We start from the raw sequence: 230686 nt of genomic DNA, 5'->3' as shown, positions 1-230686 counted from the left end.
GCCACAGCAACTCGCCATGGCTATATTTATCCGTATCAATACACGGAATGTAACGGTTCTCCGCCTGCCAAAACTGCTTCCACATTGGCGATAGCGATTTTGCCCATTTCTGTACGGGTTTCCACGGTTGCGTTGCCGATGTGTGGTGTTAAAACGACATTATCTAGCTTGCCTAGCTCTGCGCCAATTTTTGGTTCGAACTCAAAGACATCAAGTGCGGCGCCAGCAATAACACCTGTTTTTAACGCATGAATTAGTGCCGCTTCCTCCACAACAGGACCACGGGCAGCATTAATCAAAAATGCACTTGACTTCATTGTTTTTAAGGTTGTTTCGTTCAATAAATGTTTCAAGCTTGGATTATATGCCGCGTGGATCGTCACGACATCGCTCCGCTGCAATAGTTCTTCTTGGCTCACAAACTCAGCGTTCCACTCTTTTGCAGCTTCTTTCGGATTGTGCCCTGAATAAATAATTTTCATTCCAAAAGCAGTGGCACGTTTCGCGACCGCCTGACCAATTCTTCCTAAACCAATGATTCCAAGCGTTTTTCCGCTTAACTCTGTTCCTAAAAAGAACGTTGGCGCCCAACCTTTAAATTGCTCGGGGGTTTCGCGGCATAATCGGTCGCCTTCTGAAATTCTCCGTGCTACGTCCAAAATCAATCCCAGCGTCAGTTCAGCCGTCGCTTCCGTTGATACATCTGGTGTATTCGTCACCGCAATGCCCAACTCCTGCGCTTTTTTCACATCGATATTATCAAAACCCGCGCCAATATTTGCCACGATTTTTAGATTTTTTGCTGATTCTAATACTTTTGCTGTGATTGGTGAAGAAAGTGGGCATATGATTGCGTCCACTTCGGCTGTATTTTTTAACAGCTCATCTTCTATAATATTTTCTTCACCCGTATAGGCGTTAACATCCCATTTCCCAAGAGTTTCCATCGTTTCTGGTAGTAATTTTCCTGCTACAAACACGCTCGCTGTCATCTCGCTCACTCCTCCAGTGCCATTTTCATTCTAAATTCATTGTAATCCGTTTTTTACGAAAGGTAAACGATTTTCCGCTCCATTTCCTGACAAAATACGGTATAATGAAAGCGGAAGTGAGGTCCAAATAATGAAAAAAATTACTGCGCCGCGGATTCCTGATGAGGATTTGACGGTTTATCCAAATGATACATATTTTATTGAAGATGTTGGTGAAGTTAGTGAGCAGATTTTTAGAAAAACGACGCTTACTGGGGAAATTTTCGAACATTTTCATTTAGAAACAATTATTTTTGATGGGTGTGTGTTCGATTCGGTTTCTCTTGTAAGCGCGAATTTGACTGATGTTGTTTTTAAAAATTGCGATTTATCGAATTTAGATTTGATGGGTGCGGTTATTCACCGGGTTCGTTTTGAAAATTGTAAATTAATTGGCGTGAATTTCAGCGATGCTACGCTTAGAAATTGTACTTTTGTTGATTGTTACGCGGATTATGTTGCCTTTCGTTATGCCAATTTGAAATGGGTCGCGTTTGAAGCCGGCGCATATACGAATAGTGATTTTAGTGGTGCGCAGCTAGTTGATACGTATTTGGAACGGCTTGATTTGAATAAGGCGCAGTTTTTGAATTGTGCTCTTAGTGGGGTTGATCTTAGTACTTGTATTTTTGAGTCTATCACTGCGATGCCGCAAGATTTAAAAGGTGTGAGCATTGATTTTTCTCAAGCGCCTGCCTTGATGCCGTTGTTTGGGATTCGGGTGAAATAATAGAAAAAAGATGGTTCCGCGTTACTTTGGAACCATCTTTTCATGTTTAATAAGCCATTCTTTGCGTGCCAAGCCGCCACCGTAGCCGCCTAATGCTCCGTTAGTATTGATCACACGGTGACATGGGACGATAAGCGATAATTGGTTGGTGCCGTTTGCTCTTGCTACAGCTCGACTTGCGGTTGGCCGCCCTAATTTTTCCGCCAGACCTTTGTAAGAAATCGTCTCGCCTATTGGAATTCGACGCAGCTCATCCCAGACACTTTGCTGAAAATCCGAGCCAATGCAGCGAATTGGTGTTTGAAAATCAACTAACTCGCCATTAAAATATAGCGCTAGTTCTTCTTCAATTTGTTTAATTACAGCCGTTTTTTCAGGTGTGATAGCTGCGTTTAAGCGCATTCGTAATTTTTTAATTTCTGTTTCAAGTCCTTTTCGATCAACAAATTCTAAAAGAAGTAAACTATCATCGTCGGAAATCGCGAGCATCGAGCCAAGTTTAGTTTCAAGCCAAGCAGAATGCAGAATAGTGATATCTTTTGATTTATGCGGTACATTCCCCATCGTTTTCGAAAAAGCATCCCGAAACCCGTTCCCAGACTCATAACCACTATCAATTTGCGCATTAATAATCGAATCACCATTCCGAATATGCTTAAAAGCAAGACCGAGCCGCCGCGACCGCGCATACTCAATAAAAGTCATCCCAAATTGCTTCTTAAACTGGCGCCGCGCCGTATTAGCACTTATTGATAATTCATCAAAATCTTTATCGGTCCACTTTTTCTCCGGATCTTTCTCAATTGCATCAACAAGCAACTTCACAGCAGGAGACATTTTCGTCGGATTGGAAAGAGGTTCACATCGCTTACAAGGCCGGTAAGATGCAAGTAGCGCCTCCTTAGCCGTACTAAAAAACTCACAATTTTCTTTCAAAGGCTTCTTCGCTGGACACGTTGGGCGACAAAGTATCCCCGTCGTTTTCACCCCAACAAAAAAGACCCCTTCATAATTCGAATTTTTCTCCACTAACATATCATAATATTTATCAATATCCCGCTGATTCGTTATCACAAGGCTTCCCCTCCCGCAAAAATCCGCTCTACTTCCTGCTGAATCGCTAAATTGGCCCGAAAAAAGCTAAACGGTCCATAGCTGATTCTTTTTACACCCATTTCTTGTAATTCTGCGCTTGAGAGCATCCCATCCATCATCATGACGTTAACGGGAAGTGGTGATTTTTCTACAAAAGCACGAATTAATTTTGGCGATAACAGCCCTGGAATGAAAATAGCATCCGCCCCAGCCTCTTTGTATGCCTCCGCCCTGTTAATCGCTTCTCCCGTCAAGTCTTCCGTTTCTTCGCGCCCTTGGAAAAAGACATCTGTCCGCGCATTGACAAAAATATCCGTACTCATTTTCGCCGCCGTTTCTTTGATTGTCTTGATTTTATCACATTGCTCCTCCACACTGCATAGCATAGGATTTGCAGAGCCAATCAGCTGATCTTCCAAGTTCACACCGCAAACCCCAATCGTCAGTAACCGCTCAATATTCTGAGCCAGTTCCTCCAAATCATTGGCATAACCACTTTCAATATCCACCGTCAGCGGTAGACTCACATTCAGAGCGATACGCGTGATAACGAGGAGCATCTCATCAAAAGTTAAATGCTCCCCGTCCACTACGCCAAGTGATTCTGCAATTGCATAACTGCTTGTCGCTATTACTGGTGCTCCGCCTTGTTGGATAGCTTTGGCAGATGCGACGTCCCAGCAGTTGTAGAGGATTAGTGGGGTGGGTAGTTCGTGTAGGGATTTTAATTTATTAAAGTTTTTTGTCATTGGTTTCAACTCCATTTGTTAGGATGGAGTTAGTATAGCAGGTGAGGGGATTGAGGGTACCAGGAAAATTAACATGGATGTTTTTAAAGCAAGACAGGTTTGAGGATATTCTTGTCGTTCGTGATTTCATTTAATTATGTTATCTACGTCCACATTTTCACCATCTGGCAAGCCTACTCGATTAAGAATAAGATTTTTATATACTGTAAGCATATAGTTTCCCTTAGGTAATCCGTTTTCTTGTTTAAGTCTCTCTGCCAAGTTATCTGCTATCTTTTGCTCAGGGAGTTTATCTTCTTTAGAATAAAATTCCATTGGGATTGATAAAATGTTTCCCTCCGGATCATCTTTTGCAAATAATAATTTTAATTCATCTGTGGCAATTCTTTGATTTTCTATATATGCTTGATAAACACTTGGAAAACTTAATGATGATGCTGCAATAAAGTAGTGATTACTTGTATATCCTGAAGATGATGTTTTTTCAATTGCTTCATCTCTCAATCCCAATAAGTTATTTTCTTTAGCTAATTTCTCAGTGAACGTATCTAAATTACGGAATTCTGTTTCATAAGCTTTGGCATATAAACCACTGACAATTGCTTGCTCTACCTCTCCATTACTACTCCTCGCAGACCATTCACCCTTTTTATTAATCGATTCCCCCACTATGACCGAAGTATGAAATTGAATAAGCTCCTCGCATTCCACCATAACAATCGCTGCATTTCGAGCCGGTACCACATTATTTACTTTTACATTTGTTTTATATTTAGTCTTCACATATTCTATGGCTTTTTGTTTAATCTCTTCTTCATTCTGTTTCACTCGTTCTGCCGATTTATTCCCGTCAACAAATGAAAACCCTTGCCCTACATAATCTTGCACAGGCGTGGTTCCTTTTTGGGCTTTTTCTTCCGCTGTTTGCTCATTCATATTGAAACATCCGGATAGTAAGAATAAGGTTGCTGATAAACTTAGGATGATTTTTTTCATTTTGTCTCCTGTCTATGTTCTATATTGTAGTATTGAATAAACCATAACTCTTGATGAACGCTAAGTAGCCTAAGATTCTCGCACTCATCTTAGACTACTTGTTCCCGCACATAATTAGTTTTTATTCTCTCTTTGGAATTTGTTGTACAATCTTGCCAGTCCCTTGTTCCCGCAATAACTTATGATGCTTAAAAACACAATTCTCGCGACAATACCGTCCATGTCGCTTGTGATTTTAGCGTTGATTTTTCTCCCAAGAATGCTTATCAATTTTTTATCTACTTCCGTTTTTACTTTTCGGATTCTCAGGTTCTCCAGCATTTCTTTCTATACAATAAAAAGCAATATTACCTCACATTTTAAATTGTACAATTTGTCACAAGATCCTCTTTAAAATAATGGCAAAACTACCTCTCCAAACATTTTTCACTCACCTTTTGAAATCCGCTTAAAGTATTCCGCCGAGTTTTGTTGAGTTTCTACTTCTGTTGGCGCTTTCCATCTAATTTCATCTCTTCTTTTTTCATTACTTAAACTAATCAAAAATAAAATTCCCGCTAAAATACTCATCATCGAAATAAAAAATGGAATTTGAATTATATACAACTGATTTGAAGCCGCACCTGGTAAAACTAACAATATCCCACCTACTATAAACCAGCACACTGCTATTATTTTTTTTCTACTCATCAGTCCTATTATTCCTGTAACAACTAATATAATTCCTAAAAACACAATCCACGTCACAACGCTATCCATATCTCTTGTTATCCCGTCATTCATAGACTTACCAAATACAATAGCCAGCAATATGCCTTCCACGATTGTTATTATTCCTCCTAAAACCCGCACGCTTACCCCTCCCCATCTTCCGCTAATAAATTAGTATAAGTTAGTTCTGACTTAACTTCATATTCCGTACTTTTCAAAGTCATTTCAGCTAATTTACTGTTATTAGGAAAACGACAAAATTCTACAATTCCTTCATTAGGCAAAATTTCTCCATATTTTTCTGTTTGTAATAAGAACTTTCCTTCTAAACTTTCACCGGTATGAAGCGTTAGTTCTATTTCTAATTGAACATCAGCTATACTAGTTGTACTGTTATTTAAAAGAATTATGGTTTGATCTATAAACTCATCTTTAATATAGACTGGTCCCTTAACTAACATAATCTTTTCTTGCAATTCCAACTGGATTGCGTTAACATTCTGCTCGTATTCTTGTAAAACAGCTTGATTTTCCTTTGTTAAAAATTGTGCTTTTATATCCGCATCTTCATACATGTATTTTGGCCAATTTAGTTTCATTATAGCTCCTTTCTTATTCTGTAAATGATTATTCTTTCATTTTTGAATTTGTTATTCCAGGTGTAATATTTCGTTATTTTAAATGGGATAGCTTGATTAGGATTGAGAACATCATCTTCTTCAATTTCCCTAAAACACTCTTATAAACTATATTTTTAACTTAATCTACTAATTATTTGATATCCGCATTAGTAACTTCCCATTCGAATGTATAATCTTTGGGAGTTATTCCTTTAGTTATCCCTTCTTCATCTGGAATTGCTACTTTAAATGGCACTGCCTCATTTGGTTTCACTACGCCATAGTCTTCTTTAGAAAGAAACACTCGTTCATTGTTATAAATTACATTTTGGGTCAATTTATTGGTAATTGTAAAATACATTTCAACATTTGATAGTTCATTATTTGATCGATTTTCTAGAACTTGAAAAAAAGCATATTTTGAAGGTTTTCCTCCGTCAATACTCACTATTTCAACTACATTCATTCCCAATTCGCCCTCTGCGGTAGTGCTCTTTTCTGTAACGAATTTTTGTGCATCTTCTATTGCTTTTTGGTCGCCTTCCTGTGTTACCCCATCCTTTATGAGCACTGGTGGCGTTATTACTTGGACAGTATTCTTTTTGGAACTTTCTTTTTGTTCAATTTCTACATTGCTACTTGTTTGCCCACAGCCTACTAGAACTATCATGGCAACCAGTAACATCGATAATACTACTTTATAATTCATAATACTCCTCCTCTATTTAAAATTTAAGCCTTTTATCAATTACATCATATGTGTTTGCAGAAATACCCGCTCCAATCAAACCTGTGCCGAGTTTAAATGATATACCATTAGCCATTGTTATTTTTGCTTCTGCTCCTGCTGTTAATACCGATAAATTAACTTTCACACTAAACCCAGTATCCCTCCCATGCCAATCAAGAATAGTTCCGGACGCTTCTACTCCAGAAACATGAGCTCCCACTGAAATACCTTGAGTTGATGTGTTAGCGTTTATTTCTATGTTTCCCGTCTCAACTTTATTAAGTTTAAGCTTTTGCACCGCTTTATCTTCATTAAAATTATTTGGAAATTCTATACCCAGCGCACTAAAATTAACAGCCGCTCCAAATCCTACCTCTTTCTTAGGTAATTTCCAGTCCTCTGGTGCGACTATATTTCCCTTTTTATCTACACCAAAATCAAATCCTGCTGTAACTACTTTAGATACATTTACTCCTGGAATTGTAAATTGAATTTCGCCTTTATCCTTTACTTCATCCTGAGGCATAAGCTTCAAATTCCCATCCTCACCTCGGACTAGACAAACCTTGGCGTCTTTTGCAAGTAAACTTTCATCACTTCTCCATGTTCCGTCGCTTCTTTGCTTTAATACAATCCATTGCGCATATGCAATGAGTATATCTAGCTGCTCTTTTGATACGGTATTTCCATACTTATCTTTAATTCTTTTTGCAATTTCTCCCTCTCCTAACATGGAATTACTGTAAACATCAAATATATCTCTTACTACCTGTTCCTGAACAGTACTAATTTTATACATTTCTGCTCGTAATGTTTTCATTTCGCTATTGTAACTAGCACTATTTATTTTATCCCCTTGTAAAAATGAACCATATTTACCTAATAATGAATTAAGTTTTATAAATTCATTTTTACGTTCCATAAATTTGCTATAAAGTGTTTTATCTGCGAAAAAATAAAATTCTTTAGCTACTTGTTTAGTTTCTCCTTTATTCTGCTTCACTCGTTTTACCGACTTACCCTGCCTATTAATGAATACCTTGATCTATATAATCTTGAACAGTGTGATTCCTTTTTAAGTTTTTTCTTTGGCTGTTTGTTCCTTTACATTAACTGCTTTATATTGAATATCCTTTATCTTAACCTTTATATCTTTAATGTTAATTTTTTGAGGCTCCGCATTTTCCTCATTTTTCGGATCGTCTTCTGAGAAAACTAAAATAATTGGTATACCCTCGTTTGGCTGGAATTTTCCTGTTTTTGCTTTTGTAAGTTCTGGAACTTTATCATCCGAAAAAACTTTTCCTGACATTGGCTTATTCATTATTTCAGCTTTGAAGCTAAGGTCTTCAATATTTGTGTCAGTTCCATTCACAAGAATTGCAGAACATGTAAGACTGCTCCATGCCGGCTCATAATAGCAAAAATCACCTAATAGAATTGTAACTGAGTTATTAGTAATTAGTTGCTCTGTCTGGTCATACTTCTTTTTATCTTGCTCATACACTTCTAACGTTTCATCATTTAAATAATCTGCTTCTGGCGGCAACTTCACTGTTATAAGCTGTTCATGCTGGGGCTTCCCTTCATTACTCTCTATCTTTACTTCTTTTCCTTCTTCTTCAACGTTTTTAGTCTGTTCCTCTGTATCTGTCTTTTCAGCGTCTCCATTTCCGCATCCCGTTAAAATTAAAGTGGTGGCAATCATTGTTACTCCTAACCCTTTTAACCAATTTCTAGTTTTCATATTGTAACCTCTTATCTTTTGTGTCTTATTCAGTTGATTTTGATACTGTTAATTCGTGTTTCCCTTCATTACTTTAGAAAATCTCACTACGCTTCTTGTTCACATTTGAACTTATAATTATATATGTATAATTTTTTAGTTTTCTTTGTTTTCAACCAAAAAACATTCTTTTCAAACCTCAAAATCCTTATGTACATTAAGTAGCCTAAGATAAATTTTTCATCTTAGACTACCCAATTTACTTTATATCTCTACACAGTCAGAGTTTAAAATCTGGTGAAGCGATTTTATTCCGTTTCGATTAATTTTCGGATTAAACTCCATCTCTTTTTCTATATTTTTTATGAAAAGCCATATATCTCCAATCGTCAACCGAGTTTTTATCTTTATACTTGTTCTTTTTACCAGTCCCATATTTCTATAATAATTTGTGTTGCTAAAAAACCATGGACGCTCGCTTACCGTTCATATCGTTCATGGTTCTAGCATATCATTTACCACTGTTTCTTAAACCTTGCAATTAATCATTCATATTTGTTTTTTAAATAACCTATTTGTTTGATTAATTCTGTGGCAGAACGTTCTATTTCTTTTGTATTTATATTATATTTGTGAATTCCGCCATTCTTCCGTACATATACAGTCAGATATACGGCGCCCCAGTCTCTACGCAAGGCTACTTTTTCAATTTCATTCCACTTAAAGCGTTTACTCCATCCCTCAATACCATCTTGATCCACTTTAAGCAGTGGCTTACCCGAAAAAAAATGCTTAGCTACAGTAAAATAAGTTGGTGCCACGATAACTAAAAGGATTATTCCACAAGCACCTAGTAATAACGATTCTTTTACTTTAAATAAAATAAAAATTCCAAATAATAATATAGGCAAGGTATAAAGCAATTTAATAATTGTTTTCCCTTTATTTTGCTGAATTATAATCTCTGAAATTTCATTTGAATTCATTTTATTGAGTCCCTTTCGAATTGGATTTATATACTATACCTCTGTTTTAATGACGCCTTTTTCTAATAATATTTCTCGATCTTTCTCTGTTTCCGGTTCCCACCCGTTATTCATCTTCCCGCGGATAAACCATGTATTATAATTGGATTCAAAGAGTAAAGTTACCATAGCCATGATAGCTGCTCCGATATCTCCAGCATAATTCAAAGCAATGAAGAGTCCCGCTCCATCTAATATTGCATATAGAACGAAGAATTTAATGTCTCCTCGGAGTAAAGGGCCAAAGAACGAAAGAAATACACAGGTCCAGCAAGAACCAACTTTTGTTGTAATCACATTTCCATCACTGGATTTTAAATTAATATACATTTTTTCCTCCTTTTGTTTGTACCGCACATGGTGAAGTTGATAGTAATCTCATATAGATACTGCTGTCATTTTTATTAGGTAAAAAATCTTATATTTTAACTGTTAACTTGCTTGATAATTACCTACAGTATATTCTAATTTTAAATCTTGAATTTTCATCCATCCTTTAGATATACCGTTTCTTTCCCATTCCTCTCTCTTTGCTTCTGTCTTTCTCTTCTTAACATATTCAACAGTCGGATCAATAATTTTATCTGCAGCAACGGAAATAACGGCGCCTGCGATAGCCCCTTTAACACCACTTACACCAAAACCAGCTAATGCCGTAGTAGCTAATTTCCCAACAGCAAAATCCGCACCTTTTTTTATTGCTATCCCGGTTAAATCTCCTGCAAGTCGAGAGGAATCTTTGCTATTTCCATAACTGTTAAAACTTTTTAGCGTGTCTGAGATGAGGTAAGCTGTTGAAATATATTTGGTTGGTGTGGTCATTGATTTAGTATTGCCAATTTTTATTTTATCCGCTTTACTTCCATATAATTCACTTATATTTTTATTTTCACCTTGATATTCAACAGTGTCATTAATTAATTTCATGTAGGTACTATCTATTAATGTGTCAACCAATGTATCTTTAATATCTTTTAAGGCGCCTGTTACATTGTCTGATACAAACATTTTACTCAGACCCGGCAAATTCGAAAGATTTTTATAAGCCACGGCTTTCACATTACCCATTAATTCTTTATAACCTGCAGAATTAGGATTTCTAAACTCGGAAACTTGCTGTGCATACAATACCTCTACACCCATAAACAATTCTTCTATAACTGAATTAGATTTAGCGAGATTTGTGTTTACAAATTTCTCATATTCTATAAGTCTTTGGTTATTCTTCTCTATTCGTCCCCTCTGTTCAACGACATCTTGATCTTTATCACATAAACTATTATTTTTCAGTGCTTTTAATAGCTCTTCTGTTTCTTGCGTATACCTACCTGCTGCAATTTTCAGCTCAAGACTAATATTTTGAGCTTCGGCGATATTGAATTTTATTTTTCCGCTCATTTAGTCCTCTCCATTCCATAGTTAAAGGTCTGCCCTAACTGACCATCAAGTTCTTTATAACTTTCCCCTAACGCCTTAACTTTTTCATGATTCTTTGTAATGAACACACCAAATTCCTTTTCTAAATCATTCATTAATTCTGTTATATAATTTTTTATTTCGTCGCAAGCAATACCTGAAAAATTACTTGCTAAGTTCTCTCTAACTGCCAGTAACGCTACAGAAACTTCTTTCTGGGCATCAATGTAATTTGTTACATTGTTTTCAACATTCTTCAAAAAAATGGGATTGATTTTAATTTCTCTACTCATTTTGTCACCCCTAATCTACAGTATTATATTGAATTTTTTTAATATGGACTTTTAGACTATTAGTATCGATTTTCTTACCCTCTTTATCAGCGCCTGTTGCGTTTTCCTCTGGAAACGATAGAACTATTGGAACACCAGTATTAGGTTGGAGATCTCCTATCTGGGTTTTTGCGAGTTCTTGGACTGTACTATCTAAAAACACCTTCCCAGATATTACATTATTATTAGCCTCTATACTAATTTGAAAACTGAGATCTTTTACCCTTGTTTTTGTTCCATTAACAATTATAAAAGAACAATCTAATGATCCCCATATTGGATCATAGTAACCATAATCTCCTACTAATAATGTAATCGAATCATTAGTAATTAGTTGATTTGTCTGGTCATACTTCTTTTTATCTTTCTCATACACTTCTAACGTTTCATCATTTAAATAATCTGCTTCTGGTGGTAATTTCACTGTAATAAGTTGTTCATGCTGCGGCTTCCCTTCATTACTCTCAATTTTAACTTTTTCCCCATCTTCTTCAACACTTTTAGTCTGTTCCACTGTATCTGTTTTTTCGGTATCCCCGTTTTCACATCCCGTTAAAAATAAAGTGGAGACAATCATTGTTATGCCTATTCCTTTTAACCAATTTCTACTTTTCATAGTTTAACCTCTTTCTTTTTAAACACCTTTACCTACCGCATTCGCTGCTGTCTTATCAATTTCTTCTATACTTTTACAATAGTCGGCTATCACTTCTTTTAAGTTTCTAATTACTAAACTGTATTGTTCCCCATAGCTTACTAGCACTAATAGGCTCTCTGATAAAGCATCTGCGGCTTCGCCACTAATCTCCTGAGTACCTACTATAGTGCCCATTTTCTTATTGATATTATCAAAATTGTCTAGACTTGAAATTAGTTTATCTAATTTAGGATTAATACTTCCTTTATCCATTTTCACTGTTTTATCTGGCATTGGACTTACCATATTTCATCCTCCTATTTTAGGAAATTATTTTGCCGAAACTCTTTTATTAAACGTGTTTTTACACTGCCATCACATGATAAGTAGCTTAACTGATTTAATCGTTCATTATACTTTTGTTTAAATTTAATTGGGTCGATTTCTGCGATACGCCATGTATAGCTCCTATTACTCTGATATTCTGCTTTATATGCTGCTTCAATTCGTTTGATGCGATCAGTAATTTTTTCATCAATTTCTCTTGCATATTCTGTTGTTTCTTTGATTTTCTTTCTAACTGCTTCATTTAATTTTCTATAAGCATCCTCTGTTTTTGCATTTGACCAGGCACTTGCAAAATCATGTTTTTGTCTACATAATAACTCTTCTTCATTTTCCATCATTTCTAATTTTCCGGACAAATCAACCTTCAACTCAATTAAAACTCGTACACGTTCATCATAATTCAAGCATCTCATCCTCCTCTTCTGGAGAAACACCAAATTCTTCTTTCTGCCATTCTCTCATTCTCTTCACCAAGACTACCTCATCATCATCTACAAAACCTCTAAACTTCACATCTGTTATATCTTCTGCATTAAATGCTAAAATATTGTCGTCCTTTGTCCCTTCTGGATAAACTACACCTCCATAATCAAAAAATTCTTTTTCTTCATCTCCCTGAATTGTAATTAATCTACTCGTAATCATAACTTTCTTCAGGCTTTCTTTTAAATAAACAACGCTTCCAATAGGTAATATTTCTTTTGTTAGCATTTTCCTTACACCTCTTCTTCATATTTTGCAATTTTTATTTTTTGCCACTCTTGACCTGCTATTACATAACCTTCCTCAGGCAATAATTCTTGCTCTCTATAAATATTAAATGAGAAGGAGAATGGGCTTGAATTTGATAGTCGATCAAAGAATATATAGTTTCTTTGAGCTTGAACAGCTTTATTCAAATCACCATATCCTTTAAATGCTTGAATCGAACCACTTAAAATTAGATAGCAACCATATGTTTTTCCATTGTTAATCATATCTATTAGAGTTTTTTGATCTTCTTCATCAAGAGCTTTTAGTAAGATATCATAATCTCCCACAAAAACAACTATATCTTTTAACCCTTGAATCATGGCAGTTACGCCTAAATTATCCCCTGCTTTTCGAAGTTCATCTGCTTTTTCAGTTCTGGATTGATAAATAGAGAGTACTTTTTTCATATTCTGTTTCAAATCCTCTGTGTTGTTACTGTACAAATTGGCTTTAGTAGACATTTCCACTAAATCAAAATTCGCTGTATCACTAATTAATAGGGAAATATTTGGATTTTGTACAAGAGAATTAGCTACATTTTTATTTATGCTTACTAAGTTTCGTCCAATTGCATCTGCAATAATTAGTACTCCGGTTTGCTTGTAATCAATGCCCACTGGTTTTACGTATTCAAAATCAACTCCGATAGGTATATTTCCATTTGCAACGACCTCTTTTGTTTCCATCCATTCACAAAAATCAGCTAGTTTAATTTTTTCTGGAATCATTGGTACGCTCTCCGGAAGTTCTCCTTGCCAACCGTCTCTCATTAATTTCGCTTCATTTCGAATACCTTCAATCTGTTGAATTGTTTCTTCTCCTTGCGATGGTAACATCGTTTGAAATGTTGTAACTGTTTCTAATTTCACAAGCGCCCTTCCTGGATACTCTTCAAGTGGTGTATCCGTTCGACCAACAGTTGATGATATATCATTTTTGTCAATTAGATATAAGGCAATCATTTGTTTAATATTAGTAGCCATATGTGTTCTCAAACTCATATGCCTTGATGCGCTTATAATCATAAGCATTCCAATGGATGCACCTTCACGAGTAATTTGAGTAATGATTTTTTCAAAATCATCTCCTAAGCCTGCGTCTTTTACAGCGTCATAATTATCTAAAACAATAATAATATTAGGTAGCTCTTTTCCACTTGCTCTTTCATACTGCTCTATGTTCGCAACACGATATTGGCTAAGAAGCTTCTTCCTTATTTTTATTTCATTTACGCAGATTCGTAAAAATTTCTGTATTTTTTCAACTTCATCCACCATCATTGTATCAGCAATATGTGGCAGATCTACTAGCGGCAGCAATCCATTCGTCCCAAAATCCAACAAATAAACATGCAATTGCTCTGGATTATGTTGACGCGCTAAATCCATCACTAAACTTTGCAAGAAGGTGGATTTCCCAAATCCTGGGCTTGAGAATACAGCCACGTGTCCATCTTTTGTTAAATCTAGTGTTAGTGGGACTTGTGCTTGTAATTCAGGTTGATCCAGTAAACCAATTGTTGCTTGAAGTGGTTTTTTCGGTTCTTTCCAGGCTTCTTCAAAATTGACTGGATGTAAGTCTTGGGCGAAGATCCGCTCAGGTAGAGGCGGCAACCAAGGTCTCGGCAGCGCCTCAATCCCAGAAGCTTCCGTATACTCATGAATATGATCAATAACCGCGTCCAGCTCACTCGGCAATTTCGTCAAATCATCCTTCTTATCTAATCCGCTCAAATCCTCTGTCAAAATATCGTATTGACCCAAGTCATTAATCGCATAAATGGTCGTATCAATATAATCCGTGCTTTCCTTATCGGGCACGTAATCTGCGCCACTCCAAGCACTTTGGAACAGTTCGTAAATCTCGTTATTACCAACTTGCAAGTACGAACGACCTGGTAGTGTGATTTCTGCTGCGTCTGGTGTTTTCAAAATTTCGTTTGAATCGCTGGCGTTTTGTACTTTTAGGGCTAGTTTGAATTTGGAGTTGGACCAGATTTGGTCATCCACGACGCCGCTTGGTTTTTGGGTTGCTAGGATTAAATGGATACCTAGGGAACGACCGATACGTGCTGTTGAAACGAGTTCTTTCATGAATTCTGGTTGTTCTGATTTCAACTCGGCGAACTCATCTGAAATAAGGAATAAATGCGGCATTGGTTCGGTCGCTTTTCCTTGTTTGTATAGTTTTTGGTATTGGTTGATGTGGTTGACATCGTGCTCGCCAAATAACCGTTGCCTTTTTTGCAATTCGGCTTTGATGGAAGCTAGTGCACGCATCGATTGCGCGCCGTCCAAGTTTGTAATTGTTCCAAGTAAATGTGGCATATTTTTAAATAAGTTCGCCATTCCCCCGCCTTTATAGTCAATCAGCAAGAATGCGACTTCATATGGGTGGAAATTGACACCAAGTGAGATAATGTACGACTGAATGATTTCTGATTTACCAGAACCAGTTGTTCCGGCTACCAAACCATGCGGCCCGTGAGCTTTTTCATGTAAATTCAGTTGAACGATATCGTCTTTTCCGCGCAAACCAAGTGGTACAGCAAGGCTCTTATAGGTTTCATTTTTCGCCCAGCGGCCGGCAATATTTAGCTCTTCAACGCGCTCCACACCATACATTTCAAGGAAAGTAACGGATTCAGGAATCGAGTTTTTTAAGTTTTGTAGATGATTCAACGGCGCAAGAGCCCGGCTGATTACTTCTTTGTCAAAATCTGCTGGCAAATGGTCTGGGACGAACGCTCGGTTTACAAGGTCGCCTTGCTCCAAAATAATGTTCCCGCTCTTCGCATCACGAATATCCACGACCGTTTTCACGTGTTCTGGCAAGCTCTCCATTACGTCCTGTACGAACACTAAAGAAACACCTAGTTCGCTTGGATCTTCATTGAAGAATTCCATAACTGTGTGATCGAGTACTAATTTTTCGTCGGTAATTAAAACCACATAATGTGGCGTGAAATATAATTTTTCTTGTTTGCTTGCTTGTTCAGTAAGCGCTTGTTTACGCTCTTTTAAAATTTGGTAAAGCGAGTTCAATACTTGGTCGCGCGAACGTTCATGGTAAACAAATCCACGTACATTCACATCACGCATATTCGCATGCGGCAACCAGCGCATCCAGTCCCAATCCGCTTTTTCTTCTTCTGGGAAAATGGTAATAAATTGCAAATCGTAATAACTATGGAAAAGGGAAGTTTGCATTACTAACATTTGAAGTTGCTCTAATACAAGACGGCGCGGCCCAATGTAACCAACTGGTCCATGCATTAAATCTGTCGCTACTGGAACTTCATTGATAGATAAATATTGCCCTTTAATCTTCACAGCTTCTTCGACAAGTTCATCTTTTTCTTGGCTGAACTCTTCTTGCTGGAATTCCACGGAAAAGCTACTTGCTTCATCGCCGCGGCCAACTCGGAAAGTCAGGAAATCGTGGTGGAACATTGTTTTTTCATAAATACGTGAATCTACTCGTAGCGCCATTTTTTCAAGTTCCACTGCATCTGGATAGTGATACGTTAAGGCGTGGCGTTGTTTTTCACTTGTTTCATGTAGTTCTTTTGTTTTGCGTTTTAAATACAAATCATAGCTTTCCACTCGTTGTTTCGAGTCGATTTTGTATTTTTTGCGTGATTTTACGTAGTTAATAATCGCCATTGTGATTGTCACAGCTGACATTGCGATGGTCATGATAATATAAAGTCCACGCGGTTGGAAAATGGAAATCATTACCGTAATCGCAACCATGATTAGTGGTGGTAAAATAATTTTAATTAAGCCATCTGTTGGTTTTGAGGGCTTGCTTGACGGTTTCGCCATGCTGATTTTTTCTTCTGGTGCACGGTAAATAATCCGCGGTGAACGGTGGTAATCTGGATAGTCTTCGCCAAAAGAATTATCCGCAGCAAATAAAGGCGCTAATTTGCTCGTCACGCGATTTTTCACAGCTTGTACGCTGATATCTTCTTTTCCGATTGTAATCGTCACACCGTCCGTATAAAGCTGGTCACCCGGCTCTAACGTGCAATCTTCCGTCACTAAAGAAAAGTTATGATAAATTTCGCCATTTAATACTTGTAGTTTAAACAAATCTTCCTTCGCACTACGTAAAAGTAAAAAGTCCGATTTTGTATCATCTATTGTGATATCATTTTCCGTTCCGGCACCAAATGCCACAGAAATATTCGTTACGACATCATATACTTGCGTGTGCAAATCTTGGCACAGGTAAAATGCTAAATTGTCTATGTTCACAGCTTGGTTTGTTTGAAGCGCAGTTGCTCCAGCATTCCAAGATCCTTCACTACACTTAACTTCAATCGTTTCAGCCAGTTCCGGATAAGTGATTTCGTGTTCGATTGTATTACCAATTGTCACGACTCTTTCAGGGGACAAGTGGTGTTTATGACATTGCTGCCCGTTACTAACAATTAATAAAGCCTCTCTATTCATGGTTCATTCTCCCTTATTTTGCTTCTGTATTTGTTGTTGCATCTTCAGTTGTTGTTTTTTCGTTCACTTTTTCATCATATTCTTTCAAGCTCTCTTCTAACGCTTTTAGTTTTTCTACTTTTTCATCGCCGCTTAATTTTGTATCACTTTGTACTTGTTCAATTTGTTTAGTTAAACTGTACATCGCAAGCGTTGGATCATCTAAAAGTTTGGCAATATCAAGTGATTCTTTAAATTCGCCACGGCCATTATAAATCCAGTAAAGTAGGTTTTTCGCATCAGATTTCAAGCTGATTGTGTTCATAATATTTTCTTTCTTTTTATCGCTCATTTTTTCGCCGTTAACATAAGCATATGCTAGTTCGTATTGTACGGATTGTGGCATTTTTTCTGGGTCAACGTTTTCTAGACCTGTGATTACTTTATCGTAGTCGGTTTTCAGGAAATTCTCGTTTGCTGTCAGTAAATCGTTTTGCAGTGGCACTTTAACGAAAGCAAAGTAAGTTACCGGAATTGCTAGTAAAATCGCAACGATAATAAAACCGACTGCCAACCCGCGGAAAGTTCCGTATTTTTTCTTCGGTACGCTTGCCATATTTTTTTGAACAGCCGCATGCTCTTTCACGTAAGCTTCTTCTAAAATATCGGCAATATCTTGAATCGTTTTCGCATCCAAAATACTCTTCTCAAATTGCGTTCCTCTTGCACCTGTTAGCGAGCCATTGTACAAGTTTTCAAAAGAAAATTTCTTAGAAAACATCGCAATAACGAAGCATTGGTATTGTTTGAAAAACGCTTCTTCGGTTAACTCGTATGGCGGTAAAATGTTTTTAATACCGCGATGAACGATATTCGGTACTAAGTTAATATCGAAAACCAAATTATCTGGGTGTAAAAAGAATGTATAACGCGTATTTAACAATTCGCTTAAATCGGCAATATTGCGTAGCGCACGTAGTTTATCTTCGCGTTCCATTTTCCGAATTTGTTCAAATCCGTAAGTGCGTTCGGCAATCTCATAAGAAATTGTATAAGAATCGCTGTCACTCGAAATTTTCGCAGGGGTAAAATGTGCTGCTGGTTTTTCTAATAATTCCAGTTGTGCCAGTTCTTTCGCGTGTGTTTTTGATTTCGGGAACGTAATGCTCCAAACTAAATCCTCATAAGTAAAATCGTAAGCTGTTCCGTCCATTTCTGTTGTCTTATTCATCGTTTTCATTCTCCTTTTTTTCTATAAAATTTCTAAAATGTCTCCATCGGCAATTTGAAAGTTAGTTAATTTATCATCATCGCTTAGTAAAATTGCTTTATTCGTTGTTTTTATCGTGCATTTGGACAAATCTTTATACTCGATTTTGAGTGTTTCTGCCAAATTGATAATTAGTGCTTTGATTGGTTGATGCACCGGGATTCGCAAATCATACTTACCTGCGCCCCAATTAGTGAAATCAACTGTCACATTCATATGTGTGTTTTTAGCCATTTAAAACTCCCCGCTTTCTATTCAAAAACATTGCGCGCAGCCACATAAATCCCGCCTGCTAAAGCCACAAGCGTCCCAGCAATTGCTCCGCCAACTGTTTTTTGTTTGGTCTTTTTAGTTTCGTCTTCTACTGTTGTATCTGTCGTATCGGTCGTAGCCGCTTCCGTGTTTACAGCAGTGGTTGCGTATTTTCCGGTGAACAATTTAGCTTTCGTTTTTTTCACCGTCTCACCAGAAGTTGGCTCCTCTTCAAAAAGCGAGTCTTTAATCCGGTCGTATTCTGCTTTTTCCGCCGCTTTTTGTTTGGCGATTTTTTCATCCATTTCGGCTGTAAAAAGTGGAATTCCGTTTTTATCGAGCTCCGTTTCTTCCATCTGTTCTAGTTCTTTTGTTTTTTCTTCTTCGGTTTTTTGAAGCCTGTCTGTTTTGATGTCCATTTTCCCGCTGTTTTCGAGATAACTATCTGAATCCGCAGCGAGCGCACTTGGAGCAAAAGCAAAACACATCAGCATCAGCCATGCCGCTATTTTAAATTTCATCTGAATAGTCCTCCTCTACGTCTTCATCTTTAGAGCGGTGCCAGACAAACAGATTAAGTGCCGTAAATAAGAGCGTCGTCCCAATCAAACTGTATACGACGATAATATAATCTTGTTGTGCACTTAAAATTCCATTTAGCAATTGCTCCATGTATTGCAGTGGCGAGAACTTTCTGAACGTCGCGAAAATAGATTCGTTATCGATATTAAGTCCAACTGCATCTGTTAAGAACAGGTATAAACTTAAAACTAGCAACACAAGCGACATCCCAATCATATTGAGCTGACGTAATAAGTATGAAAATGCAGTAACCAACGCCATCATAATTAACACGCAGACACCAATCCATAGGAACATTCCGATATCCCCAACTTCAAAAATAAAGCCTGAAACGGCACCGATTACTAGCCCTTCAATAATTCCCACACAAATCGTTAAGAATGTAATTGGGATATTTTTAAAGACAAGTGACATTTCATCCTCAAATGCATTCAATTGTTCTCGTTTTTTCTCTTGATGTGAAATTACGTAACTCGTGAAAATGGCAAGAATTGTACAAATTAAAACCATAAAATATGGCATTGATTTATCTCCCGCCACGATAGTTCCGGCGTTCATTTTATCGACCGGGTTACTCAAGAAACTATATAGATTTTCATTTTGACGATCGCCGACACGACTGTTTTTCATGACCTTCGCAAAGTTTTTCTGGAACGTTTCGTCGTCTTCCAGTTTTTGCCCTAAATCATCCGATAGTGTAGAAGCTTCTTTTACTAAAGTCTCTCCACTTTGTTGGATGTTTTTCGCTTCTTTATCGATGGCATCAAAAGTCTGATATACGACTTCAGCTGATTTCAAATTACCTTCTGAAGTACCAGCTAACGACTCACTTTTCGCCAAAATTCCTGCAAATTCAGAACTTAACTGTAACGCCATCGTCGCTTCTTCGCCAGATTTATCTAAAACCACACCATTTTCTACCATTAGACCTTTACTAGCTTCGCGCCATGCTTCCAGATTTTGCAGCGTTAATGCTAGATTTGTATTTAAACTAATGGCTTCTTGGGTCGTTTCGTTCAGTCTATTTGTGACATCTTCTGAACGTGAATTCGCCTCGGACATCGCATATTTATAGTCAGCAATTCGTTTTTCAAAAGCTTTAATTTTTTTCGTATAATCCGCCACAAATCGGTCTGTTGTGAGGTTTACAAAACTACCAATGATATCTTCTTTATTAAAAATATAATAATACGATGAAGTTTTCGCGGAATTGTCTAATGTGACTTGATAATCACTAAAGTCTGGCATTTGCTCCGAATTGCTCGCATCAATTCCATAATATAAATCAAATAATGCTTGTAATTTATAATAATCTTTCACGGTATTAGTAATTGCTTTGACAGAAGATCTCGTTTCATTAAGATATGTTGCTGAATTGACCTTCATCGGCTGTGCTTCTTTTCTAACTAGTAGCGAGGTTGCCATACCAGGATTTAGCTGCGTTGGATTAGATGGATCTGGAACAACCGGCATATATCCATATTCTTTACTCTCAAATTGTTGCACCGAAGCACTCCAATTCGCGGCACCAACTAAAGGAACATTAGCACCTTCTCGTAATATTGCTCTACCAGTAATTTTTATATCAATTGGATAAGTTAGCGATGGTATATAAAACTTAATACCGTTTTCGCCGTATGGTGTCTGTTGAACTAATCCCGTATAGGGACTTCCATTAACCAGGCAATCGACATTAGAAAAAGTGAAATTTCCATCCAAATTCACAACAACTTCCGTATTATAAGGGCTAACTTGCACAGTATAAGACTGGCTTTCTAGTACAACCCCTTCTGATTTTAGTCGGTTAATCGTGTCACTTTTTAGCACATCTGTTGGCAATGCTTTGGCATCATTCGTAAATCTAAAATCCTCACCAAACGCGTTACGATGACTGTTATAATACTCTTTCGATAGCGTTACAACATTTTTGTACATCTCTTCATCTAGCCCGAGATACGCCAATTGGTCCGTATTATACGTTGGTAATGCTTTAATTTCATTCACAATCATATTGTTAAAACCGGCGTTAATATCTTCGCCAGCTAAATCTTTAAAGCCAATTTCATTTATTCTATCCGAATAATCGTTTTCTTTTAAAATACGCAGCAAATCATTATAAACTGCTGTCCGGAAATCATTTTCGAGCGTTCCGATAATCTCCCCATCTAATGCTTCAATCCGCGCATTTGTCTCAGCGATGTAATTTTGCAAAGCTTGCGTCTGCGATAATAATGAATTAGCCCCTTCTAAAACTTGAAATTCTGAAGTCATTTGCGCATTGGCTTGTACTAAAGCGGCCGTTTGTGTTCTAATATCTTCTGCCGATAAAGAACCATCAAAGTTCTGCAAGTTCTCCGTGAATTTTATCCCAAAAGGCGCATTTGTTTCTTGTGTTTTTGTAAACCCGTCCATATTTTTCATATGTTCGGCGTTTTCCGTTTTAGAGACTTTTAAGCTTTCTTCAAATTCCTTCATAATATCTTGAAATCCTTGGAAACTCTCTTTAGAAGTCCCCGTATACGTTTGTACCGTTTTAAATTGTTCCGTATAATTCGATAGAGGATTATTTACGTCTTTGTTGTAAATAGCATCATATTTTTTCTCTTCCTTAACTAACGCGCCAATGTTATCTTGCGCTTCTTGTAAGGTCGTTAAAATGCTAGCAAAATAAACGTCAATTATCCGTGAATTGAAGTCTTCTAGTACAGACGCTGCTGTTTTTTCTGCTTCTGCTTTTAAATCGCTATTCCCGACGTCATTAACCTTGTAGCTAATGGTTACTTTTTCAGGCGCAGCCGATGTCATTGACAGTGCTTTTTGAGAAAAGTCACTTGGAATAACAATCATCATATTGTATACATCCCGTTTTAAGCCACTTTCTGCAACCCCGCGGCTAACAACGTACCATTCATGTCCTTCATCTTTTTCAATGCTTTTAACAAATTGGTTCCCGAATTCCACCCGTTTTCCTTGGAAAGTATCTCCTTGGTCCTCGTTAACGAGTGCGATAGTCATTTTGTGTACTTTTTCCGTATTATTTTTAGTTTCTTTATTTGAGCCTTGATTCAAAGCCAAATAAGTAATTCCTGCCGACAGAAAAATCGCCAAGACTAAAAAGAGTAAAATACTCCATTTTACCTTCTTCATCCATGTCCCACTCCCGCTGTGTCTTTTTTATATAAATACCTTTTTTAGGCATAAGCTTTCTATTTTAGAAAAAGCCATGCAAAAAACTGCATGGCTTTTCGTAAAGCATCCAACTATATTTGTATGTATGCCTCACTGTGTTGTTGATTTTTAGAATCCAAAGTTTTGAGAAAGTTGTTGATCGTGCTCTTCAACAGCGTTCGCAGTTTTCTCAAGCTGATCATTGATTTGATCCATCAAGTTAGCGAATTCAGTCACTTTTGGTTTTAATTGTTCAAATTGCTCATCAAAACGTACAAAAGCTTGACCTTCCCACTCGCTACGAAGTTGATCTTGTAATTGGCTCAAACGACTTAGAATATCCTCAATATCTCTACCACTTTGACCGTAAGTTTTAGCGCGATCACGTAGCTCATTAGGACTCATACGAATTTGACCTGACATTCACTTCATCTCCTCTTATTATCTATTGTGAATAAGATATCACTCTCAAATTATATCATGAATTCACAAGCTAAATTGTGACAGAAATGCGAATAAAACATCTCCAAAACATTGATATTAGGTCTTTTTAAGGAATCTATTTCCATATAAAAGATGCGTATTTCACAAACAAATATTATTTTTGTTAAGTTTTTCAACTTTCTCAGCCGTGGATTGTATACCATCTCGAAATCAAAACCCGCTCCTATGCAGAAAAAATTCCAAACAAAAAGCCTCCCCAAGGAAAACCTTAGAGAGGCTTGATAAATTTTTTATTAAGCTAAACGCCAAACGCTTTTAATCACGTGCGTTTGAGCGCGGTCTGGACCTACAGAGAACATAGAAACTTGCACGCCTGTAAGTTGCGCAATACGTTCCATGTAATGGCGGCAATTAACAGGTAGATCATCTAATGATGTAACTCCTGTAATATCTTCCGTCCAGCCTGGAAGTTCTTCATAAACTGGTTCGCAACGAGCTAAATCTTTCAAGCTTGCTGGGAATTCTGTAATTGTTTTTCCGTCTAATTTGTAAGCTACACAGATTTTAAGTGTTTCAATTCCTGTCAAAACATCTAGTAGAGTTAACGATAAATCCGTTAAACCACTAACACGACGAGCATGACGAACAACGACACTGTCAAACCAACCTACACGACGCGGACGACCAGTAGTCGTACCATATTCATGACCAACTTCACGAATATTGTCACCGATAGCATCAAACAATTCTGTTGGGAAAGGACCGTCACCAACACGCGTAGTATAAGCTTTCGCCACACCAACAACATGATTGATTTTCGATGGACCAACACCACTACCGATAGTTACACCACCAGCAATCGGATTACTTGAAGTTACAAACGGATATGTTCCTTGATCAATATCAAGCATAACCCCTTGCGCCCCTTCAAATAACACACGTTTACCATCATCTAAAGCGTCATTTAAAACAACAGATGTATCGCAAACATATTCTTTAAATTGTTGACCATATTCATAGTACTCGTCTAAAATATCTTCTAATTTAAAGCCTTCTAGTTCGTAAAAACGTTCTAATAAACGGTTTTTCTCGCCAAGATTATGCTCTAATTTTTCTTTAAATGTTTCTTTATCTAGTAAATCGATAATACGGATACCAACACGCGCCGCTTTATCCATGTATGCTGGGCCGATACCTTTTTTCGTTGTACCGATTTTATTCGCGCCTTTACGTTCTTCATCAGCTTCATCAATACGAATGTGATACGGTAAAATAATGTGCGCGCGGTTAGAAATACGCAAATTAGAAGTATCCACGCCTTTGTCATGAAGATATTTTAACTCCTCCACTAAAGCTTTTGGATCCACAACCATACCGTTACCAATAACGCTAATTTTTTCCTTGTAAAAGATACCTGATGGAATTAAATGCAATTTGTACGTTACACCATCAAACTTAATTGTATGACCTGCATTGTTCCCACCTTGATATCTAGCAATCGCTTCTGCATTTTCGGAAAGAAAATCTGTAATCTTCCCTTTTCCTTCATCGCCCCACTGTGTTCCTACTACAACAACTGAAGACATTTAAACACCTCATTTAATTGGTCTTTGATAGCTATGAGTTTTTCATAGCCTCTTCATTTTCCACTATATATTGTACCGTTTGCCACCAAAATAGTCAATGGATTTACGAACATTGATTTGTAAGGTAATTTTATCGTTCGCTTTTTTAATCATTTTAGTAGAAATCCAAAGTATATTTTTAGTAATATGATACCTTTTTGCATAAAATAAAAACCTTGCGAGCTCCAAATCTAATTTGAATTTCACAAGGTTTCCTCATTAAGCCATTGCGTCGTCGTACCGCACTTCTAAATTCACAAACTTATTATATTCTTTTACAAAGGCTAGTTTGACGTCACCAACAGGACCATTACGTTGTTTCGCAATAATAATCTCAATCGTGCCGTCATTTTCACCTTCCCGATCATAGTAATCTTCCCGGTATAAAAAGGCTACGATATCCGCATCTTGCTCAATCGAACCGGATTCACGAATATCTGACATCATTGGGCGCTTATCTTGACGTTGCTCTACGCTACGAGATAACTGCGAAAGTGCAATTACCGGCACTTCAAGTTCCCGCGCCAAAGCTTTCAACGACCGAGAAATTTCAGAAACCTCTTGTTGTCTATTTTCGCCACCACGACCGCTCCCCGCAATAAGTTGCAAGTAATCGATCACAATCATGCCAAGACCAGTTTCTTGTTTTAAACGACGACATTTGGAACGAATCTCATTCACACGAACACCTGGCGTATCATCAATATAAATCCCAGAATTAGAAAGTGTACCCATCGCGATTGTCAGCTTTTGCCAATCATCGCTCGTTAAAGCACCCGTCCGTAAATTCTGCGCATTAATATTACCTTCTGCACAAAGCATACGCATAACAAGCTGTTCCGCACCCATTTCCAAACTAAAAATGGCCACATTCTCGTCCGTTTTCGTCGCAACATTTTGCGCAATATTCAAGGCAAATGCTGTTTTACCAACGGAAGGACGCGCGGCAACAATAATTAAATCATTCCGCTGAAATCCAGCTGTCATTTTGTCCAGCTCATTAAATCCTGTTGGAATCCCAGTAATATCACCTTTACGATTGTGCAAAATTTCAATATCATCATATGTTTTAACAAGGACATCTTTAATATTCTTGAACGCGCCGACATTTTTACGTTGCGAAACTTCCAAGATACTCTTTTCCGCCTCGTCCATAAGCATGTCGAGCTCGTCCTCGCGCGAATAACCATCTGTCGCAATTTGGGTAGCCGTTCTAATTAAACGTCTCAGAAGCGCCTTATCCTCGATAATATGCGCATAGTATTCTAAGTTAGCAGCAGTTGGCACAGCCCCGGATAGTTCCGTCAAATAAGGCAAACCACCTGCGTCCTCCAAATTACCTTTGGCAGCAAGCGACTCATACACTGTTAATACATCGACAGCCTTCCCATGGTCATTCAAATCAAGCATCGTTTCAAAAATGATTTGGTGACCAGTGCGATAAAAATCATCCGGCATTAAAATTTCAGAAGCAGTAATCAGCGCATTTGGCTCAAGAAATATCGCGCCCAGTACAGCTTGTTCGGCTTCAATATTTTGTGGTGGTGTTCTGTCCTGGAAATTATTATCCACTGTCTTACGCTCCCTTAAGAAAAATTATTCGTCACTAACATGTACATCAAGTGTTGCCGTTACTTCATGGTGCAATTTCACCGGCACTTTCGTATGCCCTAAAGCTCGAATCGCATCCGGTAGATCCATTTTACGTTTATCTATTTTAATACCATGTGTTTTTTCAAGCGTTTGAGCAATTTGTTTAGATGTAATAGAACCAAACAATCTGCCGCCTTCACCAGACTTCGCTTTTAATTCCACTGTTAAATTTTCCATTTTTTCTTTCAAAGCTTTTGCCTCAGCTAATTCTTCAGCAGCAACTTTATCTTCTTTTTTCTTTTGAGCTGAAAGTGTGCTTAAAGCCGCATTGTTAGCCTCAACCGCGTAACCATTTTTAATTAAAAAATTATTTGCGTAACCATCAGCAACATTTTTAGTTTCACCTTTTTTACCTTTACCTTTTACGTCTTTCAAGAAAATAACTTTCATAATTATGTTTCTCCCTTCCAATACGCATCAATGGCGCTAATTAATTGTTTTTCTGCTTCTGCAATTGTAACATCTTTAAGCTGTGTAGCCGCATTCGATAAATGTCCGCCACCACCTAGTTTTTCCATAATGACTTGCACATTGATTTGACCAAGTGACCTCGCGCTAATCCCGATTAATTTGTCCGGACGTAGCGTAATGACAAAGGACGCCTGCACACCTTCCATCGAAAGCATCGTATCCGCCGCCTGCGCTGCAATGACCGTGCCAAATTCCTCGTCTTCATGTCCAGTCGCAATCGCCATGCCGTCATGATAAATTTCAAGCGACTCCACTAAACGACTTCGCTGTGTAAAAGTAGTAATATCTTCTTTCAAAAATTGCTGAACTAAAATCGTGTCCGCACCAAGCGACCGCAAATAACTTGCCGCATCAAACGTTCGCGACCCAGTCCTAAGCGTAAAGTTCTTCGTATCAACCACAATCCCCGAAAGAAGTGCCGTCGCTTCAATTTTCCCAACTTGTTCTAAATCAGGTTGGTACTCAAACAGCTCCGTAATCAATTCGGCAGTAGATGACGCATATGGCTCGATATAAACAAGCACCGGACTTCCAACAAATTCCTCTGAACGACGGTGATGATCGACAACAACCACATTCGTAGCTGAGTCAAGCAATTCCTTATTAATAACCATCGAAGGTTTGTGCGTATCAACAACAACAAGCAAACTCTTCTCGGTAATATTTTCTAGCGCAACTTGCGGCGTAACAATATTTTTAATTACATTCGGATATTCTTCAATTTCATTCATCAGTCGCTTCACATCTGGACTCATTTTGCCAGGTTCCACAACCACATAAGCATTGCGATCATTCATCTCCGCAATCCGCATCACACCAAGACTCGAACCAATTACGTCCATATCCGGATAGCGGTGCCCCATAACAAAAACTTGATCACTTTGCGTAATTAGCTCTTGCAAGGCTTGCGAGATAACACGTGCGCGAACCCGAGTCCGTTTTTCCATCGGGTTGGTTTTCCCGCCATAAAAACGTACTTTTCCTTCTGGTTGCTTAATTACGACCTGATCTCCGCCGCGCCCTAAAGCAAGGTCCAGACTAGACTGCGCCAAGTCCGCTAGCTGAATCAAATCATCTTCCTTATAACCAATCCCAATACTAAGCGTCAAAGGAATATTCTGCTTCGACGTCCGTTCGCGAATCCGGTCCAAAATTTGAAACTTCTCCTCTTCCAGTCGCTTCAACATTTCCTCTGTCAAAAAGGCCATAAAGCGATCCGTAGAAATCCGTTTCAAATAGATTCGGTGCTCTCTAGCCCAGTTAGTCAACATTGACGTCACCAAGTTGTTCAAAGCACTACGACGTCTATCATCCATACCTTGCGCCCATTCATCGTAATTATCTAAGAAAATAACCGCAAAAACAGATTTATTCGCTTGATATTTCTTATTTAAATCATAATATTCCGTCCGGTCATATAAATATAAAATCCGCTCTTTACGCTTTACTATCGTATCAAAACGGTGATCACGCCAAGCAATCGACATAATCCCCTTTTCATCATTCCCAGTAATCACGTCCAGAAATTCTGGTCCCACTTCTTCCAAGGACTCCCCAATTAACTCTTTCTTATCAAAGTATTTCGACATAAACGGGTTAACCCATTCAATTTTGTAATGTTCATCATACAGCAATATTCCCATCGGCATTTCCACAAGCGCTTCTTCCTCACTGCGCTTAATCCGATATGTTAAATTAGAAACATATAGTTGAACGTCTTCATTCAGGCGATATTCAAAGTAAAACATCGCAACTGTAAGAATAATCCCACCAACAACAACTAATACCGATAACCACCATGAAAAAAAGAACGTGATTACGCCCAGAATAATTGTCGCTGCAATCAGACCGTATAATGGATATTTAAGCATTCGTTTTTGAAAATAGCCTGACATTTCATCCAGCTCCCCATTTTTTTACATACCTTTTGTCTGAAATTGAGTACCTATATCATAACATAAACTGAACTAACAATTCACCACTATTATTTTACCTATATTTCACCATTTCATCAAATACAAACCCAGTATCGTACAAAAAAAGCGACCATTAAGGCCACTTTTATAAACTCAAACTTTTAATTAACTTCGATGATGCGTAACAATTCTCTCCATTAGACATCTTTACCACGCCTTTTGTCGCATCCAGCTCATGAATGTTTTTCTTATTCACAATATACGAACGATGGCACCGATAAAAGGATTCGTCCAACATTTTCTCAATATTTTTCAACTTACCATAAAACTCCACTTGACGATTTTTACCATGTAAAATTACTTTATGAATTGTCGGCGCTGTTTCGAAAAATAAGATATCATCTAAAAGTTCATGAATAATCTTCTTATCCGACACTTTAAACGTAAAATATTTCTGCATATCTTGATCGTTAGAAATCCGTTCTTCCGCTTGCTTCATACAAGACAGCACTCGGTCATGCAACATATCAATATCATCTTTAATGATGTAATCAAGCGCTTCCACCTTATACGTGAAAGTCATATAGCTCAATTCCGCATGTGTCGTAATGAAAATAATGAAGCCCCTCGGATCAAATTTCCGAATTTCTTGAGCTAATTCAAAACCATTCATGTCCGGTTGCCCTAAATCAATATCTAAAAAGTAAAGTCCCATACCTTGATGTGAAGGCATTCGTGATACTAACTCAAACGGATCTCCTGTCGAAAGTTCTAACTTCATATCAAAATGTTCAACCATTATATAGTCTTCAATATATTTCGTTAACCTTTCTCGCTGCATTCTGTTATCTTCACAAATAAAAACCGGTAGCATAAATTCATCCCCATTCTTCTACATAATTTCTAGTTCTTGAATAACTTCTCTATTGGTCACTTTCGTATCTAAGGCAACGTGCGAATATTTCTTCATAATCTCCCGCAAACTAGCAAGACCTAAACCGCGACCTTCCCCTTTTGTCGAGAAACCTTCTTCAAATATTTTATATACAGGCGGCATATTCACCGGTAAGCTATTTGCAAACACAATGATGATGCTATCGCCTTTTTTCACAAACGCAATCCGAATAACTGGATTTTCACAAGTTAGCGCCGCTTCAACCGCATTATCCAGCAAGATTCCAACAACTTTACATAAATCTATACTATCCATCGAAATCTTATCAATCGGTTCAACTACTTCCAAAATCGCATCAATTTTCAGTTCTTGAGCTCGTATTAACTTAACTGCCAGTAAACCTTTTAGTTCAATCACGTGAATATTTTGCAGCAATGAAATCTTATAGTTGTTCGATTCAATTGTTTTATTTATAGGTACAATATTATTTTCAAAGTAATATTTCAAACCCGGCATATCATTATTATCAATATATCCCACAAGTGTAGACAAGATATTCACATAATCATGACGAAAAACGCGCATTTCTCTATGCAGGGACTCTAATGTAGTAACATAATCCTGTAACTGTTCTAGCTGTTCCTTCTGATTCTGTACTTTAAGTTCGTTAGTCGCTGTATTAATAACAACCGTCACTATAACTATTAACAAAATGGTATAACCCGTAAAAATAAGCGTATTAATTTTCAAAACTGAACCATCGAAACCTGCAATCGAGCCCGCGTAAATATTCATATAAAACGCTAAAACCGTAAGTGCAACGATAGAGAAAATAATATACGCATACTTTCTATGTTCAACAAATCTAGATAAATCAACTTTTTCAATGAGCTTTCTAAGAAGAAAAGAAAGCACCAACAAGTTCGTCAGCATCCCTACGCAATAAATTAATGTTGGTAATAATTCATTAAATATTTCATCGTATTCAAAATGTAACCCCGGTACTAAAATAAAACCTACTATAGAATCACTAATAGTAAGCAAAATAATAACTACAAGTGTAATCGAGCCTGAAACGATTACATTTTTATTCTTCCAATATAAGGCACTTACAAAAACCAGTAACACTAAAATCATCGACCAGTACTGAACTAATGTAAATAAAGGGAAGGCTACCATAGCAATTGCTACAGTGACCACTCCCTCTTTAATTGAAAAAACTTTGTTTGTTAAAATCTGGATTGCTATAAAAATACCCGTTATCTGTATAAATGCCATCAAAATACTAAACATATTAGTCCTCCACTGTCTAAAATATCTATGTTTAAATATGTAAGTTTGCCTTCTTTTTATTTTAGCATGAATTTTGACGTTATACAGTTTTTAATTTATTTATTTTCGTTTTTTTCTTGCATTTTTACGAATGGACTTTTTGGTTCGTATACAAACATGAAGCAAGCCTTACTCATAGAAGAATCCGCAACTTTCATGGATTTTTCTTCTAGCTTTCTAGAGAGGAAATTACCAACCGATCTATTCATATTTCTCATAGTTCCGATACCTCCTTCTTAATAGTTTGTAAGTAAGTGGATTTATGCTTATCACCTGAAACAAAGAACCTAACATGATTAATGTTTTCATCTCAGCGAATGGTATTAGTAACGCAATTCCCGTTAAAATTAGCGTTCCTATCATCGCTTTTCTTTTTAGTGTTTTTCGGTGTTCTGCACCGATTAAAGGCAAATTCTCTGTATCTGCCGGAGCGAATAAAAACATGTTGAGTAGTATGAAACCAAATGCACCTAAAACAATCCAATTATTAGAGGGGATATTTTGAAAAACGAATGGCGCGAACACAAACATCATCAAGCTAATCAACGTACAATTTAATGTTTTGGTTGCGTGTAATCCAAAAGAATACCGTCTAAGCCATAAATACGACAGATGCACTGTCACCGTTTGCAGCAAAAGCCCTGTTACTAAGGCAATACCGTATACGAGAGCAAACTTCATAGCATTAATTAAAATTATTTCCAGTCCATATTTTACTTTTAAATAACCTTCTTCATCATCCTTCCAGCGGTCTTTCGAAATCAAAACATCCGCCATTCTTTCTGACAAAGGGACTTTTGCGGTAAAATTACTCAACTAATTCACCTCCACTAATATTTTACAACGAATTTACCTGTAATAACCAAAAATGTAATGAAATGTCCGATTCTTGTCATGAACGACTCAAAAAGGGGAAAATTGGCGATTTTTTGGATACAGTTCAGAATTTTCAAACGTGTACAAAGATCTGCCTCATAGGACTAAGAGCCTATATTAATATTATATTTCAGTATTTTTATTCATAAAAAAAGCAAGCTATGAAAGAATATTCACAGCTTGCTTTTCATATTTTATTAATCATCTTGTTCTGTTTGAAGTACGTCTAAAGTTTTTGCATTTAGCTTAATTTCGTATTTTTTATTATCTTGTTTTACGGTCACTTCATAATAAGTTGTATCTAATTCTCTTTCTATTTTCCAACTCGTTACGTCTCCAGCTTGTTCAGTTACAGCCTTATCCATCGCTTCTTTTGGTGTTTTAATGCCATCTAAGCTGATTTTTTCGTTTTCTTTTTCTACTCCGCCAGCATCTTCTCGGTCAAGTTTGTCTGTTTCGTCGCTTAACTGTTCTTTTGTTTCGGCATTGAATTTCATTTCGTACTCATTGTCATTTGAAATCCCATCAACTTTGTACACGTATTTTCCCAAGTTTTTCTCTAATTCCACACTAGATATTTCTGCATCCCCATGTTTCTCTTTGAATGCATTTATCGCGTCTTCGTAGCTCATATCGAAGCTTTTATTTTGTAGGCTTTCGTTATTGTCGCTCTTGCTAGTAGTAGTTTCTTGGCTGCTGCTGTTTGATGATGTATCCTTGTCATCATTCGAGCCGCATGCCGATAGCGCACCCACTAATAATACCGCTACTCCTACTGTTGCCAATTTTTTATACATGTTTGTTTCCCCCTGTGTATTTTTTTACTTCTTTCCAAGAATAACACGAATGTTTAACACAGGCTTCCTTCTTAAGTCTTGGTTTTTGAGTATTTAGATTTGTTTCCAATAAAAAAACAGCCTAGAAATAAATTCTAGACTGTTAAAATTATTTTTATTTTTCTTCAGCAACAAATGGTAGTAATGCCATTTGGCGAGAGCGTTTGATAGCAACAGTAAGTTTACGTTGATATTTAGCGCTTGTTCCAGTTACACGACGAGGTAAAATTTTACCACGTTCGGAAACGAATTTTTTAAGAAGTTCTACATCTTTATAGTCGATATGCGTAATACCATTGGAAGTAAAGTAACATACTTTTTTCCGACGGCGTCCGCCTCTGCGTCCTCCAGCCATTGAAAGTTCCTCCTATCTTAAAGTTCAAACCGCTAAAATGAAATTAGAATGGCAAATCGTCATCAGAAATGTCGATTGGCTTACCATCACTTGCAAAAGGATCATTGTTAGTGGATTGATAATTTTGATTTTGAGATTGTTGCTGGTCCTGTCCGAATCCACCGTTATTTGTAGGCGCTTGTCCGAAGTTATTACCACCGCTATTATAATTATTGTTGTTATTGCCACTTTGATAGTTATTTCCGCCACCGCCATTAGAATTACGCGGTTCAAGGAATTGAACGCTCTCCGCTACAATTTCTGTCACATAAACACGTTTACCGTCGTTCCCCTCGTAATTACGAGTTTGAACACGGCCATCAACGCCTGCCATGCTTCCCTTCTTCAGGAAATTAGCAACGTTTTCTGCCGGTTTACGCCAAACAACACAATTAATAAAGTCAGCTTCTCGTTCTCCTTGTTGGTTAGTGAACGTACGATTTACAGCTAATGTAAAAGTCGCAACAGCCACACCAGCTGGAGTGTAACGTAATTCAGGATCTTTTGTTAAGCGTCCTACAAGTACTACACGATTCATCATGCAAAACCAACCTCCTCTCGTTTAGTAAATCAAGGTCCTAGCCTTGAATAAATTCTTATGCTTCTTCTTTAATTACCATATGACGAATGATATCATCAGAAATTTTAGCTAAACGGTCAAATTCGTTGATAGAATCTGCTTTATCAGCGTTTAATTTCACGATGTGGTAAAAACCATCACGATAGTCATTGATTTCGTATGCTAAGCGACGTTTACCCCATTCTTTTGATTCGATGATCTCCGCACCATTTTCAGTTAAGATTCCGTCAAAGCGTTCTACAACAGCTTTTTTCTCATCTTCTTCAATGTTTGGGCGAATGATGTACATAATTTCGTACTTTCTAGCCATCTACTCTACACCTCCTTGTGGTCTTAAGCGGCTCTGATATAGCATGAAACCACACCATATCCCTGAAATTCAGACTGCCTTTAGCAAGCCTTAAAATCAAGAGCGAGCAAGGAATAATTTATAATTACTCACAATAAAATATTATATCATAGCGCAAACTAACCAGCAAGATATTTCTCGAAAGTTTCTGGTTTGAAAACACTATAGCACATCTCAAAATCGCCGACAATACTTTTTGTGAAAGTTGTATTTTGCAGGAAAATCCCAGTTTTTCAAGGCTTATTATAAATTTTCTCTAACAAGCGGCATCGTCATACATCTAGGCCCACCACGCCCCCTAGAAAGCTCCGAACTAATCACTTCATGAACCTTAATACCAGCACTTCTTAAAAGGTTATTAGAGACATGATTTCGATCATATGTAATTACTTCCCCCGGCGCAATCGCAAGTGTATTTGCCCCGTCATTCCACTGTTCTCGTGCTGAAACAATCACATCTTCCCCACCACAAGGAATAAAATCAACTTCCGGCTCGCCTAAAACTTCCGCAATCACTCGCTGAAAGTCTCTGCGCGGCGTAATTTCCAGTCCATTCTCACTTTTTTCTAAAATATAAACATTAAGCTCACCTTGTTGATTTTGAATAGCTGGGTGAATGGTGAACTGCGCAAAATTAACCATGGTGAAAACAGTGTCCAAATGCATAAATGACCTAGTTTCCGGAATTTCAACTGCTAAAACTCGTTTAATTTTTGGAGCACGACTAAATAAACTTTCCGCAAGACGCTCGACCGCTCGTGCATCCGTCCGCTCAGATACGCCAACAAGAACAGTTTCTTCATTTAAAACTAATTCGTCTCCACCCTCTAAAGAAAACGGTTCTTCGCGACCTGACCATACCGGGACCGCTTGCTCACTAAAACGAGGATGCTGTTTCAAAATCAGCTCAATAAAAATGGATTCTCGCCTTCTAGCCGGCTGGAACATTTTATTAATCGTCACGCCATTCCCAATAACTGCTGCCGGATCTCGGGTGAAATACAAATTAGGTAACGGGTCTAAGAAAAATGGATATTGTTCATCCATCATTTCATTTAAATGTTTCTTTTTCCGCTCTGGAATTTCTGATTTTTTTAACCCCGACATCAGTTTTCGAATCATTTCTTCCTCATCAAAGGACATCAAATAATCTCGCACATATAGCGCGCTTTCGTCCATTTGATTGGATTCTTTAATCATTTTTGTTAAAAAGGCTTCTTTATTATTAGCGGTTCGCAATGCCTCTGCTGCTAATTTTTCTAAGTAAAGTACCTCAATGTTTGCGTCTTGCATTGTTTTGACAAAAAAGTCATGTTCTTTTTGCATCATTTTTAAGTAAGGGATATCGTCGAATAATAAAGATTCTAGATACTCTGGTGTGATATTTTCGAGTTCAGAACCCGGCCTTTTTACAAGTACTGTTTGGAGTTTGCCAATTTCGGATGTAATGTTCAATGTTTTTTCCATTTCATCACCTCTTGATAACTAGTTACCCTAAATGGTTGTTAATTATTCGACCGATTCATGAAAAAACTTTTCTTTATCTTTTAAGGTTAACTTCACCATTGTTTGTTCATTGGTAATATTTGCTGCCACACCACCAAAATTTGTTTTATTATCAGCGGAAAAAAATATAGTATCCTGTATACATATTTTCCATTTATTATTTCCCCTTTATGAAACTTATTATTTTATGTTATTACTAAAAACATCTATATTTCTCTTTTCTCATTTGGGTTATATATAATTCGACGATAATCTGTATCTCTTGCATCCATGTCCCCAAGGTATATTCGTTGATGTTCTGGAACGGCTTCATATGCTTTCCGCAAGCTTTCACGCGTTATCTCAGAAGGATGTACCAAATAGTGGTAATAGGATTCTCGGCAGATTTCTAAGGATGTTTTAGATTTAGTTACTTTTGCGGCTAAGTCTTTTATTTCTTTGAACTTACTGTAGGATGATGTTTGGTAATCTCCAGAAACTGTCAATGTTGCAAAATTGGGAATTACCATTGTAAATTCTCCAGAAACTTTACTAACTAACACACCAGATGAAAGCATTTTTTCGATTTCTTCTAAAGAATGCGTGGTTTTTGTTTCTTCTAAAAAGAACGTCCCATCTTCATAAATAACCATTGACGTCAGAATCATTTTGCCTTCTGAATGGTAAAACACACTGGTGGAAGCTCCATCTATCAAATCGTAGCCAAACTCACCCTCCACTTTATACGGAGTAGCACCAGTTGACCACGCAACATTATGTGATTCCCATTTTCGTTGTTGTTCTTTCGTTTCATTAAACAAATTAATCATTTCATGGTTCATATTTTGCACATTTTTGTATACATATTCATAGTAAGTTTTTGGTGTATGTTGCCATTTTGCACTGTGAATAACATACGTTCCCAAGCCATGAATGTTAATGTTTTTGCCATCAGGAATAGCGGTTACTAGTTTATTTATTGCTAATTTATTTTGTAACTCTTTTAAATTGATTCGTTCCCAGCAATCCATTGATCCATCTTCAAAAACTGGCATAGATATATAATAATACTCCATATTATGAATAATAGCAGGAATCGCTGTCCCTTCTATCAATCGCTTGTAATACATTTCCATCGCTACCTCTCCTTACACCTAATATTATATATTTTACTAAACTTAGCTTAACTTAACCAACAGCAACTTGTCATAATTTCCCGGGAAATAAAAAAAGCACAGAAATTATTCTGCGCTTTTTTTGTCCATTTTACTTTTAATGAACGAAACTACCATTGGGATAACGGAAACTACGATAATTCCGATAACTACTAATGAGAAGTTGTCTTTTACGATTGGGAAATTCCCGAAGAAGTAACCTGCAAGCGTACAAAGTAATACCCAGACAGTTGCTCCTAAAATATTGTAATTTAAGAAATAGCGATAGTTCATGCGGCTTGCTCCAGCTACAAACGGGGCAAACGTACGAATGAATGGCATAAATCTAGCAATAAAAATGGTTTTTCCGCCATGTTTATTAAAGAATGCTTCTGCTTTTTCCATCTTTTCTTTGTTTATTAGTTTTCCAAACCAGCTATCTTCCGGTATCGATGTGCCGATTTTTTTACCGATATGGTAGTTGACGGTGTCGCCTAAAACCGCAGCTAGCCACAAAGTGATGATTAGCGGAACAATATGTAAAATTGAACCATCTAATACAGATAACGCTCCGGCCGCAAAAAGTAATGAATCTCCTGGTAAAAACGGAAATACTACCAATCCAGTTTCTATAAAAACAATCAAGAACAAAATGATGTAAGTCCAAATCCCAAAATTATTTATAATCTCCACTAAATGTTGGTCAATGTGTAAAATAAAATCAATGATGTAGGTAATAAAATCCACCAGGCACTCACTTCCTCTTCTTTTTTTAAAAGTCAAAGTTCATTTTACCACAAATTAACTTTCCTTGTATCAGACTTGTGACTTATTTATCAACATTTAACCATTAATTGGTACATATTGAAAGTTTAAGCAAAAAAAGGCTGGGAAAACCCCACTTATTTGGGATTTCCCAGCCTTTTAGTAACTTTTAAGCGTAGTCACCAGGTTTTGTTTTACTTTTCATTGCTACACCAAAGTCTGTGTAGATGCGTTCTGTTAATTTATTTCCTTTCAACTCCGCAATATGATGCGCTAAGATTTGGAAAGGAAGAATCATTAGGAATGGCGCTTGGTATTCGTCGAGATCCGCTGAAATTGCTAATGTGCGGTCGTTCTCTGCTGTACCAAATTTAACCGTATACGTAAATGGTGTGTACTTAGATTCATAATTGCGCAACAGTACTAAACGCTCTGTAACAGCGCTTTCTGTCTCCAAGAAGAAAATTCTATGCTGTGGGTTCACTTCTAAATAAGGACCGTGCATAAACGCCTCTAAATCAAGGCCTTGCGATGGTACGCGGACCGTTTCTGAGAATTTCGTTTCAAATTCTTTGCATGTTCCAACTGTCGGACCATAACCAATCGCGGTAAATTTCGGTGCCGTAGCGAATTCATCCTGCCATTTTTCATAAAATGCTTCGGTTTGGGCGATTGTTGCTGGAATTGCATCGGTTGCCCGGCTGAATGCGCTGATTTCGTTATTGAACCGTGTTTCCTCAATTTGCCCTGTTTTGAATGCAAAATGAAGTCCTGTCAGCATTAATGTTAAAACTGTTGCCGTGAAGCCTTTTGTTACGTAGCCAACGCGTTCTTTCCCGCAGCCGATATCCAGTGTAATATCCGCAAAATCGGCAATTTCACTGGTTACATCGCTCGTTAGCGCAACCACTGATACGGAAGCTTCTTTTTTCACTCGTTCTAGCGCAGAAATGGTTGAGGTACTTTGACCACTTTGTGAGATTCCGATAACTAGATCAAGATGACTTGATAATTTTTCATAGTATAAATGATTGAAAGGTTCTTCAACGGTAATTCGGACATCCGCGATATTTTCAATGTAATATTTGGCACTTAGGGCTGCATTTAAGCTCGATCCGGTTGCTAAAATCAACCATTCTTTTGCGCCATTTTTTACAAGTGATTCTAGTTTTTCTGCATTTGTTTGGAAATCAGCTAAAATTGAGCGACACATTTCCTCTTCTTCATTGATATAAGTCATCATTGTTGGTTTCATTTTAAACTTCTCCATTCGTTACTGCTTCTGCTTCAACTTCTCCAGCAGCTTTTTGTTCTAAAACATATGCGCGGTTAGCTACGAGTACAAATGGAAGGTAAATCAGCGTTCCAACGACAATAATAGCGATTTGCAAGATGGAAGCGCGAATGTCTCCGCCCGTTGCAAGATAACCTGAAAGCACTGGTGGTGTTACCCAAGGAATCAAGATGTATGTTTGGCTAATCCAGCCCCATGATGTTGCGAAGTATGCCATTGCAGTTGAAGCAAGTGGAGCAATAACTAATGGAATACCGTAAATCGGGTTGAATACAACTGGCAAACCAAACATAAGTGGCTCACTGACGTTGAAAATACTAGGGATTAAGCCGAATTTTGTGACCATGCGGTGATCTGGTCGTTTCGAAGCTATGAAAATCGCGATAACTAAACAGATAATTGTTCCGCCGCCGCCCATGTATACGAAAGCATCTAAAAATGGTTGTGTAACAATGTTTGGTAAAGCTGTTCCTGCATTTACTGCATCAATATTTTGTTGCAAGGAAGTTAAAAGTACTGGTCCGGAAATTGCGCCTAGTACGAACGCGCCGTGAATACCAAATACCCATAAGAATCCCGCTAAGAACACATAAAGTAGAATCCCTGGTAGCGTTTGGAATCCACCAACTAAAGGAATTTGCAATACTTTTACGATAATTTCTGGAATACTCATTGATACAAAACTAACTACAAGTACTTCAATAATGGCTAAAATACTTAAAACTAAGAAAGATGGAATTAAAATGTTAAATGATTTCGCAATTGCTGGTGGTACACTTTCAGGCATGGAAATCTTTAATTTTTTACTTCTTGAGAATTTCGCAAGCATAGTGATACTGACTAAAGAAGCAATAATCGCAAGGAACATTCCTGTCGAGCTTGTCATTTCTTGAGTTAAAACGCCGCCAGCCTCAAAAGCCTTGCCGTCAACCGACATTAAATGAGAAGATGCTGGGATTAAAACGACATAAGCTGCAACTGCAACTATCCCTTCCGTACGACCTTCCATTCCGTATGATTTAGCTAAAAAGTTCCCGATTAGGAATGCCGCTAAAATCGCCATAATACCTAGTGTCGCGTTGTAAACTTGCACACCAACACCTAAATAATTTTCCACATTTGGAATGAATTTAAGCAGACCGTTTTGTGGTTGAAGCAAAACATTATTTACAAGTAAGAAAAATGCTGCAATGATTGTAATCGGAATCATTGCTGCAAAGCCATCACGAATTGCCATGATATGCTTTTGCGATGAAATTTTTTGGGCAAAAATTGATAATCCTTCAATAAATCGGCTAGATAAAGTTCTCTCTGAATTCATTTTTTTGTCCTCCTATGACTTTCCTGTTATTTTGTTTAAATCTGCTACAATTGACATCCATTTGCCGGCATTCCCGACCCAAACTTCCTTATATGTTGCATTATTAAACTCCGGCCAGTATGGTTCATCTTCATTTCTAAACGTTTCCATTCCGACTGGGATTTCCCCTGTAATTTCGCCGTTCAGCACACTGTATTGCTGTGCGTAACGGTAACCTTCGCCGTGCATCATTGATTGACCAAACGGGTTCATTCCAATTACCCACTGCAATTGACCTTCCGCAATATCCAAAAGCGCCTTATCTTGCAAAATTTCCCCAGCAATCGATGCCGCTTTTCCAGCTGAAAGTAAAATGGCATTATTTCCTCTAAACGAGAACCAAATTGGGAATTTCCGCAATGCTACCTTGTCGTTTATTTTGATACCTTGCTCGAATTGCAGTTGGTATTCTTCTATTGCTCGTTCATCAATGAGTAGATGTTGTAAGTTGAAACTCGCTTCGTCTAAATACTCGTCTTTTTTGTAAAGTCCTGCTGGAATGAGCGGATACGGTTTAGTAAATCGTGTTACTTTTTTCAAATAATCTCCGTACATTTCGACCGCTTGCAGCCAAGCTTGTTTTTCAGCATGATTTGGTTGCGTTTCAAGAGCCGCCTCAAGTGCCATTAAATAAAGATGTTCGCGCGCTTGATGATTAAAATGCTGAATAACACTGTGCGTTTTATCGCGATAGAAAAATCCTTTATAAAGCTCGCTAGTTTCGCTGTCTTTAATTCCTGCTTTTTCCTGAGCTTCTAGCATCAAATCTAACCACTCGAGCGCTTTTTCAGCATAAATTTGTTTATTTGTCAGTTGATAAACCATCGAAGCCGCCCAAGAAGCTGTTGCATAATATAAACTTTCTGAGGTTTGATACGTATGCTCCCAGAAAATTGGTTTTTGACTCGTTCCGTGTTTTTCCAGTTCCGCTATTGCAAAAAGTAAATCCTCTTCTGCAATTCTTAGTAAATGATTCTGCATAGTTGAGTTATCAGTGATTTGGCTACCAATATATGCTTCAATCCCCGCGCAATAAAAATTCTCGTACGCTTGATTATGAACTCGCGCGACGGCGTCATCCATGCCACCAACAAGACCATCCGTCCATCTCGTCATACCAGCACTAGTCGCCCTAAATCCATCCCCAAAGCGCGTTTTCAAAATGAAATCCAGTCCCCATTCGCCTTCTTCTAAAAGGCGCATCCGTAACGTTTCATCTTTTTCAGATAAACTTGCTGCCATTTCGTATAAAGCCATCGTTACTTCCGCTGTTTGAATGAGCTGCTGCGAAACATCTCCCGCGTCATGCCAACCACCATTAAATGACAGCTGTTTCCCATCATGTTCAGCAATAATATCCGCATGACAAGTCGTATGTTTCCCAAAAATCGGACAACCGCAACGTTCGCAGAAAATAAAATTGAGTGATTTCCAGATAGACGATTCCCAAATCACTTCGGAAGTCCCAATTTGGAAAATTTCCGACTGCATATCAGCAAATTTCAAGTAATATTCGCCAACTGTCTGCAACTCGGAAAAATCAAGAATAATGAAGTTGCCAGTTTCCGTCGTATTTTGGTAACTTTTTCCAGTGAAGACAACTTTGTCTGTTTCTTTTTCGTGAATGGTAAAAGAAGTCGTTGCAAGCTTATTCGCGCAAAACGCCACTTTTGGCATATCTTTGGAATAACCATTGTGGGAATAAATTAGCGTGTTATCTTGCGGCACCCAGCCTTTCGAGATTTCCGGCTCGCTGATTTGCTCTAATTTAATTTCATTAATAAACAATTCCATCGTTCCAGCCGTTAGCCGCTCTGGGCCATTCAAATAATAGATAAAACTAATTTCCGTCATGCTATCGCGCGGCAAACCTTCAATTTCAAAAATGACATCATTCCATTCATGGTTAATCAAATTCACGCCATGAACGCCTTCACGACCATATATATCAGGCACTTTCACGGTTCCATCATTTTTAAAACTGATCATTAAATACGGATTCGTTACTCCAGGAAAATCAGGTAAAACTTGAATTCGCACGCGGTTAAAGCCGCTCCAGTCCTCATTTTTGAGCGGCGCATATATGGTAACGTTACCAAAATTGGTGTAGTCACCGTCATCCGGCGCTCCAGCAGGCCAATGTGGCATAACAACTGGTGAAGTAAGCTTAATCTCACCTTGTTCTGAAATAGTAAAATCTCCTGCACCTTGATGTGTAAAATCCAAGGAAACTTGTTGTTCCACGCTAAATAGTGTTCTACTTGATAAGACTTGTTTCCTTTTCGCCAATGTTTCTAGCGCATGTTCTGTTTCAATAGGGAGTGGCCGATGAATAATACCAGTTTGCGCAATTTGTCGTTTCATACTTGGCTTCATTCTTTTCCTCCTTCATCTCCTAGTTTCATCCCAACAACCGCCGCGCCAATTAAGCCAACTTTATCTTTCTCGAGCTTAGAGCGAACAACGCCTTTTGTAACGAAACGAATTGTATTACTTTGAAGATTATCCATTATCTTTTGGAAAAAACGCTCATTTCTCGTCACGCCGCCACCAAGAATGACGCATTCTGGATCCGTTGTACGAACCAGATTCATAATCAAATTGGCTAATTGAAGCGTCGCATTATCAACAATTTTCTCCGCAAGTTCATCTTTTTGTTCCGCTGCATGAAGAACCATTTTCCCAGTTAGTTCGGCAGGGTTTTCGGCAAGTACGGATGTTGGGTAATCATTGATATGTCTAAGTGCTTCTTCTTTTATCCCAAGGCCAGAAGCAAGTCGCTCCACGCATCCACGTCTACCACAGCCACAAACCACATTGCTATGAATATCAATCACCGCGTGGCCAATTTCACCAGCGTTAAAATGCCCGCCTTGTGTAATGCGTCCATCTACTACAAATCCAGCAGCAAGACCAGTACCAACATTTAAATAAATAAAATCGTTTGTTTCTCGTCCCCAGCCAAATTGTTTTTCAGCCATTGTTGCGCAAACGACATCATTGCCAAGGCTGACAGGTAAACCCGTTTTTGCTTCTAAAATTTCCGCAAGTGGGGTTGGGTTTGTTTTTCCTGGTTCGATTTCTAGCCAGATGCCTGACTTATAATCCACTCGTCCGACTAGACCAACGCCAATGCCGATTTGTTTTTCGGCTACGAAACCGATAGTTCGCGTATAATCATCTAACGCTTCCAGCAAAACTTCTACTGCTTTAGTTTGGTTCTCTGTGTCGCTTGGGTAGCTTTTGGAATTTAGCACCTCCCCGCTTCTCGTTACTTCACCGATTAAAATTTTAGTGCCACCTAGATCAATGCCGATGACAGATTCTTGTATGTTCAACTATTCCACCTCATTTTTGGTAACGTTACCAAATTAAACCATTTGTTGATAGCGCTTTCTAACATAGAATAACCGGATATTTTTAATATGTCAACCCTTTTTCACATATTTTTGATAACGTTACCAAATTACGCTTGTTATTTCCCGGTAAATAAGCTACACTTGAAATAGTTAAAAATGCTTATGAGGTGAACATTCCTAATGAAAAAAATAACTATACAAGAAATAGCTAAACTTAGCGGTGTTTCTGTTTCCACTGTTTCACGGGTTATCAATAACAGCCCCTCCGTTTCAGCTGCAAAACGCCAAAAAATCCAAGCTGTCATCGACGAACATAACTACACACCTAGCGTATTTGCTCGTGGAATGGTTAATAAGCAAACCAAAAATATCGGCGTAATTTTACCAGATATTTCCAATCCCTATTTCATTTCACTAATAACGCAAATTCAAAAATTCGCGCTAGATTATATGTTTTCAACGATTTTGTTCAATACTATGCTTGCCGAACCAAATAATAAGAACAATAAACATTCGCTAACTGAAGAAGATTACTTGAAAATCATCTTGGAAAAGCAAGTTGACGGGCTTCTTATTTTAGGTGGCGAAATTGACAAAGAAATCGTCCCGGCAGATTATATTTCTGCTTTGAATCAGTTAAATAAAGCTATTCCAGTAGTTGTTATCGGGTCAAAAATCCCCGAGCTCAACTGTTTATTTATTGAACGTAATTTGAAAAAAGGTGTTACAACTTTAGTCAGCCATCTGACAGCACTCGGTCATAACAATATCGGTTTTATCGGTGGGGAAGCTGGCGTAAAAATTACCAGTTATCGACTAGAATCTTTTAAAGAAGCGATGGCTAGCTATCAACATCCGCTAAATGAGGACTGGGTTGTACTTTCTGACTACTATACGGCAGATGGTTATGCAGCTATGACTCAACTTTTAGAAAATAACGCTACTTTGCCGACAGCACTCGTTGCAATCAATGATAATGTTGCTATCGGGGCGATTCGGGCGATTAATGATGCCAATTTGTCCTGCCCGGAAGACATTGCTATTGTCAGCTGCGACCAATTTATGAATGGAGATTACCAAACTCCTCGCCTAACTTCGATGGACCAACACAATGAATACCTTGGCAAAATGGCCATTTTACAACTAATTAGCGCAATTAATGGCCAAGTAGAACCAATGATTATTAACCATAATCCAGAATTAATTATCCGCGAATCATGCGGCTCTAAGCTATAACGAAAGGAAGGTTTACTTGGAAAAATACTTAATTTGCTCCGATTTAGACGGAACATTACTACTCAAAAATCAAACAATTTCTGAAAAAACATTAACTATCTTGCAACAATTAATAGAAGAAGGGCATCATTTCGCCGTTTCTACTGGTCGCATGTACAATTCCGCAACGGATTTCGCCAAACTTGTCCACCCAAAAGCAGATATTATCGCTTCGAACGGCGGTGTGGTCGCAGTATCCGGTGAAATCATCCAACAAGAAAAAATGAAGCAATCTGCGTTACTCGAAACATTTTCGTTGTGCCAAGCTCATGATTTACCAGTGTTTTTCTTCTCAACGGATACAGTTTACTATACGAAAAATCCACCTTATTATTTTACTGACGAAGAAGATAAAGGCCGGGTTAACGCGACAAAACTCGTTGCCATTAAAACAAAAGAAGCGTTCCTACAACATGCGGATCAATTTATTAATGGCATCGTCATTGAAGAAGAAGATTTCGATAAACTAGCTGTCCTACGAAGCGAATTAGAAAAATTAGCTGACGTTTCTATTCTTTCATCGCATGCAAATAACATTGAAATTTTGCCAAAAGATATGGATAAAAAATATGCCGTGAAAAATCTCGCCGCGCATTTAAATATTAAGCCAGAGAATATCATTACTTTTGGCGATGGTGAAAATGATATCGGTATGCTTGAAGTAGCTGGCGCAGGAGTTGCGATGGAAAACGCAAGCGATCTAGTGAAACAAAGCGCTGATTTTGTTACTGCTGCAAATGACGCCGACGGAATTTACTACTTTTTGAAAAAATATCTTCATCGTTAATAAAAAAACGCTGTCCGCGGACAGCGTTTTTGTTTTATTCTTCTATTGACGCAGCTTCTTCATAGTTAATTAGTGCGATTAATCCACCAACAGCAAGTAATACGATTGGTAGTAAGAACATAATCGAAATCGACATTGTACAACCGATTGCAGCTGCAACCATCATTGCTCCACCAAGACGCGGCTTATGCGAAACAACAAACGATCCTGCAAGCCCAACCCCTGAAAGTACAAGCGAACCAATTGTTAGCATATAGAAGAAAAACGATTCCTCTTCTAAAGCCTGTGAAATATCAGGAATAACAAGAACCATCAAACTAAATCCAATCCCCAATGCCGCCCCTAAAAATCCAAGCAATCCTTCAACTTTCATGATAAAAACTCCTTTTTCATACGCGTTTTCTTTTATGTTATCATTTTAACAAAAAATTGAATAGTTATCAGCTTGGAAAATAAAAAAAGACCGACAATCAAGTCGGTCCAAAAAAGGGAGTTTAGGATTTTAAGGAAGTTTACAATTAGCAAAAAGGGAGTAAAACTAATTGTATTCCTTGCTTACAAATTCTATATTAAAGGTTAATTATGAACATTTCGCAATAAAAATATTAAAAATTTGTTAATGTTTCTCTTGAGATGCTAATTTCCTCTCCAATACAGCATGGTTTCGCATCTCTACCATGCCCAATTTCGTTCGTTCGGAAAATCGGCACCTTATATTCTCGTCCAATCTGTTGATATAAGAAGCCTATCCTATCAAACTCGCCACTTTCCTCCGCCTCTGAATGTTGTCCCACAATTATCCCCAAACAGCTAGAAAACGCACCTAACTGCTCTAATTGCGCCACATAAGAAGCTATTTTCGCCTCTTTTCCACCCAAACTTTCTAGCAAAATTATCTTATTAGTAAAATCTGGCATAAATTCCGTTCCTGCCAATTTCAAAAAGCAACGAATATTTCCGCCAATAACTTCTCCAGCGCGCCATTCAAAATCATTGAGCTGCTCCCCATTAATTAATACGCGATTTTCAAAAAATGTTCTTCTAAACTGACTTTGCTGTAACTCGCTATCTACACCAACTAAATGTAATAGTTGATAATTAAAACCAGACTGCCCCGTTTTCGCATAAATAGCATTCAGAATTACCGTTAAGTCACTGTAGCCAACAAACGGTTTTCGTGCAGTTCGAATAATATCAAAATCGAGATAAGGCAACACTTGATTCGCCGCATCTCCGCCAGAAATATCAAATATCACTTTCACCTCTGCGTTTTGATACAATTTCATCAGTTCTGCTGCCCGTTCTTTGGCAGAGCCACTATATGGTGAGGCTTCAATTTGAAAAATGGTCTGAGCAAATATGACTCGCAAACCAAATTCTGTTCTCAAAACTTCCTCGAGCCGCTCAATTCGCAACTTATCTTCCGCTTTCCGCCCGTCAGAACAACAAATAATTCCCACTGAATCACCTTTTACTAACACATGCTTCACCGCCTATTTTTCCCCAGTATAACACAAAAACAGCTTGAGCAAGATAGCGCCCAAGCTGTTTATTTAGAAGTCTTAAATTACTAATGTGATTAAACGTTCTTCAAGTTTCGCTTCTTTTGCATCTGTGATCATTACGTCTAAATATTGGTTAGAGTTTGTTACTACCACTGGAGTTGTAACGTCATATCCAGCAGCTTTAATGCCTTCAATATCAAATTCAGTTAGTAATTGACCTTTTTCGATTGTATCGCCTTGTTTAACGTGTGCTGTGAAGAATTTACCTTCTAGTTGAACTGTGTCCATACCGATGTGGATTAATACTTCTGCACCGTCTTTAGTTGTAATACCGATTGCATGACCAGTTGGGAAGATAGTTGTTACTGTTCCTGCTGCTGGAGCTACTACACGTCCAACAGTTGGGATGATTGCAACACCTTTTCCAAGTGCACCGGATGAAAATGCTTCGTCTTTTACTTCTGCTAAAGTTACGATTTCGCCAACTACTGGAGCTGGAATTGTTTCACGTTCGATTAAAGTTTCGCCTTCAACTGTGTTAGATTCTTCTACAACTGTTTCAGCTGGATCTTTGAATCCTGCTACATAAGTTAAGATGAAACCAAGGATGAAGCTGATAACCATTGCGATAATTACCCACCAGAATGCGCTTGTAATACCAGCGCCTGGTTGGATGAAGTTAGGAAGACCGAAGATTCCAAGTCCACCCATGATATAAGCTTTTGCACTTGCAAAGCCAATGATTCCGCCACCAATACCACCAGCGATACAGCTCATGATAAATGGTTTTTTCAGTGGTAAAGTAACCCCGTAAATCGCTGGCTCAGTTACACCAAAGATACCGGAAATAAATGCTGGAATACTAAGAGATTTAATTTTTGTATTTTTAGTTTTGAAGAATACTGCTAATACTGCACCGATTTGGGCAAAAGAAGCACCAAACATCATTGCAAGAATTGGATCTGCTCCAAGTGTTGTTAAGTTGTTGATTGCCACTGGAACAAGACCCCAGTGAAGTCCAAAGATAACGAATACTTGCCAGAAACCACCTAAGATTAAACCAGCAACGATTGGGCTTAAGTTATAAATCCAAATTGTTCCTGCTCCAAGTAATTGTCCAGCCCAAGTTGCGATTGGTCCGATTACAAGGAAAGTAAGTGGAACTACTACTAATAGTGTACAGAATGGAACTACGAAAGTTTTGATTACATCTGGAATGATTTTCTTGAAGCCTTTTTCTACTTTTGCACCGAAGTATGTTGCTAAAATAATCGGAATAACAGAAGATGCATAAGACATCAAGATAACTGGAATTCCTAAGAATGTTACGTGAATTGGAGATTCAAAAATTGTTCCTGCGAAAAGTGTGTAAATTGGGTCGCCTGCTGAAATACCTGCAAGAGCTGGATAAACTAGAGAACCACCAATTGCCATCCCGATAAATATGTTTCCGCCGAATTTTTTCATTGCTGTGTAACCTAGGAAAATTGGGAAGAAGTAGAATAAACAATCCCCAATTGCATAAAGTAGTTGGTAAGTACCTGAAGTAACTGTAATCCAACCAAATGCTGCAAACATTGCTGTGAAACCTTTAATCATACCTGTTGCGGCTAATACACCTAGAACTGGTGTAAATACGCCAGAAATCATATCGATGAAGCGGTTGAATAGGTTACCACTTGCAGGAGCGCTTTCTTCTTCTCCTTCAGCTGAAATCCCACCAACTTCTAATACTGCTTTAAATACGTCTGGTACATGGTTACCAATAACTACTTGGTATTGACCACCACTTTTAATGACAGAAATTACTCCATCAAGTTTTTCAATTTCTTTTGTGTTCGCAATGTTCTCATCTTTCAGTTTAAACCGAAGTCTGGTAATACAATGGAAAACACTGTTGATATTTTCTTTACCGCCGACATTTTTCAGGATGTCTTTTGCTAACTGTTCATATTTCATTTTGACGACTTCCTTCCTCTTTTTGGTTTTTTGGGCAAAAAGAAAAACCTAAGCTCATTCGAGGACTCCACGTATATACGTGTCCTTCAAATCAGCTTAGGTTTTGCCCAATGAATTGGTAACAATCCTTTGTGATGAGATAAATATATCATATAAAGAAAACGGTTGCAACCCTTTTTTTAAAATAAATTTATTTGGGGAGTTTTAGTGCTCCCCAAACAAGTCAGTGCCATGGATTTCAGCTGCTCCGGTTTCTTTTAAAATCCATTTTATATTGTGTGATTTAATCCCGCCACCGGGTAAAATAATTATTCGGTCCGCTGCGTAATCGATGTATTTTCGCCAATTGACAAAGGTTTCTTCTGGAAGTTTTGCCCCGTCCCCGCCGTGCGTAAGAATTCGCGTGACACCTTGCTCTGCTAGCCAATCAATCGCCGGTAATTTTTCCGTTTCTATTAACTCATCAAATGCCATATGAAAAGTCACTTCGACACCTCTCGCCGCCTTTATCAACTCATTTATGGCTGGTTTATCTAGTAATCCTGCATCCGTAATACAGCCAAAAACCACACCATCAACCGCTATTTTCTTATACATCAAAATATCCTCGCGCATAATCGCAATTTCTTCTTTTGTATAGCTGAAATTACCTTTTCGAGGACGAACCATCGCCATTACGCTCACATTTTGTTCATGGCAAACTCGTACCACATAGTTCGCAACCCCGTAACTAACAGAAGTCCCGCCCTCCGCCAGATTATCACAAAGCTCCACTCGATTAGCTCCAGCAGCAATAACCTTTGCCAAGTTAGTAGTATTTTCAATACACGCTTCTTTTAAAACCATCGTCTAGCCTCCAAAAAAAGCGCAAAAACAACGTTCATTTTCGCGCCCGTTTTTATTATAAGTGGAAAATCCGATCAGCGAATTTATCTTCAATCGCAAAATTGTATTCGTAGCCGCCATCAATATTAGCACTACGATAAACTGGCGGTGTATAGCCTTTTGCAAGCATAAGTTCTACTGCTTCATAGATTGTTTGTTGGAGAAGTAGAACGGCTGAGAATGAAGAAGTTCCGCAAACTTTTCCTTCTAATCCATCTAATTCAAGTGCCGCATCCCCTTGGATTGAACGATTATCTAAAATAACATCCGCAAATTCATACAACAGTTTTCCAGAAGAATGTCTAGAAGCGGCTGTTTGCGAGGCATCTAGCGCTGTTACAACTATCAATTTGCAACCTTGCGATTTAATCCATTCCGCAAGCTCAATTCCCATCGGATTACGACCTGAATTAGATATAAGGAAGAAGATATCATTTGGTTTCGCTTGTAATCTATGAGTCAGCAAGGAACCAACGCCCTCAATAGATTCATAGTATCCGCCAGCCGGGTCCATAATAACCTTCGATGGAATAAGTCCGCCCGCTCTCCCGCATACTTCAATGGCCGCCGCATAAGAGTGCCCGCTACCGAATGCTTGAATAATCCCGTCATTCATAATGCTGTCTGCCACCAATTTTGCTGCTTGATGAATACTTTCCGCCTGTGTTTTTTCTAGTTCCTCCGTTAATTCACGCGCTTTGTCAAAAAATGTTAATCCCATTTTGTCTATTCCTCCAATTTTCATATTTTAACCTAGAATTTTTAGGTTGAATAAAATAATCGCAATAACCATTACTAATAAAATTGCTTTCGTAGATGTCATTTTTTTATGGCCTAAAAGTGCATAGATTAGCGCCACGAGTAAGACTGGAACGAGTGAAGGCATGATTTGATCGAGCATGTCTTGCATTTTCAGTTCTACTTTTCCTGATTTATAAACAAATGGCACGGTTGCTTTGATTACGGTTGGTATTAAAGCCCCGACGACCGTGACCCCAAGTAAAATAGCTGCATCGGTTAACGCGTTAAGTCTGTCTGCAAATTCCGTTACCAGTTTCGCGCCTTGCTTATATCCTAGTGGAAGTAAGGTAAATCTAGCTCCAACAACCAAAATATTAACTAATACCCAGATAACCACACCTGTTACATTACCTTGAAGGCCCATATATGCGGCAATGGATCCAAAAATCGTCGGTAAAATTACCCCGAAAATCGTATCCCCAACACCAGCAAACGGTCCCATTAAACCAGTTTTCAAACCAGTTACGACTTCTTTTGAAGCTTTCTTTTCTCGTTCTTCAATCGCCATATCCATCCCTAGAATCAGACCGCCGACCATAGGATTCGTATTGAAAAATTGGTTGTGCATATTCATCATATCTTTTAAATCGTCGTCTGTTTTGTAAAGCTTCCGAAGTGTTGGCATAATACTATAAAGATAACCCGTCGACATCATTCGCTCATAGTTCCAACAGATTTGGCTGGCAAACAACCAACGAAAGTTTGCTGCTATTAAATCGCGTCTCTTGAGTACTTTCTCAAAATCCTGCTCAGTCTTCGTATTCGCCATCTTCATTCTCCTCCCCAACTAGCGCTGCGCCATTTGCTCCTACAGCTACTGGATTTTTGAAATTTTGTTTGAAGTAAATGATTGCTAAAGCCACACCAATTAGCGCTACGCCTAGCATCGGTACTTTTAGATAGGCCGCGGCTACAAAACCAATGATCAAATAGGCAACGAATTTGTTTGTTGGTAAATAACGAAGGAGAATCGCGATACCAACTACTGGAAGAATGCCACCAGCTACACGAAGTCCGCCCATCAGCCATTCTGGAATTTCATTAAGAATAAAATCAACCACGCTTTGTCCGAAAGTCAGCATGATAAATACTGGAACCGCACGTGATAAAGCCCATGGTAATGCTCCGTACCAAATATTCCGTTTAACCGCCGAGATATTTCCCGAAGCGATGTTAGTATCAATCCGGTGCAAGAAAAATGTATTGGTAAATCTTGCTAAAATATCTAATTGAACCATTAAAAGCCCCACTGGAATCGCAAGCCCAATCGCAAATTCCGCATCCTGACCGGATAAAACGGCAAATACTGTCCCTACGATTGCTCCAGTTGTAAAGTCAGGAATCGACGCGCCTCCGTATGTACCAACACCTAGAACCATCAGCTGTAACGTTGCCCCAATCGCAAGTCCGAGCACCATATCACCCATAATGAGTCCAGCAAGCGTTCCTGTTATTACAGGGAAATTAAGTCCTATTACTAAAGTTAAAGCATCAAGAATGGTACAAGCTGCAAGTATAACTAACAATATAATCTGCCAAACTGCTAAATCCATTGTAGTTCTCCCTTCTTACTACTTATTTTTTTAATAAACTTGCAAATTCAACTGCATCTTCACTTGGAACCATTTGAGCAGTGATTTTAATGCCTTTTTGAGATAAGTAATCAAAATCTTCCAAATTTTCATCCGTCACGCTTACTGATTTTTTGATTTGGCGACTTCCTGCTTTCGTCGACATATTACCAACATTGATTTGGGGGAGTTCTACGCCCGCATCCACTAAACCGCGAAGAGCATGAGGTGATTTTACGATTAAGAAAACTTGCTGCCCTGCGTATTTATCATTATTGATATTAGTTGCTGCACCTTTGACTGTCAAAATGCTTAATTTAACACCAGCCGGCACTGCGGTTTTTAGGGCAATTTTTTCCATATCATTTTTCACAACAGCATCATCAACAATCATGATTCGCGTTGCTTTTATAGTATTTGTCCACATTGTTGCTACTTGCCCGTGAATCAGTCTTTCATCTACGCGTACGTGTTTAATTCCGTTACTTCCCATTAGTCCTCTTCCTCCCCATCATCGGTTACTGTTGTATTATTTGCTTTCTGCTCTACAAATTGAATATTTTCTTTCGCTCCAAGCATTGCCCCTTCTAAACTTTCTCCAAGGCTAAGTGGAATGATTAATCCTAACGACAAACCTGATACGACTTTAACTTCTGGATTTTTTGCACGAAACATTTGAGCTGCATTACACGGAGTTCCACCAACAATATCGACAATGATAGCGGTTTCATTTGTAGGTGAATAAACTGCCGTGTAGGCATCTATTACATCTGTCACCCCCATTTCTTCGGTAAAAGTAACTGCATAAATATTGGTTGTTTGGCCAGTAATCATTTGGCAGCTATTTTTCACTTCCTGCGCATACCGGCCATGTGCTGCGATAATATAATCCAAGTAATTAACCCCCTTCTATTGTTTTTTCTTTTCAATTTCAATAGAGTAAAAATTATGCCGTAAATAACTTTCAATATATTCATAGGGTTGCCCCTCTGGCACATAAGTTATTCTTTCAATATGATAAAGTGGTAATTCGGTATCAATTTCGAGTAATTTGAAATTATTTTTATCTTTTACTGGAAATTCGACTTCAATTCTCTCTTTCATCGCTTCGTGCAAAATATTAATGTCATAAAGCTCTTTAATCACTTCAGATAAAGAATTAAACTTTTCAAAATTTGTTAAATCGACATTGATCAAATTAGATTTTGCCATATAGTTGTTTTGAACAGTCCAAGGTAAATCATCAATAAGGCGGATTCGTTGAAAATGAACAATCATATTTTCAGGTGGGATTTGTAATTTTTTAGCGATTCGCGCATCCTGAATTTCATTAATTGCTACAACTCTTGTGTGCTCATTAGCAATTTTTGTTTTACGATTGAATCTTCCGTTCGGCACTGTTGTATACTCATTAAAAATAACTTCTTCGTTAATAATCGATTTACTGACATAGGTGCCTTTTCCTTGATAACGCGCTAAAATCCCAGCTCGTACTAATTCGTGTAATGCGCGCACAACCGTCGTATTACTAACATTATATTTCTTTTTCAGTTCATCTTCTGAATAAATTTTTTCCCCAGGCTTAAAAGTTCCATCACTAATTAATCGCTTAATATCATTGATTATAATAGAGTATTTTGGTTCTGCCATAACAATTTCCCCCTAAAGCATCCCGCGCGTTAACACGTTAAGTTTTAGGTTAATGGTACCATGATAATTTTTTGATTGCAAACTTGAATTCGGTTGCTATCACTGAACTTTTTATTAATAACCGGTTAACACGTTAAGTTCATTTTTATAGTAACACGGGTATTTCATTTATGCAAGCGTTTTCTTTTTATTTTTCAAAAACAGGGTATACATAAGTAATCTGTATCAAAGGGGGAAATTATGGGGACTTTTTTGGGAAAATGGGGGAAATGGATACTCGTCTTGGGATTAGTTTTAAGTGTATTTAGTGTTTCTACAACGAGTCAGGCGGCGGCAAAGGAAACGGTAATAAACAAGCAAATGGTAACAACCGCACGCCTTAATGTTCGTTCAACCAACGCCACATCAGGAAAAGTTGTCGGCTGGCTTAAAAATAATACAAAATTCAAAGCGATCGCCAAAACATCCAATAACTGGTATCGCTTTAGTTTTAAAGGGAAAAACGGCTACGTATCTGGGAAATATGTAAAAGTTGCAACCGCCGCACCAGCTCCCACACCAGCACCGTCAACGCCAAAAATTGTACAAATGAACGTACCTCTAATCGTTCAGCGCCCGCAATTACCAACTGGCTGCGAAATCACAAACATTGCGATGATGCTGCGCTATGCTGGGAAAAATGTCGATAAAGTCAAACTCGCGAAAGAAATGAAACGACATAAATCCAATCCGAATTATGGTTTCGTTGGAAATCCTTTTTCTAAAAGTGGCTGGACAATTTATCCTCCCGCTTTGGTGAATCAAGTGAAAAAATATACCGGCACTGCGAAAAATATGACTGGTACGAATTTAGGCGGCATTAAAAATCAGTTGAATAAAAAACGTCCCGTTGTGGCTTGGGTTAGTAATTTCCACGGCTTTTCTGTCCACGCAATCACTATTACCGGGTATGATAAGAATAATTTTTACTACAACGACAGCTGGTCTGGCCAAAAAAACGCCCGAATTTCGCAAAGTTATTTTAATACTTGTTGGAGCAAACAAGCAAAACGCGCGATTTCTTATTGAGGAAAAACCTGCTATCCGATTATGGTAGCAGGTTTTTTATTTATCTAATTTTAGAGACGCTTTGCAGTCATAGATTAAATTTTCAATTTGTATCATCTTTTAATTCCACTCACATCCAGACCTTTTCTATGTTATTATTTTTATGAGGTGAACATATGAAAAAAAGAAATATTATAATTTTTTTCATTATTATAATACTTAGTTGCATTGGTGGATAAATAATTTTGAAAAAACATCAAGAAATCATAGAAAAAGAAGCCCCTAGAATTGAACAATTTTTGAAGTATAACTATAACAATATTAACAAATTGAGCTTTACTCATGTTAAAGTTTCTCCTATGGGGATTCCATACATAGAAGGGTTTATCAATAATGACGAAAATCTATTTTTCAGTGCTACTATTTATGATGAACATTTTGAAAATAGCATTAGTGTCCCTAAAGATGTTAGCAATTGGCGTAAAAACGAAATAAATAAAACTGTTTCTGAAATCCAACAACAAGAAAAAAACAAAAATCCTTGAGGTGAACTTCTTTGAAAAAACAGCCTATTATTCTCATCTCTATTTTAATCATAGTGCTATGTTTGTTATGTGGATTTTTATTTTGGAAAAAATATGAAATTCAAAATACTAACAAGATATTCACTCAACAAAAACCAAGAATTGAAGCGTTTTTCGATTATAATTACAATGGTATTAATGAAATTACTTTAACTAGTTTACAGGAAAATCCAACTGGTGTAGTTCACATTAAAGGTTATCTAAATGGGGATGAAGATTTATGGATAGATGCTGGACTCTTTGATTCAGCTGGAGTAGAGATAGTAAATTCTGCAAAAGAAGTAGATGAAAAGTTTCTGAAAACTGAAAACGAAGAAAATATAAAAACAGTTTCTGAAATCCAACAACAAGAAAACTCAAAAAACCAATAAAACAAAACCCCCACCTTCATCACCGAAAGTGGGGGTTTCCTATATTCTAGTCGATATCTTTACCATTTGTTTCAATTACTTTTTTGTACCAGTCGAATGATTTTTTCTTCGAGCGGTTTAGGGTTCCGTTGCCTTTGTTGTCGCGGTCAACGTAGATGAAGCCATAGCGTTTTTTCATTTCGCCAGAGCCAGCGCTGACAAGGTCGATGCAGCCCCATGGTGTGTAGCCAAGAAGTTCCACGCCGTCCTCGATTGCTTCGCCCATTTCGCGAACGTGTTCACGCATGTAGTCGATTCTGTAATCGTCATTGATTGAGCCGTCTTCTTCTACTGTATCCACTGCACCTAAGCCATTTTCAACGATGAAAAGTGGTTTTTGGTAACGGTCGTAAATTGTATTCATCGTAATACGTAGACCTAGTGGATCAATTTGCCAGCCCCATTCGCTTGCTTTTAGGTATGGGTTTTTTAGTGTTGCGAAAACGTTGCCTTCTGTTTCTTTGTTTTTCTCTGGATCAGCGCTTGTTAGACGAGAAGAATAGTAGCTGAATGCCACGTAATCAACTGTGTGATCGCGTAATGCGTCTAAGTCGCCGTCTTCCATTTGGATGTTGATGTTGTGCTCTTTGAAGAAACGTTTAGTGTAGCTTGGATAGTAACCACGTGCTTGAACGTCGATGAAGAAGTAGCCTTCACGGTCAGCTTGAATGGATTTCCAAATATCTTCTGGGTTACATGTCATTGGGTATGTGTTCCCAGCTGCAAGCATACAACCGATTTGGTTTTCAGGGTTGATTTCATGACCAAGTTTTGTCGCTAAAGCAGATGCAACTAATTGGTGATGAGCCGCTTGATATTTTACTTCTTCTGGATTTTCTTCGTTAGTAACGTCCATGCCGCCACCAAAGAAAGGAATATGAAGAATCATGTTAATCTCGTTAAATGTCATCCAATATTTTACTTTATCTTTGTAACGCGTAAAAATAGCTTCACAGAAATTTAAGTAAAAATCGATACATTTACGGTTTTTCCAGCCACCATATTTTTTGAAAACTTCTAGTGGAGTATCAAAATGGTTGATTGTAACTACTGGCTCGATGCCGTATTTATGACATTCATCGAAAACTTTGTCATAAAATGCTAATCCTTTTTCATTTGGTGTAGTTTCGTCACCATTTGGGAAAATACGTGGCCAGCTGATGGACATACGGAAACATTTGAAGCCCATTTCTGCCATTAATTTAATGTCTTCTTTATAACGATGATAAAAATCAATTGATTCATGACTTGGGTAAAAACCGTAATCAGTGGAAAGCGCTTTCGTTGGATTGAATAAGGCATCCCAGCGTCCGTCCTCTACTGTTGGTACTATATCTACTAGTGAAAGTCCCTTGCCGTCTTCAAGATATGCGCCTTCACATTGGTTTGCAGCAACTGCTCCGCCCCATAAAAAGCCTTTAGGAAATTTTGATTCTGTCATTATGTCTAACTCCTCTCACGAATATAATTTACTTCTCCACTATAAAATATGTAATGCATTACATAGCAAGCAATAATTTAAATTTTTTTAATTCGTCTTATTTTTTATGATTTCAAAGTTCACAATTTAGCCATCATTTTCCACAAAAGAGCCTGTTTTTGATAAAAGTCTTTTTCTCCACACTGATAGAATTAGTTAACTTTTAAATTAGGAGGAGAAAAAATGAAATCAAGAAAAAAGGGGATTATACTGATAGTCTCAATTATTTTAATTTTTTCCATTGGTTTATTAGTGAACAACCTCATGACAAACAACAAAGAAACCGCTAAGCCAAAAAAGAAAACCGTCGTTGCTGTTAAAAAGAAAAAAGAGACACCGCCAAAACCAAAAGAACCATTTAACATTGATTTTACAGGTGATATTATGTTTGATTGGGATTTACGACCAATTTTAGCAGAGAAGGGAATGGATTATCCTTTTAATAACGTTCGCGAGGAACTGAAATCTAGCGACTATACATTTGTTGATTTAGAAACAGCTATTACAACTCGAACAAAAAAAGTCCCGTACCAAGAATTTTGGATTAAAAGTGATCCTAGTTCTTTAACCGCTTTGAAAAATGCTGGGGTTGATATGGTTAATATTAGTAATAACCACATTTTAGACTATTACGAAGATGGATTACTCGACACAACGGCTGCTTTACGCGCCAATAATTTAGCCTATGTTGGGGCTGGTAAAAATGAAGATGAGGCTTATCAACTGAAAGTAGCTGACATCAAAGGAAATAAAGTTGGTTTCATGTCATTTTGCCACTTTTTCCCGAATACGGGTTGGATTGCCGACGAAGATACTCCAGGGGTTACTAATGGTTATGATTTAAACCTTGTCGAAGAAAAAATCAAAGAAGAACGCGCAAAAAATAAAGATATTGATTATATGGTCGTTTATTTTCACTGGGGAGTTGAAAAGACGAATACACCAGTTGATTATCAAACCCAATATATGAAAAAACTAGTGGATGATAATTTAGTTGATGCGATTGTTGCCAGCCATCCACACTGGCTCCAAAGTTTTGAAGTATACAAAGATGTTCCAATTGCTTATTCATTAGGTAATTTCTTATTTCCTGACTATGTTTCGGGTCATTCGGCAGAAACAGGGATTTATAAATTGAATTTCAATCAAGGAAAAGTAACCGCCCATTTTGATCCAGGTATTATTTCAGGCAATCAAATTAATATGCTTGAAGGCTCTTCCAAGACAGCACAATTAAATTATCTCCAATCCATTTCTCCAAATGCAACTATTAATAGTAATGGTGATATATCCGCAAAATAAAAAAAGCTGATGCTAGTTCGGTTTAAACCGTTCCATGCATCAGCTTATTTTTATAACAAATGATTCATATGGCCAATTTCCATTACCCAATAAGAACCAATAACTACGACAATCGCAATAAATGCGGCGAATAAAATGTTACCGATTTGGATTTTACCATCACGGCCTTCTGTCATGTGCATGAACATCAGAAGCTGTAGGGCTGCCTGAATGAACGCAAAGATGAAAATAATAACTACCTTAACATTTGTTGTTAGTGTTGAATAAAGAGCTACCCAGACTGCTAGAAGCGTCAAAATAACTGACAATGCAAAGCCAACAATATGTTTCCAAGGAATGCCACCTTCTGCATGTGCTGCATTTGATTTATTATTTTGTGTCATATTAGTTCACCATCCCTAGCAAATAGACACCGGTGAAAATGAAAATCCACACAACATCAAGGAAATGCCAGTACAAACTGGAAATAAATACTTTTGATGCTGTTTTTGGCGTCAAACCATGCATTTTAATTTGAATCAGAATAAAACTAATCCAGAAAATCCCGACCGTTACGTGAAGACCATGCGTCCCTAGTAGTACGAAGAAGGCAGACCAGTAAGAACCAACTTGCATCGTAACTCCTTCTGTCACATAGTGTGCAAATTCATAAAGCTCAAAGCCAACAAATCCCGCACCAAGAATTAATGTGATAATCGAGTAAATCGTCAACATTTTCACATTGCCTTTACGCATCTCACCAATTGCAAGACCGCACGTGAAACTACTTGTTAATAGTAAAAATGTCATTATTAGGACAAGCCAAAGTTCGAACATTTCTGCTGGCGGATGACCCGCATTCGAGCCAGCCTTTCTCATAACAAAGTAAGTCGCGAAAAGTGTTGCAAACAGCGCAATTTCGGCGCCAAGGAAAATCCAGAAACCAAGAATATTTAATCGACCTTGTTCTGACCTATATTCAATTGGCAGATTTTTATTTGTTTCTACAGATTCCATGGGTTCCCCTCCTTCACACCAGTCGCAAGTTCGCGCGCATTATGTTCTTCTGTTGCTTTAATTTCATCCACTTCCACATGGTAACCGTCGTTATTTTGGAATGAACGATAAATCATACATCCTAAAATACCAACAAGACCAATAATTCCCATCCAGTACCAGTAAAATACTAGTCCAAAACCGGCAATGAAGAAGAAGACCGACATCACAAATCCGACCATCGTATTACTTGGCATATGGATTGGTTTATAATTTTTATCATTTACATATGGATCGCCTTTTTGTTTTCTATTCCAGAAATCATCCAAGTCATTCCATTCCGGTAAAACAGCAAAGTTATATTTTGGAGGAACTGCGGAACTTGTAGCCCATTCAAGCGTACGAGCATCCCACGGGTCACCAGTAACTTCACGTTTAGAGTTTTTATAGCTGTAGTAGATGTTGTAGCAAAGAACTAAGAATGCTACACCCATCAAGAATCCGCCCACTGTAGAGATAAAGTTAAGCGTTGTCCAGCCATCACCTTGTACGTAAGTGTAAATACGACGCGGCATACCATCTAGTCCTAGGAAATATTGCGGGAAGAAACAAACGTTAAATCCAACAACGAAAATCCAGAAGAACCATTTACCAATTTTTTCATTCAGTCTGTAACCGACCATTTTTGGATACCAGTATGTAAGCCCGGCAAAGCAGGAGAACACGGTTCCGGCAATTAATACGTAGTGGAAATGGGATACTAAGAAATACGTATTGTGATATTGATAATCGGCCGCAGCCATCGCAAGCATAACCCCAGTTACCCCACCGACAACAAAGTTAGGGATAAAGGCAAGCGACCAAAGCATTGGCGTTGTAAAGGTTATTCGCCCTTTGTACATCGTAAAGAGCCAGTTGAATATCTTAATCCCGGTCGGAATCGCAATCATCATCGTTGTAATGGAGAAGAAGGAGTTAACAAGCGCCCCTGATCCCATTGTAAAGAAGTGATGGACCCAAACTAGGAAACTTAGTAAAGAAATAACTGCCATCGCGGCAACCATCGCCGGATAACCGAATAATTTTTTTCTCGAGAAAGTAGAAATAATCTCTGAGAAAATACCGAAAGCTGGCAAAATAACAATATATACTTCCGGATGTCCCCAAACCCAGAACAAGTTAGCCCACATCATTGGGAGTCCGCCATTCGTGAGTGTGAAGAATGCTGTTCCAAACAGTCGGTCAAATGACATCAAAGCAAGCGCCACTGTTAAAACTGGGAAAGCGAAAATAATAATCAAACTTGTAATTAATGAAGACCAAGTAAACATCGGCATTTTCATTAATGTCATACCTTTTGTACGCATTCTTAAAATCGTCACGAAGAAGTTAATCCCCGTCATCAGCGTACCAATACCAGCGATTTGAACACCTAGAAGATAGAAGTTAATTCCATATCCAGCGCTAAAATCTGTCGCAAGTGGCGCATAGTTTGTCCAACCAGCATCTGGCGAACCACCAATTACGAATGATAAGTTAAATAGCATCGCTCCCATAAAGAACGTCCAAAAACTTAAGTTGTTTAAAAATGGAAATGCTACATCACGCGCACCAATTTGAAGTGGTACGGCAATGTTCATCAACCCGATGATAAACGGCATCGCCATAAATAAAATCATAATCGTTCCGTGCGTAGAAAATACTTCATTGTAATGCTGTGCGTCTAAAAATTTCATATCCGGTAAAGCGAGCTGGGTACGCATCATTAGCGCATCCACACCACCACGGAAAAACATTAAGACAGCAGCAAGCAAATACATAATACCTATTTTTTTATGATCAACGGAAGAAATCCACTCTTTCATGAGCCACTTCCATTTTTTTGTATAAGTTAGTAACGCAACAACACCAATACTTACAAGTACGATAGAAATCTGCGCGCCTAAAATCATTGGGTCGCCAGTTACGATAAACTCATTCCATTTCATGCCTTATGTCCCCCCTTTTTACTTCCCTGCGTCATCCGATTCTTTTTTATTGAATTCATTTGTTTGGATGTCTTCTTCCATTTTCTTCATTTCGTCTTCGCGGTGTTTATCCTCGTGGTAACCTTCACCATTTTTAATAATTTGCGGCTTCATATCATGACGCTCAAATTGCGGATTAGTTACTGTTACAGGACGAACCGGAAGCATTGGTTTGTCAGAAATGGTCGATTTTGTGTTTGGATTATGTGGATTTGTCATCTCATAACCAAAACGTTTGTAGGCATAGAAAACATACTCTGGATCAGCTGCAACATCAACAAATGCTAAATGCGTACCAGAATAAGATTTTTGCTTCGAGCTTCCAGGAATTAACAGACGGTCATAGATGTCTTGCGTAATAACTGGTGAGCTAGCTTTTGTTTCTTTTGCCCATTTTTTGAAATCTTTTTCAGATTGAGCTACTACATCAAAGCGTTGATCTGCAAAACCTTCGCCGTTGAAGTTTGCGTTACGACCTTTGTATGTACCAACTTCATCTGCTTGTAAATATAAATTCATCGTCATGCCAGACATCGCATATTTTTGTCCGCCTAATTGCGGCACCCAAAAGCTTGTCATCGTATCTGCGGAAGTTAATTTGAATAATACAGGACGGTCGGTTGGAATGTTTACATAGTTCACCGTTTCAATCGACTCATCTGGATAACTAAAAATCCATTTCCAGTCTGCACTTGTTGCGTAAATAACAATTGGATCTTTATGCGAAGTCACTTTTGGTGCTTCTTCCCCTGCATAAATTGTTTTTACCGTCGGAATAGCTAGAGCAATAACGATAGCAACTGGAATCAATGTCCAAAAAATTTCTAGTTTTTTACTACCATGCATATCTGGCTCGTAGTTTGAAATGTCTTTCCGTTCGCGGTATTTAACCAACATAATCGTAAACAATACAAAAATCGTCAAAACAATAACCAGCATAAATATAATCGAATAAATAATTAAGTCCGACTGACCTTTAGCAACTGGCCCTTTTGGATTAAGTACCGTCAAGTCACCACAACCACTTATAAGGCCGGTAACCCCAAGTAGTGCCGTGAGTAGCAAAGATTTAAGTACCTTTGACACCCGAATCCCCTCTTTTCCTTTTGATGTTTTCTAATGTGTATTTTTGCGCAAAAATACCATTACCGGAGTGCTGAAAGAAGCTTTTTAGAACTCCTATGTAACTGAAAAAATGCTTTTACTATTTAATTCTTTGAAAAAAACTCACAAACTTTTTTAAAATTGTTCCGCATTTTTAAAATCACTATGTTCATACTCTAACTCATTATATCTGATTTGATATCTTAGTTCAAAAACCTGATATATTAAATATTTCACAAACTTTTATTCTGTTCACTATTCCCTTGATTGTGAAATTTGAAACAAATTGCAGCTGGTTTTTATATGAAAAGTTGTTTTTCATGATATATTAGTTTTGTCGCATACTTTAATTCCACAGGGAGTGGTTACGTGAGTAAAAAATTAAAGATATTTCGAATGATTGAATTAATAATTGGAGTTATAGGTTTTGTTTTACCATCTATATTATATTTCATGGATATTCTTTCTGGTGCAGAATCTGGCATTTTGACAGTTGTTGGTGTGGTTATTTTTAATCATGCAACTGATTTATCTAATAAAGATAATAAAACTGAAAAAAAAATTTAGTAATCAAACTAAAAGCCGAACAACTTTTATGTAAAAGTTGTTCGGCTTTATTAGTGATATCTCCATTATTCAGTAATTTGAACTCTCCCTGTATGGAAAGGTAAATGTTTAATACCAAGCGATTCCCACTCTTGAACTAGTTTTTCGGCGAGTTCTTTTGTTTTTGAGAAAGCTATTCCGCAATCTCCGCCACCAGAACCGGAAGATTTTCCTGCACCGCCCATATTTTCGGCTGAATCCGCTAGTTCTTTTAGCAAGCTCGTTTCAATATTGACGCCAGCTTTTGTTCCAAGTTCTTGAAGAATGCGACGATTTTCTTTGATAGAGGCGTAGAGCAGTTCTTCGTCTTTCGTGTGGAACGCTTGAATCATTTGCTTCATGATTTCGTTATTTCTAGTTAAGAAATGTTGATAATTTTTGCTATCTTCTTGTTTAAACGCGTGAATTTGCGAAACAAGTTTGCCCGTACTTACTGGCGTTCCAGTCCAACCAACTGAAAATGCTGAAACTGGTTCTTCTAATGTTTCGATTTGTAACATCGGCCATGGTTCTTTCATAAACCATTCCAGTGATTTATATGCTAAACGATGCTTCACCCATTCTTGATCAAATGTCGTATAAGCAATCCATCCACCATACATACAAGATGCAATATCGCCACATGAGCCGTTTCCTTGAACGACTAAATGGGAAAGTGCAGCTAGTTTGAATTTTTTCAGCATGGAAATCTCGGGATGAAATTTCGTCATCAACGCGTTAATTACAGCTACCGTTGCGGCTGCGCTTGAACCTAGTCCATATTTTGCACCTGATTGGTCAATTAATTCTGTTTCGATGACCATTTTCACAGGAGTAAGCTCGATGCCTTCTGATTTCAGGAAAGTTGTCGCAATATTAATTGCTTCCGCTGTAAAAGTCCAATGTTCCCCGTCTGGTTTAAGTTCGCCGCCAACTGGCCATGAAACTGGATTTTCATAATGTGGAATCCATAATTCATTGCGCTCACTATCTTCAAGAGTCAGCGTTATATAACGGTTAACTGCAGTTAGAATTGCTGTATGACCAGATTCTACAACTGCATATTCACCAGCAACATATAATTTTCCGGGTATTTTAACCTGTAGTTTATTTTTCATCTGATACAACACTCGCTTCCTTACCAGCGTGGCAAATTAGAACGTTTTTAGCCAAACCTGACAACTTCTCTGCTACGATATCTTCATTTTCACGTTCACAAATCACTTTCACATTAGGGCCGGCATCCATTGTAAAATAGGCTGGTATGCCATCTTCGCGCAATTCTCTAACGGCGTCCATTATTTCAAGTGACTGTGGTTGAAAATAAGTGAAGGGTGGCTCTGCGCCAAGTGTTGTCGCATGCATTTTCATGCCGTTTCGCTCTGTGATTTCGCCAACTTTGATGAAATCTTCGTCCAAAATAGCTTGTTTCATTTCTTCCAAATCCGTCTTAGCAGCAGCTACCCAGTTTTCGAAAAACGGGGATGTTTCAACGGTTAGACGCATGCCATCTCGGCTAGAAACTTTCTTTTCTTTGTCTGAAACAACTGCGACTACAAGCGACATTTTATCACATAATTTGTTAGTAAAAGGCACCGCGCATGAATCACTGCCATCAGCTAGCTCGCCTTTTTCCCAAATAACGAAATCGCCAAAAACAGAACGAGAAGCAGATCCAGATCCGAAACGAGCCAGTCTGGAAATATATTCTTTTGTATCGTTTCTGCCTGCTGCGCTCGACCCTGCAAGCGCAAGAGCCGCAAATGCCGATGCCGATGAAGCAAGTCCGGCCGCAGTTGGTACGTGATTTTCGGAAATGATTTTTGCTTTTGCTGTTAAGCCAAACTCTTCACGCATTTTATCTATAAAACGAGCTACTTTTGCATCCGTTTTTTGTTCATCGTTAAGAATAAATGTATCTTGGGAGAGATTTTCGTCCCATTCTACGGTTGTTTTTGTATAAAATTTATCTACCGTGAAGGATAAACTACTGTTTGCAGGTAGAATCAAGTGTTCATCGCGTTTTCCCCAGTATTTAATTAGCGCCACATTCGTGTGTGCGATGGCTGTCGCTCTCATAACTACCTTCTCCAATCGTAAAAATCCATTCTTGTGCAGCTCCAGCATCATGAAGTGCCTTCGTTATTTTTTCAGCGATTTCTTGATTTTTTGCTACAGCGATAATACATCCACCACGACCACCGCCTGTCAGTTTGGCCCCATCTGCGCCACTACTTCTAGCTACTTTAATTAATTTCTCTAAACTGCTATCGCTTACTGTCAAAGTTTCCAAATAAGTTTGTGCTTGATTCATTGCAGCACCAATCTTCACAGTGTCTGCATCGCCTTCTAAATGCGTCTTTATTTCCCGGGAAATATCGCCGAGTTGTTTAATTATTTTACTGATTTCGGCTTCGTTTTCTTTGTATAATACTTGAACATCCTTAACCGCGTCTCTCGTTTCGCTTGGAACACCTGTATCCGCTACAACGAACGTGATTTTTTTAGGAAAGTGCATAATTTCTAGTTTTCGATCTCGCTCGTACCAAACTGGCTTTTCACTCACAACTGTAATGGCATCAACGCCACTGGCATTACCGTGAGCAATTTTTTCTGCCGCATTAACGATTGCTAATAGTTTTTTCGAGTCTAATTCTTGATTGAAATATTTATATAAGCCGCGCGCAATACTTGTTGCTACTGCGGCACTTGAGCCTAATCCTCGTCCAATTGGAACGCCTGACATAACATGAATAGAAACACATTCACCATTACCAATTTTGTTTAAAACATCTACAACTAATGCTTTGATTCCCGCTAAGAAATCAGGCATATCTTCTAAATCACCTGTAAAAAATGCCGAAGAGAATTTGGTCTTTGTAGAAGTTTCTACATTTGTCGTTACTACTGCTTGTGTAAATGGGACTGAAATTGCCGGTTCTCCGTATACAACTGCATGTTCTCCGCATAATATCATTTTAGCTGTCCCAATGCCTGTAGCCAATGCACGCCAATCCTTTCTCCATCAAAATAATACAAACTTTAATACTTCATGATACCATAATTTTTTCACTAAAACCTTATTATAGAACTTTTTTTGACCCAAAACAATGACTGGCGCAACTTTTCCCGCGCCAATCACCTTTTAAATATCCATTTCTTGATATTGTTGTTGGAAAATACACATTCGAATCGCATCATGGTAAGTTCCATCAACAAAAAATTCATCAATTAGTTCGCCTTCACGAATAAAACCAACTTTTTCATAGATGTGAATTGCTTTTTCATTTACTTTATCAACGACTAAATATAATTTATGCAAATTTAGTACATGAAAAGCATATTTCATTGCGAGTTTTGTGGCAGAAACGGCGTAACCGTGTCCCTGAAACTTAGGATCAATAATAATTTGAAATTCCGCTCTTCGGTGAATATAATCAATTTCCATCAACTCGACTAACCCAACCATTTGGCCATCTAATTCTAAAATAAAACGGCGTTCTGACTGATCGTGAATGTGCTTATCATATAACTCCTGAAGCTCGACAAACGCCTCATATGGCTCTTCAAACCAATAAGACATTATTTTCGCATCATTATTTAACCGGTGAACAAATTTTAAATCTTCTCGTTCAAGCGGTCTAAGTTTTAAATCTCCACTCATTTTTCCACTCCTAAAATTATAAAATTGGTGATAATAAACTGGATAGAACTTCTTTTATACGAGTCAATAATGGTTTACTTTCCATATCTTTCATCGTAAATAGTCGGCTATCTTCAAAATCTTTCTTGAAATCGCGTTTTAAATGGTGCATAGCCTCACTTTCATCATATAAGAATACCATTAATTCGTGATTCAATCTAAAACTACGCACATCAAAATTCGCAGTTCCGATAGCTGCTCGCGTTCCATCCACTAACATTGCCTTCGCATGAACAAAAGAATCATCGGCGTAGGCATACATTTTCGCGCCTGCCTCAATCATTGTTTTCACATAAGCATTACTTCCGTGGAATGAAATCCCGCGATCACCTTTTCCGGGAATAATAACCCGTACGTCAACGCCGCTCATTGCAACCCGGCGGATAACCGCAAGCGACTCCTCGTCAGGAACAAAGTAGGGCGACACAATCCAAACTGATTCTTTAGCGGAATCAATTAAATCAAGCATTGAATCACGCACCCATTTTTCTTTATCATATGGTCCACCGTAAATAACTTGAGCCCATTCATCACCCATATCAACTGGTGAGAAATACTGTTTTAATCCGGTTTCGCTAATAAACTCGTCGGCAGCTCCAGCTCGGTTTTCCATGTAAATCCAATCGTTTAGAAAAGATTCTTGGAGTTCGATTACGGCTTGACCGGTAATTTTAATATGCGTATCACGCCAAACACGGAAATCTGGCGTATTGGAACGATATTCTTCTCCAATATTAAGTCCACCTGTGAAGCCGATTTGCCCATCAATCACGACAATTTTGCGATGATTTCTTAAATTAGCTGTTCTTACAATCCACGGTGAAGAAATCGGATCAAATGCGTGAATACTAACGCCAGCTTCTTTTAGAGGAGCTAGAAAGGCTTTATGGAGCTTGCTTGAACCTAGTCCATCAAACATAAATCTAACTTCGACACCAGCTTTTGCTTTTTCGACCAAAATATCGCGAATCTCGGTAGAAATTTCATCCGTTTTGAAAATATAGTATTGAATATGGATATGGTTTTCTGCTTTTCTAAGCGCGTCTAAGAGCACTGGGAAAGTTTCCTCACCATTTGTCAGTATTTCGATTTTATTTCCCTTAATCGGCTCTATGGACGTTAAATGAGCAATTCTTTTAGATAGTCTTGGTAATTTTTCATTGGTGTTGTTTGGAATTGCATGAACTGCATTTATTAATTTAGCTTTTTCTGTTACTTGAGCTGTGCTGAATTTTCTAGTTGCTGGATTTCTACCGAACACAAGGTAACTAATCGTTCCAAGCACAGGTAAAATGAAAATAACCGCAATCCAGGCGACTTTTGAGCTAGTATTCCGCTGATCAAATAGGAGTAGCCGAACCGTAATAACAACCCCGCATAATTGAATAATCGCACTTGTTACTAAGAAAAGTATGGCTGCTTGATTAATTAAAACGTATTCCACTAAAAATAAAACTACTGCTATAAACAGAAATTGGATCAGTTTGCGCATTTTTTTCAACTCTTCCCTTTTTTAGACGTATTAAAGATATTATACATAAAATGCGACCAAAAAGCGCTTTTTAATACCGAAAAAAAGCTGGAAAATCGTTCTAATTCGCAAATTAGAGTCATTTCCAGCTTGGTTTTATTCTTCTATGTCGCTTCCAGGAGCATCTTCAAAACTTTCATCAGGAACTTGCGTGATTAATGTTTCGTCGATTTCTTCCTCTAGCTCAACTTCATCTTCTTCTTTTGGAACTTTTGCAACAGTGGCTACTTTTTCATCTTCATCAAGACGAATTAGTTTAACACCCATTGCGCTACGACCTGTTTGTGATACGGTTTCGATTTCAAAACGAATTAAGACACCGCTCACAGTCATTAGCATTAAGTCCTCTTCACCAGTAACAGTTTTCATTGCTACCAAGTTACCATTTTTCTCGGTGATTGTAACGGTTTTAACACCCATACCACCACGATTACGAAGCGGATACTGGGAAGCTGGCGTTTGTTTACCATAACCTTTTTCCGTAACAACGAGTACTTTTTCATCGTCTTCTAGTACTTCCATGCCGATAACTTCATCGTCTTCACGAAGTCTAATACCACGAACACCAGCAGCTGTACGGCCCATTACGCGGATATTTTCTTCTGGGAAGTAGATAGATTGTCCATGTTTCGTTGCGATAATCATGTTTTTGCTACCATCTGTCATTTGAACGGAAATAAGTTCATCGTTTTCGCGAAGTTCAACTGCACGAAGGCCGCTTTGACGAATTTTCGCAAATTGAGAAAGGGTTGTACGCTTCACGACACCATGTTTCGTCGTGAAGAATAGGTAGCTATCATCGGTGAATTCGGATAGATTTATCACGGCATTCACTTGTTCTTGGCTTTCGATTCCAAGCAAGTTGATGATTGGGATACCTTTGGCGGTACGACCGTATTCAGGCACTTCATAACCTTTCGAACGGTAAACTTTACCAGTGTTAGTGAAGAATAGTAACGTATCATGCGTGCTCGTTGCAACAAGGTGTTCTACGAAGTCATCTTCATGTGTAGACATACCTTGAATACCACGACCACCACGACGCTGACTACGATAAGTCGATAATGGTAGACGTTTAATATAGCCGCGTTTAGTTAACGTGATTGCTACTTCTTCTTCTGGGATTAAGTCTTCATCTTCAAGGCTTACTAAATCACCAGCCAAGATTTCTGTACGACGTTTATCCGCATATTTAACTTTGATTTCTTCTAATTCTTCACGAATAATTTCAAGAATACGTTCATCATCAGCTAAAATGGCTTTTAAATCGTTAATTAATGCCACTAAATTTTGATATTCTTCTTCAATTTTTTCGCGTTCTAAACCTGTTAAACGTTGCAAACGCATATCCAGAATGGCTTGCGCTTGTTTATCAGAAAGGTTGAATTGTGTCATCAATCCTTCTTTAGCAACATCAGAAGTTTTTGATCCACGAATTAATTTAATAATCGCATCAATGTTATCAAGGGCGATTCGTAAACCTTCTAAAATATGAGCGCGTGCTTCTGCTTTACGAAGCTCAAATTCAGTACGGCGACGAATAACTACTTTTTGATGTTCCAAATAATAATAAAGAATTTCTTTTAAATTAAGCACTTTTGGATGATTGTCGACAAGTGCCAGCATATTAATACCAAAAGTAGTTTGAAGAGCTGTCATTTTGAATAAATTATTCACAATAACACTTGCGCTAATATCACGACGAACCTCAATAACGATGCGCATTCCGGAACGGTCAGACTCATCATTTAGGGAAGTAATGCCGTCAATTTTCTTCTCACGAGCTAGTTCGGCAATACGTTCAACTAGGCGCGCTTTATTTACTTGGTAAGGAATTTCGGTAATAACGATAGTTTCTTTACCATTTTTCTTTTCTTCAATATCGACACGACCACGAACGGTAATCGAACCACGACCACTTTCGTAAGCGCGACGAATTCCGCTACGTCCCATAATCATCCCAGCAGTAGGGAAGTCAGGACCTGGGATATATTCCATTAAATCACGAATCGTAATTTCCGGGTCACGACTAAGCGCCAAAACGCCGTCAATAACTTCACCAAGATGGTGGGTAGGAATATTCGTTGCCATACCAACCGCGATACCTGACGAACCATTGACTAGTAAGTTAGGGAAACGCGCTGGCAAAATAACTGGCTCACGCTCGGAACCATCATAGTTATCCGCGTAATCAATCGTATCTTTGTTAATATCGCGCAGTAGTTCCATCGAAATTTTTGACATACGTGCTTCTGTATAACGCATCGCTGCCGCCATATCTCCATCGACCGAACCAAAGTTACCGTGTCCGTCAACAAGCATATTACGATAACTAAAATCTTGCGCCATCCGAACCATTGTAAAATAAACAGCTGTATCGCCGTGGGGGTGATACTTACCAATAACTTCCCCTACGATACGAGCCGATTTCTTATAGGCTTTATCAGAAGTCATACCTAAGTCATTCATCGCATATAAAATACGACGGTGAACTGGTTTTAATCCGTCACGAACATCTGGTAGGGCACGGGCAACAATTACGCTCATCGCGTAATCTAAAAATGAAGTCCGCATTTCTTTATTTAAGTTTATCTCTGTTATTCGTTGATTTGGTGTTTCTGCCATTGTTAGAGAAACCTCCCTTTCCAAAGTAAGGCTGAATCTAGTTCAAACCTTTTAAAAACAATTAATATCCCAAGTATTACCCGGGAAATATTTATTAAACATCCAAGTTTTTAACGTATTGTGCGTTGTCTTCAATGAATTTACGACGAGGTTCCACGCGGTCACCCATCAACATTTCAAAAGTTTCATCGGCATCAATAGCGTCTTTGATATTGACTTGAAGTAGTGTACGGTGTTCAGGATTCATGGTTGTTTCCCAAAGTTGCTCAGGGTTCATTTCTCCAAGACCTTTATATCGTTGAATGTTGTATTTAGTGTCTCCATCAAGGGATGCTAGATAATCTTCTAATTGTCCATCACTATAAACGTACTCAACTTGTTTACCATGCTTAATTTGATAAAGCGGTGGCTGCGCAATATAAATATAACCTGCATCAAGCAGTGGACGCATATAACGATAAAATAGAGTAAGAAGTAGTGTACGAATATGTGCACCATCAACATCGGCATCAGTCATAATAATTAGTTTGTGGTAACGAGATTTAGAAACATCGAAATCTCCACCAAAACCAGTACCCATTGCTGTAAAAATAGTTCGAATTTCTTCGTTAGCTAAAATACGATCTAAACGCGCTTTTTCTACGTTCAAAATTTTACCACGAATCGGCAAAATCGCTTGGAATAAACGGTCACGACCTTGTTTAGCTGAACCACCAGCTGAGTCACCCTCAACGATGTAAAGTTCGCTGATTTCAGGATTACGGGAAGAACAGTCAGCTAGTTTACCTGGCAAGCTAGAAATTTCTAGGCCACTGCTTTTACGAGCAACTTCACGCGCGCGCTTAGCAGCCAGACGTGCACGAGAAGCCACAACGCCCTTCTCAACGATTTTTTTAGCAACATCCGGGTTTTCCATCATAAATTTATTTAAAGCCTCAGAAAACAGCTTATCCGTGATGGAACGAGCTTCTGAATTTCCAAGTTTTGTTTTTGTTTGTCCTTCAAACTGTGGATCTGGGTGTTTGATGGAAATAATTGCTGTTAAACCTTCACGAACATCTTCACCAGAAAGGTTGTCATCACTATCTTTGAACAATTTATTACGGCGCGCATAGTCATTAATAACACGCGTTAATGCCGTTTTAAATCCAGATTCGTGTGTTCCGCCTTCATAGGTATGAATATTATTCGCAAATGAAATGATATTGCTTGAGAATCCAGTGTTATATTGCATGGAAATCTCAACCATAATGTCATCGCGTTCGCCTTCCAAATAAATTGGTGGCTCATGGATAACGTCTTTTGCTTTATTTAAATGCTCAACGTAAGAACGAATTCCGCCTTCATAGTGGAAATTCTTACGTACTTTATGCTCGTCACGTTTATCTTCAATCGAAATTGTTAGACCACGGTTCAAGAAAGCAAGTTCGCGCGTACGAGTACGAAGCGTGTCAAAATCAAATTCTGTTGTTTCTGTGAAAATTTGAGGATCTGGCGTAAAGTGAACAATGGTTCCACGGTAATCCGTTTCGCCTTGTTCTTCCATATCCATTACTACATCACCGCGTTCAAAACGTTGGTAATATTTTTTACCTTCACGATGAACATGTACTTCAAGAGAGGTAGAAAGGGCATTAACTACCGATGCACCAACCCCATGAAGTCCGCCAGATACTTTATATCCGCCACCGCCGAATTTACCACCGGCATGAAGAACGGTAAAGATAACTTCTACTGTTGGACGACCGATTTTTTCGTTAATCCCAGTTGGAATTCCACGTCCGTTATCGCGAACAGTAATGCTGTTATCAGCTTCAATTGTAATTTCAATTTCTGTACAAAAACCAGCAAGGGCTTCATCGATTGCATTATCAACAATTTCCCATACAAGGTGATGGAGTCCACGTTGACTAGTTGAACCAATGTACATACCAGGTCTTTTTCGAACTGCTTCTAAGCCTTCCAGTACTTGTATTTGATCTTCGTTATAATCGGAAGCACTTTCCTGTACATTTGTAATATTTTCTTCTGACATTAATTATTCCACCGCACTTTCTTTTTCATCAAATTATATTAACCTAGATTAGGATTTTTTTACCGTACCTTTTTCTACATAGAAAGTTGTTGCTTGTTTGAGCGTTTCATGGTCGATCCCGCTCGTACTTGTTGTCGTTACAAAGGTTTGTACTTTTCCTTCAATAGCTCCGAGCAAATGTGATTGACGGTAATCGTCGAGTTCACTTAGCACATCATCAAGAAGAAGAACCGGATATTCTCCAGTTTCTTCGTGGATTAAGTCAATTTCTGCTAGTTTTACAGAAAGTGCCGTTGTCCGCTGCTGGCCTTGTGAACCAAAATCTTGCACATTTTGCCCATTAATATAAAACAGAGAATCATCCCGATGTGGCCCAATAAGTGTGACACCACGGTCGATTTCTCTTTGTTTGATTGATTCCATTTTTTGGAGTAAATCAGCTTTCCACACTTCAGGATCGTCTCCATTCAGCGTGACGGAAGCTTTATACTCGATTTTTAGCGTTTCCAAGCCTCGGGAAATTTGGTGATGAATCGGCGCCGCATATGCTTCTAATTTTTGAATGAAATCAGCTCGTCTTTTCGTCAAATTAATGGCGACATCCGCGAACTGTTCTGTCAAAATATCAAGCAACATCGGATCTACTTTGCGTTTCATTTGCAACATCTTCAAATATTGGTTCCGTTGCTGTAAAATTCGCTGATATTCACTTAAATTATGCAAATAAATCGGCTGCATTTGCCCAATTTCCATATTTAAAAAGCGACGTCTAACTCCTGGCGCACCTTTAACAAGCGACAAATCTTCTGGGGCAAAAATAACCACGTTCAAGTTGCCAACATATTGGCTCAGTTTCTTTTGTTCCAAATGATTTACTTTAGCTCGCTTGCCTTTTTGGGTGATAGCTAGCTCTAAAGGCACTGATTGCCCGTGCTTCGCTATCCGACCTTCCATCTTGGCTTCTTCTTTTTCCCACATAATAAAATCTTTATCATTCGTTGTCCGATGTGATTTTGCTAGCGCAAGCATCAATACGGCTTCCAAAAGATTGGTTTTACCTTGTGCATTCTCGCCAAGAAAAACATTTACAGATGGGGAAAATTCTAGTTCTAAGTTTTCGTAATTGCGGAAATTTCTTAAAACAATACTTTCTAAATGCATCTGCTATTTTCCTTGCTCAATTTTCACTTTTCCAACACCGGGAACTAAGATAACATCGCCATTACGAAGCTTTTTCCCCCGGCGATTGTCTTGCTCTCCGTTGATGTAAATCGTATTTTCACTAAGGTATGCTTTCGCCATTCCACCAGTCGAAACTACATCAATCATTTGTAAAAGTTGACCAAGCGTTACGAACTCGCTATTTATCTTCACTGTTTCAGCCAAAAATTTCACGCCCAATCTTTTTTTATCACTACCTTCTATTTTACTAAAGTTTTGCCAATAATACAAAGAATATTTTCATATATTCGTTTTTCAGCTTTTTTTAGCAAAACTAATGGGGGGATATTATTTATTCAAAAAAAGAAAATATGAGCTTCTCTGGCGTTTTTTTACTAAAATGGTTATTTTCGCCTGATAACTGCCTTTTTCTGCCATGCTCCTGATTTATATCTCCAAACGCCAAGCATTGTTGCGGTTATCCATGCAACTGGAGTAGCCCACCAAAGCCCTACATAGCCAATATAAAGCGACAAAACAAATCCGATAACAAGTCGTGATACTAACTCGAAAATCCCCATGGCTAAGGGAACCATCGCATCTCCGGTACCTCGCAAAGTCTCCCGAACGACAAACAAAATTCCGACTACAACATAAAATAACGACACAATAAGTAAATAGCTCACACCAATATTAATAACTTCTGTCTCGCTGGAATCTACAAATAGTAATAAAAACTGCCGAGCGAAAAGTTGCACTAAAATTGTTATGCCAATACTTATAGCAGTAACTACTTTGATTCCCGACCAAAATCCTTCGCGAACGCGGTCAATTTTTCCAGCACCGATATTTTGTCCAGCAAACATCGAGGACGCGGCTCCGAAAGCAATTCCGGGTTGATATGTAAGTGAATCAATTCGACTCGCCGCCGTATAAGCTGCAACGACCGATGAACCGAATCCATTTATTAAACTTTGAAGAGCCATATTCCCGATAGAAATAAAGGATCCTTGTAGTCCAGAAGGCAACCCAATGCGCACCATTTCTTTAAGAAGTGGGGTGGATAACTTGAATTTCGCACGTTCTATCCGCATAAACGGCACGTGGCGATAAGCATAGTAAATAACGGCGATTGCTGCAGCTGTTTGGGATAAAACCGTCGCAATTGCAGCCCCGCGAACGCCCATATCCATATAAACAACAAATAAAAAATCAAGTGCAATATTCATTAAAGACGATAAAATCAAAAAAATCAGTGGCGTAATCGAATTTCCGAGCGCCCGAAGAATCGCCGCCATCCCGTTATACAAACTCATCGGCAAAATCCCGATAAATAGGGTGGTTAAAAAGATGGTCGAATCATCCAAAATATTCGCTGGCGTTCTAAGCAACACAAGTAATGGCTTCGCAAGCAAAACGCCCGCAACCGTCAAAATAATCGCCGAAAAAACCACCGCATAAGTCGCCGTAGCAATAACATCTTTTAAACGATCATAATCTTTAAAGCCAAAATACTGCGCAACTACGACAGAAATCCCGCTCATAAGTCCAATAATCAAAGAAATCATAAAAAAATTGACCGAGTTTGTTGCTCCAACAGCAGCAAGCGCATCGACACTGACGAATTTCCCAACAATAACCGCATCAATCATCGTATAAAATTGCTGAAATAAGTTTCCAATCAACATTGGCATCGCGAATAAAAAAATTAATTTTGTCGGATTACCTGTTGTCATATCTTTCATCATGCTAAGAATTACCTCCATTTGCATAAATATACATTTTTAACCAAAAACTGTACTATAACAAAAAAAGAATCCGCCTTGAAACCAAGACGGATGTGCTTTTTGCGAGATTAGTAAGTTCTAACCGGCGTGATTAATTGTAAAATTTCATTTGGATTAGCTGCATCTTTTGGTCGAAGTACGAATGGTCGCATAGTACCGGAGAAGGAAATTTGAATATCATCACCTTCGAAAGCACGCAGAGCATCCATCATGTATTTACCGTTAAAAGATATTTTTATTTCTTCGCCAGTAAAGCTTTGGCTGAAGACATTTTCAGAAACATTTCCAACTTCCGGAGAATTGGAAGATACTTCTACTTGGCCATTTTCCAGTGTCATTAATTTAATAACGTTATTACGATTTTCGCGAGCAAGTAGGGACGCACGGTCAATTGCTTGTAAAAATGCTTTGGAATTAATGACTAATTCTGATTTAGTATCAGTTGGAATTAGACGAGATGTATCTGGGTAACTACCTTCAAGTAAACGAGAGTAGAATAGTAAATCTTTTAATTTAAAGAGAATTTGATTGTTTGCAAGTGTCATTTCAATTGATTCGCTTGCATCGTCTAGAATTTTATTTAGTTCGGATAAGCTTTTTCCTGGAATAACAATGTTGTATTCTTCGTCAATGTTTGTTTCTAGTGGAATTTCACGTAAAGCTAGACGGTGACTATCGGTTGCGACTGCGCTAAGCTTATTATCTTTAATAATCCAGTTAACACCGGTAAGTACTGGGCGAACTTCAATCGCTGAAACCGCAAATACTGTTTGGCGAACGATATTTTTTAGTACATTAATTGGAATTTTGATAGTTTTACCATCAGTAACTTCTGGTAATTTAGGATATTCCATTGGATCTAAGCCGTTTAATGTAAAGGATGCTTGGCCAGAACTAATGTTGGTTTGGTAATTAGAAGTAACTTCAATTTCTACATTTTCTTCTGGTAAACGACGAACGATATCTCCGAAGTATTTGGATTGAAGAACAATGCCACCAAAACTTTCCACTTCTACAATTACTTCATCATTTTCAACTAATGGAATAAATGCTTCGATGGAAATATCGGAATCACTACCAGTTAGTGTTACACCTTCATCATTTACGACAATTTTTATTCCCGTTAATATTGGAATCGTTGTTCTTGCAGAGATGGCACGAGTAACTTCATTGACTGCTTGGACAAGACGATCACGTTCGATAACAAATTTCATGAGTATCCCCCATTTTTTTATATTTTGTAAAACCTCAAAAACCTTTAATTAATTAATAAAAAATCGTAGTAATAGTAATAGGCGCTGTGGATTTGTGGATAAGTAGGTTGCAAGTCATGCGATATAAAGTTTTCCACATGTTGATAACTTGTGGGTAAGTATGTTTCAGTTATCCACATTGTACACAGGTCTATTAAAACATATTTTGTGCTTTTCTTAAATTTTTTTCAATTTCAGCAAGGTCATTTTTCAATACTTGATCGGTTTTTAGTAGTTGCGATATTTTTTCATGTGCATGAATGACAGTTGTATGATCTCGGCCACCAAATTCATCACCGATTTTTGGTAATGAGGCGTCTGTAAGCTCTCTTGAAAGATACATAGCGATTTGGCGCGGGAATGCGATACTTTTCGTCCGTTTTTTTGCTTTGAAATCTTCTAAACGCACATGGAAATATTCACCGACTGCTTCTTGAATACCACTAATCGTAATAACTTGTGATTTAGAAGAGGGGATAATATCTTTTAGTGCTTCTGCTGCAAGACCAGCTGTTATATCTTTATTAACGAGGGAAGAATAAGCAACTACTCGGATGAGTGCGCCTTCTAGCTCGCGAATATTCGAATCAATTTGGTTTGCGATATAAAGCATGACTTCATTAGGAATATCTAATCCATCTGCTTTTGCTTTTTTACGTAAAATAGCGATCCGTGTTTCTAAGTCTGGTGGCGTAATATCAGTGATTAAGCCCCATTCAAAGCGGGATCTAAGTCGATCTTCCAGTGTAGGAATTTCTTTTGGTGGTCGGTCACTGGAAATAATAATTTGCTTTTGTTCATCATAAAGCGTGTTAAATGTATGGAAAAATTCCTCTTGTGTTCCTTCTTTACCGGCTAAAAATTGAATATCATCAATAAGTAAAACATCGACATTCCGGTATTTTGTGCGGAATTCTTCGGTTTTGTTATCACGAATAGAGCTAATAAACTCATTCGTGAATTTTTCGCTGGAAAGGTACATTACTTTCGCATTATCTTTATGTTGTTGAACATAGTGGCCAACTGCGTGCATTAAATGTGTTTTGCCGAGGCCAACTCCTCCATAAATGAAGAGTGGATTATATGCTTTCGCTGGTGCTTCGGCTACTGCAAGTGATGCTGCGTGGGCGAATCTGTTCCCTGAACCAATGACAAAAGTATCAAAAACATAACGCGGATTAAGCATATGTTTTCCAATTTCAATGCCATCTTCATCTAACGCTGGATTTGGTTTAATCACAGTGTATTCAAAGTTTTCTTCCTGCTCGCCATCAATAAAGCGGACATCAAATAAGCGACCAGTTATTTCTTGCAAAATGTTAGCGATAAATTGCGTGTAGCTTTTCTCTAACCAATCGCGAACAAAATTATTGGGCGCTGAAATAATAAACGTATTACCTTCTAATGAATGAGCTGTTGTTGATTTCATCCATGTATCGTAACTAGGTTTACTCATATTTTTTTTAACGATTTGCAGTGTTTCCTGCCAGATGTCTTCAATTGATTGCACTAGTAACCCCCCTTTTTTATGTAATGTAAATGGATGCTATAAAGTTATCCACAGATAGAAAAAGCTATGGATAAGGTTATCCAAACACTGTTAAAAAATTATCCACAAAGTAAAAATGTATTGTGGATAACTTTAGTTTTCCCCAGCTATATTTCTATTCGATAGGAATTATAATATCAGAAAATCACTCTGATAGCAAGGACTTACCAAATCTATCCACAAAACTGTCCAGATGTGAAAAACGGTTGTCCACAGCCAGTTAACTTGTGTATAACTTGTGTGTAAAGAAATCTGTAACGAAATTGTTAAAATTAATTATCCACAAGGCATTGTGTGTAAATAACCACTAATTGTGTATAAGTTTGAAATGAATCAAAAGGTTATCCACAGTAAAAAGGCGTTATTCAGGAGTTATCCACATTTTTTGGGAAAGGATTTCATCGCGACAATGTGTTAAACTATTTACCGAATACTAAAAAAAAGACAAAAAAATGAGGTTGTGAAAAATGATATTTCAACGGCTTTTGAAAACTAGAGATACAGAATTTTATCGGGTTATACAAAACGGGAATATTGACGACGTGTTTGGTTACTTATTAATTCACGACAAACGGGAACCGGCAGAGATTGACGATTTTACGGTATTTGCAAAAAGTAATATAAACAAAGAAGCTTTTTCAGTGAATATCAAGAAGAATCATTTTTACACGATGTTTTTTCACTTTACAGATTTAGAAGAAGAACAGGAAATTCCAAAATTTACAAAAGTAATTCGTTTTATAGAAGGTTTATTATCTTTTCAGCCAGAAACAAGTCATTATGTGGATAACTATTTAATAAAGGAAAAACTTATTTTTGAATATCCGGCTGAATTTGAGAAAATCGGGGAATTTGCACAATATTTAGTAGAGATTTCCGGCCGAAAAATCGAAATCCCGGACACTACTAGAGAAAAATATATCTATTTAACACAATAATTTTTGAAAAATGGTTTTTCTCTCTATAAAAATATGGTATGATAGTGAACGGAGTCTAAATAGAAATTCGTCTAAATAGTATTGACAAAAAAGACCAGTTCACGTACAATATCTAAGACTGTCTAATAGATAAATTCGATTGGACCCTTTCATGGGAGGTGTAATTAATGAAAAGAACATATCAACCAAGTAAACGTAAAAGAAAAAAAGTGCATGGTTTCCGTACGCGTATGAGTACTAAAAACGGACGTAGAGTTTTAGCAAGTCGTCGTCGTAAAGGAAGAAAAGTTTTATCTGCGTAGACCACTGAAAACGACTCAGTGGTTTTTTTTTTGAAAAATCGCTGAGTCAAACGGCCTTATACTAAGATATGTAAGAAGATGGAGAATGTATGAAAAAAAAATATAGAATTAAAAAAAATGACGATTTTCAAAAAGTATTCCGAAGAGGAAAATCTTTTGCTAACCGTCAATTTGTTGTTTATACTTTAAAGCAAGAAGGATCGAATCATTTTCGCATTGGTTTATCGGTTAGTAAAAAAATTGGAAACGCTGTCTGCCGAAATCGGATTAAACGTTACATAAGACAATCATTCCATGAATTAGAAGACCAAATCAATCCTGAAAATGAATATATTATCATCGCCAGAAAACCGGCGGCCAATATGGATTTTCATGAAGTAAAGAAAAGTTTGATTCATGTTTTAAAAGTGGGGCGTGTTTTAAAGCAAAAACCAAACAATTCAAAGTGAGTGGAAATTTGAAAAAGGCGAAATTGGAGGTTACATCAATTTGAAGAAGAAAAAGCGATTCAAACAGAAGTTGCTCATCGCAAGTCTTGTAATCGGATTAATGGCTGTACTTTCGGGTTGTGGCTATTCAACTGATCCAATTACATCAGAATCAACTGGATTTTGGAGCCATTATATCGTGTTCCCATTATCCTGGACTATTACATGGTTTTCCGATTTATTCGGGGGAAGTTACGCAGTCGGAATTATTGTTGTTACAATTTTAATTCGTCTACTTATCATGCCTTTAATGATCAAACAGCTGAAAAGCCAAAAAGCCATGACAAGCTTACAACCGAAAATCAAAGAACTACAAGAAAAATACTCATCCAAAGATAATGAAACAAAACAAAAATTACAACAAGAAACAATGCGTCTATATCAAGAAAATAGCGTAAATCCAATGATGGGTTGTTTACCATTATTAATTCAAATGCCAATTCTACTAGGATTTTACCAAGCGATTAGTAGAACAGCAGAAATCAAAACAGATTCATTCTTATGGATGCAACTGGGAAATCCGGATCCATATTACATTTTGCCAATCGTTGCAGCACTAACAACATTCTTATCATCAAAAATTTCTATGATGGGGCAAACACAGCAAAATAAATCAATGGCAATGATTGTTTACATCATGCCAGTAATGATTCTATTTATGGGTATTACATTACCGTCTGCACTTGCTCTATACTGGATTATCGGTAACATTTTCACCGTATTCCAAACACTTTTAATTAATAATCCTTTTAAAAACAAACGCGAACAGGAGGCGCTGGCTGCTGCTCAACTTGCGGAAGATCGCTTGAAGAAAAAAGCAGCTAACATGAAAGCTTCCAAAAAAGGAGGTAAGAAAAGAAAGTGAGAGATTTAACTGCGCAAGGCTCAAACGTTGAAGAAGCTATCCAAAATGCATTAGCCACTTTAGAAACAACACGCGACAAGGTCGAAGTAGAAGTTCTAGACGAAGGTAAAAAAGGTATTTTCGGAATTGGTTCAAGACTGGCTATGGTAAAAGTAATTGAAAAAGAAGATGGTATCCAAGTAGCGATTGATTATCTTTTAGATGTTGCTACCAAGATGGGTGCAGTAATCACTATCGATGTAGAAGAAGTTGGTAAAGATGTGAAGTTGCAAATTAAAGGTGACAGCTTAGGCATGCTAATCGGCAAACACGGCCAAACCCTTAATGCTCTTCAATACTTAACACAATTAATTGCTAATAAAACAACGAGCCAATACAAAAACATTATTGTTAATGTAGGGGATTACCGTGAAAGACGTCACGAAACGTTAGTAATTTTAGCAAACAAAATGGCAGATAAAGCTCTTAAAACGAAGCGCGCTGTTCATTTAGAACCAATGCCTTCATTTGAAAGAAAAATTATTCATGCTATTTTAAGTGAGAATGAACAAATTGAAACGCATTCTGAAGGACGCGATCCTTATCGTTATATTGTGATTAAGCCAGTTCGAAAATAAATTTTGGAGACTGAGGTTTTTAGGAACCTCAGTCTTTTTTTTAGGAGGGATTTAAGTGGTAGTTTATAAAGATTCGGTTAATGAAATGTGGCAAAAATATCGATCTGCCAATCCGATGATTTCTAATAAATTTGAAGCTTGGGCATTCGGTAATTCTGCGCGGATGGCGAATGAACTAGGCGAGCTTGTGATGAACGGGGTGAAAACTGGAACGAGTAGCCTGTTCTATTGGTATGACCAGGGCGGGGAAACGATGCCGTCAGTTGGTTCGCATGTTGTTCTTTTGGATGGGAAAGAAGAGGCAATGGGGATTATTAAGTTGGTTGGTGTAACGATTATGCCATTTAATGAAGTTCCGGAGACATTTGCTTATTTAGAAGGAGAAGGAGACCGGACGTTGGATTATTGGCGGAAAGTCCATACTTCTTTTTTCACGAATGAATGCATGGAGCTTGGCATATCGTTTGAAGAAGATGCTTTAGTGGTTTGCGAAGAGTTTGAGGTAGTATTTAAATAGAATGTTTCACGTGAAACATATAAAAAGAGCCCTATATAAGGCTCTTTTTTTTAGATATTTTTTGGCAAACGGAATATTAGTAAGAAACAAACAATGAGAAGAGCTATATTAACGTACATACTCATCTGTAAGCTATCTGAAAATGCACTTGCTTTAGAGGTGGCAGTGGTATTTCCTAGTGTGCGGAAAAATACAGATCCGACAACAGCAATACCAAAAGATGAACCAATTCGTTGTGCCGTATTAAACATGCCACTTGCTCCGCCGCGTTCTATTCCGTGGACGGTGGAAAGTGTGAAGCTATTTAAAGGTGCAATAATCAAACCACTACCAATACCCGCAATAAACAATGGCAGGAAAAGCAACCAAGCAGAAAAAGCACCATCATGGAGGTGAAATACAATCGAGACGGTTCCAAGACCAACGATAACTAGAGTTACACCAAGCATTAAAAGTTTTCTTCCAAGCATAGGAATGAGGCGATAACTATTCGAAGCAGCAAGGACACTACCTAACGCAAAAGGACTAATTGCCAGCCCGGATAAAATAGCGGATCGACTGAAACCAGTTTGCCAAGTGAGCGATAGGACGAAAAAGATGCTTGTAAAGGCAGCAAAATATACTAGTGATAAGAGCATGCCGGATACAAATTGGTTGTTTTTAAGTAAGTTAGGCGCAATTAATGGTTGATTGCCTTTCTTTTCTTGATAGACGCTCCATTTATAAAGAATGATAAAGAGCGGGATAGATAGCGCCATTAAAAGGTAATCAATTGGTTTGAAATCATTTGCTCCATTTGAAATAAGTGGGAATAGTAATAGTAAAAGTGCAATTGTAAGTAACCCAACGCCAGGCAAATCGAAGCTGATTTTTTTCGTGGAGATAGTTCTTTTTGGGAGATAAAGCATTGCTAGTACGAGCGTGACTAAGACAAAGGGGACATTAACAAAGAAGACTGCGCGCCAACCGTTTGTAGCGCCAAAAAGTTCAATTAAAAGTCCGCCGGTAAGCGGTCCAATCGCGGTTCCAACGCCAATAACAGAACCAAGAATACCGAAGATTTTCCCAAGGCTTTTTCCAGAATACATATCCATAATCGTTGCATTGATTTGTGGGAAAAATAGTCCAGCAGCAAGTCCTTGTATTACCCGGGAAATAATTAAGCTATTTTCTGAATCTGCAAAACCAGCCGTCACACTCATTATTAGAAATAAGGTAATACCGATAATATAGATATTTTTTCTACCATATTTGTCACCGAGGCGGCCAGCTAAAATAAGGACAAGTCCAAAAGCGAGTGCATAGCCTGAAATAACCCACTCAATTGTTTCGCTGGTGGCATGAAGTGCTGTTGTAATATCTGGTAAGGCAACGTTGACAATCGTTGTATCTAGTAATGAAATAAAAGCGCCAAGCATAATCGAAATAAGTGCTAAAGTCTTACGTCTATCTGTTTGTTCCATAAATCATTCTCCTTTTTGAGATATTTTTCATTATAAACCTAAATGCTAAAAACTACTACGAATAAAGAAGGTGCAAATGTTTCACGTGAAACATTTTACTTTACGAGTGAGATTTGATAAGCTTTTTCTATTAAGAAGGCGGGGGTAAATCTATGGAAAATCGAAAGCAAATGCTAAAAACAGAACGACTTTTTTTAAGTGAAATGACGCTGGCGGATACCGAGATTTTGTTTGGTTATTGGTCAGATGATTCGGTTACTAGATATATGAATATTGAGCCTTTCCAAAGTTTACAACCGGTGGAAGAAATGATTCGGATGTTAAGACAATTGGAAATCGAGGGAAAAGCGCTCAGATGTGTCATTATTTTGCAGGCAACTGGGGAAATTATTGGGACATGTGGCTTTAATTATATTGATCATGAAAACCGGCGTGCAGAAATTGCGTATGATTTAGGTACTCGTTTTTGGAAACGAGGTTACGCGACGGAAGCTGTGAAAGCGTTGATGGAGTGGGGAAAAGAATCGTTTGAACTGCACCGGATTGAAGCAAAAGTGGACCCGAGAAATACAGCTTCTATAGTATTATTGGATAAGCTTGGTTTTTCAGAGGAAGGGCTACTTCGAGATTATGAAAAAATTGGCGAAGTATACCAAGATGTGAAATTGTTCTCGTGGATAGATGAAAATTAGCAGCAATTGTGTCTAATTTTTTACTAAATAGTGTAGATAAACCGACAGTTGCTATCTCATAAAGATTTTGCCTTGTTTGTTCTATTTACTTATTGCTAAAATAGGGGTATCTAAAAAAATTTAAGGAGATTACCAAATGTCAAAAGAATATTATTTTATAAAACCAGAATTAAGCTCTCCTGAAACAAACCAAGAAAACATTGCTTCTTGGTTAAACACACAAGATGAAGCTTTTTATGATGCCCAAATCGCGCAAGAACGTGATTATTGCTTCTGGTGTAATATTGTAGAAACGGCTAAACCAAATTCTCGCACGAGTTATACTTCGATGGCTTATACGTTAAATGAGCCGAATATGCTTAACTCTGCTGGTAAAACTAGCTTTATTTTATCTGAAGAAGAAGTATTATATATTCACACTTTATCCGTTGTTCGTGATGGGAAAGTGATTGATAAATTAAATGATATTAATGTAAAAGTGTTGGACTATGTGCGTGATGAAAATCAAGCGAGCTTTAACGACGAGAAAAAGGTAACCGTACTTATTCGTGATTTGCATTTGAATGATATTTTCGTCATTGAAACTTCTATTGAGCGCAAATATGAAGAGAGCAGCATTCGTAATCAATTTTTCCGCTGGATTTATTCAGCGCCAAACTCTTACTGGGCTTATGGGAAATATCGTTTTGAATTGAAAAATGAAACAGAGAAGAAATTAGAAACGAACTTCCATTATTTCCGAGACGAAGCGGGAGCAATTTTAGAAAAAGACAAAGTGATGGTTCCGCATAACGAATCTTATACAATCGAAAAAGAAAATTATATTGGTGAAGATGCGAAAGAACTTGAACTTACGCCATTTATTGATTTTGTGACGGAGCAGACGTATCCGGAAATCACCAAAACAATTAGCGACATTTATCAAAAATTCTATCAAGTAGAGCTTGCTGGATTTGCGGCTGATTTAGTGGCTGAGTTAGATGCGTTACCGTCTTTAGACCACAAAATTAAGCATGCAATCGATTTTGTTCAAAAAGAAGTATACTATTTATACAATGAAACAGAAATGGATGGACACGAGCCGCAAGCTGCTGAAGTCACTTTTAATACAAAACAAGGGGATTGCAAAGCGAAAACAGTTCTTTTGAAAGTGATTTTAGATTATTTAGGAGTGGATTCAGAGCTTATCCTAGTTAACTATGGTAGTGATATATTCCTACCAGTTTATACACCGTCACCGTTCAACTTTAACCATGCGATTTTAAAAATAACACATGAAGGTCAAGTTTACTTTGTTGATGCTACAATGAGTAATGACCAAGGATTTTTAGCTAATCGTCAAAAAAATAGCTTTATGTATTATTTAGAAATTAAAGCTGGCACGGAATTACAAAAACAAGAACCATTTGAAGATGAAGAGCCAGCTGCGGAAGAAAATTTCCGTTGTGATGTGAAAGGGAATGTGGCTGAGGTTATCTTTGAGAGAAAGTTACGCGGAGGAATGGCGAACGGATCGCGTGATATGTTTAAAAATGAGTCTAATAAAGAGATTCTTAGCCGTTACAACTATACAACATATAAGTGCATGACGTTGTATAAAGGCTTTGAAGAGAATGAAATTGAGCAGCATTTTAGTAATGCTTCTGTTCAAATAATTGAAGATAACAAGGATTTAAATGAGCTTTCGGTAGTGTATAAAGCGACTATTACGGATCCATATGAAGTTGAAAATAAAAAACGTTATTTACACTTCTGGAACTATGGCAACTTTATCGATGATGGTGCGGAGAAGCATTTCCATAAGGATTACCCATATTGGATTGATCGAAATGTTATCAAAACAGAGATTCATTTAACGACAGATCATGCTATCGATCAGCAAGATTCTTACACGCGCCAAGAATGTGACATCAAGTCTAAGTACTTGAAACATCGCATGACTAAGAAACTTCATAAAAACGGTGCTTCTTGTTATATCGAGTATCGTCCATATCACAACCTTGCTATTAAAGGGAAAGATTTGGAAGAATATGTTAAAACTAATAAACAAGTGCTTGATAGCAATTGGGGTATCGGCATTGATATCATTGAGGATGGATTGTTTAAGAAATTAGGTAAGTTATTTAAATAAAATTAAAAAAAGCATCCTTTATAAAAGGGATGCTTTTTTGATAAATGGTCCCGACTGGTCTCGAACCAGCGACCCCCACCATGTCAAGGTGATACTCTCCCAACTGAGCTACAGGACCAAGGGGATTCAGAAAACAAGCTTAGGCGTTTATTTTCTGAATGGATTCGCGTTCAATCATTTCGGTTTTGATAATGGTAGTTTTTGGTACGTTTTTGTCTTGATGGATTAGGCGGAACAATAGGTTCGTTGCTTTTTTTCCTAGTTTGTTAATAGGAATATCGATAGACGTTAGCGGCGGCGATAGGAATGAAGATGCTATTTTATCGTTATAGCCGATGACGGAAAAATCTGTTGGGATTTGTAAGTTTTTATCGGCTGCCATTTTGTAAATGCTAAGTACTTTTAGGTCGTCGGTTGCGAAAACTGCTGTTGGTTTGTCAGGGCCTGCCATTAGGCGTAGTGCGGCTTTGTAGCTATCTTCTATGCTATAGCCACTATCAATAATCCAGTCGTTACGCAGGTCTAGTTGATGGTCAAATAGGCAACTACGGAAACCGGCAAGACGATCAATTGACACGTGATAATCAAGTGGAGCATGGATACAAGCAATTTTTTGATGACCTTGTTTGATTAAATGTTTGGTTAGAGCATAACTGTCGCCAAAATTGTCTGTGTCGACTGAATAGATGTTTTTGTAATGTCCTTCGACTTTTCCAGTAACAACAATAGGGATGTTATAGGGATCTAATTGATGGAAAAAATCTTCATCGGCTGGTGAACTTAGCATGATAATACCTTTAATCATTTTTTCTTGAATTTTGGAGAGGCATTTTTTAAGTTCATCTTCGCTGTTTTTGGCAGTTTGAAGGATTAGGTCAAAATTTTCCAACTCAGCTTGAGTGGAAATCGATTGAATTATTTCGGAAAAAAATGGATTTCCAGTTGTGGTTGTAGTAGAGCGATTTGAGATAACCATAATAGCATCAAAACCCGAAGAAGTAAGTGCGCGTGCTAGTTTGCTTGGTTGATAATTTAGTTCGTCAATTGCTTCTAGTACTTTTTTGCGTGATTCTTCGGAGATGTTGGCTTGGTTATTTAGTACTCTGGATACCGTTGATTTTGAAACTCCCGCGTGTTTTGCTATGTCGTATATGGTCGATGCCAAGGTAATCTTCCTTTCTCTCTATTGTTTCCGGTATCGGTTCCGGTCATTATCATCCATGTTTATATTACTCAATTTTTTGCTAAATGTCCAACTAGATGGTGCGCATGCATGAAAACACACTCTTACCAACATGTTAGAAAAAACATTTAAAATTGTGTTTGACAGAAAGCGCTTTCCATACTATAATTCTTCTTGTGGGAGCGCTCCCGGTTAGGAGGTAAATGATGACGAATTTAAGAAAACGACTTTCGCGGTTATATAGCGAAGATGTAGTGGAAAGTTTGGCAACAAGAATCGAAGCACGGGTACAGCAAACGCAACAACGAAAATTAACACGAAAAGATAAGTGGGACGAGAAAGATATTGTTTTAATTACATATGGGGACCAGTTTAAAGAGGAATCCAAAAAAACGTTAACAACTTTTAAGAAAATGTATGATAGTTATTTAAAATCGACTTTTGAGGTAGTTCATTTCTTGCCTTTTTATCCTTATTCTTCGGATGATGGGTTTTCGGTCATTGATTATAAAGCGGTGAATCCGGAGCTTGGTGATTGGACGGATATTAAGGAAATGGAGCAGTCGGCACGCTTGATGTTTGATTTTGTTTGTAATCATATGTCGGCGAAAAGTGACTGGTTTAAGAGATATTTGGCGGGTGATGAGGAGTTTCAGAATTTCTTTGTGGAGATGGATCCAGAAACAGACCTTAGTTCGGTAACGAGACCACGTGCGACACCAGTACTTACGCCATTTGAGTTTGAGTCAGGGAAAGTAGGGCATATTTGGACGACGTTTAGTGAAGATCAGATTGATTTGAACTTTGCTAACCCAGAAGTGCTTTATAAGATGATTGATGTCTTGATGTTCTATTTAGAAGAAGGTGCGGAATATGTGCGACTTGATGCGGTTGGCTTTATGTGGAAAGTGCCGGGAACGAGCTCGATTCACTTGGAAGAGACACATGAAATCGTAAAATTATTTAGAGATTTAGTAGACATTGCAGCACCAGGGACGATTATTATAACCGAAACCAATGTGCCGCATGTTGATAATATTAGTTACTTTGGAAATGGTGAAAAAGAAGCGCATATGGTTTATCAATTCCCGCTTCCGCCACTTGTGCTCCATGCGATACATCATGGCAATGCAGCGTTCCTCCGCAATTGGGCGGAAAATTTAGAGTTACCAGAAGGCAAGCGGACATTCTTTAATTTCCTTGCCTCACATGATGGGATTGGGTTAAATCCAGTGCGTGGAATTATTCCGGAAGCGGAAATTTTGGCGCTAGTGGATGATTTGGAGAAAGAAGGCGCGCTCGTTTCTTATAAGCAGAATCCAGATGGTTCTAAGAGTCCTTATGAAATTAACGTGACGTACATGGATGCGTTAAGTAAACAAGCGGATACAGATGATTTGCGACTTGCAAGATTCCTTGTGGCTCATGCAGTATTGATGTCTATCCCAGGCGTTCCAGCCGTTTATGTTCAAAGTATTTTAGGAAGCCGCAATGATTATTTAGGCGTAGAAGCAACAAGTCACAATCGCTCTATTAATCGAAAAAAATACGACTTGGCGGAAATTACTGCTGAGTTAGAACAAGCTGGCTCCTTACGAAAAGAAACGTATGATGCGCTAACGAAATTAATTAGCACACGAAAAGCGGAATCACTTTTCCATCCAGAAATCCCGATGGAAGTTTTAGAATCTACGGCGGAATTGTTTGTTGTTAAACGCGCATCCGACGCAGAATCGATTATATTGATTCATAATTTATCAGAAAAAGAAGTGAGTTATTCACTAGACAGCGGTGTTTATACAAATCTTTATACGGGCTCCACTATAACTGGGAGCGATTCCATAAAGCTTAGTGGCTATGAATTCTGCTGGCTAAAAACCAAAAATTACAGGGAGGAACAAAAATGAAGAAAAAGAGTCTTGTATTACTTGTTGTTGTGTTGGTTCTAAGTGCGGTTTTAGCTGCATGTGGAGGAAAAGGTTCTAGTAGTGAGGAAGTAACAATCGAATTTATGCATTCATCCGTTGAAAAAGAACGTTTAGATGTTATTAATCAATTAATTGCTGATTTTGAAAAAGAAAATCCAACAATTAAAATCAAACAAATTCCAGTTGAGGAAGATGCTTTTAATACAAAAGTTGTCACACTTGCTCGTTCTGGTAAACTTCCAGCAGTTATGGAAGTAAGCCAAGATTTTGCCAAAGTAATGGATAAAGATCAGTTGATTGACCAAGATGCAGTAAAAGAAGTTATTGATTCAATTGGAGAAGATAAATACTATGAAGGTGCAACAAATTTAGTACGCTCTGAAGATGGTAAAAGCTTTATCGCAGCCCCATTAAGCGGTTGGGTTCAAGGTATTTGGTACAACAAAAAAGCGTTAGCCGATGCTGGTTTTGAAGAACCGAAAAACTGGGCGGATATTGAAAAAGTAGCTAAAAAATTCACGAATAAAGCAGATAAAAAATACGGTATTGCAATTCCAACAGCAGAAAGCACTATGAGTGAGCAAGCATTCTCCCAATTCGCGCTGTCTAACAAAGCAAACGTTCTAGATGCAAAAGGTAATGTAACCATCGATACACCAGAAATGAAAGAAGCGCTTCAATACTACAAAGATTTGTCAGCATACACGATGCCTGGTTCAAATGATGTAACTGAAATTAAAGATGCATTTATGAATGGAACTGTTCCAATGGCGATGTACTCTACGTATATCCTTCCATCCGTTTATGAAGAAGGCGATCCAAAAAATATCGGTTTCGCAATTCCAGAAGAAAAAGAAAAAGCAGTTTATGGAACAGTTTCTGGTTTAACTATTTCAGCAGGACTTGATGATGAGCAAAAGAAAGCAACGAAGAAATTTGTTGAATACTTGTCTCAACCGAAAAACATGGCAACTTGGGTATTAATGTCTCCAGGCGGGGCGCAACCAGTAAATAAAGAAGTAGTAGAACAAAAAGCTTACAAAGAAAATGAAGTAATTAAATCGTTTGGTGAACTTCCAAATGAAATCGCAGCATCATTCAATGACATCCAAGTTTTCGGACTTGTTGACGGTAAAAACCTTACAAAAATGGGAGATATTACTAGCTCAGGCATTATCGCACAGATGGTTAATAACGTAACTGTTGGTGGTGGCGATGTATCAGCGGACTTAAAAGCTGCACAGAAAAAAGCTGAAGAAGGTAAATAATCAAATAGCGGGGAGTGAGTCTCCCCGCCTTTTTTAACAGTTTAGCACGTCGCTTTTTGATTTAAGGAGGCATTATGAAAACAAAAGTATATAAAAGGTCCGACTTTAAGTTAGCAATGATTTTACTTGCACCAAGTTTTGTTTTACTGGCAGCACTGGTTTTATATCCGATGATTTCAAATATCCAGATTAGTTTTTTAGATATGCCACTAAATCCGAATATTAAATCGGTCTTTATCGGTTTACAAAACTATATAGATATTTTGAAGGATCCAGAGTTTTATAAATCACTAGGTCTTACGGTGGCTTATACAGCGCTTGTAGTGATTGGGAGTACTGGGATGGGGCTACTTGTGGCGATATTCTTTAACCGCGAGTTTCGTTTCAGAAGAACGGCTCGGTCGCTTATTATTTTGTCGTATGTAACACCATCTATTTCTCTTATTTTTGCATGGAAGTATATGTTTAATAATGGTTATGGCGTAATTAATTTTATGACAGTGGATGTGCTTCATATGTTCAAAGAAGCCCCACTATGGTTTGATAATCCCGTTTCCAGTTTCTTTTTAGTAACATTTTTTGCGATATGGCGTTATTTCCCGTATGCATTTATTTCGTTTTTGGCGATTTTGCAAACGGTTGATAAGTCGCTTTATGAGGCGGCTGATATGGACGGAGCGAACATTTGGGATAAATTCAAAATTGTTACTTTACCAGCGATTATGCCGGTACTTGCGACAGTTATTACGCTTCGTGCGATTTGGATGTTCTATATGTTCACCGATGTATACTTACTCACGAATAAAGTAAATATCCTTGGAGTTTATTTATATAAAACAGCATTTGCATTCAATGATTTAGGAAAAGCAGCAGCGATTTCTGTGATATTATTTGTCATTATTTTTGTTGTTATTATTTTTGCAAGAAAGCGGGTGGACTTGAATGGCGGTAAGTAGTAAAAAGTCAAAAAGAACGAAGAAAATCGCATTTTATGTGACGATGGTAGCATTTTTATGTATTACATTGTTCCCATTTGCGATTATGTTAATGACTTCATTTAAGAGCAGTAAAGAAGCCATTTCCACGAATCCGACGTTTTTCCCGAAAGATTTCACTTTCCAGCATTATATCGATATTTTTAATCCGGATATTTTCCCGTTTTTAACGTACTTTAAAAATAGCTTGGTTGTTTCGGTTTTTGCGGCCGGAATTGCGGTTGTTTTGGGGATTTTAGGCGCTTATGCGTTGTCGAAATTACGCTTTAAAGGGCGAATGACGATTAATGCAAGTTTTTATACGGTTTACATGTTCTCTGGAATTTTGTTAATCGTTCCGTTGTTCAAAATAATTTCGAGTTTGGGATTATATGATACGGAAACGGCTTTAATTATCACGATGGTTGTACAAACACTGCCAACCGCGGTATTTATGCTAAAAAGTTATTTTGACACGATTCCAACTGATATTGAAGAAGCCGCAATGATGGACGGGCTAAATCGCTTCCAGATTATTTTACGAATTATTGTTCCGCTTGCGATTTCGGGTATTGTCTCCGTGTTCGTATATTGCTTCATGGTAGCTTGGAATGATTATCTGTTTGCTTCGATTTTCCTATCTAGCTCAGAGAAATTCACGTTACCGATTGGCTTGAATACACTATTTAGTACACCAGATTATATTTGGGGCAGAATGATGGCGGCATCGCTTGTTACGGCGCTTCCAGTCGTTATTATGTACGCAATTTCAGAACGATTTATCAAAGGAAACTTAACTGATGGTGGAGTTAAAGGATAAGAAAGGAAGTAATTTAAAATGAAAAAATTAGTAGCGACAGCGCCTCGTGTGGCGGCATTAGTAGAATATCATGATCGTGAAGTTTTAGAAGATGAAGTAAAAATTAAAGTGCAATTCGCTTCTCCAAAACATGGTACTGAAGTAGTTGATTTTAGAGGAATTAGTCCTTTTATTGATGAAGAATTTTCACCAGAATGGAATCTATTTGTTTCACGTGAAACAAATAGTGCGCGAGGCATTGTATTTGGCGAGTTTCAGCTAGGTAACATGGTCGTTGGTGAAGTAGTTGAACGCGGGAGCAAAGTGACAGAATATGCGCTTGGCGACATTGTTTGTTCTTATGGACCGATTATGGAAACCGTTATTGTAAAAGCTGTCGATAATTATAAATTACGCAAATTACCAAAAGGCGCTAATTGGAAAAATGCGGTTTGCTACGATCCGGCTCAATTTGCAATGAGTGGCGTGCGTGATGCACATGTTCGTGCGGGCGATTACGTTGTTGTTGTCGGACTTGGTGCGATTGGTCAAATTGCGATTCAACTAGCGAAAAAAGCTGGCGCAAGTGTTGTTATCGGGGTCGATCCACTTAGTCATCGTCGTGAAATCGCTGAAAAACATGGAGCAGATGCTACATTTGATCCGATTACGACAGATGTTGGCTTAGAAGTGAAACGTCTTACTGGTAAACTTGGTGCGGATTCTATTATTGAAACAAGCGGGAATGCGGCGGCGCTTCAAGCTGCGTTGCGCGGAATAGCTTATGGCGGAACAATTTCTTACGTAGCATTCGCGAAACCTTTCCCAGAAGGATTTAACCTTGGACGTGAAGCTCATTTCAACAATGCGAAAATCGTCTTTTCCCGTGCGGCTAGTGAACCAAATCCGGATTATCCGCGTTGGGATCGTAAGCGCATTGAGGAAACTTGTTGGGAATTACTGATGAATGGCTACTTAGATTGTTCGGATATTATTGATCCAGTTGTTCCATTCGCTGATTCTGCTGAGAGCTACATGAAATATGTCGATCAACAACCTGATTTAAGTATTAAAATGGGGATTACCCTTTAAGGAGCGATAATAATGAAATTAGGCACACAAAACCAAGCATTTTTCCCGGAAAATATTGAAGAAAAATTTGCTTATGTAAAAGAAATGGGCTTTGAAGGTTTTGAAATTGATGGTAAATTACTTGTGGAAAATTTGGATGAAGTAAAGAAGGCTATCGAAAAAACTGGGCTACCTGTTAGTACTGCATGTGGCGGTTATGATGGTTGGATTGGTGACTTCATTGAAGAGCGCAGACTGAACGGTTTAGAAGAAATTAAGGCGATTTTAGAAGCTTTAGCAGAAGTTGGCGGACAAGGGATTGTTGTTCCAGCGGCGTGGGGAATGTTCACGTATCGCCTTCCACCAATGACTTCACCACGTAGCCAAGCCGGAGATTTCAAAGCAGTGAGCGAGTCATTAGTTTACTTGGATAAAATTGCTGAGGAGACTGGCACAAAAGTTTACCTTGAGCCGCTTAACAGATACCAAGATCACATGATTAATTTGCTGGGGGATGCGCAGAAGTATATTGATGAAAATAATCTCAAAAATGTAGAAATTATCGCTGACTTTTATCATATGAACATTGAAGAAGATAGCATTCCAGCTGCACTTGAGACGTATAAAGCATCAATTGGTCACATTCATGTTGCTGATAATCATCGCTACCAACCAGGAAGCGGCAGCCTTGATTTTAAAACAAGTTTTGATCAACTGAAAAAGAACGGTTACAACGGATTTTTAACTTTTGAATGTCGTGTTCGTAGTGAAAATCCTGAACAAGCTTATAAAGATGCATTAGCGCATTTAAAAAGCTGTTTAATTTAAAATAGAAAATCCGTCCCATTCAAAGCGGACGGATTTTTCTAAAAGGAGTTTCGGATAATGAAAAAAAGAGTTGCAATTATAGGCGCCGGACAAGTCGCTGAGAAGGTTCACGCTGCATATTATAAGACAAGAAATGAACTAGAGCTAGTGGCTGTTTGCGATCCAAGTATGGAACGAGGCGAAGAGTTCCGCGTGAACAATGGTTTTGAGAAGCATTATGCTACAGCAGAAGAAATGTTTGCTACAGAAAAAATTGATATTGTGAGTATTTATACGCCTAATCGGTTCCATTTTGACAATGTGATGCTTTCATTAGCGCATGGGGCAGCCGTTATGTGTGAAAAACCACCCGCAATGAGTGCGGCAGAAGCGAAAGCGATGTGGGAGCTGGCTGAGGAAAAGGGTGCGATTTTGGCATATGATTTCCACCATCGTTTTTCTAGTGAAGCACAGTTTTTAAAAGGAAATTCGGCGCTTTTAGGTGAGATTTATTGTGTGAAGGCTACTGCGCTTCGTCGTTCTGGTGTCCCGGGTTGGGGAACGTTTACGAACAAAGAAATGCAAGGTGGCGGTCCGTTGATTGATATGGGGATTCATATGCTTGATGCGGCGATGTTCGTCCTCGGCTTTCCAAAAGTGAAGAAAGTAACGGCAAAAAGTTTCCAAAAAATCGGTACGAAGAAAAGTGCTGGGACATTTGGTTCATGGGATCCGAAAAAATATACCGTAGAAGATTCTTTATTTGGCTTTATTGAACTGGAAAATGGCGGATTGATTGAGCTGGATACTTCTTTTGCGCTACATATTAAACCGGAAAACATGCTAAATGTCGACTTTTTCGGTGACTTAGCTGGAGGGAGTTTATACCCGGCTGAAATTTATACAGATAATGCAGGTGCATTTGAGTTATTGGAGAGCCTTGGTCAACTGGATGAAAATAAACACGAAAATAGCATGAAAGCCTTTGTTGATAGTGTTCTTGGTGATGGAAAAGTGGAGCTTGCCGGCGCAGAACAAGGCTATATCATCCAAAAAATCGTTGAAAGCTTATACGAATCGGCAGAAAAAGGTGAGAGTGTTTCTTTATGAGGAAAATAATTGAGAAGGAATTTGCATTAAATTATCTAAATAAATATGGAAGCCAAATGACTGTGGGAAACGGTTATTTGGGTGTGCGCGGTGCTCTTGAAGAAGAGTATCCGGAGCAAGTTCGCGGTATGTATGTGGCGGGAATTTACAATCGTCCGAGCGGTTCGATGAGTTCGGAGCTAGTGAATTTGCCGGATGTGACGCGATTCCAAGTGACGCTTGATGGCGAAGTTTTTTCGATGCAAGCGGGAAAAGTCCACGCATACGAACGTTTTTTAGATATGGACACAGGAGAATTAATTCGCAAAATCACTTGGGAAAGTAGCGCGGGCAAAAAATACCAACTGAATTTTCACCGATTTGTTTCAAAAGCAATAAAACATGTTATCGCGGCTAAAGTGGAGATCACACCTTTAAGCGCCAATATGAAAGTGAAAGTAAAGACTGGTATTGATGCGCAACAAACCAATTTTGGAACGCAGCAGCTAGCGGAGTCGAGTTTGCGGATTTTTGACGAAGAGTTGATGGTCGGCGGATACGAAACAATCGAGAGCAAACAGCGAATTACAGTAGCAACAAAAGTGAACGAGAAAGGAATTTTCACTGCGAAAAATCGGCAATTGATGACCGAAGTGAAGCAAGAAACCGCTATAAATCAAGTGTTCGCTTTGGAAAAAATAAGTGTGGTTAAAACTTCACTAGATGAAGTGGATGCGGAATTTCCAAAAGCAAGCTACGCAGAACTGAAATCGGCTTCGGAAACTGTTTGGGCTGATTTTTGGGAGCATGCAGGTGTTCACGTTAAGAGCACGAATGAATTTGATCAGTTTGCGCTGGATTTTGCGTGCTATCATTTAGAAATTATGACGCCGAAAGAAGATTTTCGCTGTAGTGTTGGTGCGAAAGGGCTGACTGGGGAAGGTTACAAGGGACATGTGTTTTGGGATACAGAAATTTTCATTATGCCATTTTTCCTTTATAATCAGCCGGAAATTGCCAAACAACTACTGCAATATCGTTATCTTCATTTGAAAGAAGCAAGAGAAAAAGCGGCTAAAAATGGCTATAATGGGGCGCTTTATCCGTGGGAAAGTGCATTTTCTGGCGAAGAAGAAACACCGGAATTTGCAGCGATTAATATTCGGACTGGAACACGTCAAAAGGTAGCTTCAGCGATTTCGGAGCATCATTTAGTGGCGGACATTGCTTATGCGGTTTGTGAATATGAAGCGGCAACGGGGGATGCGCAGTTCATGGCTGATTGTGGCGCGGAACTGCTTCTTGAAACAGCTGAATTTTGGATGAGCCGTGCAACTAAGCGTAATGGTCGCTTGGAAATTCTTGATGTGATTGGGCCGGACGAGTACACGGAGCATATCGATAATAATACTTACACGAATTACATGGCGCACTACAATGTCAAAAAGGCGCTTGAATGGAATAAAGATAACGAATCTTTCACGGTACGAGCGGAAAAATTCCTTAAAAATCTATATTTACCTGTCATAAACGAAGCGGGCTTAATTCCACAAGATGACACTTTCTTGCAAAAAGACTGGATAAATTTAGATAAATATAAGGCGGCACAAGGCACGCAAGGAATTTTGCTAGATTATTCACGTCAAGAAGTAAACGAATTGCAAATTTTAAAACAAGCAGATTTAGTGATGTTATTTTATCTATTTCCTAAGATGTTTGCACCGAATATTGTGAAGAAAAACCTAGATTATTATGAAAAACGAACGATTCATGATTCTTCTTTAAGTAAAGCAATCCATGCAATTGTGGAAAATCAAACTGGAAATCGCGCGCAAGCTTACCAATTTTTCCAAGAAGCGTGTTTAATTGATCTTGGAAGTGAACCTCATTCATCAGATGATGGGCTTCATGCGGCATCACTCGGCGCAATTTGGTTGGCGGTAGTTTTTGGATTTGCGGGCTTTGATACTAGCGGGGAATTGCTGGAAATCGCACCAAATTTACCGGATGCGTGGCAATCAGTTGCGTTTGAATTCGCTTGGAAAGGTGAAACAATTTTAGTAGAAATCGCGCCAAATATACTGCAACTTTCAAAAAATACAAAAAGCGTGCTAGAATTAGTTATCTACGGAGAAAAACAACAATTAACGGATACATTAACCATTAATTTGGAACAGAAGGATGTGTCTTTATGAAAATAGTCATTGCACCGGATTCATTCAAAGAAAGTTTGACGGCGCATGAGGTGGCAGAGTATATTAAAGAGGGCTTTCAAGAGGTTTATCCAGATGCAGATTATCATTTGCTCCCTGTCAGTGATGGCGGGGAAGGTACGCTAGAGATTTTAAGTAATGCTTTAGATGCAAAAAAAATGAAAATTGGCGTGTCTGGACCTTTTGGCGACCAAATTTCAGCGCAAGTTGCTTTCACGAGTGGAAACAAAACAGCGCTGATTGAAATGGCAGAAGTTTGCGGTTTACACTTAGTCCCGATGAGCAAGCGGAACCCACTTCAAGTCAGCACAAAAGGCGTGGGCGAGCTAATTTTACACGCGATAGAAAAAGGTGCGACCGAGATTATCATTGGTATTGGTGGAAGCGCTTCAAACGACGGTGGAATTGGCATGGCTAGTGCGCTTGGTTATGAATTCCTGGACGCAGAAAATAATGTCGTCGATCCAATTGGCACCAATTTAGCGAAAATCGCAACGATTCGTTCTGAAAATGTAGCCGCTGAGTTAAAAAATATCACGGTGAATATTGTGACCGACGTTGAAAATCCGCTTTGTGGAGAGTCTGGCGCATCTTATGTGTTTGGCCCGCAAAAAGGGCTGTCGGAAGCCGATTTGGCAAGTACAGATGAAGCCATGTGCCATTTTTATCAGTTAGCAAATCCAGCGATGGTTACAATGCCGCGAGCTGGTGCTGGTGGCGGAATTGGCGCTGGACTGGTGACATTTGCAGAAGCGAATTTGCTATCGGGAATTGATTTTGTGATTGAAGCACTTCAAATCAAAACCGTTTGCGAAGATGCCGATCTAGTCATCGTTGGCGAAGGTAAAATGGACGGGCAAACCGCTCAAGGAAAAGCTCCAGTTGGCGTTGCAAAAGTAGTGCCGAAAGAAACACCGGTTTTCGCAATTTGTGGAAGTGTTGGTGAAGGCCTCGAAGCAGTTTACGAAGTCGGAATCAGCGCAGTATTTCCATCCATTGCCAAACCAGCAACTTTAGAAAATATACTTAAAGAAACACCAAATAATTTAAGAAGAACCGCGCGAAATGTGGCGGCAGTTTGGAAAGGACGAGTAGAATGACAACAGCATTAAAAGGAGTAGTTTTCGATTTAGATGGTGTCATCACAGATACGGCGCATTATCACTACTTAGCTTGGAAAAAAACAGCAGAAAGTATCGGAATCGAATTCGATGAAGCATTTAATGAAAATTTAAAAGGCGTGAGTAGAATTGACTCGCTACTGCTAATTTTGAAGAAGGGCGGCCGCGAAAACGATTTTACACAAGAACAAATCGAAGCTCTTGCAGCAGATAAAAATGAGTTCTATGTGAGCTTATTGCAAGAAATTACGCCAGCTGATGTTTTGCCAGGAATTAAAGAGCTTATTGTAGATCTTAAAAAGCAAAATCTTAAATGCGCCATTGCATCTGTTTCAAAAAATGCTCGTACGGTGTTGAGCGCGCTAGAAATGGAACAAGAATTTGATTACATTGTGGATGCGGCAAAAATCACTAAATCAAAACCTGATCCAGAAATTTTTGTGGAAGCTTGCCGTGGTTTAGGGTTAGAAACATCAGAAGTAGTTGGCGTTGAAGATGCTCAAGCTGGAATCGAAGCAATCAATGCAGCTGGGATTGTAAGTGTAGGTGTTGGTTCTGGTCTGCGCGAGGCAGACATGACCTTGAAAAATACTGGTTTGCTAGATTTACGCATTTTAGAGATATTACATAGCAAATAAAATGTTTCACGTGAAACAAAAGTGTCAAAAAATGAACAAAGAGCAAGATAAATTGCTATTCTAAAACCCTTTACTTGACCACGATACAACTTTGGAATATTCTGAATGTGAGGTGGATATGTATGGCGATTATTTTTGCAAAAGAAGATGACTTGGAAGAGATTATTAGCAGCCATCCTAAAATATTACTTAATTTTTGGGCAGAGTGGTGTGCACCGTGCCGCTGCTTTTGGCCAACGCTTGAGCAATTCTCTGAGATGGAAGAAGGTAATGTCCAAGTTGTGAAAATTAATGTAGATAAACAACGTGCATTAGCTCAACAGTTTGATGTAAAAGGAATACCCAATTCGCTTGTTCTTGTTGATGGAGAAATTAAAGGCGCAATTGCTGGTATTGTCAGTTGTGATGAACTTAGAAGCAGATTTAAAAGTTTAGCAAAATAAAAATTCCGCGATACCAGTTAATGGTCGCGGAATTTTTTGTTTCACGTGAAACATTTATTATTTGAAAACGCGGAAACGATCAGCGTCATCGATGAATTCTTTTTCGCCAGCTTCTTGAACGATGTTACCAAACGGCATTTGAGCGCGTAGGTTCCAGCTTGCAGGAATATTCCACTCAGCTTTAACAGCGTCGTCAATTAGTGGGTTGTAATGTTGAAGAGAAGCGCCGATACCAGCGTTTGCAAGAGCAACCCATACAGAATGTTGTGCAATACCTGAAGATTGTTCGGACCATACAGGGAAGTTATCTGCATATAAAGCAAAGTTTTCTTGTAAGCCTTCGATAACAGCAGTATCTTCAAAGAAAAGAACTGTTCCGTATCCAGCGCGGAAAGAACCAACTTTTTCTTCAGTAGCTGCAAAGTTTTCAGCAGGTACGATTGCGCGCAAAGTATCTTCTACGATATTCCAAAGTTTATCATGGTTTTCTCCTAAAAGAATAACAGCGCGAGAACTTTGAGAGTTGAATGAAGATGGGCTATATTTAACAGCGTCTTTAATGATTTCTTCAATTTTGGAATCCTCTAGGGAAACGTTTTTATCTAGTGCATAAATGGAACGACGAACTTTAATAGAATCTAAAAATGTATTAGTCATAATTATAAAACTCCTTTGTTAATGTTATTTACTTACATAAGTATAGCAACTATTTATTAATTTGCAAGTGTTTTTGTCGGAAAAAGATTATGTAAGCGCTAAACCAGTTCTGGCTCTTGCGAAAAAACTTTTTCAGAAAAACACTTGATTTATAGAACGTTTGTTCGTATAATGGAGTTAAGAGGTGATAATTATGGTTACGGCAATTCAGAAAGAGCAAGTGCGGACAGCGAAGAATGCTGCTTTTTTAACGAGTCGGCCAGAAGTGGATTATTTAGAACGCGAGAGCTTTTTTATCACATTAAAAGACGCCGTGAAGCGAGAATGGGTCGTTCGTTTAAACTATTTTCAAGAAGCAGATGTTTCTTCTTTACGCCTAGCATCATTTGAATATCCTTCCGCGTTTCTTGGGCTTGGAGAACTTGAAAAACAAGATTTGGTGCCACTCGAAATAGATATGTTAACAGAAGAAGTTATTTTTAAGGATATAGTTGGGTATGAATACGTTATAGAATTTAGAGATATTATTGATGTGGAATTATTGTAAGAGCAGTCGTTTATTCGGCTGCTTTTCTTGTCAAAGAGGTCATTAATATGTATAATGATTGTTATGACAATTATTGTTAAGACAATGGAAAAGGGGATAGTAATGCGCGGATATTATGATGAAATCTCATTTGATGTGAATACGACAGCGAAGAAAATGCATTTGTTTTTGCTGCGTTCGATTGCGAGTTATGATGTGACGCCTGAGCAGTGGTCTGTTTTAGAGGGTATTGAAGCGAACGAGCCAATTTCACAAAAAGAGATTGCGCTTTGGACGAAGAAGGACACGCCGACTGTGAATCGCATTGTCGATGTTTTGCTCAGAAAAGAGCTTATTGTGCGGGAAATCAGTACAGAAGATAGACGGATTTCGCTATTATCTTTAACGGAAAAAGGGCGAAAAGAGACGAATGAACTGCGAGATATCGTGGAAGCGAGTTGCGAAAAAATGTTTGCAGGAATTGATCGGGCAGATTTGGAGAAATTCACGGCGATTTTAAAGAACATTTCTACTAATATAGAGTAAAGAGGGGTAAATTTTGGAAAATAAGACAAGACTTTGGACGAAGGACTACGTATTTTTATTATTAGGAAGCGTGCTTTTATATATTGGATTTATGGTGTTTATGCCGACGTTACCGGCCCGGATTATTGAACTAGGCGGAACACAAATGCAAGCGAGTTTGGCGGTAGGATTATTTTCGATTGTGGCACTACTGATGCGAGCGATTGCGGGAAGTTGGAACGATAAATTTGGACCGAAAGTATTAATTATTGTCGGATTTTTGATTTTAATTTTAACGACGGTGAACTTTTACTGGTCGACTGCGGTTGCGGCCTTGCTGTTATTACGGCTTTTTCACGGGGCTGGATGGGGGATTGGTACAACATCGATTGCGACAGGTGTTTCTAAATTAGTACCGCCGAGCAGAACCGGAGAAGGTATTGGGTTTTACGGGCTTACAACTGCGCTTGGAATGTCACTGGCGCCGATTATTGCAATTTTAATTATGAATTATTTTTCTTTCGATGTATTGGTGACATTTTCGCTAGTTTTGATGGTTTTTATTTTAATTTTGATGACACAGCTGAAAATTCCAAAATCGGACAAAGTCGTACATCATAAAATGAAATTGTTCGAGAAAACGGCTTTACTTCCAGCTGGATTATGTTTATTAATGGCGATTCCGCTTGGTGGGATTCAGACGTTCATGATGGTGTATGGGACGGAGTTAGGGATTTCGACAACTTGGGTTTACTTTATTGGGCAAGCGATTATGGTACTTGTGAGCCGATTGTTTGCTGGGCGGCTTTATGATACGAAGGGGCACCGTTTTGTTGTTATTCCGGGCGCGCTTTCGATGATTATCGGGATATTGATTCTTTCGTTTGCAACGGGGGCAATCAGTCTGTTTATCGCGTCGCTCTTCTTTGGGCTAGGTTACGGGATGTCGCAACCGGCACTTCAAGCGCTTGCTGTTGACCGGGCTGCACCTCACAATAAAGGTACCGCGAATGGGACTTTTCTTTCGGGGATGGATATTGGGATGGCTGTTGGTAGTTTTGGCCTGAGTATCGTGGCGACTTACTACAATTATGCGATCATGTACCGCACAGCAATTATTGCGCTCATCGTATTTTTTGCCGTGTATTGGTTTACTTTAGGACGAAAAGTGAAAAATAGCTAACATCTTTTGTGAAGCTGTTTTCAAATTTTAAAAGTGCGAGAATGGCTTTAAATAGCTGATTTTCGCACTTTTTTTATAGCGGAAAGTTGGAACATCACATTTATTTGTAGATTTAGTATAAATTTTCTGAAAAACAGCGCTGTTTCTGCTATAATATACAAAAGTACAAAGGGCAGTGTTTACTTTTAAGCGCTGAAAAATCCGAATATTGTGTAGAATATCACAGATTCGGCTTTTTTATTTCTTAACAACAGAACTTCGAAAAGCATAAGTGTAACGAGGAAGGCTCATATCTGGCCAATAAGTATTCGATTATTGGTGAAAATTTTTGTAAGTAATTGGGGAAATTTGAAGACAGGAGAGATGTTGAGTGGAACGTGTTTATAATTTTTCGGCAGGTCCGGCAGTTTTACCAGTACCGGTACTTGAAAAGGTTCAAAGGGAGCTACTCTCTTACAATGGTTCAGGAATGTCAGTAATGGAGCTGAGTCACCGTTCAGAATTATTTCAAAACATCCTAGACGATGCGGAGAGCTTAATTCGAGAATTGATGGAGATTCCAGATAATTACAAAGTACTATTTTTGCAAGGTGGTGCGAGTTTACAATTTAACATGGTGCCGATGAATCTTGCAAATGGTAAAAAAGCAGCTTATGTAAACACAGGATCTTGGGCGAAAAAAGCAATTTCCGAAGCCAAAAAAATTCAGGGTGTTGAGGTGGAAGTGATTGCCTCATCTGAAGACCGCAATTTCAGCTATATTCCTGAAATTCCTACAGTTTCTAGTGATGCGGCTTACTTACATGTAACGACAAATAATACGATCGAAGGAACAGCGATGTTTGATGTGCCAGATTCTGCTGTACCAATCGTTGCCGATATGTCCTCTAATATTTTATCCAGCGTTTATGATGTGAAAAAATTTGGCTTAATTTATGCGGGCGCGCAAAAAAACATCGGTCCTGCTGGGTTAACGCTTGTCATCGTGCGCGAAGATTTACTTGGGCAAGTAGAAGGGCTTCCTTCTATGTTAGATTTCAAAGTACAAGCCGAGAATGATTCGATGTATAACACACCACCAACGTTCGCCATTTATGTAGCGAAATTAGTATTTGAATGGATTAAAGAGCAAGGTGGCGTTGCTGGAATCGAGGCGTTAAATCGCAAAAAAGCGGCATTATTATATGATTATATTGATCAATCGGATTTCTTTTCTTCACCGGTCGAACCTTCTGCTAGATCGCTCACGAATGTTCCTTTTGTGACGAATTCAGCGGAGTTTGATAAAGCTTTTGTTCAAGAAGCTGAAGCAAATGGTTTTAAAAACTTGAAAGGACATCGCTCAGTGGGCGGTATGCGAGCAAGTCTTTATAATGCATTTCCAATTGAAGGGGTGGAAGCTCTAATCGCCTTTATGGAAAAATTTGCAAATGCAAGAAAAGGGGGAGAAGTACGTGTTTAATATCCAAACGTTTAATGCTATCGCAAAAGAAGGCTTAAAGACATTTGATCTCGAAAAATATGTGATTGATGCAAACCAGCCAGCAGACGGGATTTTACTACGGAGTTACAACTTACACGATTTTGACTTTCCAGAAACAGTGAAGGCAGTTGCTAGAGCTGGTGCAGGAGTTAATAATATCCCAGTAGAAAATTGTTCTGAAAAAGGTATTGTTGTATTCAACACGCCTGGTGCGAATGCCAATGCTGTGAAGGAATTAGTCCTTGCGAGTTTATTCGTTTCGGCACGCCCAATTTTGGAAGGAACGGAATGGGTGAAAGAATTACCGGCGGAAGATGATGTCGAGCAAAAAGTCGAAGCTGGTAAAAAAGCTTTTGCAGGAACAGAACTTGCGGGTAAAAAATTGGGGATTATTGGCTTGGGTGCGATTGGTGCCTTAGTGGCGAATGATGCCTTATCACTTGGAATGGATGTGGTTGGTTATGATCCGTTCGTTTCGGTGGACACGGCTTGGAGAATTTCTAAAGAAGTGGAACGCGCGATGACGATAGAAGAAGTTTTAGCAACATGTGATTATTTAACGGTCCATGTGCCTTTAACAGATAAAACGCGCGGCATGTTTAACGCAGATACGCTGCAATTAGTGAAAGACAATGCGGTTTTACTGAACTTTTCACGCGGCGAATTAGTGGATGCTGTTTCTATGAGAGAAGCTTTAGACGATGGACTTTTACGTTTATATATTACAGATTTCGCGACAAAAGAATTATTAAATCATAAAAAAGTGCATGTATTTCCTCATTTAGGCGCATCGACGGAAGAAGCGGAAACCAACTGTGCCAAAATGGCTGCGAAAGAACTACAAGCTTATTTTGAAACTGGTAGCATTAAAAACTCTGTTAACTATCCAAACGTTGAAATGCCGTATAATGGGCATCCGCGGATTGGTATTTGCCACAAAAATATTCCGAATATGGTAGGGCAAATCACGACAGAACTTGGGAAATATTCTTTAAATATTTTAGATATGACCAATCGCAGTAAAAATGAATATGCCTACACGTTAATTGATATTGATAAGGAAACGCAAGCTAATTTGGAACAATTAAAGCAAGATTTGTTGTCTGTACAAGGGGTTTTGCGTGTTCGACTTATTGAGCCCTTAGGTGTAACAGTTTAAATTATTACCCGGGAAATAATGAGAGCATGAAACGTGATGGTTATTGCCAGAGGGGTTCATGCTCTTTTACTAAAAAGGAGGATAACAATGGTAAACATACGTCCATTTAAAGCGATTCGTCCAATTAAAAATTTAGTGGAAAAAGTGGCTTCATTGCCATATGACGTACTTAATTCGGATGAGGCACGCGAACTTGGTGATGCAAATAAATATTCTTTTTTACATATTGATAAGGCGGAGATTGATTTAGATCCGGCGATTTCCCCTTACGACCCAGCTGTTTATCAAAAGGCGGCTGACAATTTGGAGCAATTTGAGCTGGATGGTTGGCTTGGAAGAGAAGCAAATCCGGCATTTTATATTTATCAGCTGACGATGGATGGTCGTCCGCAAACGGGGCTTGTTGTTTGTACCTCGATTGATGATTATATGAATGGGAAGATTAAAAAACATGAGCTGACTCGTGAGGAGAAGGAGTTGGACCGGATTCGCCATGTCGATGTTTGTGATGCGAATACAAGTCCGATTTTCTTAACTTATCGTGGAAAAGAAGCGATTAATACGCTTGTTGAGTCCTGGGTGAGGGAAAATGAGCCTGAATACGACTTTGAGAGCTTCCACGGGGTCGCACATAAGGTTTGGGCAATTACGGACGCACATATTTTAGAAGACCTGTCAGCGGCGTTCTCGGAAGTCCCAGCGCTATACATCGCAGACGGTCATCATAGAACGGAGTCGGCGGTAAAAGTTGGCTTGAAACGGCGCGACGAGTTTCCAGAGGCTGGGCCAGAAGCGGAATTCAATTTCTTTTTATCGGTTGTTTTCCCGGAAGAGCAATTAGAAATTCTTGATTATAATCGGGTTGTGAATGTGCCACTTGAAGCGGATTTCCTTAGCAAAGTAGAAGCTAGTTTTGACATGGAGAAGGTTGGTAAAGAAGCATTTAAACCCGAACAACCAAAACAAGTTGGGATGTATTTAGACGGAATTTGGTATAAGCTTACGGCGAAAAGTGAAGTGATTCCAAGTGATGTTATCGGGCAGCTGGATGTTTCGATATTACAATCGCAAGTTTTAACGCCGATTTTTGGGATTGAGGATATTCGTCGCGACAATCGCATTGATTTTGTTGGTGGAATACGCGGATTAGGTGAGTTAGAGCGTCTCGTTGATAATGGCAGTCATTCGGTCGCGTTTGCGATGTACCCGCCAACAATGGACGACTTACTTAGTGTGGCAGATGCTTCGGAAATCATGCCACCAAAATCGACTTGGTTTGAGCCGAAATTATTAAGTGGGCTGTTTGTTCATGATTTAGAGAGCAAGTGATTTTTGGATGAAGCATATTAGTTACTTTTATTCTGCGGAAAATGAGTCGGAGATACACCTAGAGATATGGAAAGAGTTTATGAATAAAAGTGAAGCTGAGCGTGAAATCCATTTTGAATATACAGGTATTGTGTTTGATATTCAGCTTGGTGAGGTCGGGAAAGTGGAATTGCCGGAGTTGGTTGAGACGCTGCTTGACGAGAACGGGATGGAAGCTTTGCCGGTTTTAGTTGTGAATGAGGAAGTATATAAGTATGGCGAGTTTTCTGTGATTGAAGCGATTGAAGACTTGCTAGATGTGGGTGTTTCAATTCAAGTGGAAGAAGATTAAAATCAAAAAGCCGGTCGGGAAATTAATCCTGGCTGGCTTTTTTATACAGTAAAAAAATAAACTACTTAAGACAGACTAGAAAACGGAAGCTTGTCTTAAATAGTTTATTTTGTGAAGAATAACCAACTTACATACAATATTGTACATGAGTGATAAACGGTCGAACCGTTTTTTCCTTTGAATAAATTTTAGCATTTTTGGTGGTAGTTGGCAAGGATTTTAGACAAAACTTCGTAAACCCTAATTAAGTCAGCTTGATCTTTATAGTAGTGAGACCGTTTTGTACAGCGTTCGATTAAATTAGTTAACTCTATTTTTCTATCACTTTTCATGGCATCACTTTTAATATATTCATCATGAAGAATAAGCATGCAAATAAAATCGTGAATTTTTTTATTTGAAACTAAGTTCCTACGTTCTAGTTTTTCTACACCAGCTTTTTCAGCATATTGTGTTGCATTTTGAGTTGGGGTTATCTGTTTTGGTAAAACAACATCTAACAAAAGAGGTCGACTATGTGCTGCAGAGTCCCTAAGATTTTTTGTATATTTTAATAATATAAAAGCTGGCGTAAACAGTTTTCTCTTATATTTATTACTATCATAATAAAACTCTACAAACCTTATAAGTTCTCCAAATGACATTAATTCAATTAAAACCCAAATAGGAGGATTATTTTTTCTTTTCATGTACAAATCATAATGATATCCGTCTCTACTTTTATTTCTATTCATTATTTTTTTATCCACAGGAATATATTCTTCTGGTTTTAAACGAGGATTGCTTGCCATTAATTTAGTTTTACAATACGTATCATATTCTTTTACAATAGTATACCCATCTTCAGCATTCGACCTAGTTATTACACTTACCAATAAAGCTTTAAGTGTATGTTCGATGTCTAAATTTATTTTTATTAGTGCGTACCTTAAATACATGTCAATGGTTGCTAAATCGCTTAATAAACCAAAGTCCAAAGAAGTATATTTTCCGTTTTCTTTTGCTATATTTTTCCTAAAAGCTGTTACTTTATAATAATAGGTATTCTGGGATAAATAATCTTTGGCAGCATCTTCTGTAATATGATTAAAAGTTATACCTTTATGCTTCATATAGGTAATCTGATCATCAAGTGATAGTTTCCCGTGCGTAGCAACTATTTTCTGTATTCTTGCTAAATTAGAACTGTTCGATGCTGTAGTTTTATTTGAAGAAATATTGCCTATCTGTGCTGGTTTTTTCGAATTATTATTTTTCATTAAGCACACTCCCGTGAAGACTGTTTTTTAAATTATTATAAGGCTGGATAATCAGTAACACAAGGAAAAGCATAATCTGTTTTTATAAACCCCAACCAAAAACACTAGCGCTTAATCTTCACGTCTATGATAATATAAAAGTGTCCGATTAAGTTAAACGAAGGAGTGAATCACGTGCCACATTTGAAAGATTATACGATTGGGATTCAACATATAAAGCAGCTGACTTCGGAAATTTCACTTGGAACAAAGTTGGTATTTGCTATTTCTGGACAGATAACGATTAAGCTTTCAGAGCAGAAATTTTATTTGCAGGAAGGCGATATTTTAGTTCTTGATCGCAACACTTTTTATACAATTGAAGGAAATGAAGCTAATTTAATTATTGATTTAACTATTTCAGATACATTTTTTGCGCATTATTATGAGGATTATTTCCAGCATTCGTTTAAATTTTTCTCGAAGGAGAGTGATCCGGGGCGCGAGCGGGTTGTTGGGTCTTTACGAAAGTCGATTAGTGAGCTTTTGATTGCCTCGGCGACTAAAAAACGCGCGAATAAATTAGAGGCGCAATCGGCATTATTCCAAATTTTACTTTTGCTTACGCGCTTTTTGAAAAGAGGAATTCCGTCTTCGGCACGGAAAGAAGTTAATGATAAACGGATTTCGCGTATTATTCGGGAAGTGGAAGAGCGGTTTGATGAAGCCTTGTCTCTGCGGGAGTTTGCCCAAAAAGAGTTTTTGAGTGAGGCGTATTTGTCGCGTTATTTTAAAAAGACGACGGGGTTAGGCTTTTTGCAGTATTTGACGGAAGTTCGGCTGAAGCATGCGATTCAAGATTTGCTTCACTCGGCGGAAACTATTACGGAAATAGCGCTGAAAAATGGCTTTTCGAGTCAAAAACATTTTTCGGAAGTGTTCAAGTTTCATTTTGAGTTAACGCCTAGCGAATATCGTATGGAACATCATTCGGAAACGAATTTGTTAATAGAAAATCGGGCGTCGCAAATGGGCGCTAGTATCGAACATATTGCGCCATCGCCGGAGATTTTAGTGAAGTTAGCGGGACTTTATTACGATGTGGAGCTTGGTAAGGAATTAAATAAAGCGCCTTTTGAGAAAAAGAAGATTGATATTACGGAAAAAGCGGCGCGCTCTCTTAGTAAGAATATGAACATTTTGACGATTGGTGAGCTTAAAGAAGTATTGAAGCATAACGTGCAAAAGCAGATTATTACGACGCGTGATGAAATTGGGATAAATTATATTGGTATTCGTCATTTGTTTAGAGGTTCGACGTTCTTGCCCGAAACGGAAACGGATGAGTTAGTGCCAACGTCTTCGCCATATGCTAATGCGGATTTAGCGCTCACTTTTTTAAAACAGCAGAATTTACAGTTGTTTATTCGGTTGGAGTATCAAGATATATTAGGCGATGAAGAAGCTGTTTTTGAGCGGTTGGATCACTTTTTAAGGCATTGTATTCAAGTTTTTGGGCGGGAATTTGTTTCTAAATGGCATTTTATGTTTTTTGAGCCGAAAAATACATATGCTGATAAAGAGGAGTTAAGAAAACTCTATTTGAAACTATATCAAATTATAAAATCGCGTTTTCCTGCTATCCAAGTCGGAAATTTTGTCCCGTTTTCGTTGTCAAAAGATGCGGTGCCAGAGTGCCACATGTGGTTTTTAGAAGAAGCGGACAAGATTGATTTTGTCGCCTTTAATGCAAATCAAAATGAAGCGGTAGATTTTTCGAAAGAGGATACGCAGTCGTTTTTAGTTTCAGAGGATCATTGTTTGTCGAAAACGTTGAAATTGAAGGCTTTCTTGAAGCATCATCATATTAATAAACCGTTGATGTTGGTGAATTGGAATACGCTATCGGGGAATACTAGGTACACGAACGGGACATTTTTCCGGGGTGCGCTTGTTTTGAAAACGATGTTAGATTTGGTGCCGGAAGTGGATGCGTTAGGCTTTTGGATTAATACGGAGCTGCATGAGGGTGATGATAGTAAGTTAAATATTAGCCTTGACGGGATTGAAATGTTTCACTTCTTTAACGGAAAAAGGCCGGCGTTTTATGCGGTGAAGTTTTTGAGAAGGCTTAAAGGTGTTGTTGTCGCGGAAGGTCCGGACTTTATTATGACGAAGCATGTCGACGGATATCAGTTGATTTTGATGAACTGTGCGACGATTAATCCGCGTTATTCGGTGGAGGAACGGTTCATTAAAGAAGAGCAAAAAGAAATGCATATTCGACTTACGGGGCTTGAGGCTGGTGATTATCAGGTGCGCAAGTGGCAGTTTGACCGTGATAATGGGGCGCTTTACTCGAAGTATTGGCAGTTGAATAGTAAGTATGGGATGGATCAAGAAATTTTGGATTATATTGTGGAGGTTTCACAGCCGACGCTTACGGTGACGGATGAGTCGATTACGGAAGATTGGTCATTTTATGCTTATTTAGATATTAATGCGATTCATTTTTATGAGTTTAGAAGTTCGATTTAAAAAGTTCAACTACAACAGTTGAGCTTTTTTTATACCTTCAACACCGAATTTTTGACATTGGCCGGTGCCGTTTAGAAAAGAAGAAAATTTCAAGCTAAAACTAAGCAAAAAAGCAAACTTCTTTTAGGATAAATTTTTTTATAATAAAGGTGTAGTTAAAAATACGGATGTTCTGGCCAGCAGAAGTATTAAAAATGGAGGTTTGGAGAATGAAAGAGAAGTTGTTTCAAAAACTAGACGAAAAACGAGATCGTATGATAGAAATTCGTCGTTACTTACATGAGCACCCTGAACTTTCTTTTCAAGAGGAAAATACAGCGAAATATGTGGCAGATTTTTACAAAGATATGGACTGCGATGTGCGGACGCATGTTGGGGGAAATGGTGTTGTTGTAACGATTGACACAGGCAAGCCGGGTAAGACGCTTGCTATTCGCGCCGACTTTGATGCACTTCCTATTCACGAAGAAACTGGGTTAACTTTTGCCTCTAAAAACCCTGGTGTAATGCACGCTTGTGGTCACGATGGTCATACAGCTTACATGCTTATTTTAGGTGAAACGCTTATCGAAATGAAACAAGAATTAACTGGGAAAATTGTTATTTTACATCAACATGCAGAAGAAACTCCTCCTGGTGGCGCGATTCAAATGATTAACGATGGCGCATTAGATGGCGTGGATAATGTACTTGGAATTCATGTTATGTCTACGATGAAAACAGGCGAGGTTTTCTACCGCGAAGGCGCGATTCAAACTGGTCGTTCTTATTTCAAACTTAAAGTTCAAGGTCAAGGTGGGCACGGATCTTCCCCACATTTGGCAAATGACGCAATTGTGGCAGCTAGTGAATTCGTTGTCGCTGTTCAAACCGTTATTAGCCGCCGTTTGAATCCGTTTGATGTTGGTTCGATTACGATTGGTTCTTTTGACGGAAAAGGTAGTTTTAATGTAATTAAGGATGCTGTGGAACTTGAAGGTGATGTTCGCTCAATGTCCGAAGAGGCGCGCAATATTATTCAAAAAGAAATTACGCGTATCGTTAACGGGATTGAAACGATGTTTGGCGTTACTTGTGAACTGGATTACAAAAATGATTATCCGGTTTTAAATAATGACGAAGCTTTGACAGAGTTTGTTGTTAAATCAATTAAAGGGGCGGATATTCCAGAAATTACGGATGTTATACGCTGTGAGCCGCAACCGCCATCGGAAGACTTTGCTTATTATGCAAAAGAACGTCCGAGCTCATTTTTCTATGTTGGCGCGATGCCGGCGGATGGTCATTTTTACCCGCATCATCATCCAAAATTCGATATTAATGAAGATTCGTTATTAATTGCATCAAAAGCAATGGGAGCTTGTGTTGTAGATTACTTAAAAGGAGAGAATAACTAATGACATCAACTGCTTATAAAGGCACAAATAAACTTATTGTTGGGATTGTTTTTGGAGTTATCACGTTTTGGCTTTTTGCTCAATCAATGGTAAATATCATCCCAGCGGTACAATCAGATCTTGGGATTTCCTCAGATTTACTTAGTATCGCAATCAGCTTAACCGCACTATTTTCAGGTATTTTTATTGTTGTAGCGGGCGGAATGGCTGACAAATTTGGTCGTGTAAAATTAACTTATATTGGACTTATTCTTAGCATTATAGGTTCGCTACTACTTGTTGTGACTCAAGGTGCAACGTTACTTATTATCGGTCGTATTATTCAAGGGCTTTCAGCTGCTTGTATTATGCCGGCAACTCTTGCATTAATGAAAGCTTATTTCGAAGGTGCGGACAGACAAAGAGCGCTTAGTTACTGGTCAATCGGCTCATGGGGCGGATCTGGTATTTGTTCATTTGCAGGTGGAGCTATCGCAACTTACATGGGTTGGCGCTGGATTTTCATTATTTCCATCGTATTCGCACTACTTGGAATGCTATTAATTAAAGGTACTCCAGAAAGTAAAGTCGTTCAAAATACGAAAGCAAAATTTGACTCAGTTGGACTTGTTCTTTTCGTTATCGCAATGGTTTGCTTAAACCTTATCATTACTCGTGGGGCTACATTTGGTTGGACAAGCCCAATTACAATCGCTATGCTCGTTGTTTTCCTAATTTCCGCGGGACTATTTTTCCGAGTGGAACTACGACAAGCCAATGGATTTATTGATTTCTCGTTGTTTAAAAATAAAGCTTATACAGGCGCAACACTTTCTAACTTCTTGTTAAACGCCGCAGCTGGAACACTTGTTGTTGCAAACACTTATGTGCAAATTGGTCGTGGTTTTACGGCATTCCAATCAGGTTTACTTTCTATCGGTTATCTAGTTTGTGTACTTGGAATGATTCGTATTGGTGAAAAAATTCTGCAACGTGTTGGTGCGCGTAAACCAATGATTCTAGGTTCTGGAATTACAGCAGTTGGTATTGCATTAATGGCACTAACATTTGTTCCGGGAACACTTTATACAGTACTTGTGTTTATCGGTTTTGCTTTATTCGGTATCGGACTTGGCATGTATGCAACACCTTCAACAGATACAGCGATTTCCAATGCACCGGAAGATAAAGTCGGAGTAGCTTCTGGGATTTACAAAATGGCAAGTTCGCTAGGTGGCTCATTCGGCGTGGCGATTTCCGCTACAATTTATGGAGTGATTGCACTTTCCGGAAATATTGATTTAGCTGCAATGGTTGGACTTTTAACAAATGTTGGTTTTTGTGTAGTGTCACTTATTGCTGTTGCGGTAACAACACCGTCTGCGAAAAAAGCACTCGAATTAAAAGCGGCAAAAGAATAGGAGGCTGTATTTATCATGCGTACCAAGTTAATGAACATGCTTGAGGAACGAAAAGATGAAATCACTCAGATTAGACGTCATTTGCACGAACATCCTGAATTATCGTTTCATGAAGCAGAAACAGCAAAATTCATTCAAGATTTTTACAAAGGAAAAGATGTAGAAATTGCAACGGAAGTAGGTAATGGCCATGCGGTAGTTGTAACGATTAAAGGTGGCAAACCCGGAAAAACTATTGCTTTGCGCGCCGATTTCGATGCACTTCCGATTGAAGAAGAAACCGATTTACCATTTAAGTCCAAAAATCCTGGCGTAATGCACGCTTGTGGTCATGATGGACATACGGCTTATTTACTTGTGTTGGCAGATTGCTTAATCCAGCTGAAAGAAAATATTCCTGGAACGATTAAAATTGTGCATCAACATGCCGAAGAAGCACCACCCGGCGGAGCGAAAAGCGTTGTCGAGTCCGGTATTTTGGACGATGTGGACCAAATTTTTGGGATTCATGTATTTCCATTCGGTGAAAGTGGTCAAGTATATTATCATAGTGGCTACGCGATGGCTGGACGCACCTATTTTAAATTAAAAATTCAAGGTGTTGGTGGGCATGGTTCGTCTCCGCATATGGCGAATGACGCGATTGTTGCGGGTGCTTATTTTGTGACAGCTATCCAAACGGTTGTGAGCAGACGCTTGAATCCATTTGATACGGGTGTTATAACAATTGGTTCTTTTGACGGAAAAGGTAGCTTTAATGTAATTAAGGATGCTGTGGAGTTAGAAGGCGACGTTCGTTATATGAATACTGAAAATCGAGATAAAATGGACGCGGAAATCCACCGAATTGTTGCTGGTATTGAGGCGATGTTTGGCGTAAGCGTGGAATTAACGTATACAAATGATTATCCGCCACTTTATAATGATCCAGCTGTAACGGAACAAGTTATTGGTAGTTTGCAAAAAGGTCTTGGGGAGTACTTAACAGAAATCTCTGAATATGATATGCTTTCAGGGTCAGAAGATTTTGCATATTATCTACAAAAAATCCCGGGCGTTTTCTTCTACATTGGTGCAAAGCCAAAAAATGTCTCACATGCATATTTTAATCATCATCCGAAATTCGACATTGATGAAGATGCGTTGTTAGTTGCGGCTAAATCAGTTGCAGACGTTGTGTTAGATTATTATAAATTAAATGGATAATAGCTTTGAAAAGAGCATAGTCAGACTTTAAGAATCTGGCTATGCTCTTTTGTTAGTAGCGGGATTTAAAGAGGAGTGAATTCAAATGAATCAGGTAAAAGGAGAAAGGCATTCGCTAATGGTATTACTCGTTCTATTTATAGGTTATACCAGTGTATACGTAGATAAATATACTATCGGAATTTCGCTTGTAACTGTTTCTCAGGATTTAGGATTTGATCCAAGTCAAAAGGGTTTGATTTTAAGTGCTTTCTTTCTAGGATACACACTTTTTCAAATTCCAATGGGGTACTTAAATAATCGGATTGGCGCGCGACCTGTCCTTGCGATATCCATTATTATCGTTGGGCTGTTCCTTATTATTTTTGGTTTTGGCTATTCCTTGCTGTTTTTGGTTGTTATTCGTTTCTTGTCCGGGGCGTTCGGGCATGCGGGTTATCCACCATCTGTCAGCAACTATATTTCTCTGCATATACCGTTAAATAAGCGTGGTTTTGCGCAATCGGCAATGCTTGCTTCCTCTGGTTTTGCGGCCTTTATTGGCCCGCTTTTAATCGCACAACTGTTACTATCAGTAGGTTGGCGCAATACATATTATTGGATTGGTCTTGCAGTAATTTTGATTGGATTTTTGATTTTACTAGTAGTACCAAAAGCGCCAAAAGTAGATTTAAGCGCTCAAAAAGAAAAAATCAAAGTACCTTTTTCGGAACTTTTAAAAGACAAACAACTATGGATTCTGTTGTTATCGGCGCTATTTATCAATGCGGCGAACTACGGTTTAACAAGTTGGCTTGCTTCTTATTTGAGTGAGGTACGCGGGATTTCTATTAGCCAAGTGAGTTATATTAGTTCTTTAGCGGGACTTTGTATTTTAATCGCGGGTGTTGTTGGTGGCTATTTTATTAGTCGTTTCTTCAAAGGAAAAGAGCCAATGGTCATTTTCACGTTTTGCGTACTTGGGGCGTTTACGGTGTATGGCGTGTACTTATTTGACCAGTTGACGCTTTCGATTATTTGCTTGTGCTTATGTAATGTTTTCCTCATTATGGCCTTTACAACGCTGATGGGGCTGCCGCACAAGTTGTTCAAACAGAGCCACATTGCGACAAAATACGCAGCTATTAACTCGGGCGGGGTTTTAGGTGGCTTTTTCGCACCGATGATTATTGGAGACTTGGTAAAAGCTACTAACTCCTACCAGTCTGCCTTTCTATTCTTGGCGCTGACTTTATTAATGTCAGGAATTATTGTTTTAGCGATTAAAAAACGTTCCGTAATCAGTGAATAAAATAAAAGGAGGAAAACAAGATTGGCTTTGTTTTCCTCCTTTTTCATTAAGCTAATCCGCCATTTGTAAAGATGATTTGCCCATTGACCCAGCGTGCAGGTCCGGCCAAAAAGGCTACGGTTTCAGCGATATCATCCGGCTGTCCGAGGCGTTCGAGTGGTGTTGCTTTTGCTAGATTTTCAATGGTTTGTTCATCTTTTCCAGTTAAGAATAACGGGGTGGCAGTTGGGCCGGGTGCGACTGCATTGACGGTAATATCTTTGCCACGAAGTTCGCGCGCGAGGATTAAAGTGAGCGACTCAACCGCAGCCTTGCTAGCCACATAAGCCCCATACGCCGGAAAATTGGTTCTGGTTACCGAAGTGGAGAAATTAATAATCGCGCCACCTGTTCGCACTCTAAGGGCAGCCTGCTTGGAAACGATAAAAGTTCCACGGACATTAGTTCGCTGAATAAGGTCAAACTCGTCCATATCTAAAGTGGCAATCGGACTTAATTTCATAATGCCCGCTGTATTGACGACAACATCCACGCCACCAAAATGCGCTTCGGTTAAGTCAAATGCGCTAATCATTTGCACCTCATCCGCAACGTCGCCACCAACGCTAATCGCTTCTCCACCAGCTGTTACAATTGTTTCGACCAGCGCTTCCGCTTTCGCCTTATTTCCAGCATAATGGATAGCTACCGCAAAATTTTGCGCGACTAATTTTTCAACCACGGCCTTACCAATACCGCCAGAACCCCCTAAAATAAATGCAACACGTTTATTTGTCATGCTCTATTCGCTCCTTTAATTACAAAATAGTTACTTTTTTTATTTTAAGTAACTTTATAGTTGGAAGTATACTCCTTTTGGTTACTTTGTCAAGGATTTGTAACTTTTTTAAATTCATGTATAATTAAAAGCAAAGAATGAGCGGAATGGAGGGCTTGGAATGGCGCGTTTATCACAAGAAATTATTTTGGATATGGCAGAGAAAATTATTTATGAAAAAGGGATGGAGAAAACGACTCTTTATGATATTGCGGGGAATTTGAACGTCACACATGCGGCGCTTTATAAGCATTATCGAAACAAGGAAGATTTATTTCAAAAACTAGCATTGCGTTGGCTGGATGAAACTTCACGAGAAATTTTTGCGTGGATGCCGGACGCTGGGCAATCACCAGATGAGGCGCTTCACGATTGGCTCTGGCTCTTGGCTGGGACGAAGAGAAAGCTATATGCAACTGACCGGAAGATGTTTTTGCTTTATACGGATTATATTGAGCAAAATGAGGCATTGGTGAAGAATCATTTAGAGCATTTAGCGCAAAAAGCAGAGACAGTTAGTGGGCGGAAGGAACAAGGCGCCGCGATTATAACGGCGTTTGTTTATTTTCACAATCCTTATTTTGCAAATCGTTGGGAGCAAGAGGGGCAAGAGGAGTTATTTGAGCGTGTTTGGCAGTTGGTTAAGTGACAAAAAGGGATATTGCTTTTTAGCAAATCCCTTTTTATTATGGCTAAAATCCAACTTTCATCAGCTTCTCCGTATCTTTAAACCGTTTCTCCGCAGTATCCGCATTTAAAACAATCGAAATAACACGCTTTCCGTTGCGCTCAGCAGTTCCGATAAAGCAATAGCCAGCTTCATCTGTAAATCCAGTTTTTAACCCGTCTAGCCCTTGTATGGCACCAATCAAGTCGTTAGTTGATTCGAGTTTGGCGCCTTCTTCGGTTATGATGCTGGATTTGGCAGTTGTTTTAAGCACTTCAGAATGAGTGGAAATTAATTTAGATGATAGCAAAAATAAATCTTTTGTAGTTGAAACAGCCATTTTCCCGTCAACATCAAGCCCGCTAGCGCTGACAAATTTGGTTTTATTAGACAATCCCATTTTTTTCGCCGCATTATTCATTTTTTGAGGGAAATTCGCTCCGTCCAAACGGTCACCTAACGTCTCAGCAGCATCATTCGCGGACATGACGAGCATTGCGCTATATAAATCCCTGACCGACCATGTTCTTTTTTTCGTAATAGCGTAAAGTGAAACTGCGGAGGGATCATTGAGCCGAACGAGATCAAGTTGCTCATCCCAAGATAATTTTTTGTTATCCACAGCCTCGAGAACTAAAAAAGCTGTCATTAATTTAGTTAAACTTGCGATTGGCATGACTTTATCGGCGTTTTTTTCATATAACATTTTGCCATTTTCGACTGAAAAAACAGTGGCGGATTGTGCGGATAAATATACATCTGGTTGCTTCGCGGAACATGATGAGAGCAGTAATAGCCCTATTAGTAGCACCCAAGTAAGTTTATGTATTTTCATTTTTTCTCCTCCTTTTGACTTTAGTATAGAGAAAAAGAATTGAGTTAAAGCCAAGGAAGTAGAAGGATATGTTAAAGCTTTAACGGGAAAATTTAAGTTTTCTTAACTAGTAGAGATAAAACTATTGTTATTCACATGTGGATAAGTTAAAATGGTAGGGATGAATTTTTATTAACGGTTTTTCTGTGGATATGTTAATAAGTCTATGGATAACCTTCAAAATACTAACAATTTAATTGCTTTGGTCAAAGCGGAGCGTAAGTTGTTGAAAATGCACAAAATCATGTGCCAAAATTTATTCAAAATAGGATAAAGCTTATTTGAGCTGGAATTCTAATGAGAAAGGATGAGTAAAGAATGGAATTTGATACTATTGCTGCAATCTCAACACCGCCGGGAGAAGGGGCCATTGCTATTATTCGATTAAGCGGTCCAGAGGCGATTCAGATAGCGGATCGTATTTTTTATGCCAAAAATAGTTTAAGTGATGCGGAAAGTCACACCATTCATTATGGTCATATAAAAGAAGACGGCGAAGTGATTGAGGAAGTGATGGCGACAGTTATGCGTGCCCCGCGTACTTTTACGCGAGAAGATGTCGTGGAAATAAATGCCCACGGTGGTATCGTGTCAGTAAACCGCGTACTGCAATTATTACTTCGAAACGGCGCCAATCTAGCTGAGCCGGGGGAGTTTACAAAGCGCGCATTTTTAAATGGAAGAATTGATTTATCACAAGCAGAGGCTGTGATGGATTTAATTCGCGCCAAGACAGACCGGGCGATGGGCGTGGCAATTAGACAAATGGACGGAAATCTTTCACGGTTGATTCGCAATTTGCGCCAAGAAATTTTAGATGCACTTGCGCAAGTCGAAGTGAATATCGACTACCCTGAATACGACGATGTAGAGGAAATGACCCAGCGAATGCTACTGGAAAAAACAGAACTAGTTCGCGCTTCCGTCGAGCAACTTTTACAAACAGCGAGCCAAGGGAAAATTCTCCGCGAAGGCTTAGCAACAGCAATTATCGGCCGACCAAATGTCGGGAAATCGTCCTTGCTTAACCAACTAATTCAAGAAGAAAAAGCGATTGTCACTGATATTGCGGGGACAACGCGAGATATTATCGAAGAATACGTCAACGTCCGCGGCGTCCCATTACGTTTAATAGACACAGCTGGAATCCGTGAAACAGAAGATATCGTCGAAAAAATCGGCGTAGAACGTTCAAGAAAAGCACTAGCGGATGCGGACTTTATCCTGCTAGTATTAAATCAAAATGAAGAGCTAACCGTGGAAGATGAAGCGTTATTTGAAGCAGCGGCAGGTCATAACTATGTGGTTGTTTTAAATAAAACCGATTTGGAAACAAAGCTTGATATAGAAAAAGTACGTGAAATTGCCGGTGAAAACCCGATTGTCGCGACGTCTTTAGTGAACGATGAAGGTTTAGAGGCTTTAGAAGAAGCAATTAAAACGCTATTTTTTGCTGGTGATATTGATGCCGGCGATGCAACTTATGTGTCGAATGTCCGCCATATCGCGCTCCTTCATCAAGCACTGGAAGCGTTAAATGCTGTTACAACTGGAATTCAACTCGGCATGCCGGTGGATATCGTTCAGATCGATATGACTCGTGCATGGGATTTACTAGGTGAAATTACTGGTGATTCTGTCCAGGATGAATTACTCGATCAGTTGTTCAATCAATTTTGCCTTGGAAAATGATTTTTTAGGAGATGTTTTTATAAAATGCAAACCTATGATGCAGGAACTTTTGACGTCATCGTTGTTGGTGCAGGCCATGCGGGTGTAGAAGCAGGTCTTGCCAGTGGCCGGATGGGCGCCAAAACACTGATGTTAACGATAAATTTAGATATGGTCGCTTTCATGCCATGTAATCCTTCTGTTGGAGGTCCAGCAAAAGGCGTGGTTGTGCGCGAAATTGATGCTCTTGGTGGCGAAATGGGTCGCAACACGGACAAAACGTACATCCAAATGCGGATGCTAAATACCGGTAAAGGCCCAGCTGTTCGCGCATTACGTGCTCAAGCAGACAAATGGGATTACCAACACGAAATGAAACACACGATTGAAAAAGAAGAAAATATCACTTTGCGCCAAGGACTTGTTGACCGTTTAGTTATTGAAGATGGCGTGTGTAAAGGTGTTATTACAAACAGTGGTGCGATTTATTATGCGAAAACAGTTGTTATTACGACAGGAACTTTCTCACGTGGCGAAATTATTGTCGGCGAACTGCGCTACTCAAGTGGTCCGAACAACCAACAACCATCTGTGAAACTTTCGGAGCATCTGGAAGAGCTAGGCTTTGAACTACGCCGTTTTAAAACCGGAACACCACCACGCGTAAAATCAAGTACAATCGACTACTCAAAAACAGAAGAACAACCGGGTGATGATCATCCGCGCGCATTTAGTTTTGATACGGTAGATATGATGCTCGATCAACTACCATGTTGGTTAACCTATACAAACGAAACAACACACGAAATAATCCAAGCCAATTTGCACCGTTCACCAATGTTTACAGCAACAAAAAAAGGTACTGGCGCAAGATATTGCCCATCCATTGAAGATAAAATCGTCCGTTTCAGCGACAAACCTAGACACCAAATCTTCCTTGAACCAGAAGGCAAAAACACTGAAGAAGTATATGTCCAAGGTCTTTCCACAAGTTTACCAGAAGAAGTACAACGTGAAATGTTAAGAAGTATTCCGGGACTTGAAAATGTCGAAATGATGCGCGTTGGCTATGCAATCGAATATGACGCAGTGATGCCTGACCAATTATGGCCATCACTTGAAACCAAATTAGTTGAAGGGCTTTTCACAGCAGGCCAAATTAATGGTACAAGTGGTTATGAAGAAGCAGCTGGCCAAGGCTTAATGGCAGGAATTAATGCCGCACGCAAAGTCTTTGAGAAAGAACCTGTTATCCTCGGTCGTGACCAAGCTTATATCGGCGTTTTGATTGACGATTTAGTAACAAAAGGAACAGAAGAGCCGTATCGCTTGCTTACTTCTCGTGCTGAATACCGTTTGCTATTACGTCACGACAACGCAGATTTACGTTTAACTGAAATCGGTCATGAAATCGGCTTAATTAGCGACGAACGTTATGAACGCTTTTTAGCGAAACAAAGTGCCATCGAAGCAGAAAAAGAAAGACTACAAAAAACACGCATCAAACCAACTGCTGAAGTACAAGCAATGCTAAAAGAAATCGGTTCAGGTGAGCTAAAAGACGGAATTCTAGCAGCAGATTTACTACGCCGTCCAGAAATAACTTACGATAAAATCGCCCAAATTGTTTCACGTGAAACATTTGTGACCGACGAAATCGCCGAACAAGTAGAAATCCAAGTAAAATACGAAGGCTACATCCAAAAATCCAACCTTCAAGTAGAAAAAATGAAACGGATGGAAGATAAAAAAATCCCAGAAAACATCGACTATGATGCAATCAGCGGCCTCGCAACAGAAGCCCTAGAAAAATTAAAGAAAATCGAACCACTTTCCATTGCTCAAGCTAGCCGTATCAGCGGAGTAAACCCAGCTGATATATCGATATTGCTAGTTTATATTGAGCAAGGAAAAATCGCGAAAATAAAGTGAGGAAAAAACATGAATCCAGAACAATTCCAAACAGCACTTGCTGAAAAAGGAATAGAATTAAGCGACACGCAACTAAAACAGTTCCACGATTACTTCGAAATGTTAGTAGAATGGAACGAAAAAATGAATTTAACGGCCATTACCGACGAAAAAGAAGTGTACTTAAAGCACTTTTATGATTCCATATCAGCTGCGTTTTATGTTGATTTTACGAAATTCGAGTCCATCTGTGATGTCGGGGCTGGCGCTGGTTTTCCAAGCATTCCAATTAAAATCTGCTTCCCGCATTTAAAAGTGAGCATTGTGGATTCCTTGAAAAAACGCATGACTTTCCTTGATGCGCTAGCAGAAAAATTAGGTCTAACTGATGTGCATTTCTACCATGATCGCGCTGAAACATTTGGTCAAAACAAAGCGCACCGCGAAAAATACGACCTTGTAACCGCACGTGCCGTAGCAAGAATGAGCGTATTATCCGAGCTTTGCATGCCACTTGTCAAAAAAGGCGGTTCGTTCCTAGTAATGAAAGCAGCCCAAGCCGAACAAGAGCTACAAACGGCCGAGAAAGCCATCAAACTATTTGGCGGAAAAGTGGTCAATCATTACTCCTTCTTATTACCAGTAGAAGAAAGTGAACGCAACATCTACGTCATTAATAAAACAAAAGAAACGCCCAACAAATATCCACGCAAACCAGGCACACCCAACAAATTACCAATCGAATAATCTAAGATAAGCCCTTTCAATCGAAAGGGCTTTTTATTTTTAACAGCAACGTCATTTTTCAAAGCTAGTTTCTATAAGCAACCACGTCTAAATATGAAAATCATTTTCATTTAATCGATATTGATAAAATCATTTTCTTGTGATATAGTCTGTTTGAAAACGCATACTTTACACTGAAACACAGTATAGAGGAGGAGTATCAGTGGTTAATTCTGTTATGGAACAAATCAAAGGCGGGTTAGTGGTTTCCTGCCAAGCTTTAGAAGACGAACCACTTCATAGCGCATTTATTATGTCGAAAATGGCTCTGGCCGCAGTTCAAGGTGGTGCTGTTGGCATTCGAGCAAATACGGCAAAAGATATTCGCGCAATTCAAAGTGAGGTAGACGTCCCGATTATTGGCATTTACAAAAAAGACTACGCTGATTCGGACGTGTTTATCACCCCCACTTTAAAAGAAGTTAGAGAAATATGCGAAACGGGAGTGGGAATTGTTGCAATGGATGCGACAACGAGAAAAAGACCACATAACGAAGACCTCAAAGAGATACTAAGCGCCATTCGAAAAGAGTATCCAGATACACTTTTTATGGCGGATACAGGCAGTATTGAAGACGTTTATTACGCTGATTCCCTCGGTTTCGACTTAATTGGCACGACACTTTACGGCTACACCGAAGAAACAGCGAATAAAAATATCAGCGATCACGATTTCTCCCATTTGAAAGAAGTATTGAAAAGTACGAAGCGCCCGGTGATTGCAGAAGGGAAAATCGATTCGCCTAGTAAAGCAAGACAAGTTCTTACGTTAGGTTGTTATGCCGTCGTTGTTGGCGGCGCGGTAACTCGGCCACAGGAAATAACCACCCGCTTTACAAACGAAATCCAAAAAATCCAAGAAGAAAGAGGTAAGTGACATGACAAAGCAAATCAAAGTTGGCGTAATTGGTGTTGGACAAATGGGGCAGTATCATGCAGAAATTTATCAAAAACTTCCGCAAGTTGAGTTAGTAGCAATTTGTGAGTATAACGATGAAAGACGCGCCGAAATGGCAGAAAAATTTCAGTGCAAAGCATACAAAGACTACCATGAACTTCTAGCAAATACGGAGATTGAAGCTGTGAGCATTGTTTTACCTGATAATATGCACCGTGATTGTGTGGAAGAAGCCGTAAAACATAAAAAACACATTTTGCTCGAAAAACCACTCGCAAAAGAACTCGAAGACGGCAAAGCGATGTATGAACTAACAAAAGACTACGACAAAGTATTTACAGTTGGATTTTTACTAAGATTTGATCCACGTTTTAATATGATTAAGCAGCGCCTAGACAATGGCGAATTAGGCGATATTATTCATCTTTATTGTCGTCGTAACAGCCCAATTACCGGACCAAAGCGTTACATAGGTGCTTCTGATTTAAGTATGCACGTAATGATTCATGATATTGATTATATTAACTGGTACATGGATAGCGAGCCGGTCAAAGTCATCGCCAAAAGCCGCAGTGTGCTACTTAAAGAATACGGCATGAATGATGTTATCTATGCCATCGTTACCTATGAAAATGGCGCAATTGCTTGCCTTGAAGCGTGCTGGGTACTTCCAGAAAATTCGCCAACCATCATTGACGACAAACTTGAATTAGTTGGAACAAAAGGCGTAGCATATGTAGACTCTTGTGACCACGGCGTTCGTTTTGTTAGTGAAAAAGGGGTTTCCTATCCTGATTCAAGACATTGGTATTACACAAATGGCGAAGTGTCCGGAGATTTGGCAGAAGAAGTTATGGCTTTTATTAATAACGTTGCAAATAACACAAAATCGATTATTACACCGAAAGAAGCGTATGACTCCTTGCGAGTAGTAGATGCGATTGAACGTTCGATTGCTGAGGGGAAAGAAGTATCACTATAAAATAGCGCCACACATATGATTGGAGGGGGAATTATGTCTATTCGGGTACATGTACAAAAGTTTGGGAGTAAGCTAAGTGGTATGGTCATTCCGAATTTAGGGGCTTTTATGGCTTGGGGTATTTTAACGGCAATTGGGGTGGCGACAGGCTCTGAGATGTTAAAAGGGTTTATCGCACCAATGCTAAATTACTTGTTACCACTTCTGATTGCTTTTGCTGGAGGTCGAGCGGTTCACGGTTACCGAGGTGGAGTTATTGGTACAGTTGCAACAATGGGGGCAATTATTAGTTCGGACATAACCATGTTTATCGGCGCAATGATAATGGGTCCGCTTGCTGCTTGGATACTCAAAAAATTTGACGAACGTATTGATGGAAAAATTCCAGCTGGATTTGAACTATTAGTTAATAACTTTTCGATTGGGATTATCGGAGCAGGCTTAGCACTATTTTCTTACGTTGCGATTGCTCCTATGGTAGAATCTGTAACAAAAGTCTTAGCAAGTGGCGTGGATGTGTTAATTAATAACCATTTACTGCCATTAACAGCTTTAATTATTGAACCGGCCAAAGTGCTATTCCTAAATAATGCGATTGGGCAAGGTATTCTCAGTCCGCTCGCCACCTTGCAACTGGCGGAAACAGGGAAGTCGGTACTTTACTTACTAGAATCTAACCCAGGACCAGGTCTTGGAATTCTACTTGGTTATATGTTCTTTGGAAAAGGAAACTCTAAAGCATCTTCTTATGGGGCAAGCGTGATTCACTTATTTGGTGGTATTCATGAAATTTACTTCCCGTTCGTTTTAATGAATCCAATTCTTATTTTACCGCTCATTCTTGGTGGTATGACAGGAACGTTTATTTTAACAATGACAAACGCGGGGCTTGTTGGTGTCGCTTCTCCGGGTAGTATTATCACCATTATGATGATGGCGGCTCCCGGCGACCATATTAAGATACTTATCGCAGTACTATGTGCGGCACTTGTCACGTTCATTACCGCCATTCCATTTATTAAACGCATGGGAAACAAAGACTCTGAACTACAAGACGCAGCGAAGAAAATGGAAAGTCTTAAAGGCAAAAAAAGCAGCATTTCCTCTGTTTTCGAATCTACAGTAGACGATTTTAATTTTAAAAATGTTAAAAGAATCGCCTATGCTTGCGATGCGGGGCTTGGATCAAGTGCAATGGGCGCAACCGTGCTACAGAAAAAAATTAAGAACGCTGGTTTAGATGATATCAAAGTGTTCCACATTGCCATCCATGAATTGCCAACCGAATGTGATGTGGTCGTGACGCACAAATCCCTCATCGACCGAGCCAAAGAAAAGCAACCAGACGCCTACTATGTGGAAATAACAGATTATCTCGGCGCACCAGAGTATCAAGAGCTAATAGATAAAATAGTTGCAGACCGAGAACAAAAGAATTAACTTATTTGTAAGCGCTTCTTTTTAGGAGCGCTTTGAATGGTAAAGTAGCTAAGGAGGAAAATGATGTTAAAAGCGATTGTGATGGATTTTGACGGAATTGTTATTGATACAGAGGTAGTTTGGTACGAAATTTTTAAAGATTGGTTTAAAACGAAGCAAAATTATGATCTTTCTATCGAGGAGTTTTTGCGTTGTGTCGGGTCTAATGTGGACGACTTATTTCGTGAATTAAACGAGACGAAGCAAATGGATATTAATCGCCAAGTGTTCGAAGCAGAAACACAAGCAACTTTTATTGAAAATAGTAAAAATTTGCCGGCCAAAGAAGGCGTGGAAAGTTTTATTCGTGAATTAAAAGAGCGGGGACTAAAATTAGCGCTCGCCACCTCATCGCAGCGACCAAAACCGCTTTATCATTTGGAACGGCTGGGGTTACTGGAATACTTTGACGCAATTATTACTGCGGAGGATGTTACGCGAATTAAGCCAGAACCGGATTTATTTTTAGAAGCTTTACGTACGCTTGATGTTACGGCTGATGAGGCGCTTATTGTGGAAGACTCGCGCAATGGACTTTTGGCAGGGAATAGCGCGGGTGTGAATGTACTGGTCATTCCAAATGAAGTGACAAAACATAGTGATTTAACACCGAACTATTTGGAGCGAGAGTCGTTAGCTAAGGTGGATTTAGCTGAAATAATAGCCGAATATAACAAATGAGGGGGCGCAAGTATGTTGTTAGACCGAGTTAGTTTGGAAGATATTGAGATAAATATTGAAGCAAAAGACTGGCGTGAAGCCATCCAAACATCCGCGAGACTTTTACTAGAGCGCGGTGCCATCAAAGAGAGTTACATTGACGGAATGATTCAAAGTGTAGAAAATAATGGACCATATATAGTGATCGCGAAACATATCGCACTGGCGCACACACGACCAGAATTTGGCGTCATTCACGGCGGTTTAACATTTGCAACCCTCGCTGAAGGTGTAGCTTTTGGTAGCGAAATGTTCGACCCAGTGAAGCTGATTATTACGCTAGCGGCAACAGATTCAGAAAGCCATTTAGAAGTATTGTCGGAGCTTGCAGAAGTACTCATGGACGCGGAAAAAGTAGCCCGTTTAATCGCAGCAAATTCGAGCCAAGCATTTTACGATGAGTTAACAAAAGAAGGATAATAATTTCACTAAAGAGGTGAAGAAATGGAAAATTATCTTTGTGTCGACATTGGTGGAACGAGTATCAAATATGCCAAATTTAACCAAGAAGGCGAGCGGGTAAGTACGCTTGCGTCTTGTACGACCCCTATAAGCGACGGAGCGAATCAAATTATGCCCGCGCTTATTCGGATTGTCGAGCAAGAAAAGATGGATGTAGCAGGTGTCTGTGTGGCTTCTGCGGGTGTCGTTCATCCTGAACATGGCAAAATTATTTACGCTGGCTACACGATTCCCGGCTATACTGGAACGGAAATAAAAACAACAATAGAGCATCATTTTGGTCTTCCGTGCGCAGTGGAAAATGATGTAAATGCGGCCTGTCTCGGCGAGTTTTGGCAAGGTGGAGCACGGGGGCGTTCGAGCGTGCTCTGTTTGACAATTGGAACTGGTATCGGCGGAGCAATGCTGTTACATGATGAGTTAATAAATGGCTATTCTTTTACCGCGTGCGAGGTCGGCTATATGCAACTTTCGCAAGGGAAATTTCAAGATGTCGCTTCGACCAAAACATTAATTAAGCAAGTGGCCATACGAAAAAATATCGATGTAAATACGTTAAATGGCCGTCAAGTCATGGAATGGGCCTATGGTGGGGATGCGGCTGTACTAGCCGAAATAGAGCAATGGATTGAGAATTTAGTAGAAGGTGTAGTAAACTTAATCTATATTTTCAACCCAGAAGTGATTGTGCTCGGTGGTGGATTAATGGAAGAAGAGGCGTTCTTCAAACCGCGTCTAAAAGCAGCCATTTCAGCCAAGTTAATCTCACCGATGTTCGATACAGCAGATCTTACCTTTGCAAAGCTGGGAAATGAAGCGGGGATGATTGGCGCGCTCTATCATTTCTTAAACCAGAAAGAGGCCAAAAAAGATGACGATTTTAAGTGAAATTCAACAAAATTACAATCGATTACCAAATAAAGAAAAGCAAATCGCGAAATATATTTTAGAAAAAAGCGACGAACTCAAGAATATTAATATTAAAGAGCTAGCTGAACAAACTGGCACGTCCATTTCAACGATAACGAGATTTTGTCGCCATGTACGTTGCGATAGTTTCGTTGATTTGAAAATGCGGGTTAATACAGCAGCAACAATGGTTCCGTCGCTTGGTTACGATGACCTTTTTGAGGAAGTTTATTCGTTTTACCATAAAGTGATTGATAACACGGTCAAGTTGATTGAACCAGCGAAAATCCGTGAAGTGGTGCAGTATATTCAAGCGGCCAAACGTGTCTATATTTGCGGTGTTGGAAGTTCGGGTCTCACGGCTGTTGAGATGTCGCAGCGCCTGATTCGGATGGGGCTAAACGTTATCAGTGTTAATGATCCGCACATGATGATCATTACCAGTTCAATTACGACAAAAGAAGATTTCGTCATAGGTATTTCCAATTCAGGTAACACCCCAGAGCTAGTCACAGCGCTAAAAAATGCCAAGAAAAACAAAAGTAAAGTCGCCACATTTACTAGCTTTGAAAACAGCGAAATGACCGAAATCAGTGACGTGACAATCCCGGTTTACAATACTTTATTCGTGAGTAAAAGATATTTCGCCAATAGCCAGTTTTCGATTATGTACGTGATGGATATTATTTCTATGATGCTACTGCAAAATGAGTCGTATCGTGAAAATATGGAAAAAACCATCAATACAGTAACCGATGAATTTCATTAAGATAAAATTGGAAAATAGATGGAACTGTGGAATTTTAGCAGCTCGATCTATTTTTTCGTATGCAAACTGTAGAATAAGCGTGTTTTTCTGTAACATTTCTGCTAAAATAGTTTAAGAGACTTGCGGATAATAGCCGATAGTGAGAAACCCCAAGATTTTCCGGAAAGGAAGGACCCAGATGCCTTTTTCACGTTTATTTGGAAAAAAAGATAAGAATCAAGTAGATGATATCGATAATGATAATAAAGTAGCAGAAGAAGAGGTACAGCGCGTACAAGAACTTCCTACAGATAAAATTTTCCCGAACCAATTCCAACCACGGACAGTATTTGATCAAGATAAGATTGATGAGCTTGCTCGAACTATCCGAATTCACGGTGTTATACAGCCGATTGTGGTTAGAGAAATGGAACCAGATTCTTATGAAATCATTGCAGGAGAGCGCCGTTTTCGTGCCGTGCTTTCTTTAGAATTGGAAAAAATCCCAGCAATTATTCAAAATTTAGATGATGAAGAAGTAGCTGCGATTGCGTTAATTGAGAACTTACAACGTGAGGAATTAACGCCAATTGAAGAAGCAAAAGCATATCGGAGCTTGCTGGACATGCAAGAAGTCACACAAGAAGCACTTGCGCAACGTGTCGGCAAAAGCCAATCTGCCATCGCAAACAAAATGCGTCTTCTAAAACTACCAGAAACAATTCAAGAAGCCGTGCTTAATAAACAAATTTCAGAGCGCCATGCTCGTTCGTTACTAGCTTTAGAAACGGAAGCACAACAAGTGGCTCTTTTAGCTGAAATAGAAGAAAATCACTGGAACGTCAAACAAACCGAAGCAAGAATTCAAGAAATTTTAGGCGTAAAAAAACCTGAAGCACCGAAAAAACCAAAACCAAAACGCCAAGCTATTAGTCGTGACGTGCGCATTGCCATGAACACGATTAAACAGTCGGTGACAATGGTTAAAGATAATGGAATGGACCTAGATTTCACCGAAGAAGAAACAGACGATTTTTATCAAATTACCATTCAAATTCCTAAAAAGAAGTAAAGAGGTGTAACAGTGAGGTTTTTGAAGATAATTGGACATGCAATTGGTATCATTAGCTCTTTCATGGTGTTGCCGTCCTTGGCGATTGCCATCACAAGCGCGATTATGAGTTTTAACCCAATCTATATTACATACTTTTTCACCAGCCCTTACGTTCGAGCAGTTGCTGTGGCGGAAGAGTCTGGCTGGGGAAGTGGCTTTAATATTTTACTAACGAATTATGGCGCGTATATCATCGCTTTTGCATATACTTTCTTTGCAATAGTGAAGATCTACGGTTGGTACCAAATAGCTAAAGAAGCAAAAAAATAGTCGTAAAACCCTGCTTAATGAAGTAGGGTTTTTATTTTCAGAATTCGAATCAACTCAATTTGAGTGGCATAGCTTTATTTCTTAAAAATTAGAGAAAATAAGTGCAATTTTGAACAGAAAAAAGTACAATAGAATTAGGTAAAGTTGTAAAGGAGGGAGTGATTCACTCAACTCTGGGTGGAATCACGAAACGAATGGCAAAAATCATTTTTGTGAAAGACGAACAAAATGAGTTCCAAGCGTATGATTTCTTACAAAATTTAATTGTGGAAGAACCACTTATGGCCACTTTAGTTTTCCAAGGCCTGCTACAATTAGAAACAGCAGAAACAAGAAAACTTAGTACAGGGAAACAAATTCTCCCCGATGTACATTTAATCATCGGTAAAAGTCAAGCTTATTCACTGCAAACCACTCGTATAGAAACAACTGTAGACCAACCGATTCAAGAGATGAAAGCACATTTTAAAGATAAAAATTGTCGTTTAATTTACTTCACTGCATTTAGTGGAGATGAAACATATTATTGCTTCGTTAAAGGCTATTTCAAAGATAAAAATCCATTTACAGACCAAATGGGCTCATACCGCGAGGAAGTAAAACGCGTATTCTTGCGCCGTATCGAAGCTGAAACAAGCATTGGCAACTCAGAGTATCAATTTGAAACACTGAAAAATAAAGCATTAGAAAATGAAGGCATTGCCCATTACTTAGATAGTTTTTCCGCAAGCCTTGGTAAATATATTTTTGCTAAACGAATGGAGAAAAAATGGTCGCAATTAGATTTGGCGCTTAAATCAGATTTATCTCCAGTTATTATTGGTCGTTTAGAAGCAGGGGATCCAGATTTAACGCTTAGGATGTATCAGAAAGTCTGCACAGTTCTAGGGGTTAAGGCAACTTTCTCGGTGGATTGAAGATAGAAAAGTAATCAGCTTAGGTTGGTTGCTTTTTTATTTTAAAATGTTTCACGTGAAACATTTCTGGTTTTTCAAAACATTATTTTCATCATTTTTAGGCTTTCAAAACACGAATTTCAATTTATTTTTACTTTTTGTAAGACTAAATGAAAATCTTTTGGTAGAATAGAAGATAAAAGAACCGGAAATCTCGGTACAAAATAAGGGTTGGTGAAAAAGATTGAGCAAAGTGATTGCACTAGCAAACCAAAAAGGTGGGGTTGGTAAAACGACATCATCCGTTAATTTAAGCTCTAGCCTAGCTTTTTTAGGTAAAAAAGTATTACTAGTTGATATTGACCCACAAGGTAATGCGTCAAGTGGGGTTGGTGTTAACAAAGGTGAAATTGAACATTGTATTTATGATGTATTAGTTGACGATGTAGCCATTCAAGATGTGTTGCAAAAAACAGACTTAGATAATTTAAATGTTATTCCAGCTACAATTCAACTTGCGGGTGCTGAAGTAGAGCTAGTTCCAGCTATCTCACGTGAAATTAGATTGAAAAAAGCAATCGACTCAATCCGTGATGATTATGACTATGTAATTATTGATTGTCCACCATCACTTGGGCTTTTGACTTTAAATGCATTAACAGCAGCGGACTCCGTTTTAATTCCAGTGCAGTGCGAATATTACGCGCTAGAAGGTTTAAGCCAACTTTTAAACACAATTAGAATCGTTCAAAAACATCTTAATGAAGATTTACAAATTGAAGGTGTCTTACTAACAATGCTTGATGCTAGAACGAATCTGGGTATTCAAGTAATAGAAGAAGTGAAGAAATACTTCCAAAATAAAGTGTTCAGCACAATCATTCCACGTAATGTTCGCCTAAGTGAAGCACCTAGTCATGGAAAACCGATTCTGCTATATGATGCAAAATCGAAAGGTGCAGAAGTTTATTTAGAATTAGCAAAGGAAGTGGTTGCACATGGCTAAAGGTCTAGGTAAAGGGATCAACGCACTATTTAACAATGTTGATGCCAACGAAGAGACAGTTCAAAATATCGCAATAAAAGAAATTAAGCCGAACCCATACCAACCACGTAAAATCTTTGATGCAAAAGCAATCAATGAATTACGTGACTCCATTAAAATTCACGGCGTTTTACAGCCAATTATTTTAAGAAATACGGAAAAAGGATACGAAATTGTTGTCGGTGAGCGTAGATACCGCGCAGCAAAAGAAGCTAAATTAAAAGAAATTCCAGCAGTTGTTCGTGATTTAACGGAAGAAGAGATGATGGAGCTTTCTGTAATTGAAAACTTACAACGCGAAGATTTATCTCCTTTAGAAGAAGCTGAATCGTACCAATTCCTTATGAAAAAATTAGGCTTAACACAAGCGAAATTAGCAGAACGAGTTGGGAAAAGCCGACCATATATTGCTAACTTTGTTCGTTTGTTGACATTGCCAGAAGAAGTGCAAGTAATGTTGCGCGATGGTTCGTTGTCAGCTGGACATGGCCGTGTATTGCTAGGATTGAAACTCAAGAAAAACATCATTCCAACTGCTAAAAAGGCTGTGGCACAAGGCTTAACGGTCCGCCAATTAGAAGATGTTATTAATAATCTAAACGAAAATGTTTCACGTGAAACAATTAAGCCAGCTAGAGTTCCTATCTTTATCCGTGAAAGCGAAAGCCAGTTACGTGATAAATTCGGTACGGCAGTTTCGATTAAACGACGCGATAAAAAAGGTAAAATTGAAATTGAATTTTTATCTGATGATGATTTAGATCGTATTTTAGAGATTTTAGACATTCAGTTTGATGATGAATAGGTTGTGATGTTTATGGAAAAAAAGCATTTCGATTTAAATGATGTTGTAGAAATGAAAAAGCCACATCCTTGTGGTACCAATCAATTTAAGATTATACGCATGGGTATGGATATTCGGATTAAGTGTGAAGGTTGTGGTCATAGTGTGATGATCGCACGCCGCGAATTCGAACGAAAAGTGAAGAAGATTTTAGTTAAAGCTGAACAAGAATAAAGAACAGGCGATTAATTAGTCGCCTGTTCTTTTTTTATAAGCCTTTTAGTTGAAGTTTAGCTCTTCCTTCTTTAAAATATAAATAGTATCATTTAATAATTATTATAAACAAAATGATATATTATTTTTATGGAGGTATTACATATGACAGATAGAAAAAATTTAACAACGAACCAAGGTGTGCCGGTTGGCGATAACCAAAATTCGATGACTGCGGGACTTAAAGGACCAACTTTGTTAGAAGATTATGTACTAATTGAGAAATTGGCGCATTTTGATAGAGAACGTGTACCAGAGCGGGTTGTACATGCTCGTGGTGCTGGTGCGCACGGGAAATTTGTTACTAAAAAGAGCATGAAAAAATATACAATGGCTAACTTTTTACAAGAAGAAGGAGCGGAAACAGAGGTTTTTGTTCGTTTTTCAACAGTAATTCACGGTCAGCACTCTCCGGAAACGTTGCGTGATCCACGTGGATTCTCCGTTAAGTTTTATACAGAAGAGGGGAATTATGATTTTGTCGGAAATAATTTGCCGGTATTCTTTATTCGTGATGCAATTAAGTTCCCGGACGTTATTCACTCTTTGAAGCCGGATCCGCGCACAAATATTCAAGATGGCAATCGTTACTGGGACTTCTTTAGTTTAACCCCAGAAGCTACAACGATGATTATGTACTTGTTCAGTGATGAAGGCACGCCGGCGTCTTATCGCGAAATCCGCGGTTCTAGTGTCCATGCTTTTAAATGGATTAACGAAGAAGGCAAAACGGTATACGTAAAACTGCGCTGGGTTCCAAAAGCGGGTATCGTAAACCTTTCGACGGAACAAGCTTCACAGATTCAAGCAAAAGAATTTAACCATGCGAGCCGCGATTTGTATGAAGCGATTGAAAATGGAGATTATCCGGAGTGGGATTTATATGTGCAAGTGTTAGATCCGAAAGACTTAGACAACTTTGATTTCAATCCACTAGATGCGACAAAAGATTGGTTTGAAGATGTTTTCCCATATGAACACGTAGGAACAATGACACTTGACCGCAATCCGGATAATATTTTTGCGGAAACAGAATCGGTTGGCTTTAATCCTGGTGTACTTGTACGCGGAATGCTTCCTTCTGAGGATCGTTTGTTGCAAGGACGCTTATTCTCATACTCAGATACGCAAAGACACCGCGTTGGACCGAACTACTTGCAACTGCCAATTAATAGTCCAAAAGCACCTGTTGCCAATAATCAACGTGACGGACATATGCCGTTTAAACAACAAACGAGCTCGATTAATTATGAGCCAAATAGTTACGATACAGAACCGAAAGAAAATCCAGCGTTTATCGAACCTGAGCAAGAAATCCGTGGTGATATTGCTGGCCGCCTGATTGCGGAAAAACCAAATAATTTTGGTCATGCAAAAGAAGTATGGGATCGTTATTCAGATGCAGAACGTGCGGCACTTGTGAAAAATATTGTCGACGATTGGTCTGGCGTGCGTGAAGACATTAAAATCCGCAACTTACGCAATTTCTATCAAGTAGAACCAGAATTCGCTAGTCGAGTGGCTGCGGGAACTGGAATTAATCTTGAAGAACATGTAGCAGATTTAAAATAAGTGAAATGAAAACGGAAATCCTTTGTTATTTAAAGGGTTTTCGTTTTTTGGTGGGTGGCTTTTTGTGTGAAAAACCTTTATAATATACGTTAGTGAAAAAATGTCTGATTGATGGGCATTTTTAAAATGAAGTTAATGAAAAGGAGTTTATATATAATGGCACTTACAGCTGGTATTGTCGGGCTTCCTAATGTTGGGAAATCGACACTTTTTAATGCAATCACAAAAGCAGGAGCAGAGGCTGCGAATTATCCGTTTGCGACGATTGACCCGAACGTAGGAATTGTTGAAGTTCCTGACCAAAGATTAAACAAACTAACTGAACTTGTAAAACCGAAAAAAACCGTTCCAACTACTTTTGAATTTACAGATATCGCCGGAATTGTAAAAGGTGCTAGTAAAGGTGAGGGACTTGGAAATAAATTCTTATCCCATATTCGCCAAGTAGATGCAATTTGTCATGTAACTCGTTGTTTTGATGATGAAAACATTACCCACGTAGAAGGCCGAGTAGACCCGCTAGACGATATTTCTACAATTAACTTGGAACTTATCTTAGCGGATTTAGAAACAGTAGAGAAGCGTATTGGGCGTGTTGAGAAGCTTTCTAAACAAAAAGATAAAGATGCGGTTGCAGAATATAACGTGTTAGTTAAATTACGTGAAGCATTTGAAAATGACAAACCAGCTCGCGCGATTGAATTTAACGAAGACGAAGATAAAATCGTCCGCAACTTGTTCTTACTTACAAGAAAACCAGTTTTATATGTGGCAAATGTAAGTGAAGAAGACGTTTCTAATCCAGACGATAACAAATACGTACAACAAGTACGCGAATTCGCTGCAGCTGAAAACTCCGAAGTTATCGTTGTTTGCGCTCGTGCCGAAGAAGAAATCGCTGAACTTGAAGACGAAGATAAGCTTGAGTTTTTAGAAGCGCTTGGAATTGAAGAATCCGGCTTAGATCAATTGATTCGTTCCGCGTACACATTGCTTGGCTTAGCGACGTACTTCACAGCAGGCGTTCAAGAAGTTCGCGCATGGACATTCATCAAAGGTATGAAAGCTCCACAATGTGCTGGGATTATCCATACTGACTTCGAACGCGGTTTCATTCGTGCCGAAGTAGTTGCATATGATGCATTGCTTGAACACGGCTCAGAACAAGCAGCCAAAGAAGCAGGTAAAGTACGCTTAGAAGGTAAAGAATACGAAATGAAAGATGGAGATGTTGTTCATTTCCGCTTTAACGTTTAATATGTTTCACGTGAAACAATCTTTTGACTTCCTCATCAAAAGATTGTTTTTTTATGGAATAAGTAATAAACAAGTCCTACAAATGCCTAGGGTGATATAATAAAGTATCTTAATGTTAAAAAATAAAAAGCCTATGGGAGTGTAACTATGATGACTAGTAGTTTTATTGAGGAAGTAGAAAGACTAATGATTCTAAGCGAAACAACCTATCAATTTAGTGGGACCGGAACACCTGAATTAATTGAAGTTTATCAGGACTCTTTAGGGAATGAATTTCCGGAGTCATATAAGGTTTTTTTAGAAAAATATGGAACGTTAACTTTTAATGGTGAATCTTTTTACGGCATATCTAAAAGGGGATTAAGTGCTGCATCTATCCCGGATGTTAGATTTGCAACGGAGCAGGCGCGCGCACTTGGGGATATAAATAAAGAACTGATTATGATAAAAAATTCAGGCTATGGATCGATATTTTCTATCGACACTTCGACGATTGGAGATGCGGGTGAGGCCGTGATAGTTGAAACGCAATTATCTTTCAAACACAATGCCGAGAAGCGGATTGTAGCGGATAATTTTGGCGAGTTTCTACTAGTGGAAATAGAAGAAGCTTTAACCAATTTTTGATGTGAAGGGAGTACGTTAAAAATGGGTAAGAAGATAATACATGACTTCAATTGGGACTTACTAGCAGGGCGAAAACACCTAAATGTTTCACATGAAACATTTGCTAAATAAAATATTCTGTCAAGTGAATAATGGCGGCTTTTTGTTCTATGTGTCGTAATTAATTCACAAAATGTACAATTTGCGTAGAGCTTAACAATGCTATAATTAACTATAAATCTTATTATAGGAGTGTTTTGTTTGGTACAGTTAATTTTTATAGCACTTTTTATTGTTCTAATCGTACTTATGCCGAAGAATAATAAAGAAGAAGTAAAAGCAGCACATTTACTAATTGATAAATATGGTATTCAAGTTGCGAAGAAAAAAAATCCAATTCGCCAAATGGCCTTGTTAGAAAAGGCACTAGGTATTTCTACTTATGGACGTAACCGTAAGAAAACGTTTATTTTTATTGGTGGATTCTTTGTTGGAGCAGGTGTTTTAGGTTATATAATCTATTTCTTTGTAATGAGTAACAACATAATAGCTATAATAGCTGCAGGAATTCTTTTGGCTCTATATTTAATCGGAGGCACTATAGCTATGTTTGTTATGACAGTTCGTCAAGCATCTTCGTTACGTACCGATTCATGGGCTAAAATTTTAAACACGATCGATCCTCAGTTCCCAATTGAATTCTTAAACGAGAAAAAATGGCAAAAAGCCTTTCTTGCTCAAATGGAAAGCATGAACGAACAATTAGCATAATAAATTAAGCATTAGACTCTTAGGGGTTTGGTGCTTTTTTTGTTATGATAGGTATACGGGGAGAGTTTTTATTCCCCGGGAAATATTAGATATGGGGTGAATAGATGTTAAACGAATTACAAAGAAGATGGCTACAAAACCAACTAATAGGTATAGATGTTATCGTTAAAGACTCTGAACATGTGAAACTGATTGATATTACATATACGCACAACGAAAATTTAATAGACACTTTTAAAAAAGAATACGTTATTTCATACGGTGCAGATACTACACTGCCTAAACTATTGCTAGATTATAAGGATCCATGGGCAAATTGCCAAGTAAATGATCGTATTTCGGTTGACGATCAATTTGTTTTCTGAGGTGAGGGAGAGATGGACAATGAAGGATTTATTGTCAAAACAGATGCAGATAATCAGATTAATTGGATGCTTTTTTCTACAACATCAAACCCTTTTATCAAACTAACAACCAATAATAATATCGTATATATAAAGTCTACTGCGGGATTCTTTATTACTTTAAATGTGAAAACCAATGAAATTTCTATTTTGAATAATTTAAAATAAAAGAGTTACTGGAAACGGAAAGGAGAATTATGATAAAAAACTACTCTTTAGAATATGGCAGTAATTTTTCAAAAGAGGAAATACGTAGTTTTCTTTATACGAGATGGGATATAAGTTCATGAAAAATGTGATGAATCAGCTTAATGTGGCGGAAATAATTCATGACGAGCAGATTGAGAGGTAGAAGAAATCCATGATACGAATAAATGATTTATGGAATAGAGAAGAATTGCTGATTAAAAATGGCTTTCATTTTTCAGATGGTTCGGGGGTGGAGGTGGAAATCAGCTACTATCCCATTCCGGATATCAAAAAGGGTCATTACTTTTCATTTTTGGATGTTTATAAAGCGGATCAAGAAAACATGACAAAAATCGATGTTTTTAAGGAAATCAAGTTATCCAATGGTTTTTACTGTTGTGTTGGTGAGGGAAGTTATGGTTCGGAAGGATTTGTTGCTTATCTTGATGAGAGTAAAAATTTACTTTGGGTTTTATACTCGGAAACTTCCAATCCATTTGTAAATATTATGGAAGAGTGCGAAGGTATCGTAATTGTCGAATCAAGCGCTAATTTTAAAATAAGGTTGGATGTAAACAAGCCAACTAGCTTAAGTTTGAAATAAAACAGGAAACTTCTTTAAGCCACCGTTTTCGCAAATGGCTTTCAAAAGTTTCCTGTTTTTTAGTTAGCTATTTTTTCTAGTTACAGCTTTTATACAAGTAAGTGCAATTAAGAGTAGCACTGTGCAAAACGCTGGAAATACAAAGAGTGATCCTGAGTGTAGGATTCCGATTAAAAACGTACAAATACTGACAATGACATAGTACCCTAAGCTTAAAAAGGCACCAGCCGTACCTGCAACTTCTTGAAATTTCACTAGCGCTAAGCTCAAACAGTTTGGTAATGCCATGCCGATTCCTACCAAGATAATACAAATGAAGAGGATATACGCTATCACTTGGATTATTAAGGGTAATGCAGAAACTATGTTAAGAGATAGAGTTCCGCCAAGGGCTAACAAAATTCCTTCTGTAATTATCTTCTGTGGCGAATGCTGTTTTAGGCGCCGGTTGGAAAGCCATGCACCTAATATAGTTGCCGCCGCGACAGCACATCCCATAAAGCCATACTGACTCTGGCTAAAATGGAACTTTTCGATAAATATAGTTGGGGCTTCGGAATAGTAACTAAACAAAATGCCGTTAAAAATACCAATTAACACACCAAACGCAACAGTGTAGCGGTCGCCTACCATTTTTTTACCAATGCCTACCATTTTCTGCGCGCTGAAAGAATGAGACGTAACAATAATAGTTTCGGGTAGTCGTTTTAAACTCCAGAATAGCAAGCCCATTCCCATCATTACTAGAAATAAAAATACTACACGAAAGCCGTAATACTGTCCGATAAACCCACCAACTAATGGACCTATTGCTGGCGAAAAGGCTAAGGCAGCTGATATTTTTGCAAATAAATGGTGGCGATCCGTTCCGTGATAGTTGTCGCGTAAAATTGTTTGCGTAGTAACCGAGCCCGTGCTAGCACCAAATGCTTGGATAAACCGCCCGATAAAAAGGACAGTAATACTATTAGACATAAGGCAAACCAAACAACCTATAATGTAAATAAATAACCCAAAGTTCATTGCTTTTCGTCGACCTAAAAAATCGGAACTAACGCCCCAAAAGAAGACACCAACTGCAAAAGCAAGAAAGTAGATACTTAAAGTCATTTGAGCCAAATTTAATGAGACGCCGTAGCTCGTAGCAATCTCAGTTAAAGAAGGCGTATAAATAGTTTCGCTAATTTGTGGAAATCCCACAAGGCAAACAAGTAATGCTAAATTGATTTTCTTTGTTTCGATGTTTTTTTCCATAAAATTCTCTCCTGAATAAGTTATTTATCTGGGAAAAAAACATCCTTCACAGGGAAATGGTGGGACCATGATTTTAATACGCTCGTAAAAAAGCATGCAGTCACCCCTTTCTATTTTAAACGGAGAAGGTTCCGTTTTTTCGTTAAAGTTCATTGTAGTATATATGGGCGGAAAGATAAAGTGTTGGTGAGTGTTTGAATAAATATACAATGATATTTACATGATTTCGGTATTTAAGTGAAAAAGTTCAACTACATATGTTTAAGTTAAGCTAGTATATGAAACTTTTGTGACTATCCAGCTTGATGCTGAATAGAAACATGTATAATGAGCCGTTTAGCGCTTTTTTTATTCTGAAAATGAAGGTTTTTAACACGATATGTGTAGAAAATGCACTAAGATACTATAATTTTAGCTATTTATGATAAGAGTTAAGTCGTTTATTACGGTTTTGGTTATACATGGTTTGTTAATGTTACAGTAAAGATAGCCTTTAACAAAGGATGTGATAATAAATTTTCCATACTAAATGTCAAGAAATCTCCGAAAAAGCAGATCGTGTCACTCAAATCCAGAAAGGAGAAATAAAATGAAAATAGTTGGTATTTCTTTGGTGAATAGTGGGCTTATCTTATTTGTTGTTCTTATTCATAAAATTTTATTTAGGATGTTGCTGTTGGGGTATGAGAATTTGTTTGTTTATTGGGGCAGCTTTGTAGGAATTTATTTTGTCTTAAATTTAATTACAAATAAGCTTTTATTAGCTAGGAATTGAAAAGAACCGTCATCCTCCTTAAAGCGAGAGGATGACGGTTCTTTTTTATTCAAATAAGAAATCTAAAATCTTATCACCAATTTTTTTCTTCTCCCCTTGATACGGGAAGCAGTGCATGTGCATCGCGGGATTGAAATTCAACTCGATGATAGCGTGTTTATCACGGTCAATTGTTTCACGTGGAACAATGATGTCTACGCCGCAAATTTTGGCGTCAAGGACTTGTGTGGCGCGAATGGCTATTTCTTTGAAGTAATCGTCCATTTCTTCGGTGTAGTCAATGCTATCGCCGCCAGTGCTGACGTTGGAATTTTCGCGAAGATAGATAGTTTCTTCTGCTTTTGGAATGCTGTCCCAAGAAAGTTTTTGCATGGAAAGCATGAGTGTTTCTTCTGGGCCAGTACGGATTTTTTCAAGTGGTTTTAAATGGTCAGTTCCGCGCAATGGATCGGTGTTTTTTTCTTCGACTAATTCGCGAACAGTATGGATTCCATCGCCAGTAACGTTAGCGGGTACGCGTTTTAGCACGGCTTCAACTTTGTCGTTAATAACTAAGAAACGGAATTCGTCGCCAGGAATGAACTCCTCGATAATAACGGAGCTGTCATAACTAAATGCGATATTTAAAGCTTCTTGGTAATCTTCCAGCGTGAATTTATTTTTGAAAATGCTGATACCCCATCCGTAATTGGTGGACTTAGGTTTCACAACGATTTGTTTATCCTCAAATAGAGAGAACGCTTCGAGTGCGAGGGCTTGGTCGCTAAAACTGTCGCCAAATGGGACGCGGATTCCGTGTTCTGCGAGTACAAGCTTTGTGACTACTTTGTTTTCCATCATTAAGACGGAGACGTAGTTATCTTTGGACGTTTTGCTGGCTTGTTTAACGTATTCCACGTGGTCGCCTTTTTGGAAGCGGAGGAAGTTTTCAGCTCGGTCTAATACGTCGACTTTGATGCCGCGTGCAATCGCATCTTTCCAAATAATTTGAGTGGAAAGCTCCATGTCTTCGGCGCCGATTAGTTTATAGGCTAGTGCTTCGGTTTCTTCCATGTAAGTTTTTGCTTGGTTTAAATGGAAGCCGACGTAGCCTTGTTTGGTTATTTGTTGTTTTACTTGTGCGGCGATTGTTTTTTCAGGGTGTAGCAGACGTTCTTTTTGTTTTTCGATGATTGCTTGGCGCTGGGTGTCTTCTGGTAGCAAGTCTTGGATGAAGTCGCTCATTTTGTTGAGCTCTAAAAGGCCAGCATCGACTACGGACATTTCTTCGTTATCACAATTTTTAATGGCGGGTTGTGCAAGGCCGTTTAGCGCAATGTTATTTTCGTTTTCATCAGCTAATTGTTGGTTGTTTGCGCATAGTTCGCGGTCTTCTGAAAGCAAACCTTTGATTAAAAATAGGTGGATGAAGGCAAGTTCATCTTTGGAAATTCCGTTTGGCTCCAGCGGGTTTAGGTCAATGGAGCGGATTTCTAAGTATTCCACGCCGTGTTTCGCTAAACTTTCCACGGTTTGATCAGTATGAGCATTTTTCAAACGGATTGGGTTGTAAAATTCGCGCATACTTTCGATTTTGCCTTCTTCAATATAGTTCGAAATGCTAGAAATATAAGCGTCAAATGAATTGTAATTGACGAAAAGCGATTCTTTATTTTTATAGCCAGCGTTACTATTGCGAAGTGAAATGCCGTCACGAAGGGCGCTAGTGCCATCAGGCAAAGCTTCTTCGTTTGCCGTTTTTGTAAAATCAGCAAGGTAGACTGGACTCGCGCCAGTTAAATAAATGAGCAACCAACGATTTTTCATAAAGTATTTGGCAACTTTTAAATATAGGCGGTTTTTAAAGTCTTGCTTGGATTCTTCTGGGAGGCTAATTTCGGCGTAAAGTCCGTCAATTAAGGCTTCCGGGAAAGAGAAATTATAATGAATGCCGGATAATAATTGGATTTTCTTGCCATAGCCTTTAGCCAAGTGCTCGCGGTATTTTCTGTCCGGGCTATCGGGCGTTTTATATTCAGCAATCGGAATATCTTCTTCTGCTGGTAAAATTGGCGGATTACTAGACGGCCAAAGTAGTTCGTTTTTGGAGCGCAACGAAACGATATTATGAAGGTTTTCAAGCCATTCATATACAGAGTCAATCGAATCCGTTACCGGAGTAATCATTTCAATCTGACTTTCCGAAAAATCGGTTTTAATATAAGGGTTATCTTCTTTTGGGCCAAAAATAGCTGGATGTGGCGTTAGAGCCAATTTTCCATCAGAAGTTACGCGGATATTTTCTTTTTCCAAACCAAAATGTCCAGAAAATAAGTACTTCCGGAGCGTCGGGTTTTGTTTAAAAGAATCGAGCATGGTCGTATCAAGTTTTATCATGTTTTCACCTCAGGGGTTTTAAATAAGTTCATATAGAGATATTTTACCGCAATATGTGAAATTAGTATAATGATTGGTTTGCAACTTTCTTTCGTGAATTAATAGAAAGTTTTTAAAAGTGTAGAAAAAATAGTACAGAGCTTATATAATGAGTGAAAGAGGTGGAAAAATGGAAATTCGGAACTTAACTAAAAAGATGGATGATAACTTGGTTTTGAAGGATGTTTCATTTGATTTGAAGGCTGGCGAGGTAACGGCTTTAATTGGTCGAAATGGTGTGGGGAAAACGACATTATTTTCGACGATGACAGGGATTTATTTGCCAGATGAGGGCGATGTTTTCTTAGATTCGAAGAGTATTTTTAAACACCCAGAAGTGAAACAACAACTATTTTTCTTGGAAGACAACATGAATCACTTTAATACATATAGCGTGCAAACAGTTGTTAAGATTTATAAGCAAATTTATACAACTTTTGATGAATCGTTTTTTATGGAGCTAATGAAGCAATTTGAACTACCGATGAAGGCGAAATTACTGTCTTTTTCAAAGGGACGAAAGGCTTTATTTTTTATTATTTTAGCTTTTTCGCTGAATGTTCGGTATTTGTTGCTGGATGAGCCGATGGACGGGTTAGATATTATTATAAAAAAACAGATTTTGGCGATTATTAAGGATACGGTGAAGAAGCGCGGGACGAGTGTGGTGATTGCGTCTCATCGTTTGGAAGAGCTTGAGGCGATTGCAGACCGGGTGATTGTTCTAAAAGGCGCGAGCGTGGAGCTGGATTATTATTTAGACGATATGCGAACGGATGCGGTTAAAATACAGGTGGCTTTTAAAACGAAAAAAATACCTGAATTTGTGAAAAATAATGCGCAATTATTGTATCGAAATGGGCGGATTTACACGCTTTTAGTGACGGAAAATGCAAGTGGTTTTCTGGCTGATTTGCGTTTGGAGGAACCGGTTTTATTGGAAGAAATGTCGATATCGATAGAGGATATTTTCACGGTGCATTTGGCGAATGACAAAATAGATTATTACGAGATATAGCAGGGGGTGAGACGAGTAATGTTTAATCGAGGGTTATGGTACCGGGAATGGCGCAATATGAGATGGATGCTTTTGGGCGTGGCGTTACTTTTTTTTCTGGGGATTACATTAGGATTAATGTCGGATGCGGATAGGTGGCACAGTCAAAAGGACTACTATGAATCCAGTGATTTTATAAAACAACAGGAAGAAAATCCGGAATTTAAAACGTCTGATGAAGAAATGAAGGCTAGTTTGACGGTCGCTTATTTGGCGGTGCCGATGTACACTAATTTTGTTCAAGATGAGTTTGTGGATTACATGCCATTTATGTTTTATTTTCAAGTAGAGATGTTTTTTACGCTGATTAAAATAAGTGTGTTTATTTTAGGGGTTTTAGCGGTTATTTTTGAACGATACACAAGGGCGAATCGATTTACTGCCTCACTGCCGTATAAAAGGACGCATATTGTTGGGGTTAAAATGATTATGGGGATAGCGACGATTGCATTAAGTTATATGGCGTCTATGGGTATTGGTTTGGCTTATTTCTTGTCGCAAGTACCAACTGAATATGTCCGGTTTGATGCAGCGAAATTTTGGGTCGATATTGTTGGCGGGCTATTTTCTTATATTGTTATATTTTTAGTAGCTATTTTAATCGGTTTATTGATAGGTTCGCCGATTGCTTCGGCATTTGTGGCGTTTGGGGTGATGTTATTGCCGAACGTGTTAAATCCTACTTTGGATAATATGTATAACTTTATTTGGCCGCATGGTGGGGATCAAGGGATGTCTAAACTGTTGCGGTTTGAGGATTATGTGAATGTATTTTCTCCGTTTTCGTTTGAATCGCCTTCGTTTGGTGCGGTAATTTATAGCGTGATATTAAGTGTGTTGATGGTTATAGCTATTTTAATTTTATATAAAAAGCAGCATATTGAACGAAGTGGTTATTTATTTGCATTTTCTTGGGTGAAATGGCCGTTTTTAGTATTGTTTTCGTTGTTTGTTGGGATGGCTGCAGCTAATTTGGCTGTGACGGATACAGAGCTTGGTTTCATCGGTTATCTAGCTTGGGGAGTAGGCGCGACGATTGCTAGTTTTATTTTAGCGCTTTACATTTTAAATAAAATGCGTGGCCTTTTCCAGATGTCTAAAACGAATTAAAAAAATAGCTTTTTTATAGTAGGTAAGTCCGGTATAATAGAGGATAGAATGAGTGAGGGAGGATTTAGCATTGACCACAGAAACAGAAACGAATAAACCGCAATTAGCTGAATTAAAAGCTAGTTTAACAAAGCGGAATTTGCAATATGTAATGGAAGTTGAAAAGCATTTGCGAGGAACTCATTACGGCGAAGAACAACAAGAAGTGATTGTTTATGAAATGAGCGAAAAGATTTTAGCCGAACAGAAAAAAGGCATAACAGCGAGAAAATTATTTAATTTAACACCAACAGAATATGTTGTTTCTTTAGATGTGAAAGCTGCTACGGTTGAGCAAAATACGGATAAATGGTGGCTAGTTCTTGATGGCGGGCTCCTTGTACTTGGAGCGATGATGTTGATTTCTGGAATTAGTGCTTATTTCCAAAAAAATGCACAGACTTTAGGAATTATCGTGTTATTAATCACTGCAGTTGTCGGTGGTTTTGCGATGCTGATCTTACGTAAATACGCATCCAATATGCGTGCAGGCCAAAAAGGTGGAACAATAAAATACTTACTAGTAGCGGTCGGAGTCATTGCGATATGGATGTTTGTAATGACGATTGTACAAGTGACAATTCCTCCAAATATCAATGTAGCGTTAAGTCCGATTGTTAACACAGTTGGTGGTGCAATTATTATTGCCCTACGTTTCTATGTGAAGAAAAAGAAAAATATTCCATCTTTATAAGAAGATGGACACGGACAGGTGACCTAGATTGCATATTGCGAAGCGGTCGCCTGTTTTTATTTCCCGGGAAATACTGATACAGATGAGGTGAATAAACTTATGTTTTCGTATGAAGTGATTAGACAATTTACAGAGACAGAGCATCATTTATACCGTTACATAATGGAAAATCGGGACAAAGTTATGTTTATGAGGGTTCGTGAGCTTTCAGAAGTGACGCATGTTTCGCCAGCTTCCATCGTTCGTTTTACTAGAAAATTGGGCTGTGAAGGCTTTTCGGAATTTAAAGTGAAGCTAAAACAAGAAGCGACACGTGAAGTGAAGAAAAAAACGGCGGATACAGTAGAAGTTTTAGAGGAATTCTTTGAACGGACAATGAATCGTGATTATGATCATGTGTTAGACGCAGCGGCGGAAATTATCAATGAAGCTGATTTAGTCGTGTTTTTCGGAATCGGAACCTCAGGGATTTTAGCAGAATATGGTAGTCGTTTTTTCTCCAATATGAAAAAGCGGACGTTTTATATTAAAGATCCATTCTATCCCAACCCGGGAGAGCAATTTAAAAATAAAGCAGTGATGATTATACTTTCTGTGTCGGGTGAGACAGACCAGGTGCTTGAGCAGGCGCAAAATATGCAACAATATGGCAGTCGAATTATAAGTATTACTAATACGAGCCACAACACGCTTGCGGGCTTGTCTGATGTTAATATTCCGTATTATGTGACGCAGGAAATGGTCGATAAAACGAATATTACAACGCAAATTCCGGTGCTATTTTTACTGGAAGCGATGGCGAAGAAAAATTATAATCAAGAACAAGAAGAATAATAAAAAGCGTGTAGGTTTTCGTGGCCTACACGCTTTTTATTAGTTGATTTTCTTATATACATGCACGAACTCAGTGACAACTTCTCTTAATGTTTCGGTTGTGATGAGTAAGTCTTCTGCATGGATTAAAAGTAATTGGATTTCCACTTTTTCACCGGAAGCTTCTTTTTGGATTAGCTTATGATGCTCGTGGTGCCCGTTTGCGAGTGTTTCGCCGCCTTCTTTTAGTTTTGCTTCTGCTTCCTCAAAATTGCCTTCACGAGCCGCACGAAGTCCTTCTAAGTAACTGCTTCTCGCAGAACCAACTTGGCTAATCATGCCAAAAATAACTGTTTCCATTTCATTCATGTCTATTTTCCTCCTGTAAAAAGTGATACACTGCGCCGAGTAGGCCAGCTTGATTTTTATGTGTTGCTGTTTCGATAATCGTGTCGCGCAGCCCAAAGCTCTCCATATGATGCTTTAGCTCCGCGATAAAAGTAGGGCGGCTTGTAATTCCACCACCGATAAAAATGTGCGTTGGATCGAACAGGTAAATTAAATTATAAAGCCCCGTACAAATCCCGGTATAAAACTCAGTAATAAGTCGTTCCGAAACGGCATCATGCGCATCATAATTAGCAAAAATTTCTTCACCAGTAATCTCTTCCAAAGGGCGCCCAGTAAGTTCCGCGTATTGTCTGCGAAGAACGAGCATAGTTGTGGTCTCGTTTAGCGTATATTTGCCAGGACGGAAAGCACCAGGACGTTCGCTAAACATATAACCAAACTCGCCAGCCCGGAAACGACCGCCGCGAACTAATTCGCCATTAGAAAAAATGCCGCCGCCAATCCCAGTTCCGATCGTTAAACAAAGAAAATCATCCAAATCTTGTCCTTTACCAAGCCATTTTTCAGCAAGTAGGGCGCAATTGGCATCATTTTCGATGGCAACAGGAAGTCCGGTTTCCGCTTCAAGCCATTCTTTCAAATTAAAGTTATCAAATCTACGGATAGCGCCGCCCATTGTGATAAGTCCGGTTTTCGGATTCACATAGCCCGGTGCGCTAACTGCAATCCCGGTCACGTCCGTATTTTCAGCAAGAAACACTTTCATTTCCGCTAAAATTTGGTCGCCGTCGCTACCGCTGATTTCGGCTGATTTTGTTAAAATAATTTCACCATGCGGCAAAACGACCCCCATTTTAAGGGCCGTTCCACCGATATCAAAAGCTGCAATTTTCATTTTGTCACATCCTATTGTTCCGTTGAGGCTGTTGCATTTTTGTCCATTGCAGCATCACTCGCGGCAATTTTGTTAGATACAAGTACGAATGGTAGATAAATGACTGTTGCGACGGCTAGACAGAGCAAGCCGACCAGAAGCGCGAGCCAGTTTCCTCCTGTACCAAGGAATGGAATCAGTGGTCCTGGAGTTGTCCAAGGCACTTGATAGGCGACAGGTGGAATAAGTTTTGTTGAGATGAAGAAGTAACCAATTAATGTATTGATTGCTGGTGTGATGATGAAAGGAATAACCATAATTGGGTTTAATACGATTGGTAAACCGAAAATAACTGGTTCATTGATGTTGAAAATCCCTGGTGCTAGTGATAGTTTCGCGATATCGCGGTAGTCTGCACGACGGGATGCGATAAAGATAGCAATCAGTAAACCTAGAGTCATACCAGATCCGCCGTAGTTTGCGAATCCGTCATTTAGGCCAGCCCATGTTGCTGGGTAAGGAGCGCCCCAAGCAGAACCATGTTGTGCTACGTAAGATAAGTTATCTAAGTTTGGTTCAGTGAAGATGGTGTCACGAATAGCCGCAACAGTGTTAGGCCCGTGAATACCAAGAACCCAAAGTAAGTTAGAAACAAGCCCGATGATAATTACAGAGAATACGTTAGTTCCCATGTCTTTAAGTGGCGCTTGAATAACTGTGTAAACAAGGTCGTTTAAACCTTCTGGAGCGATTAAAGTGATTAAGTAGTTAATTACAGAGAAAAGAATAGTGATGATGATAACTGGAATTAATACTTTAAAAGAACGAGCAACTGCTGGTGGTACTTGGTCAGGCATTTTAATCATTAAACGAGGGGATCTAGCTAGACGGCTAAATACTTCCCCAGTAATAATTGCTACGATAATAGCAACGAAAAGGCCTTGTGCGCCTAAGAATTTGATTGTCATGTAAGATGCATTGTCAACTACTGTGTAAGGTGTATAAACGATAAAGAATGCACCTATCGAGGTAAGTCCACAGAGTAAATCATCCTGTTTAAAGAAGATGGCGAGATTCCGTGCGACTAAGAATACAATCAGAATCGCCATAATATTAGTCGAACCTTGCATTACCGGCGAAAATACAGCCTGTGCATCTGCTAAATTAGGGAAGATTTTCCCTAGGAATAAAATTTTTGCAATAAAGCCATCTGGTGATAATACTGCGAAGTTAATCAAAGTGATAATTGAACCCGCCATAATTAATGGGAAAACTAAAATAAATGCATCACGAATTGCTGCAATATGGCGCTGCGAGTTCAATTTATTCGCAACTGGTACTAAAACACGTTCCATGCCGTGTTCAAATTTTGACATTATACTCATTTTAAAACCTCCCTATTTTAAATGAAACTCCCTTAACCAATCTCCGCGAAAGCTTTTTCAAGAACGGCTTTCCCATTTAACATACCATAATCTTTCATATCAATTACCACAACAGGGATGCGACCTTGTACAAGTTCATCCACTTGCGGTTTTTGGTAACGGACTTGAGGTCCAAGCATAACGATATCCATTTTATCTACTACGCTGCTAGCTTCAGATACTGGTAATGCTTCAATTTCAATTTCTTCCCCAACAGAGGTTGCGTGCGCTTTCATTTTAGTAACGAGTAAGCTTGTCGACATTCCGGCCGCACATACAAGTAATATTTTTTTCATTAAAATTTCCCTCCCAAAATGGTTGAAGCAGAGAGAGAACAAGGCTTATTTGCCCTGTTCTTCTACTAAATTAGCTCCATTTGCTTCGATTGTCTTTTTATACCAGTAAAAACTGTCTTTTTTATAGCGTTTTAATTCTTTTTCATCGTTTTCGTCGCGGTCAACATATACGAAACCGTAACGTTTTTGGTAGCCGTTTAACCAGCTTAGTAAATCTGTGAAGCTCCAAGTGCAGTAACCAAGCATCTCTACGCCGTCCGTGATTGCTTCTTGGATTGCTAGAGCATGCGCGCGAATGTATTCAATCCGGTACTCATCGTGGATTTTGTGGTCTTCCGTCAAGCTATCATACTCACCAAGACCATTTTCAGTAATCATGATTGGTAATTTATAGCGGTTAGTAATTCTACGTAAGCCAATGCGCAAGCCAGTTGGATCAATGTCCCAGTCCCAATTCGTTTTCTCTAAGTAAGGGTTGTTGGTGTTTTTGTATAACCCCGGTATACCAGTTTCCTCGGAAGTGCCTTTTTCGCCAGTTGTGTTCATTTTCCCAGAACCAACGCCGTCTTTCCCATTAAATGCATGAGTCATTGAGCGGTAATAGTTAACTCCCATGAAATCAGGTTTCCCTTTTTTCAGAAGTTCCGTATCGCCTGGTAAGATTTCCGGTGCAAGACCGTGCTCTTCCAGCCAGTTCCAAGTAGCGGTAGGATATTCACCCCATGTGTAAACATCCATCCAGAAATGGGCATTGAATTCTTCGGAGTTTTCAGAAGCTAACACGTTTGCTGGGTTGGCATCAATGGAGTAACTTGGTCCGTAAGCAAAACTTGGTCCAATTTTTCCAGATGTTCCTAGCTCGCGGAATTTAGCAATTGCAGAAGCATTCGCCAAGTTCGCATTGTGATTTGCCGCAAACATACGCTTGTCGTCAGAAACGCCAGGTGGGTGATACGCCAATTTGTAACCATGTGAGATAAATACGTTTTGTTCATTAAGTGTTACCCAGTATTTAACTCGGCCATTAAAGCGTTCGAAGAGAAGGGCAGCGTAGTTAGTGAAATCTTCTACGACTTTGCGCGACTCCCATCCACCATATTCGTCTTGCAGCCCTTGCGGAATATCCCAGTGGTAAAGTGTAACAACAGGCTCAATTCCGTAAGAAAGAAGTTCATCAATCAAATTATCATAGAATTTCAGTCCAGCTTCGTTAACTTCCCCGTTACCATGCGGGATAACGCGACTCCATGCGACAGAGAAACGATATGCTTTTAGGCCCTGTTCAGCCATTAGCGCGACATCTTCTTTATAACGATGATAATTGTCCACCGCTACATCTCCGTTTGTTTCTTTGAATGTTGTTCCAGGAATACGAACAAATTCATCCCATACAGATGGTCCTTTGCCATCCTCATCCCAGGCACCTTCTACTTGGTACGCTGCAGAAGCTGATCCCCATAGAAAATCTTTTGGGAAAGGTTTCAACTTATTATGTTCCATTATGGCACCTCCAAAAATTATGTGCGATTAGTCTGTTTTAGTTTTGCTTGCCTTATTAATGTAAACGGTTTCGACTAATTGGTAAATAGATTTTGGTGCTTTGGGTTCGTGTTTCACATCAATGGTATAAGTTTCTAATCTGAAACGCTGTGTTTCGTGCATGTGATTGGGAGAACAATTGACATTTATAGTAGCATCCCTTATTCTATATGTATTAATGAAAAGAGGTGAGATGACATGTTTCTTTTGAATGCGCGAACTAGTATAGCTAAATTTTTGTATATTGTCCGTGCAATTTTTTCCGGTATTGCAGTTACGTTGGTGAAGTCTGCCCAAAAAACTGTATAACGAGAAAAAATGAGAGAAGCATGGAGTCACGCAATCGGTAGTATGGTACTAAATTAGTATTATACTTATAATTGGCGTCGGGCGCTTGTCTGACGCTTTTTTGTTGTCTGGAAAATTGTTTCACGTGAAACATTTTGCCATGCTTCCTTGGATAAATGGAGGAAAAAATGACAATAGTAGCAATGAATGATGTAGTTAAAAGTTTTACTGGAGATATTATTTTAGAGAAAGTTTCCTTTCAATTAGAAGAAGGTGAGCGTGTCGGTTTAATCGGTCGAAATGGGGAAGGGAAAAGTACCATTTTGAAGATTTTAAAAGGGATTGAGAGTGTTGATAGTGGGATTGTAACGAGTAAAAAGGGTGCGAGGATTGGGCTTTTAGAGCAATTGTCGAGTGTGGATCCTAATATAATAGTAGAACAATATTTGCGGACTAGTTTTGGTGAGCTGGAGGCTTTGGAAAAAGAATTGCGGTCATTAGAAGTGGAAATGGCAACGAACTCAAGCGAAAAACTAATGAACCGTTATGGGGATAAAATGGCATTATTTGGCGAGCTTGGTGGATATGAGATGGACGCTGATTTGAGCAAAGTAGTGAATGGACTAGGAATTGGTATGTTACTGCCGCAGAGATGGGGAGATTTAAGTGGTGGTGAGAAAACGAAGGCAGCGCTAGCTCATTTATTATTGCAGAAAACGGACTTATTACTGTTAGATGAGCCGACCAACCATTTGGATTTAATGGCGGTGGAGTGGTTGACCACGTTTTTACAACATTATTCTAGAACCGTGCTCGTTGTTTCCCATGATCGCTACTTTTTAGATGAGGTAGTTCAGAAAATGGTGGAGCTGGAGAGTCGTGAATTAATCGTCTATCACACGAATTTTTCTGGATATTTAAAAGAGCGTGAGGAACGATTATTACGCGAATTCCAAGATTATAAAGACCAACAAAAGAAAATTAAAAAGATGCAACAAGCTATCAAACGACTGCGGCAGTGGGCGATGCAAGCTAATCCGCCAAACGATGCCATGTTCCGCCGAGCAAAAAATATGGAGCGCGCATTAGAGCGAATGGAGAAAGTGAAGCGACCAGTTTTAACGCAAAAACAAATGCAATTACAGTTCGATGAAGCAGGTCGAAGTGGCCAGGAAGTAGTGATTCTGGATAGTTTAAGCAAAACTTTTGGTGAGAAAGAAATTGTGCGTGACGTCTCGTTGCAAGTTAGGCAAGGAGAGCGGGTGGCGATTATTGGTGAAAATGGTGCTGGGAAATCCACTTTGCTTAAAATAATGGAAGGAAAGGTGACCCCGGATATTGGGGTGGTCAAAGTCGGCGCAAGTGTGAAAATCGCCTCGCTGTCGCAACAAATGGAAGAGCTAAACGAAGAGCAGACTGTACTGGAGGCTTTCCGCGATAAGGTTGCGGTGACAGAAGGGGAAGCGCGTCAAATGTTAGCAGGCTTCATGTTTTATGGGGAAATGGTTTTTCGAAAAGTGGCGAATATCAGCGGTGGTGAACGAATGCGGCTCCGGTTGGCACAATTTATTAATATGCCAGTGAATACGCTGATTCTTGATGAGCCAACCAATCATTTAGATATTGCTTCACGTGAAGTTTTAGAAGAAGCGATTCGGACTTTTACTGGCACAATCATTACTGTATCGCATGACCGATACTTTATTGACCAGCTTTGTTCTAAAGTGATTTGGCTTGAGAATAAGCAATTAACGGTGTACGAAGGTAATTATAGCTATGCGGTTAGTAAACGGGAATAAGCCCCTTGCTGGAAATCGCTCTCAAAATAAATTAGAATGAAGAAAAGAGGTGATGGTATGGAGATAACAGTTGTAAAAGGTGATATTACAAAACAAGACGTAGATGTCATTGTGAACGCGGCGAATCCGGGTCTTTTAGGCGGTGGCGGGGTGGACGGTGCTATCCATCAAGCGGCGGGGCCTGATTTATTAAAAGAGTGTCAGGAAGTCATTAATCGAATTGGCTCATGTCCGGCTGGTGAAGCAGTCATTACATCTGCGGGTGATTTAAAAGCGAGCTACATTATTCATGCAGTAGGGCCAATTTGGAAAGACGGCGAGCATCAGGAAGCAAATAAACTGGCTTCTTGTTATTGGAAAGCATTAGATTTAGCAGCTGGAAAAGACTTAGCATCAATCGCTTTTCCTAATATTTCGACTGGTGTGTATGGTTTTCCGAAAAAACTAGCAGCCGAAGTAGCTCTTTATACCGTTCGTAAATGGATGGAAGAAGAATATGATTCTAGCATTGAAGAGATACGTTTTGTTTGTTTTGATGAAGAAAACGCCACACTATATAACGAATTAATAAATAGCGAAGTCGTTTAAGATAACAATCTTAGACGGCTTTTTAAAATGTTTCACGTGAAACATTTTTTACTATATTTTCTGAATAAAACAACAACGGAAAACCTTCTTGACATAGCTCCTAGCTTCTTGTAACATCATATTCAATAACTAAAAATATACATTGGCTATTTCAGCATGATTATAAAAGACAAGTCGCATGATGTGGATATTTTCCACCATTTTTTCTTTATCAAAATAAGGAAAAGATGATGCGTTTTTTCTATATAAAAAAGCGAGTACCAATAAAAAAGGAGTGTTTGCGACCCATGTGGGAGACAAAATTTGCAAAAGAAGGCTTAACATTTGATGATGTTTTACTTGTTCCAGCGAAATCGGACGTATTACCGAATGATGTAGATTTAAGTGTAGAAATGGCTCCATCACTCAAATTAAATGTACCAATTTGGAGTGCCGGAATGGACACAATTACAGAAGCTAAAATGGCGATTGCTATTGCGCGCCAAGGCGGAATCGGTGTTGTTCATAAGAATATGAGTATTGAGCAACAAGCAGAAGAAATCGAAAAAGTAAAACGTTCCGAAAGCGGCGTTATTATTGATCCATTTTATCTGACTCCAGATCACCAAGTTTTTGCTGCAGAGCATTTGATGGGTAAATATCGTATTTCTGGTGTTCCAATCGTGAACAATGAGCAGGAGCGCAAACTAGTTGGGATTTTAACTAACCGTGATTTACGTTTTATTTCTGATTATTCCACAGTAATTAAAGATGTTATGACAAAGGAAAACCTAGTGACAGCACCAGTTGGGACTACGCTAAAACAAGCTGAGCAGATTCTTCAAAAGCACCGTATTGAGAAATTACCACTTGTTGATGAAGCGGGTATTCTAAAAGGGCTTATCACTATTAAAGATATCGAAAAAGTAATTGAATTCCCGAATTCTGCTAAAGATAAACACGGTCGACTACTTGCGGCTGCGGCTGTTGGGATTACGAATGACACATTTGTGCGCGTAGAGAAATTAATCGAAGCTGGTGTGGATGCGATTGTTATTGATACTGCGCACGGACATTCAGCGGGCGTTATTAATAAAATTTCTGAAATTCGCCAAACGTTTAAAGATGTAGTAATTGTTGCAGGAAACGTTGCGACATCTGAAGGAGCACGTGCTCTTTTTGAAGTTGGCGTTGATATTGTAAAAGTTGGGATTGGTCCCGGTTCAATCTGTACGACTCGAGTTGTTGCAGGTGTTGGGGTACCACAAATCACGGCTATTTATGATTGTGCGACTGTTGCGCGCGAATTTGGTAAAACAATTATCGCGGATGGCGGCATTAAATATTCTGGTGATATCGTGAAAGCATTAGCTGCCGGAGGAAATGCGGTTATGCTCGGAAGTATGCTCGCTGGAACAGATGAAAGTCCTGGTGAAACAGAAATTTTCCAAGGTCGTCAATTTAAAACGTATCGTGGCATGGGTAGTCTGGCAGCGATGGAGCACGGTTCTAAAGATCGTTATTTCCAAGCGGATGCTAAAAAACTCGTTCCTGAAGGTATTGAAGGGCGCGTTCCTTATAAAGGTTCCGTTGCTGACATTATTTTCCAATTAGTTGGCGGTATTCGCTCAGGTATGGGCTACACTGGCTCGCCTGATTTAAGACATCTTCGCGAAGAAGCGGCGTTCGTTCGTATGACTGGCGCGGGGCTTCGTGAAAGTCACCCACATGATATTCAAATTACAAAAGAAGCACCAAACTATAGCATTTCTTAAGGTCGAAAAAGCAGGAATCTCTTCCAAAAGAGGTTTCTGCTTTTTAATTTCTACTATAAAAATAAGAAAACCGCGAGAAAACACGAATTTCCTCAAAAAGCTTCAATTACAGTCGTAAAACCGCTATACTGTTTCTATAGAGGAGGCGTGAAAAAAGATAATGATAGAGCAAGCAAGAGCTATTTTACAGCAAAACTTTGGTTATCAAGATTTTCGGGATGGACAAGTAGACGTTATTTCGAAGCTTTGTGCAGGAGAAGACACGCTAGCAATCATGCCAACTGGTGGCGGGAAGTCGCTTTGTTACCAGATCCCAGCACTTCTTTTTGACGGTTTAACCATTGTTGTTTCTCCGCTAATTTCACTTATGAAGGATCAAGTAGATGCGCTAGTCTCAGAAGGGATAGCAGCTACTTTTATTAATAGTACACTGACTAACAGAGAAATAGATATCCGTTTGGATGCCGCGTTTTCCGGCGAGCTAAAAATGCTTTATATTGCACCAGAGCGAGTTGAAACGCCGGGTTTCCAACGTTTAATTGAGCAAGTACCGATTTCGTTATTTGCGATTGATGAAGCGCACTGTATCTCGCAGTGGGGCCATGATTTTCGGCCGAGCTACCTGACACTGTGCGATAGTTTAGACAAAATGACTAGGCGCCCGCTCGTTATCGCACTCACAGCGACGGCAACGCAAGCTGTTTCGGATGATATTTGTCGATTATTAAAAATAAATGCGAATTCGGTTGTTAAAACTGGATTTTCCAGAGATAATTTAGCCTTTCAAGTCGTAAAAGGACAAGACAAAGATAAGTATTTGATTGATTATTTAACGAAGAATGCGACAGAATCTGGCATTATTTATGCTTCCACACGAAAAGAAGTGGAGCGTTTACACAGTTTCTTGCTTAAAAAAGGCGTTGAGTCAGGGATGTATCATGGTGGCATGACTGATATAGCGCGAAAAGATTGGCAGGAAAAGTTTCTATACGATGATATTCGTGTTATTGTTGCAACGAACGCCTTTGGAATGGGAATTAACAAATCCAATGTGCGCTTTGTTATTCATTATAATATTCCGCGTAATATTGAAGCGTACTATCAAGAAGCTGGTCGTGCTGGTCGAGACGGCGTTCCGAGTGATTGTATTTTACTATTTTCGCCGCAAGATAGCCGAATCCAGCAGTTTTTAATTGAACAATCCGAAATGGATGATGAGCGTAAACAAAATGAATTCGCCAAACTTCGTCAAATGACGGGCTATGGTTATACGGAAATTTGTTTGCAGAAGTATATTGTGCAATATTTTGGCGATGACGAGGAAAACTGCGGAAAATGTAGTAATTGTTTAGATACAAGAGAAGCCACGGACATTACGATTTTAGCGCAACAGGTTTTCTCGTGTATTAAAAGAATGGGTGAGCGTTTCGGAAAAGTATTGATTGCTAAGGTTTTGACGGGTTCAGCTGACCAAAAAGTAAAAGATTGGCGCTTTGAAGAACTCAGTACGTATGGTTTAATGAAGGATGCTTCTCAAAAAGATGTCTTGCAATTAATTGATTACTTGACTGCAGAAAAATATTTGCAACCAACCGATAGCCAATTTCCTTCGCTGAAACTGACCGATAGAGCGGTATCAGTGTTAAGAGGCGAACTCAAAGTGGAACGCAAACAAGCGAAACGTGCTGAAAAAGTTAAAATTGACGTAAATAGTGACCTTTTCGAGAAATTACGAGAAGTCCGGCGTGAACTGGCAGCGAAACACAAAGTGCCGCCATATATCATTTTTTCAGATGAAACGCTACGTGAAATGTGTGCGTATATGCCACAAACGGAAGATGCACTGCTTGAGGTCAAGGGTATCGGTGCGATGAAACGCGATAAATATGGCGCTGAATTCTTGGCCGTTTTGCAAGAAGAAGTAGCGAAATAAGATAGAAGAGAGGGTTTTGACAGATGACAAAAACATTAGTGCTGGCAGAGAAACCGTCTGTCGGTAAAGATATTGGCCGAGTATTAGGTGCCAAACAAGGTAATAACGGCTATTTAGAAGGCGGTAAATATGTAGTAACTTGGGCGCTAGGACACCTTGTAACACTAGCAGATCCGGAGCGCTACGACTCCAAATACAAAAGCTGGAACATGGAAGATCTACCAATGCTCCCAGAGAAAATGAAACTAGAGCCAATCAAGCAAACGAGAAAACAATATGAAACGGTTAAAAAGTTAATGAACCGCACAGACATAACAACCATCGTTATCGCAACTGACGCCGGTCGAGAAGGAGAATTAGTAGCTCGCTGGATTATTGATTACGCAAAAATCAAGAAACCGCTAAAAAGACTATGGATTTCCTCTGTAACAGATAAAGCAATACGTGAAGGCTTTGAACACTTAAAACCTGGAAAAGCATACGAAAATTTGTATCACTCGGCTGTTGCGCGTTCTGAAGCTGACTGGGTAGTAGGTATCAATGCTACACGTGCGCTAACGACGAAATACAATGCGCAACTATCTTGTGGTCGTGTGCAAACACCAACTCTTGCGATGATTCAACATCGTGAGGAAGAAATACGCAACTTTAAACCGCGTGAATACTACGGAATTACAGCGCTAACTGAGCAAGAATGTTTCACGTGGAACAATGGACAAACATTTGATAAAGCTTTAGCCGAAAAATTAGTGAAGTCTTTACAAGGTGAAGATGCGGTAATTACAGATGTTTCCATGAAAGAAAAGAAGACTTTCTCACCAGGGCTATACGATTTAACAGAACTACAACGCGATGCCAATAATCGATATGATTTTTCAGCTAAAGAAACGCTGAATATCATGCAAACATTATATGAGCGTCATAAAATATTAACGTATCCGCGTACCGACTCGCGCTTTATTTCAACAGATATCGTACCAACACTAAAAGAACGCTTGGCGGCTTGTGGTGTAGGTGAAAATGCTAAAGCTGCCCGTCAAATCAGCGGGAAACCAATCAAAGCAAACAAATCATTTGTCGATAACAGCAAGGTAAGTGACCATCATGCTATTATCCCAACCGAGCAACCAGTTTCGCTCGGAGATTTAAGTGATAAAGAACGAAAAATTTATGACTTAGTTGTCAAACGTTTCTTAGCAGTACTTTCCGACCCATATATTTACGAGGAAACTTCAGTTGAAGCCAAAATTGGCCAAGAAGATTTCACGCTGAAAGGGAAAGTCGTTAAATCGCTTGGCTGGAAAAGCATTTACGGGGAAGCTCGCGAGCCTGATCAATTAACCAAAATGCAAAAAGGCGACAAAATCCCGGTTAAACGAGTAAACTTAGAAACCGGCAAAACGAAACCTCCAGCAAGATTTAACGAGGCAACGTTACTTTCTGCAATGGAAAATCCATCTAAATACATGGAAACCTCCAACAAAGCGTTAGCCAAAACACTTGGCGAAACTGGCGGACTTGGAACCGTTGCAACTCGCGCAGACATCATTGAAAAGCTATTTAATAGTTTCTCCTTAGAAAAACAAGGCAAGGATATCCAAATTACTTCTAAAGGACGTCAATTACTCGAATTAGTCCCGGAAGATTTAAAATCCCCAGAGCTAACGGCGCGCTGGGAACAAAAACTATCTAAAATCGCAAAAGGTGAACTAGATTATCGTAAATTCACTGCAGAAATGCGCGATTACGCCAAAAAAGCAGTAACAGAAATCAAGCAAAATGATAAAAAATTCCGTCACGACAACATTACATCGCAAAAATGTCCGGATTGCGGCAAACCGATGCTAAAAGTAAAAGGCAAACGTGGAACGATGTTAGTCTGTCAGGACCGTGAATGTGGTCACCGCGAATCCGTTTCAAGAACGACAAATGCGCGCTGCCCGAATTGTCATAAACGTATGGAAATGCGTGGCGAAGGAGATAAACAGATTTTCGTGTGCGCTTGTGGACACCGTGAAAAACTAGCTGCATTCCAACAACGTCGCGATAAGCAGAAAAATAAAAACGTATCCAAAACGGATGTAGCTAAATTCATGAAGAAACAAAACAAGCAAGAAGATGAACCATTTAATAATCCAATGGCAGAAGCACTAGCTAAACTAAAGCTAGATAAATAAGCGTAAACAAAGCGACCCACTCAAATTGAGTGGGTCGCTTTGTTTGACATAGTCTCCTGTATACGAAACAATAAAATGGCAATCAATATCAAAAAGGAGATGTTTCACGTGAAACATAATCGATTAATAATTGAAACAGATATTCCAGCAAAAATGCGCGATGGGGTGACTTTATATGCAGATATATATCGTCCGGCAGATGAAGGCACGTATCCAGTTTTACTAACTAGATTGCCGTACAGCAAGTCATATGGGCTACATTTTATTCGGCCTAATATTTTAGCAGAGCAAGGCTATATTGTAATTGTTCAAGATGTTCGCGGCAGATATGCATCAGAAGGGGAATTTGTCCCATACATAGCGGAAGTGGATGATGGTTATGACACAATTGAATGGGCGGCTAGCCTACCTTATTCTAATGGTGATGTCGGCATGTTCGGTTTGTCATATTACGGTTACACACAAATTCTAGCCGCATTAAGTGGTAACACGCATTTAAAAGCTATTGCTCCAATTATGGCGCAAAATAGCATGACAGACGTGTTCAATGATCATGATGGCGCACTGGAATTAGGTATGTGGGAAACGTGGAACTTAGAATCGATGCTTCCAAACATGCTAACGCGCAAATACGATACACGTGAAGAACTAGAAAAAGCTGCCAACACCTTAATGAAAAATCTGGATAAATTAGATGAACTATATAAATTTAAACCATATAAAAACTGGCCGGCAATAGGTGAGAAAGAAATGCCTTATTTTTCAGAGCTGCTAAATTATGAGCCAACCCACAACCACTGGCAAAAAATTGATGCAAAAAGCAATTACGATAAAATCAATGTACCGGGACTCCACGTTGCTGGCTGGTATGACTGCTTTTTAGACAAAACTATCGCTAATTTTCAAAATGGTCATCACCGCGGACTTGGCGATAAACTTATCATTGGACCTTGGACACATGCTAATTTTGGTCAGATGATTGGTGACCGTGATTTTGGGATGGCAGCTACCAAATGGGGCGAAGCAAATATGCACGCGCGTCATCTAGAATGGTTCAATCACTGGCTAAAACAAGAGCCACTCCCTGAAACAGCCCGGGTAAACTACTTTGTTATGGGATTAAACGATTGGAAAACCACAGATACTTGGCCACCTCAAAACACCGATTTTACCCCGCTTTATTTTAAAACAGGCGAAGTAACAGCTGAATTTACATCACCAAAACAAACCTCAGAAGCAAATTTTACTTACAACCCAGAAAATCCAGTTCCTTCAAATGGCGGGGGGACGCTTCATAAAGAACTACATGCAGACGGTCCGCGCGATCAGCAGCACCTAGAACTTCGGGATGACATTCTTTGCTATACAACAGCGCCACTAGAAGGAGATTTGGAAGTAACTGGACCAGTCCAAGTAAAATTATGGGCGAAAACAGATGCACCAAACACAGATTTCACCGCTAAACTGGTAGATGTTTTTCCAGATGGCACTGCGTTTAACTTGGCAGATGGAATTATTCGCGCAAGTAAACAACACGGCAATCAAGTCCAAAATCAGATTAACGAATATACCATCGATCTATGGGCAACGAGCAACTTATTCCAAAAAGGTCACCAAATCCGCATCGAAATATCTTCCAGTAATTTTCCGAGATTTGACCCGAATCCAAACACAGGCGATAGTTTCATTAATTCCACCGAAAGCCAAATCGCGCATCAAACCATTTATCATAGCCCGGATTACCCTTCGCATATTCTTTTGCCAATTTCTCGCTAGAAAAACGGACTTTTGGGCGAAAAGTTTTATATACGACACTGCTAAATCATGGTAAAATATGAAAGTATCGGCCTAAAAAAATGAAATCTATTTCAAAAAGGGAATTTTTAAAGTAGATTTCTTTATTAAAATATAGATAAAATGAGCCAATAGTTTGCTCAAATGAAGGAGAAGTTGCAGTGAAAAACATAATGAAAAAGACAGGGATTGCAATCATGGCAGCATCCCTTGCAGTGAGTGGCTTCTTAGTAAGTCCGAAAGCAGCACAAGCCGCAGAAGCACCAAATGTAAATGCAAATGCAGCAATCGCAATTGAAGAGAGTACTGGAAAAATTTTATATTCAAAAGACGCTGACAAGCTGATGGGTATCGCATCCATGACGAAAATGATGGATGAATATTTACTACTGGAAGCAATCGATAAGGGACAATTAAAATGGGACGATAAAGTAACCATTTCTGAATATGCGTTTAAAGTTTCCCAAGACACATCACTATCGAACGTACCACTTAGACTTGGTGAAGATTATACGGTGCAAGAATTGTATGAAGCAATGGCAATCTATTCTGCAAACGGTGCAGCAATTGCGCTTTCCGAAAAAATTGCAGGATCTGAAAAAGATTTTGTTGACGCGATGAATAAAAAAGCAGAAAAACTTGGATTAGGTGAGCACAAATTTGTTAACTCGACTGGTCTTAACAATGAAGATTTAAAAGGCGAGGAACAAGTAGGTGGGCCAAAAGACGAAAATCAAATGACGGCGCGCGGTATGGCGAAGTTGGCGAAACACTTAATTGATGATTATCCAGACGTACTAAAAACGGCAAGTATCACAAAAAAAGAATTCCGCAAAGGCACATCAGATCAAATTGATATGTCCAACTGGAACTGGCTACTACCGGGCTTAATTTATGGCCGCCAAGGTGTAGATGGTTTGAAAACTGGGACAACTGATTATGCCGGAATGTGCTTAACCGCAACAGCTGTACAAGATGGCATGCGTGTTATCACAGTCGTTCTTCATGCAAACGGCGGCGCACCTGGAGCGCATACAAGTGCCCGTTTTGACGAAACTAACAAAATGCTCGACTACGCTTTTAACAATTTTAAAGTAAAAGAAGTACAAAAAGCTGGTTCTAAAGTGAAAGATCCTTCTACGCTCGCAGTAAATAAAGGCAAAGAAGATACAGTCGGACTAGTGACAAAAGACGCTGTGAAGCTAGTTGTACCTAAGAACGACAATTCACCTAAACTAAACACAAAAGTAACTCTAAAAGAGAAAAAAATCGAAGCACCCGTTGAAAAAGGTACGACAGTTGGCGAAATGGAAGTATCTCTAAAAGATGGAGATGACCTAGGCTACCTTGACGGAAAACAAACCGAAACAATCGACGTACAAACTGCTAGCGACGTTGAAAAAGCAAACTGGTTCATGCTTTCCACGCAAGCAGTTGGCTCCTTCTTTACAGGTATCGGAAGTTACGTTTCTAATGGCGTGCAAGGTTGGTTTAATTAAGAAAATATACGTGAATTTACACATTTTATGATTTTTTAAGAAGTTTTATTAATAACGATGTTCCGTGTTTTTTATGATGATATGGACAGGAAAGGTAGCATTCTGCGGAGTGCTACCTTTTTTTGTGTGGTGAAATCGTTGGCGGGGACTTGTTTTTGCGTTCCCTGAAATGAGGGTTCTCCGAAAAGAGAGTTTAACATACTGAAAGAGAAAATTAATAATTGAAAGTGCAAATGTGACAGAAATTTGAACGTTGCTAGAAGCATATAAAAATAGTCTTTTTTTATGATATACTTGCTGAGATTGTGATAAGACGGGGGTTTTAGGATGAGGAAATTATTGAAAAACAAGAAATTTTGGATAGTCTTGATAATGCTTTTAGTATTAATTGTAGTACTTTTATTAGTACTTCAAAAATGTGCGCATGATGAAAAAGAGACGAAACCATTAGAAGTGGAGCAAGATTTCAAGCGGAATTACGCGAAATGGTCGGATTTGAAATTAAATGGAGACATTTGTAATCCAACTTATTTAGCGGAGTTGCGGGAGATGGAGAAGGATTTTCAAACTATTTATACAAATGCCAAAAAGCCGAAAGTATGGGATGGTTTATCCAAAAAAGATCAGACCATTTATACTGCTTATGGTGATGTAGGGTCAGAGCTGAAAACGATGAATGATGCAATTGAGGCGCAGGAATATGAAAAAGCGCAGCAAGTTCTGACAAAGATTTTAGAGATAGAAAAAGGTGTAAAGCAATAAACTGAGACAGAAAAGGGAGACAGAGACTACATATGAAAAAGGGCATAAAGATTTTATTGGTTACATTACTTTTATTTCCGATGCTGCCATGGCAATTTGTGCAAGGTGCGGTGAATGCGGAAAGTGAGTTTGGAAATTATTATGGAAAACAATTAGCCTCGCAAGATAAGGTGACTGTGGCAGACTTAAATGAGGATGCGCAGAAGCAGTTAAAGGATGAGAATCCGCCAAAAGATACAACGCTAGATGAGGATTTAAGTGATAAAAACGCAGATGCGGTTCGTTTGTTTGAAGCAGAGACGCCGAATGTGACAGAAACTTTGGCAGAAGATGCATCCACTGCTGGAATGGAAGAGGTAGTTGCAGAACGGACGGAGAATACGAAGACCTTTGTAAATAAGGAAACTGGTGAAGGAGAGACGTATTATTTTACAGAACCAGTGCATTTTAAGAACGATGATGGCAAGTGGGAAGATTTTGATGCCACGCTAGTAAAAGATGGTGAAAAAACATGGGCAGCAAATGAGACGGCTCGAGAAATCACGACGCCAAAAGTGGTTACAGAAGACGCGATGCCAACGCTTAGCTTAGACGGCGCAAATGTGGCAGTTCGTCCTAGTGGCGAGGCTGATTTGGCGCAGGTTGTAGCGAAGGATAATCGAATTATGTATGCGAGTGAAGATGCTAAAACAGAGCCGTTTACGCTAGAGGCGGACAGTTTTGGAATGGAGCTCGGGCAGTATGTGAAAGCCGGCGAGGATTCGGAGCAGCAGGTTACATTTGATTTGACGGTTCCTGCTGATGTGACCTTGAAAGACGATGAAAAACGTGCGGCGACATTGATTTACCGCGGGGAAGATTTGATTGGTGCGATTCCAAGCCCAGTTTTAGAAGATGAAACGGGGTCTGTAATTGATACGTTAACCGCGAAAACGGAGAAAACGGAAACCGGCTATCAATTGCAAGTCGCAAAGCTCAGTACGAAAAAAGTGACGGGTAATTTAGCTAAAGTCGCTGTTTCATTTGTGAGTACAAAAATTACAAATGGAATTCAGGCCACTAGTTTGCGTCAGTACCGAGACGATGTGGCGTATTCTTTCCAGCCGTACATGTATATCGGCTATGATGATGGGAATAACTCTGGAACGGAGGGTGCAGCCCATTTTATCACGTATGGTGTGGTGAAAGTACCTGATAGTGAAATTAAGAAAATTGGCACAAACCGTGAAATCGAATCGGCGGAGTTGTCGCTTTTTAGAAGAGGAACGCAAGGCTTCTGGGGAGACCGTGCAAAAGATAGTAAAGGAAACGTTGTGAAGCGTTTATTTGAAGTGCATGGAATTACAAAAGACGTTGGGAATATTGATGATTTAACATATGGTAAATTTAAAAGTCTTGGTTTTCCGTATGGTCCACCTGCAAACGTAGACGGTAAAGAGACGTATATCGGGAAAATTGATGATGCGAATCGACGTATTTCCTTTGATATTACAAACGTTGCGAAGGATTGGGTGAATGGTGGTAAAAACAACGGCGTGATTGTAAAAACGGCAAAAGTGAATTCCTTTGAAATGCCATATTCGCAAGCTGATATATTTGCTGCGCCTAAATCTGGTGTTACGAGCGAGTCGCCATATGTGGTATTTAAGCACCGCGAGCGTCCGCCGATTGATGCGGATATGCCACTCAAAGATACGAAGCTCTATTTGCGTCCATTTGTAAGCGCGAATAATGATGGAAAACTTGATTTTACAGCACTTGGAATGGATGGCGTTGGTCGTCCCGATGCCAAGATTAATTATAAAATTATTGATACATCAGATAATAAAAAGGTGACATTTAGCGGTACAGATCCGTCGATTGGTCGAGATTATTTATTCCCGAATTATCCGAAATTGAGTAGTGAAACGCAGGAATACCGCGAGTTGATGAGTAACTGGCAGACGAACACACTACTTTTAAAAGGTGTTTTGAAAGAGAATCATTTGTATCAAGTGGAAGCAGAAATTAAGGATGGAAATGAATCGGTAAGTAAGAAATATGATACGTTCCAGATTTACAAGGTGACAGGGCTAGACTCGTTGCCACGCTTGCTGAAATTTTACGGGATTGCTAATAAGCGGTCGCAGTTTATGCTGGATAATAATATGAAGGATGAATTGCTCGTTCAAGGGAATGTAGTGTTTATTCGGAATCCGCAAAAAAATGCGGGTAAAGCCTATCAGTCGGGAAATTACGATACGGCAGATAAGATGCGACTTGATGCGCTAGCTATAGGGCGCGGCAAGCATTGTACATTTGGCTATGAACCGATTAATTTTGATAGTGGGAACTTGCTTTATAATATGGAAGATGCGAAATGGTTTGATTTCGATGAGCAACAGACGATTACGCGGACATACAATTCGATGGCTCAAGGTAAAGACAGCCCAATGGGACGAAACTGGACCTTTAATTTGACGGACCAGTTAGGTTTCTTAGAAGGCGGTGCAGTGATGTTGGCGCGCTCGGATGGTGGGAGTGTGTTCTTTGAGAAGCAATCTGACGGAACTTTTGAGATAGAGGAAGATGAGCCACTTGAGCTTTCGAAAAAAGTGAATAAAGATGGCGCGCGTGAATTTGAGGTTGTGGATTTAGAAACAGGAAACATCTCTCTTTTTGCTGCAAATGGTCAACTTTTAAAAGTGACAAGTAAGGCTGGGAATGTAACGAATTATACGTATAACGCTGATGGTGAATTGGTGAAAATGGTCACTGGCTCTGGAAAAGTGTTGCAGTATGCATGGGATGCGGATGGACACTTGAAGGAGATCATATTACCTGATGGCGGGAAATTGGCTTATTCATATGATGAAGATGGAAACCTGACGAAAGTGGTGGATCAAACTGGGAAAGCAATTACCTACCAGTATGATTCAGAACACCATATGACATCATATAAAGATAACGATGGGAATTTATTAATTAAGAATACATTTGACGCGGATGGTCGTGTAACGGAGCAGACAGACGGAGAAGGCAATACTGCCACGTTGAAATATGAGTCTGGAAAAACAACGACAACCGATTTCAATGGCAATAAGAAAGTAGTTTATTTTAATGACCGCTTGCAAACGACAAAGATTGAGTATGCTGATGATACGACGACAGAAAATAAATATAACGACAAGCATCAATTAGTCGCTTCTGTAGATCAGCTGGGGAATACGACCACTTTTGAAAATGATGCAAATGGAAATCTGACGAAAACGGTATATCCAGACGGAACAACGGAAACGAACGAATTTGACGCGAAAAATCAATTGATCCGAAAAACAGATAGCCGTGGCGGTGTAACGAGCTACACATACGATTCCAAAGGCAATGTTGTGCAAATAACTGCACCAAACGGAGGCGTACAAAAATTCACGCATAATGAAGATGGTCAAGTAGTTTCAGAAACAGATGCGAATGGCGCGGTAACAAAGACTGCCTATGATGCAAAAGGAAACCCGACAAAAGTAACAGATGGTCGTGGCAATGAGACAACCTATGCCTATGATAGTTTGTCGATGTTGAGTAGTATTACAGATGCAAATGGTAAGTCAGAGAAATATGAACGTAATGCACGCGGCGAGCTAGTGCGCGAGTGGAACGCGAATGGCGCAGCGATGACTTATGCCTATGATACAAACGGCAATAAGATAAGCGAAACTGATTTGAATGGCAACAGCACTACTTTTGAATATGATGCTTTTGACCGTTTAATCAAGGAAACGAATCCGCTTGGTGGCGTGACAAAATACAAATATGACGGCAATGGTAATAAAATTAGTGAAACCGATCCACTCGGAAACACAGAGAAATTTAGTTATGATGCGCTAAACCGACGGATAAAAGTGACTGCTGCAGATGGTGCGGACATTACCTATCACTATGATGCGCTTGGTCAAAAATTATCCGAAGAAACCGAAGATGGTCAAAAAACAAGCTATCAATATGATGCAAAATCAGGCTATAAAACAAAAGAAATAGACCCACTCGGCAATGAGACAAATTATGCCTATGATGCAGATGGCAATGTCACGAAAATTACGTATCCAGATGACACAACCGAAGAATTCAGCTACGATGCAATGGACAATATTACACGTTTCGTCGATCAAGCTGGCAATGTTCAGACGTACGAATTTGATGCGAACGGAAACACAACAAAATTAAAAGAAGCTGGACGTGTTTCGACATATACCTACGACGAGAATGGCAGCGTAACCTCCGAACAAGATGCAGCTGGTGGCGTGAAACGTTATAGTTTTGATAAAGTCGATCAAGTGCAAATCGAAACCGATGAGCTTGGCGAAAAGACGCACTATGTATACGATGCGGATGGCAATGTCACGAAAATCACAGACGGCAATGGCCATGCTATAACGATGGCATATGACAACGCAGGTAATGTGATTCGCCAAACGGACGCAGAAGGTAACACTACAAAATACACCTATAATGCGCTCAATTTAGTTGAAACAGAGATTTCACCAACAAACGATATCACGCAATATCGCTATAATAAAAATGGTAATTTAATTACAGAAATAGACCCATATGGCAACGAAACAAACTATCATTACACAAAAACGGGCGAAGTTTCTGAAATTATTGATGCTCTGGGCAACGAAACAACATATGACTACGATAATCGTGGAAATCTGACAACAAGTACCGATCCACTAGGTCGTAAAACTACCTATAGTTACGATATGGCGGACCGTGTCACTGAGCAAAAAAATCCAGATGGCACTAAAGCAACTTACACTTACGACAAAATGGACAGACTGCTAGAACAACAAGACAATACAGGTCAAAAAGAAAGCTACACATACAATGCAATTGGTGATATAACGCGTGTTGCTGACCGCAAAGGACGCAGTGAAGCCTACAGCTATGACACATTCGGCAATGTCAGCAGTAAAACAGACATGCGAGGCAACAAAACGAGCTACGAATACGATGCAGCCAACCGCCTAGTGAAACAACAAAACCCAACAGGCAAAGCGCAAAGCATTGAATACAATAAGCGCGGCGATATCACATCAGAAGTTTTACCAAATAGTGGCAAGTACACTTATAATTACGATGCAGAAGGTAATTTGTTGTCCGAAACAAACCCACTAGGTGAAACAACGAGCTACCAATACAACGGCAACGACGAGCTGATTACGACAACGAATCCAGCGGGTGCTAAATCAAGCGTAACCTACGATGCTAATGGCAATGTCACAGCAGTTACCGATGAAAATGGCGGTACAACAAAACAAACTTTCGACGCAACAGGTTTAGTAACAAGCCAAATAGATGCAGAAGGAAATAAAACACAATTCGGCTACGACCAATTAGGACGCCTAACAACCGAAATTGATGCAGCTGGATTCAAACTCCTGAACAGCTATGACGCAGCAGGACGCCTTATCAAGGAAACAGATAAGCGCGGTAACACAACGAAATATACGTACGACAAAGCAGATAACATTTTGACAGTCAAAGAGCCTTATGGTACCACGTCGACATTTAAATACGACCTACGTGGCAACATCACCGAAGAACTTGACGCAAATGGTAATGCGACAACATATAGCTACGATAAAGACGATCAACTTTTATCTAAAACGGACCCGATTGGCTATAAACAAAGCTACAAGTATAACGAATACGGCGATCTTATCGAAGAAAGTGATAATCAGCAGAAAAAAGCAATTGCCAGCTATACTTATGACAAATTTGGGCAACAAAGCACGAAAAAAGACATCCAAGGTCGAATCACGCGCTACACTTACGACGATACCCAACGGATGACTCAAATTACGTATCCTAACAAACTTTCTGTCGGTTATACGTACGATAAACTGGACCGTGTTACTGCAATGCGAGATGTTCGTGGTAATGATACTAAAATTCAGTATGACAAAGTCGGCAACGTTACCTCTATGATTGACCCAGGTAACCAAGCCTACAAATACACCTACGACAAAAAAGGTAACATGACCAAAGAAATCGACCCACTCGCAGCAAGCACGGAGTATCGTTACAATAAAAACGACCAAGTTATCAGCATCAAAGACCCAACAAACGCAATAACTAAATACCAATACGATGCGCGTAACTTGCTAACTTCTATTACAGATGCCAAAGGTCACACAACAAAAATGGCCTATGATGGCAACGAGAATCTTAGCGAAACAACAGATGCAAAAGGCAACAAAGAACGCTTCCAATACGACTCACTAGATCGCATGACAGCAGCACAAAACCGACTAGGACAAAAATCAACTTACACTTACGACAAAGTAGATAACGTCACGTCAATCAAAGACGCCAAAGGTTTTGTCACAAAATATAGCTACAATGATCGCAGTGACCTTGTTAAAGAAGTAACACCAGAAGGCAAAACCGAAAAATACGAATACCAACTAGACGGTTCCTTGAAGTCTAAAACCAAGCCAGATGGTGAAAAAACAACTTATAAATACGATGAACTAAACAATTTAGTCGAGCAACAATTTGATGGTGGTAGCTACAAATACACCTATGACAGCAATGACGACGTAAAAACCGCTACATCAAAAGACGGAACATCCGAGTTTACTTATAACAAATTTGGTGACGTACTATCAGTCAAAGATGCAAACGGTGAAACATTGAAATACGAATACGATACAATCGGCCGCAAAACAGCGCTCATTTATCCAGATAACACGCGCGTATCTTACCGCTACAATGACGCCAACCTGCTAACCGACGTAATCGAATCAGACGGCAAGAAAACCAGCTACACTTACGACGCGAACGGCCTGCCACTGAGCATTCATTACAGCAATGGCACAACGACGAGTTATAAATACACAGCAACTGGCGAAACCGAACAAGTCATCACCAAAAATAAAGCCGGTGAAGCCATCGCATCATTTGACTACAGCTACGATGAAAACGGTAATGTAGCCAAAGAAACCATCAATCAAAGTGGCGAAAAACAAACCAAGAGCCACACCTATGATGCCGATGACCAACTGACCGAAACAACAATAACCAAAGACGAAACAACCGAAAAAATTACGTATATCTATGATGCTAACGGTAACAGAAGCAAACTATTACGTAATAAAAACGGCAAGAAAACCACGGAAGACTATCATTACGACGATGACAACGCACTCGCAATGATTAAAGCAGATGGTGATGAAGACACAACCTACACGTACGACAAAAACGGAAACATTACCAAAAAAGCCTTACGAAGTGGTAAAGTAGAAACATACACGTACAATGGCGAAAACCAACTGATTCAATCCGCCGACAACGAAGGCAACCAGACGACATACACATATGACGCATTTGGCAATCGTATAGGTAAAGAAACTATCACAGACAAAACCAAGTCCTTCAAAGGATCGCTAAGTGAATGGATTACAGAATACGACAAAGATAGTCAAAAAGGCAAAACAACACTAGCGGGACAACTAGAAACTCGTGCCAAAGAAACGTCTAAAGGCTGCCCAGCATACGCAGAAGCAAGCAAAGATACAACTACTAAAAAGGGTATCCAAGGCAAAACGAATCTTAAAGCCAGCGACAGTAGCCAGCGCACTACGAAACTGAATCAAACAGTCGGCTACCAAACGGTAAATACCATTCGCTACGTCAATGATTTAACCCAAGAATACACCCAAGTCGCCCAGCTTAACGAGACGACAGAAGACGACGGCGAAACAAGCACGACCAAGACCGCTTTCCGCTTTGGCGATGACAACCAAATAATCGGTACAGACGAAGAAAGCTATCACGAAAACGGACTAACCGACATCGCAACAACGTCAGACGGCGAAACAAATACCGACTACGACTACACTGACTATGGCACCGCACTTGCGACAGCCCCAGTGGCGAATCAAATCGGTTACCGCGCGCAAATGCACGATACAAGCGACACACAAAACCTACGCGCCCGAAATTATGATACAAACACTGGCCGTTTCCAACAAGCCGATAACTACAGAGGAGCCCTAGACGACCCACGTAGCCAAAACCGCTACATTTACGGCATCAACAATCCAATGTCATTCGGAGATCCAAGCGGAAACATACCAAAATGGCTCAAAAAAGCAACCAAAAAAGCTAAAAAAGCCGTGAAAAAAGTAAGTAAAGGCGTCAAAAAAGTAAAACAAGTAGTTAAGAAAACCGTCAAAAAAGTAAAACGCGTTGTAAAAAAAGTACAAAAAGCCATCAAGAAAACCACCAAAAAAATCAAACGCGCCGTCAAAAAAGTAACCAAAAAAGTACAAAAAACAGTGACGAAATTCAAGAAAGCAGCAAAGAAATCGATTAAACAAGTCACGAAAACGGCAAAAAAAGTTTACAAAGCAGCCAAAAAAGTGGTTCAGAAAAAATATAACCAAGTCAAACAAACCGTGAAGAAAAAAGTACAAACAGTGAAAAAAGCCGGCAAAAAAGTTATATCTAAAGCAAAAAGCGCAATCAAAACAATTTCAAAAGAAACAAAAAAACAAGTCGTCAAAGCTGGTGCTAAACTATTAGTAGCTCAGGCGAACCATGCCGTTCGTTTAGAAAAAACAATGAAATCAATTTGTGATAATCTTGAACCAATCGGCGTAGGTGTGTTGGATAGTCTAGTAAACAGTGTTACCGGTGGAAACGTAGAAACTATTGGTAAAAATAAGGAAGTGTATGGCGATGATAACCGCTATTACATTGGAAGGTTAATTTTTGATTCATCGAGTATTTTGCTCGGTATTGGGGGAATCGTCCTTGGGGCAGGCGTAGAAACCGGCGGTGTGGTACTGGACGGAACAGGTGCCGGAGCAGCAATCGGAGTGCCACTCAATATAGCCGGATTAACCATAATCACAGGAAGTGCAGCTTTAATAGTAAGCAGCGGAGCTAACTTTTTCCAAGACGCGAAGGATTTGGCTTCGAATATTGAGAAAGGGAAAGCAAAAGAGGAAACTACTGGAGCCAATGATTTTGAGTTTGGTAGTAATTCAAAGAATCATTTGGAAAATGTAGAGACGGTCAACACCAAAAAAGGTGTTGTTGGCGGGCATAATATGGACGAGTTCAATAAGGCATTAAAGAATCAAGGGTTTAATCCAGAAGACTTGATTGTTTCCAAAAAAGCGCACCCAACTATTGATGGTATTTATGAAATAAAATACAAAATACCTAGGAAAGATATGACTGGTGAGGTTGCAAAACCAGTATCTTACAAGGATATTAATGATCCAAAAACAGTTTATGACCCTACTAAAATTAGTAATGAGAAAATGTTTGAATGGGGGCAGTCTGCCATGAACAATGGGAAAATCCAACCAGATGGTCGGACAGTTATTGGAACATCTTCAAACGGATTGAAATTTATAGGTTATTTAGATGATGCGGGAAAAATAACTAACTTTTATCCGGTGTTAAACTAAAACGATTGGATAGTGATATTATGCAAAATGAATTTCAACTTTTAGAAGACAAGAAAAGTATAGATCAACTTATGTTAACGTATTTTTCAATAATTAGTGGAAAATATTTGAAAAAGGCTTTGTCTGCTTTTAAAGAAAAAGAAGGATATGGACAAGAAATAGTTTTTGTTTTTTTTCAAAAAGACTTAGACGACTACGATATGGCGCAATTACCAAGACCGTTAGATGATAAACATGTTTTAGTTGAATTAGGATTCCCAGCTGTAGAGATTGATCAAATAGCATACTTAGATTTTAAAACATTTTATGCTTATTTAGATGAGAATGTAAAAAAAGAGGCGGAAAGAAATCCAGAAGGAAATGAGTTTATAGAACTGCTAAAAAAAGTTAAAAGTAGTTTGGAAATATAGCTTTATAAAATAAATAATGCGCTTCTATAACAAGATTGACAATAAAGTAGCTAGTAAAAAGCTAGCTGTAGTTAGTGCATGATGATTCATTTAAGAGAGCTTGAACGAGCTCTCTTAAATGCGTATAAAGGACTGCTTGGAAATGTGTTGATTCCTAATACGAGAATAACGAAGCTGAAATGCCAATAGTACAGCGGAACGCCTTAAATAGAGGGAGTATCTATGACAAAAAATGAAATTTTAAGAGTAAATACAATAGATATTTTAGAGTTAGAGAAGAACGCAAAAAAGAATGAGTGCTATATTGTTAATATCCAGGGAAATAATATTCAAACCAAAAAAATTTTTCTGGAATTAATGGCGGAAAAATTTTTACTACCTGATAGTATTGGATGGGATTCATTTACAGACTGGATGACTGATTTAAGTTGGATTGATAATCCATGTTTTTGTATTATAATTAAAGATTATACAGATTTCTTAAAAAAAGATACTGAATCCAAAGAAATTGTAATGGAAATTTTTAAAGAAGATATTTTACCTTTTTGGGAAAACGGTGTAACTCAAACAGTTGTTGAGGGGAAACCCCGCTCGTTTAAAGTGTATTTAGTTAAATAGCATATTCATGTAATTAAACGAAATAATAGTCCTTTGAAGTGTTATTATAAAGGACTATTATTTTTAGTTTATTATTAAAACGTGGGTTTCCCAGCCCCAAGAAAGTCGGTGGGGCTAGTGGAACAGGAAATGGAGCTAACAGTCCTGAGAATGTTACATTATATGAAAAGTACAAAGATGTTTTAGGAACCACAGAAACGGCCAATCCGCTTGTTGATAGTTTAAGAGAAACTGGTAAGTTGCCAGATAATTTCATTTTAAAATATTTGGCAATTGAGAAAGAGTAGAGACCAGGAACAGCACTATAAAACAATGCATTTTATTGGTAATTATTAGAAATCATAGGAGTGAAAATAATATGTGTGCTTCGACAAAAAAGGAAGTTACAATAGATTTAAAAAAAGTATCAACTAAAGAAGAGTTACAAATTTTATTAAAACAAAAACTTGATTTCCCTGATTATTATGGAGAAAATTGGGATGCTTTTTGGGATACTATAACAGGGTTAGTTGAATTACCAGAGAAAATTATATTCGAACATTGGTCAGACTTGGAAGAGTCTATTCCAGACGAAGCCAATTCATTAAAAGAGATGCTGAACAACTTTAATAGAAAATACCCTATTATGAAAACTGAGATAGAGTATAAATAGCCAATCGATTGCTAAAAAGCTTAGAATTTCACTCTATTTTGCTATGTTTTGAGGGTGCAGTAGAGAAGATTTGAAAGAACAAATTCAAATATTAATGCAAACGGCGGGCATGTTATGCTGAAAAGGCTCGAGGGACAAGTCAAGGAATACGAACAATAAAGAACAATCTGCAGTTTAGTGCATGACGATTCGTTTATGAGAGTTTTAATTAAAAATTTTTAGATTCAATATTAAAGTAACAGTGAAGGATTTGGTTTTTACACAATATTTACTTAAGAGAGCTTAAAAAACTATCTTAAGTGTATATAAAGAGTTACTTTTGTAAATTAATGAGGTGAGAAAATGTTTAAGCTAAGTATGAAACTTGAGAATAAAATAATCAGTGGACAGATAGAGTACAATAATGAAGATGGAAGTTTAGATTTTATCCCTAGAGTAAACTCGGATATTTCATTACTTATCAGTTATATAAATATAGGATTTGACTCTATTCTAATGACTGCTAATCAAGTATGGGGGTTTACGCCAAGAGAAAGTTGGCATGAAGAAAAATTAACTTTACCGTCTAACATACAGAAGGGAGAAATCAGTCTAGAAGAGGATTTTGAACCAGGATCTTGGAGGTTAGATAAAAAAGAAATGTGGCTTGCTTACTATGATTCAGAACAAAAGTGGCTATGCTTTGGGAATTTTACAAATAATAGTGATGATAAGTGCATTGAGTTTCTTAAAAATGTAGTGGCTGTTATTGATAATGAGCAGTATTTAAAATCTTTGTGGATAAAACCAGATTTCAAATGAAAAAGAAACCTTAATCTCAATTGTTGCCAAGAAAGTAAAGCTTTATCTATTTACTAATCAAAGAGCTTTCTTACTGGTATTGGCGGAATAGTAGGAGGCGGAACGCTTGTTGGCGTAGTGCTAGATGCAACAGTAGCAGGAGTCGCCATAGCCCAAGGAAGTGCAACACTAGCCTCAGCAGCGGGGCTGGTGGACCTAAAACTACGGGAACTGTATGGGATGATATAGTTCCAACAGCAGAAAATATCCCAAGTACATTTCAAACAAATCTTAATAGTAATGTAAAATACACCAATCCAAAAACGTGTACAAATACTATAGAACATATGGGAGAATAGATTTCACAGTTTGGAGGAGAAACGGCAAGTACTGGTGTGAGAAGCCAAGTTATGTTGGAAAGCTATTCTTCGTCATTAAATAAGGCGATGGAAAGTGTAGCTACAAAGAGTCCTGGAAGGTACTTTGAAACATATGGAAATTGGGAATTGGGCATTAATACTGAGACAGGAGTTGTATACCATGCCCGTATGATAAAATAAAGGAGTGTGAAGAGTTTGGTGGATATAAAAAAATGTAATTTAGATTTCAGGTATGAGAGAAGTATTGAAAGTATGGGGACAGGATTAATACTGTTTAAGATACGAGTTAAGGAGAAAAATATTGGTCATAATTACCACCTTTTTTATGAGAATGGTAAAAAACCACCGCTTGACGTTGCGATTAATCCGAAAAAAGGAACCATAGAATATATAAGTTTCTTTTTGCAGGATGAAAAATTAGATTTGAATGAAATGAATTTAGACCTTTCGTTAGGAGAAAACAATATTATTATTACAGATTCTAAGTTATCGGAAAATAGCTCTGATATAAGTATGCATAAGGAGTTTTCAACGTTTTTGAGTGGCAACAGTATTATAATAGTTGAGCAGAGCGTGGAAGGTAACTTGATGGGATATAAGTTAAATGAGTTCAACTACATCTTGTTTAATAAAGATCAAGAAGTGGCTGGGGTATTATTGAAAAATATTACTTCCGATGAGATGGAACAAATAAAGGAATCAAAGGCTATATGAAAGGACAAATGAATTTGTAGTAATTTCCTTATACCCGCTTGACTACCAAAAACAATAAAAAAATATCTTCTGTCAGGATTCTTGCCATGAAATGGTTCGAAGCAGACCTTTACAGAGGATATCTTTTTATTGTAAATTCCAGCAAGTGGGTGAAAGAAATAAAAGAGTTTTTAAAACCTGCAAGTAAAAGCATTAAAGGTGAAATTGTAAATGAAAAACCATTCTAAAAATAAAAAAGACACTCAAACACAAGACGGGTAATCAAGTTGACAACAGCAAATAAAAGCTAGCGCATGATGGTTCATATAAGAGAGCTTGAAAGAGCTCTCTTATATGCGTATAAAGTGCTACTTTTATAAAATTAAATTAAGATTCAAAGCAAAAAAATGCAATACGTTGATTCTTAATACAAGTACATCTCGAAATGGCTTAAAAAAGTAACCAAAAAAGTCATAACCAAAGCAAAAAGTGCAATCAAATCCATTTCAAAAACAACAAAAAACAAGCCATTAAAGCTGGCACTAAACTAGCCATATCTCAAGCAAAACACAGCATGCGCGTAGAAGAAAACAACGAAAGCAATTTGCGGAAATCTTGAACCAGTAGGCGCAGGTACATTGGATAGTCTAGTAAATAATTTCACTTTCGGTTCCGTAGAAACCATTGGTAAAAATAAGGAAGTGTATGGCGATGATAACCGCTATTACATTGGGAGACTAATTGCTGACTCAGCGGCTATCTATCTTGGCGTTGAGGGGATTATCCTTGGAGTTGGAACTGAAATCCTTGGTGGAGCATTGAACTTAACAGGGGCTGGAGCACCAATCGGAGTTCAACTTAATGTAGCAGGGGTTGGCATAATCGCAGGAAGCGCAACCGTTGTAGTAAACAGTGGCGCCAACTTTTCCAAGACGCGAAGGATTTGTTTTCGAATATTGAGAAAGGGAAAGCGAAAAGTGATAAGTTAACAAATGCAACAGAGGACACCAGTGGAGTTGATGTTGAAAATATTATTAAAAAAGGTGAAAAAATGCCTAATCATAAGGTTGTCGAAAATGGGGGTTTACCGAAAGATGGAAAACCAAATTCTTCAGCAGATATTCTTAATCCTGACGGAAGCGTAAAGCAAAGAAGGTATTATGATGATAAAGGTAGAGCAAAAGAAGATATAGATTTTAACCATTCAGATGATGGAACACATGAGTTTCCGCACAGACATAAGTGGGATTGGACGAATCCTGCTAAACCAAAAAGATTGAAATAAGGGGAGAAAATTAATGGAATGGGAAAAATTAGAAACTCAAGCAGATATTGATAAATTGATGCAACTAATTAATAATTTTCATGATAGTTGTATAAAAGGTTTGACGTATTCAAGTGGCACCTATGTAGATGAAGAATATTCTATGATAATGAATACAGAGCCAGTAGTGAATTTATGGATACAAAGACAATCAGAATTTATGACAAATATAGAATTATGTTTAAGAGGAGTCAGTAAATTTCATATAAACAATGATTTGAATTTGACTTTAGACATATTAGGTGTTCATTTTACTAAGCAGGAAGATGATTTTTATTGGTATAGTAGCGAAGATATTGAAGATGAAACTGTGACAAGTTTTGTATGTAAAGAAATTAAATGGAGAAGCAAATCTTCGTACTAAAAAGATAGGTTCCAAGCCCTAAGGAAGAAAGTGAGACTAGTAAGACGGTGAAAAAATGCACTGCCTAACTTAGAAGATGCAACAATCAATCCCCATAAATTAACAGAGTAGTCTTTAAATCCAGAACATCCTGTAGGAGGAAACAAAGTAAAAGTTTTTGAAAATACGTAGGCTGTAATGAATCAAACGCAGATGGTTTATTAAAACAGGTTTATGAAAAATTGTCAGGAAGTAAAGCTGCTTTAGAGAAATTAGACGATTACGGACAGCGGTATACTGTTGATATGTCAATAACTGGACCAAAAGGTAAAAATAGTGCGTACAGGCTGAATAGTGAAACCAAATTTAACTACAATCTATGTAAAATAATAAAGAGGAGGTAAATAATGAAGTTTCAAGAGTATGATATAGTTCGACTACTTAAGCATTATGAAAATAATGTAAAAAAGGATGATATTAGAGCTGTTATTATGGTATTTACCGAACCTAATGAAGCTTATGAAGTAGAATTTCTCGATGAGGAAGGTTATTATAAAGCACAATGTACAATATTGCCAGATGATCTAGAAAAAGTAAAGCGTTGAAATTAATGATTTAGGTGATGTAATCACAGTGATACCTAGTTAAAGGAGACAGATAAAAGTGAAATATGATGAATTAGACTTGATGGAACTATTTCTATCTGAAAGTGAAAGCTTGACTGACAATATAGGTGATGGCAATATAACATATAAGATTAGCAAAGATGATTTTACTTTAAAAATCTTTATAAGAACCTATGAAAACCAAATTAGTGTGTTCTTGACCTATAAAGAAAAAGATATTTTTTATGGAAATTTTGATAACATTACTGAATTGAAAAAGGAAGATATGTATTTGAGAGTTTTAAGAGAGAATAGTACAATCGCCAGTCTTTGTTTTGGAACAACGCTTTCCATAAGTATTGAAAATCAATAATTGGATTACTAAATAAAAAAGGCACTTTACTAGCAAGGAGAAACTCACTAATCAAGTTGCCGATAGCTAACAAAACGCTAGCTTAAGTTAGTGCATGATGATTCATTTAAGAGAGCTTGAACGAGCTCTCTTAAATATGTATAAAGAGTTGCTTTTTGTAAAATCAAAAGGAAATAAAGGAGGCTATTAAACTTGAGCGGAAATTACAAGTTCATGGATTTTTCTAAAACTAAATGGAGTTGGCAAGAATTATTATTTGCGCTGGAAAATAATTTAATTAGCCGAAAAGATATTATAAAATATGCTATACATACTTTGGATGAAGGGATTCTTGGTTTTGATATAGTTCTAAAAATAGCAATCGCTGATGAATATGAGGATATTTTTCCGTATTTTCATGAGTTAATTAGTTTAGAAACTTTTGAAGATGCTAGTACTATAAAAGATAAATGGAGATATGTTATTTTAAAAGAACTGCACGCTAAAAAAACTGATTCTGATGATTTTAACTCAAAAACAGCAGAAATCTATGCTGATTTTGGTTATCCAGAAGACATGGCTGGATTTATTCGTTATATGCCTCTAACAGAGGGGAAGAGCATGGAAGAATCGTGGCAATCATATTTGACTAGTGCTAAAAAAAGATTTGAAAATGAATAAAAAGAAGGTATTTATGCATGGATAAAGCTGATATATTTAATCTAGCGAAATCACTTAATTGTGAATATGAAGTTGGTCTATGGTCTGAAATAAATTCTTTTTTTGAATATCAAGAAGATAATATCTCTAGCTTTGATTTAAAATTTCAAAAAGAAGGTAAAACGATAAATAATTATTTTTCATTAGATGTGAACATGAAAAATTTTAGCTATCAAGCGGCACAAAGCTTGTTCCATCAATTGGTGCAGTTCATTGAGTACAAATCTGCAACTTTTTATATCCAAGAAAAAAGAGCCACTGATATTAGGATATATTTATTGTCCGCAACTTCTGAGAATAAAGGATTTCTGTTACAGTTGAAAATTCAATAAAGAACGTTTAGAGGAGAATACATCTACAACTCGAATTTAGAAGGTACTAAATTGAATAAAACAGTAGTTAAAGCAGAGTTTTGGATTAGTAGATAGTAATGAATGATTGTATATGTATGATTAGAAAATCCACTTTGAATATTAACGACATCGTGGATTTTCTTTTTTATGATCTTTCAACAGTTGATTCTTAGTTTTATTTTCAAATATTAAGCAGGGCTAACTTTATCCAAGACATGAATGATTTATTTTCGAATATTGAGAAAGGGAACGGCAAAGCAAAAAGTGACAATGCCACAAAAGCAGCAGAGGAAGCCAGTGGACCTAAGCTTCCTTATAGAGAGTACAATGGAACTATTGAAAAATCAAAAGTAATTTATGATGAGTTTGGTAGACAAAGTGTTCGAGTTGATTTTAGTGATCATGGAATGCCTTTAGAACATAGCGTTTCCCATATACATGAATATTTGTATGGTCCCGGGCTGTCACCAACCAAAGGATTTGAATTTAGATATAATTATTAAAAGAAAGAGGTTTTTTCATGAATGAATGGTATTCGGGTACTGTATTAGAAAAGAATTTCCCAAAATTTTCAAACACACATATTACTGGTATTAAACAAGTAAATTATTATATAGATTATAATGAATTTTACGAAGAGATATCCTATGTAAGTATTAAATTTATATTTGAATATGAAAATAAAGAAAATATATTTGATGTTCTATTTAAAGATGTAGCAGAGCTAAGTTTAAATAATTTTGGTGAATCATATAACCAACTATTAGGGTTTAAAATAAGCAGGCTAGATTCAAGTTGCGAGACACAAAGAAAGTATCGCTTAGAAGACTACGAAAATAATTCTATTGATTTTCATTTTAAAGAATTAGAAGTTATATCTGCAAGTTAAATAAAAAGGCACTCTATCACTCAACAGTTTACAAGAAAATATAGAATATCCTGTATACAACCTATTGGGAGTGGATAGAATTTAGTATAGTCAAGAGAAAACTTAATTAAAACTGTTTTATCTGAATGGCGAAATGTTCAGTGCATATCCCGCTAAAGCAAAATAAATAGGAGCGTTATAATGATAGACACAATTGAAAGGTTTTTAGATGATGAAATTTCATCACAGGAAATGTATGAAGCGATTTATAATTTTATTACCTCTTTTCATATTAGAAGCGGCGAATTTGAAGGGAATCGTTACATCATAAAAAAATGGATCAAATTAACTTTATAATTTTTCCAGAAGATATTTATCCTAATACTGGAGATAGAGAAATATCATACTGTACATCAATTTATAAAAATACCCTAATTACTAGAATAAATGAGTATGCTAAAACTCAAGGAATAAAAGTAATAGATATGGGTGAGTAGATAGTAATAAAAGATTGCATATGTATGATTAGAAAATCCACTTTGAATATTAACGACATTGTGGATTTTCTTTTTTGTTATCTTTCAACCGTTGATTATTAGTTTTACTTTCAAGCATTAAGCAAAGTAAATCTTGTCCAAAACTCGTTGGGAATCATAGTTGATTTTTACTAGCCTAACAAAAAAAGTCGATTTCCTGAATTAGGAAATCGACTTTTTATTTAGCTAATTTTAGTTCAAAGGATTTCTTTCACGGTATTTAACAAGTTCTAAGAAGTAGCTTTGCCTGCTTCTATGAGCTATCGTATCAAGGATTAATCCGCAAACGAAGAACAGCATACCCATTATGATTAACCCCGTTGCAAGTAGCGCACTCGGGAATTTCAGTACTAAGCCAATTTGAGCAAACTGAATTATTACTGGTAAACCGACTAGTACTCCTACAAGGACAAACAAAGAAGCTAATAAATTGAAAAATAAAAACGGACGACTATTTTTAAATAATCTTACAATAGTCATGATTACTCTGAAACCGTCAGAAAATGTGTTTAGTTTTGATTCACTACCTTCTGGGCGATCACGGTAATCAATTTCGATTTCTTTCACTAAAAAGCGGTTTTCTAGCGCGTGAATACTCATTTCAGTTTCAATCTCAAAACCAGGACTTAAAACGGGCATATTTTTAACGAAATAACGATCAAAGCCACGATATCCTGTCATGATATCTCTCAAGTTACTTTTGAAAATACGATTTATTGTATTACGTACTAGTGAGTTGCCAAAGTCATGGAAATTTCTTTTGTTTTCTTCAGTGTAGGTACCATTACTTAGGCGATCACCAATAACCATATTAGCTTCTTTATTGCGAAGCACCTCTAATATTTCATGGCAGTATTCTGCTGGATAGGTATCGTCACCATCGACCATTAAATAGTAATCAGCATCAATATCCGCGAACATAGAACGTACTACATTACCTTTACCTTGACGCATTTCTTTTCGAACGATAGCACCATGCGCTTTCGCTATTTCAAATGTTTTATCTTTAGAATTATTATCGTACACATAAATATCCGCATTTGGTAATTCTTGCTTAAAATCATCAATTACCTTACCAATTGTAAGCTCCTCGTTATAACAAGGCAAGAGTACAGCTACTTTCTCATTTAAGATTCCCATGATTCTCTCCTTAAAATTGATTTCCTTTGTAATTTTTTAATTTAGTTGCAAAAAAGACAATAGGTACGGTGAATATAAAGCTATAAGAATATCTAAAGTCTGTTGCTGGCATTGCAATTGCTATAGTAATAAGTGCCATTACTACCGGTACAAAAATAAGTAGTTTCTTTTTAGGATGTTGGAAACAAACTGCAGCAATTGCTATTATAAGCAAGACTAATGGAATGGCCCCTTTTAATAAATAATTCTGCCACTCATTTGTTGTTTTTGCATAAATGCTATCTGTTATTTTCTTCAGACTTGGAGCTTTAGATATTGAAATAAGTGGATTAGTAGAATCGTCAATCCGTTTCTTATATTCGCTGTAGCTAACTGCATCTTTTCCGGTTGCATTTTTGTATTCTGTTTGATAGACTTCATATCCTAATTTATTTACCTCTTCTTCCGATAAACCGTCTGGGAAGAAGCGGGCGAATGCTCTTACATCATATCTTGTATCTTGAATATTCGCTGAAGTATCAAAGAACACTTTATAATCTTCCGGAGAATAAAATTGCCAAATGACCGCAGTTTGATCTAAATAAGCTCCTACATAAGTACCGAAATTAGCCGTTAAGAGTTTGAACCAATTTTTAATATATAGCCCGAAATCATCTTCAATGACGGATGAATTGTACTTGGTATCATGCTTAATCGGATCTACAGTATAAGGATTGTAATCTTTTTTCCAATTCTCTTCAGGTAATATGGAAGTGAAATACTCTTTTAATTCAGGAGTAAAGTTTCCGTTATTATAAAAAGTAGCCCCAATTTGTTGGGAAGGAATTGCGAGCGCTTGGTTTAATGGATTAGGTTGTGCATGAAGCCCGTTTGTCATAACCAGACCAAATAAAAAATTCAGTCCCAAAGTTCCAACAAGGACACCAGTTATAATAAGACGATAATTTTTCATGAAAATAAGTAAGCACAGAAGCGACACGCAAATAATCATCATTCCATTGTTTCGTAGATTTATACAAACAAAAGCTACTAAAACAAAAGCGATAAGGTGCCACCATTTTTTCAGCCACATTCCATTAGATTGTACTATTTTTAAAATTAAAACGGTGAAAAGTAATATAAAGGCTGCAAATGGAAAATCTTTCCAAGCCGTTGCAGAATAAAACATTGCTGCTGGGTATATGGCATAGCCGATGGAAATACAAACACCAATCCAAATATGCGCTCCCATTTTTACAAGCGTATAAATAGCAAAGCCAACGATTAATGAAACAACAATTATTTGAGAAAAAATATAGCTAGAAGGCGAGTTGTAAATCGCGCTTGTTGTTTCTATCCACAAAGTGTGCAGAAGTGGATGCCACTGACTATATTGGCGAATACCATGAGCCATTCCCCATTGATAATAGGAATCGAAAGTCATTTTTGCTGGATAATAAGCTAGAAATGAAATCATCCAGACCGCGAAGGGGATACTTGAAAACAGGACAAAAAATGGCCATTTTATTTTGCGTTCTTGTCTCACTTTATATTCCGTTCGCATTTCAAGTAGTAAAAGTAAGACAAAGATAGTGATTACAAGAAAAGTGCCTACTAAAATAATACTATTAAAAACAAAATTCCCGCCATATGGTCCACCATTGAATGATGAAGCCATCCAAAACAAACTAATTACCAGTGATATTATCAATGTTGTCCATTGAAATTGAAAGTTCCTCTCTTGTCTAAAATAAAGGATCATTAAAACTACTGTAAATAACAACCAGCTTAAAGTTAGTTTAAAGGTTTCTGAGTAATAGCCAATAGTAAGTAAACTTAGCAATAGTAGTAATACTCCAGCTATAACTCTTTTTTTATTTAACAATCTTTCTCCACTCCCTATTTAAAACTTTACTATTCTTTAATATAGCAAAAAAAAGATACTAGCACAATTGAAATTAAAAACGAGTCCCTACGTTTTTAAGTAGGGACTCGTTTTTAATTTAATGGATAGACAAAGTAATAAAACACTTTGCAATCCACTCATTGAAAGGATAGTTATTTACTCAATAACAAACTGATTATGATAAAGCTCAGAATAAAACCCATTAGCCTTCATCAACTCATCATGATTACCCTGTTCAATCACTTCACCTTGATGTAGCACGACGATATGGTCGGCATCGAGGATGGTTTTTAAACGGTGGGCAATGACGAAGCTGGTTCGGCCGGAGATTACGTTGTCCATTGCTTTTTGGATGCGGCTTTCGGTTACTGTGTCTACATTACTTGTTGCTTCATCTAGAATTAGAAGAGACGGGTTAGTAATAATAGTTCTAGCAATACTCATAAGCTGCTTTTGGCCAACACTGAAAATATTATTTTCGTCACTGATTTCTGTATCGTAACCTTTTTCTAGGTTCATAATGAAATCGTGGATGTTAGCTTGTTTTGCTGCATTGATTACTTCGTCGTCGCTTGCTTCGGGCTTACCGAAAACAATGTTATCGCGGATGGTTCCTGTGAATAACACGGAATCTTGTAGCACAATACCGACTTGTTTACGAAGCGAATCAAGGCGAATGTCGCGGATGTCGATATCATCAAAGAGAATCGCGCCACCATCGACATTATAGAAGCGATTAAGCAGGTTCATAACAGTTGTTTTACCAGAGCCAGTTGGTCCGACAAGAGCAACCATTTTACCTTTACTTACATCAATTGACACGTCTTTTAGAACTGGTTTTGCAGGGTCATAAGCGAAATCGACGTGATCAAGTTTGACACCTTTATTAATACCATCAATTGTTTGTAAGTTTTCGCGTTCCACTTCTTCTTCCTCTGCAAATACTTCGCTAACACGGCGCGCACCAGTGATTGCTAATTGAAGTAAGCTGTACTGAGATGAAATTTGCGTCAGAGGCATGTAGAATTGTTGTGAATATTGAACGAACATAACGATTAAACCAAGAGCGGCTGTGCGTTCAAGGTCACCGTTTAGAGCTAACCATCCACCGAAGAAGATAACGATAGCTGTATTTAATAGGGAAATACCTTGCATCATTGGGAAAAGTAAACCGGAGTAAACTTGCCCTTTGTAAGTGGCATTTTTAACGATATTATTTTGTTTAACAAAGCCGTCAATTGTTTCTTCTTCTAAACCGTTTGTGATAATGATTTTTTGACCAGAAATTTTTTCATCAATGTAGCCGTTTAGTACGCCTAGTTCATCTTGTTGAACATCAACGAATTTACGTGCTTTTCGGATGATAATAGTCGCAATAATTATCGCAAATGGAGCAGATATTAAAGTAACGAAGGCTAGTTCCACGTTTTGTTGGAACATCATGATGATAACACCAATCATTAGCGCGATGTTGGAAAGCACTTGAATCAAGGCTTGGTTTAGCGTGTTGGAAATGTTATCCAAGTCACTAGTGAAACGGCTAAGCATTTCGCCATCATTGCGGCTATCGAAGAAACGGATCGATAGTTTTTCCATCTTGCGGAAAAGCCCTATACGCATTCTGTTCGTCGATTTACCAGCTACCCCTGTCATAATGATACTTTGGATAAAAGTCGCAGCAGCGAGCAGTACGTAGCAGAGAATCAGCATCCAAATGATATGAATGAAGTCGCTCTTGTCATCAACACCTGTTTTCATTAAGTTAACAACGTAATTACCAAGTTCTTGAACGGCGTTACCAATATATTGTGGTGCTTTTACTTGAAGGTATGTCGCAAAAACTACAGCAATTAAAATGACAAAAAGTTGAGGCTTATAACCCCGCAGATAGTGCCAGAAAAAGCGGCTAATTTGTTTAAACTCTTTCATTATGCGGTTACCTCCTTGCCTTTTTGAGTGTCGTAAATTTCACGGTAGATTGCATTTTCTTTCAGAAGTTCTTTATGGGAACCAACGCCAACTAGTTTACCTTGATCTAGCACGAGAATTTTATCTGCTTGAATAACAGAAGAGATTTTTTGTGCAATGATGAAAGTAGTAGTTTCGTCTAGTTCTTTATTTAGCGCTTCTTTTACTAATTTCTCGGATTTCGCATCAAGCGCACTTGTGCTGTCGTCGAGAATGAGAACTTTCGGCGAACCGATAACGCCACGTGTGATTGATAGACGTTGTTTTTGTCCACCAGAGAAGTTATTTCCACGCTCGGAAACAGGCGCTTCATAAAGTTTTGCTTGTTTGTCGATGAACTCTTTCGCTTGTGCTATTTTACTTGCGTGTTCCATTTCTTCAGCAGTTGCGTCTTTTTTACCATGACGTAAATTGTCTGCAATCGTTCCGGAGAAAAGAATCGCGCGTTGAAGCACGAAGGAAACAGTGCTACGAAGGGTTTTCTTGTTGATATCTTTTAGGTTCGTTCCGCCGATAATAACTTCACCTTCAGTTGGGTCGTATAGTCGAGGAATAAGTTGTGCAAGAGTGGATTTACCAGAACCTGTTGCACCAACAATACCGACCATTTCACCAACACTTGCTTTGAATGAAATATCTTCAAGCGCAGGCGTATCGTCACCGTCGTATTTGAAGCTAACGTTACGGAATTCAACTGTACCTTCTAAGTCTTGTTCTGGTGCGTTTTCGTTGTATGTAATATCGGGTTCTGTTTCTAGAACTTCGGTAATACGTTTCAAGGAAATAAGCGCACGAGAAGCCATCATCATCAGCATACCACCGATAATAATTGCCATCATAATTTGCATTAAGTAGTTCATGAATGATGCAATAGCCCCGATAACTTCTGGGTTTTCAGCAGCCATGTCGCCTACGAAGAAAATGGAAACAACAATTGCTAAGTTAGAAACGAGCATAAATGCAGGAATCATCACAGAGAAAAGTGTACCAACAATAATCGTGTGACGAGTTAATTTGTCACTAACTGTTGTAAAACGACCGATTTCATTGTCTTCTTGCACGAAAGATTTAACTACGCGCATACCGGCAAGGTTTTCTTTTGCGATAGAATTCACGCGGTCAATTAACGTTTGGATAATTGCAAAGTGTTTACCCATTGAGCCGAATGTGAATACAACAATCAGTACAACGAGAACAACGAGTACAATAATTACCCACCATAATTCAGGCAAGGTAAACATCGCTAGGATGAAAGCACCGATAAACATAATCGGAATTCTCGTTAGCGATTGTAGTGAAAGCATCACTAAGTTTTGTACTTGGGTAATGTCATTTGTTTGACGAACAACTAGATTACCTGTCGAAAGTTTTTCGATGTTGCTGAATGAAAATGTTTGGATTTTACGGAAACTAGATTCACGAATATCCGCACCAACGCCTTGAGCGACTTTGGCAGAAAGAATCGTGTTTAGAATCCCGGCGATAAGGCCGACTGCGGCAATACCGATTAAAAGTGCGCCTATGGAAGAGATTTCATCCATATTGTCTTTCATGATGGCGTCTAGGACTTGCTGAAGTAATTTTGGTTGCCATAGTTGTGAGATAACCATGACTACTACAAACAGTGTAGATAGTGTCGCTTGTAGTTTGTATCTTTTGAGATGGTGAAACAATACTTTCATGATTTTCCTCCCTTGGAAAACGGAAATAAATATGTGCGAACGTATATTCTAATATAGATTGTGAAAATTTGCAAGTAATATTTTCACGAATTGTAAATGTGGCGAAAATATGGCGAAGCAAGCGATGATAAATCATTTTAAATTGTGAAAATCACGTTGCTTTATTGTTCGATTTCGACTTCTACAAATCCTCTTACGCTATTAATTAACCACACAAAGTCTGCGTCAAAAATGTCTTTTTTTACTAGCGTTTTTTCGGTAATTTGGTTATTTGCTAAAAGTTCAGCTCGCATTGTGCCGGGAAGCAGCCCAGAAGTTGCTGGCGGGGTGAAAAAACAGCCATTTATACCTAGAACTATATTCCCGTTAATGAATTCTGTTAGTTCCTTGCGTTCATTCCAAAGCAGCGTTTCCGCGGTTTTAGTACTTTTCAAGTCTTCATAAACCTTGCGATGAGTGGTTTTATGATAAAGGAATAAGTCCTTAGTTGAAACTGGTTTTTCGGCGAGTTGAGCTGTTATTGGTGTGTTTTCCGCGCTGATTTCAGCAAGTTCTAACTGATGCGTCCCATCTGGATGTAGTAAAAAGCGCAATTTGTACGTGCTAGTTGCATTTTTTCGCGCGCTTTCGGTCCATAACTCCCTAATTTCTTCCCTATTAAAAGAGTAACCAAAAAACTCAGCGCTCGTTTGAAGACGTTTTAAATGAAAATCGGTTCTAGCGAGTTCGCCGTTCTCCAAGCGCAAACATTCAATCAAAGAAAACTTGGTCGTTTTTTCCAAGATGGCTGATTTCGCGTGAATTTCGGAAAATTCGCTTTCGGCATCGGAATCCCAGACGATGCCGCCACCAACACCATAACTAGCTTTATTATCTGCAATAGCAATAGTACGAATCGGCACGTTGAAAATTGCATTTCCATTTGGTTCCAGAAAACCAATCGCACCGCAGTAAACGCCGCGCGGGGAATCTTCTAGCTCGGAAATAATCTCCATCGTCCGTGCTTTTGGCGCACCAGTTATCGAGCCACAGGGGAAGAGCGCTTTGAAAACGTCTGTTAAATCCGTTTCGGGAACTGTTTCTGCTGTGACAGTAGAAGTCATTTGCCAAACAGTTGGATAAGGCTCTAAAGTCATCAAATTAGGAACCTTCACACTCCCAGGTACCGCAATCATCCCCAGGTCATTTCGAAGCAAATCAACAATCATCACATTTTCTGCGCGATTTTTCGGATCGTTTTTCAACCAATCATGTGCTTCTAAGTCAGTTTGCTTCGTACTTCCGCGGCGAATGGTGCCTTTCATCGGACGCGTCGTCAAAATATTTTTCTTCCATTTAAAAAAGAGTTCGGGTGAAGCGGAGATAATTTGAAATTCATTCGTCGAAAGTAGCGCTGTGTAATTGGCTTTTCCAACTTGCTGTAAAGTTTTATAGGTTGCTTGCGCGGAAAAGTCGCTTGGTACATCGCTTTGAAGTCGCACGGTGTAGTTGATTTGATAGGTATTTCCGGCCGCGATTTCAGATTTAATTTGTGCGATTTTTGCCGCGTATTCCGGGTAAGATGTATCCATTTTAAAAGAAAGTGGTGCGGAATTTGGGGTTTCCTCAATCGTATCGGTAAAATTATCATATACGCCAAACCAGACGAGCGGCATGTTGTTGCTAGGGCTGTTAGTTTTCAAATTGGCTCGGAAAGCAGGAGCAGCTTCATAACTTACAAAACCAGCGACATATTTTCCGGATTTTTGGGCATCCTCGGCGGCTTTCATGACTGGAAGCACTTCTGATAAATCGCGCGCAACAAGTTCACGCAGCGGTTTTTCAAAGATCTTTGTTTCACCTTCAAAATCAAATCGTAAATAGCTCATTGGGCATGCCTCCCTAATCGTATAAAGTTTTTTAATAGCGCGCGGCCATTTTCAGAAAGGATTGCTTCTGGGTGGAATTGGACGCTGTGGATTGGTTTGGTTGCGTGCGCAAAGCCCATTAAAACGCCATCTTCCGTCATGGCGGTTACTTGTAAATCGGCTGGAACAGAGTCGGGTTCGATAACGAGGGAATGATAGCGAGCGACTTGGAATTCAGGTGCAAGCCCAGCGAACAAACCCTCACCGTTATGCGAAATGATGCTGGTTTTTCCGTGAACGGGGACGTCGGCGCGCACCACTTTTGCTCCAAAAAAATGACCAATCATTTGATGGCCGAGGCAAATCCCGAGAATGGGAACGTGGATTTCATCGAGTAGCGCCAAACTTACCGGGAAATCCTCCGGCGAACCAGGTCCGGGTGAAAGGACAACCATTTCTGGAGCGAGTTGACGAAAGGTTTCCAGCGTAAAATCAGAAGCCGAAACAACCCGCACATCTTCCTGCAGTTCTAAAAAATATTGATATAAATTATATGTAAATGAATCATTATGATCGATTAATAAAATCACTTTAAAGCCCCCTAGTTAAAACGGTTATACTCTTTTATAGCAAATAGCTACGGAGATAACAAGTCCGAATGTTTGAAGCGAGAAGCCAAGTGGAAAGGTACACTAAATGATCAAAGGAAGGTGTTTGAGATGAAAAATGAACTAGAAGATAAAATTCTCGCCATTTTGGACCAGCATCAAGTGGGCGTATTAACATCTGTCCAAGAGGATTTTCCGCATGCTCGATATATGACATTTCTCCATGATGGATTGACACTTTATACGCCGTCTGGAAAAGAACTACCGAAAACTGAAGAAGTCCGCCGAAATCCGCGCGTTTGCGTTTTAATTGGCTACGATGGCCCGGGTTCCGCGTTTTTAGAAATTAATGGTTTGGCTTCGCTTGAAGAAGATGAATCGGTTAAAGAACGTGTCTGGGAAAATATCTCGAAAGAATGGTTCCAAGGCGAAGGTTCACCGTCCTTTGTCGTGATAAAAATTGTTCCAGAGCAAATCAGAATACTTAATTCAGATGATGACGGTCCGGACACGCTCGATTTAATTGGTTAAAGATTTGCTTGTAATTTAAGCAGATATGCGATAGAATAACTTTAAATTAATACGAAAAGCGATGACAAGAAGTAGTAATGAGGCAGAGTTTCTAAAGAGAGCCAGTGGTTGGTGTGAACTGGTGAAGTTTCCTTATGAATCCATCTTGGAGCGAGTGGTGGAAAGCAGATTTTTGCGAGTAAATCATTCCGGAATGGTCCGTTAAACCTAAATGAAGCTGGGGATTTTTTTGAAGTCCCAATAAGGGTGGCAACGCGGTTAACTCTCGTCCCTTTCCTGTTAATTCGGGAAAGTACGGGAGTTTTTATATGGAAAAAAATAAGGAGGAGTTAGCATGTTAGATGTTAAATTGTTACGTAATAATTTTGATGAAGTAAAGCAGAAATTACAAAATCGCGGGGAAGATTTGGGTGAATTCGAGAAATTTGGCGAGTTAGATAAACGCCGTCGTACACTGATTGTCGAAACAGAAGCGCTGAAAAGTCAGCGTAATGAAGTGTCCCAAGAAATCGCTAAATTAAAACGCGAAAAACAAGACGCAGATGCTAAAATTGAAGAAATGCGTGTCGTTGGTGATCGCATCAAAACATTAGACATCGAACTACGCGAAATTGATGAAAAATTAGATATGATTTTAATGTCGATTCCAAATATCCCACATGAATCTACTCCGGTTGGCGAATCCGAAGACGATAACGTGGAAATCCGCAAATGGGGCGAAGTTCGCGAATTTGATTTTGAACCAAAAGCGCATTGGGATTTAGGAACAGATTTAGATATCCTTGATTTTGAAAATGCTGCGAAAGTAACTGGTAGCCGTTTTGTCTTTTATAAAAAATTAGGTGCAAGACTAGAACGTGCGCTTATTAACTTTATGATGGACTTACATTCGAACGAACACGGCTACGAAGAAATGCTACCGCCATACATGGTAAACCGTGCGAGCATGACAGGAACTGGTCAATTGCCAAAATTTGAAGAAGATGCATTCTTAATTGAAGCAGAAGATTATTTCCTTATTCCAACAGCGGAAGTGCCAGTAACAAATTACCACCGCGAAGACATTTTAAAAGCAGAAGATTTACCAAGAAAATATACGGCATTTAGCGCATGTTTCCGTTCTGAAGCGGGATCTGCTGGTCGCGATACGCGTGGTTTAATCCGTCAACATCAATTTAACAAAGTAGAATTAGTTCAATTTGTGAAACCGGAAGATTCTTATGAGGCGCTTGAAAAACTAACTGGTAATGCAGAAGAAGTATTGCGTCGTCTAGAATTACCATACCGTGTACTAAGCATGTGTACGGCTGATTTAGGCTTCACTGCTGCTAAAAAATACGATTTAGAAGTTTGGATTCCAAGCTACAATTCTTACCGTGAGATTTCTTCTTGCAGTAATTTTGAAAGCTTCCAAGCAAGACGCGCTAACATTCGTTTCCGTCGCGAACCAGGAAGCAAACCAGAATATGTGCACACATTAAATGGTTCTGGTTTAGCGTTAGGACGCACAGTAGCTGCTATTTTAGAAAACTACCAAGATGCAGATGGTTCTGTACGCATTCCGAAAGTATTACAAGGCTACATGGGTGGCGTGGGAAAAATAGAATTACCAAAATAATACGGGAGAAGGAACTGTAATGGCGAACCTTAGCGAATTACCAAACATTGGCAAAGTACTCGAGCAGGACTTAATCAAAGCGGGAATAAAAACCCCCGATGAGCTAAAAGATGTGGGAAGCAAAGAAGCCTTTTTACGCATTTGGGAAAATGATTCAAGCGTTTGTCTAAGTGAATTATGTGCACTTGAAGGAGCCGTGCAAGGGATCAGGTGGCATGATTTAGACGAAACAAAGAAAGCAGAACTCAAAAAGTTTCATCAATCCTTATAGAAAAACCGACGATGCATTTGCGCATCGTCGGTTTTTATTTCCCGGGAAATGTTTATTTTAATTGTTGTTCTGCAAAGGAAGCGTAAAGTGGATGAGAAGCGACTAATTCGCTATGTGTGCCACGTCCAGTTATTTCCCCATTTTCGATAAAGAGAATTTGATCGGCGTTAACGATAGTGGATAGACGGTGTGCGATAACAAAAGTAGTGCGGCCTTCCATCAAATTTGCTAATGCTTGTTGAACGATTTGTTCGGACTGGCTGTCTAAACTCGCTGTCGCCTCGTCTAACATGAGAATATTTGGATTGCGTAAAAATGCTCGAGCAATCGCGATTCGCTGTCTTTGGCCGCCTGAGAGTTTCACGCCACGTTCGCCGACTTCGGTTGCCATTTTGTCGGGCAGCTCGGAAATAAAACCGTCAGCATAAGCTAGTTTTGCTACATTCCAGAGTTCGTCTTCGTTAATTTCGCGATCAAGTCCGTAACAAAGGTTGTCGCGAATCGTTCCAGACAACATCGCACTTTCCTGCGAAACATAGCCGATTTGCGTGCGCCATGAGTTAATCGAAATCTCGGAAAGTGGAATATCACCAACTAAAATTTCACCAGTTTTTGGTTGATAGAAACGTTCTAGAATCGCGAACAAGGTTGATTTCCCTCCGCCACTAGGACCGGCAAATGCGATTACTTCACCTGGTTTCGTATCAAAAGAAACATCTTTTAAAATCGGCTCGCCTTCATTATAAGAGAAGGAAATATCTGTTGCGCGAATCGTTTTCCCACTGACATCGACTTTTTTACCAGCATCGAAATCTTCTTCAGTTTCATTCAAAATTTCCGCAATTCGTTCTGTTGCACCTTTTGCTTTTTGAAGTTGTGCGAAGAATGTGGCAAAAGAAGTCACCGGAACGATAATTTGGAATAGATAGAGCAGGAATGCGATTAGCGTACCAGTAGTCATTGTTCCAGCTGAGACACGAATACCGCCGTAGCCAATGATACCAACGATAACGCCCATGACAACAAAGAAAATTAGTGGTCCAAGCACAGCGACAACTTTCGCCTCACGGATACCAAAACCGAATAAACGATTGATACCTTGGTGACCAGCTTCTGTTTCTAGTGTTTCTGCATTCGAAGCTTTCACGAGTCTAGCTTCGGATAGAGTTTGACTAATTGAACCAGTAAAGTCAGCTGTTTCATTTTGCAGCCCTTTAGAGATTTTAAACATTTTTTGACCAAGTGGCGCAACGACTAGTGCAGTAATTGGAACAGCTATTAAAATAATCAGCGTCATTTTCCAGTCCATGAAGAACAAGATAATAATCGCACCGACAACGGAAATAATTCCAGTGACAAATTGCGGGAAGTGATCGGCAATCAGTTCCTTAACGACCACGGTATCATTCACCATGCGGCTAACCATTTCCCCCGTTTTCGTATTATCAAAATAAGCAACTGGCAAATGGACAATTTTTCTCCATAAACGTTCGCGAATTGTCGCAACGACTTTTTGGCCCATGTAATTAAGCAAGAAAATCGAGAAACCATTCGTTATTGCCTGCAACACAAACGCGAGGACAATTAAAGCAATCATTTTTCCATCTAGTGAAGCTATTGAAAAGCCGTCAATTAAGTTTTTTGTAAAAAGCGGGACAACGAGACCGGCAACTGTAGTTATCACACTAGCAAATAAAGCGCAGAAAATAATCCAATTCGCAGGTTTTGCGCTAATAAGCAACTGGGAAAATTTTCGCCAGCTATATTTTTTCTGATCCATTCATTTCACCCTTTCTAAGTAGGTCGTCCATAAATTACTTACTTTCTAAGTATAATCAATTTATCGAAAAATAAACCAGTCTAAAGTGGTAATTATTGGATTAATCTCTAAAATTGAATATTTATCAAAAGTAACAAAAAGTTCGAATTTATGTCAAAATAGCAATTTAAAAAGAGATAAAAATTAAGTATTATGATAATAGTTGTAAAATAGTTATCTTTAATTAGCTTTTTGGCTTTTTATGTAGGGCTACGAGCGGGATTTCGGATATAGTCTATATGATATAATGACGATGAGTTTTTTCAATATAATATAGCAAAGGAGAGAATATGCTATTCTTAAAAGAGCTTGAATCCAATCTAACGGTTAGCAAATTAATGGAGTTGTGCTTTGAACATCCAAATTACAAAGACTACTGCTCGGTTATCAGCACCAAGAAGGGTGAGGTTCTAGAAAGTTTAAGTCCAGCTGGGACAAAAGTTTATTTTGTTCTAAGTGGCATATACGGGATGATTGTAGAGAAAGATGCAGAAATTGAAGAAGAAAGCTGTAAAGAATGCATTGTTCGTTTCTTACAAAAAGGAGATAGTTTTGGACTGTATCATCTGTTTTATGATGAATGGAGCCCACACGTTTCGATGCAAAGCTTAGGTCACGGAGAAGTTATGGAAGTAGATAGCAATTTCTTGTTTTCTATTTTCGACAAAGTGGATGAGAATAACTTTTTCATGATTAAAGTAATGGCAGAAGAATTACGCGAAGCCCACGCATTTGCAAAACTAAGCTTCTTAAAGAAAGAAGAACGAATCCGCAAAGCCATTCTCAAATGCGCTCAAACTTTAGGGACGTTTTCTGATAACGGGATATTGCTACCAAGAGAAATTACGCAAGAAGTACTTGCAAGATACACCAACACATCACGCGAATACGTGGCTCACACAGTCATGCATTTAATTAAAGAGGATATAATTAGAAATAGACCAAAACCTCTACTAGTGATGGACAAAACTCGTTTATAAGTTTGTTTCACGTGAAACTATTTTGGAATGCTAAGTGGCATTCTTTTTTTTATGCGTAAAAAGCACATCGAAAGCATTATTTAAACTTTTGCGTTATAATGACTCTGTAATTGAAAGCGCTTGATAGAAAAGGAGGATGTTTTAATGAGATTTTTTATCGATACAGCGAACGTAGAAGAGATTAAAAAGGCTAACAGAATGGGGTTCATTGCCGGCGTAACGACAAACCCATCGCTAGTTGCCAAGGAAGGTCGCGATTTTAATGAGGTCATTCAAGAAATTACATCCATTGTTGACGGACCAATTAGCGGCGAAGTAGTTAGTTTAGAAGCAGATGAGATGATTGCAGAAGGTCGGGTTATTGCAAAAATTCATCCTAATATGGTTGTGAAAATACCGATGACTGGTGAAGGTTTAGCGGCTGTGAAAGTACTGACAGAAGAAGGCATTAAAACGAATGTGACGCTTGTTTTTTCTGCTACACAAGCCTTACTTGCAGCACGAGCAGGGGCGACATACGTATCACCATTTTTAGGGCGCTTAGATGATATCGGTGACGATGGTTTAGTACTTATTCGTGATATCTCGGAAATTTTCGAAATTCATGGTATTCCAACAGAAATTATTTCAGCGAGTGTGCGGCATCCGATCCATGTAATCGAGTGTGCGAAGGCTGGTGCAGACATTGCTACAGTGCCATTTAAAGTGTTTGAACAAATGCTGAAACATCCTTTGACCGACAGTGGGATTGATAAATTCCTAGCAGATTGGGAAGCGGCAAAAAAATAACAAGGCAGGTTTCTAACTATGAATCGAACTTTTACCGTAAAAAAAGCGCACAGCAGCAAGTATCCTAATCCGCTTTTTGTAAATAAAAATGAGCCTATTTGGGTGTTTGAAGAAGATACGGAATATCCGGGTTGGATTTTTTGCAAAGTGAAGTCATCTGGAAAAGAAGGCTGGGTTCCGAAACAAATTATTCAATTGGGAAGCGATGCGAAAAGTGGAACGGTGACAGAAGATTATTCTGCGCGCGAACTTAACGTGAAGCCAGGCGACAAATTAGAAAGCAATCGTGAACTTAATGGCTGGGTTTGGTGCGTGACGGAGGATAATGAAGCTGGCTGGGTACCACGGGAAAATTTAGACGTGTAAAATGTTTCACGTGGAACATTTTAAGTGAATATAGCAAAAAAGCGAAGGGTTTAGTTTTACTTTCGCTTTTTTTGTGGAATAATTAAGTAACGATAGAAGAATCTAGGTGGATTTATGGAAAATTGGAAGAAGAATTTGTATGTTGTCTGGGTGGGGTGTTTTCTGACTGGGACCGGATTAAATTTAATCATGCCATTTTTACCATTATATATTGAGGAATTAGGCGTACATAATCCGGATCAAGTAAGCATGTGGTCAGGGATCGCGCTCAGCTCTACTTTTTTAGTATCTGCTATTATGTCGCCAATTTGGGGTAAACTAGCAGACCAAAAAGGGCGAAGAATTATGCTTTTACGCGCTGCATTAGGTATGGCGATCGCGATGATTTTAATGGGCTTGGTGAGTAATGTGTACCAATTCGTTGGCTTGCGCTTATTAATGGGTGTTTTCTCCGGGTACATTTCAACGGCGAATGCGCTTGTCGCGACACAAGTTCCGCGCCACCGTAGCGGTTGGGCTCTTGGGGCATTATCGACAGCGGCGGTATCTGGTGTTTTAATCGGTCCATTAATTGGTGGAGCGTTGTCAGATACATTTGGCGTCAGACCAGTATTTTACATCACAGGTGTACTTCTTTTAGGCAGTTTCTTCCTAACGCTTTTCTTTGTGAAAGAGAAATTTACACCAGTAGAGAAAAAAGAAATGCGATCAGGGAAAGAGGTTTTCTTGGCGCTTAAAAATCCTGGCTTAATCATTTCGCTGTTCATTACGACGATGATGATTCAAATAGCGTCCAACTCAGTGAACCCAATTTTGACATTGTACGTACGGGATTTAGCGGGGAATGCGCAGAACATTGCTTTTATAAGTGGGATGATTGCTTCGATTCCCGGGGTCGCAGCGCTCATTGCGGCACCTCGGCTTGGTAGATGGGGGGACCGAATTGGTTCAGAGCGAATCTTATTAGGCGCGCTGATTGGGTCAATGCTACTCCAAATCCCAATGGCTTTCGCGCAAAATCCATTACAACTCGGAATATTGCGCTTCTTACTAGGACTTACAGACGGCGCTTTACTTCCAGCAGTTCAATCGCTACTCACGAAAAATACGCCACGTGAAGTGTCCGGTCGGATTTTTGGTTATAATCAATCGTTTCAATATATTGGGAATGTCATCGGACCGCTTGTAGGATCGAGTGTTGCTGCTCATTTTGGTTACGGCGATGTCTTCCTTGTGGTTGCTGGTTTTATTTTTATCAATGTACTAATCAGTTTTTATTTCAACCGAAAAATGCATAGAGAGAAGGGAAATCATGCCAACTGATTTAATAAAATTACCCGGAATAGGTAAAAAAATGGTGCTGATGTTAAACGAAATCGGGATTGAAGAGATTGCGGATTTAAAAGGAAAGAATCCACTCGAACTATATGAAGATACTTGCGATAAGCGCGGTGAGCGGATGGATCCGTGCGTGCTATATACGTATCGTTGTGCGGTATATGTTGCGGAAACAGATGCAGACAAGCAGGAGCCAGACCTACGTAAATGGTGGAATTGGAAAGATAAACAGCATACGAATGAAAGGAATTGAAAGAATGAATAGTTTGAATGAAGCGATTAAACAAGCAGAACATATCGTTTTTCTGACTGGCGCGGGTGTTTCCGTCCCTTCAGGAATTCCGGATTATCGTTCGAAAAATGGTTTGTACGCGGGAATGGCCAGTCCGGAATATATGCTAAGCCACACATGTCTCGTGCGCGAACCGGAGAAATTTTATCAATTTGTTACGGAAAATATGTATTATCCGGATGCAGCGCCAAATGAGATTCATGCAAAAATGGCTAAAATTGAAACGGAGAAAAATGTCACAATCATTACGCAAAATATTGATGGTCTTCACGAAAAAGCTGGCTCAAAAAATGTGGTGAATTTCCACGGTAGTTTATACCATTGCTATTGCCAGAAATGCGGAATGACTGTTCCAGCCGAAGCTTATTTGAAATCAGATATTCATGTTGATTGTGGTGGAGTCATTCGGCCGGATGTGGTGTTATACGAAGAGGCAATTCCAGAAAATGCGATAGATCAGTCACTCGCAGCTATTAGGAAAGCGGATTTAATTGTTATTGTTGGGACTTCTTTCCGCGTGAGCCCGTTTTGTAATTTAACTGATTATCGAAATAAAAAAGCGCGAATTTTTGCTGTGAACAAAGAACGAATTTCACTACCGTACCCATTTGAAATGATTGAAAGTGACGCGCTGAAAGTTTTTGCGGAGATGTGAAACCTTGCAGTAATGGGGGTGGCGTGATAAAATTTTCTTAACCGGCAAGTGTCCGGAATATTTAGAGGAAATGATTATTCGTTTTCTCGATGAAAATAAGGAGTGGAGAGTTCCATATGAACCCTGACCCCGAGAGTCAGCAGATTATCTTGCAGTTAATTCTTATTGTTGTGTTGACTATGCTCAACGCATTCTTTGCCTCAGCAGAGATGGCCCTTGTATCACTGAACAAAAATCGTGTGAAAAGCCAAGCAGAAACCGGTGATAAAAAAGCCATTATGCTCGCTAAACTCGTCGATGATCCAAGTAAATTTCTAGCTACTATTCAAGTTGGTATCACGCTTGCGGGATTCTTTTCCAGTGCGTCAGCCGCGACTAGCATTGCGACTAGGCTTGAATCGGTTTTTGGTGGAAGCAGTTTTGCGAAAGAGCTGTCTATTATCGTCGTAACGATTGTGTTGTCTTACATCACGTTAGTTTTCGGTGAGCTTTATCCAAAACGTTTAGCACTCCAAAAATCAGAAAAAATTGCACGTGTTTCTGTACGACCAATTATGGCAGTTGGCGTTGTGCTTCGTCCGTTCGTAAAATTCTTATCTTTTTCAACAGACATTCTTGTCAAATTAACGAGAATGGAGAAAAATACCGATAATGAAAAAATGACACGGGAAGAAATGCAGCTACTAATTGAAACCGGTCGACGTGACGGTGTAATTGAGGTAGAAGAATTACAAATGCTTCGTGGTGTATTTGAAATGGACAATAAATACGCGCGTGAAGTAATGGTGCCGCGAACAGATGCGTTTATGGTTGATGCCGAAACAGAATCGGAAGCGCTTTGTGACGCATTATTAAATGAGAATTTTTCAAGAGTTCCCGTCTATACTGGCGATCAGGACTCCGTGCTGGGTATTCTGCATATGAAAGATTTCTTTGCAGAAGCGAGAAAGTCAGGTTTTGAAAACATCAATGTGAAGTCGCTCGTTAAAGATGCTTATTTTGCGCAAGAGACGATGTTTATTGATGACCTACTGAAAAACATGCAAAGAACAAGAAACCAAATGGCGATTTTAATGGATGAATACGGTGGCGTTGCAGGTATTGTTACTGTAGAAGATTTATTAGAAGAAATTGTCGGCGAAATTGACGATGAAAATGATGTTTTCTCAGATGAAGTAAAGAAAATCGATGAGAACACATTTATCTTAGAAGGCCGCATGCCACTTGATGATTTTAATAAAATGTTTCACGTGGAACTTCCATCACGTGGGGTAGATACTGTTGCTGGATTTGTGCTCACCTTAACAGGGACCATTCCAGAAGAGGATGATGAAGTCGTAGTCGAATACGGTACACTTCGATTCACAGTAGAAGAAATGAATGATGCCAGATTGGTTTCGGTTCGTGTGGAAAAAGATATTCAAACACACGAATTAGAGCAGATGGCTTAATGATAAAAATAGAAGTGCGGTATGAGAAATCTGTCCGCACTTTTTTCTTAGGAATGAGGTTTTTAAAATGCCAAATATTAAAGAAATAGCCAAATTAGCGGGAGTTTCAGTGACGACAGTGTCGCGCGTACTTAATAACCATCCGTATGTTGCGGAGGAAAAAAGGGCTCGTGTGCAAGCTGTTATCGATGAATTAGACTATTCTCCTAACCGTAACGCCATGGATTTAGCGCGTGGTAAAACAAATACGGTTGGCGTGATTATACCTTATAATGATCATCCGTGGTTTGACAAAATTGTGAATGGTATTTTGGAAGCAGCTTTTAAAAACCGTTATTCGGTGACACTTTTTCCAACAGGATATGATCCGAAAGAAGAAGAAAAGTACTTGATGCGCCTCAAAACGAAACAAGTGGATGGTCTGATTATTACTTCACGTGCCAACAATTGGGATGTGATTTTGCCGTATCTGGCGTATGGTCCGATTATTGCGTGCGAGTACGTGGAGTCTAAAGAGATATCGTGTTCTTATATTGACCGCGTGAAGGCGTACCGGGCTGGATTTCAATTTTTGCAAGATGAGGGTTATACAAAAGTGGCGTTTACAGCAGGTCGGGCGTCGCGTGAAAGTACGAGTACATACGGGAAAATTAATGCATATGAGCAGGTTTTTGGTCCGGTTGAGGACAATCGTTTTTTAAGTGAATGTTATACGTTCGAGGATGGTTTAAAAGCTGGGGAACATTTCTTTGCGGAAGGAAAAGACTGGCCTGATGCAATTTATGCGAATGGCGATGAGGTTGCTGCGGGCGTTATGTTTCACGTCAAAAAACTTGGTTTGCGCGTGCCGGAAGATGTTGCTATTTTAGGACAAGAAAATCTCCCAATTGGTAAGGCGCTAGAAATCACGACGCTCGATCATCACCTGAAAAAATTGGGAGAAAATGCTTTTACTATTTTCGAACAAGGTAAATTGCAAAGAATTAAAGTGGAACATGAGTTGATTAGAAGAAAAACAGTGTGATTTAAAAATATTTTTATTAAATTGCTTGACATGAAACCCATTTCATCATTTAAAACTAATATATAAGGTGATGAAGGAGGCGGATGATATGAAATTAGATGGAGTATGTAAGGTTAATTCAGCCCTTGGAATGGAATATCAATTCGGAGAGTTTTATATCGATAGAGATTACCTTGTTTTCGACCAAAACTTTAGCTTGGGTATGAAAAAACGACAAACATTTCCAATCGTTAAACTAGAAAAGATGGCGTTAGTCCGGGAAAAAGAGGAAATGCTGTTAACATTTAGCTGCGATAATATCGAATTTGAACTAAACGGAAATTCTCATGCCAATTTGCGCGAATTTCGGGATTTACTTCAAAATAAAGGCACAAATGCTGCGGATATTCAAAAAGCAGAAAAAGCGAGATATACAACCCACCACTATCACAACTTCGCTAAATCTTGAGGGAGGAATTCATAATGTATAAAGCAATAATTTTTGACGTAGATGGAACTATTCTGGACACGGAAAGAGCTGTTTTACATTCTCTTCAAGCGGTTTTGGCCGAGGAAGGATTAAGTTATGAGTTAGATGAATTGCGATTCGTACTTGGAATTACCGGAGCGGCTGCGGTTGAACAGTTAAACATTTTAGACGAAGAAAAAGTATTAGATAAATGGATTGAACGAGAGGCGACATTTATTGAAGAAGTAGAGATTTTTGATGGAATTCATGAGGTGTTGCACGCGATTCCAGAAAGCGGCGTCGTTACTTCTAAAAATGCGTTAGAAATGGAGAAAGGTTTTTATCCGTTTGATATTCACGGGCATTTTCAAGCAATTGTTTGCGCGAGTGATACGGAAAATCATAAACCTCACCCAGATCCACTGCTGAAAGGTTTGGAAATTCTTGGAAGAGAGCCGCATGAGGTGCTTTATATCGGAGATTCTTCTTATGATATGAAATGTGCCCATGCCGCCGGAGCTCATTTTGGCTTAGCGCTTTGGGGTGCAAAAACGACAGATGGCTTTGAAAATGCTGAAATTGTATTTGAAAAACCTGCAGATATTTTAGCTTATGTGAGTAAATAAATAAAACCCGCTTACCTTGGATAAAGGTGAGCGGGTTTTTTCGTTATAATTTGTTATAGTGTTCGTCGGAAACTGGTTCTAGCCAAGTGGTTCCACCTAATTCAACATTCGTGGAAATGGCTAAATGAACAAACCAGCTATCTTTTGTAGCGCCGTGCCAATGTTTTACGTCTTTAGGAATAGTCACGACGTCGCCCTCTTTTAGAAGTTGGGCAGGTTTGCCTTCTTCTTGGTAGTAGCCGCTTCCGCCCGTGACAAGCAGGATTTGCCCGCCATCATGTTTATGCCAATTATTTCGAGCTCCCGGTTCGAAAGTAACATTTCCAATCGGACAATTATAAATAGTGTCTTCTGGAACAAGCATTTTTAAATAAGCGTTGCCGATAAAGTAGTCATTTGTAATTAGCTCACCTTTATCAAAAATAACGCTGTTTTCGAGTGTAGCCATTATCAATTACCCCTTTCGAATTTAAAAATCTTTTAGTTTTTGTTGGGCTGGAATGAGATGGGTATCGTAATTATCAATTTTGAAGTCGAGACGATCAAGCGCATCTTGCATGACGTCAATACGATTTTTTAGGTCAATGCGCTGTTCTTTAAGTAATTCGGCGCGGGCTTCTAGAGTATGCTCGCCTTCCCGGAAAAGTGCTAAGTAATCAATCAAGGCTTCAATGGATAAACCAGCGCGGCGCATTTGGCGGCTAAACTGAATCCAGCGTAAATCTTCTGCGCCGAATTTGCGGACGCCATTTTCATTGCGATGTACAGGTGGAATTAAGCCAATTCGTTCATAGTAGCGAATTGTATCAGCCGAAACGCCACTTTTTTCACTAGCTTCTTTGATGTTCATTGTTAGTTCTTCAGAAGCATCTACAGCAAAAAGAACTGTTTCGTTTTTTGACATAACCATTCTCCTTTGCGTATTTGATATATTTATTGTATTCCTTGGAGTGAACTTCAAGTCAAGCGAAAACACCAACCATGTGAAAAAATTATTACTGGTTGGTGTTTTGAGTATTTGTTTGAAGTGTTGCGAGATAAGCCAGTAGTAGCCCGTCCATTTTGCGGAGCGACAGATTTGTTTGCTCGTGAAATTTATCGAGACGATATTGAATAGTATTCCGGTGCATAAAAAGTTCTTTCGCAGTGAGGCTGATATTTCCTTGGTTTTTAAATAACGTATGAATCAGCGGGATCCACGTGTCATCTTGATGGAAAAGAATATTGAGTTCATTGGTGATTAAACTTTCTTTCATTCGCCGTGCAATGACTTTTAAACTTTCAGAAGCGACCGTTTGAACTACTTCACGATTGTTAAAATTAAAAATTGTTCGTTCCTCTGCAAATAAGCCTCGGAGTTGCATATTTAGCGGATGGAAAAGCCCCATAAAAAAGGTGGACTGGATATAAAAATCACTTTCAAGCGTGCTAGCAACAGCAACTAGTTCTTCTTCTCCAAGCAGCGAGCCCGTAGATTTTTCAATAATGACGCCATAATTAGCCGAAAACATAATCAGTTCGGCATCGGGGCTAAAGAAACTTAGTAACGCTTTTTGCCATTCTTGTAGCATACTTTTAGTCGTTGTCGTTTTAATATGAAACTGGGTTATGCGATAAGTGTCTTTTTCAGTTGTAATCGCCATTTCTTCCTTACCAAATAATAAGTCGAACCAAAATTGGCTGGCTTCTTTTGTGAAACTTGGCAAAGGTTCTGGAAATAGCGTATGTAATAACGTAGCTTCCTCTTCTGAAAGATCCGCTTTAGGAATAGTAAAATAATGCGGTTCTTCAAAAAAAGAAATTGTATCTGAGCTTGATTTTATTGGGTTCTTTGAAACGACTATATTGGGATATCTATTTTTTAATATTTTAATATGCATCGTGGATAGCACCCCTTTTCTATCTTTATTTTTACAAAAGAAAGAAAGGAAGTCAAATTATTGCCCGGGAAATAAAAAGGTTGCGCAGTCAACTAAATTGTTGCTATAATATAATGGTTGACGCCGCAACTAATTATGTGGCGGATTTTTTTATGAGGAGTCGGATAAATGGCAGAGAGACAAGAAAGTTTAGCGAAAGCCATCGCAATTATTCATCGTTCGGAAAGTACTTTTAAAAATAAAAAATTACTAGAAACTGGACTTAATATAGGCCAATTACGTTATTTATGGACGCTTTATAAAGAAGATGGAATTTCCCAAGAATCGATGGCAAAACGGTTTATGGTCGATAAGGCGAGCGTGACGCGGCATATTAAACGCCTGGAGGAACTCGAGATGATTCGCCGCGAAATCGATACGAAAGATAGACGTATTCAACGGATTTTTGTAACAGAAACTGGTTTTAAAATGCGTGATTTAATTGAAGAAGTGACGGAAGAATGGTCCGCGCTTTTAACAGCCGGTTTTAGCGAAAAAGAGAAAGATGATTTAATGCATTTGATAGGACGTTTGTCTGATAATGCGATTATAGCAGTTGAAGGAGGAGAAGCTGAATGAAAGAACAGAGTAAACGATTAGGTGAAGATAGCATTCCATCACTCATGGCGCGATTGTCGATTCCGGCATTTATCGGTATGTTTGTTATGGGGATGTATAATATTGTTGATACGATTTTCGTATCGTACGGCGTTGGTCCATCAGGGGTTGCGGCACTTTCAATTGCCTTCCCGGTCCAAATGATACTAATGGCGATGGCAGCGATGTTTGGGATTGGGGGCGCGTCGATTATTTCCCGCTCGCTTGGTGCTGGCGAACAAAAACACGCAGATAAAGTGTTCCACCAAGTTATTTGGTTAGTGCTTATTTCAAGTATTTTTATCGCGATTGTTACTTTTATTTTCTTAGATCCGCTTATTACGCTTTTCGGGGCGCCGGCGGATATTCATGATATTGCCAGTGATTTCTTATCGCTTATTTTACTCGGCGCTGTGTTCCAAACCTTTGCGATGGCGATGAATAATATCGTTCGCTCGGAAGGTAATGCAAAAACAGCGATGTTAACTATGATTATTTCTGCCATTTTAAATATGATTTTAAACCCAATTTTCATTATGGGATTCGGTATGGGCGTCCGCGGTTCAGCACTTGCGACCGTTATTGCACAAGCAGTTGGCGCGATTTGGCTCTTGATTTACTTTTTATCAGGCAAAAGTACTTTATCTTTAAAAGGGTTCTCATTCCGAATGGATTTCCCGCTGATTCGCCGGATTATGGCAATCGGGTTCCCGTCATTCATTATGATGTCTGCTGGGAGTATCGTAACGGTTGCGGTAAACTGGATGCTAAATATTTACGGTGGAACGATGGCGATTGCAGTGTACGGGATTGCGAACCGAATTGCGTCGTTCGTCATTATGCCTATTAACGGTGTAACGCAAGGGATGCAACCAATCGTCGGCTTCAACTATGGCTCTAGACAATTCGAGCGCGTAATGAAAGCTGTCAAAGTGTCAATGATAGCTGCGACCGTGATGTCACTAATTGCTTGGGGTTTAGTAGAAATTTTCCCGGGATTGCTCGTACGAATCTTCTCTAACGACCCAGAACTAATTGCCCAAGGAACAACCGCTGTTAGATTTATGCTTCTAGCTGCTCCAACTATTGGTTTCCAAATCGTCTGCGGAGGGCTCTATCAAGCGCTTGGTCGAGCAAGGATTTCATTTATCATTTCATTGATGCGCCAAATCATTTGTTTAGTACCACTTTTACTTATTTTGCCGCAGTTCTTTGGTTTAGATGGGATTTGGTACGCGTTTCCGCTAGCAGATTTAGGCGCGTTCACCGTTTGTCTTGTGATTATGAGCAAAACTTGGCGCCGAATTTTTAAAAATCCCGAGATAGTTTAAGCTAAAATGAATTGGGTATTTTCTAACTAGTGTCTCAAAAACAAAGGAGCGATTTAAATGGCAAAAATGTACCCGTATTTAGCTTTTGAAAACGCAAAAGAGGCTTTAGGATATTATGAAGAAGTGTTCGGAGCAACGAATATCACGAGGTTGCCAGTAACCGAAGAACAAAGCGAAATGTTTGGTCTAGCGAAAGAAAATCTAGAGAATACAACAGTTCACGGTGGATTTACAGTACTCGGCGCGAACTTGTTTTGTTCAGATTCTTTCGGAAAAGAAGTGAAGCCTTCCAACCAAATCTCCATTATGCTCGATTCTAACAGCGAGGACCCTGTGGCAGTAGCGGATGCCGATGCTTTCTTTGAAAAAGTGAGTTCATCGGGAAGAGTCAATGTAACGCTGCCTTTTGCAGAGCAGTTTTGGGGCGGTAAAATGGGGCAATTCGTTGATGAATACGGCATTTCTTGGATGATTCATACGCAACCATATTCTAAATTATAACAAGCAAGTGGACCAAGATATCAGCTATCTTGGTCCACTTTTTTATTTGGATTCAATTTTGTCATTAAGTAATGTTCGCCAATGCCGGGAATGACAAACGATTTGCCGACTTTACGATAGCCATGTTTTTCATAAAATCCAACAGCCACAATCCGCGCATTGCACCAAATAAGGTCAGCATCGCGTTTCCAAATTTCCGCTTCCCCTTTCGCGAGTAGTGCCGTACCTAAGCCTTTCAAACGCATCCGCCGTTCAGTCGCCACTCCGCGAATACGGTACTGCGTAGGATTCGGAATAATCGCCGAATTTTCCGGATAAAAACTCGCAATCCCGAGCAAAACATCATTTTCAAAAGCGCCTAGATGAAACGTATCCTCCAAATCATCATGTAGATAAATCGCATTGCTTTCAGGTTGTTCCGGGCGAAGAACCCGGTGCCTAATATCCTGCGTATCTTTTGCTTTGATTAGCTTGATTTCCACGGCACTCACCTCCACATTATTTCTTTCTATTATAACCAATCTTTCTAAAATATCTATTCAAAAGTTAATTTTGTTTCATAGGAATAACCACGAACCAGCTCTTGATCTATCCAAGCAACCGTTTCTTGTAAAAGGTAATTTGCATTTTCAGCCGGTATTTGCCAATTGTGTGGAGTGACAAATGCCTGCCGCTCACTTGCTACTAAATGACGTTCACCGGGCGCGCCAATCGAATTGTCCAGCTCAACAAAAAGATAAGCCTGCCCGTCTAAAACAAAATAACCAGGAAACTGTAAATAACTTTTCGAAAGGCCCAGTCGGCTCACGGTTTTCTGAACTTCTTGATGGAAAACCGGGTCGTTTAGAATATCCGCATGAATAGGAGTGAGAAGTGGTTCTGTAAGCAAAAGCCGGGCAGATGTTAGTTGCTCTGTCTTTTCAGGTTCCCGTTTTAACAGGCCTTGATAACGGTCAATAAGCCACTTTTTACGAGCAATGCGAGCTTCTTCATCGATTAATTTTTGCTGATATTTAATAAGTAAATCGGGCAAACTTTCCGATGTATTTTTGTCGAGGTATTGTTTGAGTTCTTGCAAGGAAAACCCCATGTATTGAAGTGCTTGAATGAGGTTGAGTTGTTCTTCTTGAGCCGTTTTATAGTAGCGGTATCCAGAAGTCGGATCGGTAAAAGCGGGGACCAAAAGCCCGATTTTGTCATAATAGCGCAGTCGTTGGATGGAGAGCTGACTTTTCTTGGCCATTTCCCCAATGGAAAAAAGCGGTTCCACATGTATCACCCTTTCGTCTTGACTCTATAGTTACTATACACTTTATCATAAAGGTAATTCAAAGCGAGAGGTGAAAAAAATGAAAATTATTGTGGAAAAAGACTACGAAAATATGAGTAAAACAACGATGCAACTGCTTTTAGGGAAAATGTATCAAGATAAGTCCGTGCATTTGGCAATTACAGCAGGCTCCACACCGAAGCGAATGTACGAACTAATGGTAGAAGAAATGAAAGAAAAAGCACCACTGACAAATGTAAGCTATTATAATTTTGACGAAATTCCAATTGGTGACGAAAAATATGGCGTAACCATTGCCAATTTAAAAGCAATGTATTTTGATCCAGCGGGAATCCCAGAAGAACAAATTCATATGTTAGACACAAAAAACTATCTAGAACACGACGCGCAATTGAAAGAAGTAGGCGGCTTGGATGCGATTTTAATCGGGATTGGTGAAGATGGTCACTTCTGCGGGAACTTACCAGGCGTAACAAAATTCGGTGATGAAACCCGGCTTGTTTCTGTTCAATCCCGCCCAGATATGTTCGATATTTTGCTCGGAGAAGTAGGCGGTGACGCAAAAAAAGTTCCAGAATATTACGTAACAATGGGACCAAAAAACGTCATGCAAGCAAAACAAGTCATTCTATTCGCAAACGGCAAGAAAAAAGCAGCGATTATTAAAAAAGCGCTACAAGGCCCAGTGACAGAAGACATTCCAAGCTCCATTTTCCAATTACACCCTAACTTTACGGTGGTGCTGGACGAGGAAGCTGCAAGTGAGTTAAATATTTAAAAATAGGCCAGCGCTGTTGCTGGCTTTTTTTGTGGGACGAAAGCGGGAAATGTTTGTGATTTAAAGTGCAAAGAGCGGTGTTTTTGTGATAAAATGGCTTCAAAAGACTTGCGGGAAGTCTAACTTAAATCTTCATGAATTTACAGATAGAAATGGAGTTTTTTTATGAAAATCAAAATCTCTTTTAAGGAAGCTAATCATTTACTAGATATAAGAGACGAAAGAGCAAAAGAAACCGACACTTTACGAGGTCTGCAACTGTTTATTCTTGCACTTTTTTGTGGATTTATGGCACTTTTGCCGTTAAAAAATTCTATAGTTATAACAAGCATCCTTATTCTAATTATAGTAATAAGCTATATTTATTATTGTACTTTGAAGTCTAGCAACAAGCTTTTGGAAGACTTTGGATGGCAGCTAGCTAAATATATAATGCTCCAGACTATTACCGTGAGCTTAATATTAGGAATAAGAGTCAATGGCGATAGACCTTTCGGAGATTTTTACATTTTAGTAGCGCTGTGTTATTTGTTTTTGATTGCGGTGTTTAGCTATTTCCGCTGTAAAGCAATGATATTAAATTATCTAAAAAGCAATAATATCAATCTGAAAAAATCCGCATCAATTAAAATATGGGATAAAGGATTTTCTAAACTTTTAATAGGAATGCTAGTAATGATTATCCTTGGAACTCAAATATACAGACTAAGTAAATGGTGGTTCATTGGGGATGATAGTTCGCTAAGTGTAATATCTATCCAAAATGAATGGCTCGGAGCTTTAGTAGTATTAGCCGGCGGGATCTTCTTGCTATTACTTCTAATTATTTTCTCACTACTCCCAACATTAGCATTTAATCCAAAAATAATTACAAACGGTATCTTGCTAAAAAAATATGCAACAGAATTTCAACAAGAAAATGCGAGGAGCAACCAATGAACACACTAACCAAACTAATAAATTCCGTTTCTTCTGAGAACGCCTTAGAGAAGAATTCAATACATCGGATATATGAGAACTTGAATGGCACAGGAAAAGAATTAATGCCTAAGTCGCTAAAACTATACATTTTAGCTGGTTTTTCTTGGCTGATATGCTTGATTTCCGGAGCTAAAGGGGTTGGTTTTCCAATCACTGCATCCATTATAATCCTAGGTGTTTTTATAGGCTATGCCAGAAGTAAAGCTTACTTTAAGAATGCAGCATACACAATCTCTGTTTACTTACTAACACAAACTGCAGTCTTGTTTTTCTTATCCGTTTGGATGCCTTGGAGAAACCCAGATATGATTAAAACATTTGCTATTACATATATTTTATTAGGATATGCCCTCTCTTTTTACATTATAAGGATTAGACTAATTGAAGATGTGCAGATAAACTACCTGATAAATGATGGAAAATTAATCAGAAAAAGAAAAACAATAAAGGTATTAAAAATAATAGCCACTATTTTAGGGATTTCTTTGGTAGTTGCTATGCTGGTAACGCGAATTTATACGATGAATAGTGATTGGTGGAATAACAGCGACAATTACGATTATTCATATGACTCTTTTGCGGGAACTATTATATACATTTTCTCTATATTTATCGGCCTAGCAAATTTAGCACTATTCACGCTATTCCCAACGTCTCTTTTAAAATCATCAGTTGTGGTAAACGGTCTTATTTATAAAAAGCACGCGGCGGATTTCCAAAAGGAATACGAGTTCACGGATAAGGAATGGTATGGTGAATAGACATATAAAAATGAATCCATTATCCAAACTACTAGATTCCATTTCTTTTGAAAGCGCCTTAGAAAAAAATTCGCTACACCGCATATATGAAACACTGAACGGTACAGGTAAAGAATTATTCCCCCGAACGCTAAAAATATTCGGTTTCGCTAGTATTTCTTTGCTAATATGCTTGTTTTCGGGATATAACTGGTACGTGTTTCCGATTCTCGCATCCATAATAATTATAGGTATTTGCATAGGATATTTCAGAAGTAGTCTTTATTTCAAGAATGCTGCATACACGTTTTCTGTATATTTATTTGCACAAACTACCCTTGTTTTTTATATTACGTCTATTCAAATATCGGATAATCTAATGACAAATAGAATAGTGGCTTGCCTATATATTTTATTTGGGTATTGTTTATCATTGTATATCATCAAAATAAAGCTGATTGAAAATGTTCAAACAAAGTATTTGGCGAATGATGAAAAGCTAGGCAAGAAAAAAGGGGCAATAAAGGCTGTAAAAATATTATCTGCAGTTTTAGTGGGTTTTATAGTACTAGTAATTGTAAGTATGCAATTTTATCGGGTTAATAAATGGTGGATTGATGGATCTAATTCCGATGCTCTCTCGGGATTAAATGGAACCTTCGCGGGAACAATTCTATCAGCAATCCTTATGGCCATAGGTGTAGCAATTTTAATTATAATCACATTGCTTCCAACGCTTCTTTTAAATACAGCAGCTGTGGTAGATGGATATATTTATAAAAAATACGCAGAAGAATTCAGGAAAGAATATGAGTTTACAGAAAAAGAATGGTACGGGGAATGAAACTGACAAATATATTAATCAACAAAGAAATCATCCAAAAAATCAGCTTTAATCAAGCCAGCCAAGTAATCAACAAGACAACCATAGAAAAAACAATGAACCAAAAAATGTTGCTTTTGAGATATATTATCTTTGCAATTATCATCAGTATTGAAATCCTATTAGCGAGCACCTTCTCTGGTTGGGTTGTTAGCAGCCCGGTATTTGCATTAATAGAATGGGCTGTTGTTTTAGTCACAATCATTTATTTTTTTAAGATAAATTTAAAAAGTTTCTCGGAAAACTATTTATCAAGATTTTATTCATGTTGTTCTATTATTTTTAGTATTATATCGGTTATTTTTTCACTTGGATTATGGTTTGTATTCGGAGCATTTTCAGCGGGTATAAAAGATGAATATATGGCGCAGGTTGTGATACAAACTATTAGCGCGGTTGGCGGTGTTACGCTGGTTATCTTTGCAATCTACAAATATTTACAATATCTCGAAATAAACGAACTAGCAGATTTTGATTCAACAATTAAAATTCCTTTATGGGGAAAAATTATTGATAAGTCCTTAATTTATGGCATTGTTATTGTTATAGCGGGTATGCAAATTTATCGAATGAATAAATTTTGGCTTTTAAATGACGACTCGTGGATTTCTACAATGTTAGTTCCGCTGGGGCAAATAGTGTTAGTAGCTATTGTTGTATTTTTATTAGTAGCTATTCCCGTGCGCTTTTTTTACCCAGATTTTGTCAAAAGTTACTTGCTTCAAAAGTATACAGAAGCGTTTCGTAAAGAACATGGTTTCACTGAGAAACAATGGTACAGCGAATAAATAGAAAAAGAAGCCCTCAACCGAGGACTTCTTTTTTTCTACAACATCATCCATGCACACTAGCAAACTCCGCATCACGCAACTCGACGCGGCGAATCTTCCCAGAATCCGTTTTCGGCAATGCCTCAACAAACTCAATCCGGCGTGGGTACTTATATGGAGCCGTTTGTTCTTTCGTAAATGTTTGTAATTCATGCACAAGCTCATCGGTGCCCTCGTAGCCATCTTTTACAACGATAAATGCTTTTACAACGGTTCCGCGGATTTCGTCAGGGCTTGCGACAACAGCGACTTCTTTTACGGCTGGGTGATGTGTGAGCGCATCCTCTACTTCGAACGGTCCAATCGTGTAACCGGAACTAATAATAATATCGTCATTCCTCCCTTGGAACCAGTAGTAATTATCTTCATCGCGGATAGCACGGTCACCAGAAACAAAATAATCACCACGAATCGCTTTTTGCAAACGTTCTGGTTCCTTATAATACTCTTTAAAAAGTGCCGGGAAGTCTCTACGCATCGCGATGTCACCAATCTCACCAACGCCGACTGGATTACCGTCAGCATCAATAATCGCCATATATTCTGGCATAATCGGTTTGCCCATCGAACCCGGGCGAATCGGCGTATCAACAAGTGTCCCAATTAAAAGCGTGCTCTCCGTTTGGCCGTAACCGTCACGAACTTTAACATCAAAATTGTCTTGGAAAACTTGAATTACTTCGCGGTTTAAAGGTTCGCCCGCTGATACGGCGCTACGAAGTGAACTTAAATCGTGTTCGCGCAGATTGTTCACTTTTGCCATTAAACGGTATTCTGTTGGTGTACAGCATAGCACGTTGATTTTTTCTTCTTCTAGTAGATGAAGTTGTTTTTCAGGGATAAAACGCCCGTTGTAAATGAAGCCAGTCGCGCCTTTTCCAAGTACAGAAAGGAAGGGAGACCAAACCCATTTTTGCCAACCGGGACCAGCTGTAGCCCAAACGATATCGTCTTCGTGAATATCTAGCCAATGATCGGCCGCAATACGAATATGCGCGTAACCCCAGCCGTGAATATGTACAACACCTTTAGGATTACCCGTTGTTCCGCTCGTGAAAGCAAGCAGGCAAGCGTCATCGCGAGAAGTTTCTACGCGTTCAAACTCGGTCGAAGCGGCTTCCATTAATGTTTCATAATGATCCCATCCAGATAATTTATCGCCAACAATGATTTTTTTCGAAACGGAAGGCGTATTTTCAATTTTATCAAATTCGGCAGTCATTCCATTGTAAGAAACGATTGCTTTTACATTTGCGTGATGGATGCGGTATTCTAAATCGTGTGCTTTAAGTAGCTCGGATGCTGGGATAATAATGGCACCAGCTTTCCATAAGCCCATATAAATAGCATAAGTTTCAAGTAGTCTAGGTGTCATCACAATAACATGGTCGCCTTTTTTAATACCAGCGCCTTTTACAACATTGGCAAATTTACTCGCTTGTTCCAGCAAGTGGCGGTAACTCCAAGTTTTTGTTTCACCGTGCTCATTTTTCCAAATTAAAGCGGTTTTTTCAGAACTAAATTTAGCAATCTCGTCAGTAATATTATAAAGTTCTGGAGCGATTAAGTTTTCTGAATTCATAATGACTCTCCTTTATAAGTAGATTGTATATTTTGATAATTTTGTTTTAGTACCTAGTATTAATATATGGTAATATAAATGCTCCGTGAAAGCAACTAAAGTGTTCCTGTGAAAATTTGAGCAGATTGTTCTTACATCTAATCCAAGCTATGCTAAAATAGCTATAAGTGACTTTTTAGAAATGAGGTGCATAGATGGAACGAGCTTTCTTTATGCAACAAGCGCTTGAAGAAGCCGAGAAAGCACGAGAAATTGGGGAAGTTCCAATTGGTGCAGTCGTTGTTTTAGATGGAGAAATTATTGGACGGGCGCATAATTTGCGTGAAACGAGCCAAAATGCAGTGACCCATGCGGAATTACTTGCCATTCAAGACGCGTGTAAACATCAAAATTCGTGGCGACTCAGTGGTGCAGAACTGTATGTTACGCTAGAACCTTGTCCGATGTGTAGCGGTGCCATTTTACTTTCGCGGATCGAAAAAGTTTATTACAGTGCAAAGGATCCAAAAGCTGGAACAGCGGGATCATTAATGAATTTGCTGCAAGATGACCGATTTAATCATACGTGTGAAGTAGAAGCTGGATTAATGGAAGCTGAAAGCAGTGAAATGTTAAAAAGTTTTTTCCAAGAACTGCGAAAACGGAATAAATTAAATAGGTCTTAATGCTCATTATGCGAAATGATACTTTTATGAAAGTTATTGTGAAATAAAAAGCAATAAGCCTTACCAACATTTACAGCCAGATAATAATTGCGAAATCTATCACAATCTAGCAAAAACAAAATAACATCGAAAGTACTAAATAAATTTGTCGCAAAATAGGATAAAATATACTCCAGATAGAACTCATTATAAAGTAAAAACCTTTCTTAACTAGTTCCTAAATCTTTGGAAAATAAGGATTACATATTATTGTATTATGCTTTGTGAATTACAGAGCAACTGGAGGCGTCACTTTGGGCGGTTTTTCACAAGATTTTTAAGAAGGAAGCACAAATCAAGGAACGAAACAGTAATTTTCAGCTTAAAAAGGAGGAGAAAAGGGTGGATAAACTATTTTTAGCCCGTTTTCAATTCGCATCAACAACGATTTTCCATTTCTTATTTGTACCACTTTCAATTGGACTTGTATTTATGGTTGCTCTTATGGAAACGTTGTATGTCGTGAAGGGGAAAGAAATTTACAAAAAAATGTCGAAGTTTTGGGGACACATTTTCCTTATTAACTTCGCTGTCGGTGTCGTAACCGGTATTATTCAAGAATTCCAGTTTGGGATGAACTGGTCGGATTACTCTAGATTTGTTGGGGACGTATTCGGTGCACCACTTGCTATCGAAGCATTACTAGCATTCTTTATGGAATCCACGTTTATCGGACTTTGGATTTTTGGTTGGGATAAATTAAGCAAAAAGCTACATTTAGCTTGTATTTGGCTTGTTTCAATCGGAACGATTATGTCTAGTTTCTGGATTTTAGCAGCGAACTCATTTATGCAACATCCAGTTGGCTTTGAATTTAAAAACGGCCGCGCGGAAATGAATGATTTCTTGCAACTTATTACTAATGGACAACTACTTGTGGAATTCCCACACGTTATATTTGGGGCATTTGCCACTGGGGCCTTTTTCATTGCCGGTGTCAGTGCGTATAAGATGCTCAAAAAACAAGATGTCGCCTTCTTTAAACGATCATTCCAAATTGCAATGGTCATGGCGGTAATCGGTGGCTTTGGTGTGGCTTTCAGTGGTCACTCGCAAGCACAATACTTGGTTAAAACACAACCAATGAAAATGGCAGCAACGGAAGGGATATGGGAAGATACAGCCGATCCAGCTCCGTGGACGATGATTGCCAAGATTAACCCAGAAGAGAAGAAAAACGAATGGGAAGTCAATGTCCCATACGCGCTAAGTTTCTTATCTTACGGTACATTAACTGGTAGCGTAGAAGGTATGAACACGCTACAAAAACAATATGAAGAAAAATATGGTGAAGGTGACTACATCCCACCAGTTAAAACTGCATTTTGGAGCTTCCGTATCATGGTTGGCGCTGGTATGTTAATGATTTTATTCGCGCTAATCGGTATCGTGCTTGCTTGGAAGAAAAAACTCGTTAATGCAAAATGGTATTTACGTTTAATGATTCCAATGATTGGATTCCCGTTCCTAGCGAACTCAATGGGTTGGATTATGACAGAAATAGGGCGACAACCATGGGTAGTTTTCGGTTACATGAAAACCGCTGATGCTGTATCGCCAAACGTTTCAGCAGGACAAATTTTATTCTCGATAATTGCGTTCTCGACGATTTATACAATTTTAGCCATTCTGTTGGTTTACTTATTTATACGTGAAATTAAAAAAGGACCAGACGGACACAAACCAGAAAAAGCAGAGATTTCCGTAGATCCGTTTGATAAGGGGGATGAAAGCTTTGTCACTAAATGAGTTATGGTTTTTATTAGTCGCCATCTTGTTCATTGGATTCTTCTTCCTTGAAGGTTTTGACTTTGGTGTTGGGATGTCTACACGTTTTATGGCTAGAAATGCACTGGAACGCCGCGTACTCGTTAATACGATTGGGCCGTTCTGGGATGCAAATGAAGTTTGGTTATTAACTGCAGGGGGCGCGATTTTCGCCGCTTTCCCTAACTGGTATGCAACCATGTTTAGTGGTTACTATATTCCGCTAGTATTCTTATTACTTGCGCTAATCGGCCGTGGTGTTTCTTTTGAATTCCGTGGTCAAAAAGATTCTGCGCTTTGGGTGAAAACATGGGATTGGGTTATTTTCTTCGGTAGTATTTTACCGCCATTCCTATTCGGTGTACTATTCGCTAGTTTGATTCAAGGTATGCCAATCAATAGTGATATGGATATGTACGCTGGATTCTTTGATTACATCACTGTATTCTCCGTATGGGGTGGCGTAACGATTACGCTTATGTGCCTACTTCACGGATTACTATTTATTACATTACGTACAGAAGAGGATATTCAAGACCGTGCTCGTCGTATGGCGAAACGTGTTTGGTTTATTACTGTACCAGCTTTAGTCATCTTTGTTGTACTTGCTTACTTCAATACAGATATGTTCCAAGTTAGACCTGTACTTGTACCACTAATGATTGGAATTGTAGTCGTAATGTACTTGCTATCCGCCCTTTTCATCTGGAAAGATCGCGATATTTTGGCATTCACATTCGGCGGACTTGGAATTGTCTTCACGATTGCAACGATTTTCGTGTCACTATTCCCACGTGTAATGATCAGTTCTATCAACAGTGCGTTTGATTTAACGATAGAAAATGCAGCTTCCGGACAATATTCGCTTAGTGTGATGACGATAGTTGCCGTTACGCTATTGCCGTTTGTTCTTGGTTACCAAATTTGGAGCTACTATGTTTTCCGTAAGCGCGTTTCTAGTAAGGAGAAAATGACGTATTAATGGGAAAAGATTTAAGGAACTACAAAGGAATTAAAAAAATAATGGCGATTCTCGCAGTTTTCACGCTAGTTCAAGGTGCTGCGATTATCGTGATGGCGATAACTTTAGCTCGTGCGATTACCGATTTATTTCACGAGCATCCATTTCAATCAGTCACAATACAAATAGGTCTCTTCGCGGGGGCCTATTTCTTGCGTCACTTTTTGAACGTATGGAAAAAACAAATTGTCTATCGTTATGCTGCGAAACTGGCGAAAACAATGCGGGAAGAGTTGCTGGATAGCCTGTTTGCGCTTGGACCGCGTTTTGCTCGAGCAGAAGGGACTGGGAAAGTCGTAACGATGGTTATGGAAGGTGTAGCAGATTTCCGAAATTACTTGGAACTGTTTTTACCTAAAATGATGAATATGGCAATTATTCCAGCGATGATTTGGGTGTATATTGCTTTTCAAGACTGGACATCAGCTTTTATTTTAATGATTACTTTGCCGATTTTAATTGTATTTATGATTATTTTAGGATTAGCCGCGAAAAAACAAGCTGATTCGCAGTTTGAAACGTATCGGGTGCTGTCCAATCACTTTGTAGATTCGCTAAAAGGGCTGGAAACGTTGCGATATTTAGGGCTCAGTCACGACCACGAAGGGAAAATTGCTTCGGTTAGTTCGCGTTACCGCAAAGCGACCATGAAAACGTTGCGTGTGGCGTTTATGTCTTCGTTTGCACTCGATTTCTTTACGATGCTTTCGATTGCGCTCGTTGCGTTATTCCTAGGACTTGGTCTGATTGATGGCAATATGAACTTGCCGATTGCGCTAAGTGTCTTAATTCTTGCGCCAGAATACTTTTTACCAGTTCGGGAAGTTGGTTCGGATTACCATGCCACACTCGACGGACAAGAAGCTGGTCGCGTCATTCAAGGGATTATTGACCAAGCCAAAGCTGATCAACCAGAAAAGGCCGTGCTACCGTTAACACCTTTTGCTGAAAATACCGAGTTTTCATTTGAAAATGTCACTGTAAAACATGGTGCAGATGATGCCGATTCGCTTCATGAAGCCAGTTTTACCGTGAAAGGTTTTGAAAAAATTGGGATTATTGGTGCGACAGGTGCTGGGAAATCGACGCTGATTGATATTTTGAGTGGATTTCTGGCACCAACTTCGGGCGATTTTCGCTGGAATGGGGAAAGTGGTGCGGCGCTTGCTTCGCGTGATTGGCAAACCCAAGTTACTTACATTCCGCAACATCCGTATCTTTTCCATGATACGATTGCTGGGAATATTCGTTTTTACCATCCGGGTGCTTCTGCTGAAGAAATGGAAAAAGCGGCCGAATCAGCTGGCTTAAACAAGCTTGTTGCTGGACTTGAGGATGGCTACGATACGCTTGTCGGAGAAGCTGGGCGGATGCTGAGTGGCGGACAAGAACAACGTGTCGCGCTTGCTCGAGCATTTTTGACAGATCGTCCGGTTGTATTAATGGATGAACCGACAGCGCACTTAGATATTGAAACAGAATATGAATTAAAAAAACCAATGCTAGACCTATTTGAAAATCGACTAGTCTTTTTCGCAACGCATCGCTTGCACTGGATGCTCGAAATGGACCGGATTATCGTTTTAGACCACGGGGCTGTGGTTGAAACTGGAACGCATGAAGAATTACTGGCGCGTAAAGGCTTCTATTACAATTTAGTCAAAGCCCAATTGGAGGAAGTATGATGCGGAAAAGTAGCTGGATTATCCCATATATTAAAGAAAACCGCGGCTTGTTTTTACTTGTCATCTTCCTTGGAACGCTTACTTTTGCTTCGGCTGGGGCACTTATGTTCACGTCAGGACATTTGATTTCAAAGTCGTCCTTGATGCCAGAATCAATTATGGCTGTGTACATTTCGACTGTTGGAGTACGGGCTTTCGGGATTATGCGCTCGGTTTCGCGCTATGTGGAACGACTTTCGAGCCATTCACTTGTCCTTAGAATTCTAGAAAAAATGCGTGTAAGGCTGTATCGTTTGCTTGAACCGCAAGCCTTACTACTAAAATCACGCTATAAAACTGGCGACATTCTTGGCTTGCTCGCTGGCGATATTGAGCATTTACAAAATTTCTATTTAACAACGATGCTACCGGCGATTGTGAGCCTTGTGCTTTATGCTGGAGTAGTTATCGCGCTTGGAGCATTTTCAATTCCATTCGCCGCACTCTTCGTGCTCTTGATTGGCTTGCTCGTACTTGTTTTACCATGGGTCTCACTTTTATATGCTCGCGGGAAAAATGCTTATTTAAAACAAGGACGGAATAGTCTTTATCAAAAATTTACCGATGCTGTTTTTGGGATTAGTGATTGGAAATTCAGCGGACGTGAAAAAACATTTATTTCGAACTATGAAAAAGACGAGGCGGACATGCTTCGAACAGAAAATAAACAGTTTCATTTCGTTAATTGGCGCGATTTCTTTAGCCAGCTAGTCGTTGGTTTTATGGTTATCGTAATGGTTTATTGGAGTACCGCAGAGTCACGTGATGGCGCGTTTTCGGGCACGATGATTGCCGCTTTTGTTTTGGCGATAATGGCGCTCGCGGAAGCGTTTGTGCCAGTTTCGAGTGCTATCAGTGACAAATCGCTGTACCAAGATTCACTAGCCCGCCTAGACAAAATAGAAGATCCTACGCTGCCAACTTTTGAAGAAGAAACGAAGGAAATCGAACGAATTAACACAGAAAATGTTGTTTTGAAAGCCGAAAACCTAACTTTCGCATACGATAAAAAGTCAGCAGAAATCTTAAAAGGCTTTGATTTTACATTGCAACAAGGCGAAAAAGTAGCGATTATTGGTCGAAGCGGAACCGGGAAATCAACTTTTCTTAAATTAGTTCAAGGGGCACTGCTTCCAACAGCGGGAAAAGTAACAATGAACGGCGTTGAAGTAGAAAACTTGCGACCACAAATCCCTGAATTAACCTCGATGCTCAACCAAAAAGCGCATCTTTTCAGCACGACGGTCTTAAACAATATTCGGCTGGGAAATCAAGATGCGACGGATGAAGAAGTATACGAAGCCGCGAAAAAAGTGCAACTGCACGATTTTATTATGAGCATGCCAGATGGCTATCATACGCAAATGAGTGAGATGGGCGAACGTTTTTCAGGCGGAGAGCGAGGTCGTATCGCGCTAGCTCGGATTTTGCTACAAAATACACCGATTGTCATTTTAGATGAACCGACAGTTGGCCTGGACCCAATAACAGAACGCGACTTACTAGCGACGATTTTCGAAACGTTAGCTGATAAATCACTCATCTGGGTAACGCATCATTTAGTTGGGGCAGAAAAAATGGACCGCGTGTTATTCTTAGAAGAAGGAAAAACACTAATGGAAGGCCCACATGCTGAACTAATGGCAGAAGAGCCACGCTACAAGCGACTTTATCAACTGGATCGACCAATCGAATTATAACTTTTAAGGCTTGCTAAGCTCATTCTTAGTAAGCCTTTTTTTGTAGCGTAGTTTTAATAATTGTAACAAAACTGTAATTTAAAATTGACTTTCTCCTCATTTCTGATTATGATTAATACAAGCGAAATGAAAGGGGAATTTATTATGAAAAAATTCCACGGACTGGTACTCATCGCAGTATTAACAAGTCTAATCATCCCATTTTCATTGGCAGCAAACGCTGAAACAAATGAAAATGGTAACGTCTCAACACCAACAGAAGAAAAAACAAATACTACTAAAAATATAATTACTGAAGAAAAGGCAGAACCTACCAAAGATACATCGGTAACCCTACCACAAAAGACTAAAGTACAGACAACAATCGATATTACTGATTCACCGGAAGTCTACTCCTACGAGCAAAACAGCAAGATTGCGCTCAAAGATTTTACTGAAACACTAGCCGAACATACAGGCACAAAATTAACAGATTACCGACTAGCGGCGAATTCCAAACTAAGCACCGCGCAAACAGGCATTCAAGAAGTAACGCTGCTCGGAAATAGCGAAGACGGCAAAACAACCGCAGTCAAACTCAACTATTTAGTCAAAGCACAAACCGCTAAACTGACAATTACAAACATGAATTTCGATGTTGAAACAAAAATTTTCACTGGTAAAACTACGCCATTCGCAAGTGTCTACATGAGTTCTCCCGAAGATGAAAATTTTGGAGAAGGAGTAGTAGAAGCGGATAAAGACGGTAATTTTTACGCAGAATGGGCTACAACACCAAAACAAATCACCGCTTATGCATTTGATGAGGCAGGTAATTTTAGCGAAGAAGTAACGTATCAAGTTCCAGCCAAAAAAGAAAATGAAGCAGTCGTAACAGCTCCTGATAAAGTGAAGAAAATCGAGACAAACAAAGCGGTCAAAAGCGCAACTGCCAAACCCGCAAAGATTATAAAAGTAGCAAATGATGACAAATTAGATTTACCAAGCACGGGCGACAAAGGTGCAGAATGGATTTTCGTGTTAGCGGGTGTTATAGTTATTCTTGTAGCAGTTTTATTACTTAGGAAACGTAAAAAATAAGCTAATTTTGCTATAGGGAATAACTCAAAAAGAAGGAGCGAATAATGAAGAAGTTATTAAGCGGTTTAATTATTGTTTTAATGGTTAGCCTACTTGGTCACTCCTTTAACGCCGAAGCAGCATCCTACGAAAAAATCATTTATGACAAAGCAGTCAACCTAAAAGGGGTAGTCAATCAGTCCAAACGAAATGATGGTATTCATAGCCAAATGTACAAAACGAGTAGTACTGTGAAGTATCTCGGTTCAGCTAAGAAATACGACAAAAAGACTTTGATTATTACACGCGAAGGAAAAACCGCAAGAGCTAAATGGTATTATTGCAAGCTAGGAAATACTAACATCGGTTGGATTGACTCACGAGCCTTTACAAATATTGGCAAACCAACAATTGCGGACACCGTTCCAGCACTTTGGAATAGTAAAAAAGCAATCATCACAACACGACCAAAAGGCACAACAGCAACAACGTATCTTTATCAAAAAAATAGTGCGGGCAATTGGTATGAAGTTCGTCATTTTACCAGTCACATAGGCAAATGGGGCTTCGATCCTAAATTCTCTGAGAAAAGTTCTGGATCACCAGTTGGCGTTTACCGTACTGGTCTTGCTTTTGGACAAAAAGGTAATCCCGGTACGAAGCTGAGTTTCAGAGCAATTACCAATCGAAGTTACTGGATCTCTAATTCCAACGACAAATACTACAATACTTGGCAAGAACGCAATTCCTCAAGTTCTGCAGATGAAAAAATGAAGATTCCGCAGTACACATATGGAATGGAAGTGAAATATAACGCTAACCGTGTAAAAGGTAAAGGATCCGCTGTGTTTTATCATGTCGATTCACCAAAATACAATTACACATTAGGTTGTGTCTCGCAAAGTGAAGCCAATACAAAAGAAGTGCTTAAATTCGCGGATAAAAACACACTCATTGTGCTAGGCGAAGAGAGCCGAATAAAGACATTTTACGGTATAAATTAAGCTAGAGAATTTCTCTAGCTTTTTTTGTTTGCTGAAAAAACCAAGTAGCCCAGCCCCAAAATTTATTCCATTTGACGTATAATAAAAAGAAAAGAAATCGTGGGGTGAATTGTTTGACGAGCAAATCATACATAATGGGCGTGGACATTGGAACTTCGAGTACAAAGGCAGTGCTGTTTGATCAACGAGGGGAAGTCCTCTTCCGGCAAGCCACACATTATGAACTAAAAACCGACGAAACTGGAAAAGCAGAAGAAAGTCCCATCGAAATTTTTGAAGCAGTTTTAACATCTATAAAAGCTGTAATGAAAAATGTGAATAAAAATGAATTAGCGGGAATTTCGTTTAGTTCAGCAATGCATAGTTTAATTATGGTTGGAAGTAACGGAGAGCTTTTGACTGAATGTATCACTTGGGCGGACGGACGAAGCAGTGAGACGCTCGAAAAAGTAAAAAGGGATAATTACTTGTTTCAACTTTATGAAGCCACAGGGACGCCGATACACCCTATGAGCCCCTTTGCCAAAATTTGTTGGTTGAAAGAAGCTGAACCGAAATTGTTTAACCGAGCAGAAAAATTTGTCGATATTAAATCGTATATTTTGTATCGTTTGTTTGGCGTTTGGGTAATGGATGAATCGTTAGCCTCTGGAACGGGTCTTTATAATATTATGGAGCATGACTGGGAATTTGAAGCAATGGAAATTGTCAAACTGACCCCCGATTTTCTACCAAAAGTGGTGCCGGAAACCTATCAATTAACGGGTGTGGAAAAAGAATACGCTGACATAATGGGGATTCCAGAAGACTTGCCATTTGTCGTAGGTGGTAGTGACGGCGCGCTTGCTAATATTGGAATTCAAGCGACTGGTAGCAATGATGTTACCATCACAGTCGGCACAAGTGGCGCGGTTCGCAAGCTGACCAATCAATTCCAAATAGATTCGCGCGGCCGGACATTTTGTTACGGAGCTGCGGATGGTTATTTTATCGCAGGTGGCGCAGTGAATAATGGCGGAAAAGTGGTCGATTGGGGACTGCATCAATTCGGCTCTTCAGAAGAAATTAGCCAGCGTGATTTTGCAAGCTTTATTGCGAAAATGGAAGAAGTTCCCCCTGGTGCGGCCGGCCTTTTGTTCCAGCCATATTTGTTAGGAGAGCGCGCGCCGTTTTGGACTAATGATATTCGTGGTGGCTTTGTTGGGCTGACAATTAATCATACTAAGGCGCATTTTATTCGGGCCATTTTGGAAGGAATCGCGTTTAATCTGGCGGAAGTTTATGAGGCAGTTTCGGCGCCGGACGATATTATATATGTAACTGGCGGAATATCTGCGTACACGGCTTGGTGCAAGTTGCTCGCTGATATTTTGAACCGCGAGATACGTGTACCTCATACAATCGAAGGATCAAGCCTAGGTGCAGCAATTATCGGCATGCGTTCGCTAGGAATTTTAAAAGATTTAAACCTCAAACACACGCTACCAATTAAAGCCGTATATCAACCAAGCGAAAATGTCGAAAAATATGCAGAACTACGCTTGATTTTCAAACAAGTCACAACACAGTTAATGTCTAGTTACAGCCAATTAAATAGTTGGCAAAAGAAGTTTGATATTAACAGCTAAATTTTGAGTTTCATGATATAATCACTAAAAGAAAAGTGATAACGAGGGGGAGAAAACCATGAATAAAAAAATAGTATGGATCGCTTTAACGCTAGTAGGGATTTGTGTAGTTGGTACGATTATCGCAGCAATCATGAGTGTTTACTTACGTTAAAAAATATTTCCTTTCCGCTTGCACTTTCTACATGAAAAAGGTACACTAGTAATTGAGCTCTTTTCAGAGTTTGCGCTAAATAATTTTTTATTTGGCACTTAATTATTGGTAGCAAATTTGTCGTGCTAGACGGGGAGGTAGCGGCGCCCTGTAACCCGCAATCCGCTCTAGCGGGGTTGAATTCCTCATTTGAGGCATCGTAATTGTTTGGTCTGCCCTTGACAAGTGGTGTTGAAGGTTGGGTCTTGCGCAATGGGAACCTGTGAACCATGTCAGGTCCGGAAGGAAGCAGCATTAAGCAGTGCTTCTCATGTGCCGCGAGGTTGCCTGGCCCGAGCTAACTATCAGGGTAACGCAGATGATTGCATGTCGATATGAGGTGCGCGACACTAATTTTAAATATATTAAAGGACTATTTTGCCTAGCGCAGAGTAGTCTTTTTTCTACAAACATCGCCTATTCTTACAAAATAATGTATAATGCTACATAAACTGGTACAATATAAAATAGTAAAGCAATTCATGACAAAGGATGAAAATAATGCAACAACTAAAATCAAAAAAGAAATGGCTACCGGCTTTAATCATCGCAATTTTAATAGGGATTATTGCAATCTTAGCAATTATGTTCGGCTTTTTTCAGCGCCAAGAGGTGTTTGATAAGTATGAAGTAGCTTACGAAATCGACGGCAAATTATACGAAGTGTTCCCAATTAGCGCGACAGATATTGGTGTCGATAAGAAATCCAAAGATAAAAATCTTTATTTCCGCGTGAACAGTTACTACAATATCGATTATTTATTCCGTCTCGCTTACAAACAATACGAAATCAATGAACCATCTAAAAATAAATATTACTCAGGCCTAATCGATTATAGCGTCGCAGATAACGCCTACGTGACCCAAAAAGACGTCTATATAACAAATAATGAATCATACGCCACCTACGACTTTTTCGACAAAAACGGCAAGAAAATCTATTCCTACAATCCGGAAGAAACGTCCAATGATGATTACATCGTGCGCATTAAACCGACCATTCTACAAGGATACGAAAAAAGTGATATCGGTAGTTATGATGACTATCTAAACATTACGGCACTTTTTAAAGATAAATTAGGTATGGACGTAAATGTCCGAATTGATGATGATAAAGAAATGGTTATCTTCTCTATAAAATAAAAAAGAGCATCCATGGGGATGCTCTTTTCATTTGTAAGTGTATCTTAACAGCAATATATTTATCTCTCTAAAAAATTTCTTTTTAAAAGTATGACATAATTTAAATGTTACTTAATAGTTGCTTAAAAGTTTTAATAACTGGAATTCACTTCGAGCATTAGGACTTTGGTTTACAACATTTTCTTATGCTATAATAAATTTAGTAGTAGTAAAGTGAAAAAGATGGTGGCTAAATCTCCAGGAACGGGGGTGATGCCTCTTGGTTATAGAAGGTTTTACTCCTAGAAAGGAATAGCCGTGTCTGTGTATGAAGCACTGACGTTTGCGGTGGTATTTGCCACCCTCGTCGTGATGATTCTCGACTTTAATAAACCAAAAAAATAACCATCTGATCCACTTTAGCGAGCTGATCGATGGTTACTTCGTGTAATTATTAGTTAATAGCCGCCGTCTTTTACGCGGTGCTACTGCTCAGGGAGTCATGTTAGCGCATGGCTCTCTTTTCATTTATATGATATCATATTTCGCATAAAAAAAGCAATATTATCAGTTAGTAAGTGCTTTTCTTATATTAATTATCATCTGTTCTCTTTTCAGCATCTTGTTTCTTCTTTTCTTCCACGGTTGCGGGTTCTTTTATATCATCAGGAAACACAATCGAAAAATGTTCTTTTTTGACCACTTTACTATTTTTTGACTCTTCCGGCATATCTCGTTTGACTGCCATAACTATCACCTCGACTCGTTGGTATTACTTAGCTTATGCTCATTATAACACAGAATGGGAAATGGATAAATTAGTAAAACTGTGTAATGTTAACGCTTACTTACACAGTTTTTTACGCTATGTGTGTAATAAGGCTTTCAAGGTAAGAAAGATAAGGTTTTCAAGAGATTAACGTATATTTTTTCCTAAAATAGTACTTGGCACGGAAATTGCAATAGATTAAAGTGAATCTAAATGTAAGCCTTATCACGAAACGGAGAGGAGGGCTCCCACAATTTCACGAGGTCATGCAAAGATTCCATCTGGTTTGTTTTAGTAATGGGGATTGCTAGGACAAAGTAAACAGATATAGCTGATAAACTTAAAGGGAAATATACATAAAAATTATATTTTGTTTAAGAGATGAGCGCTAAATAAAAAAGGTTTACGGGAGGATAAAATATGAATGGATTAACAGCATTTTTAGAAAAGTATTTTGTGCCAGTAGCAGCAAAAATTGGTTCACAAAAACATCTAGTTGCATTACGTGATGCTTTTATTTCAACAATGCCAATCACTATGGCTGGGTCAATTGCAGTACTTTTAAATGCGTTTTTTAGGGATTTTCCAACTGACTGGGGATGGACAGGATTTGTGGAAGCAATGCAACCACTTATCGGGATTAATGGATATGTATACAATGGGACGTTAGCAATTGTTTCAATTATTTTTGCCTTTTCACTAGGGTATAATTTATCAAAAGCGTATGAAGTGGATCGATTAGCTGGGGGGCTAGTTTCTCTTGCTGCTTTTGTTATGAACTTAACTGTTACTGTTAGCTTAGATGCAGTAAAAGCTGCGATTGCGGCTTCTAATGCAAATTTCGATGTAGCTACTTTACCAAAAGAATTTGCTGGAATTTACGGATTCTTTAGCCTAAGCCAAGTAAATGGTACCGGCTTGTTTACCGCAATGATTTTCGGTTTTATATCAACTATTATTTATGCGAAATTAATGCGCAGAAATATTATTATCAAAATGCCAGATTCTGTTCCACCAGCTGTAAGTAAAGCTTTCGCGGCGATTATTCCTGCGTTAGTTGCACTTTATGTTGTTGGTATTATTGACTGGGCATTCTTCAAAATCACAAATATGGACGTTATTACTTGGATTTCCAAAACAATTCAAGAACCGCTATTATCACTTTCGCAAGGCTACGGAGCTGTTTTACTAGTTACTTTCTTAGTACAATTACTATGGTTCTTCGGGATTCATGGTCCGAACGTACTTGCTCCGGTTCTAGAGTCACTTTGGGGTACAGCACAACTACAAAACATTAGTGCGGCACAAGAAGGCGCTAAACTACCATTCGAATGGGTACGTGGTTCTTTCGATGCGTATGTATGGATGGGTGGTTCAGGCGGTACGCTTGTATTAATTATCGCGTTACTAATGTTCTCGAAACGAGCGGATGCACGAACAGTTGCGAAATTGTCTCTTGCACCAGGTATATTTAATATTAACGAACCAATCATGTTTGGTTTACCGATCGTATTAAATACAATTTACTTAATACCATTCCTAATCGCGCCAATGGTAATGGTAACAATCGCTTACTTTGCAACAACACTCGGCATTGTTGGGCCAGTTAAAATTGCAGTAGTTTGGGTAATGCCGCCACTTCTGAATTCCTTCTTAGCAACAGGGGGAGATTGGATGGCACCAGTAATTTCACTCATAAATATGGTCGTCGCGTTCCTGATTTGGGTACCATTTGTTATTACCGCAAATCGCGTTGGTGTACCAGAAGAAGAGATGAAAGCTTAGGAAATAATAAGTTTCTGGCTAGGTGCAGCTAAATTGTGCCTAGCCAGTATATCATGTAGGAATTCCTGCACCATTTTTATTCATTGCAAGAAGTGAAAGATAAAGTTAAACTATATAAAAGGAGGTTTTTTTAAATGATTATTCTTAATTGTCCAATGAAGCGAGATTACATTACTGAATTACTAGAGACATACGATAAAGACGGTGTAACTTTTAAAAAAATAGACGAAAAAGGCATGAAACTTACTTTTGAAACAAATATCGAAGACGAAGAAAAAGCAGCAAAAATCGCTAAAGAAACTATTAAAGCAACTGAAATAGGATCTGTACTCTATTTCCAAGTTAGTGTGGGTTGAAGATGAAAATTGTTAATGCACTATTTCTTATTAGTATAGGTCTTATTATTATTATGTTTAGTCCTTCTTATGGAAAAGATGGAATGGCTAGTGTACCTCTTCTAGTTACAGGACTTGCGGTTGTTTTAATCGGCAGTGTTTTCATTGTGCTAAAAATCCGTAAAGATAAGAAAGAAAAGAATTAGAAGGAGTCGATTGAAAAGTGAATGTCACACAGAAATTATATATATCCCAAAAAGAAT

The 230686-nt window shown here is 38.7% G+C and carries 224 protein-coding genes, 1 tRNA gene, 1 other RNA gene and 1 other annotated feature (1 of these 227 running past the window's edge); of the genes, 128 read left to right on the top strand and 98 right to left on the bottom strand.

The window, feature by feature from the left end:
* Positions 1 to 35 precede the first annotated feature (35 nt).
* Positions 36 to 992 (bottom strand): 2-hydroxyacid dehydrogenase family protein, encoded by a 957-nt coding sequence (locus HCB49_RS11480; RefSeq protein WP_185605013.1) that lies wholly within the window; start codon positions 990 to 992, stop codon positions 36 to 38.
* Between the two features lie 130 nt (positions 993 to 1122).
* Between HCB49_RS11480 and HCB49_RS11475 the strand changes: the two genes are divergently transcribed.
* The gene (locus HCB49_RS11475) at positions 1123 to 1761 is read left to right on the top strand and encodes a pentapeptide repeat-containing protein (RefSeq protein ID WP_185480567.1); all 639 of its coding nucleotides are present in this window, start codon (positions 1123 to 1125) and stop codon (positions 1759 to 1761) included.
* Positions 1762 to 1782: 21 nt separating this feature from the next.
* Here the strand turns inward: HCB49_RS11475 and HCB49_RS11470 are convergent, their stop codons facing one another.
* The 41 genes from HCB49_RS11470 to HCB49_RS11270 form a co-directional block, all read right to left on the bottom strand.
* Positions 1783 to 2835, bottom strand: coding sequence for a bifunctional transcriptional activator/DNA repair enzyme AdaA (locus tag HCB49_RS11470; RefSeq protein ID WP_185605012.1), 1053 nt, complete (start codon positions 2833 to 2835; stop codon positions 1783 to 1785).
* On the bottom strand, positions 2832 to 3605 hold the full coding sequence (locus tag HCB49_RS11465; RefSeq protein WP_185605011.1) for an isocitrate lyase/PEP mutase family protein: 774 nt from the start codon (positions 3603 to 3605) through the stop codon (positions 2832 to 2834). The genes HCB49_RS11470 and HCB49_RS11465 overlap by 4 nt, the downstream gene beginning before the upstream one ends.
* A 126-nt stretch (positions 3606 to 3731) precedes the next feature.
* The gene (locus HCB49_RS11460) at positions 3732 to 4601 is read right to left on the bottom strand and encodes a DUF1672 family protein (RefSeq protein ID WP_185605010.1); all 870 of its coding nucleotides are present in this window, start codon (positions 4599 to 4601) and stop codon (positions 3732 to 3734) included.
* A gap of 426 nt (positions 4602 to 5027) precedes the next feature.
* Positions 5028 to 5453: a hypothetical protein gene (locus HCB49_RS11455; RefSeq protein WP_185605009.1), complete on the bottom strand. Its 426-nt coding sequence runs from the start codon at positions 5451 to 5453 to the stop codon at positions 5028 to 5030.
* Positions 5454 to 5455: 2 nt separating this feature from the next.
* A complete protein-coding gene (locus tag HCB49_RS11450; protein ID WP_185605008.1) occupies positions 5456 to 5911 on the bottom strand; it encodes a hypothetical protein in 456 nt (151 codons plus the stop codon).
* A 172-nt stretch (positions 5912 to 6083) separates the two neighbouring features.
* Positions 6084 to 6641, bottom strand: coding sequence for a hypothetical protein (locus HCB49_RS11445; RefSeq protein ID WP_185605007.1), 558 nt, complete (start codon positions 6639 to 6641; stop codon positions 6084 to 6086).
* A 16-nt stretch (positions 6642 to 6657) separates the two neighbouring features.
* Positions 6658 to 7665: a hypothetical protein gene (locus HCB49_RS14360; protein WP_260479527.1), complete on the bottom strand. Its 1008-nt coding sequence runs from the start codon at positions 7663 to 7665 to the stop codon at positions 6658 to 6660.
* A gap of 72 nt (positions 7666 to 7737) precedes the next feature.
* Positions 7738 to 8409: a hypothetical protein gene (locus tag HCB49_RS11435; RefSeq protein ID WP_185605006.1), complete on the bottom strand. Its 672-nt coding sequence runs from the start codon at positions 8407 to 8409 to the stop codon at positions 7738 to 7740.
* Positions 8410 to 8933: 524 nt separating this feature from the next.
* Positions 8934 to 9374 (bottom strand): DUF5381 family protein, encoded by a 441-nt coding sequence (locus HCB49_RS11430; RefSeq protein ID WP_009924108.1) that lies wholly within the window; start codon positions 9372 to 9374, stop codon positions 8934 to 8936.
* A gap of 33 nt (positions 9375 to 9407) precedes the next feature.
* Positions 9408 to 9743, bottom strand: coding sequence for a hypothetical protein (locus tag HCB49_RS11425; protein ID WP_185605005.1), 336 nt, complete (start codon positions 9741 to 9743; stop codon positions 9408 to 9410).
* A 102-nt stretch (positions 9744 to 9845) separates the two neighbouring features.
* Positions 9846 to 10811 carry a hypothetical protein gene (locus tag HCB49_RS11420; RefSeq protein WP_185605004.1) on the bottom strand — a complete coding sequence of 322 codons (966 nt, stop codon included), beginning with the start codon at positions 10809 to 10811 and terminating at the stop codon, positions 9846 to 9848.
* The gene (locus HCB49_RS11415; RefSeq protein ID WP_185399314.1) at positions 10808 to 11122 is read right to left on the bottom strand and encodes a toxin B; all 315 of its coding nucleotides are present in this window, start codon (positions 11120 to 11122) and stop codon (positions 10808 to 10810) included. Before HCB49_RS11415 ends, HCB49_RS11420 begins: the two co-directional genes overlap by 4 nt.
* Positions 11123 to 11132: 10 nt before the next feature.
* Positions 11133 to 11777, bottom strand: a complete 645-nt coding sequence (locus tag HCB49_RS11410; RefSeq protein WP_185605003.1) for a hypothetical protein — start codon at positions 11775 to 11777, stop codon at positions 11133 to 11135.
* A gap of 18 nt (positions 11778 to 11795) precedes the next feature.
* A complete protein-coding gene (locus tag HCB49_RS11405) occupies positions 11796 to 12104 on the bottom strand; it encodes a hypothetical protein (protein ID WP_185605002.1) in 309 nt (102 codons plus the stop codon).
* Positions 12105 to 12115: 11 nt separating this feature from the next.
* Positions 12116 to 12550: a hypothetical protein gene (locus HCB49_RS11400; RefSeq protein ID WP_185605001.1), complete on the bottom strand. Its 435-nt coding sequence runs from the start codon at positions 12548 to 12550 to the stop codon at positions 12116 to 12118.
* The gene (locus HCB49_RS11395) at positions 12540 to 12857 is read right to left on the bottom strand and encodes a DUF4176 domain-containing protein (protein WP_185605000.1); all 318 of its coding nucleotides are present in this window, start codon (positions 12855 to 12857) and stop codon (positions 12540 to 12542) included. The genes HCB49_RS11400 and HCB49_RS11395 overlap by 11 nt, the downstream gene beginning before the upstream one ends.
* A gap of 5 nt (positions 12858 to 12862) precedes the next feature.
* Positions 12863 to 17359 carry a type VII secretion protein EssC gene (gene essC / locus HCB49_RS11390; RefSeq protein WP_185604999.1) on the bottom strand — a complete coding sequence of 1499 codons (4497 nt, stop codon included), beginning with the start codon at positions 17357 to 17359 and terminating at the stop codon, positions 12863 to 12865.
* A 13-nt stretch (positions 17360 to 17372) separates the two neighbouring features.
* Entirely contained in the window at positions 17373 to 18569 is a 1197-nt protein-coding gene (gene essB / locus HCB49_RS11385; RefSeq protein ID WP_185604998.1) for a type VII secretion protein EssB, read from the bottom strand.
* A 21-nt stretch (positions 18570 to 18590) separates the two neighbouring features.
* The gene (locus HCB49_RS11380; protein ID WP_003740080.1) at positions 18591 to 18842 is read right to left on the bottom strand and encodes an EsaB/YukD family protein; all 252 of its coding nucleotides are present in this window, start codon (positions 18840 to 18842) and stop codon (positions 18591 to 18593) included.
* A 17-nt stretch (positions 18843 to 18859) separates the two neighbouring features.
* The gene (gene essA / locus HCB49_RS11375) at positions 18860 to 19381 is read right to left on the bottom strand and encodes a type VII secretion protein EssA (RefSeq protein ID WP_185420476.1); all 522 of its coding nucleotides are present in this window, start codon (positions 19379 to 19381) and stop codon (positions 18860 to 18862) included.
* Positions 19371 to 22589, bottom strand: a complete 3219-nt coding sequence (gene esaA, locus HCB49_RS11370) for a type VII secretion protein EsaA (RefSeq protein ID WP_185604997.1) — start codon at positions 22587 to 22589, stop codon at positions 19371 to 19373. Before esaA ends, essA begins: the two co-directional genes overlap by 11 nt.
* A gap of 150 nt (positions 22590 to 22739) precedes the next feature.
* Positions 22740 to 23033 carry a WXG100 family type VII secretion target gene (locus tag HCB49_RS11365; RefSeq protein ID WP_185391718.1) on the bottom strand — a complete coding sequence of 98 codons (294 nt, stop codon included), beginning with the start codon at positions 23031 to 23033 and terminating at the stop codon, positions 22740 to 22742.
* 314 nt (positions 23034 to 23347) lie between these two features.
* Positions 23348 to 24640, bottom strand: a complete 1293-nt coding sequence (locus HCB49_RS11360; protein ID WP_185557158.1) for an adenylosuccinate synthase — start codon at positions 24638 to 24640, stop codon at positions 23348 to 23350.
* A gap of 258 nt (positions 24641 to 24898) precedes the next feature.
* On the bottom strand, positions 24899 to 26251 hold the full coding sequence (dnaB, locus tag HCB49_RS11355; RefSeq protein WP_185391720.1) for a replicative DNA helicase: 1353 nt from the start codon (positions 26249 to 26251) through the stop codon (positions 24899 to 24901).
* A gap of 24 nt (positions 26252 to 26275) precedes the next feature.
* On the bottom strand, positions 26276 to 26722 hold the full coding sequence (gene rplI / locus HCB49_RS11350; protein WP_185604996.1) for a 50S ribosomal protein L9: 447 nt from the start codon (positions 26720 to 26722) through the stop codon (positions 26276 to 26278).
* Between the two features lie 2 nt (positions 26723 to 26724).
* On the bottom strand, positions 26725 to 28698 hold the full coding sequence (gene pdeA / locus HCB49_RS11345; protein WP_185480547.1) for a cyclic-di-AMP phosphodiesterase PdeA: 1974 nt from the start codon (positions 28696 to 28698) through the stop codon (positions 26725 to 26727).
* Between the two features lie 166 nt (positions 28699 to 28864).
* Positions 28865 to 29593 (bottom strand): LytR/AlgR family response regulator transcription factor, encoded by a 729-nt coding sequence (locus tag HCB49_RS11340; RefSeq protein WP_185480546.1) that lies wholly within the window; start codon positions 29591 to 29593, stop codon positions 28865 to 28867.
* A gap of 18 nt (positions 29594 to 29611) precedes the next feature.
* Complete coding sequence (locus tag HCB49_RS11335) at positions 29612 to 30907, bottom strand: sensor histidine kinase (RefSeq protein WP_185480545.1); 1296 nt, start codon at positions 30905 to 30907, stop codon at positions 29612 to 29614.
* 95 nt (positions 30908 to 31002) lie between these two features.
* Positions 31003 to 31164 (bottom strand): cyclic lactone autoinducer peptide, encoded by a 162-nt coding sequence (locus HCB49_RS11330; protein ID WP_008946442.1) that lies wholly within the window; start codon positions 31162 to 31164, stop codon positions 31003 to 31005.
* A complete protein-coding gene (locus tag HCB49_RS11325) occupies positions 31148 to 31762 on the bottom strand; it encodes an accessory gene regulator ArgB-like protein (RefSeq protein WP_185480544.1) in 615 nt (204 codons plus the stop codon). Before HCB49_RS11325 ends, HCB49_RS11330 begins: the two co-directional genes overlap by 17 nt.
* A 257-nt stretch (positions 31763 to 32019) precedes the next feature.
* A complete protein-coding gene (locus HCB49_RS11320; protein WP_185604995.1) occupies positions 32020 to 32619 on the bottom strand; it encodes a PepSY domain-containing protein in 600 nt (199 codons plus the stop codon).
* Between the two features lie 154 nt (positions 32620 to 32773).
* The gene (rpsR, locus tag HCB49_RS11315; RefSeq protein WP_003721669.1) at positions 32774 to 33013 is read right to left on the bottom strand and encodes a 30S ribosomal protein S18; all 240 of its coding nucleotides are present in this window, start codon (positions 33011 to 33013) and stop codon (positions 32774 to 32776) included.
* A gap of 43 nt (positions 33014 to 33056) precedes the next feature.
* Positions 33057 to 33593 carry a single-stranded DNA-binding protein gene (gene ssb / locus HCB49_RS11310; protein ID WP_003721668.1) on the bottom strand — a complete coding sequence of 179 codons (537 nt, stop codon included), beginning with the start codon at positions 33591 to 33593 and terminating at the stop codon, positions 33057 to 33059.
* Positions 33594 to 33648: 55 nt separating this feature from the next.
* A complete protein-coding gene (rpsF, locus tag HCB49_RS11305) occupies positions 33649 to 33942 on the bottom strand; it encodes a 30S ribosomal protein S6 (RefSeq protein ID WP_003721667.1) in 294 nt (97 codons plus the stop codon).
* Between the two features lie 282 nt (positions 33943 to 34224).
* Complete coding sequence (gene arcA, locus HCB49_RS11300) at positions 34225 to 35448, bottom strand: arginine deiminase (RefSeq protein WP_185604994.1); 1224 nt, start codon at positions 35446 to 35448, stop codon at positions 34225 to 34227.
* 245 nt (positions 35449 to 35693) lie between these two features.
* Positions 35694 to 36602, bottom strand: coding sequence for a DUF7638 domain-containing protein (locus tag HCB49_RS11295; protein WP_185604993.1), 909 nt, complete (start codon positions 36600 to 36602; stop codon positions 35694 to 35696).
* A gap of 105 nt (positions 36603 to 36707) precedes the next feature.
* Positions 36708 to 37367 carry a DedA family protein gene (locus HCB49_RS11290; RefSeq protein ID WP_003721665.1) on the bottom strand — a complete coding sequence of 220 codons (660 nt, stop codon included), beginning with the start codon at positions 37365 to 37367 and terminating at the stop codon, positions 36708 to 36710.
* 187 nt (positions 37368 to 37554) lie between these two features.
* The gene (locus HCB49_RS11285) at positions 37555 to 38640 is read right to left on the bottom strand and encodes a glutamine--fructose-6-phosphate aminotransferase (RefSeq protein ID WP_185604992.1); all 1086 of its coding nucleotides are present in this window, start codon (positions 38638 to 38640) and stop codon (positions 37555 to 37557) included.
* A gap of 1 nt (position 38641) precedes the next feature.
* Entirely contained in the window at positions 38642 to 40000 is a 1359-nt protein-coding gene (locus HCB49_RS11280; protein ID WP_185604991.1) for a PTS sugar transporter subunit IIC, read from the bottom strand.
* A 12-nt stretch (positions 40001 to 40012) separates the two neighbouring features.
* Positions 40013 to 42415 (bottom strand): glycoside hydrolase family 9 protein, encoded by a 2403-nt coding sequence (locus tag HCB49_RS11275; RefSeq protein ID WP_185604990.1) that lies wholly within the window; start codon positions 42413 to 42415, stop codon positions 40013 to 40015.
* Positions 42412 to 43377, bottom strand: a complete 966-nt coding sequence (locus HCB49_RS11270) for an ROK family protein (protein WP_185604989.1) — start codon at positions 43375 to 43377, stop codon at positions 42412 to 42414. Before HCB49_RS11270 ends, HCB49_RS11275 begins: the two co-directional genes overlap by 4 nt.
* 201 nt (positions 43378 to 43578) lie before the next feature.
* Between HCB49_RS11270 and HCB49_RS11265 the strand changes: the two genes are divergently transcribed.
* A complete protein-coding gene (locus HCB49_RS11265; protein ID WP_185480534.1) occupies positions 43579 to 44634 on the top strand; it encodes a LacI family DNA-binding transcriptional regulator in 1056 nt (351 codons plus the stop codon).
* Positions 44635 to 44650: 16 nt separating this feature from the next.
* Positions 44651 to 45460, top strand: a complete 810-nt coding sequence (locus tag HCB49_RS11260) for a Cof-type HAD-IIB family hydrolase (protein ID WP_185604988.1) — start codon at positions 44651 to 44653, stop codon at positions 45458 to 45460.
* Between the two features lie 34 nt (positions 45461 to 45494).
* Here the strand turns inward: HCB49_RS11260 and HCB49_RS11255 are convergent, their stop codons facing one another.
* The 10 genes from HCB49_RS11255 to HCB49_RS11210 all read right to left on the bottom strand — a co-directional run bounded on the left by HCB49_RS11255 (position 45495) and on the right by HCB49_RS11210 (position 53831).
* A complete protein-coding gene (locus HCB49_RS11255; RefSeq protein ID WP_070260765.1) occupies positions 45495 to 45833 on the bottom strand; it encodes a DUF4064 domain-containing protein in 339 nt (112 codons plus the stop codon).
* A gap of 232 nt (positions 45834 to 46065) precedes the next feature.
* Complete coding sequence (locus HCB49_RS11250; protein WP_185604987.1) at positions 46066 to 46941, bottom strand: S66 family peptidase; 876 nt, start codon at positions 46939 to 46941, stop codon at positions 46066 to 46068.
* Positions 46942 to 47022: 81 nt separating this feature from the next.
* Complete coding sequence (locus HCB49_RS11245; RefSeq protein WP_185604986.1) at positions 47023 to 48924, bottom strand: beta-glucoside-specific PTS transporter subunit IIABC; 1902 nt, start codon at positions 48922 to 48924, stop codon at positions 47023 to 47025.
* A 204-nt stretch (positions 48925 to 49128) separates the two neighbouring features.
* Positions 49129 to 49770, bottom strand: a complete 642-nt coding sequence (locus HCB49_RS11240) for a copper homeostasis protein CutC (protein WP_185604985.1) — start codon at positions 49768 to 49770, stop codon at positions 49129 to 49131.
* A gap of 55 nt (positions 49771 to 49825) precedes the next feature.
* Positions 49826 to 50530, bottom strand: coding sequence for an SIS domain-containing protein (locus HCB49_RS11235; RefSeq protein WP_185604984.1), 705 nt, complete (start codon positions 50528 to 50530; stop codon positions 49826 to 49828).
* A gap of 27 nt (positions 50531 to 50557) precedes the next feature.
* Positions 50558 to 51385 (bottom strand): PTS system mannose/fructose/sorbose family transporter subunit IID, encoded by an 828-nt coding sequence (locus tag HCB49_RS11230; protein ID WP_185391736.1) that lies wholly within the window; start codon positions 51383 to 51385, stop codon positions 50558 to 50560.
* Complete coding sequence (locus HCB49_RS11225) at positions 51360 to 52163, bottom strand: PTS mannose/fructose/sorbose/N-acetylgalactosamine transporter subunit IIC (protein ID WP_070266710.1); 804 nt, start codon at positions 52161 to 52163, stop codon at positions 51360 to 51362. Before HCB49_RS11225 ends, HCB49_RS11230 begins: the two co-directional genes overlap by 26 nt.
* A gap of 22 nt (positions 52164 to 52185) precedes the next feature.
* A complete protein-coding gene (locus HCB49_RS11220) occupies positions 52186 to 52674 on the bottom strand; it encodes a PTS sugar transporter subunit IIB (protein WP_185604983.1) in 489 nt (162 codons plus the stop codon).
* Positions 52674 to 53075: a PTS sugar transporter subunit IIA gene (locus tag HCB49_RS11215; RefSeq protein WP_185604982.1), complete on the bottom strand. Its 402-nt coding sequence runs from the start codon at positions 53073 to 53075 to the stop codon at positions 52674 to 52676. The genes HCB49_RS11220 and HCB49_RS11215 overlap by 1 nt, the downstream gene beginning before the upstream one ends.
* Before the next feature lie 15 nt (positions 53076 to 53090).
* Positions 53091 to 53831 carry a GntR family transcriptional regulator gene (locus HCB49_RS11210; protein WP_185604981.1) on the bottom strand — a complete coding sequence of 247 codons (741 nt, stop codon included), beginning with the start codon at positions 53829 to 53831 and terminating at the stop codon, positions 53091 to 53093.
* Between the two features lie 240 nt (positions 53832 to 54071).
* Between HCB49_RS11210 and HCB49_RS11205 the strand changes: the two genes are divergently transcribed.
* From HCB49_RS11205 to HCB49_RS11195, 3 genes are all read left to right on the top strand, one after another.
* Positions 54072 to 54899, top strand: coding sequence for a C39 family peptidase (locus tag HCB49_RS11205; RefSeq protein ID WP_185604980.1), 828 nt, complete (start codon positions 54072 to 54074; stop codon positions 54897 to 54899).
* Positions 54900 to 55123: 224 nt separating this feature from the next.
* Entirely contained in the window at positions 55124 to 55423 is a 300-nt protein-coding gene (locus tag HCB49_RS11200) for a DUF1433 domain-containing protein (RefSeq protein WP_185604979.1), read from the top strand.
* An 11-nt stretch (positions 55424 to 55434) separates the two neighbouring features.
* Entirely contained in the window at positions 55435 to 55833 is a 399-nt protein-coding gene (locus HCB49_RS11195; RefSeq protein WP_185604978.1) for a DUF1433 domain-containing protein, read from the top strand.
* Between the two features lie 46 nt (positions 55834 to 55879).
* Here the strand turns inward: HCB49_RS11195 and HCB49_RS11190 are convergent, their stop codons facing one another.
* Positions 55880 to 57313 carry a 6-phospho-beta-glucosidase gene (locus tag HCB49_RS11190; protein WP_185391746.1) on the bottom strand — a complete coding sequence of 478 codons (1434 nt, stop codon included), beginning with the start codon at positions 57311 to 57313 and terminating at the stop codon, positions 55880 to 55882.
* A 222-nt stretch (positions 57314 to 57535) separates the two neighbouring features.
* Here HCB49_RS11190 and HCB49_RS11185 point away from each other — a divergent pair, with 222 nt between their 5' ends.
* Positions 57536 to 58654, top strand: a complete 1119-nt coding sequence (locus HCB49_RS11185) for a CapA family protein (protein ID WP_185604977.1) — start codon at positions 57536 to 57538, stop codon at positions 58652 to 58654.
* Positions 58655 to 58704: 50 nt separating this feature from the next.
* Here the strand turns inward: HCB49_RS11185 and qoxD are convergent, their stop codons facing one another.
* Genes qoxD through qoxA form a run of 4 tightly spaced genes read right to left on the bottom strand, consistent with a single transcriptional unit; the run spans position 58705 to position 62742 of the window.
* Positions 58705 to 59037: a cytochrome aa3 quinol oxidase subunit IV gene (gene qoxD / locus HCB49_RS11180; protein ID WP_003725633.1), complete on the bottom strand. Its 333-nt coding sequence runs from the start codon at positions 59035 to 59037 to the stop codon at positions 58705 to 58707.
* Position 59038: 1 nt separating this feature from the next.
* Positions 59039 to 59650, bottom strand: coding sequence for a cytochrome aa3 quinol oxidase subunit III (gene qoxC / locus HCB49_RS11175; protein ID WP_003721631.1), 612 nt, complete (start codon positions 59648 to 59650; stop codon positions 59039 to 59041).
* The gene (gene qoxB, locus HCB49_RS11170) at positions 59638 to 61617 is read right to left on the bottom strand and encodes a cytochrome aa3 quinol oxidase subunit I (RefSeq protein ID WP_003725631.1); all 1980 of its coding nucleotides are present in this window, start codon (positions 61615 to 61617) and stop codon (positions 59638 to 59640) included. Before qoxB ends, qoxC begins: the two co-directional genes overlap by 13 nt.
* A gap of 18 nt (positions 61618 to 61635) precedes the next feature.
* Positions 61636 to 62742 (bottom strand): cytochrome aa3 quinol oxidase subunit II, encoded by a 1107-nt coding sequence (qoxA, locus tag HCB49_RS11165; protein ID WP_185604976.1) that lies wholly within the window; start codon positions 62740 to 62742, stop codon positions 61636 to 61638.
* Between the two features lie 387 nt (positions 62743 to 63129).
* Here qoxA and HCB49_RS11160 point away from each other — a divergent pair, with 387 nt between their 5' ends.
* A complete protein-coding gene (locus HCB49_RS11160; protein WP_185605092.1) occupies positions 63130 to 63327 on the top strand; it encodes a hypothetical protein in 198 nt (65 codons plus the stop codon).
* A 65-nt stretch (positions 63328 to 63392) separates the two neighbouring features.
* Here the strand turns inward: HCB49_RS11160 and HCB49_RS11155 are convergent, their stop codons facing one another.
* From HCB49_RS11155 to dnaA, 12 genes are all read right to left on the bottom strand, one after another.
* On the bottom strand, positions 63393 to 64472 hold the full coding sequence (locus HCB49_RS11155; RefSeq protein ID WP_185604975.1) for a phosphomevalonate kinase: 1080 nt from the start codon (positions 64470 to 64472) through the stop codon (positions 63393 to 63395).
* Positions 64453 to 65424 carry a diphosphomevalonate decarboxylase gene (mvaD, locus tag HCB49_RS11150; RefSeq protein ID WP_185604974.1) on the bottom strand — a complete coding sequence of 324 codons (972 nt, stop codon included), beginning with the start codon at positions 65422 to 65424 and terminating at the stop codon, positions 64453 to 64455. Before mvaD ends, HCB49_RS11155 begins: the two co-directional genes overlap by 20 nt.
* Positions 65381 to 66349, bottom strand: a complete 969-nt coding sequence (gene mvk / locus HCB49_RS11145) for a mevalonate kinase (RefSeq protein WP_185604973.1) — start codon at positions 66347 to 66349, stop codon at positions 65381 to 65383. Before mvk ends, mvaD begins: the two co-directional genes overlap by 44 nt.
* A 141-nt stretch (positions 66350 to 66490) precedes the next feature.
* The gene (gene speG / locus HCB49_RS11140) at positions 66491 to 67009 is read right to left on the bottom strand and encodes a spermidine N1-acetyltransferase (protein WP_185391750.1); all 519 of its coding nucleotides are present in this window, start codon (positions 67007 to 67009) and stop codon (positions 66491 to 66493) included.
* Positions 67010 to 67025: 16 nt separating this feature from the next.
* Positions 67026 to 68540: a cardiolipin synthase gene (cls, locus tag HCB49_RS11135; protein WP_185604972.1), complete on the bottom strand. Its 1515-nt coding sequence runs from the start codon at positions 68538 to 68540 to the stop codon at positions 67026 to 67028.
* A gap of 135 nt (positions 68541 to 68675) precedes the next feature.
* Positions 68676 to 71204: a DNA gyrase subunit A gene (gyrA, locus tag HCB49_RS11130; RefSeq protein ID WP_185480513.1), complete on the bottom strand. Its 2529-nt coding sequence runs from the start codon at positions 71202 to 71204 to the stop codon at positions 68676 to 68678.
* 94 nt (positions 71205 to 71298) lie between these two features.
* On the bottom strand, positions 71299 to 73239 hold the full coding sequence (gene gyrB / locus HCB49_RS11125; protein ID WP_185399339.1) for a DNA topoisomerase (ATP-hydrolyzing) subunit B: 1941 nt from the start codon (positions 73237 to 73239) through the stop codon (positions 71299 to 71301).
* 48 nt (positions 73240 to 73287) lie between these two features.
* Positions 73288 to 74400, bottom strand: a complete 1113-nt coding sequence (recF, locus tag HCB49_RS11120; protein ID WP_008946387.1) for a DNA replication/repair protein RecF — start codon at positions 74398 to 74400, stop codon at positions 73288 to 73290.
* Between the two features lie 3 nt (positions 74401 to 74403).
* The gene (yaaA, locus tag HCB49_RS11115) at positions 74404 to 74625 is read right to left on the bottom strand and encodes a S4 domain-containing protein YaaA (RefSeq protein ID WP_010958651.1); all 222 of its coding nucleotides are present in this window, start codon (positions 74623 to 74625) and stop codon (positions 74404 to 74406) included.
* Positions 74626 to 74804: 179 nt separating this feature from the next.
* Positions 74805 to 76148: an MATE family efflux transporter gene (locus HCB49_RS11110; protein ID WP_185403705.1), complete on the bottom strand. Its 1344-nt coding sequence runs from the start codon at positions 76146 to 76148 to the stop codon at positions 74805 to 74807.
* Between the two features lie 107 nt (positions 76149 to 76255).
* The gene (dnaN, locus tag HCB49_RS11105) at positions 76256 to 77401 is read right to left on the bottom strand and encodes a DNA polymerase III subunit beta (RefSeq protein ID WP_008946384.1); all 1146 of its coding nucleotides are present in this window, start codon (positions 77399 to 77401) and stop codon (positions 76256 to 76258) included.
* Positions 77402 to 77594: 193 nt separating this feature from the next.
* Positions 77595 to 78950: a chromosomal replication initiator protein DnaA gene (gene dnaA, locus HCB49_RS11100; protein ID WP_003727573.1), complete on the bottom strand. Its 1356-nt coding sequence runs from the start codon at positions 78948 to 78950 to the stop codon at positions 77595 to 77597.
* A gap of 506 nt (positions 78951 to 79456) precedes the next feature.
* Between dnaA and HCB49_RS11095 the strand changes: the two genes are divergently transcribed.
* The 6 genes from HCB49_RS11095 (at position 79457) to HCB49_RS11070 (ending at position 82716) form a co-directional block, all read left to right on the top strand.
* Entirely contained in the window at positions 79457 to 79927 is a 471-nt protein-coding gene (locus HCB49_RS11095) for a hypothetical protein (protein ID WP_185396442.1), read from the top strand.
* A 167-nt stretch (positions 79928 to 80094) separates the two neighbouring features.
* Complete coding sequence (gene rpmH, locus HCB49_RS11090; protein ID WP_003718062.1) at positions 80095 to 80229, top strand: 50S ribosomal protein L34; 135 nt, start codon at positions 80095 to 80097, stop codon at positions 80227 to 80229.
* Between the two features lie 89 nt (positions 80230 to 80318).
* Positions 80319 to 80678 (top strand): ribonuclease P protein component, encoded by a 360-nt coding sequence (gene rnpA / locus HCB49_RS11085; RefSeq protein WP_011703467.1) that lies wholly within the window; start codon positions 80319 to 80321, stop codon positions 80676 to 80678.
* Between the two features lie 40 nt (positions 80679 to 80718).
* The gene (gene yidC / locus HCB49_RS11080) at positions 80719 to 81582 is read left to right on the top strand and encodes a membrane protein insertase YidC (protein WP_185391756.1); all 864 of its coding nucleotides are present in this window, start codon (positions 80719 to 80721) and stop codon (positions 81580 to 81582) included.
* Positions 81579 to 82199 (top strand): RNA-binding cell elongation regulator Jag/EloR, encoded by a 621-nt coding sequence (jag, locus tag HCB49_RS11075; protein ID WP_061394722.1) that lies wholly within the window; start codon positions 81579 to 81581, stop codon positions 82197 to 82199. The genes yidC and jag overlap by 4 nt, the downstream gene beginning before the upstream one ends.
* Before the next feature lie 55 nt (positions 82200 to 82254).
* A complete protein-coding gene (locus HCB49_RS11070; protein WP_185604971.1) occupies positions 82255 to 82716 on the top strand; it encodes an ASCH domain-containing protein in 462 nt (153 codons plus the stop codon).
* A gap of 50 nt (positions 82717 to 82766) precedes the next feature.
* Here HCB49_RS11070 and HCB49_RS11065 read toward each other — a convergent pair whose 3' ends face one another.
* Complete coding sequence (locus tag HCB49_RS11065) at positions 82767 to 84179, bottom strand: MFS transporter (protein WP_185604970.1); 1413 nt, start codon at positions 84177 to 84179, stop codon at positions 82767 to 82769.
* A 152-nt stretch (positions 84180 to 84331) separates the two neighbouring features.
* On the opposite strand from HCB49_RS11065, the gene HCB49_RS11060 reads away from it, so the two are divergent.
* Together HCB49_RS11060 and HCB49_RS11055 are read left to right on the top strand one after the other, a co-directional pair.
* Positions 84332 to 84871 (top strand): GNAT family N-acetyltransferase, encoded by a 540-nt coding sequence (locus HCB49_RS11060; RefSeq protein WP_185604969.1) that lies wholly within the window; start codon positions 84332 to 84334, stop codon positions 84869 to 84871.
* 136 nt (positions 84872 to 85007) lie between these two features.
* Entirely contained in the window at positions 85008 to 87002 is a 1995-nt protein-coding gene (locus HCB49_RS11055) for a DUF3857 domain-containing protein (RefSeq protein WP_185604968.1), read from the top strand.
* A 45-nt stretch (positions 87003 to 87047) separates the two neighbouring features.
* Here the strand turns inward: HCB49_RS11055 and HCB49_RS11050 are convergent.
* Together HCB49_RS11050 and HCB49_RS11045 are read right to left on the bottom strand one after the other, a co-directional pair.
* Positions 87048 to 87120 (bottom strand) — tRNA-Val (locus tag HCB49_RS11050).
* A gap of 21 nt (positions 87121 to 87141) precedes the next feature.
* Positions 87142 to 88167 (bottom strand): LacI family DNA-binding transcriptional regulator, encoded by a 1026-nt coding sequence (locus HCB49_RS11045; protein ID WP_185604967.1) that lies wholly within the window; start codon positions 88165 to 88167, stop codon positions 87142 to 87144.
* Positions 88168 to 88391: 224 nt separating this feature from the next.
* Here HCB49_RS11045 and HCB49_RS11040 point away from each other — a divergent pair, with 224 nt between their 5' ends.
* The 11 genes from HCB49_RS11040 (at position 88392) to HCB49_RS10990 (ending at position 100536) form a co-directional block, all read left to right on the top strand.
* Complete coding sequence (locus tag HCB49_RS11040; RefSeq protein WP_185605088.1) at positions 88392 to 90092, top strand: sugar phosphorylase; 1701 nt, start codon at positions 88392 to 88394, stop codon at positions 90090 to 90092.
* Positions 90089 to 91381 (top strand): ABC transporter substrate-binding protein, encoded by a 1293-nt coding sequence (locus HCB49_RS11035; protein WP_185604966.1) that lies wholly within the window; start codon positions 90089 to 90091, stop codon positions 91379 to 91381. The genes HCB49_RS11040 and HCB49_RS11035 overlap by 4 nt, the downstream gene beginning before the upstream one ends.
* 74 nt (positions 91382 to 91455) lie before the next feature.
* A complete protein-coding gene (locus HCB49_RS11030; RefSeq protein WP_003764662.1) occupies positions 91456 to 92337 on the top strand; it encodes a carbohydrate ABC transporter permease in 882 nt (293 codons plus the stop codon).
* Positions 92324 to 93175: a carbohydrate ABC transporter permease gene (locus HCB49_RS11025; protein ID WP_185604965.1), complete on the top strand. Its 852-nt coding sequence runs from the start codon at positions 92324 to 92326 to the stop codon at positions 93173 to 93175. The genes HCB49_RS11030 and HCB49_RS11025 overlap by 14 nt, the downstream gene beginning before the upstream one ends.
* An 18-nt stretch (positions 93176 to 93193) precedes the next feature.
* A complete protein-coding gene (locus tag HCB49_RS11020) occupies positions 93194 to 94246 on the top strand; it encodes a zinc-dependent alcohol dehydrogenase (protein WP_185604964.1) in 1053 nt (350 codons plus the stop codon).
* 12 nt (positions 94247 to 94258) lie between these two features.
* Positions 94259 to 95053: a sugar phosphate isomerase/epimerase family protein gene (locus tag HCB49_RS11015; protein ID WP_185604963.1), complete on the top strand. Its 795-nt coding sequence runs from the start codon at positions 94259 to 94261 to the stop codon at positions 95051 to 95053.
* A gap of 57 nt (positions 95054 to 95110) precedes the next feature.
* Positions 95111 to 96142, top strand: a complete 1032-nt coding sequence (locus tag HCB49_RS11010; protein ID WP_185604962.1) for a Gfo/Idh/MocA family protein — start codon at positions 95111 to 95113, stop codon at positions 96140 to 96142.
* The gene (locus HCB49_RS11005) at positions 96139 to 98316 is read left to right on the top strand and encodes a glycoside hydrolase family 65 protein (RefSeq protein WP_185604961.1); all 2178 of its coding nucleotides are present in this window, start codon (positions 96139 to 96141) and stop codon (positions 98314 to 98316) included. The genes HCB49_RS11010 and HCB49_RS11005 overlap by 4 nt, the downstream gene beginning before the upstream one ends.
* Positions 98313 to 99434, top strand: a complete 1122-nt coding sequence (locus HCB49_RS11000; protein ID WP_185604960.1) for a glycerate kinase — start codon at positions 98313 to 98315, stop codon at positions 99432 to 99434. The genes HCB49_RS11005 and HCB49_RS11000 overlap by 4 nt, the downstream gene beginning before the upstream one ends.
* Positions 99431 to 100093: a beta-phosphoglucomutase gene (gene pgmB / locus HCB49_RS10995; protein WP_185604959.1), complete on the top strand. Its 663-nt coding sequence runs from the start codon at positions 99431 to 99433 to the stop codon at positions 100091 to 100093. The genes HCB49_RS11000 and pgmB overlap by 4 nt, the downstream gene beginning before the upstream one ends.
* A 122-nt stretch (positions 100094 to 100215) precedes the next feature.
* Entirely contained in the window at positions 100216 to 100536 is a 321-nt protein-coding gene (locus HCB49_RS10990; RefSeq protein ID WP_185480496.1) for a thioredoxin family protein, read from the top strand.
* 57 nt (positions 100537 to 100593) lie between these two features.
* Here HCB49_RS10990 and HCB49_RS10985 read toward each other — a convergent pair whose 3' ends face one another.
* Entirely contained in the window at positions 100594 to 101193 is a 600-nt protein-coding gene (locus HCB49_RS10985; protein WP_003768793.1) for a nitroreductase family protein, read from the bottom strand.
* 193 nt (positions 101194 to 101386) lie between these two features.
* Between HCB49_RS10985 and HCB49_RS10980 the strand changes: the two genes are divergently transcribed.
* The 7 genes from HCB49_RS10980 to HCB49_RS10950 all read left to right on the top strand — a co-directional run bounded on the left by HCB49_RS10980 (position 101387) and on the right by HCB49_RS10950 (position 107729).
* On the top strand, positions 101387 to 101740 hold the full coding sequence (locus tag HCB49_RS10980; RefSeq protein WP_185480495.1) for a hypothetical protein: 354 nt from the start codon (positions 101387 to 101389) through the stop codon (positions 101738 to 101740).
* 102 nt (positions 101741 to 101842) lie between these two features.
* Positions 101843 to 102265 (top strand): MarR family winged helix-turn-helix transcriptional regulator, encoded by a 423-nt coding sequence (locus HCB49_RS10975; protein ID WP_185604958.1) that lies wholly within the window; start codon positions 101843 to 101845, stop codon positions 102263 to 102265.
* Between the two features lie 13 nt (positions 102266 to 102278).
* Positions 102279 to 103427, top strand: a complete 1149-nt coding sequence (locus tag HCB49_RS10970) for a lmo2826 family MFS transporter (RefSeq protein ID WP_185399351.1) — start codon at positions 102279 to 102281, stop codon at positions 103425 to 103427.
* 370 nt (positions 103428 to 103797) lie between these two features.
* Complete coding sequence (gene serC, locus HCB49_RS10965) at positions 103798 to 104889, top strand: 3-phosphoserine/phosphohydroxythreonine transaminase (RefSeq protein WP_185604957.1); 1092 nt, start codon at positions 103798 to 103800, stop codon at positions 104887 to 104889.
* Positions 104882 to 106069 carry a phosphoglycerate dehydrogenase gene (locus tag HCB49_RS10960; RefSeq protein WP_008949037.1) on the top strand — a complete coding sequence of 396 codons (1188 nt, stop codon included), beginning with the start codon at positions 104882 to 104884 and terminating at the stop codon, positions 106067 to 106069. The genes serC and HCB49_RS10960 overlap by 8 nt, the downstream gene beginning before the upstream one ends.
* A gap of 87 nt (positions 106070 to 106156) precedes the next feature.
* On the top strand, positions 106157 to 107398 hold the full coding sequence (locus HCB49_RS10955; protein ID WP_185604956.1) for a DUF1015 domain-containing protein: 1242 nt from the start codon (positions 106157 to 106159) through the stop codon (positions 107396 to 107398).
* A 7-nt stretch (positions 107399 to 107405) separates the two neighbouring features.
* On the top strand, positions 107406 to 107729 hold the full coding sequence (locus HCB49_RS10950) for an arsenic metallochaperone ArsD family protein (RefSeq protein WP_185604955.1): 324 nt from the start codon (positions 107406 to 107408) through the stop codon (positions 107727 to 107729).
* A 188-nt stretch (positions 107730 to 107917) separates the two neighbouring features.
* On the opposite strand, the gene HCB49_RS10945 is transcribed toward HCB49_RS10950, so the two are convergent.
* Positions 107918 to 108988 carry an Abi family protein gene (locus tag HCB49_RS10945; RefSeq protein WP_185604954.1) on the bottom strand — a complete coding sequence of 357 codons (1071 nt, stop codon included), beginning with the start codon at positions 108986 to 108988 and terminating at the stop codon, positions 107918 to 107920.
* A gap of 174 nt (positions 108989 to 109162) precedes the next feature.
* On the opposite strand from HCB49_RS10945, the gene HCB49_RS10940 reads away from it, so the two are divergent.
* The 5 genes from HCB49_RS10940 to HCB49_RS10920 all read left to right on the top strand — a co-directional run bounded on the left by HCB49_RS10940 (position 109163) and on the right by HCB49_RS10920 (position 116799).
* Positions 109163 to 111505 (top strand): helix-turn-helix domain-containing protein, encoded by a 2343-nt coding sequence (locus HCB49_RS10940; protein WP_185604953.1) that lies wholly within the window; start codon positions 109163 to 109165, stop codon positions 111503 to 111505.
* 194 nt (positions 111506 to 111699) lie between these two features.
* Positions 111700 to 112902, top strand: a complete 1203-nt coding sequence (locus HCB49_RS10935) for a M20 family metallopeptidase (RefSeq protein ID WP_185604952.1) — start codon at positions 111700 to 111702, stop codon at positions 112900 to 112902.
* Positions 112902 to 114302: an MFS transporter gene (locus tag HCB49_RS10930; protein WP_185391779.1), complete on the top strand. Its 1401-nt coding sequence runs from the start codon at positions 112902 to 112904 to the stop codon at positions 114300 to 114302. Before HCB49_RS10935 ends, HCB49_RS10930 begins: the two co-directional genes overlap by 1 nt.
* A 15-nt stretch (positions 114303 to 114317) precedes the next feature.
* A complete protein-coding gene (locus HCB49_RS10925; RefSeq protein ID WP_185502811.1) occupies positions 114318 to 115508 on the top strand; it encodes a M20 family metallopeptidase in 1191 nt (396 codons plus the stop codon).
* A gap of 85 nt (positions 115509 to 115593) precedes the next feature.
* Complete coding sequence (locus tag HCB49_RS10920; RefSeq protein WP_185604951.1) at positions 115594 to 116799, top strand: MFS transporter; 1206 nt, start codon at positions 115594 to 115596, stop codon at positions 116797 to 116799.
* 46 nt (positions 116800 to 116845) lie between these two features.
* On the opposite strand, the gene HCB49_RS10915 is transcribed toward HCB49_RS10920, so the two are convergent.
* Complete coding sequence (locus HCB49_RS10915; protein WP_185604950.1) at positions 116846 to 117577, bottom strand: SDR family oxidoreductase; 732 nt, start codon at positions 117575 to 117577, stop codon at positions 116846 to 116848.
* A 160-nt stretch (positions 117578 to 117737) separates the two neighbouring features.
* Between HCB49_RS10915 and HCB49_RS10910 the strand changes: the two genes are divergently transcribed.
* On the top strand, positions 117738 to 118265 hold the full coding sequence (locus tag HCB49_RS10910) for a TetR/AcrR family transcriptional regulator (protein WP_185604949.1): 528 nt from the start codon (positions 117738 to 117740) through the stop codon (positions 118263 to 118265).
* Positions 118266 to 118308: 43 nt separating this feature from the next.
* Here HCB49_RS10910 and HCB49_RS10905 read toward each other — a convergent pair whose 3' ends face one another.
* A complete protein-coding gene (locus HCB49_RS10905) occupies positions 118309 to 119118 on the bottom strand; it encodes a D-alanyl-D-alanine carboxypeptidase PBPD2 (protein WP_185604948.1) in 810 nt (269 codons plus the stop codon).
* Positions 119119 to 119475: 357 nt separating this feature from the next.
* On the opposite strand from HCB49_RS10905, the gene mnmE reads away from it, so the two are divergent.
* The 23 genes from mnmE (at position 119476) to HCB49_RS10795 (ending at position 139508) form a co-directional block, all read left to right on the top strand.
* A complete protein-coding gene (mnmE, locus tag HCB49_RS10900) occupies positions 119476 to 120849 on the top strand; it encodes a tRNA uridine-5-carboxymethylaminomethyl(34) synthesis GTPase MnmE (protein ID WP_185480483.1) in 1374 nt (457 codons plus the stop codon).
* Between the two features lie 24 nt (positions 120850 to 120873).
* Positions 120874 to 122760 (top strand): tRNA uridine-5-carboxymethylaminomethyl(34) synthesis enzyme MnmG, encoded by a 1887-nt coding sequence (gene mnmG / locus HCB49_RS10895; protein ID WP_014602306.1) that lies wholly within the window; start codon positions 120874 to 120876, stop codon positions 122758 to 122760.
* Positions 122761 to 122769: 9 nt separating this feature from the next.
* Positions 122770 to 123486: a 16S rRNA (guanine(527)-N(7))-methyltransferase RsmG gene (gene rsmG, locus HCB49_RS10890; protein WP_185506474.1), complete on the top strand. Its 717-nt coding sequence runs from the start codon at positions 122770 to 122772 to the stop codon at positions 123484 to 123486.
* A 202-nt stretch (positions 123487 to 123688) separates the two neighbouring features.
* A complete protein-coding gene (locus HCB49_RS10885; RefSeq protein ID WP_185480476.1) occupies positions 123689 to 124402 on the top strand; it encodes an N-acetylmannosamine-6-phosphate 2-epimerase in 714 nt (237 codons plus the stop codon).
* Position 124403: 1 nt separating this feature from the next.
* Positions 124404 to 125405: a Gfo/Idh/MocA family protein gene (locus tag HCB49_RS10880; protein WP_003768738.1), complete on the top strand. Its 1002-nt coding sequence runs from the start codon at positions 124404 to 124406 to the stop codon at positions 125403 to 125405.
* 33 nt (positions 125406 to 125438) lie between these two features.
* Positions 125439 to 126845 (top strand): PTS mannitol transporter subunit IIBC, encoded by a 1407-nt coding sequence (locus HCB49_RS10875; RefSeq protein WP_185604947.1) that lies wholly within the window; start codon positions 125439 to 125441, stop codon positions 126843 to 126845.
* Positions 126846 to 126908: 63 nt separating this feature from the next.
* The gene (locus HCB49_RS10870) at positions 126909 to 127565 is read left to right on the top strand and encodes an HAD family hydrolase (RefSeq protein WP_185605087.1); all 657 of its coding nucleotides are present in this window, start codon (positions 126909 to 126911) and stop codon (positions 127563 to 127565) included.
* 12 nt (positions 127566 to 127577) lie between these two features.
* The gene (locus tag HCB49_RS10865; protein WP_185604946.1) at positions 127578 to 128024 is read left to right on the top strand and encodes a PTS sugar transporter subunit IIA; all 447 of its coding nucleotides are present in this window, start codon (positions 127578 to 127580) and stop codon (positions 128022 to 128024) included.
* A 24-nt stretch (positions 128025 to 128048) separates the two neighbouring features.
* Positions 128049 to 128954 carry an ROK family protein gene (locus HCB49_RS10860; protein ID WP_185604945.1) on the top strand — a complete coding sequence of 302 codons (906 nt, stop codon included), beginning with the start codon at positions 128049 to 128051 and terminating at the stop codon, positions 128952 to 128954.
* Complete coding sequence (locus HCB49_RS10855) at positions 128938 to 129744, top strand: MurR/RpiR family transcriptional regulator (protein WP_185604944.1); 807 nt, start codon at positions 128938 to 128940, stop codon at positions 129742 to 129744. The genes HCB49_RS10860 and HCB49_RS10855 overlap by 17 nt, the downstream gene beginning before the upstream one ends.
* A 178-nt stretch (positions 129745 to 129922) precedes the next feature.
* Positions 129923 to 130795: a nucleoid occlusion protein gene (gene noc, locus HCB49_RS10850; RefSeq protein ID WP_185604943.1), complete on the top strand. Its 873-nt coding sequence runs from the start codon at positions 129923 to 129925 to the stop codon at positions 130793 to 130795.
* Between the two features lie 12 nt (positions 130796 to 130807).
* Positions 130808 to 131107 (top strand): hypothetical protein, encoded by a 300-nt coding sequence (locus tag HCB49_RS10845; RefSeq protein WP_185604942.1) that lies wholly within the window; start codon positions 130808 to 130810, stop codon positions 131105 to 131107.
* A 158-nt stretch (positions 131108 to 131265) separates the two neighbouring features.
* Positions 131266 to 132024 carry a helix-turn-helix domain-containing protein gene (locus HCB49_RS10840; protein ID WP_185480461.1) on the top strand — a complete coding sequence of 253 codons (759 nt, stop codon included), beginning with the start codon at positions 131266 to 131268 and terminating at the stop codon, positions 132022 to 132024.
* 223 nt (positions 132025 to 132247) lie between these two features.
* On the top strand, positions 132248 to 133009 hold the full coding sequence (locus HCB49_RS10835) for a ParA family protein (protein WP_008949010.1): 762 nt from the start codon (positions 132248 to 132250) through the stop codon (positions 133007 to 133009).
* Positions 133002 to 133853, top strand: coding sequence for a ParB/RepB/Spo0J family partition protein (locus tag HCB49_RS10830; RefSeq protein WP_185517853.1), 852 nt, complete (start codon positions 133002 to 133004; stop codon positions 133851 to 133853). Before HCB49_RS10835 ends, HCB49_RS10830 begins: the two co-directional genes overlap by 8 nt.
* Before the next feature lie 6 nt (positions 133854 to 133859).
* The gene (locus HCB49_RS10825; RefSeq protein ID WP_185605086.1) at positions 133860 to 134066 is read left to right on the top strand and encodes a DUF951 domain-containing protein; all 207 of its coding nucleotides are present in this window, start codon (positions 133860 to 133862) and stop codon (positions 134064 to 134066) included.
* A gap of 144 nt (positions 134067 to 134210) precedes the next feature.
* Complete coding sequence (locus HCB49_RS10820; protein ID WP_185604941.1) at positions 134211 to 135677, top strand: catalase; 1467 nt, start codon at positions 134211 to 134213, stop codon at positions 135675 to 135677.
* 156 nt (positions 135678 to 135833) lie between these two features.
* Positions 135834 to 136934 carry a redox-regulated ATPase YchF gene (gene ychF, locus HCB49_RS10815; protein WP_185391803.1) on the top strand — a complete coding sequence of 367 codons (1101 nt, stop codon included), beginning with the start codon at positions 135834 to 135836 and terminating at the stop codon, positions 136932 to 136934.
* 147 nt (positions 136935 to 137081) lie between these two features.
* Positions 137082 to 137561, top strand: coding sequence for an SMI1/KNR4 family protein (locus HCB49_RS10810; RefSeq protein WP_185604940.1), 480 nt, complete (start codon positions 137082 to 137084; stop codon positions 137559 to 137561).
* A gap of 240 nt (positions 137562 to 137801) precedes the next feature.
* Entirely contained in the window at positions 137802 to 138311 is a 510-nt protein-coding gene (locus HCB49_RS10805; protein WP_185604939.1) for a hypothetical protein, read from the top strand.
* A 104-nt stretch (positions 138312 to 138415) separates the two neighbouring features.
* Positions 138416 to 138676, top strand: a complete 261-nt coding sequence (locus HCB49_RS14355) for a hypothetical protein (RefSeq protein ID WP_260479526.1) — start codon at positions 138416 to 138418, stop codon at positions 138674 to 138676.
* A 12-nt stretch (positions 138677 to 138688) separates the two neighbouring features.
* On the top strand, positions 138689 to 138883 hold the full coding sequence (locus HCB49_RS14350) for a hypothetical protein (protein ID WP_260479525.1): 195 nt from the start codon (positions 138689 to 138691) through the stop codon (positions 138881 to 138883).
* A 193-nt stretch (positions 138884 to 139076) separates the two neighbouring features.
* On the top strand, positions 139077 to 139508 hold the full coding sequence (locus HCB49_RS10795) for a hypothetical protein (RefSeq protein ID WP_185604938.1): 432 nt from the start codon (positions 139077 to 139079) through the stop codon (positions 139506 to 139508).
* Between the two features lie 63 nt (positions 139509 to 139571).
* Here the strand turns inward: HCB49_RS10795 and HCB49_RS10790 are convergent, their stop codons facing one another.
* Entirely contained in the window at positions 139572 to 140762 is a 1191-nt protein-coding gene (locus HCB49_RS10790) for a multidrug effflux MFS transporter (protein ID WP_185604937.1), read from the bottom strand.
* Between the two features lie 589 nt (positions 140763 to 141351).
* Here HCB49_RS10790 and HCB49_RS10785 point away from each other — a divergent pair.
* Complete coding sequence (locus tag HCB49_RS10785) at positions 141352 to 141537, top strand: bacteriocin-like WGxF protein (protein WP_185502838.1); 186 nt, start codon at positions 141352 to 141354, stop codon at positions 141535 to 141537.
* A 45-nt stretch (positions 141538 to 141582) separates the two neighbouring features.
* On the opposite strand, the gene gshAB is transcribed toward HCB49_RS10785, so the two are convergent.
* Positions 141583 to 143913, bottom strand: a complete 2331-nt coding sequence (gene gshAB, locus HCB49_RS10780; RefSeq protein ID WP_185604936.1) for a bifunctional glutamate--cysteine ligase GshA/glutathione synthetase GshB — start codon at positions 143911 to 143913, stop codon at positions 141583 to 141585.
* A 169-nt stretch (positions 143914 to 144082) separates the two neighbouring features.
* Between gshAB and HCB49_RS10775 the strand changes: the two genes are divergently transcribed.
* The 4 genes from HCB49_RS10775 to HCB49_RS10760 all read left to right on the top strand — a co-directional run bounded on the left by HCB49_RS10775 (position 144083) and on the right by HCB49_RS10760 (position 147686).
* Entirely contained in the window at positions 144083 to 144970 is an 888-nt protein-coding gene (locus HCB49_RS10775; RefSeq protein WP_185604935.1) for an ATP-binding cassette domain-containing protein, read from the top strand.
* Positions 144971 to 144988: 18 nt separating this feature from the next.
* On the top strand, positions 144989 to 146119 hold the full coding sequence (locus tag HCB49_RS10770; protein WP_185604934.1) for an ABC transporter permease: 1131 nt from the start codon (positions 144989 to 144991) through the stop codon (positions 146117 to 146119).
* 70 nt (positions 146120 to 146189) lie between these two features.
* Positions 146190 to 146852 carry a DUF1129 domain-containing protein gene (locus HCB49_RS10765; RefSeq protein ID WP_185604933.1) on the top strand — a complete coding sequence of 221 codons (663 nt, stop codon included), beginning with the start codon at positions 146190 to 146192 and terminating at the stop codon, positions 146850 to 146852.
* Between the two features lie 99 nt (positions 146853 to 146951).
* Positions 146952 to 147686: a MurR/RpiR family transcriptional regulator gene (locus tag HCB49_RS10760; protein WP_031672067.1), complete on the top strand. Its 735-nt coding sequence runs from the start codon at positions 146952 to 146954 to the stop codon at positions 147684 to 147686.
* Between the two features lie 39 nt (positions 147687 to 147725).
* On the opposite strand, the gene HCB49_RS10755 is transcribed toward HCB49_RS10760, so the two are convergent.
* The 6 genes from HCB49_RS10755 to HCB49_RS10730 are packed head-to-tail and all read right to left on the bottom strand — an operon-like array spanning position 147726 to position 152488.
* Entirely contained in the window at positions 147726 to 148034 is a 309-nt protein-coding gene (locus HCB49_RS10755; protein WP_003722125.1) for a PTS sugar transporter subunit IIA, read from the bottom strand.
* Positions 148027 to 148911, bottom strand: coding sequence for a beta-glucoside kinase (gene bglK, locus HCB49_RS10750; RefSeq protein WP_009931557.1), 885 nt, complete (start codon positions 148909 to 148911; stop codon positions 148027 to 148029). Before bglK ends, HCB49_RS10755 begins: the two co-directional genes overlap by 8 nt.
* Before the next feature lie 11 nt (positions 148912 to 148922).
* On the bottom strand, positions 148923 to 150275 hold the full coding sequence (locus tag HCB49_RS10745; protein WP_003725316.1) for a PTS sugar transporter subunit IIC: 1353 nt from the start codon (positions 150273 to 150275) through the stop codon (positions 148923 to 148925).
* Positions 150276 to 150307: 32 nt separating this feature from the next.
* Positions 150308 to 150610 carry a PTS sugar transporter subunit IIB gene (locus HCB49_RS10740; RefSeq protein ID WP_061394699.1) on the bottom strand — a complete coding sequence of 101 codons (303 nt, stop codon included), beginning with the start codon at positions 150608 to 150610 and terminating at the stop codon, positions 150308 to 150310.
* 45 nt (positions 150611 to 150655) lie between these two features.
* A complete protein-coding gene (locus tag HCB49_RS10735; RefSeq protein ID WP_185604932.1) occupies positions 150656 to 152110 on the bottom strand; it encodes a glycoside hydrolase family 1 protein in 1455 nt (484 codons plus the stop codon).
* Positions 152111 to 152137: 27 nt separating this feature from the next.
* A complete protein-coding gene (locus HCB49_RS10730; protein WP_185604931.1) occupies positions 152138 to 152488 on the bottom strand; it encodes a hypothetical protein in 351 nt (116 codons plus the stop codon).
* Between the two features lie 137 nt (positions 152489 to 152625).
* Between HCB49_RS10730 and abc-f the strand changes: the two genes are divergently transcribed.
* The 25 genes from abc-f to HCB49_RS14345 all read left to right on the top strand — a co-directional run bounded on the left by abc-f (position 152626) and on the right by HCB49_RS14345 (position 182662).
* Complete coding sequence (abc-f, locus tag HCB49_RS10725; protein ID WP_185604930.1) at positions 152626 to 154236, top strand: ribosomal protection-like ABC-F family protein; 1611 nt, start codon at positions 152626 to 152628, stop codon at positions 154234 to 154236.
* Between the two features lie 57 nt (positions 154237 to 154293).
* Positions 154294 to 154824, top strand: coding sequence for an ADP-ribose-binding protein (locus HCB49_RS10720; RefSeq protein ID WP_185604929.1), 531 nt, complete (start codon positions 154294 to 154296; stop codon positions 154822 to 154824).
* 287 nt (positions 154825 to 155111) lie between these two features.
* The gene (guaB, locus tag HCB49_RS10715) at positions 155112 to 156578 is read left to right on the top strand and encodes an IMP dehydrogenase (protein WP_185391818.1); all 1467 of its coding nucleotides are present in this window, start codon (positions 155112 to 155114) and stop codon (positions 156576 to 156578) included.
* A gap of 160 nt (positions 156579 to 156738) precedes the next feature.
* A complete protein-coding gene (gene recQ, locus HCB49_RS10710; protein WP_185604928.1) occupies positions 156739 to 158511 on the top strand; it encodes a DNA helicase RecQ in 1773 nt (590 codons plus the stop codon).
* Positions 158512 to 158534: 23 nt separating this feature from the next.
* Complete coding sequence (locus HCB49_RS10705) at positions 158535 to 160688, top strand: DNA topoisomerase III (RefSeq protein WP_185604927.1); 2154 nt, start codon at positions 158535 to 158537, stop codon at positions 160686 to 160688.
* 108 nt (positions 160689 to 160796) lie between these two features.
* The gene (locus HCB49_RS10700) at positions 160797 to 162464 is read left to right on the top strand and encodes a CocE/NonD family hydrolase (RefSeq protein ID WP_185604926.1); all 1668 of its coding nucleotides are present in this window, start codon (positions 160797 to 160799) and stop codon (positions 162462 to 162464) included.
* 179 nt (positions 162465 to 162643) lie between these two features.
* Complete coding sequence (gene pbpD1, locus HCB49_RS10695; RefSeq protein ID WP_185604925.1) at positions 162644 to 163981, top strand: D-alanyl-D-alanine carboxypeptidase PBPD1; 1338 nt, start codon at positions 162644 to 162646, stop codon at positions 163979 to 163981.
* A 327-nt stretch (positions 163982 to 164308) separates the two neighbouring features.
* Entirely contained in the window at positions 164309 to 164743 is a 435-nt protein-coding gene (locus HCB49_RS10690; protein ID WP_185604924.1) for a hypothetical protein, read from the top strand.
* 32 nt (positions 164744 to 164775) lie between these two features.
* Entirely contained in the window at positions 164776 to 174207 is a 9432-nt protein-coding gene (locus HCB49_RS10685; RefSeq protein ID WP_185604923.1) for an RHS repeat-associated core domain-containing protein, read from the top strand.
* Between the two features lie 20 nt (positions 174208 to 174227).
* On the top strand, positions 174228 to 174617 hold the full coding sequence (gene cdiI, locus HCB49_RS10680; RefSeq protein WP_185604922.1) for a ribonuclease toxin immunity protein CdiI: 390 nt from the start codon (positions 174228 to 174230) through the stop codon (positions 174615 to 174617).
* A 222-nt stretch (positions 174618 to 174839) separates the two neighbouring features.
* Entirely contained in the window at positions 174840 to 175235 is a 396-nt protein-coding gene (locus HCB49_RS10675) for a barstar family protein (protein WP_185604921.1), read from the top strand.
* A 358-nt stretch (positions 175236 to 175593) separates the two neighbouring features.
* Positions 175594 to 175887 (top strand): barstar family protein, encoded by a 294-nt coding sequence (locus HCB49_RS10670; RefSeq protein ID WP_185604920.1) that lies wholly within the window; start codon positions 175594 to 175596, stop codon positions 175885 to 175887.
* Positions 175888 to 176229: 342 nt separating this feature from the next.
* The gene (locus HCB49_RS10665) at positions 176230 to 176688 is read left to right on the top strand and encodes a hypothetical protein (RefSeq protein ID WP_185604919.1); all 459 of its coding nucleotides are present in this window, start codon (positions 176230 to 176232) and stop codon (positions 176686 to 176688) included.
* A gap of 554 nt (positions 176689 to 177242) precedes the next feature.
* Positions 177243 to 177761 carry a hypothetical protein gene (locus tag HCB49_RS10660; RefSeq protein WP_185604918.1) on the top strand — a complete coding sequence of 173 codons (519 nt, stop codon included), beginning with the start codon at positions 177243 to 177245 and terminating at the stop codon, positions 177759 to 177761.
* Positions 177762 to 177847: 86 nt separating this feature from the next.
* Entirely contained in the window at positions 177848 to 177988 is a 141-nt protein-coding gene (locus HCB49_RS10655) for a hypothetical protein (protein WP_185604917.1), read from the top strand.
* Between the two features lie 390 nt (positions 177989 to 178378).
* Positions 178379 to 178729, top strand: a complete 351-nt coding sequence (locus HCB49_RS10650; protein WP_185604916.1) for a hypothetical protein — start codon at positions 178379 to 178381, stop codon at positions 178727 to 178729.
* Positions 178684 to 179025, top strand: a complete 342-nt coding sequence (locus HCB49_RS10645; protein WP_260479524.1) for a hypothetical protein — start codon at positions 178684 to 178686, stop codon at positions 179023 to 179025. Before HCB49_RS10650 ends, HCB49_RS10645 begins: the two co-directional genes overlap by 46 nt.
* Positions 179026 to 179038: 13 nt before the next feature.
* The gene (locus HCB49_RS10640) at positions 179039 to 179428 is read left to right on the top strand and encodes a hypothetical protein (RefSeq protein ID WP_061665436.1); all 390 of its coding nucleotides are present in this window, start codon (positions 179039 to 179041) and stop codon (positions 179426 to 179428) included.
* A 386-nt stretch (positions 179429 to 179814) separates the two neighbouring features.
* Entirely contained in the window at positions 179815 to 180012 is a 198-nt protein-coding gene (locus HCB49_RS10635) for a DUF4926 domain-containing protein (protein WP_185604915.1), read from the top strand.
* A 58-nt stretch (positions 180013 to 180070) separates the two neighbouring features.
* A complete protein-coding gene (locus HCB49_RS10630) occupies positions 180071 to 180385 on the top strand; it encodes a hypothetical protein (RefSeq protein ID WP_008948972.1) in 315 nt (104 codons plus the stop codon).
* Positions 180386 to 180577: 192 nt separating this feature from the next.
* On the top strand, positions 180578 to 181045 hold the full coding sequence (locus HCB49_RS10625) for a DUF2247 family protein (protein ID WP_221644133.1): 468 nt from the start codon (positions 180578 to 180580) through the stop codon (positions 181043 to 181045).
* 17 nt (positions 181046 to 181062) lie between these two features.
* Positions 181063 to 181416 carry a hypothetical protein gene (locus HCB49_RS10620; protein WP_185604914.1) on the top strand — a complete coding sequence of 118 codons (354 nt, stop codon included), beginning with the start codon at positions 181063 to 181065 and terminating at the stop codon, positions 181414 to 181416.
* Between the two features lie 236 nt (positions 181417 to 181652).
* Positions 181653 to 181940 carry a hypothetical protein gene (locus HCB49_RS10615; protein ID WP_185604913.1) on the top strand — a complete coding sequence of 96 codons (288 nt, stop codon included), beginning with the start codon at positions 181653 to 181655 and terminating at the stop codon, positions 181938 to 181940.
* Positions 181941 to 181957: 17 nt separating this feature from the next.
* Positions 181958 to 182326, top strand: coding sequence for a hypothetical protein (locus HCB49_RS10610; protein WP_185604912.1), 369 nt, complete (start codon positions 181958 to 181960; stop codon positions 182324 to 182326).
* 180 nt (positions 182327 to 182506) lie between these two features.
* Entirely contained in the window at positions 182507 to 182662 is a 156-nt protein-coding gene (locus HCB49_RS14345) for a hypothetical protein (protein ID WP_235004959.1), read from the top strand.
* A gap of 371 nt (positions 182663 to 183033) precedes the next feature.
* On the opposite strand, the gene HCB49_RS10600 is transcribed toward HCB49_RS14345, so the two are convergent.
* The 6 genes from HCB49_RS10600 to HCB49_RS10575 all read right to left on the bottom strand — a co-directional run bounded on the left by HCB49_RS10600 (position 183034) and on the right by HCB49_RS10575 (position 191953).
* Positions 183034 to 183981, bottom strand: coding sequence for a glycosyltransferase (locus HCB49_RS10600; protein WP_185391833.1), 948 nt, complete (start codon positions 183979 to 183981; stop codon positions 183034 to 183036).
* A 10-nt stretch (positions 183982 to 183991) separates the two neighbouring features.
* On the bottom strand, positions 183992 to 185845 hold the full coding sequence (locus tag HCB49_RS10595; RefSeq protein ID WP_185604911.1) for a DUF6020 family protein: 1854 nt from the start codon (positions 185843 to 185845) through the stop codon (positions 183992 to 183994).
* A gap of 177 nt (positions 185846 to 186022) precedes the next feature.
* Positions 186023 to 187795: an ABC transporter ATP-binding protein gene (locus HCB49_RS10590; RefSeq protein WP_185604910.1), complete on the bottom strand. Its 1773-nt coding sequence runs from the start codon at positions 187793 to 187795 to the stop codon at positions 186023 to 186025.
* A complete protein-coding gene (locus tag HCB49_RS10585) occupies positions 187795 to 189516 on the bottom strand; it encodes an ABC transporter ATP-binding protein (RefSeq protein WP_185480428.1) in 1722 nt (573 codons plus the stop codon). Before HCB49_RS10585 ends, HCB49_RS10590 begins: the two co-directional genes overlap by 1 nt.
* A gap of 161 nt (positions 189517 to 189677) precedes the next feature.
* Positions 189678 to 191384: an aminodeoxychorismate synthase component I gene (gene pabB, locus HCB49_RS10580; protein ID WP_185604909.1), complete on the bottom strand. Its 1707-nt coding sequence runs from the start codon at positions 191382 to 191384 to the stop codon at positions 189678 to 189680.
* The gene (locus tag HCB49_RS10575; protein WP_185604908.1) at positions 191381 to 191953 is read right to left on the bottom strand and encodes an anthranilate synthase component II; all 573 of its coding nucleotides are present in this window, start codon (positions 191951 to 191953) and stop codon (positions 191381 to 191383) included. The genes pabB and HCB49_RS10575 overlap by 4 nt, the downstream gene beginning before the upstream one ends.
* Before the next feature lie 129 nt (positions 191954 to 192082).
* Between HCB49_RS10575 and HCB49_RS10570 the strand changes: the two genes are divergently transcribed.
* The 3 genes from HCB49_RS10570 to HCB49_RS10560 all read left to right on the top strand — a co-directional run bounded on the left by HCB49_RS10570 (position 192083) and on the right by HCB49_RS10560 (position 194391).
* A complete protein-coding gene (locus HCB49_RS10570) occupies positions 192083 to 192502 on the top strand; it encodes a pyridoxamine 5'-phosphate oxidase family protein (protein ID WP_185604907.1) in 420 nt (139 codons plus the stop codon).
* A 52-nt stretch (positions 192503 to 192554) separates the two neighbouring features.
* Positions 192555 to 192778 (top strand) — a binding site (T-box leader).
* Between the two features lie 58 nt (positions 192779 to 192836).
* Complete coding sequence (gene serS / locus HCB49_RS10565; RefSeq protein ID WP_185604906.1) at positions 192837 to 194120, top strand: serine--tRNA ligase; 1284 nt, start codon at positions 192837 to 192839, stop codon at positions 194118 to 194120.
* Between the two features lie 19 nt (positions 194121 to 194139).
* Entirely contained in the window at positions 194140 to 194391 is a 252-nt protein-coding gene (locus HCB49_RS10560) for a TfoX/Sxy family protein (protein WP_185391841.1), read from the top strand.
* Positions 194392 to 194443: 52 nt separating this feature from the next.
* Here the strand turns inward: HCB49_RS10560 and HCB49_RS10555 are convergent, their stop codons facing one another.
* The gene (locus HCB49_RS10555) at positions 194444 to 196171 is read right to left on the bottom strand and encodes an ABC transporter ATP-binding protein (protein ID WP_185604905.1); all 1728 of its coding nucleotides are present in this window, start codon (positions 196169 to 196171) and stop codon (positions 194444 to 194446) included.
* 329 nt (positions 196172 to 196500) lie between these two features.
* Between HCB49_RS10555 and HCB49_RS10550 the strand changes: the two genes are divergently transcribed.
* The 10 genes from HCB49_RS10550 to HCB49_RS10505 all read left to right on the top strand — a co-directional run bounded on the left by HCB49_RS10550 (position 196501) and on the right by HCB49_RS10505 (position 204179).
* Positions 196501 to 197190 carry a Crp/Fnr family transcriptional regulator gene (locus HCB49_RS10550; protein WP_185480423.1) on the top strand — a complete coding sequence of 230 codons (690 nt, stop codon included), beginning with the start codon at positions 196501 to 196503 and terminating at the stop codon, positions 197188 to 197190.
* Between the two features lie 144 nt (positions 197191 to 197334).
* The gene (gene fsa / locus HCB49_RS10545; protein WP_008948960.1) at positions 197335 to 197979 is read left to right on the top strand and encodes a fructose-6-phosphate aldolase; all 645 of its coding nucleotides are present in this window, start codon (positions 197335 to 197337) and stop codon (positions 197977 to 197979) included.
* A gap of 18 nt (positions 197980 to 197997) precedes the next feature.
* Entirely contained in the window at positions 197998 to 198345 is a 348-nt protein-coding gene (locus HCB49_RS10540; protein ID WP_120138722.1) for an SH3 domain-containing protein, read from the top strand.
* A 114-nt stretch (positions 198346 to 198459) separates the two neighbouring features.
* Entirely contained in the window at positions 198460 to 199668 is a 1209-nt protein-coding gene (lde, locus tag HCB49_RS10535) for a multidrug efflux MFS transporter Lde (RefSeq protein WP_185604904.1), read from the top strand.
* Entirely contained in the window at positions 199658 to 199936 is a 279-nt protein-coding gene (locus tag HCB49_RS10530; protein ID WP_185604903.1) for a helix-hairpin-helix domain-containing protein, read from the top strand. Before lde ends, HCB49_RS10530 begins: the two co-directional genes overlap by 11 nt.
* Before the next feature lie 4 nt (positions 199937 to 199940).
* The gene (locus HCB49_RS10525) at positions 199941 to 200630 is read left to right on the top strand and encodes an NAD-dependent protein deacylase (protein WP_185604902.1); all 690 of its coding nucleotides are present in this window, start codon (positions 199941 to 199943) and stop codon (positions 200628 to 200630) included.
* A 116-nt stretch (positions 200631 to 200746) separates the two neighbouring features.
* On the top strand, positions 200747 to 202081 hold the full coding sequence (locus HCB49_RS10520; protein WP_185604901.1) for a hemolysin family protein: 1335 nt from the start codon (positions 200747 to 200749) through the stop codon (positions 202079 to 202081).
* Positions 202082 to 202148: 67 nt separating this feature from the next.
* Positions 202149 to 203105, top strand: coding sequence for a LacI family DNA-binding transcriptional regulator (locus HCB49_RS10515; RefSeq protein WP_185604900.1), 957 nt, complete (start codon positions 202149 to 202151; stop codon positions 203103 to 203105).
* A gap of 88 nt (positions 203106 to 203193) precedes the next feature.
* Entirely contained in the window at positions 203194 to 203553 is a 360-nt protein-coding gene (locus HCB49_RS10510) for an RpiR family transcriptional regulator (protein WP_185517906.1), read from the top strand.
* A 14-nt stretch (positions 203554 to 203567) separates the two neighbouring features.
* On the top strand, positions 203568 to 204179 hold the full coding sequence (locus HCB49_RS10505) for an HAD family hydrolase (protein WP_185604899.1): 612 nt from the start codon (positions 203568 to 203570) through the stop codon (positions 204177 to 204179).
* A gap of 43 nt (positions 204180 to 204222) precedes the next feature.
* On the opposite strand, the gene HCB49_RS10500 is transcribed toward HCB49_RS10505, so the two are convergent.
* From HCB49_RS10500 to HCB49_RS10490, 3 genes are all read right to left on the bottom strand, one after another.
* Entirely contained in the window at positions 204223 to 204627 is a 405-nt protein-coding gene (locus tag HCB49_RS10500; protein WP_185579361.1) for a cupin domain-containing protein, read from the bottom strand.
* A gap of 21 nt (positions 204628 to 204648) precedes the next feature.
* Positions 204649 to 205029 carry a MerR family transcriptional regulator gene (locus HCB49_RS10495; RefSeq protein WP_185480588.1) on the bottom strand — a complete coding sequence of 127 codons (381 nt, stop codon included), beginning with the start codon at positions 205027 to 205029 and terminating at the stop codon, positions 204649 to 204651.
* A 145-nt stretch (positions 205030 to 205174) separates the two neighbouring features.
* Positions 205175 to 206059 (bottom strand): PucR family transcriptional regulator, encoded by an 885-nt coding sequence (locus HCB49_RS10490; RefSeq protein WP_185604898.1) that lies wholly within the window; start codon positions 206057 to 206059, stop codon positions 205175 to 205177.
* Positions 206060 to 206227: 168 nt separating this feature from the next.
* On the opposite strand from HCB49_RS10490, the gene HCB49_RS10485 reads away from it, so the two are divergent.
* From HCB49_RS10485 to HCB49_RS10475, 3 genes are read left to right on the top strand one after another with little or no spacing between them, the layout of a single operon-like run.
* Positions 206228 to 206677 carry a MarR family winged helix-turn-helix transcriptional regulator gene (locus tag HCB49_RS10485; RefSeq protein WP_185480410.1) on the top strand — a complete coding sequence of 150 codons (450 nt, stop codon included), beginning with the start codon at positions 206228 to 206230 and terminating at the stop codon, positions 206675 to 206677.
* Positions 206674 to 208026 (top strand): MATE family efflux transporter, encoded by a 1353-nt coding sequence (locus HCB49_RS10480; protein ID WP_014601205.1) that lies wholly within the window; start codon positions 206674 to 206676, stop codon positions 208024 to 208026. Before HCB49_RS10485 ends, HCB49_RS10480 begins: the two co-directional genes overlap by 4 nt.
* A 57-nt stretch (positions 208027 to 208083) precedes the next feature.
* Entirely contained in the window at positions 208084 to 208527 is a 444-nt protein-coding gene (locus tag HCB49_RS10475; protein WP_185604897.1) for a VOC family protein, read from the top strand.
* Positions 208528 to 208547: 20 nt separating this feature from the next.
* Here HCB49_RS10475 and HCB49_RS10470 read toward each other — a convergent pair whose 3' ends face one another.
* Both HCB49_RS10470 and HCB49_RS10465 read right to left on the bottom strand, forming a co-directional pair.
* Positions 208548 to 209009 carry a GNAT family N-acetyltransferase gene (locus tag HCB49_RS10470; RefSeq protein ID WP_185604896.1) on the bottom strand — a complete coding sequence of 154 codons (462 nt, stop codon included), beginning with the start codon at positions 209007 to 209009 and terminating at the stop codon, positions 208548 to 208550.
* Between the two features lie 53 nt (positions 209010 to 209062).
* Positions 209063 to 209797, bottom strand: a complete 735-nt coding sequence (locus HCB49_RS10465) for a MerR family transcriptional regulator (protein ID WP_185604895.1) — start codon at positions 209795 to 209797, stop codon at positions 209063 to 209065.
* 79 nt (positions 209798 to 209876) lie between these two features.
* Here HCB49_RS10465 and HCB49_RS10460 point away from each other — a divergent pair, with 79 nt between their 5' ends.
* From HCB49_RS10460 to HCB49_RS10440, 5 genes are all read left to right on the top strand, one after another.
* Complete coding sequence (locus HCB49_RS10460; protein WP_185604894.1) at positions 209877 to 210596, top strand: glucosamine-6-phosphate deaminase; 720 nt, start codon at positions 209877 to 209879, stop codon at positions 210594 to 210596.
* Between the two features lie 165 nt (positions 210597 to 210761).
* Positions 210762 to 211535 (top strand): hypothetical protein, encoded by a 774-nt coding sequence (locus HCB49_RS10455; protein ID WP_185604893.1) that lies wholly within the window; start codon positions 210762 to 210764, stop codon positions 211533 to 211535.
* Positions 211532 to 212338: a hypothetical protein gene (locus tag HCB49_RS14340; RefSeq protein ID WP_260479523.1), complete on the top strand. Its 807-nt coding sequence runs from the start codon at positions 211532 to 211534 to the stop codon at positions 212336 to 212338. The genes HCB49_RS10455 and HCB49_RS14340 overlap by 4 nt, the downstream gene beginning before the upstream one ends.
* Complete coding sequence (locus HCB49_RS10445; protein WP_260479522.1) at positions 212328 to 213161, top strand: hypothetical protein; 834 nt, start codon at positions 212328 to 212330, stop codon at positions 213159 to 213161. Before HCB49_RS14340 ends, HCB49_RS10445 begins: the two co-directional genes overlap by 11 nt.
* Positions 213158 to 213988 (top strand): hypothetical protein, encoded by an 831-nt coding sequence (locus tag HCB49_RS10440; RefSeq protein ID WP_185604892.1) that lies wholly within the window; start codon positions 213158 to 213160, stop codon positions 213986 to 213988. The genes HCB49_RS10445 and HCB49_RS10440 overlap by 4 nt, the downstream gene beginning before the upstream one ends.
* Positions 213989 to 214034: 46 nt before the next feature.
* Here HCB49_RS10440 and mbcS read toward each other — a convergent pair whose 3' ends face one another.
* Positions 214035 to 215612, bottom strand: a complete 1578-nt coding sequence (mbcS, locus tag HCB49_RS10435; protein WP_185604891.1) for an acyl-CoA synthetase MbcS — start codon at positions 215610 to 215612, stop codon at positions 214035 to 214037.
* A gap of 194 nt (positions 215613 to 215806) precedes the next feature.
* On the opposite strand from mbcS, the gene HCB49_RS10430 reads away from it, so the two are divergent.
* The 10 genes from HCB49_RS10430 to HCB49_RS10385 all read left to right on the top strand — a co-directional run bounded on the left by HCB49_RS10430 (position 215807) and on the right by HCB49_RS10385 (position 227555).
* Positions 215807 to 216277, top strand: coding sequence for a nucleoside deaminase (locus HCB49_RS10430; RefSeq protein WP_185604890.1), 471 nt, complete (start codon positions 215807 to 215809; stop codon positions 216275 to 216277).
* Positions 216278 to 216658: 381 nt separating this feature from the next.
* A complete protein-coding gene (locus HCB49_RS10425; RefSeq protein WP_185391865.1) occupies positions 216659 to 218065 on the top strand; it encodes a cytochrome ubiquinol oxidase subunit I in 1407 nt (468 codons plus the stop codon).
* The gene (gene cydB, locus HCB49_RS10420; protein ID WP_185502876.1) at positions 218052 to 219065 is read left to right on the top strand and encodes a cytochrome d ubiquinol oxidase subunit II; all 1014 of its coding nucleotides are present in this window, start codon (positions 218052 to 218054) and stop codon (positions 219063 to 219065) included. The genes HCB49_RS10425 and cydB overlap by 14 nt, the downstream gene beginning before the upstream one ends.
* On the top strand, positions 219065 to 220789 hold the full coding sequence (gene cydD, locus HCB49_RS10415; protein ID WP_185604889.1) for a thiol reductant ABC exporter subunit CydD: 1725 nt from the start codon (positions 219065 to 219067) through the stop codon (positions 220787 to 220789). Before cydB ends, cydD begins: the two co-directional genes overlap by 1 nt.
* Positions 220789 to 222528 (top strand): thiol reductant ABC exporter subunit CydC, encoded by a 1740-nt coding sequence (gene cydC, locus HCB49_RS10410; RefSeq protein ID WP_185605083.1) that lies wholly within the window; start codon positions 220789 to 220791, stop codon positions 222526 to 222528. The genes cydD and cydC overlap by 1 nt, the downstream gene beginning before the upstream one ends.
* 144 nt (positions 222529 to 222672) lie before the next feature.
* Entirely contained in the window at positions 222673 to 223608 is a 936-nt protein-coding gene (locus tag HCB49_RS10405) for an LPXTG cell wall anchor domain-containing protein (protein ID WP_185604888.1), read from the top strand.
* Between the two features lie 44 nt (positions 223609 to 223652).
* Positions 223653 to 224591 carry a GW domain-containing glycosaminoglycan-binding protein gene (locus HCB49_RS10400; protein WP_185604887.1) on the top strand — a complete coding sequence of 313 codons (939 nt, stop codon included), beginning with the start codon at positions 223653 to 223655 and terminating at the stop codon, positions 224589 to 224591.
* 113 nt (positions 224592 to 224704) lie between these two features.
* Positions 224705 to 226219: a gluconokinase gene (locus HCB49_RS10395; protein WP_185604886.1), complete on the top strand. Its 1515-nt coding sequence runs from the start codon at positions 224705 to 224707 to the stop codon at positions 226217 to 226219.
* Between the two features lie 274 nt (positions 226220 to 226493).
* An RNA gene (ffs, locus tag HCB49_RS10390) (signal recognition particle sRNA large type) lies at positions 226494 to 226760 on the top strand.
* 153 nt (positions 226761 to 226913) lie between these two features.
* Positions 226914 to 227555, top strand: coding sequence for a hypothetical protein (locus tag HCB49_RS10385; protein WP_185480398.1), 642 nt, complete (start codon positions 226914 to 226916; stop codon positions 227553 to 227555).
* A 571-nt stretch (positions 227556 to 228126) separates the two neighbouring features.
* Here HCB49_RS10385 and HCB49_RS10380 read toward each other — a convergent pair.
* Complete coding sequence (locus HCB49_RS10380; protein WP_185604885.1) at positions 228127 to 228282, bottom strand: hypothetical protein; 156 nt, start codon at positions 228280 to 228282, stop codon at positions 228127 to 228129.
* A 441-nt stretch (positions 228283 to 228723) separates the two neighbouring features.
* Between HCB49_RS10380 and HCB49_RS10375 the strand changes: the two genes are divergently transcribed.
* From HCB49_RS10375 to HCB49_RS10360, 4 genes are all read left to right on the top strand, one after another.
* Positions 228724 to 230088 (top strand): PTS sugar transporter subunit IIC, encoded by a 1365-nt coding sequence (locus HCB49_RS10375; protein ID WP_003725004.1) that lies wholly within the window; start codon positions 228724 to 228726, stop codon positions 230086 to 230088.
* Positions 230089 to 230222: 134 nt separating this feature from the next.
* The gene (locus HCB49_RS10370; protein WP_003722067.1) at positions 230223 to 230444 is read left to right on the top strand and encodes a hypothetical protein; all 222 of its coding nucleotides are present in this window, start codon (positions 230223 to 230225) and stop codon (positions 230442 to 230444) included.
* 2 nt (positions 230445 to 230446) lie between these two features.
* Entirely contained in the window at positions 230447 to 230629 is a 183-nt protein-coding gene (locus tag HCB49_RS10365; protein ID WP_185391873.1) for a DUF3188 domain-containing protein, read from the top strand.
* Between the two features lie 17 nt (positions 230630 to 230646).
* Positions 230647 to 230686, top strand: the 5' end (the start) of a protein-coding gene (locus HCB49_RS10360; protein WP_185399664.1) for a DUF3284 domain-containing protein. The gene runs 425 nt beyond the window's last position; 40 of the gene's 465 nt are visible here — the first part of the coding sequence; its start codon is at positions 230647 to 230649; the stop codon falls past the right edge of the window.

It is taken from the genome of Listeria cossartiae subsp. cayugensis (genome assembly GCF_014229095.1).
Taxonomy (GTDB): domain Bacteria; phylum Bacillota; class Bacilli; order Lactobacillales; family Listeriaceae; genus Listeria; species Listeria cayugensis.
The sequence above is the reverse complement of the archived record's forward strand: the minus strand, read 5'-3'. Positions and strand labels throughout refer to the sequence as shown.

Coding starts and splice junctions, on each gene's coding strand:
- HCB49_RS11480 (WP_185605013.1), bottom strand. CDS start 992: ATGACAGCGAGCGTGTTTGTAGCAGGAAAATTACTACCAGAAACGATG.
- HCB49_RS11475 (WP_185480567.1), top strand. CDS start 1,123: ATGAAAAAAATTACTGCGCCGCGGATTCCTGATGAGGATTTGACGGTT.
- HCB49_RS11465 (WP_185605011.1), bottom strand. CDS start 3,605: ATGACAAAAAACTTTAATAAATTAAAATCCCTACACGAACTACCCACC.
- HCB49_RS11460 (WP_185605010.1), bottom strand. CDS start 4,601: ATGAAAAAAATCATCCTAAGTTTATCAGCAACCTTATTCTTACTATCC.
- HCB49_RS11450 (WP_185605008.1), bottom strand. CDS start 5,911: ATGAAACTAAATTGGCCAAAATACATGTATGAAGATGCGGATATAAAA.
- HCB49_RS11445 (WP_185605007.1), bottom strand. CDS start 6,641: ATGAATTATAAAGTAGTATTATCGATGTTACTGGTTGCCATGATAGTT.
- HCB49_RS11435 (WP_185605006.1), bottom strand. CDS start 8,409: ATGAAAACTAGAAATTGGTTAAAAGGGTTAGGAGTAACAATGATTGCC.
- HCB49_RS11430 (WP_009924108.1), bottom strand. CDS start 9,374: ATGAATTCAAATGAAATTTCAGAGATTATAATTCAGCAAAATAAAGGG.
- HCB49_RS11425 (WP_185605005.1), bottom strand. CDS start 9,743: ATGTATATTAATTTAAAATCCAGTGATGGAAATGTGATTACAACAAAA.
- HCB49_RS11420 (WP_185605004.1), bottom strand. CDS start 10,811: ATGAGCGGAAAAATAAAATTCAATATCGCCGAAGCTCAAAATATTAGT.
- HCB49_RS11415 (WP_185399314.1), bottom strand. CDS start 11,122: ATGAGTAGAGAAATTAAAATCAATCCCATTTTTTTGAAGAATGTTGAA.
- HCB49_RS11410 (WP_185605003.1), bottom strand. CDS start 11,777: ATGAAAAGTAGAAATTGGTTAAAAGGAATAGGCATAACAATGATTGTC.
- HCB49_RS11405 (WP_185605002.1), bottom strand. CDS start 12,104: ATGGTAAGTCCAATGCCAGATAAAACAGTGAAAATGGATAAAGGAAGT.
- HCB49_RS11395 (WP_185605000.1), bottom strand. CDS start 12,857: ATGCTAACAAAAGAAATATTACCTATTGGAAGCGTTGTTTATTTAAAA.
- essC (WP_185604999.1), bottom strand. CDS start 17,359: ATGAATAGAGAGGCTTTATTAATTGTTAGTAACGGGCAGCAATGTCAT.
- essB (WP_185604998.1), bottom strand. CDS start 18,569: ATGAATAAGACAACAGAAATGGACGGAACAGCTTACGATTTTACTTAT.
- HCB49_RS11380 (WP_003740080.1), bottom strand. CDS start 18,842: ATGGCTAAAAACACACATATGAATGTGACAGTTGATTTCACTAATTGG.
- essA (WP_185420476.1), bottom strand. CDS start 19,381: ATGAAATTTAAAATAGCGGCATGGCTGATGCTGATGTGTTTTGCTTTT.
- esaA (WP_185604997.1), bottom strand. CDS start 22,589: ATGAAGAAGGTAAAATGGAGTATTTTACTCTTTTTAGTCTTGGCGATT.
- HCB49_RS11365 (WP_185391718.1), bottom strand. CDS start 23,033: ATGTCAGGTCAAATTCGTATGAGTCCTAATGAGCTACGTGATCGCGCT.
- HCB49_RS11360 (WP_185557158.1), bottom strand. CDS start 24,640: ATGTCTTCAGTTGTTGTAGTAGGAACACAGTGGGGCGATGAAGGAAAA.
- rplI (WP_185604996.1), bottom strand. CDS start 26,722: ATGAAAGTTATTTTCTTGAAAGACGTAAAAGGTAAAGGTAAAAAAGGT.
- pdeA (WP_185480547.1), bottom strand. CDS start 28,698: ATGTCAGGCTATTTTCAAAAACGAATGCTTAAATATCCATTATACGGT.
- HCB49_RS11340 (WP_185480546.1), bottom strand. CDS start 29,593: ATGCTACCGGTTTTTATTTGTGAAGATAACAGAATGCAGCGAGAAAGG.
- HCB49_RS11335 (WP_185480545.1), bottom strand. CDS start 30,907: ATGTTTAGTATTTTGATGGCATTTATACAGATAACGGGTATTTTTATA.
- HCB49_RS11330 (WP_008946442.1), bottom strand. CDS start 31,164: ATGAGAAATATGAATAGATCGGTTGGTAATTTCCTCTCTAGAAAGCTA.
- HCB49_RS11320 (WP_185604995.1), bottom strand. CDS start 32,619: ATGTATAAAAAATTGGCAACAGTAGGAGTAGCGGTATTATTAGTGGGT.
- rpsR (WP_003721669.1), bottom strand. CDS start 33,013: ATGGCTGGAGGACGCAGAGGCGGACGCCGTCGGAAAAAAGTATGTTAC.
- ssb (WP_003721668.1), bottom strand. CDS start 33,593: ATGATGAATCGTGTAGTACTTGTAGGACGCTTAACAAAAGATCCTGAA.
- rpsF (WP_003721667.1), bottom strand. CDS start 33,942: ATGGCTAGAAAGTACGAAATTATGTACATCATTCGCCCAAACATTGAA.
- arcA (WP_185604994.1), bottom strand. CDS start 35,448: ATGGAAAAAACATTGAACATTACATCCGAAATTGGCAAACTCCAAACA.
- HCB49_RS11295 (WP_185604993.1), bottom strand. CDS start 36,602: ATGGAAATGTATTACAAGCGATTGATAGAAGGGACAGCGATTCCTGCT.
- HCB49_RS11285 (WP_185604992.1), bottom strand. CDS start 38,640: ATGAAACCAACAATGATGACTTATATCAATGAAGAAGAGGAAATGTGT.
- HCB49_RS11280 (WP_185604991.1), bottom strand. CDS start 40,000: ATGAATTCAGAGAGAACTTTATCTAGCCGATTTATTGAAGGATTATCA.
- HCB49_RS11275 (WP_185604990.1), bottom strand. CDS start 42,415: ATGAAGCCAAGTATGAAACGACAAATTGCGCAAACTGGTATTATTCAT.
- HCB49_RS11265 (WP_185480534.1), top strand. CDS start 43,579: ATGAAAAAAATAACTATACAAGAAATAGCTAAACTTAGCGGTGTTTCT.
- HCB49_RS11255 (WP_070260765.1), bottom strand. CDS start 45,833: ATGAAAGTTGAAGGATTGCTTGGATTTTTAGGGGCGGCATTGGGGATT.
- HCB49_RS11245 (WP_185604986.1), bottom strand. CDS start 48,924: ATGAAATATGAACAGTTAGCAAAAGACATCCTGAAAAATGTCGGCGGT.
- HCB49_RS11240 (WP_185604985.1), bottom strand. CDS start 49,770: ATGGTTTTAAAAGAAGCGTGTATTGAAAATACTACTAACTTGGCAAAG.
- HCB49_RS11235 (WP_185604984.1), bottom strand. CDS start 50,530: ATGGGATTAACATTTTTTGACAAAGCGCGTGAATTAACGGAGGAACTA.
- HCB49_RS11230 (WP_185391736.1), bottom strand. CDS start 51,385: ATGAAGATGGCGAATACGAAGACTGAGCAGGATTTTGAGAAAGTACTC.
- HCB49_RS11225 (WP_070266710.1), bottom strand. CDS start 52,163: ATGGATTTAGCAGTTTGGCAGATTATATTGTTAGTTATACTTGCAGCT.
- HCB49_RS11220 (WP_185604983.1), bottom strand. CDS start 52,674: ATGGGAAGTAACGGAATTAAACACGTACGCGTAGATGAAAGACTGATT.
- HCB49_RS11210 (WP_185604981.1), bottom strand. CDS start 53,831: ATGGCAGAACCAAAATACTCTATTATAATCAATGATATTAAGCGATTA.
- HCB49_RS11205 (WP_185604980.1), top strand. CDS start 54,072: ATGGGGACTTTTTTGGGAAAATGGGGGAAATGGATACTCGTCTTGGGA.
- HCB49_RS11190 (WP_185391746.1), bottom strand. CDS start 57,313: ATGACAGAATCAAAATTTCCTAAAGGCTTTTTATGGGGCGGAGCAGTT.
- HCB49_RS11185 (WP_185604977.1), top strand. CDS start 57,536: ATGAAATCAAGAAAAAAGGGGATTATACTGATAGTCTCAATTATTTTA.
- qoxD (WP_003725633.1), bottom strand. CDS start 59,037: ATGACACAAAATAATAAATCAAATGCAGCACATGCAGAAGGTGGCATT.
- qoxC (WP_003721631.1), bottom strand. CDS start 59,650: ATGGAATCTGTAGAAACAAATAAAAATCTGCCAATTGAATATAGGTCA.
- qoxB (WP_003725631.1), bottom strand. CDS start 61,617: ATGAAATGGAATGAGTTTATCGTAACTGGCGACCCAATGATTTTAGGC.
- mvaD (WP_185604974.1), bottom strand. CDS start 65,424: ATGAGAGCGACAGCCATCGCACACACGAATGTGGCGCTAATTAAATAC.
- speG (WP_185391750.1), bottom strand. CDS start 67,009: ATGAGTGGAGATTTAAAACTTAGACCGCTTGAACGAGAAGATTTAAAA.
- cls (WP_185604972.1), bottom strand. CDS start 68,540: ATGCGCAAACTGATCCAATTTCTGTTTATAGCAGTAGTTTTATTTTTA.
- gyrA (WP_185480513.1), bottom strand. CDS start 71,204: ATGGCAGAAACACCAAATCAACGAATAACAGAGATAAACTTAAATAAA.
- gyrB (WP_185399339.1), bottom strand. CDS start 73,239: ATGTCAGAAGAAAATATTACAAATGTACAGGAAAGTGCTTCCGATTAT.
- recF (WP_008946387.1), bottom strand. CDS start 74,400: ATGCATTTAGAAAGTATTGTTTTAAGAAATTTCCGCAATTACGAAAAC.
- HCB49_RS11110 (WP_185403705.1), bottom strand. CDS start 76,148: ATGATGAAAGATATGACAACAGGTAATCCGACAAAATTAATTTTTTTA.
- dnaN (WP_008946384.1), bottom strand. CDS start 77,401: ATGAAATTTGTTATCGAACGTGATCGTCTTGTCCAAGCAGTCAATGAA.
- HCB49_RS11095 (WP_185396442.1), top strand. CDS start 79,457: ATGATATTTCAACGGCTTTTGAAAACTAGAGATACAGAATTTTATCGG.
- rpmH (WP_003718062.1), top strand. CDS start 80,095: ATGAAAAGAACATATCAACCAAGTAAACGTAAAAGAAAAAAAGTGCAT.
- rnpA (WP_011703467.1), top strand. CDS start 80,319: ATGAAAAAAAAATATAGAATTAAAAAAAATGACGATTTTCAAAAAGTA.
- HCB49_RS11065 (WP_185604970.1), bottom strand. CDS start 84,179: ATGGAACAAACAGATAGACGTAAGACTTTAGCACTTATTTCGATTATG.
- HCB49_RS11060 (WP_185604969.1), top strand. CDS start 84,332: ATGGAAAATCGAAAGCAAATGCTAAAAACAGAACGACTTTTTTTAAGT.
- HCB49_RS11055 (WP_185604968.1), top strand. CDS start 85,008: ATGTCAAAAGAATATTATTTTATAAAACCAGAATTAAGCTCTCCTGAA.
- HCB49_RS11040 (WP_185605088.1), top strand. CDS start 88,392: ATGACGAATTTAAGAAAACGACTTTCGCGGTTATATAGCGAAGATGTA.
- HCB49_RS11035 (WP_185604966.1), top strand. CDS start 90,089: ATGAAGAAAAAGAGTCTTGTATTACTTGTTGTTGTGTTGGTTCTAAGT.
- HCB49_RS11030 (WP_003764662.1), top strand. CDS start 91,456: ATGAAAACAAAAGTATATAAAAGGTCCGACTTTAAGTTAGCAATGATT.
- HCB49_RS11025 (WP_185604965.1), top strand. CDS start 92,324: ATGGCGGTAAGTAGTAAAAAGTCAAAAAGAACGAAGAAAATCGCATTT.
- HCB49_RS11020 (WP_185604964.1), top strand. CDS start 93,194: ATGAAAAAATTAGTAGCGACAGCGCCTCGTGTGGCGGCATTAGTAGAA.
- HCB49_RS11015 (WP_185604963.1), top strand. CDS start 94,259: ATGAAATTAGGCACACAAAACCAAGCATTTTTCCCGGAAAATATTGAA.
- HCB49_RS11010 (WP_185604962.1), top strand. CDS start 95,111: ATGAAAAAAAGAGTTGCAATTATAGGCGCCGGACAAGTCGCTGAGAAG.
- HCB49_RS11005 (WP_185604961.1), top strand. CDS start 96,139: ATGAGGAAAATAATTGAGAAGGAATTTGCATTAAATTATCTAAATAAA.
- HCB49_RS11000 (WP_185604960.1), top strand. CDS start 98,313: ATGAAAATAGTCATTGCACCGGATTCATTCAAAGAAAGTTTGACGGCG.
- pgmB (WP_185604959.1), top strand. CDS start 99,431: ATGACAACAGCATTAAAAGGAGTAGTTTTCGATTTAGATGGTGTCATC.
- HCB49_RS10990 (WP_185480496.1), top strand. CDS start 100,216: ATGGCGATTATTTTTGCAAAAGAAGATGACTTGGAAGAGATTATTAGC.
- HCB49_RS10985 (WP_003768793.1), bottom strand. CDS start 101,193: ATGACTAATACATTTTTAGATTCTATTAAAGTTCGTCGTTCCATTTAT.
- HCB49_RS10980 (WP_185480495.1), top strand. CDS start 101,387: ATGGTTACGGCAATTCAGAAAGAGCAAGTGCGGACAGCGAAGAATGCT.
- HCB49_RS10975 (WP_185604958.1), top strand. CDS start 101,843: ATGCGCGGATATTATGATGAAATCTCATTTGATGTGAATACGACAGCG.
- HCB49_RS10955 (WP_185604956.1), top strand. CDS start 106,157: ATGGTAAACATACGTCCATTTAAAGCGATTCGTCCAATTAAAAATTTA.
- HCB49_RS10950 (WP_185604955.1), top strand. CDS start 107,406: ATGAAGCATATTAGTTACTTTTATTCTGCGGAAAATGAGTCGGAGATA.
- HCB49_RS10945 (WP_185604954.1), bottom strand. CDS start 108,988: ATGAAAAATAATAATTCGAAAAAACCAGCACAGATAGGCAATATTTCT.
- HCB49_RS10935 (WP_185604952.1), top strand. CDS start 111,700: ATGGAGGTTTGGAGAATGAAAGAGAAGTTGTTTCAAAAACTAGACGAA.
- HCB49_RS10930 (WP_185391779.1), top strand. CDS start 112,902: ATGACATCAACTGCTTATAAAGGCACAAATAAACTTATTGTTGGGATT.
- HCB49_RS10925 (WP_185502811.1), top strand. CDS start 114,318: ATGCGTACCAAGTTAATGAACATGCTTGAGGAACGAAAAGATGAAATC.
- HCB49_RS10920 (WP_185604951.1), top strand. CDS start 115,594: ATGAATCAGGTAAAAGGAGAAAGGCATTCGCTAATGGTATTACTCGTT.
- HCB49_RS10915 (WP_185604950.1), bottom strand. CDS start 117,577: ATGACAAATAAACGTGTTGCATTTATTTTAGGGGGTTCTGGCGGTATT.
- HCB49_RS10910 (WP_185604949.1), top strand. CDS start 117,738: ATGGCGCGTTTATCACAAGAAATTATTTTGGATATGGCAGAGAAAATT.
- HCB49_RS10905 (WP_185604948.1), bottom strand. CDS start 119,118: ATGAAAATACATAAACTTACTTGGGTGCTACTAATAGGGCTATTACTG.
- mnmE (WP_185480483.1), top strand. CDS start 119,476: ATGGAATTTGATACTATTGCTGCAATCTCAACACCGCCGGGAGAAGGG.
- mnmG (WP_014602306.1), top strand. CDS start 120,874: ATGCAAACCTATGATGCAGGAACTTTTGACGTCATCGTTGTTGGTGCA.
- rsmG (WP_185506474.1), top strand. CDS start 122,770: ATGAATCCAGAACAATTCCAAACAGCACTTGCTGAAAAAGGAATAGAA.
- HCB49_RS10880 (WP_003768738.1), top strand. CDS start 124,404: ATGACAAAGCAAATCAAAGTTGGCGTAATTGGTGTTGGACAAATGGGG.
- HCB49_RS10875 (WP_185604947.1), top strand. CDS start 125,439: ATGTCTATTCGGGTACATGTACAAAAGTTTGGGAGTAAGCTAAGTGGT.
- HCB49_RS10870 (WP_185605087.1), top strand. CDS start 126,909: ATGTTAAAAGCGATTGTGATGGATTTTGACGGAATTGTTATTGATACA.
- HCB49_RS10865 (WP_185604946.1), top strand. CDS start 127,578: ATGTTGTTAGACCGAGTTAGTTTGGAAGATATTGAGATAAATATTGAA.
- HCB49_RS10860 (WP_185604945.1), top strand. CDS start 128,049: ATGGAAAATTATCTTTGTGTCGACATTGGTGGAACGAGTATCAAATAT.
- HCB49_RS10855 (WP_185604944.1), top strand. CDS start 128,938: ATGACGATTTTAAGTGAAATTCAACAAAATTACAATCGATTACCAAAT.
- noc (WP_185604943.1), top strand. CDS start 129,923: ATGCCTTTTTCACGTTTATTTGGAAAAAAAGATAAGAATCAAGTAGAT.
- HCB49_RS10830 (WP_185517853.1), top strand. CDS start 133,002: ATGGCTAAAGGTCTAGGTAAAGGGATCAACGCACTATTTAACAATGTT.
- HCB49_RS10825 (WP_185605086.1), top strand. CDS start 133,860: ATGTTTATGGAAAAAAAGCATTTCGATTTAAATGATGTTGTAGAAATG.
- HCB49_RS10820 (WP_185604941.1), top strand. CDS start 134,211: ATGACAGATAGAAAAAATTTAACAACGAACCAAGGTGTGCCGGTTGGC.
- ychF (WP_185391803.1), top strand. CDS start 135,834: ATGGCACTTACAGCTGGTATTGTCGGGCTTCCTAATGTTGGGAAATCG.
- HCB49_RS10810 (WP_185604940.1), top strand. CDS start 137,082: ATGATGACTAGTAGTTTTATTGAGGAAGTAGAAAGACTAATGATTCTA.
- HCB49_RS14355 (WP_260479526.1), top strand. CDS start 138,416: ATGTTAAACGAATTACAAAGAAGATGGCTACAAAACCAACTAATAGGT.
- HCB49_RS14350 (WP_260479525.1), top strand. CDS start 138,689: ATGGACAATGAAGGATTTATTGTCAAAACAGATGCAGATAATCAGATT.
- HCB49_RS10795 (WP_185604938.1), top strand. CDS start 139,077: ATGATACGAATAAATGATTTATGGAATAGAGAAGAATTGCTGATTAAA.
- HCB49_RS10790 (WP_185604937.1), bottom strand. CDS start 140,762: ATGGAAAAAAACATCGAAACAAAGAAAATCAATTTAGCATTACTTGTT.
- HCB49_RS10785 (WP_185502838.1), top strand. CDS start 141,352: ATGAAAATAGTTGGTATTTCTTTGGTGAATAGTGGGCTTATCTTATTT.
- gshAB (WP_185604936.1), bottom strand. CDS start 143,913: ATGATAAAACTTGATACGACCATGCTCGATTCTTTTAAACAAAACCCG.
- HCB49_RS10775 (WP_185604935.1), top strand. CDS start 144,083: ATGGAAATTCGGAACTTAACTAAAAAGATGGATGATAACTTGGTTTTG.
- HCB49_RS10770 (WP_185604934.1), top strand. CDS start 144,989: ATGTTTAATCGAGGGTTATGGTACCGGGAATGGCGCAATATGAGATGG.
- HCB49_RS10760 (WP_031672067.1), top strand. CDS start 146,952: ATGTTTTCGTATGAAGTGATTAGACAATTTACAGAGACAGAGCATCAT.
- HCB49_RS10755 (WP_003722125.1), bottom strand. CDS start 148,034: ATGAATGAAATGGAAACAGTTATTTTTGGCATGATTAGCCAAGTTGGT.
- bglK (WP_009931557.1), bottom strand. CDS start 148,911: ATGAAAATTGCAGCTTTTGATATCGGTGGAACGGCCCTTAAAATGGGG.
- HCB49_RS10745 (WP_003725316.1), bottom strand. CDS start 150,275: ATGAGTATAATGTCAAAATTTGAACACGGCATGGAACGTGTTTTAGTA.
- HCB49_RS10740 (WP_061394699.1), bottom strand. CDS start 150,610: ATGAAAAAAATATTACTTGTATGTGCGGCCGGAATGTCGACAAGCTTA.
- HCB49_RS10735 (WP_185604932.1), bottom strand. CDS start 152,110: ATGGAACATAATAAGTTGAAACCTTTCCCAAAAGATTTTCTATGGGGA.
- abc-f (WP_185604930.1), top strand. CDS start 152,626: ATGACAATAGTAGCAATGAATGATGTAGTTAAAAGTTTTACTGGAGAT.
- HCB49_RS10720 (WP_185604929.1), top strand. CDS start 154,294: ATGGAGATAACAGTTGTAAAAGGTGATATTACAAAACAAGACGTAGAT.
- guaB (WP_185391818.1), top strand. CDS start 155,112: ATGTGGGAGACAAAATTTGCAAAAGAAGGCTTAACATTTGATGATGTT.
- recQ (WP_185604928.1), top strand. CDS start 156,739: ATGATAGAGCAAGCAAGAGCTATTTTACAGCAAAACTTTGGTTATCAA.
- HCB49_RS10705 (WP_185604927.1), top strand. CDS start 158,535: ATGACAAAAACATTAGTGCTGGCAGAGAAACCGTCTGTCGGTAAAGAT.
- HCB49_RS10690 (WP_185604924.1), top strand. CDS start 164,309: ATGAGGAAATTATTGAAAAACAAGAAATTTTGGATAGTCTTGATAATG.
- HCB49_RS10685 (WP_185604923.1), top strand. CDS start 164,776: ATGAAAAAGGGCATAAAGATTTTATTGGTTACATTACTTTTATTTCCG.
- cdiI (WP_185604922.1), top strand. CDS start 174,228: ATGCAAAATGAATTTCAACTTTTAGAAGACAAGAAAAGTATAGATCAA.
- HCB49_RS10675 (WP_185604921.1), top strand. CDS start 174,840: ATGACAAAAAATGAAATTTTAAGAGTAAATACAATAGATATTTTAGAG.
- HCB49_RS10670 (WP_185604920.1), top strand. CDS start 175,594: ATGTGTGCTTCGACAAAAAAGGAAGTTACAATAGATTTAAAAAAAGTA.
- HCB49_RS10665 (WP_185604919.1), top strand. CDS start 176,230: ATGTTTAAGCTAAGTATGAAACTTGAGAATAAAATAATCAGTGGACAG.
- HCB49_RS10655 (WP_185604917.1), top strand. CDS start 177,848: ATGAAATGGTTCGAAGCAGACCTTTACAGAGGATATCTTTTTATTGTA.
- HCB49_RS10640 (WP_061665436.1), top strand. CDS start 179,039: ATGGAATGGGAAAAATTAGAAACTCAAGCAGATATTGATAAATTGATG.
- HCB49_RS10635 (WP_185604915.1), top strand. CDS start 179,815: ATGAAGTTTCAAGAGTATGATATAGTTCGACTACTTAAGCATTATGAA.
- HCB49_RS10620 (WP_185604914.1), top strand. CDS start 181,063: ATGGATAAAGCTGATATATTTAATCTAGCGAAATCACTTAATTGTGAA.
- HCB49_RS10615 (WP_185604913.1), top strand. CDS start 181,653: ATGAATGATTTATTTTCGAATATTGAGAAAGGGAACGGCAAAGCAAAA.
- HCB49_RS10610 (WP_185604912.1), top strand. CDS start 181,958: ATGAATGAATGGTATTCGGGTACTGTATTAGAAAAGAATTTCCCAAAA.
- HCB49_RS14345 (WP_235004959.1), top strand. CDS start 182,507: ATGATAGACACAATTGAAAGGTTTTTAGATGATGAAATTTCATCACAG.
- HCB49_RS10600 (WP_185391833.1), bottom strand. CDS start 183,981: ATGGGAATCTTAAATGAGAAAGTAGCTGTACTCTTGCCTTGTTATAAC.
- HCB49_RS10590 (WP_185604910.1), bottom strand. CDS start 187,795: ATGAAAGAGTTTAAACAAATTAGCCGCTTTTTCTGGCACTATCTGCGG.
- HCB49_RS10585 (WP_185480428.1), bottom strand. CDS start 189,516: ATGAAAGTATTGTTTCACCATCTCAAAAGATACAAACTACAAGCGACA.
- pabB (WP_185604909.1), bottom strand. CDS start 191,384: ATGAGCTATTTACGATTTGATTTTGAAGGTGAAACAAAGATCTTTGAA.
- HCB49_RS10570 (WP_185604907.1), top strand. CDS start 192,083: ATGAAAAATGAACTAGAAGATAAAATTCTCGCCATTTTGGACCAGCAT.
- serS (WP_185604906.1), top strand. CDS start 192,837: ATGTTAGATGTTAAATTGTTACGTAATAATTTTGATGAAGTAAAGCAG.
- HCB49_RS10560 (WP_185391841.1), top strand. CDS start 194,140: ATGGCGAACCTTAGCGAATTACCAAACATTGGCAAAGTACTCGAGCAG.
- HCB49_RS10555 (WP_185604905.1), bottom strand. CDS start 196,171: ATGGATCAGAAAAAATATAGCTGGCGAAAATTTTCCCAGTTGCTTATT.
- HCB49_RS10550 (WP_185480423.1), top strand. CDS start 196,501: ATGCTATTCTTAAAAGAGCTTGAATCCAATCTAACGGTTAGCAAATTA.
- fsa (WP_008948960.1), top strand. CDS start 197,335: ATGAGATTTTTTATCGATACAGCGAACGTAGAAGAGATTAAAAAGGCT.
- HCB49_RS10540 (WP_120138722.1), top strand. CDS start 197,998: ATGAATCGAACTTTTACCGTAAAAAAAGCGCACAGCAGCAAGTATCCT.
- lde (WP_185604904.1), top strand. CDS start 198,460: ATGGAAAATTGGAAGAAGAATTTGTATGTTGTCTGGGTGGGGTGTTTT.
- HCB49_RS10530 (WP_185604903.1), top strand. CDS start 199,658: ATGCCAACTGATTTAATAAAATTACCCGGAATAGGTAAAAAAATGGTG.
- HCB49_RS10525 (WP_185604902.1), top strand. CDS start 199,941: ATGAATAGTTTGAATGAAGCGATTAAACAAGCAGAACATATCGTTTTT.
- HCB49_RS10520 (WP_185604901.1), top strand. CDS start 200,747: ATGAACCCTGACCCCGAGAGTCAGCAGATTATCTTGCAGTTAATTCTT.
- HCB49_RS10515 (WP_185604900.1), top strand. CDS start 202,149: ATGCCAAATATTAAAGAAATAGCCAAATTAGCGGGAGTTTCAGTGACG.
- HCB49_RS10510 (WP_185517906.1), top strand. CDS start 203,194: ATGAAATTAGATGGAGTATGTAAGGTTAATTCAGCCCTTGGAATGGAA.
- HCB49_RS10505 (WP_185604899.1), top strand. CDS start 203,568: ATGTATAAAGCAATAATTTTTGACGTAGATGGAACTATTCTGGACACG.
- HCB49_RS10500 (WP_185579361.1), bottom strand. CDS start 204,627: ATGGCTACACTCGAAAACAGCGTTATTTTTGATAAAGGTGAGCTAATT.
- HCB49_RS10495 (WP_185480588.1), bottom strand. CDS start 205,029: ATGAACATCAAAGAAGCTAGTGAAAAAAGTGGCGTTTCGGCTGATACA.
- HCB49_RS10490 (WP_185604898.1), bottom strand. CDS start 206,059: ATGCATATTAAAATATTAAAAAATAGATATCCCAATATAGTCGTTTCA.
- HCB49_RS10485 (WP_185480410.1), top strand. CDS start 206,228: ATGGCAGAGAGACAAGAAAGTTTAGCGAAAGCCATCGCAATTATTCAT.
- HCB49_RS10480 (WP_014601205.1), top strand. CDS start 206,674: ATGAAAGAACAGAGTAAACGATTAGGTGAAGATAGCATTCCATCACTC.
- HCB49_RS10475 (WP_185604897.1), top strand. CDS start 208,084: ATGGCAAAAATGTACCCGTATTTAGCTTTTGAAAACGCAAAAGAGGCT.
- HCB49_RS10460 (WP_185604894.1), top strand. CDS start 209,877: ATGAAAATTATTGTGGAAAAAGACTACGAAAATATGAGTAAAACAACG.
- HCB49_RS10455 (WP_185604893.1), top strand. CDS start 210,762: ATGAAAATCAAAATCTCTTTTAAGGAAGCTAATCATTTACTAGATATA.
- HCB49_RS14340 (WP_260479523.1), top strand. CDS start 211,532: ATGAACACACTAACCAAACTAATAAATTCCGTTTCTTCTGAGAACGCC.
- HCB49_RS10445 (WP_260479522.1), top strand. CDS start 212,328: ATGGTGAATAGACATATAAAAATGAATCCATTATCCAAACTACTAGAT.
- HCB49_RS10440 (WP_185604892.1), top strand. CDS start 213,158: ATGAAACTGACAAATATATTAATCAACAAAGAAATCATCCAAAAAATC.
- mbcS (WP_185604891.1), bottom strand. CDS start 215,612: ATGAATTCAGAAAACTTAATCGCTCCAGAACTTTATAATATTACTGAC.
- HCB49_RS10430 (WP_185604890.1), top strand. CDS start 215,807: ATGGAACGAGCTTTCTTTATGCAACAAGCGCTTGAAGAAGCCGAGAAA.
- cydD (WP_185604889.1), top strand. CDS start 219,065: ATGGGAAAAGATTTAAGGAACTACAAAGGAATTAAAAAAATAATGGCG.
- cydC (WP_185605083.1), top strand. CDS start 220,789: ATGCGGAAAAGTAGCTGGATTATCCCATATATTAAAGAAAACCGCGGC.
- HCB49_RS10405 (WP_185604888.1), top strand. CDS start 222,673: ATGAAAAAATTCCACGGACTGGTACTCATCGCAGTATTAACAAGTCTA.
- HCB49_RS10400 (WP_185604887.1), top strand. CDS start 223,653: ATGAAGAAGTTATTAAGCGGTTTAATTATTGTTTTAATGGTTAGCCTA.
- HCB49_RS10385 (WP_185480398.1), top strand. CDS start 226,914: ATGCAACAACTAAAATCAAAAAAGAAATGGCTACCGGCTTTAATCATC.
- HCB49_RS10380 (WP_185604885.1), bottom strand. CDS start 228,282: ATGGCAGTCAAACGAGATATGCCGGAAGAGTCAAAAAATAGTAAAGTG.
- HCB49_RS10375 (WP_003725004.1), top strand. CDS start 228,724: ATGAATGGATTAACAGCATTTTTAGAAAAGTATTTTGTGCCAGTAGCA.
- HCB49_RS10370 (WP_003722067.1), top strand. CDS start 230,223: ATGATTATTCTTAATTGTCCAATGAAGCGAGATTACATTACTGAATTA.
- HCB49_RS10365 (WP_185391873.1), top strand. CDS start 230,447: ATGAAAATTGTTAATGCACTATTTCTTATTAGTATAGGTCTTATTATT.